The sequence below is a fragment of the Kitasatospora sp. NPDC086009 genome (assembly GCF_044540385.1).
Lineage (GTDB): Bacteria > Actinomycetota > Actinomycetes > Streptomycetales > Streptomycetaceae > Kitasatospora.
In genome coordinates this window covers 392,222-622,907 of sequence record NZ_JBITSA010000003.1, presented here as the reverse complement: position 1 = coordinate 622,907, position 230,686 = coordinate 392,222, and the positions used below count along the sequence as shown (strand labels likewise).

The following is a 230,686-nucleotide window of genomic DNA, read 5'->3' as shown; positions in this document are numbered from 1 at the left end:
CCTTGCCGGTGAGACCGGCCTGGTCCTCCTCGGCCAGGAACGACGCCAGCCCGGCCCGCTCGGGCGCGCGCAAGGCGAGGAAGCGGTCCGGACCGCCGGGCGTCAGCGACCAGCGCAGGAGAGCGGGAACGTCGAGGCCGGTCCCCGACGTGGTCTGCTCCGTCCGGTCCGGATCGAAGCGGCCGATGCCCAGTCGCCGCAGTGCGAGCGAGGCGAGGGCACCGGGCCGGGCCAGCACCCCGCCGGCCAGCTGCGGCCAGCCGGCCGGCGGGGTGGCGTCGAGGAGCGACTCGGCGGCCCAGTTGTCCTTGAGGAGCCGGTTGTCGGCGCTGGCCGCGCCGAAGGCCTGCCGGACCACGTCCCAGGTGTCGACGGCGTTGACCCGCTGCCGGTGCACCCGGGCCAGCAGGTCGGGGCCCAGCTCCGACTCCTCCCGGTCCGTCAGGATGACCAGGATCTCGGGCCCCGCCGCGTCGTTGGCAAGGTGGGCCAGGACCAGCTCGTACGCAGCGAGCGGGGAGGGCGCGGCTGCGACCTTGGCCCGCTGCTGCTCGCCCCAACCGAGTTCGGCGGCGCCGTCCCATACGGGGGCGGCACGTAGCAGGACCGCCTTGCGCCGGCCGGCCAGCCCTCGTTGTGAGGCCAGGTACTGGGTGACGGTACCGGGGTTCAGACGGACCGCGCTGGTGCCGATCGGGGTGCTCATTCCACCACCTTCCAGCTGATCTCGACCGTGGCGTTCGGCTCCCTGCTCGCCAGCTCCTCGAGATCGGCGCGAAGCTCGGCGATGGCGCGGGCCGCGGTGGTCCGGCTCCCCCCGGAGCGGCGAAGGGGGCGGCGAGCGGCGGGCTCGGCAGGCTCGGTCGGCACGCGGGGGTCGCTGGTGCGGGTGTCGAGGTCGGTGTCATCGGCTCCCGGGGCGGGCTTCGGCGGGGCCGCCGGAGCGCCGGGCGCCGGGCGCGTGACGGCAGCCTGGCTGCGGTCGATGACCTCGACGATGGCGCGCCGGGCGTCCTTGAGAGCCTGCGGCAGGTCGGTCATGACCTCCCGAGCGATTCCGCGCAGTTCCTCCAGGACGGCCTGGCCGGCCGGGCCGTAGTTGGGCGCGAGCTTGAGCATGTCCCAGGCGGCTCCGGCCAGCGCCGAGGCGACCGCCTCGGCCTGCTTGATCGACCGGCCGTAACGATCGGCCGACACCGCACCCAGATCGAAGGCGGCGAAGGCACCGATGACCTGCTTGGCTGAACCGGAACCGGCCGCCGGGCCCTTGTCAGCGGCGATGATCACGTCGAGCAGGTCGAGCGAGCGCCGGGCCACGGCGAGCCGGCCGGTGCCGTCCGTGTCGTCCAGGCCGAGCAGCTCGGCCCGCCTGTCGAGCTGCTCGACGAGGCTCGTGGCGTGCGGCTGGTACCGGCGGGCGGCGGCCACGATCTCGGTGGCGAAGCGGCTGGCGATCCGGCTGCGCCGCAGGGTCGGCGGCTTGGTGCCGAAGATGTGCTGGTAGCGGTGGCCGGCCTCCTCCCAGGCCGCCTCGTCGGGCAGCGGCTGGGTGCGCAGAGCGTCGCCCGACTTGATCGCGGTCGGTTCGGGAGCGGGGTCGAGCAAACCGCCGCCACGCACCCAGACCCGGTCGTCGAGTTCGGCGAACGAGGCGATGACGAGGTTGGCCAGGAACGGGTCCAGGCCCATCGGCTCGGGCCGGTCCAGCCAGTCGGTGAGGCGGACGACGGTCAGGTCGCCGGTGACGCCCTCGGTGCGGGCCTCGCGGCGGAAGTGGTCGGGCCAGCGGGTGGAGAGCTCGAAGTACGCCTCCTTCTGCTGCCCGAGGCCCAGCTCACCGGCGATCCGCTTCATCACCTGGCGGTCCTTGGCCGGGATTTCGACGCGTCGGTCGCTGGCCTCGCCGGCAGCCCGGATGTGGGCGAAGACCGTCTTGGCGTCGGCGGGCTTGACGACGGTGCCGGGGGCGTCCCGGTCGAAGACGGGGTGGGCCGGGTACTGGTGGGCGAGCAGCTTGCCGGCCACGTGCCGGGCGGCGTCGTGCAGGGATTGGCCGATCGACGGGCGCAGGTCGGGGACATCCGGCAGCGGCTCGAAGTGGTCGTCGAAACCGAGCTCGACGTCGGAACTCTTCTTCTCGGACAGCCCGTACGCCTGCTTGAGAGCGGCCTTGACGGTCTTGGTCAGCGACTCGCGCTGGCCCTCCAGCAGAGCCTTGGCGCGGGCCCGGTTGTCGGCGTTCAGGTGCCCGGCGTACTGGGTGTCGAAGCGACGCTGGTCGCTGAGTGCGTAGTCGATGGTGACCAGGCGGCGGAAGTCCTGGAAGCGCGCGGTCGACAGGTGGGTGGGGAGCCAGGCGACCGTCCGCGGACGGTTCTCGCCGGACTGCACACGCAGCTCGCGGATCCGGTTGGCGTCGTCGACCGGCCCGTACTCGCTCTCGTCGAACGGCAGGTCGATGACGAAGCGCCAGTTGTTCTCGTAGCTGGGGCTGAACTCATGGTCGGGCATGCTGTCCCGGTCGGCGACATTGCCGAAGACGACCTCCAGCGAGCGGTTGGAGCCGCGCCAGACAAACGTCATCTCGTCGGCGTCGAGGCGGCCGTCGTGCGTCTCGACCCCGAGCTCCTCGGCGAGGAGTCGGCGGGCCAGTGCGCGCCGGTTGCCCGGGTTGTCGTTGACATTGGCGTTGGCGATGACGGAGTCCACGTCCACGCCGGCGAGCTCGAGCCGGACACCCGGGTTGACCTGGGTACCGGTCTCCTTGATCTCGGCGAACCGAGCAGCCCAGTCAGACACCTTCTTCCTGATGACGCCGATCTCGGCGCCCGGGATCGGTGAGACGACCGAACCGTGGTTCAGTGCGCCGAGACGGCGAATCGTCAGATCGCGGAGAGCGGGAACACTTGGTGCCAGAGCGGACAGCAGCAAGGTGCACATCAGCCGGTTGTTGCCGATGAAGTTGATGCAGCGCTGGCGCAGCTGGGCATCGGTGACGGTGTCCGGTTGGGTTCGGAACCGCTCGATGTCTTCCTCGGTGATCTCACTCTCGCCGAGCAGGTAGGGACGCAGCTTGGTGCGGTAGAGCTTGTCGGCGGCCTGGAACTCGGCCTTCAGGCTGTCGACGAACGGCTTGTCGCCGCCGTCGGCGATCACGGGGTAGAGGTCGCCGAGCGGGATCAGCTGCTCGAGCCGGGCGTCGTTCCGGTGGTCGGCGAGCAGCTGGCCCATCAGCTTCAGACCGGTGCGGGACCGCTGGAGAGCAGAGGAGATGTGGACGAGGGTGTCCATGAAGGCAGGGGAGAAAGGGTACGTGAGGCGGAACGAATCCTCGTCCGCGCCGGTGGTGCCTTCCTCGGAGCCGAGCAGGACGTCCCAGACCTGGTGACCGCCGGTGCGCTTGGCCTTGTTGAACGCCGCGTCCAGCTTTTCGCGGGCCTCGTCGTCCTTGGGGGTGAGCAGGCGGGCGTGGGCGATCTGCGGGAGGTTGCGGTCCTCGAGGGTGATCTTGTCGAACCGACCGGAGGCCAGGTTGAGGCTGTCCTGGATCGCGGTCTCGCCCGCGCCGGACACCTCCTCGCCGACCAGCTCGCGCAGGTCGCGCTGGCGGGCGATGAACGACACCACCGGGATGGCCCGGCGGGAGTCGGCGCCCTCCACGAAGTTGGTGATCTTGTCGGCTTCGCGGGAGACGAACTTCTGGTCGTGGATGCGGTTGGCGAGCCAGAGGATCAGCTCGTCCATGAAGAGGATCAGACCGTCGTAGCCGAGCGACTTCGCGTGGGCGGCGATGACGGAGAGGCCGGCGTCGAGGGAGATGAAGCCGAACTCGTCCTCCTTCGCGTTCTGGGCGAACCCGGGGAACCAGCCGGCGATGGCGTCGTGGACGAGCTTGGCGCGCAGTTCGGCCGGGGTGGTCGGGCTGACGATGTTCAGGTTGGTCTCGGAGGCGTCCTGCTGTTCGGCGGCGAGTGCAGCGTCGAGCAGGGCCGGCGTCCAGGCGAAGCCCTCGCCCCAGTCGTCGTCCTCGTCGACGTCCGCGCCGTTGTCGCCGGCGAGTCCTGCGATGAACTGCTCGTCGCCGACCTTGGCCCGCAGACGCTGGACGTCCTCGAAGAGCGCGTCCGTGCGGTAGACCTGCGGGGTCGGCGCGTCCGGGTGCAGCGCCTTGACATGGGAGACGTAGCCGCCGAGGACGCGCTGCTCCAGGGACTTCGCACCGAGCATGTGGTACGGCACGAGCAGGAACTTCTTGCGCTCGGCGCTCAGCCACTCGTGCCTGGCCAGGGTCGGGTCGAACTCGGTGCGGGACAGGGCCGCCTGGTTGCCGCGGAGGAGGGCGTGCAGGACGGCCATGAAGTGCGACTTACCGGAACCGAAGGAGCCGTGGAGGTAGGCGGCCTTGGAGGTGTGTCCGTCGAGGGCGGCCTTGATCAGGCCGAGGGCCTCGTCGAAGTTCTCGAGGAGGCGGTCGGTGAGGACGTAGTCCTTGAGCGCGCGGGCTGCGCCCTCGTCGGTGACCGCCTCGGCGAGCTTCAGGACGAAGTCGGAGGTGGAGATGGACGGCTTGATGTCGATGACATCGCGGAGAAGGGGCGGCTGGGCCGGTGTCGAGGCCATGGTCTGCTTTCGTCCGTTCCGTCGTCATCGTCGTCGTCCTGCGGTGCGTCGCCGGCGTGGGGCTCTGCCGGCCGTTCGCAGCCGCACGGGGCGGTGGAGAGCGGCGGAAGGTCCTCGGCGGTTGCGCCGGCGACGATCAGCCATGCTATGTCGGCGGCGCCACGCCGTGCTACCAGGCCGGTCTGGGTGACGGGGGCTGGTGGCGCCGGGCGGCGAGGTGGCTTGGTTGCCTGTGGGGCAACTGCACTTCCTCGCCGTGACGCCGTCCTGGACGGGCTATTCCTGGGCGGGCGGAGGGTAAGCGGGGCGGATGCGCGCGGCGTGCAGCCGGCCGTTCATCCGGAAGGAGAGGTCGAGCCGGCCGTCACGTCTGATCGACTCGGCAACGAGGTCGGCGGCGCCGGGGCGGGTGAGGGCGTACCGCATGGTGGCGGCCTGTGCCTCGCCCAGCGGGAGGAGCTGGAGGGAGCGCCAGAGGGCGGCCATGGCCTCCGTGAGCCGGGGGAAGGTGGCGGGGGCGCAGATGCCCTCGATCTCGACCACCACGGGTTCGGCTCTGTTCCCATAGAGCGTCGGGTGATCTCGGAGCGGGCAGCTGCCGATTCCCTGGCCGCAGGGCCGCCTGTCGGTTGTGCTCACCGGGGGTTCCGGTTCTCGGGCGCGACCGTGGCCCACACGACCTTGCCGATTCCGCCCTCGCGCGGGCACCAGCCCCAAGCGATCGACAGCTTCTCCACCAGCCGGAGTCCGCGGCCGTTCTCGTCGTCCGAGGAGGTGGTCCGAAGGGCGGGGCGGGCGCGGCCGGCGTCGTGCACCTCGAGGCGCAGGTGGTCGGGCTTGTGCTCGAACCGGATCAGGAGGAGGCGGCCAGGCGCCGTACGCGAGTGCTGCACGGCGTCGTTGACCAGCTCGGCGAGGACGGACTCGGCGGCGTCGAGGTAGCGCTCGCCGGAGGCGTGGAGGGCGAGGAACTCCCGGAGCAGCCGGCGGGCAGTGCTCCCCGACTTCGGATGACGCGACAGCCAGCACGAGTACTCGTTGGCGGCGGGCGGGATCTTCAGGGCTGCGGGCATGGCGATGTCCCCTTCGGAGTGCGAATGAGTTCGACGTGATCCGGGGTGGTTGACAGCCCCGGTGACGGCCGGAAGGAGGCACGGGAATGCCCGGTGGCGAGCCGTCAGGATCACGGTGTGTCGTGCGACTGACTACGTTGAGTAGCATGCACCGGTTTCATGATCGTGTGCAACGTTGCGCGAAGAAACGATGACCGATGATCTTTGTTGCTCGGGCCGACGGCCGGGTAGCAGACTGACTGCTACTCAAGGGAGGTCGTATGGAGGGGGAGAAGGCGCCCAACGCCCCATCGACGGTGCTCGGACGTCAGCTGGGCGATGAGCTGCGCACCATGCGGGAACGGGCCGGTCTGACGACCGCCGACGTGGCGGCCGAGCTGGACTGCACCAAGGGCAAGATCTCTCGGATCGAGAACGGTCGATCCCCTGTTCGCGCGCCGGATCTCGCCGCGATGCTCCGCCTCTACGGCACCGGTGACGCGGCGACGACGGAACGACTGACCGAACTGGCGCGTACGGCGAACAAGCGGCGCAGGAGCGGTTGGTGGAACGAGTACGGCGATGTTCTCGCCGACACTTACCGGGACTTCATCGCGCTTGAGGCGGTCGCCTCATCGGTGCGTACGTTCCAGAGCCAGACCATCCCGGCGCTGCTCCAAACCCGCGACTATGCGCGAGCCTTGTCGGTTGCCAGTCGGCGATGGAAGCAGCCGGAGGAGATCGAGCAGTTCGTCTCGGTGCGCCTCACCCGTCAGAATCGCCTGACCGAGGACGAGCCGCTCTCCGTTTGGGCTGTATTGGCCGAGGGCGCCCTTCGCCAGCAGGTCGGTGGCCCTTCCGTCATGCGTGACCAACTTGCGCAGCTTGCCACTGCGGCGGCGATGCCCAACGTGACGGTGCAGGTCGTTCCGTTTCGCGTCGGTGCGCACGCGAGCATGGCCGGGCCATATGTGATCCTCGGATTCCCGTCGGCCAGTGCGCTGGACGTGGTCCTGGTGGACAATCCATCCGGCTCGATGTGGCTGGAGCGAGCACCTGAGGTCGAGGTGTATGTGGACCTGTGGGACGACGTCCGTACGAAAGCGCTGTCCCCAGTGGAATCCCTGGAACTGATCAACTCGATCAAGGAGAACGCCATATGAGCTCGACGTCTGATGCTGTGGCCGTGGACCTGTCGGCTGCCATGTGGAGGAAGAGCACGTACAGCGGGCCTGACAACGAGTGTGTCGAGGTGGCTGACGGTGTGCCCGGGGTGACGCCGGTTCGCGACTCCAAGGATCCCGAGGGCCCGGCGCTGGTATTTCCGGCTGAGGCGTGGTTGGCGTTCGTCGCCGGGATCAAGGGTGGGGAGTTCTCCGCCGACTGCTGAGTCGTCCTGCTTATGCAACAGCCTCCGGCCGGAGATCCGGCCGGAGGCTGTTGCACGTTGCGGGGCTGAAGCGTCAGCCCTTGGCGGCGCGGCCACGACGGGCAGGCGCCGGACGCCAAGCCCGCAGGTCGTCGTCGGTCAGACCGTGCTCACCCTGAATCTGCGCGCGGTAGCCGGCGAAGAAGTCGGCAGGGGAACCGCCGTACATCGCATCGAACTCACCGTGCCACTGGTTCAGCCAGGGCTGGAGCTCCAGGAGGCCCGCGAGATAGGGGGTCAACTCCTCGGTGGTGAAGTCGTTGTTGGTGAAGTATGTGGTGAGCGCCTGCGCCTGCTCGCGATGGTCCCAGCCGGCCCAACCGAAGAGGTCGGGGGTGCCGGAGGTGGTCGTCGAGTAGGAGATGAACCGCTCCTTGGGAACATCGAGCTTACCCCGGGCTCGCCAGTAGGACGGCTTGAGGAAATCGGCCGACGTGTACTTCGGTGGCACGGGGATCGAGTTCCGGATTTTCCGCCTGGTCGGTTCGTCTAGCGCGGCGTCCTCCTGGCGCTGGAGGTCCCACACGTGCTCCCAGTCAGCGCGTTTCTTCAGTCCGGCTGGCTTGTAGCGCAGGGCAGGGAGGAACGGCATGTGCTCATCGGTGAGGAGATCGGCGACGACGGTGGCCAGTTCCTTGCGCGGCGCGTAGATCGCAGCGACGGAGATGAGGTCTGTATCACGTGAGAGCGCATCTGAGAGTTGGGCACGGCTCAGGAGGCTCGGCTGGCCATCCTGGTACCAGAAGTCTGCATTCTCGATACGGTCGAGTAGCCACGAGCGGAGCGCCTTCTCTTGGAGGGCACTCCAGCCTTCAGTTGCCCAACGACGCTTGTACTCAGGGCGCTCGATCATACCGATAGCACGGGACGTTTCGATGGCCTCGATACGCTTCTGCACGATGGCTTTGTAGCCATCGGACCAGTGATCGGGTAGGTCGGTGATAGCCACAGAACCATGCCGCTTGAACCACTCGTCGGAAGCCTGCCCGTTATCGACCTGGCGAGCGAGGACGATCTCGAATGCCCGCTGGCCTAGGGCAAGTTCGGGGATTTCGGCCTCAGGTGCGCGGAGGTCGTCTGTATGCAGGTTGTAGAGCGAATATGTTTGCCAGTCCAGTTCCTCCTGAAGTGCGATCATGCGGGCGCGGGCTGCTTCCCATGACTTTCGAGCCTCGCGGAGCGAGGCAGCGGTAGGGGCGACTTCAGAGATATGGGAAGACGGACTCGCCGCGGAGAGTTTCTGAGCAAGGGCGTCGAGTGCGTTTGCGAGCTCTTTGGCATAGGAAGAAGGAAGTGGGAATTCCTGTAGAATTGTGCCAGTGAACTCGTAGAAACTCTCCCAAGCGTAGCGGCCCGTTCCTCGCTCGCCACCTCGGTTTCCCTTATCGTGACTGACCATTTTGAGCCAGAAGCACGCGGTTGAGCTGTTGAGAAGTCCGAGTAGCTGCAGATAGTCCTCGGGGCTTGCCTCGTCGGGCAGCTTGATCACCGGGGCGTGCTGATTGTATGCAATGCCGGAAGTGTCAAAGGCTGCGTGAATGCATGTCGCTACATGGCTGAATGAGATTGTCTCCCGTGTGCGATAGCGATCAGCTACCCAGCGGTACCATGACCACCAGGGGATTCCCATATCGAACCTGGACTTGCCGGAAAAGTCGGTGAGGTTCCCCATGATTTGCTTGTAGTGCCACAAGTGCCGCGCCCAGCGTGCCTGCTCGTCCAGGTCGATCAAAGTGCCGGTGCTCGAGTATGGAACCAGTGCGATTGAAGCTGGCCATGTGCCCCAGTCCCGAATATCTTCGCCCACCGCAATTGGTCGAGTCAGCTCAGGTGGCGTCCGGTATCTCTCATGCCAGTCGGCCGGCAAATAGAAGGCATCATCTACGCCTGAAAATCCTGCGAACCCAATATCGCGCGACAGGACTGACCTCAACTTGGCGGTGCCGTGCCGATTGATGGCCTCGATGACCTCCAGGCCGCCTTCGGCAAGAATCCAAGGTTGCTTCCCGAAGTTCTTCTCTCGCTCCAGATCATCCACCGAGATCCATGGGCTGATCGACCCAGGTTCGTCGATCTGACTTACAATGGCATTCCATACCAGGCCGTCCTCCGGATTCTCTGGCGTGGAGGGCTCCCCTAGGGCGCTTCGCACCGTGCGGATTACTTGTGAACGACTTCCTGTGGTTCGTCGCTTTCCAACCAGAATGACCGTGGGTGTCCCGTGTCCCGGAATGTATGCGCCCGATGTGTCGATTACTTCCTTTAGATCTACCTTGTGGGCGAAGTATTCCTCGATTAGCTTGGTTCCGAACTCTCGCTTCATGAAGGAGTTTGCAGTAATCTGGCCGACCATGCCATATCCTCGGCCGTCATCATTTCCAGCTCGTGCGAGTTCAAAGAAGCGCTGCGCAAAGGGTACCGATAGTGCATACTTGCCCGCGCAGGCGTTGTACAGCTCGCGGTATAGTGCATTGAGCGTTTTGTCTTTGACAGTGATATAAGGAGGGTTCCCGACCACCACGTGGTAGCGACCCTCCTCCAGAATGCCTGGGTGCTCCTGAATATCCTCTGTTGCATATGCGAATTCAGCCAGCTCGTCGCCTGACTCCTCGCCCAGGAGGGTGAGTTCGAGCTGGCGAGCCTTGATAAGTGAGTCTCCCACTGCCAGGTGGATCGGCCAGTCGTACTTTCCGGCCTCTGCCAGCGTCCGGACCTGCGCCGCTGCCATCGCCGCGACCAGCAGCCGGAAGCGCGCAATGGCGACCGCGAAGGGGTTGATGTCGACGCCGTGCACCGAGTCCAGCGCCGCCTGCACCCGCTCGTAACGGTCCCGTCCGGGTTGGCCCTCGGCCCAGAGCTTTACCAATCGCCGGAAAGCACCCAGCACAAAGTGGCCCGATCCGCACGTCGGGTCGATCATCTTCAGGCCCTCGTAGCCGAACTCCCGCACGGCCGGGTCCATCGCCCGGTCGAGGATGAACTCCTCCACGAACTCCGGCGTCTGGAGCAGCGCATATGTCTTTCGTGCCGCCTCGGACAGGTCCTGGTACAGGTCACCCAGGAAGCGGGTGTCCCATCCCTCCGTGCCGTCGTCGTTCAGCTTGTCCGTGAAGTCGTGGACGAGTACGCCAGCCTCGTCCCGCTCCCGCCAGAACTCGACGAGCGCCCGCGCACCATCGTGCGACAGCGGGATCTGGAACAGCGGGTTATGCCGCTTGTCGAACAGCAGCTTGCCGGCCTGCCCGGCGCCCAGCTCCGCGAACGCCCGCTCCAGCCACCCGCGATACGTGGGGTCGGCGTCTTCGTCCACGTACGCCGCGTACCGCTCCAGCGCGAGATCCCGCCGCTCATCCGACGCCCCGGTCAGGTACGGCTCCGGGATCAGCTCGTTGTCCTCGCAGAACCGCACGAACACGGTGCCCAGCACCCACGCCACCGCGACCTGCGTCACCCGCTCGTCGAGCCACGAGTTCCACGTCGCGGCCGTACGCCCCAGCTTCCGTGCCTGGTCGTACTCGGCGCGCAGCTTGACCCGCACGTCCTCCACAGCCTTGACCTGGCTGCCGAGGTCGGTCTCGACCGCCTTGACCTGCTTGATCAGATCTGCCAACAGGGCCTTGCGGTCGATCACTTCGTCGCCTCTCCACTTGCGCCGGCTCGGTGGGCGTTGTTGACCCACGAGTCCGGAAGTTCGATCCACTCTCCGAGCCCCGACTGGTACGGCACAGTCGTCGTCCCCAGCCGGGGATCACGTGCCGGGTCGCTCTGCGGGCAGAGCAGCCAGAGCCCCCGTCCGCTGTTGCGCGACCGTCCAGCCAGCCGGTCGAGCACCGCCATGGCGTCGTACCGGGCGAACACCCCGCCGTCGACCAGCAGCACGGGCCGCCCGGGCCCACCCGCTGTCACCAGCTCACCGATCCGAGGCTCGACCACCCCCCACGCCGTCCGCACGTACTCGCCGAACCGCATCGCCGCCGGTGTGCCCGGCTCCGCAGCATCGGCGCGCAGGATGGTTTCCCAGGTCGGCTTCGGTCGAGGGTCCACCAGCTCGTGCAGGGCGTCGATCAGCAGTTCCGCGACCGACACAGCCTCCGCTCCGAACCTGCTGTCGCCGCCATCACCGGTCAGCTCCTGCGCCGCCTCCCGGGCGAGTCCGGTCCGCACGGTCAGCGCTCGGAAGCCGTCGCGCCGCGCAGAGGACAGCAGTCGTTCCTCCGCCTGCATGGCGCCGGCCAGCAGCGGATCGTCGTCGTACCGGGTGACCAGAGAGATGCGCGTGGTTCGACGGCCGGCACCGGACGTGAGGTAGCTGGAGCCGGCGTCGACCCGTCGCGGCAGGTAGCGCATGGTCTTGGTGCCCGCCCGCAGCGAGAGGACCAGGTCGAATCCGGCCTCCCGCAGCGCCTTCGTCAGCGGACCGTCGGTGGGCAACGAGTGCCCGCCGTTCCCGTCCAGCAGCTCGGGGAACCGGGCGCGGACGCGCTCGTGCACGTCCTCCCAGGTCAGACCCGGCTGCTGTGCCTCCGGCACGCCGGGCGTGATCCGGACGAGCCCGGCCTGGGTGAGCCGCAGGGCCCGGACCAACGACAGGTCGCGCGGGTAGATCTCCAGCCGCGGCGTGGCGGCGGCGTTCCGCGAGGCGGCTGCGGCCAGCTCCACCGTCCGCCGCTCGTCCCACTCCACGGCGCCGCTCGGCAGGGCGACCGCGCCGAGTTCGGCCAGGACTGTCGCTGCCGTCGGCAGGGTGTCGAGCTTGGCGAGCCGATCGGCGACCTTGCCGAGCCGCTGCGCGTAGTCCAGCAGGCCCGGGGCGGACGGGGTCTCGGGGGAGTCGTCCTCTCCGACCTCCAGTGCCAGCAGGCCGGCGCCCATGCCTTCGTCGGCCGCCTCCCGGTTGGCGACATGCCGGAACTGGGCGGCTGTCGGGTTGAGTTGCTCGACCTCGAGAACGGCTCGTACGGCCGCGAGCCCGAGTGCCCGGCGATCGCCACGCCCTTGCAGCCGGGTGCCGCGCCGGACTGCGAGGGCATCCGCGATTTCGGCCGCCGAGGCGACCCGCCCCAGCGTGCGCAGCAGCTCCAGGATCTCTGACCGCAGCACCTGCACCGCTGCCTGCTTGCTCCAGCGAATGCGCTGGGGCTTCAGGATCTGTGGAATCCGGCCGGCGGTGAGTTTGAGGTTGTCGGCGACGTCCTTCTGCTTTGGCCAGACCCCGATCTCCGGCAGGGCTCCGGTCTCGTTGGGCAGGCGCAGCAGCAGCCTGACCGTTTCGACCTCGTTGCGGTTGGACCCGTCCTTCTTGAGAGGGGGCACGAAGATCGTCGCCAGGGTGTCGAGGCTGACCGTCCGCAGGGTCCGAGGAGACAGGCTCCCGGCCGCGTCGCCCGTCGCCAAGGCGTCGACGGCGGCCTGCTCGACCACCGACAGTTCGGCCAGCTCCTCCTTCGCGGCCTTGCGCCCCTCGGGCGTGAGCGGTCCGGCCGGCTGCTCGGCGAGGCGGCGGCGCCACTCCTTGATCCGGCCGAGCACCTCGTTGCGCGTCTTGGGACCGAGACCGGGTGAGTTGACGAGCCGGCTCTTGGTGAGGTCCAGCAGCTCGCCGACGGTGTTCACCCCGAGGCCGAAGACGAAGGACTCTGCGGCCGGGGTCAGGCCGGCGGCGGAGATCGCGGTCTCCCGGGTCGCACCCGAAGCCTTTTGATCCCGCTCGCGGTCGGCGTCCTCGGGTTCGGCGTCCGCGATGGCCGGCGGGGCGGTCTCGGCCGTCGAAGCATCGTCCTGTTCGGCAGACGCAGCAGCTGCGTCGCCGGTGGCGGAGGGGCGAGTCCGCCCCGAGCTCGGCTTGGCACTGTCCAGGTCGAGGAAGATCTTCTTCCACGCGTCCCGCATGGGCTTGAGCTCGGAGAACCGCTGGGAAGCGTCTCGGTGCAGGGCCTTGCGGAAGAATGCGGTCAGACCTTCTCGGACCGCAGAGTCGAACGCCTCGATGGCGATCGTCGCGTGGGGTTCCTTCGCCGGATCGGTCTGCCGGGCGGACACTCGGCCGCCGCCCCACACCGGGAGCTCGCCGGAGGCCATCTCGTGCAGGGTCGCGGCGACGGCGTAGCGCTCGGCGTGCGCGTCGTAGACGGAGCGTGTGAGCGTCCCGATGAACGGGTCGAGGTAGCCGTCGGTGCCGGCGCTGGTGTCCTGCACGCGGTAGCCGGCGAGCGAGAAGTCGATCAGGACCAGCTCGCGGGTCCGGTTGGGGCGGATGCGGATGGCGATGTTGTCCGGCTTGATGTCCCGGTGCCAGACGCCCTCGCCCTCGAGGAAGTCCACCGCGCCGAACAGGTAGTCGCCGTATGCCTCGAGCTGGTCGATCAGCAGACGGCCGCGCTCGCGCAGTTGCCGGCCGACCGTCTCCTCGCGCCGCCGGGTGGGGCGCGTCCCCGGCGTGGTGCTCTCGTCCTCGCGTTCGTCGCCGACGAATTCGAGGGCGAGGACGGTCCGTGGGCCGATGGTCAGCGGCTCCGGCTCGACGAGGCGGATGATCCCGGAGTGCGGCCGCAGCCGGCCCATCACCTCGGCCTCGTGTCGGAGCACCTCGGCGCGGCTGTCGCTGAGGGCGACCTTGAGCACGCACATCGCCTTGGAGCGCCGGGCCTGCGGGTCGGCCTGGAGGTCCCGGACGAGGAACGCCCGGCTGGTCGAGCCGGTGCCCAGCCGGCGCCGCACCTCCCAGCGGCCGGCCAGGATGTCGCCCGCGACGGCGTCCAAGGGGTCCTTCTCCGGCTCGGCCTCGGCCGCGGGCGCAGCCGAGGTGTCCGGCGTCGGAGCGGTCAGGCTGTCCTCGACGAACTCCAGCATCTCCAGGAACTCGTCGACCGAGGAGAGCCGCTGATCGGCGTTGTAGGCGGTCGCGGCCTGGACGAGCTCGTCGATGTCCTCCGAGAGTCCGTCGACGATCGCGCTGGGACGCAGTCCCTCGCCGGCCTCGAGCTGGGCGACCAGCTCGGCCTGGCTCGCGGCCGGCGGCTGGAGCGTCGCGATCAGATAGGTCAGCCCCCCGAGGCCGTAGACGTCGAGCAGCACGGGGTTGGGGTTGACGGCGGTGAGTTCGGGGGCGAGGTAGGGGTCGGCGGCGTCCGCCAGGTGGGCGCCGGCGTTGGAGATCGCCGTCGGGGCCAGCCGGGGGGCGCCGTCCGCGCTGCCGCCGGACGAGCGCTGCACCGCCACCTGCCAGTCGGAGATCTGCAGACGCGGGTTGAGCCAGCCCGACTCCTCACCGTCCGCACCCGCCGTGCGGCCGCGCTCGCGCGGGACGACATGAATGGCGTGGGCCGCGAGGGTGCGGTGGTAGATGCGGTTGCTGTGTCCGGAGCGCATCGTCTCGGCGAGCTGGCGCACCAGCGACATCCTCGTGAGGATGTCGAGCTTGGCCCCGTACTGCACCAGGTACTCGTCGAGCCGCAAGGTCCGCGGGTCGTAGTCGAAGATCAGCGCGGGGCCGGCCGAGTGCCCGGACGAGTCGTACTGGCGCAGCTGCACGACGCCCGGGTGCCGGAAGCGTCGCAGGACGGCGGCCTCGCGCAGCGCGGCGCGTTCGACCGAGGCCCGGAGGCCGGAGTCCGAGCCACGTTCGCGCAGGTAGATGCGGACCCGGGCGGCTTCCGGGAGTTCGCTGTGCCGGGCCAGGTAGTCGGCCCAGGTCGGGCCGGAGTCGAAGGACTTGCGGTTCAGCAGGTAGGGGCCGACCTTGTACTCCGCGTCGCTGCGGGCGATGCCGACGCTCTCGAGTGCCGCCTTGATCTCACGCGAGGCGACGGCGTCGACCCGCCGGCGCTCGTCGCGGGGCGGTTGCTGCAGCATGGTGACCAGCTGGTCGACGGTGTAGACACCGTGCTGATCGGACGGGGCGAGCCGTTGCCGCAGCGAAGCGTCGGTGAAGCAGACCGCCTCCGACACCCAGACCCGTCGGCCGTTCTGCGTGAGCAGCCCGGCGAGCTCCTTGGCCTTCTTGTTCGCCAGGTGGAGCGGGTTGCCGTGAGGGACCTGGCGGCCGCTGGGCTGGGTCTGCAGCCAGGTCCCGCTGCGGGACTCGATCGAGCCGTGCCAGTCCTTGAGCTCGATCAGATAGACCCCGCCCGGCGCCACCACCAGCAGGTCCACCTCACGGACGTGTCCGGTGTTGGCGGTGAAGGTGAAGTTCGACCACGCCCGCCAGGGGTCGGCGTTCGGCAGCTTCTCCCGGATCGCTTCCAGGCCGCGGCGTTCGTGCTGGAACTCCGAGTCGGTGACCGTCACCCACCGGCCGTCCCGCATGCGCCCTCACCGCTTCTTTTCGTGTTGTGCTTCGCTGCTGGTCAGCAGCCGGATCACCCAAACGATCGTAGCGGGTGGCGGTTGTCCCCGGAGGACTCGTACAAAAAAGTGGACGGGGTCGCGAAGACCTGCGGAATCGCTCGCCGTCGCAACGTCCACGGCTCAGGAGACGAAGTCCCGGAGCAGCTTGGTGAACGAGGTGAGCTCCAGGAGCAGGTCGCCGGGCAGCGGTTTCTCGCTGAAGTGGGCGATCCGGTTGCGGATTTCCTTCACCCTCTTCAGATGGTGGACAAACTGTGTCCTGTCCATGGCAACCCAGCCGAGTGTGGCCCAGTTGACGTCCGCCTTTTCGGCCAGTGCCTGCTTGGCCTGCGTGCCGTCGAGAAGCTTGATGTAGTCGCCGAACATCAGGTCGGTGATCAAGCCAGATCGCTCGTCGACCTTCTTGTTCGTCTGCACAGCCTTGATCGCTTCTTTGTCGAGAGCGGCGCCCAGGCCTCGACGGAGCAGCGACTCGATCTCTCCGACCAGAAAGAAGGGACGAGCCGCACCCTCGAAGCGCTCGGTGACGTCCTCCGCTGTCACGATGCCGGACAGGCAGCCGTCCTCGCCGCGGACCAGGAGGTAGCCGTGCTCCTTGATCACCGGAAGACAGCTGAAGAACTCCTGGCGCACGTCCGCCACTGGCGGGGAGTCCTTCTGCATGGCCTGCTCGAGCGTGGCGGCCTTTCCGGTCTCGTACATCTTCGCCACCGAGTGCCAGGTGACCACGCCGTGCAGCGTGGCCATTCCCGTGGTCACCGGGATCTGCGAATATCCGTGCGTTCGCATCAGGTAGGTCGCCTGTGTGAGCGAGGCATTGAGGCCGACGCCGGCCACCCCGTTGCGGGCGCACTCGAGATCCCCGAGATGGAGGCGCTGCGGCAGGGCCTGGGAAGGGAGCGTCTCCTGCTCCTCGCCGGCCTCAGGATCGACCTCCGCGAGTGCGACGGCCGCCTGCTCGACGACGTCGACAGTGCCCCGGTGGTGGCAGACCGCGAAGTTCGGAACGGTCGCCAGACCGACGTCGGCCAGTGACTCCGAGATCAGCTGCACGCTCTGGTGGTTGCGAATGCGCACACCGAAGAGGTCGAGCATCTCCTGGAGGGGGATACGGGTGCCCTTGAGAGCCAGGAGGTCCTGCGGGGAAGGCTTCGCAGGCATCACGCGCCGCCGTCCGCCGCACCACGCAGCGCGGTGCGCTTGCCCATGGCGCCCTGGACCAGGTCCACCAGCTGCCTGGAGCGGTTGACGTAGAAGCGCTCGTAGTCGTCGGCGTGCAGCGCTTCGGGGTCGATGAGGTGGGTCGCGATGACGTCGTCGAACCATTCCGGTCGCATGTCCGAGGCGCTGACCAGCGACGGGAGGTAGGTCGCCGGCGAGCCGGACATGCCCTGGGCCGCGCGGTAGGAGAGCGGCGTCTTGTTCACGATGGAGCCGGCCGGGAACTTCTGTCCGTACGCCTTGTCGATCCACGCCTTGGGGAAGATCTGCCGAACGCCGACCGAGTGCTCGTCCAGCCGCACGGGACTGATCGGTGCAGCGGTGTAGTGCCAGTCCACCGCGCCCTGCTTGATGAGAAGGGCGTAGATCCCCTTGTAGGCCGCGCTGTGCCGCGTGGTGAGGGTGTCCAGGCGATCGGGGAAGAAGTAGGCGTCGCCGACCGTGTCGGGGGCGTCGCCCGTACCACGGATCCACCCGATGAGCTGTTCAACATCCTTGGTGAAGCGAGTCTCGGTCGAGCCGCCGTACATCTCGCCGAGGACACCGCACCAGTACCACCTGGTGATCATCTCCTCCGCGCGGAGGCCGTCGGTCTCCTCGCCCAGGATCGCGCGGATCGCGGCCAACGGAACGAGCTGCGTGCGGTAGGGGAGATCTGCCGCACGCACGATGCACTGCTGCTGGAGGAAGTCACCGACCCAGGCGAAAGCATCGGCCAGCTTCGGGGCCAGCCGGTCGAAATCGGCGAGCGGGAGCTCCAGGAGGTCGCGGCGCTTGCAGGAGACTGCGGCACCCGGCCGTTCCTGCTTGCGCTCCCAGGTGCGTACCAGCGCGACGGCCTGCAGGAAGTCGCTGCTGCTCAGACCGTCCTCGATGCCCTGGTCCAGGCGGCCGAACACCGGGAAGCGAGTGGCCAGGTCCCGCTTGATCGCGTGCCAGACGACGGGCAGCTGGTAGTAGTCCCCGGACGTCGCCGTGAAGGTGCGGTCCCCGGCGTAGGTGGCGGTCAGCAGCTCGAAGACGTTCAACGGCACGCCGCCGGTGTTGACGCGTTCGAACACCGCGCACACGGCGTCCATCGAGGTCGACGCCGACAACCGGATCATGGGGACCTGGAATGACCGGATCTTCTCGAGGACGCGCTCCTCGAACTCGGACCACAGGTCCCAGTTCTGGTCGTCCCCGTTGACGAACGCCTTCTTCCAGACGTTGACCCGTGGGATGTCGAAGACGAAGTGGAGCGGAAAGAGCCCTGCCCTGCATTCGCTCTCGACGGTGGTCAGGTCGAGGGCGTTGGCACGGGAGAATTCGGTCCGCAGGATCTTGTTCTCCGGGACGGACACGACCGCCTCGTCCCGGTCGGCGGAGGCACCTACGGCCTTGGCGATGTCGACGTAGTACCAGCGCTCAATCGCCTTGCCACGCGCGTCGACCGTCTTCACCGGAGCATCGAGGTAGAGGGCCTGGAACAGTGAGGTCAGACGCTGCTGCCCGTCCAGAAGCAAGAGGTTGGGGACCTTCTCCTGCTCGGAGTCCGCGCCCGTGAGCGTACGGGCCCGGAACGGGGAAGCTCCGCCGGTTTCCAGGGTCATCACCACGCCGAGCGGGTAGTCGAGTGTCACCGTGGCGATGATCGCCCTGATCCGGTCGTCGTCCCACTTCCAGTCGCGTTGGAAGTCGGGAAGTTGAAGCGTTCCGGACGCGACGTCCGCGAGGACGTCCTTGAGCTTCGGACTGTCGAGCGCCACCCGATCGATTCCCCACCTTGATGCCAGCGATGTGCTGAGAAGGATTCGACCAACACGTTCCATTCGCAGTCAACCGGTTTGGCGATTTCCGTGGTCGAAACAGGCAGGTCAGCATGCGGGGTGGACTGCCCCAGCGCGACTTGTTGATCGGATCGCCCTCGAAGGGTGGGCTGACGACCCGGGGTGGGGGTCGAGGACAGCGGTGCCGGTTCAGCCCGATAGTGGTCAGACGGTGACTTCGGGCAGCATGCGTGCCGGTGTGGCCGACCGCGGGGCCACCAGCTCGCGGAGCTTGGCTCGGGTTTCGGCGTCCGTCGAGTAGACGACCGTGCCGATCATCCCGCGGGTCAGCAGTACCTTGTAGGTGTTGCGGATCAGGCGGTCGATGGCGGCGTCGCTGTCGGACTTGCGGAAGACGGGGTCCTTCGAGGCCGCCCGGTCGGTCTCCCAGTGGTCGGTCCGCCAGACCAGATCGGGCCCGATGATGACGCCGCTCCAGTCGTACTCGAATCCCTGCGCGGTGTAGACGCACCCCACCTGACCGAAGCCGGCGGGGTCGGTGGCCCAGAGTGCGGCCGGCGGGGCGCCGGCGACCGAGCGGTCGCCGAAGAGGTTCCACGGCCGTGCCCAGTCCCCGATCCGGACGTCCAGTGGCAGTGGGTCCCCGGGCGCGATCTTCTTGGTCCACCTCCAGCAGTACCCGGCTGACATGCGGGCGCCGTAGCCTTCGGCCCGTCGGGCTTCGAGGAACTCCTCCAGCTCACCGGGGCTGTCGACCACCTCGAGGACGACCTTGTCGTCGGGCTCCCACTCGACCGGGCCGCCCGGCTCGAGGCCCAGGAGCCGGACCACCCAGCGCAGGTACGCGTCACTGCCGCCGCAACGGAACTGGCTGTCCAGCTCCACGACGCGGCACTCGAGGCCCTTGAGCGCGGCCGCGGCCCGGATCTGGGCCACCGTGCCCATCTCTCCGGGTCGCACGACCTGGTGCTCGTCGAGCAGGAAGACGGGTACCCGGGCGGCGTCGATCAGTTCGTCGATCTGCGGCTTACCGGTGCGCTGGGCCGCCTGGGTGTAGCGGTTGGCCGAGGTCTCCCGGATGCGGTGCGCCTCGTCGCAGATCAGTACGTCGAGACCGTTGCGCTCAGCCGTCATGAAGCTGTTGAAGTACTTGAAGAGGTCCTGTACTTCACGCTTGCGTGCGCCGGCCACCCGGCGCATGGTCGTGGTGAAGGAACTGGACCCGGTGGCGTGCAGGGCTGTGATGCCACGCCGGTACAGGTCTCCGAGGAGCGAGAGCGCGATGACGCTCTTCCCGGTGCCCGGACCGCCGGTGATGACGAGGACCTCCTTGTGGTCCGACCGCTGTGAGCGCCGGACGGCGCGCAGGACCAGCTCGTACGCCACCCTCTGCTCATCCAGCAGAACGAACTGCTCGCGATCGCGGACCTCCTCGGCGGCGACCGCCATCAACTGCTTGGAGGGACCGACCTTTCCGGCGAGGAGCTCGTCCGCCGCTCCGGCACCGGGGACCGGACCGAGCCGCGCCCGGAGGTGGTCAATGAATTCGCCGCGACGCTCGGCTGTGAACAGTCGGCCACGCTCGCTCGGCTCCAGGTGGATTCCCTGGACACCCAATTCGGTCGCATTGTGGAGATAGGCGACGCCGGACAGTCGGTGCGGGTGCGCCGCCAGTGCGCCGTTGAACGACACGAGGTAGTCGCAGTACCCGCGAACCTGCTCGATGGGGTTGAGTACCGGCCTGCTGTACGCGTCCACGCGGCAGAGCAGGGGCTCGCCGTCCTCCGGGAGAGCGCTGCTCCACTGCTTGAGTTCGACCACCACGTAGGACGGCTCACCGGTACCGGGGTGCACGCCGGCGAGTATCACGTCCGCCCGCTTGCTGTTCAGCGGGAGCGAGAACTCGATCAGCATCTCGACCATGCCGAGCCCGGCGTCGACGAGCGCGTTCGCCAGAACGGGGATGCTCCGCTCCCAGGAGCGGATCTCGGACGTGCCGGGCTTGTGACCGTGTACGTGGAAGAACTGCTCGATCAGGCGCAGGGTGAGCGAACCGGCCAGGCTCTCGGCAGCGACCGTGGACGCGGAGTCGCGGAACAGCAAGGCAGGCCCCCAGGCAGCACGAAGAGACTCGTGCGGGTGGGGGCGTGTCCCGGAGGAAGCCCGGCGGGCCGCGTCGACTATTGGGTGAAGACTCTACCGGCAGGGTTCGTGTACCTCTGCTGAGGCAGCCGTCAGACGGCCAGAGCCGGTTCGGTCTCCGGGGCCTGCTGCGGGACCAGCGGCTGACTGGGCTCCTCCGGGCGGGGGAAGAGCAGAGAGCCTCCTCGGGTGGGGTCACGGCGGTTCGAGACGACCACACCGCCGCGCCACTTCCCGGTCGGGTCCTCGAAGCGCAGTTGGAGCTTGCGGACGCGATCCAGGTAGCGCTCGCGAACCACGGCGAACTCGGCGCGGCTGTGGACGTTCTCCGTGAGATCACCCGCGTAGGTGTGGCAGGCCGCGGGGAAGAGGATCCCGGCGATCAGGATGTCGGCGATCTGCAGCGCGAGATGCGTGTCGCTGTGCCCGAACACGGGCGACTCCGCGACCGAGGGGAACAGGTCGCCCTTCGCGTCGAGCTTGCGTGCGGTGATCCCGTGGACGTTGCCGGCGTTCTTCTGGGGATTGCGGCTGTCGAGGATGAGTAGCGCCTTCTCGTGCCGATCGGAGAGGTGGTGCTGCAGGTTGGCGCACAGTCCGCGGATCGCCCCCGCGTACATGCTGCTCTCGCTGTTGGTCTCACCCACGGCTTTCACCAGGACCCGGGCCATCACTCCGGCCTCGTGCTCCTCGAGCAGCCGAAGGGTCTTGTCCAGGAAACCGTGAGCGCGGCGGTGGCGGCCGGGAGCGGTCGACCGGATGTCCTTGCGGAAGTTGGCGCCCTTGATCTCGTGCCGGACGACGTCGAGGAGGGACGCCGTGCCCAACTCGCGCGGGCTGAACGTGCGCTTCAGCTGGAGGAAGTCCGTCGTCAGGGCCTTGAGGCTGCTCTCCGGGACGACGAAGCCGCCGATGACCATCACCGGTGTCGAGTTGCCGATTGCCAGGTCGAGCCGGCCGCCGTCACCTGACTCGTCGACGTAGCAGAGGTACACGACAGACTTCCCCTCGGGAACAACTATGGCCGACCCTCCAACAACGTGGAGGACGGCCATAGGGCTTGCTGCACGCCGTGCAGCGATGTGTAGTGCTGTCCGTGAGCATACCGTTGCTCACTCGGCGCCGTCAGGCGGTAGCGCCACCCGTCTTCGGCAGTGCCGGCTTCTTGGACTTGGCGAGCGGGTTTCCGACGGTGCCGACGACGAGGTCGCGGAGCTTGTCGAGGGTCTCCTCGTCCTCGGAGTACAGCACCGTGCCGAGGCGGCCGCGGGTCAGCAGGACGTGGTAGGCGTTGCGGACGAGGCGGTCGACGTCTTCGTCGGAAACGGCCTTCTTCCGGAGCTCGCCGTCCCTTGTCTGCGTCCGGTCGACGATGAACCGGCCGTTCCGCCAGAGCAGATCGCGACCGATGATCACTCCGCTCCAGTCGAACTCGAAGTTCTGTGCCGTGTAGATGCAGCCGATCTGGCGGAACCCTCGGGGGTCGGTGGCCCACATGCTGGTCACCGGCAGGTCCTCCGGAATCACGTCGACCCGGGTGTTCCAGGGGCGGTGCCAATCCCCGATCCGAACCTCCAACCGGACTCCCTCACCGTCCTTCGGCTTCTTCCAGTCCCAGCAGAAGCCGGCGGTCATCCGGGCCTGTGCGTTGTTCGTCTCGATCTGCTTGTGCAGGAACGCCTCGAGCTCGCTCGGGGACTCGGCGATCTTCACCGTCATCCGTCCGTCCGGTACCCAGGGCGTCGGTGTGGCACCGTCGAGGCTGAGCAAGTGCGTCACCCAACGGCGGAATTCCACGCTCCCCCCGGCCCGGAACATGCCGGGGAGGTCGATCACGACCCACTCGCAGCCGGCCGCCTTGGCCCGCTCGACGAGGTACTTCGTCGTACCGACCTCGTCGGGCCGCAGCGACTGCCAGTCGTCGAGCAGGAAGACCGGCACCTGAGCCACCGCGATCAGCTCATCCGCCTGGGCACGAGCGTTGTCCCGCTTCTCCTTGGGGGTGCGGAAGTTGGTCGAGGTGCGGCGGATGCGATGGGCTTCGTCGCAGATCAGTACCTCGACGGAGTCCGGCACGGCGGAACCGAACTGGTTGAAGAAGCGGTAGTCGCGGGCGGCCTGGGCCTTGGTCGACTTCAGCGGGCCGCTGGTGGCCGCCGTCCTGAGGTTCTCCGTGAAGGCCCGCGACCCACTGGCGTGGACCGCCTCGATCCCCTCCTGTCGCAGCGAGCGCAGGAGCTCCACCGCCACGCCGGTCTTGCCGCTGCCCGGTCCGCCACGCACGATGACGACCTTCTTGCGGCGGCCCTGCTCGGCGGCCCGGATCGTCTCCCGCACCTCCTGGAAGGCGATCTCCTGCTCGCGCTGCAGCGCGAAGACCGGGTGCGGGCTGCCGACCCGGCTGAAGGCCTCGCTCGAGGTCGGCGGCGGTACCTCCTTCGCGTTGCAGAACATCTCGGCCGCCTGACCGCCTGGCCGGGACGAGAGCCGTGCGGCCAGGAAGTCCTTGAACTTCTCCATGGTGCCGAGGGTGTACAGCCGGCCGTGGTCGCTCTGCGGCAGCTTGAGGAGTTCCTTCACCTGGTCGGTCGCGTTGTGCAGCAGGGCGACACCGGCCAGGCGCTCCGGCCGGCCCCGGAGCAGCGCGTAGGAGTGCATCAGGTGTTCGCAGTATCGCTGGACCTGGCGCACGGGGTGGAGCTTCACCTTCGGGAAGCCGGCATGGACGGCCACCGGATTCTCGGGCGAGACCGTCACGCTGTCCCACTGCTTGAGCTCGATGAGCACGTAGGAGGGCTCATCGGTGGTGGGGTGGTAACCGGCGAGGATCACGTCGATGTCGCCGTCCATGTACGGGAGCTTGTACTCGACCATGACCTCGACGCCGCCGAGACCACGCTCGTTCAGCGCCTCGACGACGTCGCGCAGGCTGTACTCCCACGAGGCGACCAGACCGGTGCCGGGTGCTGCCTGGTGCTTGTGCGATGCGGTGTAGCGGTCGATCAGCAACTGGGTGAGCGGGAGATGCTCTCCGCCCGCCACCGGTGTGATCAACGGGACGAGCGCGGATGCTGGCTTTCGTAGCAACAAGACGGGTTCCCCCACAGGCACGACGGATCTCGTGCGGGTAGGGGCATGTCCGAGGTGGAAGCCCGTCGGGCCGCGGTGACAGACGGTACGGTAGCCCGAGATCGGCGGCTGTACGCACGAAATCCGAGGAGCGGGCCGCTGAGCCCGGCCTTCGCTGCCCTCCCGCGGAGCGAGCCCGTCCCGCTTGCCGTCGCCCGGGTCTCCCGCAGCGGCGGAAGCGGGCCGCGTGAGGACCGTGGGGAGGGGGGAATCGCAGCTCGGGGTGGGTCCGGCTGAGAGGCCAAAATGGCTCAAAGCTAGCATGTGGGCATTCGCCTAGCTCGAAAGATGGACCTGTGACTGTCAACGAAGACGTGTTCACTAACTGGATGAACCGCGAGGAGATCGCGGAGTCGATGATCCCGATCATCGGGAGGCTGCAGCGTGAGCGGGACGTCACCGTTCTGCTGCACAGCCGTTCCCTGGTGAACAAGTCGGTGGTCAGCATTCTGAAGACTCACCGGTTCGCCCGCCAGATAGCCGGGGCGGAGCTCTCGGTCACCGAGACGCTGCCGTTCCTGCACGCGCTCACCGCGCTGGATCTCGGCCCCTCCCAGATCGACATCGGCATGCTCGCCGCGACGTACAAGGCCGATGACCGCGGTCTGTCGGTGGCGGAGTTCACCGCGGAGGCGGTGGCCGGCGCCACGGGTGCCAACAAGCTGGAGCGCCGCGGGTCGCGCGATGTCGTGCTGTACGGGTTCGGCCGGATCGGCCGGCTGCTGGCCCGCCTGCTGATCGAGAAGGCCGGGTCGGGCAACGGCCTGCGGCTGCGTGCCATCGTCGTCCGCAAGGGTGCGGGCGACGACCTGGTGAAGCGCGCCTCGCTGCTGCGGCGCGACTCGATCCACGGCCAGTTCAACGGCACGATCACCGTCGACGAGGCGAACAACAAGATCATCGCCAATGGTCACGAGATCACGGTGATCTACTCCGACGACCCGACCACGGTGGACTACACCGCGTACGGGATCAAGGACGCGATCCTGATCGACAACACCGGCCGGTGGCGGGACCGCGAGGGGCTCTCGAAGCACCTGCGCCCCGGGATCGAGAAGGTCGTCCTGACCGCGCCGGGCAAGGGCGACGTCCCGAACATCGTGCACGGCGTGAACCACGACATGATCAAGCCGGACGAGCAGATCCTGTCCTGCGCCTCCTGCACCACCAACGCGATCGTCCCGCCGCTGAAGGCGATGGCGGACGAGTACGGCGTGCTGCGCGGCCACGTGGAGACCGTCCACTCGTTCACCAACGACCAGAACCTGCTGGACAACTACCACAGCTCGGACCGCCGCGGCCGTTCGGCACCGCTGAACATGGTGATCACCGAGACCGGTGCCGCCTCCGCCGTCGCGAAGGCGTTGCCGGACCTCGACGCGAAGATCACCGGCAGCTCGATCCGGGTGCCGGTGCCGGACGTCTCGATCGCGATCCTCAGCCTGCGGCTCGGTCGCGAGACCACCCGCGAGGAGGTCCTCGACTACCTCCGGGAGGTGTCGCTGACCTCGCCGCTGAAGCGCCAGATCGACTTCGTCACCGCTCCCGACGCGGTGTCCAGCGACTTCATCGGCTCGCGCCACGCCTCGATCGTGGACGCCGGCCCCACCATGGTGGACGGGGACAACGCGATCCTCTACCTGTGGTACGACAACGAGTTCGGCTACTCCTGCCAGGTGATCCGGGTCGTCCAGTACGTCTCCGGCGTGGAGTACCCGACCTTCCCGGCCCCGGCGCTCTGAGCCGGATGCTCTGAGCCGGGTGCGCTGACCCCGGCCCGAAGGCCTGACGGCCGGGCGCCCGCCCATGCGGCACGGAGGCCCGCTCCACCTCGGTGGAGCGGGCCTCCGTCGCCGTACCGGGACCCGGGCGAGGGTCAGGCGCGGCCGGCCGCCTTCTGGGTGCGGCGGGCCAGGGAGTCGACGACCACGGCGGCCAGCAGCACCGCACCGGTGATCATGAACTGGATGGCGTTGCTCAGGCCCTCGATGTTCATGCCGGACTGGATCGAGCCGATCACCAGGGCACCGAGCAGGGCCGACCAGGTCTTGCCGCGGCCGCCGAAGAGGCTGGTGCCGCCGATGACGGCCGCCGCGATGGCGTTCATCAGCAGGTTGCCGCCGCCGGAGGTCTGGCTGGCGGACTGGATCTGGGCGGCCAGGAAGAGACCGCCGATGCCCGCCATGGTGGAGCAGATGATGAAGACGCTGATCCGGATCCACGAGATGTTGATACCGGCGCGGCGCGCGCCCTCGATGTTGCCGCCGAGCGCGAAGATCTGCCGTCCGTAGGTGGTGCGGCGCAGGACGAAGTCCAGCACCACGATGAAGATCAGGAAGATCAGCAGGGCCAGCGGCAGCCCCTTGTACTGGTTCAGGGTGTACGCGGCGAGGAACGAGACGACGGCCAGGGCCACCGTGCGCAGTACCAGGTCGGCCATCGGCCGGTAGGGCACGCCGGCCGCCCGGCGCCGTCTCGCGTCGGCCAGCGAGGCGCCGACGAACAGCAGGACGCCGATCGCGGCGGCGCCGTAGGCGGCGAGCTGCTGGCTGTAGATGGTGCTGTAGAGGCGGGAGACGATGTCCTTGCCGGAGAGGTTGACGGTGCCGCTGGCGCCGAGGATCTGCAGCATCGCGCCGTTCCAGCCGAGGTTGCCCGCGAGGGTGACGACGAAGGCCGGCACGCCGACCTTGGCGAAGAACACGCCCTGGATCAGGCCGACGACCGCGCCGCCGAGGATGGCGGAGAGCAGTGCCACCCACTGGTTGACGCCGTGGGTGACGTTCAGAACGGCGAAGATCGCCGCGCACAGGCCGCTGACCGAGCCCACCGACAGGTCGATCTCGCCGAGCAGCAGCACGAAGACCACACCGATGGCGATCATGCCGGTGCCGACGATCTGCTGTGACAGGTTGGAGAGGTTCTGGGCGGAGAGGAAGGTGCTGTCCAGGCTGCCGAAGACGGCCCAGATCACGATCAGTGCCAGGACGACCGGCAGCGAGCCGAGTTCGCCGCTGCTCACCCGCCGGCGGAACTCGCCGAGGTAGCCCTTGATGCCCTCCTGGCGCACGATGAGCCGCGGGTCCACGACCGGGGTCGCCGAGGGTGCCACGGGGACCGGCGCGTTGACGCCGCCCTTGGGCATGCTGTCCTCGGGCAGGTGGTGGCGGCGGCCGTCGTCGCCGCCCGGGATGTGGTCGCTCATGGGGTGCCCTCCGTGCCGCGGGCCTGTCGGCGGGTCACCGCGTTGTCCGTGGCCCCGGTGATGGCCGAGATGATCTGTTCCTGGTTGGTGGAGCGCCGGTCGAAGACGCCGTTGTTGCGGCCGAGCCGCAGGACCGCCACGGTGTCCGCGACCGCCATCACGTCCGCCATGTTGTGGCTGATCAGGATCACGCCGAGGCCCCGCTCGCGGAGGCGTTCGACGAGGTCGAGGACCTGGGCGGTCTGCTCGACGCCGAGGGCGGCGGTCGGCTCGTCCAGCATCACGACCTTGGGCGAGCCGATCAGCGCGCGGGCGATCGCGACCACCTGGCGCTGGCCGCCGGAGAGCGAGGCGATCGGGATCCGCACGCTGGGGATGCGGATGGACAGCGTGTCCAGCAGCTCGCGCGAGCGCTTCTCCATCTCGACCTCGTCGAGGACGGCGAAGCGCTTGATCTCGCGGCCCAGGAAGAGGTTCCCGACGACGTCGAGGTTGTCGCAGAGCGCGAGGTCCTGGTAGACGGTGGCCACGCCGAGGTGCTGGGCGTCCTGGGGGCGGTGGATGGAGACCGGGCGGCCCTGCCACTCGATGACGCCCTCGTCCGGCTGGTGCACCCCGGCGATCGCCTTGACCAGGGTGGACTTGCCGGCGCCGTTGTCCCCGACCAGCGCCAGTACCTCGCCGGTGTGCACCTCCAGCTCGATGTCGGTGAGCGCCTGTACGGCGCCGAACCGTTTGGAGACCCCGCGCAGGGCCAGTACGGTCTCACCTGCCACAGTGACCAACTCCCTTGCCCCGCCTCCGGGGGGAGGCGGGGCGTCTTCGGCTTCGGGTGCTTCTTCGGGGTGCTGCCGGTCCGGTGCCGCACGCGACCGGGGCCGGGCCGGGGCCGCTCCGGGGGGCGGAGCCCGGGGCCCGGCGCCGCTACGAGAGGCCGGCCTCGGCGCAGGCGGCGGCGTAGTCGGGCGTGCAGATCTGCGCGACGGTGTAGAGGCCGTCGGCGACCACGGTGGTCTTGATGTTGTCCTTGGTCAGCACCACCGGGGTGATCAGGTCGGCCGGGACCTTGTTGCCGCTGCCGTTGGTCACCGTGGTCGGCACCAGGTCGGGGGCCGGGCTCGAACCCTGGGCGTAGGCCACCGCCATCCGCGCGGCCGCGTCGGTCTCCGGCTTGAACGGCTTGTAGATCGACATGGTCTGGGTGTTGACCAGGATCCGCTGCACCGCGTCCAGCTGGGCGTCCTGGCCGGTCAGCGGCACGCTGAGGTTCGCCGCCTTCAGTGCGGTCGCGATACCGGCGGCCATGCCGTCGTTGGCCGAGTAGACGCCGACGACGTTGGGCGCGCCGATCGCGGTGATCGCGGCGGCGGCCTCCTGGTTGGCGTTGTTCGGGTCCCAGTTCGGCGTGTCGTACTCCTTGCCGATCTTGAGCTTCCCGTCGATCGCGCTGTGCGCGCCGGCCTTGAAGTCGGCCGCGTTGGGGTCGGTCGGCGAGCCGTTGATCATGATGATCGACCCGGCGTTCGCCTTGTCGCCGACGGCCGCCACCAGGGCCTGGCCCTGCAGCTCGCCGACCTTCTTGTTGTCGAAGGACACGTACGCGTCGACCGGACCCTGCGCCAGGCGGTCGTACGCGATGACCTTCACGCCCGCGTCGTGCGCCTTCTGGACGGAGGACTGGATCGACTTGGAGTCCACCGCGTCCAGGATCAGCACCTGGTCGCCCTTGGTCAGCGCGGTGTCCACCTGGGTCTGCTGGGTGGTCGCGTTCTCGTTGGCGTTGTAGTAGTCGATCTGCGCGTTCGGCGCGAGTTCCTTGATCTTCTGCTCGATCAGCGGGCGGTCGAACTGCTCGTACCGGGTCGTCTTGGTCTCCGGCAGTAGCAGCCCGATCTTGATCGCTCCTCCTGCGGTGCCGCTCGCGCTGCCCGAGGACGTGGTGCCGGTCGACTGCTTGGCGCTGCCGCACGACGCCAGGCCCATGCCGACGGTTACCACTGCGGTCACCGCGACGATGCGGCGAAGCCCGATGTACATGAGGATGCCTCTCCGGTTGAGTCCACCCCCGCCTCCGAGTCTGGGAACACCGGGGCGCCGGCACGATCCGGACTGCGCCGAACGAGTGCGACGCACCGCCAATCGGGGGAGGGGGCGGCCGTCCGACCCGGGGGGCGAGGGGTCGGGAGGGGGAGGAGTGGCGCCCGAGGCGACGGGTGGGTGGCCGGCGGGAGGCGATCAGGGGTCGCGACGGGGGCGGCGCGCAGTCACGCAGGCGTCGGGGCGGGGGATCGGCGAGGGCCCGGAGGCGTCCTGGCGGGGAGCGGACGGCTGCGCCCGACGGACCCCCGGGGTGGGCGGGGCGCCGCCGTCACCGCTGTGACCTGCCGCTTTCCTCCGCATCCGGCCGCGGTGGCCGGGCGATCGCGGCGCGGGGCGGGCGCCGCCGGCGGGCGTCCCAGCTCTCGGACGGCCGCCCGAATGGTCTATACCAATGAGGTACTGTGGCCGCGGAGCTGTCAGAAACGCGGCTGTGGGGGCCTCATGACTGTCCAACACCTTCCTCAACCTCCTTCCGATCAGGAGCTGTACTGGTATTTCGGACCACAACGCCGCTGGGTGCTGGTGCTGACCTCGCTGGCCTTCGTCTTCACCGCGGCGACCATGTTCACCTTCTCGCTGCGGACCCCGGCCCTCTGGGGCTTTCTCGCCGTCCTCGCGCTCAACGTCGTCGCGCTCGGGCTCTCCTCGGTCAACAGCCTCCGCCAGCGGCGGCTGACCAGGCAGTCGCACGAAGTCCTGGTGCACGCCTGGAACCCCGGTGAGCTGCCGACCGTCGACCTCTACCTGCCGACCTGCGGCGAACCGCTCGACGTCCTGGAGAACGCCTACCGCGCCGTCCGGCGGCTCGACTGGCCGGGTGCGCTGACCGTCTGGGTGCTCGACGACGCCGACCGCGCCGAGGTCGCCGACCTGGCGGCCGCGCACGGCTACGAGTACGTCGTGCGGCCCGACCGCGGGCACCTCAAGAAGGCGGGCAACCTCAACCACGCGCTCACCCTGAGCCGCGCCGAGTACATCGCCATCCTGGACGCCGACTTCGCGCCCAGGCCGGACTTCCTGCGCCACCTCGTGCCGTACTTCGCCGACGCCCGGATCGGCATCGTGCAGAGCCCGCAGTGCTTCGACACCGACGAGACGATGGACTGGATCCAGCGTGCCGCCGGCTCGGCGCAGGAGTGGTTCTTCCGCTGGATCCAGCCCTCCAGGGACGCCAGCGACGCGGCGATCTGCTGCGGCAGCAACGCGGTCTACCGGCGCACGGCGATCGACGCGGCCGGCGGCTTCGCCCGGCTCGACCACAGCGAGGACCTCTTCACCGGCCTCGGCCTGTACGAGCAGGGGTACCGGACGCTGTACGTCCCGGTGCTGGTCGCCAAGGGCACCTCGCCCGACAACCTCGCCTCCTACGTCAACCAGCAGTACCGCTGGGCGATGGGCAACCTGCACCTGCTCGGCTCGCCCGTGCTCAAGCGGATCCGGGCGCCCTGGCGGATGCGGCTCTGCTTCTACGAGGGCGTCGTCGGCTACCTGGCCGCCGCCGTGAACCTCTTCGTGGCACCGCTGCCGCCGCTGGTGATGATGTTCTGGTACCCGGACCAGATCCGGCCCTGGCACGTCCTGCCGCTGCTCGCGCCGCTCTGGCTCTGGCACGTCCTGCTGCCCCGGATCAGCCGGACCCGCTGGCGGATCGAGGTGATCCGCTCCAACGTGCTGATGAGCGTGGCCGCCGGCGCCGCCTTCTGGCACACCCTGCGCGGCCGCAGCGCGGCCTGGGTGCCCACCGGCGCCGGCCGGGCGAAGCCGGGCGGCCTGGCCCGCCAGGTGGTCCTGGTCTCGCTCGGGTGGCTCTGCGCCTCCGTCGGCGCGGCCGCCGCGGGCCTCTCGCTCGCGGTCGCCCGCAACGGCTGGGAGCCCAACTGGGGCCTCGGCCTCTACCTTGCCGTGCAGTGCCAGATCGGCCTCCCGCTGATCCGCGACCTGGTCGGCGAGCTGCGCCCAGCCGGCGGGCAGCGCGCGGCCGACCCGGACCGCCCCGGCGCCCCGCGCCGGCTGCTGTCCCGGCGCGCGGCCCGGACGGGCATGCTGCCGCGGCGCTGGCCCGAAGCGCTGGCCGCCACCGCCACCCTCGTGCTCACCGCCCTGCTCGCCTCCGGCTGGGTCCGCCCGATGCTGCCCTGGCTGGGTTGAAAGGTCGTCACACCGATGTCCCCGACCACACCGATGTCTCCGACCCCGATCACACCGACCACCTCGATGTCACCGAACACACCTGTGCCACCGACCGCGGATCCGGAGCTCCTGCCGGGTACTTACACCATCCCCGGGCCGCCGCGCGGCGGCTCCGGCTCCCGGGGCTCCGGCGTGCGGGCGTCCGGCAGCCCGGGGCCTGCGCCCCGCCCGGCCGGCTTCCGCCCCGACATCGAGGGCCTGCGCGCGGTGGCGGTCCTCGCGGTGCTCGCCTTCCACGCCTCCGTACCCGGCCTGGCCGGCGGGTTCGTCGGCGTCGACGTCTTCCTCGTCGTCTCCGGCTACCTGATCACCGGACTGCTGGTGCGCGAGGCCGTCACCACCGGCCGGGTCCGGCTGGGGGAGTTCTTCTCCCGCCGGGCGCGCCGGCTGCTGCCCTCGGCCGCCGTGGTGCTCGGCGCGGTCGCGCTGGCGGGCGCCTGGCTGACCGTCCCGCTGCGCCGTGCCGACCTGGAGCACGACGTGCTGGCCGCGGCGCTCTCCGTCGCCAACTGGCGCTTCGTCTCCCAGCAGACCGACTACCTCGCGGCCGGGCGCGACCAGAGCCCGCTGCTGCACTTCTGGTCGCTCGCGGTGGAGGAGCAGTTCTACCTGTTCTGGGCGCCACTGGTCGCGCTGATCGTGTTCCTGGCGGCCCGGGCGGTCCGCCGCGGCCGGGCCGTCCGCACGGTGGCGGCCGCGGTCGCGGGGGCGCTGACGCTGGGCTCGTTCGCGCTCTCGCTGCACTGGACGCAGAGCTCGGTCTCGCTCGCCTACCTCGGCACGCCCTCGCGGGTCTGGCAGTTCGGGGTCGGGGCGCTGCTCGCCCTGCTGCCCTGGCACCGGCTGCGCGGACCGCGCCCGCTGCGGCTGCTCACCGGCTGGGCCGGCCTGCTGGCCATCGGCTGGTGCGTCCTCGCCTACGACGCCGGCACCCCCTACCCGGGGTACGCCGCACTGGTCCCGACCCTCGCCACCGCCGCGATCATCCTGGCCGGGACGCCGGACCGGCGGGACGGCGGCGCCGTCGTCGCCACCCGGTACGGCGCGGACCGGCTGCTCGGCCTGCGGGCCCCGCGCGCGATCGGCCGGCTCTCCTACAACCTGTACCTGTGGCACTGGCCGGTTCTGGTGCTCACCGAGGCCCGGTTAGGGACGCTCGGCTGGCCGGTCAAGGTGGCGCTGAGCGCGGCGGCCGCGCTGCCCGCCGTGGCGGTGCTGCGCTGGATCGAACAGCCGCTGCGCCGCAACCGGACCGTGGCCGAACTCCCCAGGCGCGGGCTCTCCTTGGGGCTCACCGCAGTGATCGTCCCGGTGGTGCTGGCGCTGGTCGTCGGAACCGGGACGCTGCGGCTGCTCGGGCCGGCCGGGCCGGTGGACCTGCTCGGCCTGCCGCCCGGCTCGCCCGACGGCACCTCCCTGCTGGTGCGCACCGCCACCCCGCCGAAGACCGCGGCGGTCGTCCCGGCCGCCGCGCAGGCGCGCAAGGACTTCCCGCCGGACGGCGAGTGCGAGGTGGCGCCGAGCGCCGTCACCAGCCCCGCCTGCCTGTTCGGCGAGACCACCGCTGCGGACCGGATCGTCCTGCTCGGCGACTCGCACGCCGGCCAGTGGTTCTCCTCGCTGCTCGCCATCGCGGCGGGGCGCCACTGGGCCCTGGAGGAACTGGTCAAGCAGGGCTGCCCGCTGCCCGAACTCGACGTCGTCAATCCGCAGTTGGGGCGGGCTTACTGGGAGTGCGACAGCTGGCGGACGGCCAGCCTGGAGCGGTTGCGCAGCGGGCCGAAACCCAAGCTGATCGTGGTCTCCGCGCTCAACCGCTACACCGACGACCGACGGCTGCTGCTGGACGGCTGGGAGCGGACACTGGCGCCGCTGCGCGCGCTCGGAGTGCCGATCGTCTACATCCAGGACACCCCGATCCCCGGGACGGACGTTCCGGCCTGCGTCTCCGGGCACACCGAGGACCCGGCCGCCTGCGAGTTCCCGCGCGCCCGTGCGCAGTGGCCCGACCCGCTCGCCGAGGAGATCGCGGCCGGCCGGGTGCCGGGCGTCCGGTCGGTCGAGCTGAACTCCGTCCTCTGCCCGGGTGCGGGGCGCAGCTGCCCCGCCGTCCTGGAGCGCATCCTGCTCTACCGGGACGACGCGCACCTGACCAACGTCGCGGCCGTCGTCCTGACGCCCCGGCTCGAACGGCTGCTGACCGAGGCCGGGCTGGTGCCCGCCGCCGGCGCTACCGGGGGTGTCGCCACCGGACCGGGGAAGCCCGGCGCCGACGGCTGGACACCGGTGCTGCGGGACGACTTCGAGGGCCCGGCCGGCAGCCGCCCCTCCGCCGAGCACTGGCAGTACGACCTGGGGACCTGCTACCCGGGCTGCCCGGCTCCGCAGTGGGGCACCGGGGAGATCGAGACGATGACCGACTCGACCGCCAACGTCCGTCTCGACGGCCGGGGCGCGCTGGAGATCGTCCCCACCCTGGAGAACGGCCGGTGGAGCTCGGGCCGGATCGAGTCCCGCCGCTCCGACCTCGCCCCGCCGCCCGGCGGAGTGCTGCGGATCGAGGCCTCGATCGCGCTGCCCGACGTCACCGGACCGGCCGCCGCCGGGTACTGGCCGGCCTTCTGGACGCTCGGCGGTGAGCTGCGCAACGGCTTCACCGGCTGGCCCGCGATCGGTGAGCTCGATGTGATGGAGCAGGTCAACGGCCGCGGCTCGATCTTCGGCACGATGCACTGCGGCACCCTGGAGGGTGGCCCCTGCCAGGAGCCGAAGGGCCTCGGCTCGGGCGACCAGTCGTGCCCGGACTGCCGCACGGGCTTCCACAGCTACGCGGTGGAGGTCGACCTCACGCCCGGGGCCGAGCAGGTCCGCTGGTACCTCGACGGGCGCGAGCACCACCGGGTCACGGCCGCGCAGATGGACCGCGCGACCTGGGACCGGGCCGTCGGCCACGGGCTCTTCCTGATCCTGAACGTCGCGGTCGGCGGCAACCTGCCCGCCGCGCTCGGCGGCGTGCCCGGTCCGGCCACCGAGCCGGGGCACCCGATGCGGGTGGACTACGTCGCCGTCTCGACCCGGGGAGGCGCCCGCCCCTGATCCGGACCGGCCTAGGGCCGTCCCCGCCCCGCCGGCGAGGACGGCCCTAGGCGCGTTCCGGGCCCCGGCACGGTCGGCCGGCCGGTGGCGTGGTCGGCCGGTGCTGCGGTCGGCCGGTGGGGCGCGGTTCGGGCGACCGGCGGCGGTGCGAGCGCGGGGTCCGAGCGCGGGGTGCGCGGGCCCGGCGGCGGTGGCCGCCGCGCGGAGGTGGCAGTCTGGGTACAGGTGGCAGCCGGGTCCGACCCCGCACCGACCGCTTCTCCGGGAGGACGGCCATGACATACGCGCACGCCAGGCCCGCGCGGAGCCTCGACGAGGTCGTCGGGCGGATGCGGGCGGTGGAGGCCCGGCTGGACCCGCGGGACGGTGTGGCCTGCTTCAACCGGATGTACCTGAGGGTCGCCGAACTGATCGGCGGCCACCTGGCCGCGGGCTCCTTCCAGGACGGGGCGTTCACCGAGGGCCTGGAGGTGGTCCTCGCCGGTGCCTACCTCGACGCGGTCGAGGACGCCGAGGCGGGTCGCCCGGTCAACGAGGCCTGGCAGCCGCTGTTCGAGGCCCGGGGAGACCGGTCGGTCCGGCCGATCCAGTTCGCTTTCGCGGGGATGAGCGCGCACCTCAGCCACGACCTCCCGCTGGGCCTGGTGGAGACCTGCATCGAGCGCCGCACCACGCCGGACACGCCGCCCGTGCACGCCGACCACCTCCGGGCCGCCGCACTGCTGGGGCAGGCCGAGGCCGAGGCCCGGGCCTCCTTCGAGGCGCGGCTCGGCACGCCGGACGCCCGGGCCGCCGAGTCCCTGCAGCACCTCGTCGCCAGCTTCTCCGTCGCCCGCGCGCTGGACGCCGCCTGGGCCACCACCCAGACGCTCTGGCACGAGCGCAACCTGCGCCCCTTCCACGACGCCACGCTGGCCGCCGTCACCGGTGGCGCGATACTGGCCGCCCGGCTGCTGGTCACCCCGGTCCTGCCGCCGGCCGGCCCGCCCACCGACGAGGCCTGACACCGCCGCCGCTCCCGCGCCGGGACGAGCCGCGCTCAGTGCCCGAGGGCGGCTTTGGCGGCCACGATGACCAGGCCCAGGACGAGGTTGACGAACCCCTCCAGCGCCGCCTGCCGCCGGCTCGCACCGGCCCGGACGGCTCCCACGAACGCCCACCCGACCTGCTGGGCGACGGCGACGCCCAGCGCCAGCCAGGCCGTCCCGGCGAGGCCCAGCCCGAGCAGCGGGCTGATCAGCACCGCCACCGCGGGGGCCACCGCCGCCTCCACGATGGGCCGCTCGTGGCGGGCGATCCGGCGGGCCTGCCGCCAGGTGAGCCGCTGTCCGACCTGGCGCTCACCGGCGAGCCGGGCGTACACGTGGGCGCCCCAGAACACCAGGCCGGTGACGATCAGCAGGACGCCGAGCTGGAAGCGCGGGTAGTCGCCGACGGCACTCGCGGTCGCCACCACCGAGGCGGCGAGCATGGAGCCATAGACCGCTCCCGCGTAGTCCGTGCGCTCGGCCGCCGGACGGTCGCTGCGGTGCCCGCCTTCGGGCCGGCTGACTGGGCTGCTCATCCTTCGCACCCTACGAGGGGGCGGCGGACCGGCCCGGCGGCTACGCCGTACGGCGGCGGCCGCACGGGCGCCGGGACGACCACGCCGCCTTCACCCGGGCGATCGCCGACGGCCGGCTGCCCGTGGCGCCGCGCTGAGCGGGCCCGGCCCGTTCCCGGACCGGACCGTTCCCGGACCGGCCCGTTCCCGGACCGGACCGTTCCCGGCCCGGCGTCCGTCCGGCGTCCGCGCGGTCGGCCCAGTCCGACGGGCGGCGGCCCGGCCGTGCGGCTGGACTGGTGGGCGAACGCCTCCTCCGGAAAGGGCCCGCCGATGTCCACCTCGCCCCGCGGCTACGACGACCTGAGCGCGCTGGTCCTCAACTGCACCCTCAAGCGCTCACCCGAGCGCAGCCACACCCAGGGCCTGATCGACCTCAGCACCGGCATCATGCAGCGCCAGGGCGTCCAGGTAAACGTGATCCGGGCGGTCGACCACGACATCGCCACCGGCGTCTGGCCCGACATGACCGAGCACGGCTGGGAGACCGACGACTGGCCGGTGCTCTACAGCCAGGTGATGGCCGCCGACATCCTCGTCCTGGCCGGCCCGGTCTGGCTGGGTGACAACTCCTCGGTGACGAAGCAGGTGATCGAGCGGCTCTACGCCTGCTCGTCGATCCTCAACTCCGAGGGTCAGTACGCCTATTACGGCCGGGTGGGCGGCTGTCTGATCACCGGGAACGAGGACGGCGCGAAGCACTGCGCGATGAACGTCCTCTACAGCCTGCAGCACCTGGGCTACGTGATCCCGCCGCAGGCCGACGCCGGCTGGGTGGGGGAGGCGGGGCCGGGGCCGTCCTACCTCGACCCGGGGTCGGGCGGTCCGGAGAACGACTTCACCAACCGCAACGCCACCTTCATGACCTGGAACCTGCTCCACCTCGCCCGGATGCTCAAGGACGCCGGCGGCATCCCCGCCCATGGCAACCAGCGCTCCGAGTGGGACGCCGGCTGCCGCTTCGACTTCGAGAACCCCGAGCACCGCTGAGGACGGGGCCGACCTAGAGGAGTTCCTGGGCCGCGAGCGACGCGCCCAGCGCGCCCGCGGCGCCGCCCAGGACTCCGCAGGGCACCCCGCAGAGCTCGTCGCCGACGAAGACGCCGACCACCCCGCCGACGACGTCCGAGGCGACCACCGCGAGGGTCGAGGCCTTGAAGGCGACCGCGTCCGGGCCGGCCGCCTCGGCGCGTCGGAGGAACTCGCGGCTGCTGGCGGAGGCGATCGAGGCGATCACCACCGCGTAGGGGTGCCCGTTCGAGGTCCTGATGCGGTCGAGCGCGGCGTCGACCCCGTCGGACTTGTCCTTCGGCGAGGCCTCCGAGCGGACCAGGCGCAGCAGGTCGATCAGCTGCTCCAGCTCCGCGGCGGACAGCCGCCCCTTGCCGTGCAGCGCCGCGAGGTCCCGTTCCCCCCGCTCGACGAGCTGGTCCAGGGAGAGCCTGAGGAGTTCGGGGACCACCCGCAGGACCTCGTTGTGCACCTCTCCGGAGCGAAGGGCCAGCTCCCGGATCGAGGTGTCGGCATCGGGGTCGCTCGGCCAGGAGGTGTCGGTCATGGCGGTCCGCCTCTTCTTCGGGTAGCTGTGCGTTCGGCGGCGGAATCCGGCTCACCGCCGTGCTGTGCTGGGATTATGGCGTCGCCGGTGCGGGAACCCCGGCCGCCTCCCGCGTCCGGTCACCCGCGTGGAGGGTAAGTCACACCGCCGCGGGTCCGGCTGCCGATCGGCGCTCCGGTTCTTGCTGACGAAAAGTCAGCAAGTTCGGTGCAGTGCCTTGACGGTGCACCGACACCGCTCTACAACGTAGTCAGCTCCCCGAATCCCCCACCGGCGGGGAGCCACGAAAGTTCACCTTCTCGATTCCCCCTCACCGAGGAAGAGGCTTTCCCATGCGCCTTCACCGTCCTGTCCCGCTCCTCGCCGCCGCCCTCGCCGCCACCGCGGCGTTCGCGCTGGGCGCTGTCCCCGCGTCGGCGGCGCCCGGCTCCGTCACCGCCACCACGGTGCTGACCGCCGGCGGCGGCGCCGTCGCGGCGGGCGACACGCTCGCCGCGCCGCTCGCCGCGAACACCCGCGCCACCTTCTACTCGACCGCGACCAGCACGACCGGGGTCACCTGCGCCACCTCCCAGCTCGCCGCCAAGGTGCTGAGCAACCCGGCGGCCCCCGGTACGGCCACGGAGTCCCTCACCGGGCTGACCTTCGGCTCCTGCACCAGCAACGTCACCGGTGTCACCTCGGTCCGGAGCCTGACCGTCGGCAACTTCCCGCACGTCATCGCCGTCGACGACGGCCCGGGGCTGCCGATCACCCTCACCTCGGGGACCGCCGGGCCGATCCAGGCCACCGCCGTGCTCAACAGCTGGTTCGGCACCCTCACCTGCAGCTACCAGCTCAGCGGTGCGTTCACCGGCGCCGCGGACAACGCCGGCCACAGCATGGCGTTCCGCACCGAGCACTTCGCCAAGAGCGGCGGCTCCTCGCTCTGCCCGGCCGACGGCTACTTCTCGGCCACCTACGGCCCGGTCACCGACACCAGCCAGGCCGGCAGCCCGGCGGTCGTCGTCAACTGATCCGGCGCGAAGCGAGCGGTCCCGCGGGCGTGCCCGCGGGGCCGCTGCCCTGCCGGTCGGCGTCGTGGCCGGTGGGCGGGGGTGAAGCCGCCCTGACGGGAGGTCAGGGGCGTTCCCCCGACCGCTGTCCGCTGGTCGGGAGGGGATTGACACTGGCGGGTAACAACGAGCAATCTGATCAGGCCCACCGGCGTGTGCGGGGGGTCGAGTGCGGTCTGTGCCGTTGCCGGATGCGGCGTGCGCGACGGATCGTGGCGTCGCGCGCTCGGCTCACATGCGGGGGGAACGCCAGTTCCGCGTGCCCGTACACGCTCCTGGGGTGTGCGGTGGGGGCGTGCCGGTGAGGCGTGCCCCCGTGGGGGAGAGACGCGGGCGGGGGCCGGCGGCTCGACGGCGGTGTGCGGACCGGTCCGGGAGGACGGGCCGCTGCGGCGCGGTGCCCCGACGGCGCGCCGACCGCCCGATCCCGTCGCCCAGGAAGGACGCCCGCATGGCCGAATCGCCCGTCGCACCCGTCAAGGGCCCCGCCGTCGTGGCCGGCCCGGCCGCCGGGCCGCCGCTCGGGCCGGTGCTGCTCTGCTGCCTGGGAGCCTTCGTGGCCTTCCTGGACAGCACCATCGTGAACGTGGCGTTCCCCAACATCGCCAAGACCTTCTCCGGCTCCGACCTGCCGACCCTCTCCTGGGTGCTCAACGGCTACAACGTGGTGATCGCGGCCTTCCTGATGCCGGCCGGCCGGGCCGCCGACCGGCTCGGCTGCCGGCGGTCGTTCGCGGTCGGCCTCTCGCTCTTCACCCTGGCCTCGGTGGTCTGCGGGCTCGCCGGGTCGGCGACGGTGCTGATCGCGGCGCGGCTGGTGCAGGCGGTGGGCGCGGCGATCCTGGTGCCGACCTCGCTCGCGCTACTGATGCCGATGTTCCCGATGGCCCGGCGGCTGATCGCGATCACCATCTGGGGCGCGGCGGCGGCGCTGGCCGCCGGCATCGGCCCCGGTCTCGGCGGGCTGCTGGCCGAGCACTGGTCGTGGCGGGCGGTCTTCCTGGTGAACATCCCGATCGGGGTGGCGGCCGTCTGGGCCTCCCGCTCGCTCACCGAGCAGCGCGAGCGCGGTGGTCCGACCCCGGACGTGCTGGGCGCGGCGCTGCTCGGCGGCGCGCTCGGCCTGCTCGCCCTGGGCCTGGTCAAGGGCCCGGACTGGGAGTGGACTAGCCCCGGCACCCTCGGAGCGCTGGCCGGTGGCGCGCTGCTGGCGGTGGCGGCGGTGCTGCGCAGCGCCCGCCACCCCGCGCCGGTCATCGCGCTGGACCTGCTCCGCTCGCGCAGCGCCATCGGCGGCAACCTCGGTTCGATGCTGTTCTCGGTGACCTTCTACATGGTCATCCTCAACAACATCCTGTTCCTGACCGGACACTGGCACTGGTCGCTGATCACGGCCGGACTCGCCACCACGCCGCCGCCGATCGCCACCGCGCTGGTCGCCCGCCCGGCGAGCCGGTGCGCGGAGCGGTTCGGGGACCGCCCGGTGGTGATCGCCGGCTGCCTGATCTACGCCTGCGGCACGCTGCTGCTGCTCTGGGGCGGCGGCCGGGGGCCCGACTTCCTCACCCACTGGCTGCCCGGGGCGGTGGTGATGGGCACCGGGGCCGGACTGGTCTGGCCGGTGCTGGGCGCGGTCGCGCTGGCCGGGGTCGAACCGGCCCGGCTGGCCACCGCGAGTGCGGCGAACGCGGCCTTCCGTCAGCTCGGCGCCGTCCTCGGGACGGCCCTCGCGGTCTCCGTGGTGACCGCCTCGGCGGCCGACGCACTCGGCGCCGCGCGTGACACCTGGTACCTGGCGATCGGTTTCGCGCTCGCCGTCGCCCTGCTCGCCGCGGTGACGATCCGCCGGACCCCGGCGGGCGACGCGCCTGCCGATCCACCGGGCCTCCGGTGATTTCGGCCGAATTCCCCGACCAATACCGCGACTCGGCCCCCGGTTCCGACCGGGGGTCCAGCGGTGTTTGTGCGAAGCAGATCTGATGGTTCGTCAACTTACGTGTAACAGGCATCACTTGGCCTGCACAATCGCCAACTTGTATGATTCTGAGCCATGGTGACGCCCGAAGTTGAGTCCTACATCCGGCAGAAATTCGGCGAGCACGCCGGCCTCGCCGACGAGGAAGTCTTCGCCGACGACGTGACGCTGGCCGATGTGATCGGCCGGAGTCCCAAAATGACCAACAGCATTGACCTGATGGAAGCCTTCGCCCGGACCGCCAACGGTCTCCGCAAGGACTACGGCGTGCGGGTGCGGCTGCCCGCGCTGCCCCTCGACACCGCGACCCCGGTGGTGCTGAAGGTGTTCCTGGAGGAGTTCGAGAAGCAGAAGGCGAAGGAGGCGGCCGCATGAGCGTCATCGAGACGGAACCGGTGATCCGGAAGGCGGTCGTCCCCGCCGAGCCGCCGGCCATCATCACCGACCTCTGGGACGCGGTGACGGTGCGCGGGATGTCCCTCGTCGACGTGACCTGGGAGCAGCAGCGGCTGCACGAGTCGCGCCGGTGGAGCGTCGTCGAGATGCTGTCCGCCGTCGACCTGGACAGCCTCACCCCGCTCGACCGCAACCTGGTGTGGAACGCCGGCCGGGCCGAGCTGACCACCAAGCCGGGCGCCGACCGCCTGGAGCGGCAGGCCGAGGCCGAGGTGCGCCGCTGGGAGAAGACCAACCCGGCGCTCGCGGCGGTCATGGAGGCGTGCGGCACCTGGAGCCGCTACTGGAACGAGGAGGAGGCCCACCACGAGACGGTCTTCAACCGGCTGGCGGACGTCAGCGGGATGGAGCCGATCGACGACGAGACCTTCCTCGCGTTCCGCAAGGTCTTCCCGGACGACGACATGCTGCGCACCCTGGTGCTGCTCGCGATCTCCGAGATCACCGCCGCCGTCAACTACGGCCAGTGCCAGCACGTGATCCAGGACGAGGGCCTGCGCCGGATCTTCAAGCAGGTCGCGGCCGACGAGATCCAGCACCGCAACTACTTCGTGTCGTTCGCCAAGGCTCTGGTGGACAGCGGCGAGTACCACGCCAAGGACGCCTTCGCGGTGGCCCACCTCTTCCTCCGCGAGGACGGCGAACTCCTGGGCAGCGCCCGGGACCAGAAGGAGGACCGGGGGACCCACGTCAACTGGTGGGACCACCTGGACACCGCCGAGACCGGCTACCGGCCCGAGGCGATGGAGAAGAAGGAGCAGCTGGTCTGCGGCGCTCTGAAGAAGATCACCGGGATCGAGGTGCACTCCCGGGAGGAGGTCGAGGACACCTGGATGGACCTCCTCGACAGCTGACGCCGCCCCGCGGCCCCGGCCGGCGCCCTGCGGTGAACGCGCGGGGCGCCGGCCCGGCGGCCGGGCACCCGGGCGCCCGGCCGCTCGGGCAGGACACTCCGCCCGGGCGGCTCCCGGTACCACGGCTCCCGCTGCTACGGCTCCCGGTACAGCGGCTCCCGGCTCCTCGGCCGGGGCCCTTCGGCACGATCGAAAACGGACGGTCCGACGTGTTCTTCGGCGAATCACGCCTCATGCTCCCGGTGCGCCCCAACGACCTCGACGCGCTGGGGCACGTCAACAACGCGGTCGCGCTGGAGTACCTGGAGGCCGGGCGGTGGGACTGGCTCGGCCGGCAGGGGCTCGTGCACGGCGACCGGCTGATCGCGGTGGTCGCCCGCACCGAGATCGACTACCTGGCGGAGATCCCGCGCGGCCGGGTCGAGGTGCGGACCGAGCTCGTCTCCCCCTCGGAGGAGGAGTGGGACGAGGAGGGCCTGACCTTCCGGGCCCGGTTCCGGCAGCGGATCCACCTTCCGGAGGCCGACCGGCCGGCGGTGGACGCGCTGGTGACGGTGGCCTTCCTGGACGCGGAGCAGCGCTGCCTGGTCTCCCTCCAGGACTTCCTGGCCGCCTCCACCCCGGCCTGACGACCCGTCGGGACACCGCCGCTCCGGAACGCGGCGACCGAACCATGAACGAGCGGCAACTGAACGAGTAGGAGGGGTCCGGTGCTCGAACACATCCAGCGCAACCAGGAGTGCCCGCCCGAGCGGGGGCTCCACCTGTACGAGAAGTACGGCGATCCGGCGGAGTTCACGCCGTACCGGGACTTCCCCGAGCGGATCGCCGCCAGTGCGGACTTCTTCCGGGAACAGGGGATCGGACCGGGGACCAGGGTGGTCTTCCCGTTCGAGACCTCCGTTCCGGTGATCTTCGCGTTCCTGGCGCTGATGGAGATCGGCGCGGTGCCGCTCTCCGTCAAGCCCTTCGTGCTGAACACGCCGAGGGAGGGCTACCAGGAGTTCCTGGCCCGGGTCGCGGCGGACTTCGGCGCCGCCCGGATCCTCGGCGTCCCCACGCTGGCCGCCGTCGACCTGCCGGTCGAGGCGCTGCCGCTGCCGCCGGCGGGCCTGCGCCGGGCCGGCGCCCGGCTGCGGACGCCCGGGGACGACGAACTGGCGTTCGTGCAGTTCTCCTCCGGGTCGACCTCCTTCCCCAAGGGCGTCCCGGTGACCCACGGCCGGCTCCGGGCCAACCTGGCCATGATCACCCGGACCGACGGCCGCGAGCCCGGGGAGCGGGTCAGCAGCTGGCTGCCGCTCTACCACGACATGGGACTGGTCGGCGGCATGCTGTCCTGCTTCACCGTCGGCTGCGACCTGCTGCTCGCCGAGCCGGTGACCTTCCTGTTCGACGCGCGCGGCTGGTGGGAGCACATGGGCCGGGAGCGGGCCATCGGCACCGTCATCCCGAACTTCGCCGTCGACTACTCGCTCAAGCTGATGCAGGACCTCGACCCGGAGGAGATCGCCGAACTCGACCTCTCCGGGATGCGGTCGATCTACCTCGGCAGCGAGCCGATCAACCTGCCGAACCTGGAGGCGTTCCTCGACCTGATGGCGCCCGCCGGTCTGCGGCGCGACGTCTTCATGCCCTGCTACGGCATGGCCGAGGCCGTCCTGCTGGTGGCCAGCCGACCGGTGGGCGGCGAGATCCGGGTGGTGACCTCACCGTCCGGCGTCCCGGCGATCTCGGTCGGCCGGCCGATGGCGGAGTTCGCCGTCCGGCTGCGCGGCGAGGACGGGCGGGTCTGCGGCGAGCACGAGCTGGGCGAGATCGAGCTGGCCGGCGGCAGCCTCGCCGAGGCCTACTTCGACCGCCCCGGGTCGATCGAGGGGCCGGACGGCTACTACGCCACCGGGGACATCGGCTTCCTGGACGCCGGGGAGCTGTTCATCACCGGCCGGATCAGCGACCGGATCAAGGTGGGCGGGCGCAGCCTGTTCGCCGCCGACTTCGAGCAGGCGGTCGAGCAGCTCCCGTTCGTCCGGGAGGGCCGCACCGCGGTGGCGCAGATCGGCACCGACATCGTGGTCCTGACCGAGGTGGACCGCGAGGCCCGGGACGACGTGCCGGGCAGCCGGGCGCGGATCGTCGAGCACCTGGTGCGGGCGATCGGCGTCACCGTGCGGGCGGAGGACGTGCACTACCTGAAGCCCGGACAGCTGCCGCGCACCAGCAGCGGCAAGCTCCAGCGGCGCGCGATCGTGGCCGCGTACGAGCAGGGGCAGCTCGAAGGGCTGACGCTGGCCGGGCCCGGGAGCTGACCGGGCGGCCGGACCGGTTGGCCGCCGGCGGGCGGCCACCCGGTCCGGCGCGGCCGTCGGAGCCCCGCCCGCACCTGCGGGCGGGGACGCCACTACGCGAAGGAGCGACGCATGCCGAAGCTGGAACAGGACGGCGAGGTCTTCGTCCTGCGGCTCGACCCCGACGACGAGAACCTCTTCCACCCCGACCGACTCGCCGCTCTGGAGGCGGCGTTCGACGAGGTGGAGGGCGCGCAGGGGCCGCGCGCGCTGGTCACGGTGGGCAGCGGCAAGTACTGGTCGAACGGTCTGGACCTGGCCTGGCTGCTCGACCACGGCGACCAGTACGCCGGCTACCTGGACCGGGTGCACGCGCTGCTCGCCCGGACGCTGGCCTCGCCGGTGGTCACCGTCGCGGCGCTCAACGGGCACACCTTCGCGGCCGGGGCGATGTGGGCGCTGGCCCACGACGTCCGGGTGATGCGGGCCGACCGGGGGTACTTCTGCCTGCCGGAGGTTGATCTCGACCTGCCCTTCCAGCGCGGCATGTCGGATCTGATCCGGGCCCGGTTGGCGCCGGGGACGGCCCACGAGGCGATGACCACCGGACGCCGCTACGGCGGCGGCGAGGCGCTCGCGGCCGGGATCGTCGACGAGGTCGCGGACCTCGACGCGCTGCTCGGGACCGCGGTCGAGCGGGCCCGCGCGCTGGCCGGCAAGTCCCGGCCGGTCCGGGGGCAGATCAAGGAGATGCTGTACTCCGAGACGCTCGCCTCGCTCCGTACGCCGACGGTGGCCTGAGCGCGTGAGCGCGTGACAGGTGGCCGGGCGGCCGGCCCCCGTGTGCGCGGGGCGCCGGTGCCCCGAGCCCGGGCCCGGGCCCGGTCGGCCCCGGGCCCGGGCTCAGCGGTACGTCGGCTGCTCGTGCAGGCCGAGCGCCAGCCAGGAGTCGGCCTCGCAGTGCCGTAGCAGCCAGCCTGCCAACGGGCCCTGTGGGTGGGACAGTTCCACGCAGGCGGCGCGCAGCCCGGCCTCGGCGGCCAGCAGGCCGGGGGCCGAGACGAACGCCACGGCGTCCAGGGCTCCCGGCGTCGTCCGGATCCGGGCGTGGTCGAGCCGGGCCGGCTCCCGGAGCACGCGCTCCAGTGCGTCCCGCACGGTCGCCGCCACCACCGGTCGGACGGGCGGGGGGCCACCCGCCGTCTCCAGCCGGACGCGAATCACGTACATCTACGACAGCGTGACTGATCGACAGTTCCCGTGGTCCGAAGCGCCGGTGGCACACTTCTGACTGGCAGCAACATGTCACCGTCGTACGGCGACAACTCCGGTGCGCCCGCGTTCCGTTGCCGTGGTCGCGCGGCCGGTCGGACCGGCCCCCTTCGCCGTTCACGCACCGGACCGCCATTTTCGTCCGCAGGAGCGGGTCCAACTCGCCTCGGACCCGCCATTGCCGAGGCGCGGGCCTTCGCCCCCGGCGGCCCGCCGCCCCCGCGGGTCATGGAGGCCGGCCGGGCCCTGGCACAGCAGCCCCTGGATAGCGGGGCGCGGATGCGCACCGTCGAGCAGGAGCGCGTCCGCACCAACCCGGCGACCGGGCAGGACGCGCGCCGGCTGCGCGCACCGTGCCACCGCGCCGGATCGCCGGTCCTCGAACGGTCCCGTCGGCCGGTGCCCGGGCTCCGGGCACCGGCCGGCCCGCCGCGCCCCGCGCGCGATGCTGCGTCCACATACCAGGCAGGGGTATGCCACCGCGGTCGTGACCTGGGCTTCGAGGTCGGCCCGGCGGACGGGATGTCGTCCGCCCGTGATATGTACTGCGTCTGGGGCGGCCAGTGCGCAGCCGTACGAAAGAAGCCGATGCTGTTCGAGGGGGCCACACCATGTCGTTCTTCCGACGCCGTTCCGGCGAGGGCGCTGCCGGAAGCGGGGCCGACGGCCGTCGGGGGTTCGGTTTCGCCCGGCGCCCCGCCGCGCGCCCGGCGGCGGTGCCGGCGCTCGACCCGGCCCACGGTGACGAGGAGCTGCGGCTGATGCTGGCCCAGGCGGCCGCGGGGGACTGGGCGTCGCTGCGCCCGGCGCTGGCCGCCGTCGCGGACGGCGCCGAACTCACCTGGCTGCTGGTCGCGCTCTCCGACGTCGCCGGGGTGGAGGAGTGGACGGCCCGGGCCGTCGCCGACCGGCCCGAGGACACGCCGGCGCTGCTGCTCTCCGGCGCCCGGCACGTCTCCTGGGCCTGGGAGGCGCGCACCGGTGCGCGAGCCCAGTACGTCACCGAGGAGCAGTGGCGGCTGTTCCACGAGCGGCTGGACACCGCCGAGGAGCAGCTGTTCGAGGTGGCCGAGCGGGAGCCCCGGTGGCTCGCCCCCTGGTACTTCCTGCAGATCAGCGGCCGCGGCGCCTCGCTCGGCCCGGACGTCGCCCGGTACCGGTTCGAGGCCGCGCTGCGCCGCGACCCCGGCCACCTCGGCTCGCACAAGCAGCGCCTCCAGCAGCTCTGCGCCAAGTGGGGCGGCTCGCACGAGGAGATGCACGCCTTCGCCCGCGCCGCGATGCTGGCCGCTCCCGAGGGCAGTCCGCTGGGTGAACTGGTCGCGCTCGCGCACCTGGAGCACTGGCTGGACCTCCCGGACGGCGAGGACCACGCCTACCTCACCGGGCCCGCCGTCCTGGCCTCGCTCCAGGAGGCGCTGCGGCGGTCCGTGCTGCACGCCGACTACCCGCGCCCGCGCGGCTGGCAGGCCGCCTGCAACACCTTCGCGATGGCCTTCTCGCTGGCCGACCAGCCGAGGACGGCGCACCTCCTGTTCGAGGCGCTCGACGGCGCCGTCACCGAGTCCCCGTGGAACTACCTGTCCGGCGACCCCGCCGAGATCTTCCGCGCCCACCGGGACCGCTGCGCCCGCTGACCCACCGGCCCGGCCCACCGGTTCGGCCCACCGGTTCGGCCCACCGGTTCGGTCCGACGGCCCGACCCGACGGTCCGGTCCAGCCGCCCGGCCGGGCCGCGCCCCGGCGCCCCGCCCCTCCCGCCCCACACCCGATGCGATCGAAAGAGCCTGCGGTGTCCCCTTCCGAGAACCCGACGAGTGCGCACACCTTCCAGGTGGACCTGCGCGGCCTGGTGGACCTGCTCTCCCACCACCTCTACTCCAGCCCCCGGGTCTACCTGCGCGAGCTGCTGCAGAACGCGGTCGACGCGATCTCCGCCCGCCAGGCGCTCGACCCGGCCTCGCCGGCCCGGATCACCGTCCACGCCGACCAGGACCTCACCGTCACCGACACGGGGATCGGGCTCACCGAGGCCGACGTCCACACCTTCCTCGCCACCATCGGCCGCAGCTCCAAGCGCGACGCCGACGGCCGCCTCGACGGCGCCGGCCTGGCCCGCGCCCGCGGGGACTTCATCGGCCAGTTCGGCATCGGGCTGCTGGCCTGCTTCGTGGTCGCCGACGAGATCACCGTCGTCACCCGCTCCGCCGCCACCCCGGACGCGCCGGTCATCGAGTGGCGCGGCGGCTCCGACGGCCGCTACACCATCCGCACCCTGCCGCCGGAGGCCAAGCCCGAGCCCGGCACCACCGTCCGGCTGGCGCCGCGCGCCGACGCCGCCGAGTGGACCCGCTCCGACCGCGTCCTGGCGCTCGCCCGGGACTTCGGCGGCCTGCTGCGCCACGAGGTGACGGTGGTCGACGGCCGCGGCACCGCCACCCGGGTCAACCGCACCCCGCCGTGGGCCGAGCGGCACGGCTCCCCGCTGGCCCGCCGCGAGGCGCTGGCCACCTACTGCCGCACCACCTTCGACTTCACCCCGCTGGACACCATCGAGCTGGACCTGCCGCTGGTCGGCCTGCGCGGCGTCGCCTACGTCCTGCCGGACGCGGTGCCGCCGTCCCGCCGCTCCGGCCACCGGGTCCACCTCAAGGGCATGCTGCTGTCCGAGCAGGCCGACGAACTCCTCCCCGACTGGGCGTTCTTCGTCCGCTGCGTGGTCGACACCGACAGCCTGCGCCCCACCGCCTCGCGCGAGGGCCTGTACGCGGACGAGACGCTCGCCGCCGTCCGGGACGCCCTCGGCGCGCGCATCCGGGACTGGCTCACCGGGCTCTCCGCCAGCGATCCGGCCCTGCTGCACCGCTTCATCTCGGTGCACCACCTCGCCGTCAAGGAACTCGCGCGCTACGACGACGAGTTGCTGCGGATGCTGCTGCCCTGGCTGCCGTTCGAGACGACCGACGGCAATGTCACCCTGGACGAGTTCGCCCGCGCCCACCCGGTCGTCCTGGTGACGCGCACGGTCGAGGAGTTCCGCCAGGTCGCCCCGATCGCGGCCGCGGCCGGCCTCGGCGTGGTCAACGGCGGCTACACCTACGACCGGGACCTCGTCCACCGGCTGCCCGAGATCCGCCCCGGCACGTCGGTGGCCGACCTCGACCCGGGCACCGTCACCGCGCACCTGGACACCGTCGACCCGGCGGCCGAGCTGGCCGCGGCGGCGTTCCTCACCGTCGCCCGCGAGGTGGTCGGCCGGTTCGACTGCGACGTCGCGCTGCGCAGCTTCCACCCGACCAGCGCGCCCGCGCTGCTGCTGGACAACCGGGAGGCGCGGCACGAGCGCACCCGCGCCCAGCTCGCGGACGAGGCCGACGGCCTGTGGGCCGACATCCTCGGCTCGCTGCGCGCCGAGGCGCCGCGCGCCCAACTGGTGCTCAACCACCTCAACCCGCTGGTGCGCCGGGCCGCCTCGATCGGCGACCGCGAACTGACCGTCACCGCCGTCGAGGCGCTGTACGGGCAGGCCGTGCTGCTCACCCGCCGCCCGCTGAAGTCCAGCGAGAGCGCCCTGCTCAACCGGTCGTTCATCAGCCTGCTCGACCACGCGATGCTCGGCCACGAGTCGGCCGGTCGCGCCGCCGCCGGCCGTGACGCCGCCGGCCGTGACGCCGCCGACCCGCAGAAGGAGTCCTGACCGTGGACGTACTGGACAGCGTCGACGCGGTGATGGCCGCGCTGCGCGAGAACGACGCCCGCCCGTACGGCCGGCTGCGGACCGTGACGGCAGAGGAACTGGTCGACGCCGCCGAGCAGTTCGACGACACCGCGGTCCGGGCGATGGCGCTGCTCGAACTGATGGAGGCCTACGAGTACGACGGCGAGCGGAGCAAGACCCCGGTGGTCTTCGCCCGGGTGCTGAAGCTCTGGGACACCGACCGCGACGGCTTCGGCGAGTGGGCCGGCCAGCAGGTGTTCTGGCGGTTCAAGTGGGTGGCCACCGCGCTGCTCGGCACCCCCGACGTCCCGCTGGACGCGGTGCGCCGCTGGCAGACCGAGATGCGCGACCGCTACCGCGCCGCCGGCCACGGCCTCCAGCCGTACTACGCGCAGCGGTACCACCTGGCCGCGCACACCGGGATCGACACCGAGCAGGCCTTCGAGCTGTGGGCGGCCCGGCCGCGCAGCGAACTGAGCGACTGCCGGGCCTGCGAGATCCGCGCCCAGGCGGGCCACCACGTACGGTCCGGGGACGACCGGCGGGCGCTGGACGCCTGGCGGCCGGTCTTCGAGGGCGAGAGCACCTGCGCCGAGGAGCCCTACCTCAGCCACGCCTACGCGCTGCTGCCGCTGCTGCGCGAGGGCCGGCTGGACGACGCGCGCTCCAGCCACCTGGTCGGCTACCGGTTCGCCCGCGGCAAGTCCGGGATGGCCCGGGCGGTCGGCCTGCACGTGGAGTTCTGCGCGCTGTCCGGGAACGAGCCGCGCGGCCTGGAGATCCTGGCCGAGAACCGCGACCTGTTCGGCGTCACCGGGGACCAGGCCGGCCGGCTCGACTTCCTGACCGGCGTCGAGGTGCTGATCGCCGGGCTGGCCCGGGGCGGCCACGGCGGGCTCGCCGTCAGCGGACCGCCCGGTGCCGCCTGGACGGTGGACTCGCTCCTCTCCCACCTGCGCACCGAGGCGGACGCGCTGGCGGCCCGCTTCGACGCCCGCAACGGCACCGACGCGGTCGGCGCGCGCCGGCGGGCCCGGCTGGAGCGGCGCCCGCTGCTCGCCGAGCCGCTCGCGCTCGGGGTGCGGGCCGCGAGCGCCCCGGAGCTGTCGGCCGCGCCGGCCACCCCGGCGGCGCCGCCGCGGGCCGCCGAGCCGGAGCCGGCGGACTTCGCCGACCTGGTCGTCCGGGCCCGCGAGCTGCACCTGCTGGGCCACCCGGACGGGGACCGCCTCTGGGAGCGGGTCGCCGAGCGCTTCGGCGCCGCGGACTACCGGCACACCGAGGGCACGGCGGCCGGCAGCGCCGCCCGGCTGCGGGCCGAACTCGCCGAGCAGCGGGCCCATACCGCGATCGAGCGGGACGACTGGACGGGCGGCCGGGCGGCGCTGCTGGAGGCGGCCGACCTCTTCGAGCGGGCGGGGCTGGCCGGGCGTGCCCTGGCGGTCCGCACCCGGGCCCTGGTGGTCGAACTCGGCGACGTCGAGGGCGCGACCTCCGACTGGCCCGCCCTGGACGCGGCGCTGGCCGAGGCCGAGGCGCTGCTCGCCGCGCCGCCGGCTGCGGACGCGGCAGCGGCCGGGCCGGCCATCACGACCGACGACTACCTGATCGTGCTGCAGTGCCGGGCCTTCGCGGCCCACCACGACCTCGTCCGGGCGCTGCCCGAGCCCCCGACCGGGACGCTGGAGCGCTTCGAGGACGCCGTCGCCGCGTACCGGCGGGAGAGCACCGAGCGGGGCTCGCTCCGGCGCACGGCCACCGCCCGCCAGTACGGCGCCGATGTGGCCGCCCGGCAGGGCCGGATGGCCGAGGCGGTGGCCGAACTGCGCGGCGCCCTGGAGCAGTTGGACGCAGCCGAACTGCCCTGGCACACGCCGCGGGTGCTCGGCCTGCTCGGCCAGGTGCTGCTGCAGAACGGCGACCGGGCCGAGGCCGTCGAGGTCTTCCACCGGGCGCTGGCCGAGGCCACCCGCTGGGCGGACGACTCGTACCCGTTCGGGGCGACGTACATGATGCTCGGCCACGCCTGCGCTCACCTCGGGGACAACGGCGCGGCCGTCCGGGCGCTCTCGCAGGCCGCCGCGCGCTTCGACCGCAAGGGTCCGGCGGGCGCCGAGGAGGCCGCCCAGGTGCGGCTCCAGCTCGCCGACCTGCTGCGGGACGCGGGCCGGGCGGCCGACGCGGTCGCCGTCCTGGAGTCGGTGCTGCTCGACCCGGCCGCGCCCGACCTGGACGAGCGGATGCTCGCGCAGGCCCGGCTGGACCTCGCGCGCGGACTGTTCGCGCTGGAGGAGTTCCGCGACTCGGCGGAGGAGTACCTGCGGCTCGCCGACGAGGTGGCCGGCTGGGAGGAGCAGCACACCCACACCGTGGTCGCCGGCGAGGCCGTCCTCGCGCTGGCCGAGGCGGGCCGCTGGGAGGCCGCCCGGACGGCCCGCGAGCGGGCCCTCGCCTCGCACGCGAAGGCGCCGAGGCCGGACCAGATCGCCGGCATGCTCCGGGATCTCGCCCGGATCACCATGCAGCGGCAGGGCCCCGAGGGGCTGGCCGAGGCGCTGGAGCGGCTGGCCGAGGCGGACGCCGTCCGGGAGGCCGCCGAGCGCGACGGCGAGCCGCACACCCCCTGGTACCTGCGCGGCGCCGTCCACTACGAGCGGGCCCGGGTGTACGCGGTGGCCGGGCGGCACGAGGAGGCACTGGCCGAGGCCGAGTCGGCGGTCACCGCCTACGAGGCGGGCGGGGAGCCGGCCGAGACGCCGCGCGCCGAGGCCGTCCGGCTGGCCGGGCTGATCGAGGGCACCGACCTCGGCCGGACGGAGCAGGCCCGGGCCCGTCTCGCCGCCGCCGCCGAGCGCTGCCGGGGCTTCGGACTGCACGAGGCGGCCGGCATCCTGACCGGCCTGCGCGAGCGGATCGGCGCGCAGGAGCGGTGAGGTGACGGTGGGCCCGCCACCGCCGGGAGCGGCGGCGGGCCCACCGGGCGGCCCCGCGTCAGCAGGGGCCGTCGTCGGACCAGACGCCCCACTGTCCACTGGCCGACGGGTTCTCGTTGAGCGTCCACCACTTGGCGTGGTACTTGTGGCCGCTGTAGGACACCTTGCTGCCGTTGGTGTACGTCGTGGTGGCGCTCCAGGCCGGGTCGGCGCAGGCCCCCGGCGGGTTGCTGGTCGGGGGCGTGGTCGGCGGGGTGGTCGGCGGCGTCGAGGTCGGCGGGGTGGTGGGCGGCGTGGCGCCGGCGAACCGCACGGTGAACTTGGTGAAGTCCCAGTCGCTCTGCGCCACGCTGGAGCACGACCCGGACAGTCCAGGGTCGACCGTGCCCGGGCACTGGCGGTCGCGGTTGACGGACCAGTAGGTGTACCGGGCCAGCTTGTGGGCGAGGGCGAAGTCCAGCACGGTCTGGAAGTCCGCCTGCCGGAAGTACTCGGCGGCGTCCGTGCGCCCGTTCATCAGCGAGGCGCCCTCGTGCGCGTAGGCCTGGGCCTCGGTCCAGCCGAAGGTGGTCCGGAGGATCCCGTTGAAGGCGACCAGGGCGGCGGTCTGGGCGGCCGCGCCGTTGAAGCCGCCGTCGAACGGCATGATCGAGTAGTTGTCGGGGGTGAAGCCCTGCGCCTTCGCCTCGTTGAGCATCTGCTGCCCGAACCACCCGGTGCCCGCCCCGGTCCCGGCGGTGGTGATCGAGATGTAGAGCCCGGGGTTGTTCTGTTGGAGGATCCGGGCCGCGCCGATCTCGTTGTGGATGGCCGCCGTGTTCTCGTACTCCGGCTCCTCCAGGTCGAAGTCGATCGCCTTCAGCTGGTACTTGGTGATCACCTTCTGGTAGCCGGCGGCGGTGGCCTCCGGGGTTCCGCAACCCTGGCCGAGCTTGTTGCCGCCGTAGCCGCCGACCGAGACCGAGACGTCCCCGCCCTTGGCCCGGATGGTCTGGATCACCGCCGGCATGGTGGTGTCGGTGTCGATCGAGGAGGTGCCGCCCCAGGCCGGGGAACAGCCGCCCTTGTCCAGGATGAACGCCAGCTGGAACGCCTTCTGGCCGGTCGCGTCCATCACCGCCGCGGCGTCCGGCGGGCTGTTGTCCTCGGGCATCAGGTAGGGCGCCGAGGCGTACCAGTTGCTGCCGATCCCGGCGGCCGGGGCGGTGACGTCGGCCGCGGCGGCGCCGCCGCCGGCCAGCGCGACCGCGGCGCCGGCCACCAGGCCGAGCACCCCGGCCACCGCCACCGCGGCCCGGCGGGCCCGGGGCGTGCGGTGCGAGGGCCGGGCCCGCGGTCCGGTCGGCGGGGTGAACTGCTGTGGGGGAAGAGCGCGTTCCATCGGGAACCTCTCCAGGAAACGGCGGGGGAAGGCCCGCCCGCGTCGAGGTGGGGGAGACGCGGTCGGGCGCGACAGCCGTGCCACGGGGGGAGCGTGCGGACGGCCTCCACTGGTATAGACCTGTCCGGAAACCGCCGTCAACCAATGGGACGGTCAAGTCTTCGGCCGGGCCCCGGCGGCGCTCTCCGGTGACGGGCCCTGGCGGCGGCGCCGGTGACGGCCCCGGCGGCGGTTCCCGGGGCCGGCCGACCGGACGTCCGGGGGTCGCTCCGGCCCGGCCCTGGATTCCGGGGCATTCCCGACCCCCCTCCCGGATCCGCCCTTGACCCCTTTTGTGCCCCCTTTCCGTCCCCTTTCCGTACGTCGTGATTGCCGCCCCGATTTCCTTCGACGGAACCGGATGCTCCGGTTCTGAGCGTGGTCCGCACCCGATTTCGAACGTGATCGAAGTTGGTCTAGACAAGCTGTTCATGTGTCGGTTACGTTTCCCGACACGAGATCTCGTCCGTAAGTGCAAAGCCGCTCCTGTCCAGCTATCGCAGCATGGAGGAACAAATGGTTCAGGCGATTCTCAACCTGGTGGACCGCACCTTCTCCCGGGGCCTCAAGGAGGAGGCCGCGGATGCGTACTGCGCGTGCCCCGCGGGCACCAGCTCCTGGTGCTCCGGCGAGGTTCTGTACGTCCGCACGTGCTGCTCCTGGAACTGCGCCGTCGCGCCGTCCTGTGAGACCTACGGGATCATCGGCGGCTGCTGATCCCCGTCCCGGCGATCCATTCGCCGTGACGACGACGGCCGACTGACACACAAGTCCGCCGGCGCCCCCGCCCATCCGGGCGGGGGCGCCGGTGACGGGGGAGCCATGACTGCCTACCTGCTGCTCGGCGGCCGCTGCGTGCTCGCGGCCGTGTTCGCCGTCTCCGCGCTGGCCAAGTTCCGGGCGCCGCGCGAGTTCGCCTCCGCCCTGCGCGCGATGTCCGTCGTGCCCGGGCGCCTGACCGGTGCCGTCGCGGCCGCCGTCCCGGTGGTGGAGGTCGCCGCCGGCGTCCTGGTGTGGGCGCCGAAACCCCTCGCGACCTGGGGGTTCGCGCTCGCCGGCGGGATGTTCGCGGCCTTCGCGGTGGTGCTGGTCTCCGTCCTGTGGCGCGGGCTGGACGTCTCCTGCTCGTGCTTCGGGGCCTCCGGGGTGCCCGTGAACCGGGCCCATGTGGTCCGTAACGCGGTCCTGCTCGCCATCGCCGGAGCCGGCCTGTCGGCGAGCACCGCGTCCGATCCCGGCGGCCTCGCCGCCGCCGGGGTGGCGGTCGCCCTGCTGGTCGCGGCCTTCGCCAGCATCCTGATCATCGCCACCGACACCCTGGTGGAACTCTTCTCGGCCGCCCGCTGACCGGCACCCGCCTTCCCCGGGCTCCCACTTCCCCGGGGCTTTCCGGGCGCCCCCATCCCCGCGCGCACGACCGCGCCGGAACGAGGAACAGATAATCATGACCACGGTCTCCGTCATTCTGGTCGGCTGCCTTTCGGTATTCAATCTTCTGCTGACCCTGGTATTGGCCAGGAAAATCACCCTGGTGTCCCACGGAAATGCCCACGGTCATTCCCACGAAGCCTCCCAAGGTGGTGCTGCGGGCAGCATTCTGAGCGGTGTGTCTATTCCGGAGAACAAGCTCCCGGACGGCGCGCCGATGCCCGCTTTCCGGGCCGTCTCGCATTCCGGTGGTCCGTTTTCCGGTGACGACCTGACCGGTGACCGGGCAGTAGTCGGATTCTTCTCCACCACCTGCGGCTCGTGCCTCGAACAGGCCCCGGACTTCGTCAAGGCCGTGACGGCCTACCCCGGTGGGCGGGAGCGGGTGGTGGCCGTGGTCAAGGGCACCGGCCCGGTCGGCGACAACCTCGTCGCGATGCTCGAACCGGTGGCACGGGTGGTGGTCGAGCCCGCCGGAGTCGCCGAGGGCTCGGTGGCCGAGGCGTTCGGCGTGGTCCGCTGGCCGAGTTACGTGGACATCGACGCGGCGGGGCGGATCACCAACCGCCTCCTCCCGGCCGAACTCACCGTCGCCCCCGCCTCGCTGTGACCGGAACGCCTCCCGGAGCGCCCCCCGGGCCGATGGCCGGCCCGTCGCCCGCCGGGGCTGCCGGGCACCGCCCCGCCGTTCCGGCGGAGGGCCGGCGGGCCCTGCGCTCGGGTGTCGCCGCCTGCGCCCTCGCCTGGCGCGCGAGCCCGGCCGCCCTGCTGCTCTCGCTGCTCACCAGCCTGGTGGCCGGGCTGTTGCCGGCCGGTACGGCGCTGCTGGTCAGCGACCTCTTCGACGACCTCACCGGGCCCGCCGGCACGGGCGCCCTCGCCGGGGTGCCCGTCCGCACCTGCGCGCTGCTGATCGCGGCCAGCCTCGGGCTGGCGCTCGCCCCCGCGTTCGGCGAGTTCACCCGGGCCCGCAGCAGCCGGGCCGTCCGGCTGCGGGTGCAGGAGGAACTCTTCGACGCCGTCAACCGGTTGCCCGGTCTGCGGCGCTTCGAGGACCCGCGCTTCCAGGACGAGTTGCGGCTCGCCCAGCAGGCCGGCGGCATCGCCCCCGACCTGCTCATCGGCTCGGCGTTCAGCAGCCTCCAGGCGCTGCTGACGGTCGCCGGCTTCCTCGGCACCCTGTTCGTGGTGAACCCGCTCCTCGGCGCGCTCACCCTGCTGCTGACGCTCCCGCTGATCCGCGTCCAGCTCGCCGCCGGGCGCCGCCGGGCGGCCGTGCTGCGCGAGACCATGCCGCGCAACCGCCGGCAGATGTTCTACGGCAGCCTGATCGCCGACGTCGACGCGGTGAAGGAGATCCGGCTCTTCGGCCTCCAGGATTTCTTCAAGCAGCGGGCGCGGACCGAACTCGTCGCGGTCTCCGAGGCGGAGAACCGCACCGACCGGCAGAACCTCGGGCACCGGCTGCCCGCCCTGCTGCTCGGCGTCGCGGTGTACGGGCTCGGCCTGGTCTGGGCCGTCCGGGCCGCCGCCGGGGGCGAGTTGTCGATCGGGCAGGTCTCGGTCTGCGTGGCGGCCGTGGCCGGCATCCAGTCCGGCGTCGGACAGCTCGCGAGCACCGGCGCGGCCGCCTACCAGGCGGCCATCACCTTCGCCCACTACCGCGCCCTGGGCACCGCCGAACCCGACCTCGCCCTGCCCGCCGTCCCGCTGGCACCCGGCCGGCTCGGCGGGACGATCGAGTTCCAGGACGTCTGGTTCCGCTACCACGAGGACGCGCCGTGGACGCTGCGCGGCGTCGACCTGACCGTCCCGGCCGGCTCGGTGACCGCGCTGATCGGCCTCAACGGCGCGGGCAAGAGCACCCTGGTCAAGCTGCTCTGCCGGCTCTACGACCCGGATCGCGGCCGGATCCTCTGGGACGGCGTCGACATCCGCGAGTTCACGCCGGAGGCCTACCGGGAGCGGATCGGCGCGGTCTTCCAGGACTACTGCCGCTACGACCTCACCGCGGGCGAGAACATCGGCCTCGGCCGCCTCGACCACCTCCAGGACCGCGACCGGGTCGCCGGGGCCGCCCGCGCCGCCGGGGTGCACGCCCGGATCGACCGGCTGGAGGGCGGCTACGACGCGCTGCTCAGCCGGATCTTCCTGCCCGAGGGCGCGGGCACCGGCTGGGGCCATTCGCTCTCCGGCGGCGAGTGGCAACGACTCGCCGTGGCACGGGCGTTCATGCGCCGGGATGCCGACCTGATGATCCTCGACGAGCCCAGCGCCGGGCTGGACGCGGCCGCCGAGAAGGAGGTCCACGACAGCCTGCGCGAACTGCGCCGGGGAGCGACCAGCGTCATCGTGTCGCACCGCCTCGCCGCAGTCCGCGACGCCGACCGGATCGTCGTCCTCGCCGACGGGCGGGTCACCGAGGTGGGCACCCACGAGTCCCTGATGACGCTCGGCGGCCGCTACGCCGAACTGTTCACCCTCCAGGCCGAGGGCTACCAGCCCGCGGCCGGCCCGGTTCCGTAGGAGACCCCCATGACGCAACTGCTCCTCGCCGTCGGCGGCGCGATCGCCGCCGTGGTGGTGGTCGTTGCCGCGCTGGCCCGCACCGCGCTGTCGGTCGTCGTGGTCTCCGGGCCGAGCATGGCCCCCGCCCTGCGGCCGGGCCAGCGCGTCCTGGTCCTGCGCCGGAGCTGGGCGCGGCTTCGGCCGGGCCGGATCGTCGTGGTCTCCCCGGCCGACCTGGACCTCCCCGCCGACCCGGCCGGCCGCCGCCCGCGGCGGCTCCTGGTGAAGCGCCTCGCCGCCCTGCCGGGCGACCCGGTGCCCGACCCGGTCCGCGCCGCGGCCGGCACCACCGTCGTGCCCGGCGGCCAGGTGGTCCTGCTCGGCGACAACCCCGCCTTCAGCACCGACTCCCGCCTCTGGGGCGCCGTCCCGGCCACCAGCATCGTCGGCGTGGTCCTCGACGGCGTCCCCCTGCGCGGCTGACGGGCCCCGGGGGCCGCGTCAGGTGGGCGGTTCGGGGGCTTGGGCGGGGGTGCGGGGGTGGAAGGGCAGGTCGGGGCGGGTGCGGGGTGGTCGGTTAGGGTGGCCGGATGGGGGCGGACCGGGGGGTGGCGGAGGGGCGGCAGGCCGTCGCGGTCCTGGCGGCCCTGCGGGCGCGCCCGCTGCGTTTCCCGTTCACCTCCACCCCGTGGCGTTGCTGGGGGCACGTGCTCGGGGGTGCGGTGTTCGGGCCGCTGCTGCTGGCCCTGCTCGCCGCCCTGCTGCTGATCGGCACCGGGCTGTCCGTCGTCGGGGTCGGCCTGGTGGTCCTGCTGGGCGTCGCGCTCGCCGGGATCCCGGTCGGCGCGCTGGAGCGCCGCCGGCTGCGGCTGGTGGAGCCGGTGCCCGTGCCCGACCCGCACCGCGCGCTGCCCGGGGTCGGCCGGCGGGCCCGGCTGCGGACCAGGCTGCGTGAGCGCGCCACCTGGCGCGAGCTCGGCTACACCGCCCTGTTCGCCCTGGTCCTGAGCGTCGTCGACCTGGCCTTCACGGCCCTGCTGGTGTTCTGCGGCGCGCTGGTCGTCAGCCCGCTGGTGGTCTGGGCGCTGGCCCCCGAGACCGTGATGCTGATCCCCGGCCGGGCCGTCCCCGGTCCCGCCGCCGCCCTCCCCGCGACCGCCGTCGGACTGGGCGGCCTGCTGCTCTGCGGGTACGCGGGCGCGCTGCTGACCGCCGGCCGGGTCCGGCTGGTCCGGTTCCTGCTCGGCCCCCGGCCGGAGGGCCTCGGTCGGCAGGTCCTCGAACTCACCCGCTCGCGGGCCCGCCTGGTCGACGCCTTCGAGGCCGAACGCCGGCGGATCGAACGCGATCTGCACGACGGCGCCCAGCAACAGCTCGTCGCCCTCAGCATGACCCTCGGGCTGGCCGCGTACGAGCTTCGCGGGCGGGCGGACGACGACCCGGCGCTCGCGCTGGTCGACCGGGCGCGCGGCGAGGCCCGGCAGGCGCTCGAACAGCTGCGGGACCTCGTCCGGGGCATCCACCCGCAGGTGCTCACCGACCACGGGCTGGCCGCCGCCGTCGCCGAGGTCGCCCTGCGCCACCCGGTCCCGGTCGCGGTGGACATCGACCTGCCGGACCGGCTGCCCGGACCGGTCGAGACGACGGCCTACTTCACCGTCACCGAGGCGCTCACCAACGCGGCCAAGCACAGCGGGGCCACCGCGGTCACCGTCCACGGCCGGGTCGACGACGGCCGGTTGGTGCTCCAGGTGACGGACGACGGCCGCGGCGGGGCAGACCCGGCCGCCGGGGCGGGGCTGCAGGGCCTGGCCGACCGGATCGCGATTCTGAGAGGGAGGCTGATGGTGACCAGTCCGATCGGCGGGCCGACGCGGCTCCGGGTGGAGGTGCCGTGCTCCGGATCGTGATCGCCGAGGACGCGGTGCTGCTCCGGGCCGGGCTGGTCGAGCTGCTGGCCCGTGGCGGCCACCAGGTGGTGGCCGCGGTCGGCGACGCGGCCGCGCTGGCCGCCGCCGTGGACGCGGACCGCCCCGACCTCGTGCTCACCGACGTCCGGATGCCGCCGGACTTCCACGACGAGGGCCTGCGGGCCGCCCTGGAGCTGCGCGAACGCCACCCGGGCCTGCCCGTGCTGGTGCTCTCCCAGTACGTGGCCACCCCGTACGCCACCCGGCTGCTCGGCGCCGCGGGCGCGCAGCCCGCCGGGCTCGGCTACCTGCTGAAGGACCGGGTCGGCGAGGTGGCGGACTTCCTGGACGCGCTGCGCCGGGTGGCGGCCGGTCAGACGGTGATCGATCCCGAGGTGGTCCGGGTCCTGCTCCGGCAGCAGGCGGCGGACCGGCCACTGGCCCGGCTGACCCCGCGTGAGCGGGAGGTGCTGGCGCTGATGGCGGAGGGGCTGAACAACCAGACCGTCGCCGGGCGGCTGGGCATCACCGAGGCCTCGGTGGTCAAGCACTGCGGGAACATCTTCATGAAGCTCGACCTCGACCCGGCGGAGGGCAACCGCCGGGTGCTGGCGGTGCTGGCGCACCTGCGGGGGGAGTAGGTACGGGGCGGGCCCCTCCGGAAGCGGGCGCGGACCCGCCCGACCCGGCGGGCGGTGCCGCCTCACCCGCGGCGGACGGACCCCTCCGGGGCGGCGGCGTCCGCGCCCGCCGGGTCGAGCAGCTCCGCGAGGCGGCGGGCGGAGGCCTCCCAGGACCACTGCGCCCGGACCCAGCGCCGTCCCGCCGCCCCCATCCGGGCGCGGTCGGCCGCCGGGGCGCCGAGGATGCGGGTGGCCGCGTCCGCGACGGCGGCCGGACTCCGGCCGTCGACGACGGCGCCGGTGACCCCGTCGAGGACGGCGTCGGGCGCGCCACCGGACCGGCCCGCGACCACCGGCAGCCCGGCGGCCGCCGCCTCCAGGAACACGATGCCCAGGCCCTCCGCCTCCAGACCGGCCCGCCGGGTGCGGCACGGCATCGCGAAGACGTCCGCCGCCGCGTAGTAGGCGGGTGTCGCCGCGTGCTCCCGGCCGCCGGCGAAGACCACCGAGCCGGGCTCGGTGTGGTGCCGGGCAAGGGCGCGCAGCCGTCGTTCGTCCGGGCCCCGGCCGACCAGGACCAGGACGGCCCCCGGCACCGTCCGCCGGATCAGCGGGAGGGCCCGGATCAGGGCGTCCTGACCCTTGCGGGGGACCAGCCGGGCCACGCAGAGGATCATCGGCGCGCCGGTGTCCGGGGCGCCCGCCGCGCCCGCGCCCGCCGGCCGGAAGCGATCCGCGTCCACACCCGGCACGAGCCGTTCCAGCCGGGCCCGGGGCCCGAGCGCGGGGGCGATCCGCGCCCGGGTGTACTCGCCGAGGTAGGTGACCACGTCGACGTGGTCACCGATCCGCCGGAGAAGTCGGCGGGCCCCGGGGGTGCGGGCCCACCAGATCTCGTGGCCGTGCGTGGTGGCGACCGTGCGGGCGATCCCGGGGGCCTGCCGCCGGAGCCCGGGCGTCATCGCGGCGAGCGGGGCGGCGGCGCCGAACCAGACCCGGTCGCACCCGTGCGCGCGGGCGATCTCGGCGGCCCGCCGGGTGACCCTGGCGGTCGGCAGCAGCGTCCGGGACCGGTCGCGGATCACCGGGAAGGGGAGGGCCGCGTCGTGCGCGGCGGCGCCGGGCTCGTCCGAGGTGAGGACGACGACCTCGTCGGCGGGCAGACGGGTGGCCAGGGCGTGGACGAAGGTTTCGATGCCGCCCTGCCGGGGCGGGAAGTCATTGGTGACGATGAGTGTGCCGGCCATGGGGTCGGTGCAACCTCGGTTCGGGGATCGGTGAGCGGATCGGTTCGGGGATCGGTGAGCGCATCGGCGAGGGCGCCGGTGCGGGGAGCGGGGCGGGCCTGCGAGCGGGCCCAGAGGGTGAGCAGGAGCGGTAGCGCCAGGTAGCCGAACCGCCCGGCGGGTGCGAGCAGGAAGGCCACGCAGAGCCCGAGGGCGAGCCGGTCGGCGGCGCCGACGGCGTCCCGGGGCGGGCGCAGCACCAGCGAGGCGGCGACGGCCAGTCCGCCGAGCAGCAGCAGCGTCACGGCGGCGTACCAGCCGGCCGGGCCGAGGTCCGCGAGCAGCCGGCCGGGCAGCGGGCTGCCCGCCGGGGTGGGCAGCGGGCCGCGTCCGGTGGGGAAGGCGAACACCTGGTGGAACATCGGGCCGGGCGAGCGCAGCGCCCCCGGCAGGACGAGGACGGCCGTGCCCGCCAGCGCGACCGCCGTGGCGCGCAGCGCCGCCCGCCGGCCGGCCGTGGCGGCGAGCAGGGCCGCGACGACCGCGACCGCGGGCCAGGCCGTCCACTTGAGCGCGCAGGCCGCGGCGAGCGCCAGCCCGGCGGCGCCGGGGCGGTCCCGGGCGGCCAGGGCGAGGGCCAGGCAGCAGAGGCCGGTCATCGGCAGATCCACGCCGCTCACGCAGAGCGGCAGCGCGACCAGCGGCGAGGCGGTGAGCGCCGCGAGCCCGGCCCGGTGCCGGCGGCCGGCCGCGAACAGGCAGCCCAGGAACGCGGCGGCGCACCAGAGCCGGGCGTCCCCGAGCAGCCGGGCCGGCCACTCCTGTGCGCCCAGCACCGCGCGGGGCAGCCCGAACAGCGCCATGCCGGGCAGGTACGGCGTGTACTCGGAGACCGTGTGCGGATCGGCCAGGTAGGGGGTGCCGTGCCGGAGCAGCAGCTCCGCGGACCGCTCGATGACGGCGACCTCGCTCTGCCCCTGGCCGGTCAGCACCAGCCGCAGCAGCGGCAGGGCCAGGGCCCCGAGCAGGGCCACCGCCACGGACCAGGAGCGGGCCCGCTGCCACGGCAGCACGAGTACGGCAACGGCCGCCGCCAGATAGCCCGTTGCGGCGATGGCGCCCCAACTGCGGTGCGGCCCGAGCCCGGAGACGAGTGGGAAGGCCGCCGCCCAGCCGGCTGCGGTCAGCCAACCGGCGCACCACGGTGCCCGCCGGTCGAACCAACCCGCCCGGTAGGTGAGTTGGGCTCCCCCGGGGCGATGGTGGTCCCGGTCGCGGTGGTCGCGTCTGCCTCGGTGATTCAGCACCCCTTCATTCCAGCGGCGCAGTACGGCCGGGTCATGACGGCCAGGTCGAGACCTGGGGTCGGGTTTCCCCTACCTTCGTCGCCCGCCCACCTTCGCCCTGACGTTCGGTGACGACGGAAACACGTTCGGTGGCGAAGCTCGCTATCGTGGTCCCGTGGTGAGGTCGTGGGATGCCGCGGTGGAGCGGGCGCAGGAGCGGTTGGCGGCGGTGCCCCGGCTGCGGACGGTGGACGGCGGGGACGGGCGGCGGTTCGAGCTCTGGGACGTGGCGTCCCGCGCCGAGGGCGAGCTGGGCGAGCGGGTGGACCCGGACGCCCTGACCCCGGAGGCCGAGCGCGGGCTGCGCGAGCGGCTCGGCGAGAGCGGCCGGGAGTGGCCCGACGGCGGGCTCTACCGCCGCCGCTACTGGGTGCACGGCCCGGACGGCCGGGACGGTCCGCCGGTCGGCACGGTGGCGGTCGACAACTGGACGAGGGGACCGGGCCAACTGGCCGTCTCCTCGCTCTACCTGCGCCCCGGCGCGCGCGGCCGCGGCCACGCCGCCGCCGTGCTCGACGAGGTGTACCGGGCGGCCGCGGCCGAGGGGATGCCCGGCTACCGCCTGGACGCGCACTGGACCTGGCAGCACGCCGTCCGCTACTACCTGCGGCGCGGACTCTGGGTGGTCTCCTGGAAGCACGCCCTCGGCCTCGCCCGGATGCCGCAGCTGCCGTCCTACCGGGTGCGCGAGGAGGACGACCGGCTGCTCCTGCTGGTCTCCGACGCCCGCCACGGCTGGGTGCCGCTGCTCGCCGCCGGGCGGGAGGGCCGGTGGCTGCGCCTGGACGAGACGGCCGCCTACCGGCAGAGCGACGGGTGGGTGCACGACTTCGCCCGCTCGACGCTCGCCCTGCACCTCGCGCTGGCGGGCCGGCCGCTGGTGCGCGGTCCGCAGTGGTGGGCGGAGGCCTGGCGCTGGTCCGACACCGGCGAGCCGGAGGGCCTCGCGTACAAGATCGAGCACTTCGAGCGGCTCGCGCGCGACGCCGGCCGGCGCGTCGTCTCCCCCTACCGGCCGGAGGGCGCCGGGCCGGAGCGGCCAGTCCTGCGGGAGTCGGACCGGGCCCCGCAGGTGCCCGGCCCGGCCGACCGGCTGCCGAGCACCGCCCCGCAGGGGCCGTGACGGCGCCGCCACCACCGTTCGCGACGGCCGCGCACACCCGCGGCCGGACGGCTGGGAGACTCGGGGGATGGCTGAGATCGAGATCGACGGCGCGCCTGCCGACCCCGGGCAGCTCGCCGCTCTGGGGCTGCTGAACTACGGGCACTTCACCACCCTGCGGGTGGAGTCCGGCCGGGTGCGCGGACTGGCCCTGCATCTGGACCGCCTGGTCCGGGACTGCCGGACGGTGTTCGGCGCCGAGCTGGACCGGGAGCTGGTCCGGCAGCGGATCCGCCGGGTGCTCCCGGCGGACGGCGCTCCGGTGATCGTCCGGGTCACCGTGTTCGATCCGGCCCTCGGGCTGGAGCGCCCGGCCGCGCCCGCCCTGCCCCGGCTGCTGGTGACCACCCGCCCGGCCCCGGCCGCGGCCCCCGGCCCGCTGCGGGTGCGCACCGCCGCGTACCGGCGCGAGCTGCCCGAGGTGAAGCACGTCGGCCTGTTCGGTCTGGTCGGGCTGCGCCGGCAGGCCCAACTCGACGGCTACGACGATGCCTTGCTGACCGGGGAGGACGGCCGGATCACCGAGGGGGCCACCTGGAACATCGGCTTCCACGACGACCGGCAGGTGGTCTGGCCGGAGGGCCCCGCGCTGCCCGGCGTCACCGCCGCGCTGCTCGCCGCCGCGCACCCCGGCCCGCAGCGGCGCGAGCGCGTCGACCCGGCCGGCCTGGACCGGTTCGTGGCGGCCTTCGCGGTCAACGCGGGTGTCGGCGTCCGGCCGATCGCCGCGATCGACGGGACGGCGTTCGACCCCGCCCACCCCGTCCTCGCGCCGCTGTGCGCGGCGTACCGGCGGATCGAGGGCGACCTGCTCTGAGCCGGGCCCCACCGGTCCGGTCCGCAGCGCTCCTCCGGTCCCGAGCGTTCCGTCGGTCCGTAGAACTCGGACGAACCCCGAAAGAACTCCGGGGCTGCGGGCCGGGGGCAAGGCGGGGGGAACGGGGTGGGGATAACCCCCCGGTCCGTCCGCCAGCGGCCTCCATGGTTCGGAGCACCCGCCCTTCCTAGGCTGGAACACGTCGACGACCAGCGACGATTCCCGAAGGAAGGCCCCTCCATGGCACGCCGCCAGCACCCCCAGACCGAGCCGTACGGCCGCCCCGGCGCCCACGCAGCGATCGAGCTGCGGGCGGTACGGCGCAGCTACGGCCGCGGCGGCGACGTCGTGCACGCCCTGCGCGGGATCGACCTGTCGCTGGACCGGGGCAGCTTCACCGCGGTGATGGGGCCGTCCGGCTCCGGCAAGAGCACCTTCCTGCAGTGCGCGGCCGGCCTGGACCGCCCGGACGGCGGCGAGGTCTACCTCGGCGGCGAGGAGATCACCCGGCTGAGCGAGAACCGGCTCACCAAGCTGCGCCGCAGCCGGATCGGCTTCATCTTCCAGTCCTTCAACCTGCTGCCCTCGCTGACGGTCCAGCAGAACGTGCTGCTCCCGCAGCGCCTCGCCGGTGAGCGCCAGGACCGTGCCCGGGCGCGGGAGTTGCTCGCCCAGGTCGGTCTCGGCGAGCACGCCGGCCGGCGGCCCGGCCAGCTCTCCGGCGGCCAGCAGCAGCGGGTGGCGATCGCCCGCGCGCTGATCACCGACCCGGACGTGGTCTTCGCCGACGAGCCGACCGGCGCGCTGGACACCCGCACCGCGCACGAGGTGCTCGGCCTGCTGCGCCGCGCCGTGGACACCATGGGCGCGACCGTGGTCATGGTCACCCACGACCCGGTGGCGGCCTCCTTCGCGGACCGCGCCGTGTTCCTCGCCGACGGCGCGTTCGCCGGCGAGCTGTACCACCCGGACCCGAACGCCGTCGCCGACCGCATGGTCACGCTGGCTGCGCGCCCGGTCGGAGCGGCGGCATGAGCAACGGACTCGCGCGCGCCTCGGTGCGCTTCCGGCCGGCCTCCTTCGTCGGCACCTTCCTGGCCCTGCTGCTCGGCGCGGCCATCGTGACGGCCTGCGGCACGCTGCTGCAGACCGGCCTCACCGCGAGCGTGCCGCCGAGCCGCTACGCCGCCGCCCCGGTGCTGGTCGCGCCGGACGCGGCCGTCGAGATCACCGTCAAGACCGGTGGGGACGAGGACGTCGAGAGCCTGCCCGTCCCCGAGCGGGCCCGGGTCGACGCGGCGCTGGCCGGGCGGATCGCGGCCCAGCCCGGCGTCGCGGCCGCCCGGCCGGACACCGCCTTCCCGATCCCGGCCGGCTCCGCCCCCGGCGTGCCCGGTCTGACCGGCCGGGGCATCGCCGCCCTCGGCATCGCCGGAGCGGGCGAGAAGCTGGTCGAGGGCCGTGCGCCGGGCGCGGGCGAGGTCGTCCTGGACGTCGACACCGCGCACGCCGCCCACCTCGCGCCGGGCGCCACCCTCGCACTGAACGGGCCCGGTGGCGCCGGCACCTACCGGATCTCCGGCCTCGCCGCCTCCCCGGGGGCGGGCCCGCAGCATCCGGCCGCCACCGCGTGGTTCGCCGACCAGGTCGCCGACCGGATCTCCGGCCACCCGGGCCGGGTCGACGCGATCGCCGTCGTCCCCCGCGACGGCGTCACCGCCAAGACCCTCGCCGCCCAGGTCCGCCAGGCCGTCGGCGGCGACGCCGAGGTGCTCACCGGCGACGCCCGCGGCGCCGTCGAGCAGCCGCTGCTCGCCGAGAGCCGGACCATGCTCACCGCCCTCGGCGGCTCCTTCGGCGGCATCGCCACCATGACCGCGGTGTTCGTCGTGATGAGCACCGTCGCCCTGGCGACCGGCCAGCGGGCCCGGGAGTTCGCCCTGCTGCGCGCCATCGGCGCCACCCCGCGCCAGATCCGCCGCACCATCGCCACCGAGGCGGTGCTGGTGGCACCGATCGCCGGCGCCCTCGGCATCCTCCCCGGCCTCGCGCTGGCCCGCTGGTGGTTCGGCGAGCTGGCCGACCGCGGCGCCGTCCCGGCGGCCGTGCCGCTGGACGTCGGCCCGATCCCGATGCTCGCCGCCGTGGCGACCTGCACGATCGCCGCGCTGACCGCCGGCTTCTTCGCCTCCCGCCGCCCGTCCCGGCTGCGGCCCAGCCAGGCCCTCGGCGCGGCGGCGGTCGAGGCCGGCCGCCCCGGCACGGTCCGGACCGTGGTCGGGCTGCTCTTCGCCGCCGGGGGTGTCTCGCTCGCCGCCGTCGCGGCCGGCCTGGACGGCTCGAAGGCCGCCAACACCGCCCTGGGCGTGGTGATGTGCTTCCTGATGGCCGTCGCCCTGCTCGGTCCCTGGGTGGCCGGGGTCGCCGCCGGGGTGTTCGGTCTCCCGCTGCGGGCCGGGGCCGGCGCGCCCGGTTCGCTCGCCGTCGACAACACCCGGGCCAACGCCCGCCGGCTGGCCTCCGCGATCACGCCGATCGTCATGGTCACCGCCTTCTGCGGCACCCTGCTCTTCATGCAGAGCACCATCACCCACGTCACCGGCGAGCAGGTGCGCACCGGCATCACCGCCGACCACGTGGTCGGCTCGACCGGCCCCGGCCTGCCCGCCGGCAGCGCCGACCGCGCCGCCAAGGTGCCCGGCGTGGACGCCGCCGTCGGCGTGCTGCGCACCAGCACGGTCTACCGCGACGGCAGCATGCTCGGCACCGCCAACACGCTCGGCATCAGCGGCGACCCGGCGAAGCTCCCCGCGGTGCTCGACCTCGGGGTGAAGAGCGGCTCGCTGGCCGAGCTCGCCCGTTCGGCCGACACCGTCGCCCTGGACGCCGGTCTGGCCGACGCCCTCGGCGTCACGGTCGGCGACCGCGCCCCGCTCTGGCTCGGTGACGGCACCCCGGTCAAGCCCACCGTGGTCGCCACCTACGAGCGCGGCCTCGGCTTCGGTCAGGTGCTGCTGCCCCGGGCGGCCGTCGCGGAGCACGTCACCGCCGGCTACGACAGCCAACTGCTGGTCGCGGACGCCCCCGGTGCCGACCGGGCCGCCGTGGCCGCCGCACTGGGCAACCTCTCCGGCGCCGGCGCGACCACCGTCGCCGACCGGGCCGGCTTCGTCGCCCAGGCCGACAAGGCGCAGGAGATCGGCGCCTGGGCGAACGCGGTGATGGCCGGTGTGCTGGGCGGCTTCGCCGCCGTCACCGCCGCCAACACCCTGGCGATGACGGTGCTGGACCGCCGCCGGGAGGTGGCGCTGCTCCGCCTGGCCGGGACGACCCGCCGTCAGGTGCGCGGCATGATGCGCTGGGAGGCGCTGCTGGTCGCCGCGACCGGGCTGGCGGTCGGTGCGGTGATCGCCTGGGTCACCCTGCTGCCGATCACCCGGGGCATCACCGGCTCGGCGCCGCACATCCCGGTCGGCCTCGCGCTGCCGCTGGCCGCCGGAGCGGTGCTGCTCTGCCTCGGCTCGACCGGCCTGCCGGCCCGCCTCCTGCTGCGGGCCAACCCGGTGGCGGCGGGCGGGGGCCGGCAGTAGCGCGGACCCCTGGGGGCTCCTGACGGCGGGACGGGCGGTGCGCGAGGGTGGCGCACCGCCCGTCCGGGTGGGCCGGGGGGTGGGGGTGTGGGCCTCGGGGCGGCCTCGGGGTGGCGGGAGGGGCGGTGCGCGCGGGTGGCGTACCGCCCGTTCGGGTGAGGGCTCCGGCCCAGGCGGGCGCAACGGGGTGGTGATCGACCTGCCCCCGGTTCGGCGCCACGGATCCGGGAGCCCGGTCGGTTACGGTGTCGGCCGCGCCGTCCGGGGCCGAGCCGCCTCCGGAGGCGTTTGCCGTTTCCCCTCCGCCAGGCCCGCCGGGCCGTTTCCCGCACCCGTTCCGCACCGGTTCCTACCGCCGCCGTTCCTCCGCCGTCGTTCCGCAGCCCCTTCGCACCCTCCCGCACCGGTTCCCGCCTCACGGCCGAGCAGAGAGAAGCCCACCCATGAGCAGTCCTCCCGTGGCCCCCGCGCCCCGTCGGCCGCTGATCCTGCTGCGGGCGAGCGCCACCGCGCTGGCCGCGCTGGCCGTCCTGCAGACCGTGCTGGCCGGCAGCTACCTCAACGGCCACTACGAGTCGCTCGTGCTGCACGAGGCCGCCGCGCGGGCGGTGCTCGTCGCGGCGTGCTGCCAGCTCGTGGCGGGGGCGCTGGTCCGGCGGCCCGGCCGTGACCGGCGCGGCCCGCGCGGGCCGTTGTGGCTCTCGGTGCTCCTGGTGGCGACGGTGACCCTGCAGACCGCCGTCGGCTACAACCGCGCGATCGGGGTGCACGTGGTGCTCGGTGTGCTGCTGGTCGGCGGCATCCTGGCCGGCCTGGTCGGTGCCTGGCGGCTGCCGCTGCCGGCCCGCGCCGGCGCCGCCGCGGCCGACCCCGAGGGCGCCGGCCGGCTGCCCCGCCCGGGCGGACCGGTGGAGGTCGCCCAGTGAACCGCCGCCGCTTCCTGGGCATCGGCGCGGCCGTGGTCGGCACCGGCGGGATCGGGGCCTTCGCCCTCCCCTCGGCCACCCGACTGCTGGCCGAGGCCCGGCCGGGCCGGCTGCTGCTCAGCGCGATGGAGCCGCCCGCCCCGTTCCAGGTGCCGCTCCCGGTGCCGCCCGTGCTGCAACCGGTCCGTACCGACGGCACCACCGACTACTACGAGATCACCCAGCGGAGCGCGCGGCTGGAGATCCTGCCCGGCCTGCGGACCGAGGCCTGGACGTACGGCGGCAGCTTCCCCGGTCCGACCTTCGCCGTGCGGGCCGGGCGGCAGAGCGTGGTCCGCCACCGCAACGAGCTGCCGGTGCCCTCGGTGGTCCACCTGCACGGCGGCCACACCCCGGCGGACAGCGACGGCTACCCGACCGACCTGCTGCTGCCGGTCGGGGGCGGCGGTGCCCGGGGCGCCCAGGACATGGCCGGGATGGCGGGCATGCCGGGGATGGAGCACCACCCGGCCGCCGCCCGGACCGCCGACGGCGAGCGCACCTACACCTATCCGAACCACCAGCGCGCGGCCACGCTCTGGTACCACGACCACCGGATGGGCTTCACCGGCCCCGCCGTCTGGCGGGGCCTGGCCGGCTTCCACCTCGTCCACGACGACGAGGAGGACGCGCTGCCGCTGCCGCGCGGCGAACGCGACGTCCCGCTGATGCTCGCCGACCGCTCCTTCGCCGAGGACGGCTCCTTCCAGTACCCGGCCACCGATGCCGCGCTGGCCGTCCCGGGCGTCACCGACGACTACATGAACGGCGTCCTCGGCGACGTCATCCTGGTCAACGGCGCCCCCTGGCCCCGGCTCGCGGTGGACCGCGCCCGCTACCGGCTGCGCGTGCTGAACGCCTCCAACGCCCGCCTCTACCGCCTCGAACTCGATCCGCAGCCCTCCGGCGGCGACGCGCTGGTGCAGATCGGCGGCGACGGCGGCCTGCTGGAGGCCCCGCTGGCGCACGACGCGCTGGAGATCGCCCCGGCCGAACGCTTCGACCTGGTGGTCGACTTCGCCCGCTATCCGCCGGGGACGTCGGTCCGCCTGATGAACCGGTTCGGCACCGACCGGGACGCCGAGGTGATGGTGTTCGACGTGTCCTCGCGGACCGTCACCGACGACTCGGCCGTGCCCGAGCGGCTCTGCACCCTCGAACGGCTCGATCCGGCCGCCGCCGTGACCACCCGGACCTTCGGCTTCCGCCGCAGCCGCAACGACGGCTGGACGATCAACAACCAGCCCTACCAGCCGGGCCGTTCGCTGGCCCGGCCCGCCCTCGGCACCGTCGAGAAGTGGCGCTTCTTCACCGACGTCCACCACCCCGTCCACCTGCACCTGGACCCCTTCCAGGTGCTCTCGCGCAACGGCGCCGAACCCGGCCGCTACGACGCCGGCTGGAAGGACACCGTGGACCTGCGGCCGGCCGAGTCGGTCGAGGTCCTGGTCCGCTTCACGGACTACCCGGGGACGTACATGCTGCACTGCCACAACCTGGAGCACGAGGACATGGCGATGATGGCGGACTTCGTCGTGGAGTAGCGCGCCGGCCGGGCCGGTGGCCACCGCTCCGTCCCCTCACCCGTTCGGCCGCGCGCCGGCGGGCGGCCGTCCCGCCCGCCGGCGCCTCGACGTGCCGGGCCCCCGCGGTTGACCTAGCGTCGCGGGAGGGGCACCGGCCCTGCCGTCCGACCGAGGAGCGCGCGCATGACCAGTCCCGCCGAACGCCGCCGGCGCGGCCGGGCCGCCCGCGAACGGGTCTCGCGCTCGGCCCACGGCCGCTGGATCCCCGCGGCCGACCGGCCCGACCCGATCGCCGTGCTGGAGCGGCAGGGGGCGGACCGGGTCGCCGAACTGCTGCCGATCCGCTACGGCCGGATGGCCGACTCCGCCTTCGCCTTCCTGCGCGGCGCGGCCGCCGTGCTGGCCGCCGACCTCGCCGCCGTCCCCGACACCGGCATCACCGTCCAGCTCTGCGGTGACGCCCACCTGGCGAACTTCGGCATGTACGCCTCGCCGGAGCGGGCGCTGCTCTTCGGCCTGAACGACTTCGACGAGACCTACCCCGGCCCGTTCGAGTGGGACGTCAAACGGCTCGCCGCGAGCGCCGCCGTCGCGGCCCGCGACAACGGCAACGACGAGGCGCACGTCCGCCGGGCCGCGCTGACCGCCGCGCTCGGCTACGCCACCGCGATGCGGCGGCTGGCGGCGATGGGCGAACTCGACGTCTGGTACGCCCGGATCGACACCGAGGACCTCCTCCCGCTGATCAGCAGGTCCAAGCGCCGCAAGCGGGTCGAGGCCGGTATGGCGCACGCCCGGCGCCGCACCAGCCTGCAGGCCTTCGGCAAGCTCACCGAGGAACGGGACGGCCAGCGCCACATCATCAGCGAGCCGCCGCTGATCCAGCCGCTGACGAAGAACGAGTTCGGTGCCGTCGGGCAGATCTTCAGCGACTACCGGGCCACCCTCAGCGAGGACCGCCGCGTCCTGCTCGACCGGTTCCAGTTCGTCGACGCGGCGCGCAAGGTGGTCGGCGTCGGCAGTGTCGGGACCCGCTGCTACATCATCCTGCTGGAGGGGCGCGACGCCCGGGATCCGCTCTTCCTCCAGGTCAAGGAGGCCACCCGGTCGGTCCTGGAGGACCACCTGCCCGCCGGCAGCCGGGTCGACGCCGAGGTGACCGGTACCCACGGCGGCCGCCGGGTGGTGGTCGGCCAGCACCTGATGCAGGCCGTCAGCGACATCTTCCTCGGCTGGACCACCGGCCCGGCCGGCCGCCACTACTACGGGCGCCAACTGCGGGACATGAAGGGTTCGGTGGAGATCGCCGACATGACGAGGTCCGGTCTGCGGGATTACGCGGACCTCTGCGGCCGCGCGCTGGCCCGCGCCCACGCCCGCTCCGGCGACCGGCTCGCCATCGCCGGCTACCTGGGCTCGTCGGACACCTTCGCGGAGGCGATCGCCGACTTCGCCGTCAGTTACGCCGACCGGACCGAGGCCGACCACGCCGCCCTGCTGTCCGCGATCGACGACCGGGTGATCACGGCGAAGCGGGGAATCTGACCCGGGCCGCCCGGTCCTCCAGGCAGGACTGACGAGCCAGTTCGGGCAGCAGTGCGGCGAGCCGTCGCAGTTGGTCGCGCTGGTCGGCGAGGTCGAGCGCGCCCGGGCGGACGACGACATGGCGGGCCCCCGCGTCCCGGTACCGGGCGAGGCCGGCCACGACGTCCTCCGGCGTGCCGGTCACGAGCGCCTGGATCCGCTCCGACCCCTCCAGCGGCAGGCCGTAGTCGGCCCGTGCGTAGGCGTCGGGCGCCCGGCGGCCACGTCCTCGTCCACGCGGACCGAGACGAAGAGGGCGGGGGTGATCGCCTCCGGGTCACGGCCCGCCCCGGCCGCCGCCTTCCGCACGTCCAGCAGCCCGGACCGGTAGTCGGCGGGGTCCGGCGGGTACGGCAGCCGGCCGCCGTAGCACCGCCCGGTGCGGGCGAGGGCCGCCGCAGTGGGCGCCGGCGGCCGGGCGACGGGGTCGGGCGCCACCCGGTCGGCGGGGGTGCGGACCCCGCCGGTCGACGGGTTGGCGGGGGACCGAGGCCCGTCGAAGGTCGGGGTCGGCGCGTCTTCCTGGCGTCAACTCGCCTCTCCAGATGATGAGTTGAGGGTCAGTCCTGGTGTCAGTGGGGCATGTGCATGACTTCGACAAGATGATTCCTCGTCAGTAACATGGCGGCGCGGCCGTGCGAGCCGCCTCCCTGCCTCCACTGATCACGGGCGGTCGTGTCCTCGTCCGCCGCTCCGAAAGAGTCCTGTTGAAGAGTTCCCTCGGCATGGCGGTCCGCCCTGCCCTCGTCTCACTGGTGCTGCTCGGTGTCGCCGCGTGCGGGCCGACCTCGGGCGACCAGCCGGGCTCCCCGACGGCCGACGCGACCGGCGGTGCCCCGGTCGCCGCCTCGGCCTCCGGTGCCGGCCACCCGGTCGCCGCCGTCACCCCGACCGGTTCGCCGCAGGCCCGGGCCGCCACCCCGGCCAGCGCGTCCACCGCCTCCGGGCGTCCCGCCGCCACCACCTTGCCGGTGGCGGCGGCGCAGCCGGGCGCGCAGCAGGCCGCCGTCGGCGTGCCCGGTGCGGACGGCACGGCCGTCTCCCCGGCGGCCCGGAACCTCCAGCTCACCGCGTACGACCCGGCCGCCGGTACGGCGGTCCTGGCGGCCGCGGGGCCGTCGGCACCCTCGGCGGGTCCGTCGGCGAGCCCGTCCGCCGGTTCGTCCGCTAGCCCGTCCGCTAGCCCGTTCGCGAGCCCCTCGCCGGGGTCGACGGCCGCGGTCGAGGCCGTCCGGCCCGGTCAGCTGATCGCCAGCCCGCCGACGGCCGCCGCGCCGCAGGGTGCCCTGGTCGCCGTCACGGCCGTCCGTTCGGCGAGCGGCGGGTCGGTCTCCCTGGCGACCCGGCCCGCGACGCTGACCGAACTGCTCGGCGGGGCCGAGGCGGACGGCAAGGTGGCCGTCGACCCCCAGGCGATCAAGGTGACGCCCCTGGTCAAGGACGTCAAGGCGACCGCCGGCCGGGAGAACGGCACCACCACGGCCGACGCTTCCGGCACGCTGGAGGTCGACGTCAAGGCGCCGATCCCGCTCCCCGAGGGGCTGAGCGCCGACGCCTCCGGCTCCCTCCAGCTCCACCCCGCCGTGCACTTCGCCTACCACGGTGCCGGCGCGGGCAGTCCGCGCACCGCGTCGATCGGCTTCGACCTGGGCGCCCACGCCCAGTGGAAGGTCACCGGTGACTTCGCCCGTGGCACCGGCGCCGCACCGATCCGGGTGCCCTTCGCCAAGCTCCAGGCCAGCCCGGTCATCACGGTGGCCGGCCTGCCGGTCGTGGTGAACCTCGGGCTCACCTGCTACCTGGAGGTCAGCGCCGACGGCCAGGTCCACCTGGAGGCCGAACAGGAGGTCACCGGTACCTGGGCGGTGCACGCCGACTACGCCGGCGGGCGCGGCTGGACGTCGTCCACCGACGCCGCCGACACCAAGGTCTCCCCGGTCCACGTGCGGCTGACCGGCAAGGCGGCCGCCCGGGCCGCGCTGGGCGCCGAGGTGAGCGTCGGCCTGTACGACACGGTCGGCGTCGAGGCCACCGTGGCCCCGTACCTGCGGGCCCGGGCCGACGGCTCGCTCACCGTGGACGTCCCGGGCGGCGCGCCCCAACTCCAGGGCAGCTGGGACCTGCTGGGCGGGGTCGACCTGAACGGCGCGCTGCTCGCCCATCTGAAGGTCTTCGGCACCCCGATCATCGAGGGCAAGCTCCCGCTGCCGCCGTTCCACCGCGAGTGGCCGCTGGTGTCCGGTGCGCTCCCCTCGCCGGCCCCGAAGGGCTGACTCGTCGTCCGTACCGCGGACCCCGGGCCGAATCGGCCCGGGGTCCGCGGCGTGCGAGGGGTCAGGCGCCGTCGTCGTCCTCCGTCGCGGCCTCCTTCCCGGCGCCCGCGGGCGCGACGCCGCTGAAGTTGTTGGCGGGCAGGAGGTAGTCGAAGCTGCCCGAGGAGGTGTGCGCACCGCCGGCGGGGCAGACGCCGTTGGTCGGGTTCCCGTTGAACCAGAGGCCGAAGCACTTGCCGCAGTACCGCCAGTTGGACTGTCCGAGGATGGCCACGGAGCTTCCTTTCCGGACGACTTCCCCGGGTCGGAGGAAGAGCGTCCCGTGGGGGGCATGCGTCCATGGTTCGGTGCCCGGAGTCCCGGACACATGAGGCAGGTGTCCCCTGTGCGGCAGGGACCTCCCCGATGACGTGTCAGTGGGCTGTGCGACAGTGGCCCGCATGCTGGCGATCGAGGTGCAGACGGAGAACGGGGAGCGCCACCTTCGGGTGACCGCCGAGGAGCTGGCCGCACTGGTGCGCCGGATCGGCGGGCCGGGCGACCGCTTCCTGGTGGTGGAGCGGATTTCCGGCCCCGCCGAGGTGTTCGTCCAGGTCTGGCACGAGGCCGGCGGCGACTACACCCTGGAGCACCGCGAGGGCTCGAACGACCGCCATTTCCGGGTGCTGCTCGACGACCCCGGCCCGGTGATCGCCGCGATGACGGGCTGGGCCCGCCGGGCGGACGGCTGGGACGCCGGCCTGGCCTGGCAGCGGCTCGACCTGACACCGGAGCCCGAGACGCCGGCGCCGCCGCTGGAGCTGCCCGACGACGACCGCAGGCAGCTGGAGGACCGCCTCCGCCAGAGCCTGGCCGGCGGCTACGCGACCCGGGCCGAACTCGCCGAACTGGCGGAGGACTACCTGGTCAAGGGTGACCGGCGACCGGTCTCGCCCGCGCAGGCCCGGGCCCTGGTCGACCGGATGTGGCGCGAGCGGGCCGAGGAGCAGGCCGGCTGGGAGGGCGAGACGGACGCCGACCGGCTCACCCGTGCCTTCACGGCACTGGAGGCGGCCGGCATCACGGCCCGCGAGAACTTCACCTGCTGCCACTCCTGCGGACAGGCCGAGATCGCCGGCGTCGGCTCGCCGGACGCCCGGGGCTTCGTCTACTTCCACTCCCAGAGCACCGACGCGGCCGCCGCCGGCCACGGGCTGTCGCTGGACTACGGGGGCTTCGACGACTCGGCGGAGACCACCGCCGCCGTCGGCCGTGAAGTGGTGGCCGCCCTGGCGGTGGCCGGCCTGCCGGCGGACTGGGACGGCGACCCCGCCAGTGCCGTCGAGGTGCGACCGCTGGACTGGCGCCGGCGGCTCGTCGGCTGACCGCGCGCACCCGGCCGTCGGGACCGGCCGGATGACGCCCGTCCCCGGGCCCGGCACGTGGACATCCGGGCGGGGTGACGGGAGGATCGGCGCATGACAGCTGACGGACCGTTGACGGAGGAAGACCTCAGCGCAATGGAACGGCGCGCCGCCGCGGCGGCGCCGGGCCCGTGGACCGCCTGGCTGGAGGGTCGCCACGGCGTCGGCGGCGACAGCTTCATCCAGGTCCGCCCCGAGGCGGAGCCGGACGACGAGATCTACGTCAGCCGCTTCGTCGAGGGCACCCAACTGCCCGGACAGGACCCGAGGCTCGACGCGGACATCGACTTCATCGCGGCCGCCCGCCAGGACGTCCCCCGCCTGATCGCCGAGGTGAGGCGGCTGCGGGCGGCCGCGGCGGACCGGTCCCGCGGCTGGTGACTGCCGGGAGGTGAGGCCCCGGCCCCCTCCGCCGGGCACCTCCGCACAGGAAGTCGGCCGGTCCGACTCCCTGCGCGGAGGCCGGGGACGCTCGGCTCATCGCCCCGGACGTCGCGGCGAGTCCCACCGAAGCAGGGGCGTTCGTTGCCCGGAAGAGGGGTGGGACAGCCCGGGCCGGACCTCAGGCCGGTTTCAGGGCGGTCTCAGGCCGGATTTCAGGCCGGGTTTCAGGCCGGGGTAAGCAGGTGCAGGGCGCCGGGGACGGCCTCGACGTCGACCGGCAGGGCGGCCATGAACTCGCCGTCGGCGTACGCGGTGATGCCGGGGGAGTCGATCCGCAGCGAGGGCGTGCGGTGGGTGGTGACCTCCGGGTGATCGACGTGGGTGCCCTTGAAGAGGGTGGGGAAGAAGCGGGCGATGCGGTGGCGGGGCATGGCGTCGACCAGGGTGATGTCGAGCAGGCCGTCGGTGGGGTCGGCGGTGGGGCAGATGAGCATGCCGCCGCCGTAGCTGCTGGTGTTGCCGACGGCCGCGAGGGTGAGGTCGCGCGCGATGACGGTGCCGTCGGCGAGGGTGAGGCGGAAGGGGAGTGGGCGGAGGTTGGCGAACTCGACCAGGATGGCGAGGTTGTAGCGCATCCTGCCGTGCGGCCAGCGCAGCCGGTTGGTGCGGTCGCTGACCAGTGAGTCGAAGCCGCTGGCGAGGACGGAGCCGAACCAGCGCCGCGTGCCGTCCGCCGAGGTGATCCGGCCGAGGTCCACCGTGCGGGTGCGGCCGGCGGCGATGACGTCGGCCGCCGCCTCCGGCTCGCCGCGCGGCAGCCCGTACGCGCGGGCGTGGTCGTTGCCGGTGCCCGCCGGGACGACGCCCAGGGGGACGTCCGTCCCCGCGGCGGCCTGGAGGCCGAGGTTGATCATCCCGTCGCCGCCGACGACCACCAGGGCGTCGCAGGAGCCGGCGGAGACGGCCGCGCGGGCCAGGTCGAGCGACTCCTGGGCCGACGAGCCCGCCCGGGCGTCGACCTCGACGCCCAGGGCGCGCAGCCGGTCGGTGGCGCGGCGGGCCGCCGGCTCGGCGTGGCCGGCGGCCGCGGCCGGGTTGGTGAGGAGAACGACCCGGGTGATGGTTCTCCGGTCGGTCATGGGATCAGCTTGCCGGGGTTGAGGATGCCCACCGGGTCCAGCTCGGCCTTGACCGCCCGCAGGATGCGGACGCCCAGCTCGCCGATCTCCTCGGCCATCCAGGGCCGGTGGTCGGCGCCGACGGCGTGGTGGTGGGTGATGGTGCCGCCGTTGGCGAGGATGGCGTCCCCGGCGGCGCGCTTGGCGACGGCCCAGCGGGCGAGCGGCTCCTCGCCGAGCGCGGCGACGACGGTGAAGTAGAGCGAGGCGCCGGTCGGGTAGACGTGCGAGATGTGGCAGAGCACGAGGGCGCCGGGCAGGGCGCCGGTCAGCGCGGTGGTGACCGCCAGGCGGAGGTCGGCGAGCCGTCGCCAGTCGGTCGCGGTCTCCAGGGTCTCGCAGAGTGCTCCCGCGCTCAGCAGCGAGTCACGCAGGTACGGCGCGTTGAACCGGCCGTGCTCCCAGGCCCGGGCCGGTGCCTCGCCGAGCGAGGTGGCGCCGGCGGCGAGCAGGACGTCCCGGGTGAGCCGGTGACGGGTCGCGACCTGGTCGGCGGAGCCCTCGAAGACGGTGACCGCCAGGCAGCCGGTGACGGCGGGCTCGCCGCCGATCTTCTCCGTCATCGCGAGGTTGACCATGGTCTCGGCCTCGTCGGAGAGCCGGATCACCGTCGGACCGGTGTCCTGCTGCTCGACCGCGCGCAGTGCGGCCGCGCCGGTGGCGAAGTCCGGGAAGGACCACGCCTCGTAGGCCTTCACGGCGGGCACCGGGTGGATCCGGACGCGGACGGCGGTGATCACGCCCAGCGTGCCCTCCGAGCCGAGGAAGAGTTCACGCAGGTCGGGGCCGGCGGCGGAGGCGGGGGCGCGGCCGAGGTCCAGCACGCCCGCCGGGGTGACGACCCGCAGGCCGCGCACCATCTCGTCGAAGCGCCCGTACCCGGCGGAGTCCTGGCCGGAGGAGCGGGTGGCCGCGAAGCCGCCGATGGTGGCGAAGCGGAAGCTCTGCGGGTAGTGGCCGAGTTCGAAGCCGTGCTCGGCGAGCAGCGCCTCGGCCGCCGGGCCGGTCAGGCCCGCGCCCAGGACGGCCTCGCCGGAGGTGGCGTCCAGGTCGAGTAGCCCGTCGAGGCGGCGCAGGTCGAGCGAGACGACGGCGGTGAGGCCGCCGCGCTCCGGGTCGAGCCCGCCGACCACGCTGGTGCCGCCGCCGAACGGGACCACGGCGATCCGGCGCTCGGCGCAGAGCGCGAGCAGGGCGGCGATCTCGTCCTCGCCGCCCGGCAGCACGACGGCGTCCGGCGCGTCCTGCGGCTCGCGGCCGCGGCGGCGCAGCAGGTCGGGGGTGGACTTGCCGCCCGCGCGGGGGAGGCGGTCCGCGGGGGCCGCGCTGACGTGGGTCTCGCCGACCACGGCGGCCAGCGCCTTCAGGTCAGCCTCGATCAGCCGCGAGGGCCGCAGGGTGACCTCCTCGGCGGCGGGCCCGGGGGCCGCGTCGCCGGTGACGCCGAGGGCGGCGGCCAGCAGGGCTTTGATGTCGGCCGACAGCTCCTTGGCGAGGGCCGGGTCGCCCCAGGCGTCCCACTTCATCGGGGGGAGCGGCAGCGCGGCGTGGGCCGGTCCCGCTTGCGTCTCAGGTGCCATGCGTTACAGTTTCACACATCATGTCAAGTAGTAACGATGATCACGACGACCGCCCGGTCGGCCCCGGGGCGGGCACCGAGTCGCGCGGCGCAAAGGCCCATGGCGCGGAGGCGCGCGGCCCTGCGCAGCGTGGAGCCGAGCCGCCGGGGGCCGAGCCGCGTGCGGCCGAGCCGCGCAGTACCGATGACGCCATTCTCGACGCCGCCGCCGAGCTGATCGTCCACCTCGGCGTGCGCCGCACGCAGTTGGCCGAGATCGCCCGGCGCGCCGGGGTCAGCCGGCCGACCGTCTACCGGCGCTGGCCGGACGTCCGGGCGGTGATCGGAGCCCTGCTCACCCGGGAGATCCTGGCGACCCAGGCCACCGTCCCGCTGGTGGGCGAGGACCGCGCCGCCTTCGTCGAGGGCGTCGTCGAGGTCGCCGTCCGGCTGCGCGACCACCCGGTGCTCGCCGCCCTGCTGCGCTCGGCCGACTCCGACGCGCTCTTCGAGTACGTCGTCGAGCGGCTCGGCACCAGCCAGCTCGGGCTGCTGGAGGCGTTGCGCACGGGCATCGAGCAGGGCCAGGCGCACGGCTCGGTCCGCGCCGGCGAGCCCGTCGAGCTGGCCGCGATGGTGCTGCTGATCGCCCAGTCCACCGTCCAGTCGCACCGCATGGTGGCGCAGCTGCTGCCGGAGGCGGCCTGGCGGCGCGAGCTGGCCCGGGCGCTGAACGGTTACCTCGCGCCGTGACCGCTCGGGGGGTTCGGGTCGGGACGGCGGCCCGCCTCGCGGCCGCCCGCCCGGTGACCGCCCGCCTCGCGGCCGCCTGCCCTGCGGTCGAACGCCCCCTGACCGCTCGCGTCATACCCTGCACGCCGTGACGAACGGATACCTCGCGCCATGACGATCAACGCCGGGCCTTTCGCCGGAACCACCCGACTCAGCTCCCGTCGGCGGGAGGTGGAGCTGGACGCGCTCGCCACCACCCCGGCCGTCGACCTGCTGGTCGTCGGTGGTGGAGTGACCGGCGTCGGGGTCGCGCTGGACGCGGCCGCGCGCGGACTCCGGGTCGTCCTCGTCGAGGCCCGCGACCTGGCCTTCGGCACCAGTCGGTGGAGCTCCAAGCTGGTCCACGGCGGCCTGCGCTACCTCGCCTCCGGGCGGATCGGCGTGGCCCGGGAGAGCGCCGTCGAGCGCGGCGTGCTGATGACCCGCACCGCCCCGCACCTGGTCCGCCCGCTGCCGCAACTCGTCCCGCTGCTCCCGGGGTTGCTGCGCCCCGGGCAGGCGTCGCTGGTCCGGGCCGGTTTCCTCGCGGGCGACGCGCTGCGGGTGAGCGCGCGCACGCCCGGGGCGGTGCTGCCCCGGATGCGCCGGGTGGACGCCGCCCGGGCCCGCCAACTGGTGCCCGGCGTACGGTCGGTGGGCCTGGCGGGTGCGCTGGTGGCGCACGACGGCCAACTGGTCGACGACGCACGGCTGGTGGTGGCGCTGGCCAGGACGGCCGCGCAGTACGGCGCCACCGTGCTGACCCGGGTCCGGGCGGAGGAGGTCACCGGCAGCTCGGTCCGGCTGGTCGACAGCCTGACCGGGCAGTCCCTGGTCGTCACCGCCGGCGCGGTCGTCAACGCCACCGGTGTCTGGGCGGGCGAGGTCGACCCGTCGATCCGGCTGCGGCCCAGCCGGGGCACCCATCTGCTGGTCGACGCGGCCGCGCTCGGCCACCCCGTCGCCGCGCTCACCGTGCCGGTGCCGGGCTCGACCAGCCGGTTCGTCTTCGCGCTGCCGCAGCAGCTCGGCCGGGTGGCGATCGGGCTGACCGACGAGGACGCGCCGGGACCGGTCCCGGACGAGCCGCAGCCGACCGAGGCCGAGCTCGACTTCCTCCTCGACACCGTCAACGCGGCCCTGGCCACCGAGTTGACCAGGGCGGACGTGCGCGGCGCCTACGCCGGGCTGCGGCCGCTGATCGACACCGGCGGCGGCAGCACGGCGGACATCTCCCGCCGGCACGCGGTGCTGGAGTCCCCGTCCGGGGTGATCACGGTGGTCGGCGGCAAGCTCACCACCTACCGGCGGATGGCCGAGGACGCGGTGGACACCGCCGTCCGCCTGCGCGGCCTGCCGGCCCGCGACTGCTGGACGGCCCGGCTGCCCCTGGTCGGCGCGCCCGGGCACCGGGACAGCCGGCCGGTGCCGGAGGGCGGAGTGCCCGCCTCGCTGCTCGCCCGGCACGGCGGCGCGGCCCGTGAGGTCCTGGCGGCGGGCGGCGCCGAGCCGATCGCCGAGGGCATCGACGTGACCCGTGCCGAGATCGCCTACGCGGTGACGCACGAGGGCGCCCTGGACGCCGGGGACGTGCTCGACCGGCGGACCCGGATCGGCCTGGTCGCGGCGGACGCTGCCCGGGCCCGGGCGGCGGTGGAGGAGATCGTGGAGCAGTCCCTCGCGGGGTAGCGGCCGGCCACGGGGCCTCATCGCCGGGCCCTCGCCGTTGGGCGCCGGAACGCCCGACCCTCACCGCCGGGCTCTCGCCGCCCGGCCTTCAACGCCCGGCGCCGGAACGCCTCACTGCTCGACGCGTTCCGGCACCGGGTGGACGGTGCCGTCCAGGTCGACCGTGCAGGTGAGCGGGTGCTCCGCCGAGCCGGTCCGTTCCAGCCGGACCGAGACCGGCAGCGGGGGCTCCTCGGGCAGCCGGACGGCCAGGGTGAGCGGGTAGAGGCCGTGGCCGTGGACGCGGTGGAAGGCACACTCCCGGCCGTCCACCAGCAGTTCGGTCTCGGTGATCCAGCCCGAGCGGACGTTCACGGTGACGGACCGGCCCGCCCGGTCGAGGTGGAAGCTGTACCGGCGGCGCATGGCACCTCCCGCGCGGGGGTCCTGGCCCGCACGGCCAGTCTAGGCCGGACCTCGCGGCGTGGCCGGAGCGCGTGCTCCGCCACCTGGTGCGGGGCGCCGGGCCCCCCCACGGCCTTCGCGGTCAGACCAGGCGGCCGCCGCCGTCGACGTGCAGGACCGTTCCGGTGACGAACGGGCTGGCCATCGAGAAGAGGACGGCGCGGACCAGGTCGTCCGGGCTGCCGACCCGGCGGGCGGGATTGCGCTCGGCGACCGCGCGCAGGAACGGCTCCTTGTCGGTGCCCATCCGGTCCCAGGCGCCGCTGTCCACGATGCCGGGGGAGACGGCGTTGACCCGGACCGGGGCGATCTCGACCGCGAGGGCCTGCACCAGGAAGGCCAGCGCGCCGTTGGTGGCGGCCATCACCGTGCGGGCGGGCGCCGGGCGCCACGCGGCGACGCCGGAGAAGAAGGTGAACGAGGCGCCGTCCGGCCCGTCGGTCGCGGCCTGGCCGGCCAGGTGCTTCGCGAGCAGCAGCGGGCCGACCACCTTGGCCGCGAACGCGCGCTGGACGTCGGCGAGTTCGAGTGCGGCGAGCGGGCCGTTGGCGGGCATCGCGGCGGTCGAGACCAGGTGGTCGAACCGGCCGGTCGCGGCGGCGAGGGCGGCGATCGACGCCTCGTCGGTGAGGTCCACGGGGACGACCCGGGACGGGCCGGACAGCTCGCCGGCGGTCCACTCCAGCTTGCGCGGGTCGGGGCCGGCCAGGACCAGTTCGGCGCCGGCCGCGGAGGCGGTGCGGGCGAGCGCGCGACCGGTGTTCGAGCCGGCGCCGACGACCACGACGCGGCGCCCTTCGAGGGCGGCGGGGGCGAGGGCGGGCGCGGTGGCAGGGGAGGTGGCGGTCATGATCGATACTCCGGGAGAAGGAGGGCGGTTTCGTGTTCCACCCTGCGCCGAGCTGCACCGATGCGTCCAAGGCTTGTCTTTTCGCCGAGCCATAAACTCTGTGCATGGCTACTCTCCGACAGCTCGAATACCTGGTGACCGTCGTCGACACCGGTTCGTTCACCCGGGCCGCCGAGCTGCTGCACGTCACCCAGCCCGCGCTCTCGCACCAGGTACGGGCACTGGAGCGGGCCGTCGGCGGGACGCTGCTGGAGCGCCTGCCGCGTGCCGTCCGGTTGACGCCGATGGGCCGGGCGGTGCTCCCGCACGCCCGCGCCGCGCTCGCCGACGCCGAGCGCCTGCGCACCGCGGCCCGTCTCGCGGCCGGTCTGGACGGTGGCGAGCTCGAACTCGCCACCGTCTACTCGATCAGCCTCGGCATCCTGCCGCCGGTGCTGCGGGCCTGGCACCGGCTCCACCCGAAGGTGCGGATCCGGCTGCGCGAGTACGCCCACACCGACGAGCTGCGCGCGGCGATGGCGGCCGGTCAGGCCGACGTCGCGGTCGGTACGCCGCCGCCGGACTGGGAGGGGCCGATCCGGGAGCTGGGCGTCGAGGAGTTCGTGCTGGCGCTGCCGGCCGAACCGGACGCGGGGCCGGCGGGCCGGGTGGTCCGGCTGGCGGACCTGTCCGGGCGCGACTGGGTGCACTACGCGCCGGGCAACGGCCTCGCCGACCTGCTCGACGGGGCGTGCGCGGAGGCCGGGTTCCGGCCGAGGGCCGCGGTGCGGACCGAGCAGACGGCCGCCGCGCCGCTGCTGGCCGCGGCCGGGCTGGGGCCGGCCCTGGTGCCCGCCAACCTCGTCCCGCCGGGCTTCGACGGCCTGGTCCGCCTGCCCGAGCCGCCCGTGCGGCGCCCGCTCGCGGCGTACACCCGGACCCGGCCGGATCCGCTGACGGCGGCCTTCGTCGACCTGCTGGCGCGGCAGGCCTGCCTGCTGCCGCCGCACGTCGCCGAGCTGCTCGCGGGGGCGGGGGCGGCGGCGGTCGAGGTGGCGGCGGTCGAGGCGGTGGCGGCGGCGGAGCCCGGTGAGTAGCTCGGCGACGTGCGGGGAGCAGGTCGGGCGGCCGGGGCGCGCGCGGGTGGATGCTGCCGGGGGCGCACGACGGGGGCGCATCAGGTCGGATGGATTCTCGTGATCTCTACAGTGTTGTAGATTCTTTCGGAGGGAGAGCAACCGAGGAGGGCATCGTGGGAGTTTCGCTGGCCAAGGGTGGCAATGTCTCGCTGACCAAGGAGGCGCCGGGCCTGACCGCCGTCATCGTCGGTCTGGGCTGGGACGTGCGGACCACCACCGGGGCCGACTACGACCTGGACGCGAGCGCACTGCTCTGCAACGCGCTCGGCAAGGTGGTCTCGGACCAGCACTTCGTCTTCTTCAACAACCTGCGCAGCCCCGAGGGGTCGGTCGAGCACAGCGGCGACAACCTGACCGGTGGCGGCGACGGCGACGACGAGCAGATCAGGGTCGACCTCGACGCGGTGCCGGCCGGGGTGGCCAAGGTGGTCTTCCCCGTGTCGATCTACGACGCCGACGCCCGCCTGCAGAGCTTCGGCCAGGTCCGCAACGCGTTCATCCGGATCGTCAACCAGGCCAACGGCCAGGAGATCGCCCGGTACGACCTCTCCGAGGACGCCTCGACCGAGACCGCGATGGTCTTCGGCGAGCTGTACCGCAACGGCGCCGAGTGGAAGTTCCGCGCCATCGGCCAGGGGTACGCCTCCGGCCTGCGCGGCATCGCCACCGATTACGGCGTCAACGTCTGAGACGCCGGCGCCACCCCCGGACCGTCGGCGCGCCGGTCCGGGGGTGAAACACGGTGACATTCAGGGGTTCTGACGCCCAGTCGGTGGACGACCGAGCGCATGGCCGCCGAACCCGCCCGTACCGGCGACCTGTTGGCGCCACCACGCGGTCATCGCGCCCTCGTCCATGGCCGCCCAGTCGGGCGCCCCGGTCACCTGGGCCCGCCCGAGCCGTCGGCCGACCTCGACCATCTCCCGCCCCACCGTGCCGCGTTCGCGGTCGTACGCGGGCAGCAGCTCCGCCCAGGAGTCCGCCGCCCGCCAGGCGTCCTCGAAGGCGCAGGCGTCCTGCACGGCCTTGACCGCGCCGCTGGTGTTGTGCGGGCGGACGACGGTGGCCGCGTCCCCGGCGAGCAGCAGGCGCCCGGCGGTCCGGCGCGGCGCCGCGAGGTCGTAGATCGGCTGGATGAAGGTCCGCTCGCGGGGGGAGAGCGCGACGACCCCCGCCCAGTAGGAGGGCAGGTGGCGCTCGGCCAGCTCGGCCAGTTCCTCGAACTGCCCGCCGGTGAGCGCGCCGGCCGGGACGCTGGTCGGGTCGCCCGGCCGCAGCCAGGCCGGGGTCGGCGCGTAGAAGACGAAGTTGACCTGGGTGGAGCCCGGGGTCAGGCCGGGTATGCGGTAGAGCACCACCTGGCCGCCGGGGTAGCAGACCGTGATCACCTCGTGCTCCGGCCAGAGTGCCGCGCCGCCGGGCAGCCCGTCCAGCAGCCGGGCGTCGAAGCTGCCGCGCCAGCAGACATAGCCCGCGTACTCGGGCCGGGCCTCGGGGCAGACGGCCTCGCGGACCACCGACCGGTACCCGTCGGCGCCGATCACCAGGTCGTACGGCTCGCGTCCGCCGGCCGCGCCGGTCACCCAGGCGTGGTCGGTGCCGGTGCCCGGGGCGCCGGCACCGGAGGCGCCGTTCCCGACGGCGGGGACGGCCTCGCCGAGCCGGAACTCCACACTGTCCGGGGTGCGTTCGCGCAGCGACTGCCACAGCACGCCCCAGTGGTAGGAGCGGAACGGCATCCCCTGCGCCCAGAGCAGCCGTCCGCGCGGTCCGCCCCCGCCGTCGGGATCGCGCGCCAGCCAGTGCCGTTCGGTCAGCCGGTGCCACCGCATGCCGTCGTCGAGGTGGCCGGCGCCGGCCAGTTCGACGAAGCGGTCCTCCAGGACGCAGAGGCCGACGCCGCGGTCCTCCAGCCGGCCGGGGCTGCGCTCCAGCACGACCACCCGCTCCGCCCCGCCCCGGGCGGCCGCCCGCGCGAACGCGCACCCCGCGATGCTGCCGCCGACCACGGCTATCGATCCGCCTCGCACAGTCGTCCCCTCCCCGGGGTTCCTTCGAACCCCCACCGGTCCCGGGGTTCCTCCGAACCCCCGCCGAGGAGGAACCCTACGCACATCCGGCCCCGAGCTGACGGGTGGTCAGGCAATTTCGGACGCGGCCGGGCGGGGCCGGCCGTCGTCCCCCGTAGGGCCGCGTTTATGCAACTAGTTGCATACTCGGCTCCACGTCCCCTACCGTGTGGTAACAACGAGCCGCCGCACGCCGCACAGGAGACGCCGATGAGCACCGACCCCCACCGGGCCCGGAAGCCGTACCCGCACCTGCTGAGCCCGCTCGACCTCGGCTTCACCACCCTCCCCAACCGCGTGATCATGGGATCGATGCACGTCGGCCTGGAAGAGGCGCCGAACGGCTTCGAACGGATGGCCGCGTTCTACGCCGAGCGCGCCCGCGGCGGCGTCGGCCTGATCGTCACCGGCGGCATCGCCCCCAACGAGGCCGGCCGGCCCTGGGGCGGCGGCGCCATGCTCACCACCGAGGCGGAGGCCGACCGGCACCGCGTCGTCACCGACGCCGTGCACGCCGCCGGCGGCCGCATCGCGATGCAGATCCTGCACTTCGGCCGCTACGCCTACCACCCCGACCTGGTCGCGCCCAGCGCCCTCCAGGCCCCGATCAGCCCGTACGTGCCGAACGCCCTCACCGCCGAGCAGGTCGAGCAGACGATCGAGGACTTCGTCCGCTGCGCCGCCCTCGCGCAGCGGGCCGGCTACGACGGCGTCGAGATCATGGGCTCCGAGGGCTACCTGATCAACGAGTTCACCGCCGCCGCCACCAACCACCGCGAGGACGAGTGGGGCGGCGCCTACGAGAACCGGATGCGCTTCCCGGTCGAGATCGTCCGCCGGGTCCGCGAGCGGGTCGGCCCCGACTTCATCCTGGTCTACCGCCTCTCCATGCTCGACCTCGTCCCCGGTGGCTCCACCCTCGCCGAGGTCGTCCGGCTCGCCCAGGCCGTCGAGGCGGCCGGCGCGACCATCATCAACTCCGGCATCGGCTGGCACGAGGCGCGGATCCCCACCATCGCCACCTCCGTCCCGCGCGGCGCCTACGCCTGGGTGACGAAGAAGGTGATGGGCTCGGTCGGCATCCCGCTCGTCACCAGCAACCGCATCAACACCCCCGAGATCGCCGAGCAGTTGCTCGCCGACGGCTGCGCCGACCTCGTCTCGCTGGCCCGCCCGCTGCTCGCCGACCCCGACTTCGTCGCCAAGGCGCGGGGCGACCGCTCCGCCGCCATCAACACCTGCATCGGCTGCAACCAGGCCTGCCTGGACCACACCTTCAGCGGGCAGATCACCTCCTGCCTGGTCAACCCGCGCGCCTGCCACGAGACCGAACTCGTCCTCGCACCGACCAAGCGGCGCAAGCGGATCGGCGTCGTCGGCGCCGGCCCGGCCGGGCTCGCCTTCGCCGTCTCCGCCGCCGAACGCGGCCACGGCGTCACCCTGTTCGACGCCGCCGACACCGTCGGCGGCCAGCTGAACGTGGCCCGGCGGATCCCCGGCAAGGAGGAGTTCGACGAGACGCTGCGCTACTACCGCACCCGGCTGGCCGAGTTGGCGGTCGAGCTGCGTCTCGGCGCACTGGTCGACGCGGAGCGGCTCGCCGCCGAGGGCTTCGACGAGATCGTCCTCGCCACCGGCGTCACCCCGCGCACCCCGGCCGACCTCCCGGGCATCGACCACCCCAGCGTCGTCGGCTACCTGGACGTGCTGCGCGACGGCGCGCCCGTCGGCGAGCGGGTCGCCGTCCTCGGCGCGGGCGGCATCGGCTTCGACGTCGCCGAGTACCTCACCGACCAGGGCGACGCCGCCAGCCTCAACCCGCCGGTGTTCCACCGCAAGTGGGGCATCGACCCGGAGTACCGCGAGCGCGGCGGCCTCACCCGCCCCGAGCCGCCCCGCCCCCCGCGCAGCGTCCACCTGATGCAGCGCAAGGCCACCAAGGTCGGGGCGGGCCTAGGCAAGACCACCGGCTGGATCCACCGCACCGAGCTCAAGCACCGCGGCGTCACCATGGTCGCCGGCGCGAGCTACGAACTGATCGACGACGCCGGCCTGCACTTCGTCGTGGACGGCGAACGGCAGCTCCTGCCCGTGGACACCGTCGTCCTCTGCACCGGCCAGGAACCCCGCCGCGACCTGGACGCCGCCCTGCGCGAGCTCGGCATCACCCCCCACCTGATCGGCGGCGCCGACGTGGCCGCCGAACTCGACGCCAAGCGCGCCGTGAAGCAGGGCACCGAACTGGCCGCCACGATCTGACGGGGGCGGGTGCTCCGGTGGGATCTAGGATCGGGGCATGTCCCTGCCGCACGCCATCCTGACCGCCCTGCTGGAGAAGCCGTCCTCGGGGCTGGAGCTGACCAGGCGGTTCGACAGGTCGATCGGGTTCTTCTGGTCCGCCACCCATCAGCAGATCTACCGGGAGCTCGGCCGGCTGGAGACGGCCGGGCTGATCCGGGCACTCCCGCAGGACGGTCCGGCGCGGGGGCAGAAGAAGGAGTACGACGTCCTGCCCGCAGGCCGCGCCGAGCTCGAACGGTGGACGGCCGGCGGGGACGACCCGAAGGCCGTCCGCGAGCCGCTGTTGCTGCGGCTGCGCGCGGCGGCGGTGGTCGGCACGGCCGGGCTCGACGCCGAGCTGGCCCGCCACCTCGCGCTGCACCGTGCGCAGTTGGCCGACTACCGGGAGATCGAGCGGCGGGACTTCCCGTCGGGCCGGGCGGCGGAGGGTGGCCGGCCCGCTGAGGGCGACGAGCCGGCCGACGGGGACCGGCTGCGGCACGCCGTACTGCGGGCCGGAATCGGGCTGGAGTCCTTCTGGGTGGAGTGGCTCACCGAGACCCGGGCCGCCCTGCCCGCGGACCCGTCCCGACCTGGCCTCCCTACGGCCTGACCTGCGACGATGCCGCGTGGGCGGGCGCGGCCGCAGGCCCGGTGGGACACTGAGTGCCTGTCCCTGCCCGACTCCCGATCGGGGGCCGTATGTCTCACCCGAGGCCTCTCCTCGCCCTCACCGCCGCAGCCGTGGTCACCGTGCTCACCTTCGGGGCGGCCGGTATCGCCACCGGCTCCGCGGCCCCGTCGGCCGTGACGATCCGGGCGGCCGCGCCGGCCGGCCAGCTCCCCACGGCCGACCAGCTGAAGGCGGCCCTGCTGAGCAACACCGAACTCGGCCCGAACTTCTCCGAAGTCCCGGTCGCCGACAGCCCGACGGCGGCGGGCGGCGCCTCCCCGGTCGCCGGCTGCGACGCGCTCCGCGCCCTGCTGAACGGGAACGAATCCGGGCCGTCCTCTCAACTGCCGCACCAGGAGATCGAGTTCGACGGCCCCGACGGCAACCCGATGCTGACCGAGTCGCTCACCGCCGAGGACGCCACCCAACTCACCAGCGACCTCACCGTGGTGTCCGACGCGTTCACCGACTGCCACAGCCTCACCTTCAACGACGGGACCGACGCCTCCGTGACCTTCACCGTCACCCCCGTCACCCTGGGCGACCGCAAGGACGCCCCCGCCGTCCGTCTCGACGGCACCCTCGCCGGCGTCCCGCTCAGCGGCTACCTCGCGGTCGAACGCTTCGGCACCGTCGCCCTCTCCTACGGCTTCTACCAGCGCGACGACCCCTCCTCCCAACTCGCCTCCCTCTACTACCGCGCCGCCGTCGCCAAGGCCGAACGCACCCTCGGCACCACCGCCGGCACCGCCACCGCCCCACCCGCCTCCGTCTGACCCCCTCGACAACGCCGAACGGCCCCCTCCCGAGCACCACTCGGAAGGGGGCCGCACGCGTGCGCCTCGGGGCTCAGCGCGTCTGAGCCTCGAAGTACCAGCGCTGGTTCGGAGCGCCGTTGCACTGCCAGACCCCGAGCGCGGCCCCGTTGCCGGTGTTCCACCCCGGCAGTTCGAGGCAGGTGGCGGAGTCCGGGTTGTACAGCGAACCGTCGTACTGCCGCACCCAGGTCTGCGTCGTGGGGTCACCGCAGGTCTGGACCGTGACGCTGCTGCCCCAGTGCGCGGGCTTGTCCTCGGTCCCGAGGCAGCGATCGGCGCCCGGAACCTTCAGCTGGTTCTTCTCGGTCAGCGTGAAGTGCTGGTTGTCGCCGTTGTAGCAGTCGTGTACGGCGGCATAGGCACCGAGACCGCCGCCCCAGTTGTCGACGCACTTGCCGGGGCTGTAGGCGCTGTGGATCTGCACACTGGCGGCGGTGGTGGCCAGGGTGTTGACCTGCTGGTCGGTCAGCGCGTACGGGTAGAGCCGGACGTCGCTGATCGCGCCGCTCAGTCGATCGCTGGGGCCGGGGTAGCGGGAGGTGACATCGCCGCCGATGTTCACCGTGCCGTTGGTCTTCCAGACTCCGGGGATGTTCGCGGAGCCCGCCGCCCGGCCGTTGACGAAGAGCGTCGCGACACCGGTGCCGGCGTTGTACGTCCCCACCAGGTGGGTCCAGACACCGGTCAGCGGCGACGGCCGAGCTCCGTCGTCCACCACCGCGTAGTAGGTGCCGGTGTGGTAGTTGTCCGATTCCGGGAAGACGAAGGCCCACTTGCCGAACTGGGCCGAGTACTGGAGGTAGAAGGGGCTCCGGTCCTGGCCGGCCAGCGAGACGACGGTCTGGTAGTCGTTGGTGTTGTCGAGCTTCACCCAGGCGGCCACTGTGTAGCTCTGCGTGGTGTCCAGACCGGGCTTCTCGGTGGTCGGGCCCACCGGAGCGGTCGACCGGTAGACCTTGGTGCCGTCGAAGGCGGTGGCCTTGTTGGCCGCACCGTTGTGATCGGTGGTGCGCGCGATGTTCTCCTTCGGGTACAGCGCGTTGGTGTCACCGGTGTCGCCGCCGCTGCGGCCGTCCAGCGCCCACCAGAGCGGATTCACCCCGGTGTCCCCGATCGTCTCGGGGCCGACCTGCCAGGCGAAGCCGGCGTTGGCGGTGCCAGGGTCGGTCGTCTGTCCCCACCACACGTCGATCCGGCCCTCTGCGGTCTTGCCCCAGAGGGTCGGGTGGCCGGATCCGGTGAGGTCACCGTCGGAGCCCAGGACCGGCCAGCCGTCCACCGGCACCGCGCCGATCTTCGCGGTGGTCGCGATCTGGGTCAGCGTCGGCACCGTCAGGGGTGCACCGTTGTCATCGAGGACCGGCTGGCCCTGGTCGTTGGTGGCGACCACCGTACCGGTGGTGAAGGTGTAGGCGAACAGGTCGCCCTGTGCCCCGTCGGCGGCCGTCCGCAGGTTGCGCGCCCACAGGCCGGGGCGGCCCTGCTTCGCCCAGTCGCCGGGGGTGATGAGCTCCTTGTCCTTCCACCCGGAGGCTGCCAGCCGGACCGGCTTGCCGAGGGTGTTGGTCCCGGTGGCGGGGTAGAACCAGAGCGCGGCGTCCGCCCCGTTGTCGGTGCTCTCGACGGTGAGCAGGCCGGTCCTGTTCTTGAACTTCAGGCCGGCGTCGAGGTCGGTGTGCACCGGGTCCCCCAGAGCGGCTATCCGCAGGGTGGTGGACCAGTTCGCGGCGTTGTAGCCGGCCGCCGTGTACCAGGCGCAGGTCTCCGTCGCCGTCACCACGCACTGCGGTTTGGTGAGTTTGGCCTTCGAGTTGATCCGTCCGACGACGTTGTCGTTGTTGGGGTTGCCGTAGACCCAGAGGTTGGTGTCCCCGGGAGCGTGGGCGATGACGTCGTCCACGTTGTGCCCACCGGTCAGGGTGCCCCGGTGGGTGAGCTGGATGTTGTTCCAGCCCTGCCCCGTCGGCGAGTCCGCCGCCGTGGCGGCGACCGCCACGGCCGGACTGGTGGCGTGGGGGTTCCCGGGTGCGTTGTAGGTGCGCAGGTAGCCGGACTGGTCCGGGGTGAGGATGTCCGGTGCGCTGTCACCGGTGAGGTCGCCGAAGGCCGGCGGAGGTCCGTCCGGATTCCACGGGACGTAGAAGGCGTACTGGGCGATCGGCGACACGTTGCTCGCGTTGTCCATCACCTGGAGGTAGAGGATGTTGGTCCCCCAGTGCGTCGGAAGGACGCCGATGCCGCCTTGGGGGAACGAGGCGCCGCAGGACCAGCCCGCGCCCGCCAGCTGTGGGTTCCACGACCAGCGGGCACAGACCAGACCGGAGGGGGAACCGCCGTTCGGCGCCGCGTCGGCCGCGGTGAACGGGACGACGCCCCACTCACCGGAGCGCTTCTTGGAGACCTGGCCGTTGCCGGAGGGCGGGAACTGGTTCGCCAGGTCGGCCTCGGACAGCTGGCTGTAGACGTTCGGAACGCTCAGTGTCGGCGGCGTGAGGTCGATGCCGAACCGGCAGGTGGGCGTCGAGTCGGACTTCGCGTCGATCAGGGTGTCGTAGGACTGGGCGCCCCACCCGTAGACGTGGCCGTCCGTGAGCACGGCGGGCGGCACCGGGAAGCCGGCGACCCCTCCGTTGGGGACCTCCTCCGAGTTGCCGCTCGCCACGTCCGGCGCGCCGGGCAGTGAGTAGTCCCAGATGTGGGTCCAGGACCTGAGCGTGTTCTGTATCGGGCTGTGCACGTTGACGTTCAGCGAGACGTTGCCGTTGAACCCGGCCGAGGAGTTCATCCAGCCCAGAGAGGAGCCGTCGCAGCCCTGGTTGGTGGTCCGGGGATCGGCGGTGCTGGGGGCCGGCCAGGCGTTCGGGTTGGTGGGGGTCTCGGGGTAGCGGTCGTACTCGACCACGACGACCGGCCGGTAGTCCATCCGCTTGAACGCGAGCTTGTTCTGCTCGTCCCGGGCGAAGAGGCCGAAGGTCAGCGAGTCCCGCGACGGTGCGTAGTTCTGGTAGGCGGAGGTGACGTCGTAGTCGAACTGGAGGTTGTCATGGCAGCCGTTGCCGCCGGATCCGGCCACGTCGGCGGAGCCGACCCGGTCGCCGACGACTGCCGGGGGGGTGGACCAGGTGGTCCCGTTGTCGATCCCCCCGGTCAGGTACAGGTCCACCGGGTACTTGTTGGTGCAGGAGTGGTCGGCGGACTCGTACTCCCAGACCGACATGGTCGCCCGGTGGATGAAGATGTCGTTGTACCAACGGGTGTCGAACTGGAAGTAGGAGCGTTCGACGCCCTTGACGGTCTGGTACCCCTGGTAGCCCACGCCGGGGTGGTCGTACTCCTGGCCGGTGGCAGTCGTCTTCAGGTAGTTGGAGTCATAGGGGTGGCCCGCCTGCGTCCACGTCCAGGCATTTCCCTCGCGCCGGTCGTACTGCCAGACCGGGTCGATGAACCAAGGGCCCTGGCCCTGGCCGAGGACGGACCGGTCGGGGACCACCTCGATGCCGTCCGCGGTGGCGGTGGTGGCCATGGTGGCGACCTTCGCGTCGATTCCCGGCCCGTCCGCGGTGCTCGTCCGGGGCGACTTTCCGGGCGGGCCGGGGTCCGCGCCGTCCACGCCTGCGGCGGCCTGCGCCGACTTGCCGGCCGGGGGAGCGGCCGCGGTGGAGCTGTCCCAGATCCGGGGAGCCGGAGCATGCCAGGCGACGGTTCCGTCCGTCGCGCTCGCGGTGAGGTTGTTGGCCGCGTCGGCCTTCACCGTCACACCCTTGGTGGTGGTGCCGAAGCGGACCTTCTGGAGCTTCGGGTCGGCCGCCGCCTCGGGGGTCTTGACGATGAGGACGGTGCTGAGACCGCCGGTGGCGGACGCGGTCACCTTGAGGTCGACGCCGGGGGCGACCTCCGGGTAGACGAGGCCGTCGCCGTCCTCGTCCACGGTGGGTGTGGTGAGCGGGAACGGCGACTGGATGGCGAGCGTCTCGCCCGCCGGGCTGCTCAGCGTGCCGAGCGGTCCGGGGCCGCCGCCCGAGAGATGGACGCCGGACGCCGCGACCCTGGGCCGGTACCCGCCCGCCGGGTCGGCGACGAGGGTCGCGTCGAGCTTCGCCCAGGTGCCGTCCGGCTGCTTCGCCCGCTGCTGGTCGGCGTGCTGGCTGCGGGAGAGGTGTCCCTGCGGGGTGGCGACGGTCTCGCTGAACGCATCGGTCAGCTCCGGCACCGGGACGGGCTTTCCGGTCGCCTTGGCGCGGGCGGCCGCTCTGTCGGCGGCAGCGGACACGGTCTTCTCGTCGGCCCGCTTGGCGTCGGCCTCGGCCATGATCGCGGAGAGGCCGGGCGAGGAGCTGGTGGGCGAGGCCGGTGTCGGCGCGGAGGCCGGTGCGGCGAAGGCGACCGGTGCCACCGAGGTCAGGGCGAGGAGAAGGCCGACGGCAGCGGCGACGGACCGCCGGGACGAGTGGTCGGAAGAGCGCGCGCCGGAGCGAGCTCCGGGCGGAGCGGCAGGCATGGTGAGTCCCCCACGGAAGTGTCGGATCAGCTGCGCATGGAAGATCTGTGAAGCTCACGCGCAGAGGCTGCTAGCAAGCTGTCGCAGAGGGTGACGGTTCGTCAACCGATTATTCGTACGGGTGTCCGATTTGCAGAGTGGCTCCCGATTACTCACCGTGTGAGGTCCATCACTCAGGTGATAGGTCGACAATTTGCTCGACCGGAGGGCAGTCGAGGGCCTAGCCTCCGCCACAGTCATCCATCCGTACCCGATGCGTGGTGCGGTTGAGCCTGTGGGGGGTCGAGGTGTCAGTTCGTCATGTCCGTTTCTCCTGGCTGATCGGGAGGGGGAGTCCGTCACCGGGGAGGCGGAAATCCCGGGTGGCCCTGGTGAGTTCGCTGGCGATCCTGGGCGCCCTGGTCTCGCCGATGGCGCCGGCACTCGCCGCGCCGTCGGCGGACGGGAACAAGGACCGGATCTGGTCGCCGCCGAACACCCCGCTGCCGAAGACGGCATCGGTGCCCGGCAGGGCCGAGAAGCCCAAGGTGGTGCCGCCGGCCACCGGTTCGCCGAACTGGGTCCCGCCGAAGGCGCCGCCGCCGGCTCCGCACGGTGCCGCACTGGCGACACTGGATACGGCTCCGCCCGCGGGTTCTGTCACGACGCGTACGGATGCGGGCGGTGCCGAGGTCCGCGAGCCCGCCGCCGGCGCGTCCCGGCAGGCGGGCGACCTGCCGATCTGGCTCGCGCCGCTGGCCCCGGACGCGGCCGCGACGAAGGGCGCGGAGAGCGCTGCCGCCGGTGACACGGCGGCGACCGCGACGTCCGTTCGCGTGGACGTGGCGGAGGCCAAGGCGGCCGACGGGCTCGGCGTGCAGGGCACCCTGCTGGCACTCTCCCGCAGCGGGCGGGCCGAGGCGGCCAAGGTCCGCGTGGCGCTCGACCTCGGCGGCGTCGGATTCGGCGGTGACTTCGCCGAGCGGGCGCGCCTCGTCTCGCTGCCGGCCTGTGCGCTGACCACACCCGAGGTGCCGAGCTGCCTGGTTCGCACCCCGGTGCCGTCCCACTACGACAGGCAGGCCAAGCGGCTGATCGCGGACGTCGAACTGCCGCCGGTGGAGGGATCACTGGCGGCGCAGGAGCAGAGCGCGGCGAAGTCTGCCGCAGCGGCGACGTCGGCAGTGATGACACCGCTGGCACCGATGGTCCTGGCGACCGAGGGCACACCCTCCAGTGGTACGGGCACCTACAGCGCGACCTCGCTCTCGTCGAGCCAGGCGTGGACGGCCGGAAGCTCGTCGGGCTCGTTCAGCTACAGCTACCCGATCCAGTCGCCGCCGACCCTCGGCGGGGCGGCACCTCAGCTCGCACTCGGCTACGACTCCGCCTCGGTGGACGGCCGGACGGCCTCCACCAACTCCCAGGCCTCGTGGATCGGTGACGGCTGGGACCTCAGCTCCGGGTTCGTGGAGCGCTCCTACAAGGCGTGTGCCAAGGCCGGGATCGCGGGATCCGGCGACCAGTGCTGGGGCGGCGCCAATCTGACGCTGTCGCTCGGCGGCCACTCCGGTGAACTCGTCCCGCACGACGCCTCGTGCGTGAACACGGACACCCGGTTCGAGCAGTCCAAGTGCGCCTGGCGGCTGAAGAACGACGACGGTACCAAGGTCGAGTTCCTCACCGGCGCCGCCAACGGCACCTGGAACGAGTCGTACCTGAAGGTCACCGACACCTCGGGCACGGTCTACTACTTCGGCCTCAACCAGGTGCCCACCATAGCGGGCGCGCCGAGCCGGACCGGGCCGGAGAGCAAGTCGGCCTGGACGGTGCCGGTCTACTCGCCGAACGCCGGTGACCCCTGCTACGACTCGGCCAAGGGCAAGGGCTCCTGGTGCCAGATGGCGTGGCGCTGGAACCTCGACTACGTCGTCGACACGCACCACAACCTGACCACCTACACCTACGCACCCGAGACCAACTGGTACGCGCGAGGTGGCGGTCAGAACCCGGGCGCGGGGGTGAATACCCAGTACACCCGTGGCGGCACGCTCGCCTCGATCGGCTACGGCCAGCTGGATGCGGACCAGATCGCCGCCGGCGGCAGTTACCTGCCCGCTTCGAAGATCGAGTTCGAGACGGGGGAGCGGTGCCTCGGCGCTGCCTGCGACCCGTCGCAGCGCACCTCGGCGAACGCCACCAACTGGCCGGACGTCCCGCTGGACAAGCAGTGCGCCCAGTCGGGAGTCTGCTCCAACTCCGGTCCGAGCTACTGGTCCACCAAGTGGCTCAACACGATCACCACCAAGGTCCGTTCCGGCGGTTCGTACCGTCCGGTGGACAGCTACCAGCTCGCCCACAGCTTCATGAAGCCGCAGAACTCGACCGAGGACACCGCGATCCCGTGGCTGGCGTCGGTCCGCCGGGTCGGTAAGGACACGTTCAACAGTCCTGAGGAGAAGGGCCTCCCGGAGGTCACCTTCGCCAGCGCGTTGCTGCCCAACCGCGTCGACGGCCTCGTCCCGGCGCGCCCGCGGTACAACCGTCCGCGCATCGAGGTCATCACCACCGAGACCGGCGGGACCATCTCCGTCAAGTACGCGCTCGACTCGTGCTCGCGCACCGCCGGCCGGATGCCGGCGTCCGCCGACAGCAACACGATGAGCTGCTACAACGTGAAGTGGTACGACACCGGCATCAAGGCGACCGCCGATGACTGGTTCCTGCGCTACCCGGTCGAGAGCGTCACCGTGGACCCGAACGGCAACCTCGTCCAGGGCTCGGTCCCGAAGACCACCAGCTACACGTACGGCAAGGCCGCGTGGCACCGCAACGACGGCGCCCTGGTCGACTCCGACTATCGGACGTGGGACCAGTTCCGCGGTTACGCCAGCGTGACCGCCGTGACGGGCTCCGGTACGGACGGCGCCAGGTCGAAGTCCGCCACGTTCTACTACCAGGGCATGGACAACGACCTCAAGGCGAACGGCTCGCCGAAGACCGCGAGTGTGACCGGTCCGAAGAGCGGTGCCCAGGCCGACAAGGACTGGCTCTCGGGCCGGGTGCTGGAGTCGGACAGCTACACCGACGCCGACGCCGCGGATCCCGTCGGCTACACGGTGAACACCAGCTCCGGAGAGGCCTCGACCGCCACGCACAAGCGCACCGGCCTGCCGGACCTGGAGGCCCGCTACGCGGCCACCACGTCGACCGCCGTCAGTACGGTGAAGACCACCGGTGGCACCCGCACCACCTCCACGGTGACCAAGACCGACAAGGACCACAACAACCGGGTCAAGTCCTCGCTCAGCACCGCCGATGGGACCCCTGACATCTGCACCCGCACCGATTATGCGGTTGCGAGCAACCCGCAGATGACGGGGCTGGTCGCGGAGGTGCTGACCGTCTCCGGCGCCGATGCCTGTGCCGCCACGGCGACCGCGGCCAACACGGTCTCCGGTACCCGCGCCTTCTACGATGGCGCTGCCTACAAGGTGGCGGGCGACAAGGGCGAGGCCACCGGCAGCCAGGTGCTCGACCGCTATGACGGCTCGGGTACGGCCCAGTACGTGACCAGTGGTGCCAGCACTTACGACGCGTACGGCCGCGTGGCCACCGTCACCGACCCGACGGTCTCGGACGCTTCGAACCCCAACGGAGCGGTGGCGACCACCTCGTACAGCTCGGCCAATCCGGGCGAGCTGCCGAACCGTACGGTGACCGGGACCCCGGCGCCGGCCGGCGCTCCGGACGCGGGCGGCCGGCGTGAGACCACGGTGACGGTGAACCCGGCCCGAGGGCTGCCGATCACCACGACCGATCCCAACGGCCGCAAGGTCTCCCAGTCCTATGACGCACTGGGCCGCCTCAAGGCCGTCTGGACGCCTGGCCGGGACACGACCCTGAGTGCCAACTTCACCTACGACTACGCGGTCAACGGCACCACCGCACCGTCCACGATCAGCAGTAGAACGCTGCGATCCAGTGGCCAGTACGGCACCGCGACGCAGATCATCGACGGCCTCGGCCGGGTGATCCAGACGCAGAACCCTCCGGCAATCTCCGCCTACCACGGGCGTCTGATCACCGACACCTTCTACGACTCGCAGGGCCGTGCCAACCAGGCCTACAACACCTACTACGAGGACACCAACGGGCCCGGCACGGTCCGGTGGACCCCGGACGGTGCGATGGTGCCGAACCGGACCGCCACGCAGTTCGACGGCATGGGCCGCCCGGTCAGTACCCAGTTCATCGCCCTCGGTGTTCTGCAGTCGACCACCACCACCGCCTACCCGGGCGCCGACCGGGTCGACGTGAGCCCTCCCGCCGGGGCCACCGCGACCAGCACCGTCACCGACGGTCGTGGCCGTACGTCCCAGCTGTGGCAGTACCGGACGCCGGGCGCGACCGGCAACCCGGCCGACGCGGACGTCACCACCTACACCTACACGCCGAGCGGCTCGGCCGCGACGCGGGTGGATTCGGCGGGAAACACCTGGAGCTACGGCTACGACCAGCGCGGCCGCCAGGTCCGCGCCGACGACCCGGACACGGGTGTGTCCACCCGCAGTTACGACAGCGCGGGCCGGCTCGCGTCCACGACCGACGCGCGCAACCAGACCGTCGCGCTCACCTACGACCTGCTCGGCCGCAAGACCGGTACCTACAACGGCACGGTCGCCCCAGCCAACCAGTTGACCGGCTACACCTACGACACCGTGGCGAAGGGCCAGGCGGCATCGTCGACCCGGTACGTGGGCGGTGCGAGCGGTGCGGCGTACACCAAGAGCGTCACCGGGCTGGACGTGGCCTACCGGCCGACCGCGACCACCGTCACGCTTCCCGGTAGTGAGGTCGGCAGGACCGGTCAGGCGACCTTCGGCTACCAGGCGGTCTACGACGAGATCACCGGTGCGCTGATCTCGGAGAGCCGCGCCGCAGCCGGAACCCTGGCCGACGAATGGATCACCTACCACTACGAGGACTACGGGCTGCTGCACGATATGGGCGGTGCCGGGACGACCTACCTCCGCCAGTCCGACTGGGACGCCTACGGGCGTAGCATCCGTTCCACGATGAACCCGTGGGGCACCCAGATCGTCGCCACCAACACCTACGACGAGCCGACCGGCCGTCTGCTGAACCAGTACGTCGACAAGCAGACGGCAGGGACCGGCTCCGTACAGAACACCGCGTACGCCTACAACCAGGCCGGCCAGATCACCGCGATCAGGGCGATCCCGAACAACCTCCCGGCCGCGACCGACCTGCAGTGCTTCAGCTACGACTACCTGGGCCGCCTCACCACCGCGTGGAGTGACACCGGGCAGCTCAGCCAGCCGACTCCGTCGCTCGGCGGACAGGGGTCCTGCGCCAACTCGACGCCCACCAGCGGTGCCACCGCGCCCGCGAAGACCACCGTGGGAGGCAGTGCCGCCTACTGGCAGGAGTACGGCTACGACCTGGCCGGCAACCGCACCAAGCTGGTCAATCATGACCCGGCCGGCGACCCGGGCAAGGACCTGAAGGTCGATCAGACCTTCCCGGCCCCGGGCGCCCGGAACACGCCCACCGCCGCAGCCGGCACGGGTGGCGGCACCGGTGGTCCGCACGCGCTCGCAACCGGTAAGTCCACCTTCGGCGTCGCAGTCGGTGTGCAGGGAACGGACGAGTACGACGCGGCCGGCAACACCACGAAGACCAACAACCCGGGCGGCAGCAAGGACCTCAAGGCGGGGCTCGTGCTCAACTCCGGTGAGTCGGTGCGCTCCAACAGCGTCCAGCTCGCCATGCAGCCGGACGGCAACCTGGTCCTCAGCTCGCTGCGCACCGGGAAGGCGATCTGGTCCACCAACACCCAGGACCACCCGGGTGCCTGGGCGACCATGCAGGACGACGGCAACTTCGTCGTCTACGACCCGCAGCGCGTCCCGCTCTGGTCCTCCAAGACCTGGGTCGGCAACAACAGCGGCTACTTCGCCAAGGTGCAGGACGACGGCAACTTCATCGTCTTCACATCGAGCTGGCAGGCCAAGTGGAGCAGCTCCACCTGGAACGCCGTCGATGCCGCCAACGCCACCACACTGACCTGGGACGTCGAGGGCAAGCTCGCCTCACTCACCCAGGGCTCGGCCACCACGTCGTACCTCTACGACGCGGACGGCAACCAGCTCGTGCGCCGCAACCCGGGCAAGGTGACGGTCAACCTCGGTGGCGGCGACGAACTCTCGTACGACACCAGCACCGGGACCAGCACCGGTGCGCGCTACTACAGCATCCCCGGCGGAATCACCCTGGTCCGCGAGGGCCCGGGCAAGCTGGCCTACCAGTTCTCCGACCACCACGGCACCAGCTCCCTGTCCATCGAGTCCGCGACCACCAACGAGACCCGCCGCACCTTCGACCCCTTCGGCGCCACCCGCGGCCCCGGCTCCCTCGCCACCCCCTGGTCCGGCGACAAGGGCTACGTCGGCGGCCTCAAGGACGACGCCACCGGCTTCACCAACCTGGGTGCCCGCCAGTACCAGCCGGGCACCGGCCGCTTCCTCAGCCCCGACCCCATCCTCGACGCCGGCGACCCTCTTCAGTGGAACGCCTACGCCTACAGCAACAACAACCCGGTCAACCGCTCCGACCCCAACGGCCTCAAGTCCGAGGAGTGCGGCACGCTGTATGACTGCGGATCGGCCGGCACCATCACGATGAAGAACGCGGCGGAGACAACGGCGAATTACGTTCCCGCGGCGGCGATCTCGCGAAACGAAGAAGCATCACGGCAGGTCTTCGACGTTCCTGTGCCATCGAGGAGAGGAGGGCGCCCGGCTCGAGGGGAATCCTCCAACACCAAGTCCGAGCCTACGTGCAGTTCCTATCTTGCGCTGAATGGCGGGTGTTCTGTCGGCCGAAATCTCTCCGATGAGCCGGGAGTTCCAGGATTTCTCGACGGATTCCGGAGTGAGATCCGAAATGCAGCTGCCGAATTCGGTATCAGCAAGACGGTTCTTACTGCCTTGATTATGCAGGAAGGGCGGGGAAGGCAAGCCCTCGCAGGTGCTCCGATCATTGGTGATCTGTTTAGGGAAGTAGAAACTACATCCATCAGCGGTGACACGATCGGGATTGGCCAGATGCGCCCAGATCTAGCCGCTTCACTACTGAAGTCCTACTATGGCCGAACGGTGACCGAGGCCCAGGCCAGGTCTATTCTTGCGCGCGATGACAAGATGGCAATCAGGCTGGCGGCGGCTAATTTGCGGGATTTGAAGAACAAGTACTCGCTGTCTGACTCGGCTGCATATGTGGGATATTCGATGAATGGTGCGGGGATTTCAGAATGGAAGGCCGGAAAGAAGGATTCGGTTCCAATGGGGTTCGAAAGGGAGTATGGATTTGCTCACAAATTTGATCTTGCAGAGAAGTTTTGGGGCTGATTGATGCGAATGTCTAAGAAGCGAGCTCTAGCCGGCCTCCTTGCTGCCCTGGCGGTAGTGACTGCCGTCATTGTCGCCCTGGTTGCTACTTCTGGTGGTGCGCTAACGGTCCCCTCGGTCGACCGCAGGGTCGTTGTGGATGGGCGTGTAGAAATAGCTCATTCGAACACGACGAATCCGGCAGGCGCAGAAGAGTTCGAAATATCGTACCTTCTGCTTCCTTCAGCTGGGGTGCCGGCCGACGCGGTCGCGCTTGAGGTGTCCCGCCTGAAGGACAAGGGGTGGAAGGTCTCACAGGAGATGGGCGAAAGTGCATCGCTCCTGAGTCCGACTGGAAAGACTTTGGCGACAATCGTACGTGCAGAGGTCTTCCTTCGTAATCCAGCTGATGACAGAACGATTGAGCCTGTTCTGCAGAAGATGGGCAATAAGCTCCGAGAGAATCCCGGCGCCGTCGTAATTGCGCTTGAGCGAGTATCGCGCTAGCCTATTTGCCTTGGGTGCAGATGTTGCTCGCCCTTCGTAAAGGTTGACGGCGAGGGCGGGCGAAGATCCACAGCCATTGTTCCATGGTGATCCCGGCGGTGCCACTCTTTTCAGGCCAGTTGGACCGCCTGGTGCGGACTTGTTGACCAATCGGTTGAGGCCTGTGACGAGTACTTATCATGCTCGTCACAGGCCAAATCTGCAGGGCCAGTCAGGTCCGGGGGCCTCTGGCTCCTCTCGTCCCCCGGATTTGCGATGAAGAAGGCTTGAGAATTCAGGGACACCGGCGAGCTCGGGCGGTAGCAGTGGCGTTATGCTCGGCCCCGGCCGGCGATGCTTCCGGGGGACAGACTCTGGTGGGGATCGGCGGGGTCGTGAGGGTCGAGTTGGCGTGGAGTGCGTGGGAGCGCTGGTGGTGCTTCGGGTGTGCCGATCGTTCGGGTGGCTGGCGCTGTTCTGGCCTTTCGGCTCTGGTCGATCCGGGTGCCGTCCGGCTGCGCAGTGACGGCTTCGACCGATATGCCCCTGCGGTGACGCAGGGGCAATTTCATGAGGCGACTATCGCGAGCCTCTTGAGTGGTGACATGCAAGACAAGGTGGTGCCACGGGGGTGATCCGTTCGGTGTTCAAGTCTCGTGTCGGGCGAGTGATTTCGATAGCAGTTGCCGTGGTGGTCGTCACGGGGATCTTTCTATGGAATATTCCCCTGATGGGGCAGTGGCGGGTGGACAGGCCGGTTACGGGCTTTCTTCTTGAGTCACCGGTCTCTGAAGGGCCGTGGCAGAGGCAGGAAGATCGGGATCCCGGTGCTCCCTATATGCGGGGGCTGGACGAGCGGCAGGAACGTTCCTTCGTGCGAGATGCTTCGGATCCGTCGAAGGGGAGGGTGAGCCAGACGGTCATGCGGTTCGGTTCGCCGACGTGGGCGTGGCTCGTGTTCCGGTCCGGTGGCCTCAAGAGCCGGTACTCGCGCTATGGTCAGGTTGAACCGATCTCTGTGCCCGGCAGCCGGAGTGCCGATGATCAAGAATACGCCTGCCTTCTGTCGGAGGGTGCCGAATGCCAGAAGTGGGGTATGTGGCTGAGGTATGGACAGTATCTCGTCGAGGTCGTGGGTGTTGAGGAGTCATCGATTGACGGGGCCGCCGAGAGCATGCGGCAGCTGGCGGGAAAGGTCGATCTAGAAATGCGCGACTGACGTCGATACGTGTCGAATATCGGTCGGGTTCCTTCGTTGACCGCCCGCTCCCTTTTGGGGGCGGGCGGTCAACGGTGTTTTTACTCGGATGGTTCTGGGGCGGGCGAGTGCTGTGCCGGCGGGTTGTCGATGACGTACCGCGATGGGGGGCGACAGCACGGAAGTCGGCGTGGACGCGCATGCCGATCGCGTGGAGGTCGGCGCGCCAGTCTCCGGTGAGTGCCAGGCCGTGCTGGGCGCGGCCGATGAGTTCGTCGGCGACGGCCAGCAGCAGGTCGTCGGTGTCGTGGAAGTGCCGGCAGACCGCACTACAGTCGGGCTGGCGCGGGACGTCGACGCTCCGGGTCGTCGATTTTGATGCAGGGGGTTCCAGGATGAAGTTCGCAATGAAGCTTTCCGGTGCGTCTTTGCTCTGCGCATCGGTTGGCTCCTGGGGCGACATCCGCCGTGACGGCGCCGCGGCAAGCGACCACGTAGTGCCCGGAGCAGGCCCTTCCCGTCCGATGTTCGACGGGCTCCCCCGGCTCGGCGTGCAGGTCGCACGTCGAGCCGGTCGTCCGGTGCACCTGGCGGGCGTTGGCGACGTCGCTCTGGTGTCGGGTCGGACGGTCAGTGTTCGCGCCGCGACGGCGGTTGCTCCTCCTGCCCCCGCAGGCGGGCGGCTACGGCTTCGAGGAGGAGGTCGAGGGCGAAGGGGTAGCCGCTGCGGTCCATGTCGGTGATGAGGAGGGGGGCGGTGGCGGCGATGTTGGGGTGGGTGGCGGGGGTGAGGCGGCCGTAGCGGACGCGCCAGACGGCGAGGTCGGCGGCGCGGGCCGGGGGTGGGAGGGCGAGGGCGGCGGCGTCCTGGGCGGCGAAGGCGAGGGCCTGGTCGATGAAGGCGTGGTAGATCCGGACGGCGTCGTGGTCGGGGAACCCGGCTGAGCGGAGCACGCCGAGGATGGTCTCGACGGCCCGGGTCTCGTGGTCGCGCCCGGTGGTGCGGTGGGCGGCGAGCTGGGCGGCCTGGGGGTGGGCCAGGTAGGCGGCGTGGACGCGCATGCCGATCGCGTGGAGGTCGGTGCGCCAGTCGCCGGTGAGGGCGAGGCCGTGCTGGGCGCGGCCGATGAGTTCGTCGGCGACGGCCAGCAGCAGGTCGTCGGTGTTGTGGAAGTACCGGTAGACCGCGCTCGGGTCGGCGCCGAGTGCGGCGCCGAGGCGGCGGACGGTGAGGGCGGCCGCGCCGTGCTGGCCGATCAGCCGCAGGGCGGTGGCCACGATGACCTGCTCGGACAGCACCGTGCCCTGCTTGGTCGGTTTCCGGCGCCGCCGTTGCGGTTCGGGGACCACGCGTTCCGTCATGGCGGGGAGCCTAGGGCATCGCGCCTTATGACAACAGCATTGACGTGTGACCGGGGCGAGGCTTTCATGGCCGCCACGGCCAGGACAGCTACCGGCCGCCACCCCTTCCCCCCCACGATCAAGGCGGTGATCCGTTGGCAACGACGGTCAAGGACTCCGGCGACACCCCGAGAGCCGGCGCGCCCACCCCCGAGGGCCCGCTGCCCAAGTCCGTCGGCGTGGTCGGCGGCATCGTTCTCGCCGCCTCCAGCACCGCGGCGACCAGCAGCATCGGCATCGGGCTCGGCCTGATGGCGGGCGTCGTCGGCCTGCACCTGCCGGCGATCATGCTGCTGGCCTTCCTCCCGGTGCTCGGCATCGCCGGCGCTTACGGGCGGCTCAACCGTGTCGACCCGGACTCCGGCAGCAGCTACACCTGGGTCGGCCGGGTGCTCAACCCCTGGCTCGGTTTCCTCACGGGCTGGGTGAACACCGTCGGTACCGTGGTGTTCATGGCCTACACCACGACGGTGACCGGGTCGGCACTGATCCAGCTGCTCGGCCAGGCGCGGGTCCGCTCGGTCGCCGGCCTGCGGCTGGACGCGGACTCCACACTCCAGGCCACCCTGCTGGGCATGGTCGTCCTGGTGGCCGCCGCGCTGGTCGCGGTGCGCGGCCTGGAGCTCGCGGCTCGGCTGCAGAAGTACCTGCTGGTCTTCGAGTACGTCGTGCTGCTGGCCTTCTGCGGCTACGGCCTGTTCGCCGGCGACCAGCCGTTCTCGCTCGACTGGTACAACCCCTTCGCGATCCCGTCGGTGGACGCCCTCGCGCAGGGCATGGTGCTGGCGGTGTTCTGCTACTGGGGCTTCGAGTCGGTGTTCAGCATCGGCGAGGAGGTCCGCGAACCGGGCGACGCCTCGCGCGGCGGCTTCATCGCGCTGGCGGTGATGCTGCTGCTCTTCCTGCTCGCCGGGACGGCCTTCCAACGGGTGCTGCCGATGGAGGAGTTGGCGGACAACGGCGCGCACGGGCTGACGTACCTCGGCGAGAAGCTGGCCCGCCAGCCGCTGGCCGCGCTGCCGCTGATCGCGCTCACCTTCTCCGCCGTGGCCTCGCTGCAGGCCTCCGTCATCCCCACCGCCCGGGGCATGTACGCGATGGGCCGGGACGGCACGCTCGGCCCGGTCTGGACCCGGATCCACCCCCGCTACGGCACCCCCGCCGCCGGCACCCTGCTGATCTCGGGCGCCGCCATCCTGCTCGCGGTGCTCTCGCTGGTCATCCCGACCGTGAACGACCTGATCTCGGCGACGGTCAACGCGATCGGCATCGTGGTGGCGCTCTACTACGCGCTGACCGCGGTGGCGGCGGCGGTCCGGTTCCGGCACCTGCTGCGCACCTCACCGCTGGAGGGCCTGCGCGCGGTCGTCGCCCCACTGCTCGGCGCGGCGGTGCTGCTGGCGGTGGGCGGGTATCTCTGCTGGATGCTGTACGACTCCGCGGACCACTTCGAACTCTCGGCCGACAACGGCTGGTTCGGCCTGTCCGTGCCGGTGCTGATGATCGGCTCCGGGCTGGTGGCCGCCGCGTGGTCCCGTTTCCACCGCAAGTCCGCCTACTTCGACCGGCAGGCACCGGCCGACCCGGCCTCCGCCGATCCGACGGCCGCCCCCGCAGCCTGACCCCCACCGTCTCCCCGACCCCGGCCGCGCCCCGGCCGCTGAACTCCCAGGAGCACCACCGATGTCCAAGGCCGACCTGGTCTTCACCAACGGTCCCGTCCACACCGGCGACCCGGCCCGCACCCGCGCGACCTCGCTCGCCGTCACCGGCGAGCGGATCACCGCCGTCGGCCACGACGAGGTCCGCCAGCTGATCGGCCCCGGCACCGAAGTCGTCGACCTCGAAGGCCGGTTGCTGATCCCCGGCTTCGAGGACTCGCACATCCACGCCGTCTTCGGCGGCACCGAACTGGCCGAGTGCGACCTCACGGGGACGGTCGGCGCCGACGAGTACCTGCGCCGCGTCGCCGCGTTCGCCGCCGCCCACCCCGACCGGACGTGGATCACCGGCGGCGGCTGGTCGATGGAGAGCTTCGCGGGCGGACTTCCCACCCGGCACCTGCTCGACTCCGTCGTGCCCGACCGCCCGGTCTACCTGGTCAACCGCGACCACCACGGCGCCTGGGCCAACACCCGGGCGCTGGAACTCGCCGGGCTCACCCGGGACACTCCCGACCCGGCCGACGGCCGGATCGAGCGCGAGCCGGACGGCACCCCGAGCGGGATGCTCCAGGAGGGCGCCACCGGCCTGGTCGCCCGGCTCGTCCCGCCGACCGACGCGGCGGGACGGCTGGCCGGACTGCACCGGGCGCAGGAACTCCTGCACTCGCTCGGCATCACCGGCTGGCAGGACGCCCTGCTCGGCATCTTCAACGGCCAGCCGGACCCGTCCGACGCCTACGCCGCCGCCGCCAAGGCCGGCACGCTGACCGCGCGGGTCACCGGCGCGCTCTGGTGGGACCGCAACCGGGGCGCCGACCAGATCCCCGAACTGGTCGCCCGTCGTGCGCAGTTGACCGGAGGCCGGTTCCGGGCCGGCTCGGTGAAGATCATGCAGGACGGCATCGCCGAGAACTTCACGGCCGCGCTCTCCACCCCCTACCTGGACGGCTGCGGCTGCGCCACCGCCAACTCCGGCCTCAGCTTCGTCGACCCCGCCGCCCTGTGCGGCTACGTCACCGCCCTGGACGCGCTCGACTTCCAGGTGCACTTCCACGCCCTCGGCGACCGCGCGGTCCGCGAGGCGCTCGACGCCATCGAGGTCGCCCGCGCCGCCAACGGCCGGCGCGGCACCCGGCACCACCTCGCCCACCTCCAGGTGGTCCACCCGAGCGACCTCCCGCGCTTCGCCGCTCTCGGCGCGATCGCGAACATCCAGCCGCTCTGGGCCGCCCACGAGCCCCAGATGGACGAGCTCACCATCCCGTTCCTCGGCCCCGAACGGGCCGCCTGGCAGTACCCGTTCGGCGGACTGCTGAGGGCCGGTGCCACCCTCGCCGCCGGCAGCGACTGGCCGGTCAGCAGCCCGGACCCGATCGCCGGCATCCACGTCGCCGTCAACCGGATGGAACCCGACGCGACCGACGGCCGGGTCTTCCTCCCCGAGCAGCGGCTGGACCTCGCCACCGCCCTCGCCGCCTACACGGCCGGATCCGCCCATGTGAACGGCCACGACGACGCGGGCAGCCTGCGGACCGGCCACCTCGCGGACCTGGTGGTGCTCGACCGCGACTTCTTCGCCGCCCCGCCCGAGGAGATCGCCGCCACCCGGGTCGAGCGGACGTACGTGGGCGGTCAGTTGGTCTACGCGAAGGGCTGATGAGACGCGCGAATCGGTGCCGCACAGGAAGTCGGCCGGTCCGACTTCCTGTGCAGCACCGGTTTCAGGGGCGGTCAGCGGTCGGGGCGCTCGGGGCCGGGCGCGGCTGGGCCGGGTGATGGTGCCGCGCGGTGAGGGGGAGCGCCCAGGCGAGGAGGGCGAGCAGCAGGGCCAGAGGGAGCACGATCAGGACCGTGGCCTGGATGGTACCGGGGCGTTCAGGCGGCATGGGGGAGGTCGAGTTCGGCCCAGACGGTCTTGGCGTTGGGGTGGCGGGGGATGCTGCCCCACCGGTCGGCGAGCGCGCCGACGAGGGTGAGGCCGCGCCCGGACTGCGCGTGGGCGGCGCAGGCGGCGGGGACGGTGGGGTGACGGTCCCCCCGGCAGTCGGACACCTCGATACGGAGGGTGGCGCCGCCCGGGGGCTTGTCGACGAGGCGGAGCGCGAGCTCGAACCCGCGGCCCGGCACACGTCCGTGGGTGCTGGCGTTGGCCGCCAGCTCGGCGATCACCAGCAGCGCGGAGTGGAAGGTCTCGGCGGCGATGGAGTTGAGCCCCCAGGCCGTGAGTTGTTGTCTCGCGATCCGGCGCCCGATCGAGGCCCCCTTGGGGGAGGCGGTGAGCTGCGCGGTGTGGGCGCGGGGGGTCGCTGTGTCGAGGGGAATTTCGGACTTCATGTGACAAAGCCTGGTGGCTCGGAAGTACCCTGACCATGGATCGGGCGAGTACGGAGAGTGCTTGTCCGGGCGCGGAGTGTCGGCTTGTCGGTTGGCTGAGGATTAACCGATCGAAACGACGGGGTGGTTGCTGTGGGCGGCGATGAGCGCGTGGTGTTCGAGGACGGCGAACTGCCGGAGGGTTCCGAGGGGGTCGCGGAGTTCTTCAGCGCGGTGGGGAAGTTGGTGAAGCTGTTCCGTGAGCGGGCTGGCCTTACCCAGCGCGAGATGGCCGAAAGGATCGGCTACGGCGAGGACATGGTGGGCGCGGTTGAACGGGGGCGGCGGACTCCCAGGGTCGAGTACCTGACTGCCGCTGACGAACTCCTCGGTGCTGGAGGAGCGCTGAAGGCGGTCGCGGCAGACGTCATGAAGGCCAAGATCAGGGTGAGCACGCGGCACCCTGCGTGGTCCAAGGCCTTCACCACGGAGGAAGCGCAAGCCGTGGAAATCCATGACTACAGCACGCTCGATATCCCGGGCCTGCTGCAGACGGAGATGCACGCCCGGGCGCTCTACGAGATGCGGAAGCCGGTGCTTCCCGACGAGATGGTCGAGAAGTGGGTGGCAGCACGGATGGCGCGACAGGAGATCCTTACCCGCGCGCCGCTGCCGATGATGAGTTGGGTGATCGACGAGAGCGTGCTTCGTCGTCCCATGGGCGGGAGGGACGTGCATGAGGAGCAGCTTCGGCACCTGCTCAAGGTCGGCCAGATGCGCGGGCTTGAGCTTCAAGTGATGCCGCTGGAGCGAACCGAGCATGCCGGTATGGGTGGCTCGTTCATTCTGTTGACACCGAAGGGGAGGGCTCAGATTGCCTTCGTGGAGGTGCAGCACGTCAACAGGCTGATCACGGATCCGGAGGAAGTCCGTATCATGGCCGCACGGTACAGCAGCATCAGGGCTCAGGCGCTCAACATGGGGGAGTCCCTGGCTTTGATCGAGAAGATGCTGGGAGAACGGTGAGCATGGCCAAGCTGACGTGGTTCAAGAGCACCTACAGCGGAAATGAAGGCACCGCCTGCGTCGAGGTTGCTGAGACGCCCGAGGTCATCCATGTCCGTGACTCGAAGGACAAGAGCGGCCCGCAGCTGGAGTTCGACCCGGCTGCATGGCAGGCGTTCGTGGTGTTTGCCGCGGCTGCCGAGATCTGATCCCCTCTTGGACGGCCCGCCACTGGTGAGTGGCGGGCCGTTCTGTCGCCCTTGAGTCCACCCATCAGTTTCTATCTCCCGTCACAACCCTTCAGGAATGCGCCAATCGGCGGACGGCCGTCTTCTGTACGGGTGGCCTCCCCCTCTTGTACGGGTGCCGCTGGTAGCAACGGAGCCGACAGCCAGGGGGGAACGCAGAGACGAGGTAGCGCAGCCATGTCCCACCACCTCAGCGGTCCCGACCTGCGGTCGCCCCGGGGCGACGCCCGGCTGGACCTCACCGACCTGTTCGCGTTCCCGGCGGCCGACGCCTCGGGGCGGACGGTGCTCATCATGAACGTGAACCCGTACGCGCCGACCCGGGCCAACGCCTTCCACCCGGACGCGGTCTACCGGATCAACATCGACAACGACGGGGACGACCAGGCGGACGTCGCCTACTCCTTCACCTTCTCCGACCCCGAGGCCGGCGCCCAGACCGTCACCGTCCACCGGGCCACCGGTGACGCCGCGCGCCAGCACGAGGCCAACGGCGACGTCCTCTTCGCCGGCGTCCCGGTCGCCTTCGGCGACGCCCCCGACGTGGTCGAGGCGAACGGCTACAAGCTCTCCGTCGGCCTGCGCAGCGACCCTTTCTTCGCCGACCTCGAAGGGATCGTCAACAACTTCACCTGGACCGGCAAGGACGCGATGGCCGAGGCGAACGTCTTCGGCATCGCCCTCGAAGCGCCGGACGCCGAGCTGGGGCCGGAGGCGACGATCGGCGTCTGGGCGCGGGTCAGCCTCCACGAGGACGGCCGGCTGGTCTCCGTCGACCGGGGCGCGCACCCCTCCCTGACCGCCTACTTCAACGCCGAGGACGTGAAGGACACGTACAACGCGGGCGAACCGGCCGACGACTGGGCGAAGTACCGCGAGCCCTGGACGGCCGTCCTCCAGCACACCGGTGACTACACCACGGACGCGGCCACCGAGACGCTGAAGCTCGTCCTCCCCGACATCCTGCGCTACGACCGCTCGCGCCCGGCGATCTACCCCAACGGGCGGACCCTGGTCGACGACGTGACCTCGGCCCGGCTGTCCATGGTCTCCGGCGGCAAGATCACCGGCGACCACATCCCTCCGCACGTCGACCTGCTCCCCGTCTTCCCCCACCTGGGCCACCCGCATCCGGCCGTCTGACGCCCGGGCCGCCCGCCCGTCCCACCGCTCGCCCGCACGCGTGTCCGACGGTCTGCCGGGCAGACGCCCCGGCAGACCGGGCGCGCACGGCGCCCGCTGCCGAGAGGGGGCCGTCGTGGCCGCAGGAGCGCACGGAAGACCGGCCGGCCGGGGAGCGGCCGCCGACGACACGGCGGACGGCGCGCTGCGCTGGGCCGGGCGCGCCGGGTTCACGGCCCGGGGCGTCGTCTACGTCCTGGTCGGCTACCTCGCCCTGCGGATCGCCTTCGGCAAGGGCTCGGACGAGGCCGACCGCCAGGGCGCGCTGCGCACGGTGGCCGACCAGCCGCTGGGCCGGGCGGTGCTCTGGCTGCTGGTGGCCGGCTTCGCGGGCATGGCGCTGTGGCGGGCCGCCTCGGCCGCTTTCGGCCGCGGCAAGGACGGCAAGCCGGGCAAGCGCGCCCTCAACGCCGGCCGCGCGCTCTTCTACGCTGCGGTCTGCTGGGGAACGGCCGCCTTCGCGCTGGGCAGCGGCGGACAGTCGAGCAGCGACGACACCTCCAAGGACTGGACGGCCTCCGCCCTCGACCTGCCGGCCGGTCGGTACCTGGTCGGCGCGGCGGGCCTGGTGCTGGCCGGGGTCGGGGTCGGCACCGCCGTCCGGGCCCTGCGGCGCCGCTTCCTCGAACGGTTGGACACGGCGGCGATGGGGCCGCGCGTCCGGACGGCCGTCACCGCCTGCGGGGTCGCCGGCAACACCGCGCGGGGCCTCGTCTTCGCTGCGGCCGGCGCCTTCGCCGTCACCGCCGCGGTCCGCTTCGACCCGCAGCGGGCCAAGGGCCTCGACGACACCCTCCGCAGCCTCGCCACCACCCCGGTCGGCCCCTGGCTGCTGGTGCTCACCGCCGTCGGTCTGCTGCTCTTCGGCGCCTTCTCCTTCGCCTCCGCGCGCTGGCGCCGCCTCTCCTGACGGCGCCCGGCGGTGCCACCGGTCGGACCCTACGGTCGGACCGGTGGCTCTTCGAGCCGTGCGGGTCGAGTCCGGCGCCGGGCGGCGTGAGCCGGATCCTGCCCTCAGGCCGGGGGAGAAGCGGGCGGGCAGCCACCGCGAGCCCTGATCGTGTTGGTCAGGTGCCCGGCCCCGTCAGGGCCGGGCACCTCCGCACCCCGCGGTCGCGCGACGTCCCGACCGGTCACCCGGACCGTGCGGGCGCCCGCTGCCTGGCTACCTCGTACGATCGGGTGCTTTCCGATCGTACGAGGAGTCCTTGCTTTGGAGATGTTCCGCTTCGACCGCGCCGAGAAGGTCGTCGACCGCTACGACAGCCTCGGTGCCACCGCGACACCGGTCGCCGCAGGCGGGGAAACCGTCCACCTGACCTGCCTGGTCATCGAACCGGGCGGGACCATCGGCGCCCATCCGGCTCCGGTGGGTCAGCTCTTCCTGGTGATCGCGGGCGATGGCTGGGTGGCGGGCGCCGACGGGCAACGGGTGCCGGTGTCGGCCGGTGACGGCGTCCGCTGGGAGCCGGGCGAGGAGCACGCCTCCGGCACGGCCACCGGCCTCACGGCCCTTGCCGTGGAGGGCCCGTCGCTGCTCCTCCTCGCCTCTCCCGGCCCGCGCGCGACCTCCTGAGGCGGCTCCGGCTCCCGCCTTCGCCGCGAACGCCCTTCCGCCGCCGGCCCGTAGAGGACGGGCCGGCGGCGGAAGGGCGTTCGTGAAGGTCTGCGGACGGTGCCGGTTCAGGCGCCGTCGTAGTAGCGGCGTTCCTCCACCACCGGGTCGACCCCGCCGACGACCGGTCGGCGGCGGCGCAGGGCGCGGGCGTAGACGACCAGGCCGAGCAGGCCGGCCACCATCAGGACGATGCCGACGACATCGACGTTGACGCCCGAGAGGTGCCAGTCGACGGCGAAGGTGAGGATGGCGCCCAAGGCGAAGACGATGATGCAACCGCCGATACCCATGGCGGTCTCCTTCCCGTTCTCGGAAGGGCCGGCCGGGGCCGGCGGGGCGGGTGGGGGGTCAGGCGAGAAGTCGGTCGAGGACGGCGCGGTAGTCGCGCATCGCCAGTCGTAGCTGCTCGGTGCGGGCGCCGGGCTCCTCGCCGGGGGTCCGGCAGCCTTCGCGCAGGTCCTCCAGGCGTCGGCGGGCGGCCTCGGCGACCAGGTCGGCGGTTCGGCTGACCAGGCTGTCGGCGGCGGCCGCCGAACCGGCGGGGTCGTCCACGAAGGCGATCTGGGCGCGTTCCCACTCGGCCCGTGCCTCCTGGACGGCGGTGGTGTCCAGCCAGGGGCCCAGGCCGGCGGCCGGTCGGTCGGGGGTGGCGGGAGCGGTCGGAGCGACGGTCTCGCCGGTGGGTGCGGTCGGGGCGGCCGCGCCCGGCGCCGGCGGTGCGGTCGGGGCGGCGGGGACGGCGTCCGGGGCGGGCGCCGCGTCCGGCTCCGCGGGTCGGACCGCCGGGAACTTCTGGAGCGAGGCGACGTCCGGCCGGTCCTCGGACCGCTCGGCCATGCCGGCGGTGGCCGGTGCGGGGCCGTGCCCGGCGGCGTGCCGGGGGTGGCCGGACCGGCCGCCGGCGTGGGTGCCGGCGTGGCGCGGGTCGGCGGCGTGGTGGACCCGGCCGTGACCGGTCCGGTCGTCGTTGCCCTGGCCGTTCTCGCTGCGGTGCTGCTCGATGCGGGTCATCGTCTCCTCCTCGGACTGACGTCGTACGGATGCGTCCGGACCGGCCCGGATACGTACGGCGGCCGTACGGGCCGGTGGCGTACGGGCCGGTGGTGTACAGGTCGGCGCTGTACAAGTGCTGTGCGGATGCGGATACAGATACGGGTGCGCTGTGCGGGTGGGGTCGGACGGGGCGGGTCAGTGGCGGGCGAGCGCGCCGGTGCGCTCCTCGTGGAGCAGTTCCACGATCAGGTCGCGGACGGCGATCACGGAGCAGCGCAGTTCCTCGCTGTCCGCGCCCGGGTTGTCCAGGGCCCGGCGGGCGTCGCGGTAGGCGGGCAGCCGCGCCGCGTGGTCGACGGAGAGGACCTCCGGACGGCCCTCGCCCGGGTAGCCCATGTCGGTCAGCAGGGAGTCCAGCAGCCGCGCCGTACGGACGGCGGACTGGCGCGGGTCCTCGACGAACAGGGCTTGCAGGCCGCGAAGTTCGGCCAGGTACCGGTCGCGGTCGGCGGCCTCGACCGGGACGGTCTTCACCCGGCGGCGCAGCGCCAGCCGGTCGGTGAGGTCGTGCTCGGCCGCCCGGACGTCGCCCTCGTGGACCAGGACGGTGCGGTCGTACTCCGGCCCGAACCGTGCGCGCAGTCGGTGCGAGCGCAGCCGGGGGGCCAGGACGGCGAAGAGTGCGGCCGCCGCGATGACCGCGACAATGACGATCTGAAGAGGATCCATTTCCGCTCCTTTCGGCGGCGGGCCGCCGGTGCGGCCGCCGGGCCCTCGCTTTGCCCGTCCGGCGCCCGGCAAACCCCCCTGGGTGGTGCGCGGCTGTCCCGCCGTCGCCCGAGCGACCGTCAGATGCCCGTCCCAGCGCGGTGCCGGTACGGTTCCCGGGTACACGACCGACCGTGCTCCCGGCGGCAACCAGAAAGGCCACGAACGCATGCGCTTCCTCGTGGAGGAGACCTCTGACGGCGTCTCGGAACGCCGCTTCACCCACGGCGACGTCCCCGGTGTGCTGTGGACGCCCACCGGTACCGTCGGTGGCCGCCCGCTGGTGCTGCTGGGCCACGGCGGTGGCGGGCACAGCCGGACGCCGGTCCTGGCGGCCCGCGCCCGCCGCCTGGTGACGGACTACGGCTTCGCGGTCGTGGCCGTGGACACGCCCGGCCACGGGGACCGGCCGCGATCCGCGCGGGACGCCTGGTTCGAGGCGGAGATCGGCGCGCTGCTGGCGGCGGGCGAGCCGCTGAGCCGGGGGATCGCCGAGCACACGGCGGCCCTCGCGGAGCGGGCGGTGCCCGAGTGGCGGGCGGTGCTGGACGCGCTGGGCGGGCTCGACGAGGTCGGCGCGGAGCACCCGGTGGGCTACTGGGGCCTGTCGCTGGCCAGCGTGGTCGGCCTCCCGCTGGTGGCGGCGGAACCGCGGATCACCGCCGCCGTCCTGGGCCTGGCCGGCCACGAGTCGCTGACCGGGGCGGCGGCCCGGGTCACCGTCCCGGTCCGGTTCGTGCTGCAGTGGGACGACGAACTGGTCGAGCGCACGGCGGGGTTCGCGCTGTTCGACGCCCTGGGCTCGGCGGAGAAGACCCTGCACGCCAACCCCGGCGGCCACGCGGGTGTGCCCGCGGCGGAGCTGGAGAGCGCGGCGCGGTTCCTCGAGCGGCACCTGCGCGCACCCGTGGCGCCGGGCCTCCCGGCCGGCTCCGTATTCTGAAGCGCCGCCGGGCAGGCCGGAGCCGTACGAGAGGGATGACGATGGAACAGCAGCAGTCCGAGCGCGGGCTCGTCGTGGTGAGCGAGAGCGGCGTCGGCCGCTACGGCCAGCAGGTCCGGGCCGGCCGCCACGAGCTGGCGGCCGACGAGCCGGGGCCGGTGGGCGCAGACAGCGGGCCGAACCCCTACGACCTGCTGCTGGCCGCGCTCGGCAGCTGCACCTCGATGACGGTGCGGATGTACGCGGAGCGCAAGGGCTGGCCGCTGGAGAAGGTCACCGTCGCGCTGCGGCACGAGCGGGTGCACGCCGAGGACTGCGCGGAGTGCGAGAGCGGGCACGGGCTGGTCGACCGGATCACCCGGGAGATCCGGCTGGACGGCGCCCTCGACGCCGAGCAGCGCCGGCGGCTGCTGGACATCGCGGAGAAGTGCCCGGTGCACCGGACGCTGACCGCCGGCGTCGTGGTCAGCACCACGGAGGTGCCGCCGGAGGCCGCCGCCCGGGGCTGAGGGCCGTCACGACTGCCGCTGGCCGGCCAGGTCGACCTCGCCCCGGACCAGGGCGCCGGCCTGGTCCGGCGTCAGCGGGCGGGCGAAGAGGTAGCCCTGGCCGAGCGGGCAGCCCATGGCGGCGAGCAGGTCGCGTTGCTCGGTGTTCTCGATGCCCTCGGCGATGACCTGGACGCCCAGCGTGTCGGCGATCCGGGTGATGCCCTCGACCAGTGCGTACTGCTGCTGCGACATCCCGAGCCCGTCGATGAAGGACTTGTCGATCTTCAGGATCGAGATCGGGAACTCCCGCAGGTAGGAGAGCGAGGAGTAGCCGGTGCCGAAGTCGTCGATCGCGATGCCCACGCCCAGCTCCTCGCTCAGCGTGCGCATGTCGGTGTGCACCCGCTCGTCGCGCCGCATCAGCACCGACTCGGTCAGCTCCAGCACCAGCGCCTCGGGGGCGATCCCGGAGGCCCGTACCGCGGCGCGCACGACGTCGACGAAGCCGGCGTCCCGGAACTGCCGGGCGGACACGTTCACGTTGACCCGCAGGGGTGGCCGGCCGGTGGCGCGGCGGCGGTCGGCGGTCAGCCGCTGCCAGCCGGCGGCCTCGTGCGCGGCGCGCTCCAGGACCCAGGCGCCGAGCGGCACGATCTGGCCGCTCTCCTCGGCGAGCGCGATGAACTCGTCGGGCAGGACCATCCCGCGCCGGTCGTGCGGCCAGCGGACCAGTGCCTCGAAGGCGACCAGCTCGCCCGTCGCCAGGTCGACGATCGGCTGGTAGTAGAGCTTGAACGCGGACTCGGCGATCGCGACGTCCAGGTTCTCGTTCAGCTCGTGCCGCTCCACCAGCCCGGCCTGCAGGGCGGGCTGGTAGTGGCACCACTGGCGCTTGCCGGCCGACTTCGCCGAGTACAGCGCCAGGTCGGCGTGGGTGAGCAGCTCCGCCGAGTCCACGCTGTCCTCGGTGGTCGCCACCCCGATGCTCGCCGTCACCCGGACGGCGCCCGCGCTCAGCTTGAACGGTTCGACGAAGGCGGCCAGCACGCTGTCCGCGATCGCGCCGACGTCCGCGGGGCGCACCGCGTCCTCCACCAGCACCGCGAACTCGTCGCCGCCGAGCCGGGCCGCCGTGTCGGAGGTGCGCAGCGCGGTGGAGACCCGCAGCGAGACGGCGACCAGCAGCTCGTCGCCGACCGCGTGGCCCTGGGTGTCGTTGACCACCTTGAAGTCGTCCAGGTCGATGAAGAGCACGCCGGTGACCGCCCCGCTGCGCTCGCCCCGGGAGAGCGCGTGGCCGACCCGGTCCTGGAAGAGCACCCGGTTGGCCAGGCCGGTGAGGGAGTCGTGGAAGGCCCGGTGGGTGAGCTCGCGCTCCATCTGCCGCTGCTCGGTGACGTCGCGCAGGGTGAGCACCAGGCCGCCGACGGTCGGATCCCCGCGCAGGTCGTTGCAGCGCACCTCGGCCTCGATCGGGGTGCGGTCCTGGCGCAGCAGGCGCCAGTGCTCGCGCTGCTGCTCGCGGCTGTCGCCGGTGCGGACCCCGCCGTCCGGGCCGCGCATCCGGGCCAGCGCGCTGCCGACGGTGCGGCTGTCCTCGGGCGGGACGAGGTCAGTGATCAGGACGCCGTCCAGGTCGGCGTAGCCGAGGACGCGTTCGGCGGAGGACGAGGCGTAGCGGACGCCGTCGTCGGCGTTGAGGATCAGGATGACGTCGCTGGCGCTCTGCACCAGGGTGCGGAAGTAGGCCTCGCTGTTGCGGCGGTTGATCTCCTGGCTCAGCATGACGCGCTCGACGGCCAGCGCGGCCTGGGCGGCCAGGATCTCCAGCGAGCTCCAGAGGCTGGTCAGCTCCTGCTCGGTGCCGGTCACGATGAGGGCGCCGATCAGCGGGTCGCCGGAGGGGCGCTCGGCCAGGGTGAGCGGGCAGAGCAGTGCGCAGGGCATCCCGTCGAAGCGGACGGCGAGATCGGCGCCGATGTCCTCGACGGGGAGTAAACGGGTCTCCCGGACGGCCGCCAGGGCGAGCACCTCGTCCGAGTCGGAGCCGTCGTGCAGGTGGTGCTGGGCGGGGCCGCGCTCGGCGTGCCGGATGTGCAGGACACCGGCCTCGCTGACCGCGAGCAGGGCGACGTGCCCGCGCTCGGTGGGCATCAGGGTGGAGGCGGCCCCCTGGACGGCGTCGGCCACCTCCTCGACGGTGACGGCGGCGGTGAGCGAGGCGCCGGCCTCGCGCAGCACGCGCTCCCGGGCGATGGCCTCGCGCCGGGCGCTCACCACGAGCGCGAGGCGCGCCAGTACGAGCAGGAAGAGCAGCGCGGAGAAGGCGCCGATCACCCCGGCGTTGTTGGTGTCGCCGTTGATCGACTCGACGATCAGGATGGTCGGCGCGACCAGCGAGGCGGCGGCGAGCAGGGCGAGCCGGCCCCGCCCGAGATCGACCTGCTGGGTGGGGACCGGTTTGGTGAGCTCGACCATCGAGGGATGCAGGGCGGCCGCGCCCCAGGCGGTGTAGAAGGCCGCCCAGCCGAGGTCGACCGGCGTCCCGATGTGCCAGTTGCCGTGCAGCACGATGAGCCCGTACAGGATGTCGGAGATCAGCAGGCCGACCGTGCCGACGGTGAGCAGCTGGAGCGCGCGGCTGCCGCCGCCGCGTGGCACCAGCAGGCGCAGCAGCAGCGCGAGGACCACCACGTCGCCCAGCGGGTAGGCGATCGAGACGGCCTTCTGGAACCAGCTGAGGTCGGGGTTACGGGCGTACGGGAGGATCAGGTAGATCCAGGCGAGCAGGGCCAGGCCCATGGTCAGGATGAGGGCGTCCAGCAGGCTGGCGCGGTCCTGGTGGGCCGTGCGCCAGCGGATGAAGCCCAGCACGCCGGCCGCGTAGAGCAGGTACTCGGCGAGGTAGAAGCCGTCGGCGACGGAGGGGAAGGGGCTGCCCAGGTGCAGGAACTGCATCTGGATGACCTGGACGACCTCGCCGGCGGTGAAACTGAGGTTGGCGAGGGCGAGCAGGTACCAGAACAGGCGGTGCGCCGGGCGGTTGAGGTGGACACCCACCACGATGGCCGCTACGCCGCCGAGGCCGATGCCGGTCCACCAGATGATCCGCTGGGTCGGGTTGCTGTAGTAGATGCAGGTGAACAGCACCATCCACGACAGGTAACAGACCATCAGGCGTTGTCGCCGACGTGTCAAGGACGCTACCTCCTCCGCGACATCACGGGTGCCGGTCCGGCGGTGACTTCGGGCGAGGACGGGATCTGCCGGGGCAGGTCCGGGGGTTGTGCTCGGGGTTGTGCTCGGGGTTGTGCTCGGGGTTGTGCTCGACTTCCTCGAAAGGTGTACTCGGGTACGACCGTAGGCCCTGTCGGGGGAGTCCGCTCGGGGGTGCCCGCGGTTTCCGGGCAGCGGCCCCGTCCGTCCGGCGGCTTTCGGCCGGACGTTCGGAACGGTCCTTCGGTGCGTATAGTCGGAAATGTCGCACCTCCCAGCATTCTGCCGCCACACCACGAGGTCAAGCCGGTGGACGACGCAGTCGACAGCGCACAGGGCGCGCGCCCGGATGTGAATTCCGGGCGCCACGCCGTGGTGCGGAACGAAGACGGTCAGTATGCGATCTGGCCCGGTGACTTCACCGTGCCGGGTGGCTGGCACACGGTGTTCGGGCCGGCCGGCCTCGCGGACTGCCGGGCCCATGTCGAGCGCGAATGGCGCTGGGCCGGGCTCGGGCTCCCCGGGCCCGGCGGCGCCGGCCGGGGCCCGGCCCGGGCCGGGTTCTCGGACACCGTGCACGGACTGTTCCGGGCCCGGGCCGCCCACGACCCGGACGCGGTCGCCCTGCTCACCGAGGACGGCGAGCTGAGCTACCGCGAGCTCGACCTGCGCAGTGACCGGCTGGCCGCCGTCCTGCGGGCCCGGGGCGTCGGGCCGGAGCGGGTGGTGCCGGTCTGCCTGGAGCGCGGGGCGGCCCTGATCACGGCCTGGCTCGGCGTGCTCAAGGCCGGTGGGGCCTTCCTGCCGCTGGACCCGGCGCACCCGCAGCGCCGGCTCGCGCAGCTCGTGGTGGACTGCCGGGCGGTGGTGGTCGTCGGGGAGCACGGGCGGCACTTCGCCGGGGTCCCGGTGGTCGGCGCCGACGCGGCCGGACCGGACGGCGATCCCGGCCCGGGCACCGCGGAGACGCCCCCGGGCACCGCCGCGGATCCGGCGGAGGACCCGGTCGAGGACGGCGTCCCGGTGCCGGACCCGGCCGTGCCGGACGACCTGGCGTACCTGATCTACACCTCCGGCACCACCGGCACCCCCAAGGGCGTACCCGTCACCCACCGCTCGCTGGTCTTCACGCTCGACCGGGTGATCCGCGCCTACGAGCTCACCGCGCGTGACCGGGTGCTGCAGCTCGCCGCGCTGGGCTTCGACACCTCGCTGGAGCAGGTCTTCGCCGCGCTGCTCAGCGGCGCGACCCTCATCCTCGGCGGCGCCCGGACCTGGGCGCCCACCGAGCTGGTGCACCGGATGCGCGAGCTCAGGCTGACCGTCGCCGACCTCACCCCCGCCTACTGGCACCACGTACTCGCGCTGCTCCCCGAGGGCGGCCCGGCCCCCGAGGGCCTGCGGCTCGTCGTGGTCGGCGGGGACACCGTGCACACCGACGACAGCCGCGACTGCCTGGCCCGGCTGCCCGGCGTCCGGCTGGTCAACGCCTACGGGGTGACCGAGGCGGCCGTCACCTCCACGCTCTGCGAGGTCACCCCGGCGGTGCTGGGGCCGGCCGGCGGGGGCGGGCTCGGCGCGGCCCCCGTCCCGATCGGCAGGCCGCTGCCCGGGGTGCGGCTGCACCTGCTGGACGCCCGGCTGAGCCCGGTGCGGCCCGGCGAGAAGGGCGAGATCTACCTGGGCGGCCCCGGCCTGGCCCGCGGCTACTGGCGGGCCCCCGGGCTCACGGCGGAGGCCTTCCTGCCCGACCCCTACGCGCCCGTCCCCGGCGAGCGGATGTACCGCACCGGCGACGCCGGCCGCTGGCGGCCCGACGGTCAGCTGGAGATCCTCGGCCGCTTCGACGACCAGGTGAAGGTCCGCGGCTACCGGGTGGACCCGGCCGAGGTGGAGTCGGTGCTCGCCGCCCACCCGGACGTGCGGCAGGCCCGGGTCGCCGCCGACGGCGCCGCGGACGGCACGCACGTGCTGACCGCCTACTACACGCTCGCCGACCGGGACGGCTCCGGCGCCCGGGCCCGGCGGTCCCAGATCCGCGACTACCTCGCCGAGCGGCTGCCGGACTTCATGGTCCCGGCCGACTTCGTCCTCCTCGACAGCATGCCGCTCACCGCCGCCGGCAAGATCGACCGGCGCCGGCTGCCGCGCACCGCGCCGCAGCTCCAGCGGCGCGCGGGGCGCGATGGCGAGGGCACCGTGGAGGCCCGCGGCGCCGACATCCGGTCCGACGCGCCCGACGGTGCCCGCCGCGACGCGGGCCCGCTCGCCGACGGCTCCGGGAGCGCGATCGAACCCGCCGTCGCGCACCTCTGGTCCGAGCTGCTCGGCGTCGAGGAGGTCGGGCCCGCCGACGACTTCTTCGCCCTCGGCGGCAACTCATTGCTCGCCATGGAGATGCTGGCCCGGGCCCGGATCATGTTCGGCATCGACGTCACCAGGATCCGCTTCCTCACCCGCTCGCTGCTGCGCGACGCCACCCTGCGGGCCTTCGCGACCGCCACCCAGTCCGCCCGCGCCGGCGGCAACGGCTTCGGCGAGGCGGCCGTCGACTGGACGGCCGAGGCCGAACTCGGCACCCCCGTACGGCAGTCCTGGCGCCCCGCGCCCTCGCGCGCCGAACCGGCCGAGATCCTGCTCACCGGCGCCACCGGCTTCTGCGGCGCCCACCTGCTCGCCGCCCTGCTGGACACCACCGGGGCACGTGTCCACTGCCTGGTCCGCGCCCCCGACGAGGAGCACGCGCTGGAGCGGATCCGGGCCGCCCAGCAGCGGTACCTGCGCAAGGACGTGCTGGACGGCCGGGTGGTCCCGCTGGTCGGGGACCTCGCCGAACCGCTGCTCGGGCTCTCCCAGCACCGCTTCGAGGCGCTCGCCGACAGCCTGGACGCGATCCACCACCTCGGCGGGCAGGTCAACTTCATCTACCCGTACCACCAGTTGCGCGGCCCCAACGTCGGCGGCACCCGGGAGGTCGTCCGGCTGGCCGGGCACTCGCGGGGCATCCCGGTGCACTACCTCTCCACGCTCGCCGTGCTCGCCGGCTTCGGCCCGGCGGGCGTCGGCGAGGTGACCGAACGGACGCCGCTGGCCCACCCGGACCGGCTCGCGGTCGGCTACGTGGAGAGCAAGTGGGTCGCCGAGCAGCTGCTGCACAACGCGGCGGCGGCCGGGCTGCCGGTCACCGTGCTGCGGACCAACGACGTCACCGGCGACCTCACCACCGGGGTGATGAACACCGGCACGGAGATCTGCGCGCTGATCAAGTACATGGCCGACAGCGGAAGTTGCCCGGACGTCCGGCTGCTGCTCGACTTCGTCCCGGCCGACCGGTTCAGCCGCGCCGTCGCGCACATCGCCCGGCACGCCCCCGCGATCGGCGAGGTCTACCACATCACCTCGCCGCGCCCCGCCGTGCTCGCCGACCTCGCCGAACGGCTGCGGGCGCGCGGCCACCCGGTGGAGCAAGTCCCGTACAAGGCCTGGGTCGAGGACCTCGTCCGGTTCGCCGCCGGGCACCCCACCCACCCGATGACCCCGTTCGTGCCGCTCTTCGTGGACCGCAGCCCGGGCACCGAACTGTCCATCAGCGAGATGTACTTCCGGCCGACATTCCCGCTCTTCGACCGGGCCAACACCGACCAGGCGCTGGTGGGCAGCGGGATCGAGCTCCCGGCGGTGGACGACGCCTTACTCGACCGCTACCTGGAGCAGTTGACCGCGGAGGGCTTCCTGATGCCCCCGGCGGGGGTGGTCCGGCGGTGAGCGGGGGCGGCGGCGACGGGGAGTTCGGCGACGGGGAGTTCGGCGACGGGGCTTTCGGCGACGCCGTGTTCGGGGGCCTGGACGTGCGGGGCGCGCCGGGGGACGGGCCGGTGGCGTTCGGGGCGCGGCTCGGGCCGGACGTGCTGCTGGCGGCCTACCGGCACGGGCTCTTCCCGATGCCCGCCGCCGACGACTACGCGAGCGCCTTCAACGAGGTCCGATTCGAGGAGGCGGTGGCGGCGGGGGAGGTGGCGCTGCTGCCCGGCGCCGAGGACGACCCCTACGCGCTCGCCTGGTGGTCGCCCGACCCCCGCCCGGTGCTCGCCCCGGACGCGGTGCACGTCGGGAGCCGGCTCGCCCGGCGGCTGCGGAACGGCCGGCGGTGGTGGACCAGCGCCGACCGGGCCTTCCCGCGCGTGCTCGAAGCCTGCGCGCAGGCACGCCAACCCTCCTGGCTCGTACCGGAGCTGCGTGTCGCGCTGGTCGAACTCCAGCGGCGCGGCGCCGCCCACAGCGCCGAGGTCTGGGAGGGCGAGGAGCTGATCGGCGGGGTCTTCGGGGTGGCCGTCGGCCCGGTGCTCAGCCTGGACTCGATGTTCCACCGCCGCTCCGACGCCGGCCGGGTCGCCGTGGCCGACCTCGCCGCGCGGTTCGCCGACGCGGGCGGGCGCCTGCTGGACGCCCAGTGGGACTCGCCCCACGTCCGCGCGCTCGGCGCCGCCGCCGTCCCGCGCGAACGCTACCTGGCCGAACTGGCCGCACCGGCCGAGGTCGGTCCGCTGGCCACCGCGATGCTCCCGGCGGCCCGGCTGGGCCGGTGACCGCGGCCGCCGGTCCCGCGGTGGGGGCGGTGGAGGCGCCGAGGCGGCCGACGACGCGGCCCCGCCCGGGAGGTTCCCGGCGGGGCCGGTCGGTGACGTCGGCCGGGCGAACGTTCCGGCGTCAGTACGGCTGGACGAGGACGTGCGCGGCGCCCGGGATGCCGACCTTCAGCAGCTCGTCCTCCTCCGGGGTGGTCGGCGTGCCGGTCTCCTGCTTCAGGACCGCCCGCGAGAGCGCCTGCACCCACATCGCGCGCGGCCGGCGGCGCTCCTCCCAGGCGGCGAGCGCGGCCGCGACGTCCGTGGCCGGGTCCTCGACCGCGTCCAGGCTCTGGGCCAGCACCAGCGCGTCCTCGACCGCCATCGCCGCGCCCTGCGCCAGGTGCGGGGTGCTCGCGTGCGCGGCGTCGCCGGCCAGCACCACCCGGCCGACGTGCCACGGCTCCTCGACACTGACCTGGGAGATCCGCGAGTAGACCACCGCGGCCGGGTCGGTGACCAGCGCCAGCGCCTCGGCGACCGGGCCGCCGAAGCCGGTCAGCCGCTCGGCCAGCTGCTCGTGGGCGCGCTCCTCGTCCGGGCGGAAGTCCGCCGGCTCGGCGAACACCGATCCCAGGTACATCAGCTCGTCGGTGATCGGGGTCAGCAGCGCCTTCGCCCGCTGGTTCCCGGCGGACATCACCACGCCCTGCACCTCGGGCGAACGCGGCAGCGTCACCCGCCAGTTGGCGAATCCGGTGTACTCGGGCAGGTACTTCTCGCCGTACAGCCGGCGGCGCAGCGGCGAACCGATCCCGTCGAAGCCGACCACCAGGTCGTAGCGGCCGTGGTGGCCGTCGGTCAGGGTGACGTCGACGCCCACGCCGTCGTCGGTCAGTTCGGCGATCGTGGTGCCGAAGCGGAGGGTGGCACCGGCGGCGGTGGCGGCGTCGCCCAGCACCCCGGCCAGGGCGGGGCGCGGTATGCCGTTGTTGGACGGGGCGTCACCCATCCGGGGCTGCGGGATCTTGGCGAGGGTGGCGCCGGACGGGTCGCAGACGGTCAGCACCTCCCACTCGAAGCCGGCCGCCAGGCAGGCCTCCAGTACGCCGATCTCGCGCATCACGTGCAGGGCGTTGGACGGCTGGATGATGCCGACGCCGAGCGCCTCCAGGCCGTCGCGCAGCTCGGCCACGTCGACCCGGTGGCCGCGCCGGGCGAGCGCGGTGGCCAGGGTCAGGCCGCCGATGCCGCCGCCGTGGATCAGTACGCGCAGGGGTGAGGTCATGACGGGGGTCTCCCAAGGGGGTCGGTGCGGGCGGTGCGGTGCGGTGGGGTCGGGTGCGGTGGGGTCGGGTGCGGGGTGGTCGGGTACGGGCGGGCCGGGGTCAGCCGACCGGCGCGGGCCGGGCGGCGGAGAGGTCCATCAGGTGGTCGACCAGGGCCAGCAGGAGGTCCCGGCCGAAGCCGCGGTCGCGCACGTCGCCGAGCAGCATCGGGACCTGCGGGTCCAGGTCCAGGGCGGCCCGGATCTCGTCCGGCGTCCGGGTGTTCTGCCCGTGGAAGCAGTTGATCGCCACCACGAAGGGGATGCCCCGGCTCTCGAAGAAGTCGATCGAGGCGAAGCTGGTCTCCAGCCGGCGGGTGTCGGCGATGACGACGCCGCCGAGCGCGCCGTTCACCAGGTCGTTCCACATGAACCAGAAGCGCTCCTGGCCGGGGGTGCCGAACAGGTAGACCACCAGGTCGGGGCTGACCGTGATCCGGCCGAAGTCCAGGGCGACGGTGGTGGTGTCCTTGCTGTCCACGCCGGACAGGTCGTCGACGCCCACGCTGGCACGGGTCAGGTACTCCTCGGTGCGCAGCGGGGCGACCTCGCTGACCGAGCCGACCAGGGTGGTCTTGCCGACGCCGAAGCCGCCCGCGATGAGGATCTTCACGGCGGACGGCGCGGTGGCGCCGGAGGCGGAGGAGGAGGGAAGGGGTGCGGTCGGTGCCATGGTTCAGAGTCTCCGGAGTCCTTCGCGAACGGCCGTCAGCAGGCCGAGGTCCAGGCCCCCGCCGGCCCGGGCCACCGAGAGCGGCGCCCGGGCCAGCAGCAGGCCCTGGGAGATCAGGTCGCCCAGGAGGATCTTGGTGACCGAGATCGGCAGGTCCAGCTCCGCCGCCACCTCGGCGACGGCGGCCGGACGCCGGCAGCGGTCCAGGATCATCCGGTGCTCGGGCTGGAGCCCGCGCGGCCCCGAGCGGGAGGAGCCCCGCGCCAGGACGGTGCGGGCCTCCTCCGACACGGTGGTCAGCACGGTGATCAGGGTGAGGTCGTCGCGCTCGGGCGCGGTGCGGCCGCGGGTGATGGTGTACGGGCGCACCATCGTGCCGGCACCGTCGTCCTCGTCCTCGTCGGGCACCTCGCTCCAGTGCGGGATCACCGGGGCATCAACCCCGGTTCCTGGCCGCGAAGGCGTCGAAGTCGCTGCGCACCGGCGTGCTCAGCTTCTGGCCGACCTGCTGGACCAGGGTGTGCATGGCCACCGACATCACCTCGGCGTCCACCTCCTGGGAGGCGACCACGGCCAGGTGGGTGCCCTGCGCCGCGGCGATGATGAACAGCCAGACCTCGGACAGCTCGACGATCACCTGGTGCACCGGCCCGCCGTCGAACAGCTGGCCGACGCCCCGGGCGAGGCTCTGCTGGCCGGTCGCGACGGCGGCCAGCCGCTCGGCGTCGGCCCGCTCGATGGTGCGGGAGTGGCTGACGACCAGGCCGTCGTCGGAGAGCAGCACGGCGTTTCTGGTCCCGGCCACCGAGTCGACGAGTCCGTCCAGCAGCCAGTCCAGGTCCTGGTGGGTGGCGATCGTGCGGTTCATGACTGGTCATCCGTCCTAGTGGTTCGGGGATCCGCGGCGGGCAGGGCCCAGGGGGCCGGGTCCGGTGCGGGCGCCGGGGAGCCGGCGGATCCGGTGGGGGGCGCCGGGCGGGAGCCGCGGGTGAAGACGTCGGGCCCGGGGAGGTGGACCTCGCCGGAGTCCTGGCCGCGGGCCACCCGGGACTGTCGCTGGAAGGCGCCGATGGCCGCGCCCGAGCGGCGCGGGGGGCGCTGGAACGCGCCGGCCGAGCCGATCGGCGTGCCGAAGGAGCCGGGCATGCCCGGCGCTCCGGTGACGCGCTCGCCTGGCGCCGGGGCCGGCGGCGGGACGCGCAGCTCGGCGGCCAGGCTGGCCTGGCGAACCCGCTGCGGCAGCGGCGCCTGGCCGTCGGCCGGCTCGCTGAGCGGCACCGTCGAGGCGTACTCGCGCCGCTCGGCGAGGCGGTAGTGGTCGGCCGGGCGGTACTGCTCGTCGGCGTAGGGGGCCTCCGCGGGCGTCACCGTGGCGTAGGCGATGTCCGGGTAGGCGGGGGCGTCCTGGGCAGGGGTGTCCCGGGCGGAGGCGTCCTGGACGGGCATCTCCTGGGCGGGCGTCCGGGCGAGCGGCTCCTGGGCCGGCGCGGCGTACTCCGGGGTGCCGTCGGCGGGCGCGGCGTACTCCTGGCCGCCGTAGGCGTCCGTGCCGTACCCGTTCGTCCCGTAGCCGTCGGTGCGGTACCCGTCGGTGCCGTACTCGGCGCCGCCGTGGCCGGCCGTGCCGTACCCGCCGGCGCCGTACCCCGCGCTGCCGTAGCCGGCCGAGGCGTCGACCGGGGAGCTGTGCTCGACCGGCTGCTCGGGCGCGGGCGGCTGGATGTACTCGACGTGCGCGAACGCCTCGGCCGAGTTCTCCGCGGCCGCCGTCGCGACCAGGACGGTCTCCGGCGGCTCGATCGCCGGCGGGGCCGTCGCGACCGCCGTCGCCACGGTGGCCTCCGGGTCCGTCGGCCGGGCGTGGGCCGGGGTCCCGGCGAGGGCGGCCGGTGCGGTCCTGCGGGTGCGCCGGGCGAGCGGGATCGGCTCGACCGGGGTGGCGTCCGGCAGCCCGGCGTCACCGTCGATGACCAGCTCGTCGGGGACGAGCACGACCACCCGGGTGCCGCCGAAGGCCGACGGGCGGAACTCGATCCTCAGGTTGGAGTTGGCGGCCAGCCGGGCGACCACGTAGAAGCCGAGGCGGATGTCGTCCGCCCGGGCCAGCACGTCCATCCGGGGCGGACGGCTCATCAGCTCGTTGGCCGCGTCGTACTGCTCCGGGTCCATGCCGAGGCCGCGGTCCTCGATCTCCACCGCGAGTCCGCGGCCGACCATCGCGGCACGGACCTCGACCGGCGTCGGCGGCTTGGAGAAGCTCGCGGCGTTCTCCATCAGCTCGGCGATCACGTGCGCGACCGGGCCGACGGCGCGCTCGGAGAGCCACGGGTGGCCCTCGACGTCCAGCATGATCCGCCGGTAGTCCTGCACCTCGCTCTGGGCGGCCCGCAGCACGTCCAGCAGCGGGACCGGCTTGCGCCAGCGCCGCTGCGGCTGGCCGCCGGCCAGGATGACCAGGTTCTCCTCGTAGCGCCGCAGGCGGGCGGTGAGGTGGTCGAGGTCGAACAGGCCCTCCAGCACCTCCGGGTCCTCGTGCTTGCGCTCCAGCTCGTCCAGCTTGCGCAGCTGCTGACCGATCAGCAGCTGGGTGCGGCGGGCGATGCGCTGCAGCAGCCGCTCGAAGCCGCGGTGCTGGTCGGCCTGCCGGACGGAGGTCTCCAGCGCGGAGGTGCGGGCCAGGTTGAGCGCCTGGCCGAGCTGGGCCAGCTCGTCGGTGCCGTTGCCGTGCGGATCGGCGGTGATGGCGCGGCTCTCGGCCTCGACGTCGACCTGCTCGCCCCGCGAGAGGCGCTCCACGACCTCGGGCAGCGTCCGCTCCAGCTCCTCGGCCTGGGTGTGCAGCGCCTTGATCCGGCGGCGCAGCGAGCGGGTCAGCCGCCAGCTGGTGAGGATCACCGCGACGACCGCGATCAGGCCGATGACGGTGGTCAGCACGAAGGCGGTGAGCAGCGAGAGGAAGGAGCCCTTGCCGACCTCGACGATGCCGTCGGTGCGGGTCTCGATCGCCTTCACCAGCTCCGGGTTGAGCTGGTCGAGCGCCTGGCGCCACTGGTCCTGGGCGGCCGGGAGCTTGACGGCGCCGCTCGGATCGGCCGGGGTGGCCCTGATCAGCGACTGCTCCACGGAGGCCTTGGCCTGCCAGGCGGGGCTGGTCATGACGTCCTGCCAGGCGGCGGCCTCGGCGGCCGGCACGTACGGCACGACCTGCACGGTGAACAGGTGGTCCTGCGCGCCGATCGCCTGCTGGACCTGCTGGTAGTCGGCGGCGGTGAGCTTGCCGGACGGCCAGCCGCGGGCCAGCAGGGCGTCCTCGCGGGCCAGCATCTCCTTGGCCCAGAAGGCGTTCACCAGGGTCTTGGAGATCCAGGTGACCTCGCCGTTGTCGACGTGGCTCAGCGCGGTGAACAGCCGCAGGTCGACGGCGATCAGGTCGGTGTAGTAGGTGAAGGCGGTCTGCTGGTCGACGGCGGCGCGGTCGATCGCCGCCCGCTGCTCGGCCAGCTTGCCCATCGCCTGCCGGGCCTCGGTGACCGCGGTGCGCACCTCGGTGGGCGCGCTGTCGGCGGTCTCGTCGGAGAGCGACTGGAACTGGCGCACCGCGTCGTCGGTGAGCTGGCGCTGGCGGCGCAGCGCGTCGGTGACGCTGCCGGGCCGGGCGAGCGCCTCGGCGCTGAGCCGGCGCTCCTCCTGGAGGTTGTAGTAGACGTGGTTGGACGGCTGCCCGGCCTTCTGGGCCAGCAGGCCCTGGGCCGCCTGGCGCTGGAAGTCGAGGAAGGTCTGGCCGCTGGTGACCGCCCAGAGGGCGGCGAGGGCGAGACTGGGGACGACGGCCAGGACGAGCAGCGCCGTCCGCAGGGACAGGCGCGGACGCCTGCGGGGGGACTTCGGCGTCGGGGGCCGCCGATTCGCACGCGCGCGCAGAGCTGACTCCTTGGGACTGGCGGCCGGCCTGGTGGGGCCGAACCGTCCGGGGGCACGAGCTTTTGACGAAGTGATACTAGTCATACGGTGTGATAGGAGTGAAAACTCGTTCGCTGCCTGGACGGTGTGCGCACACAGTCTTAACACACTGTCATCGGGCCGTTAATGATCGGTGAACGAAGGAGCCTTGCGGGGCGCGGCGCTCCGGGGCTCCGGCGGTCGGCCGCCGATGCGCCGTGATCGTGTGCGGAGCGTGCCTGCCGATTGCCCGCCCGGCCGGGGGGCGGCTGCCTTGCCGGTGCGGCCGCGACTGCCCGAACGGGCGCTCGTGGTCGCGGGCTGACGGGGGCTCGGGCCGGCGGCCGGCCCGGCCCGTCGGGCAGCCCCGGCGGCTCGGCCCGTCGGGCAGCCCCGGCGGCTCGGCCCGTCGGGCAGCCCCGGCGGCTCGGCCCGTCGGGCAGCCCCGGCGGCTCGGGCGGTTCAGGTGGCTCGGGCGGCTCGGGGGCTCGGGTGGCTCAGGCGGCGAGCAGGCGGGTCAGGGTCGAGGTCAGTTCGTCCGCCAGGACCTGCCCGGCCGCCTCCGCGTCGCGCCGGCGGACGGCCTCCACCAGCTCCGCGTGGGTCGCGTAGCCGTGGTGCGGATCGCCCTCGCGCAGCCCCAGCAGTCCGACCAGCTCGACCAGGCGCTCCCGGAGCACCGGGACGAACTCGGCGAACAGATCGGAGAGCACCGGATTGTGGGCGGCCGCCACCACCGTCGCGTGCAGGGCGATGTCCGCGTCCACGAAGGCGGCGTCGTCCGCCGCGCCCGCCGCGTGGCGGGCGGTCAGCGCCCGGTCGAGCGCCGCCTCGTCGGCCTCGTCGTGCCGGACGGCGGCCAGCCGGGCCGCCTGGACCTCGATCATCGCCCGCACCTCGTACACGTGCGCCAGCTCGGCCCGGCGCAGCCGCGCCGACCAGTCCTCGCCCGGCCGGTCCGCCGTCACGAACACCCCCGAGCCCTGGCGGCTCTGCACCATGCCGGCGCCCGCCAGCGCGCGCAGCGCCTCCCGGACGGTGGACCGGCCGACGCCCAGCTCCTTGGCCAGGGCCACCTCGCCGGGGAGCTTGCCGCCGACCGGCCACTGCCCGGCCGCGATCTGCTCGGCGATCCGCCGGGTCGCCTGGTCGACCAGGGGGGAGGGGCGCAGTGGGTCGAGCGGAGACATCGCGTTCACCTGTCAGGTTGTCTGAGGACTTGGTTCACGGTTACGGTACCCCGCATGAAGTCGTGGAGTCTCCTTCCCGGCTGCCTTCGCGGTGGCCTTCTTGGTGGCCGCAGCGGGGTCTGACCGGACCGGCACCCCGCTGCGGGGTGCCGTGCTGCCGGTTCGTCCTCCGGTGCAGAACCCGAGACGAAGGACCTCCCCCATGCCATTCCCCACGCTCCGCACCCCCGCCGGGCCCGTACCGGCCGCCGCCCCCGCCTGGAACCCGCAGCGCGGCAGCGCGATGCCGTTCCAGCGCTATCGCCCCGCCCACGAGCGGGTCGAGCTGCCCGCCGGCGACCGGCGGCAGTGGCCCTCCCGGCGGATCGAGCGGGCCCCGCTCTGGGTGCCCGTCGACCTGCGCGACGGCAACCAGGCGCTGGCCGAGCCGATGGACCCGGCGCGCAAGCAGCGGATGTTCGACCTCTTCCTGGCCATGGGCTTCAAGGAGATCGAGGTCGGCTACCCCTCCGCCAGCCGGACCGACTTCGACTTCGTCCGCCGGCTGGCCGACACGCCCGGGGCCGTCCCCGAGGACGTCACCGTGGTGGTCTTCACCGCCGCCCGCGCCGACCTGGTCGAGCGGACCTTCCGCTCCGTCGAGGGGCTGCCCCGGGTGGTCGTGCACCTCTACACCGCCACCGCGCCGATCTGGCGCGACGTGGTGCTCGGCCGCGGCCGGGCGGAGGTGCGCGCCCTGGTCACCGAGGCCGCCGAACTGATGGCCCGGCTGGCCGAGGGCCGCCCCGGCGTCCGCTTCGAGTTCTCGCCGGAGGTGTTCAACCTGACCGAGCCGGACTACGTCCTGGAGGTCTGCAACGGCCTCACCGAGCTGTGGGACGCGAGCCCCGACCGGCCGGTGATCCACAACCTGCCCGCCACCGTCGAGATCGCCACCCCCAACGTCTACGCCGACCAGATCGAGTACGTGCACCGCCACCTGGCCCGGCGGGAGTCGGTGATCCTCTCCGTCCACCCGCACAACGACCGCGGCACCGGGGTCGCCTGCGCCGAACTCGCCCTGCTGGCGGGCGCGCAGCGGGTCGAGGGCTGCCTGTTCGGCAACGGCGAGCGGACCGGCAACGTCGACCTCGTCACGCTGGCGCTCAACCTGCACACCCAGGGCGTCGACCCGATGATCGACTTCTCGGACATCGACGAGATCCGGCGCACCGTCGAACACGTCAACCGGCTGCCCGTGCACGAACGCCACCCCTACGCCGGCGACCTCGTGCACACCGCCTTCTCCGGCACCCACCAGGACGCCATCCGGAAGGGCTTCGCGCACCACGCCAAGGCGGCGGCCGACCTCGGCCTGCCGCCGGGCCGGGCCCCGTGGGCCGTCCCCTACCTGCCGATCGACCCGGCCGACCTCGGGCGGGACTACGAGGCGGTGATCCGGGTCAACAGCCAGTCCGGCAAGGGCGGGATCGCCTACCTGCTGCAGACCGGGCACGGGCTGGAGCTGCCGCGGCGGCTCCAGATCGAGTTCGCCCGGGTGGTCCAGGAGTCGGCCGACGACAGCGGCCGCGAGGTCGGGGCCGACGAGCTGTACGCGCTGTTCCGCTCCCACTACCTGGACGCGGCCCCGGCCGTCGACTGGCGCACCGGGGAGGAGGACGGCCGCCACTGGGCCGAGGTCGGCGGGCACCGGGGCGAGGGCAACGGCCCGCTGGACGCCGTCACCGCCGCACTGCGCGCCGCCGGGACGGCCGTCGACATCCTCCGCTTCACCGAGCACGCCGTGCGCACCGGGCCCGACAGCGACGCCGTCGCCTACGTCGAGGCGCGGGTGGCGGGACAGGTGGTCTGGGGCGCCGGCCGGGACTCCTCCGTCCTCGCGGCCGGGGTCCGGGCCGTGCTGAGCGCCGTCGGCCGGGCGGCCGCGGGGCACGGGAGGATGCCGGTATGACACCCTCCCTCCCCACCCGGAGCCAGGCGGTCGCCGACGCCCTCGCGGCGGCCGGCCTGCCCGGCGAGATCCGCGTCCTGCCCGACTCCGCGCGCACCGCCGCCGAGGCGGCCGCCGCCCTCGGCTGCGAGGCCGGGGCCATCGCCAACAGCCTGGTGTTCAGCTGCGACGGCGCTCCGCTGCTGGTCATGACCAGCGGGGCGCACCGCGTCGACACGGCCTACCTGGCCGGGCGGCTGGGCACCGGCCCGATCGTCCGGGCGAGCGCCGCCGAGGTCCGCGAGGCCACCGGCCAGGCCATCGGCGGCGTCGCCCCGGTGGGCCACCCGGCGCCGCTGCGCACCGTGGTGGACGAGGCGCTGGCCGGGTACGAGCTGCTCTGGGCGGCCGCCGGACACCCGCACACCGTGGTGCCGATGACCTACGACGAACTGCTCCGGCTCACCGGCGGCACGCCGTCGGCGGTGGTCGCGCCCTAGCCTCCGGTCCCCTGGCGCCGCGCGCGCGTGGCGCCAGGGGGCGGGCGACGGGGTCGATTTCACCTTTGGATCATCCCTTGGTAGTTTCTTCCTCGTCGGCGGGACGAGATCGCGGAAGTGATCGGAAGCCCGGCGGTCAGGCGTCGGTGGTACAGTGGTAGCACGCCCGCTTTCAGCGGGAAGGGTTCGTTCGATTCGGGCCCGGCGCTCGGACGTGCAGGGCGGGAGTCGTCATCGGCTCCCGCCCTCGCTGCTTTCCCGGGGGCCTTCGCTCCGGGGCTCTTCCGTCATCGGCTCCCCGCGTCCGGGCTCTTCGGTCCCGCGCTCTTCGGTCCCAGGCTCTTCGGCCCCGGGGCCGAGGCGCGGGCGACCAGGAGCAGGAACAGCCCGCACAGCGCCACGAGCAGCCAGCCGGGCCGCGACGCGACGGCCAGGCCGTCCGGGCCGACCCCCACCACCAGGCCGCCCGCGACCGCGATGCCGATCGCCGCGCCGACCTGACGCGCGGTGGAGGTGATCGCCCCGGCCACCCCGGCCCGGGACGGCGGCAGACCGCCGACCGCGGTGTTGGTGATCGGCGCGTTGGCGAAACCGAAGCCGACACCGATGAGCAGATAGGCCGCCAGGAGCAGCGGGACACCGGTGTCCGGGCCGAGATCCACCAGACAGAGACCGCCCGCGGCGACGAACCCGCCCGCCAGCAGGAGCGGCCGCCTCGGCCCGAACCGCGCCACCAGGGAGCCGGACCACGGCGCGCACACCGTCGCCCCGAGCGCCATCGGCAGGGTCGCCGCCCCGGTGGCCAGCGCCGTCCAGCCCCGGGCGTGCTGGAGGTACAGCGTGTTGAGCAGCAGGCTCACGTTCAGGGCGACGAACAGGGCCACGGCGCCCAGGGCCGCCAGGGCGAACGGCATCCGGCGGAAGAGCGCGAGGTCCATCAGCGGCTCGGGCCGGCGCAGCTCGACCCGGGCGAACCCGGCGGTGGCGAGCGCCGCCGCCGCGCAACCGGCCACCGCCGCAAGAGAGGTCCAGCCGATCCGGGGGCCCTCGATGAGCACGGCCACCGCACTGCCCAGGGCCAGCACCAGCAGCGACTGGCCGGGGAGGTCGAGCCGCCGGGCGCGCTGCCCGTGCGACTCCGGCACGAACACCGCCACCAGGACGAGGGCGGCGAGGATGACCGGCGCGTTGATCCAGAACACCGAGCGCCAGCCGAAGGCCGCGATGAGCGCCCCGCCGGTGACCGGCCCGGCCGCCATGCTGAGCCCGAAGACGGACGCCCAGACGCCGATCGCCCGGGCCCGCTCCCGGGGGTCGGGCATCGTGTTCACCACGATCGCCAGGGCGACCGGGCTGAGCATCGAGGCACCGACCCCCTGGGCGGCCCGGGCCGCGACGAGGAAGCCGAGCGAGGGCGCCACCGCGCAGGCGAGCGAGGCGAGGCCGAAGACGACCAGCCCGGTCCGGAACACGCGCCGGCGGCCGAAGCGGTCCGCGAGGGCGCCGGCCGAGATCAACAGACCGGCCAGGACGACGGTGTAGGCGTCCACGACCCATTCCAGCCCGCTGGTGCCCACCGCCAGCCCGCGCCCGATCTGGGGCAGGCCGACGTTGACGATGGTGGTGTCCAGCCCGACCAGGAACATGCTCAGCGCGCAGACGGCGAGCACCGTCCACCGTCGGCGGGTGCTCAGTGCGGGTCGATCAGCCAGGATTGTCGTGGTCACGGGCCCACCTTCGGTTCGGTAACGTCTGCGGCCCCATGCTCGGACCGGGCGGCAGCGCCGGCCCAGCATCTTTGCGAAGACCGCAAAAAACGCGCTCCGGCCCGCCCGAGGGGCCGGACGGACCGGAGGCACCCCATGAACGGCGACCGCACCGACCCCGTGAAGTCCGTGAAGTCCGTGCAGCCCGGGGAGCCCGTGACGCCCGTGGAGCCCGTGGAGTCACTGGAGACCGGGCACCCCGTCGCGCCGGTGGCCGGTGGCGACGACGTCGACGAGATCCTCGCCGGCATCGGGCCGCGGCTGCGGGCCCTGCGCCGCGACCGCGGGCTCACCCTGGAGGCCCTCGCGGAGACCACCGGGATCTCGGTGAGCACGCTGTCGCGCCTGGAGTCGGGCAAGCGGCGCCCGACCCTCGAACTGCTCATCCCGCTCGCGCGCACGCACCGGGTCGCCCTGGACCAGCTGGTCGCGGCCCCGGCGACCGGGGACCCGCGCCTGCACCTGAAGCCGCAGCACCGGGAGCGCGGCAACGTCCTGGTGCCGCTGACGCAGTACCCGGGCCGGGTCCAGGTGTTCAAGCAGGTGCTCGCCCACCGCGAGCCGAAGCTGGTGACCCACGCCGGTTACGAATGGCTGTACGTGCTCGCCGGCGGGCTCCGGCTCATTCTCGGCGAGCGCGAATTCACCCTCCGCCCGGGCGAGGTGGCCGAGTTCGACACCGGTGAGCCGCACTGGTTCGGTCCCGTCGACGCGAACGCGGTGGAGGTCCTGCACCTGTTCGGCCCGCACGGCGACCAGGCCGTGGTGCGTACCGGGCCTGCCGGGCAGGCTCCTTGACGATCCGTCCGTTGGGGCCCGGCCGTCGCGCGGGTGGCCGCGCCACCGCCGGGCGGCGCCATCTCGGCGGCGCCGCCCGGCGGTTCGGGGTGCGGGCCGGCGGCTAGATGCCGAAGGCGTCGGCCCAGCGGACCGTCCCGGACGGCAGCGGGTGCCGGTCGTCCAGGCTCAGCGCCATCCACGCCTCGTCGGGCGCGTCGACGGTGAGGACCAGTCCGTGCGCGGAGGCGCGGACGAAGCCGAACCGCGGGTAGTACGACGGGTGTCCGAGCAGCACGACGAAGCGCTCGCCGAGGCCCCGGGCGGCGTCGAGCGCCGCCCGGACCGCGGCCGAACCGGCGCCGGAGCGCTGGTGGTCCGGGTGCACGGAGACCGGGCCCAGCGCGAGCGCCGGGACGTCACCGATGAACGCGCGGCTCAGCACCGCATGGCCGACGGGGGTGCCGGCCGGACCGGTGGCGACGACGGAGAGGCCGTCGATCCAGCCCTCGTCGGTGCGCAGCACGGCGAGCAGGTCGGCCTCCGCGGGCCGGCCGAACGCCGCGAGGGTGAGGGCCTGGACGGCCGGGACATCGGCGTCGGACTCGACGCGGGTCTGCCAGGAGGAAGCGGACGAAGACGGAGAGGACATGGTGGAAACCCTTGGCTGAAGGGCCGGTCGCGGCGGCGCCGCGCACCCGCGATGCGGGGGCGGAAGCCGTCAGACCAGGGCCCGGGGAGTGTGAACCGTCGCCTGGGCGCTGCGCGGTACGGGCGCAGCCGTCGTCACCGTGGCCACTGGTCCACCTCCTTCGTCGAGCTCGTCGTCCTGTCGTCCGGTCCGGACCAGTCGAAGGTAACACGGACAGCGGAACGGACGCCCCCGGTTTTCCGGCCGGCCGCCGGGCGGCGCGGACGGAGTCCGCGATCCCGCGCGCGTCAATGGCGATCGACCGGCAAATAATTTCCGGTGCACCCGTCGGATGGTGGTCTGTCCAGTTTTGCGAGGCGGCAAAAATCTTCCGGTTGACAGTCGTCGCAGCGTATTGAATTCTTTCAATCGCCGGGGAGCCGCGCAGCTCTTCGGACCAAATAGCGATCGACTCCGGGGGCCGGCAGAGCGAGCGGTGCAGGAATCACTGGATCATGCGAGCGGCCGGACGGTCGGCGCCGGCCAGTCCGGACGGATGTCCGGACGCGGTTTCCACGAGTACGCCTGATCACCCGGAATTTGTGATGCCGAAAAGGCCCCGGGGAGGGCCCGGCATTTCCGTACCGAAATTCAACAAGGAATCTGGCGTGCACTCATACATGAACATCAAGAAGTCCGCGCGAATCAGCCACGACTTCTGGGAGGTCACCGCCGCGGCCGGGATGTTCGACATCGTGGTGTCCGGCCTCGGCGACGGGCGGCACCGGACGCTGGCCGACGGCCACGAGTTCGTGAACATGTCGTCGTACTCCTACCTCGGCCTCGACACCCACCCGCGGATCGTGCGGGCGGCCGCCGACGCGGTGCTCGCCGAAGGGGCGCTCAACAGCTCGACCTCGCGGATGCGGATCCGGTTCGGATCGCTGCGGGACGCCGAGACGGCGCTCTCCGAGCTGTTCGACGTCGAGGCGCTGACCGTCGCCTCCTGCGCGGCCGCCGCCTGGGCGAGCCTGCCGCTGCTGGCCTCCGGGCTGCTGACGGACGGCGTCGCGCCGCTCATGGTCTTCGACAAGAACGCGCACTTCTGTCTCAACGCGATGAAGCCCGCGGTGGCCGACGAGGCGGAGATCGCCACCATCGCCCACAACGACGTGGACGCGCTGGAGGACCTCTGCCGCAAGCACCCGCAGGTCGCTTACGTCGCCGACGGGGTCTACAGCACCGGCGGCGCCGCGCCGATCCCCGAACTGCTGCGCCTGCAGGAGAAGTACGGGCTGTTCCTGTTCTTCGACGAGGCGCACGGCGTCTCCACCGTCGGCGAGCGCGGCCGGGGCGCCGTGCTGGAGGCGATGGCGGCGAACGGCGGGATGAACGACCGCACGCTGATCATCACCTCGCTCAACAAGGGCTTCGGCGCCTCCGGCGGCGCGATCTTCCTCGGCCCGGGCGGCTCGCAGCAGCGCCGCGACACCGCGCTGCGCAACGGCGGTCCGCTGATGTGGTCGCAGCGCATCAACACCGCCGGACTGGGCGCCATCATGGCCTCCGCGGAGCTGCACGGCTCCCCGGAGCTCAAGGAGCTCCAGCTCAGGCTCCAGGACAACATCGCGCTCTTCGACTCGCTGGTGGAGACCTCCTTCAACGGCGACGGCCTGCCGATCCGCTTCGTGGACATCGGCTCCGAGGACGCCACCATCCGCCTCGCCGGATCGCTGCTGGAGCGCGGCTACTACACCTCGCCGATCTTCTTCCCGGTGATCGGCCGGGGCAAGGCCGGGCTGCGGCTGATGCTGCGCGCCAACATGGCCGAGGCCGAGATCCGCGACTTCTGCGGCGCGCTGAACGACGGCCTGCGGGCCGAGGCGGCCCGCGAGCCGGGGCAGGACCAGCGATGACGGCCCTGCGCTCGCACATCGACTCCTCCGCCGAGGTCTTCCGCCGCAACACCGCGGCCTTCGACGAGAAGCGCCAGGTCATCGCCCGGGCCCGGGCCGCCGCGATCGCCGGCGGGGACGAGCGCTCGCGCCGGCGCCACACCGAGCGCGGCAAGCTGACGGCCCGCCAGCGGGTCTACCAACTGCTGGACCCGGGCACGCCGTTCATGGAGCTGGGCCAGCTGGCCGGGCACGAGGTGTACGACGAGCACGTGCCCTCGGCCGCGCTGGTCACCGGCATCGGCATGGTGAGCGGCCGCCCGGTGGTGGTCTTCGCCAACGACGCCACGGTCAAGGGCGGCAGCTACTTCCCGCTCACCGTGGAGAAGCAGCTCCGGGCCCAGCTGGTGGCCCGGGAGAACGGCCTGCCCTGCATCTACCTGGTGGACTCCGGCGGGGTCTACCTGCCGCTCCAGGAGCAGCTGTTCCCCGGCGAGTACCACCTGGGCCGGATGTTCCGGAACATCGCCGAGATGTCGGCGCTCGGCCTGCCGCAGATCGCCGCGGTGATGGGCAACTGCACCGCCGGCGGCGCGTACATCCCGTCGATGTGCGACGAGACGGTGATCGTCCGCGGCACCGGCACGGTCTTCCTGGGCGGCCCGCAGCTGGTGCGCGCGGCCACCGGCGAGGTGGTGGACGCCGAGACGCTGGGCGGCGCCGACCTGCACACCCGGGTCAGCGGGGTGGCCGACCACCTCGCCGAGAGCGACGAGCACGCCCTGTCGATCGTCCGGGAGATCATGGCCCGGGACGGCCGGCCGGCCCTCAGCCCGCCGCCGCAGCCCCCGCGCGCGCCGCTGTACGACCCGGCGGAGCTGCCCGGCATCGTCAGCGCCAGCCTGCGCGAGCACATCCCGGCCCGGGAGATCCTGGCCCGGCTGCTGGACGGCAGCGAACTCGCCGAGTACCGGGCCCGGTACGGGCCGACCATCGTGTGCGGCACCGGCCACATCGGCGGCTACCCGGTGGGCGTGGTGATCAACGACGGGGTGCTGTTCCCGGAGAGCGCCCAGAAGGCCGCGAACTTCATCGAGCTCTGCACCCAGCGGGACATCCCGCTGCTGTTCCTGCACAACATCAACGGCTTCATGGTCGGCGCCGAGTACGAGGCCGACGGCATCGCCAAGCACGGCGCCAAGCTGGTCAACGCGGTCTCCACGGCCAAGGTCCCCAAGTTCAGCCTGGTGATCGGCGGCAGCTACGGCGCCGGCAACCTGGCGATGTGCGGGCGCTCGATGGGCCCCCGGCTGATGGCCATGTGGCCGAGCGCCAAGTCCACCGTCGTCGGCGCCGAGCAGACCGCGACCGTGATGGCGCTGATCCGCAGCGACCAGCTCGCCAAGGAGGGCAAGGTCCTCTCCCCCGAGGAGGAGGAGTCGATCCGGCGCCCCATCATCGAGACGTACGAGCGCCAGTCCCACCCGCTCTACTACGCCGCCCGGATGTGGGTGGACGCCGTGGTGGACCCGACCGAGACCCGTGAGTGGCTGGCGCTCTGCCTCGCCATGTCCGCCGACGCCCCCAAGCAGGAAACGCGCTTCGGCGTGTTCAGGATGTGATGACGGAAATGATCAAGCGTCTCCTGATCGCCAACCGCGGCGAGATCGCCCGGCGGATCGCCCGCACCTGCCGCCGGCTCGGCATCGAGTACGTGGCGGTCCACTCCGACGCCGACCGCTCCTCGGCCCACCTGGCGGGCGCCGTCGAGCGGGTCCGGATCGGCCCCGCCGCGGCCGCCGAGAGCTACCTGGACGTCGACGCGCTGGTCGACGCCGCCGTCCGGACCGGCTGCGACGCCGTCCACCCCGGCTACGGCTTCCTCTCCGAGCACCCCGGCTTCGCGGCGGCGGTCGCCGGGGCCGGGCTGGTCTGGGTCGGCCCGGACGCCGCCACGATCACCGCGATGGGCGACAAGTCGACCGCCCGCGCGCTGATGGCCGCCGCCGGGGTCCCGGTGCTGCCCGGCTCCGGGACGGCCACCGAGTCGGCCGAGGAGATCCTGGCCGACGCCGAGCGGATCGGCTACCCGGTGATCCTGAAGCCCGTCGCGGGCGGCGGCGGCAAGGGCATGCAGGTGGTCCGCGCGGCCGCCGAGCTGCCCGAGGCGGTGGCCGAGGCCGTCCGGCTGGGCCGCAGCAACTTCGGCGACGGCCGGCTGCTGGTCGAGCGGTACGTGGAGCGGCCCCGCCACATCGAGGTCCAGGTCTTCGGCGACGACCACGGGAACGTGGTGCACCTCTTCGAGCGCGAGTGCTCGCTGCAGCGCCGCCACCAGAAGATCGTCGAGGAGGCCCCGGCCGCCAACCTGGCGCCCGCCGTCCGGGCGGAGCTGCTGGAGGCGGCCGTCCGCGGCGCCCGGTCGCTCGGCTACGTCAACGCCGGCACCTTCGAGTTCATCCTGGACGCCACCGACCGCTGCTACTTCCTGGAGGTCAACACCCGGCTCCAGGTGGAGCACCCGGTCACCGAGGAGATCACCGGCGTCGACCTGGTGGAATGGCAGCTGAGAGTCGCCGACGGGCAGCGGCTGCCGCTCGACCAGCACGAGATCACCGCGACCGGCCACGCCGTCGAGGTCCGCGTCTACGCCGAGGACCCGGCCGACGGCTTCCGGCCCGCGCCGGGCCGGGCGGCGGCGGTCCGCTGGCCGGCCGGCATCCGGGTGGAGGCGGCGTTCGACGACACCGGATCGGGCACCGACGGGGCCGCGTCCGGCTCCGCCGCGCCGGAACCGGCCTTCGCGGGCGGTCCGGGCGGTGACGCGGCCTTCGGCGGCGCCGTCTTCGGTGGCGGCGCCGAGGTCCCGGCCTTCTACGACCCGATGTTCGCCAAGCTGATCGCGCACGGCCCGGACCGCCCGAGCGCCCTGCGCCGGCTGCTCCCGGCCGTCCGCGACACCGCCCTGCCCGGGCTGACCACCAACCTCGGCTTCCTCGCCGAACTCCTCCAGGCCCCCGCCGTGGTCGCCGGGCGGATGGACACCCACCTGGTGGACGCCCTGGTCTCGACCGGGACCGGGCAGTCGGGGCAGGGCGAGCCGGCCGGCCCCGCCGGCCGCACCGACCGGGTCCTGGCCGCCGCGGCCTGCGCGGCCGCGATGCAGCTGCCGCCCGTCGACGACGCCCCCGCCTCGCCGTGGCACGGCGCGGTCGGCCCGTTCGACCGCCACCGGCTGGACCCGGTCGCGCCGTTCGGCCGGGTCGTGCTGCGGCACGGCCGGCGGACGCTGCAGGCCGGACTCACCGGACGGCGCGGCGCCGCCGTCGACGTCCAGGTCGAGTCCACCCCGTTCACCGTCACGGTCGCCGCCGTACCGGGCCACCCCGGCCTGTACCGGGGCACCGTCGGCGACCGGCGCTGGACCGGTCTGCGCAGCCCCGCCGGCTGGGAGCTCTCCGTCGACGGGCACCGGGTGGCGCTGGCCGCCCAGAGCTTCGCCGAGGGCGGCTCCGGGGCCGCCGACAACGCCGTGAAGTCGCTGATGCCGGGCACGGTGGTCGGACTGCTGTGCGAGGTCGGCGACCGGGTTGAGGAGGGGGACGCCCTCGTCATCGTCGAGGCGATGAAGATGGAGAACCGCATCCTCGCCCCGTTCTCGGGCGTCGTCACCGCGATCCGCTGCGCCGTGCGCGACCTGGTGGCGACCGAACAGGTCCTGGTCGAGCTCGACGCCGACGCCGAAGCCTGAGCGCCCGACCCGCCCGACCCGCCCGACCCGCCCGACCCCTCGGCCAGTTGAAGTAGCACCCCCCCGCACCACGCACGCAAGGAGCCCTCTCATGCCCGCTGAACCAACCCCCCGGAAGCTGCTGCTGGTCGGCGGGGTACGGGCGGTGCCGCTCGGCCTCGACATGGCGCGGCTCGCCCTGGACCAGGCCCACGCGCGCGGGCTGCGGACCCACCTGACGAACCAGGAGGCCGTCCTCGCCGCCACCCCCGGGGTGGCCGAACAGGCCGGCGCCGTCTCGGCGGTGGACTTCGCCAACCCCGGCGAGTCCGCCGCCTGGGCGCGCGACCGGGCCGCCGAGGGCGAGCGCTTCGACGCCGTCCTCGCCCTCCAGGAGATGGCGCAGGTGGCCGCGGCCGAGACCGCCGAGGCGCTGGGCCTGCCGGGCAACCCGGCCGAGGCCGTCCGACGGGTCCGCACCAAGGACGCCTGCCGGACCGCCCTGGCCGCCGCCGGCTTCCGGCAGCCCGCCGTCCGGCTCTGCGCGGACGAGGCGGAGGCGGCGGAGTTCCTGCGCGGCTCCACCGGGCCGTGGATCGTCAAGCCCCGTGACGCGATGGGCAGTACGGGCGTCAGCCGGATCACCGGACCGGACGGACTGCCCGCCGCGATCGCGCTGCTGCCCGGCCGCAGCCCCTTCCTGGTCGAGGAGTTCGTCCAGGGCGCCGAGTACAGCGTCGAGGGCCTCTTCCTCGGCGGCGAGCCGGTCGTCCTCGCGGTCACCGAGAAGGAGAAGGTGGAGCCGCCGTTCTTCGTCGAGGTCGGCCACATCCTCCCGGCCGAACTCCCGGACATGCAGCGTGAGGAGATGGAGCGTCAGGTCAAGGCGGCGCTCGCCGTGCTGGGCCTGCGCGTCGGCGGCTTCCACGTCGAACTCTGGCTGAGCCCGGACGGCATCGTGCTCGGCGAGGTGCACGGGCGGTTCGGCGGCGACTGGATCCACCGGATGCTCGCCCACGTCGTCCCCGGCCTGGAGCTGTTCGGCCTCCTCTACGACGACCTGCTGGGCCTGCCGCGCGACGAGGCCGCGCCGACGCCGGTCCGGGCCGCCGCCGCCCGCTACCTCACCCCGCCGCCCGGCCTGGTGACCGCGGTCGAGGGGTGGACGGAGGCGGCGAACCACCCGGACGTGCTCTACGCCGACCTCGCGGTCGGACCCGGCGGCACCGTCCGCCCGCTGCGCACCTCCGGGGACCGGGCGGGCGTGATCGTGGTCGGGGCCGACACCCCGGACCAGGCCCGCAAGCTCGCCCGCGAGCTGGCCGACTCGGTCCGCTTCACGGTGGAGCCGGCCCGGACGGTGGAGCCGGCATGACGCACACGGACGCCCCGCCCCGGGCGGCCGGCCTGCTGAGCCGGCTGACCGCGACGCTGCTGCCCGCCTCCCGGCAGGGCCGGATCATGGCCGCCGGGACCACCGTGGACGCGGTCGCCAACGGCCTCTACCTGGCCACCGCCACGCTCTACTTCGTCCGCTACCTCGACATCACGGCGGTCGCGGTCGGCACCGCGATCGCCGCAGCCAACATCGCCGGCCTGCTCAGTCCGCTGGTCTTCGGCCCGCTCGCGGACCGGCTCGGCGCCCGGCCGGTCTACGTGGCGCTGACGCTGGTCCGGGCGCTCGGCTTCATCGGGTACGCCCTGGTCGGCAGTTACGCCGGCTACCTGGTCGTCACCTGTCTGACCATCGCCGCCGCGCGGGCCTGCTCACCGCTGCTCCAGGTGATCGTCGGCGAGTTCGAGGGGGCCGCCGAGCGGACCAAGACGATGGCCTCGCTGCGCGCCATCACCAACATCGGCCTCACCGCCGGCTTCCTGCTGGCCGCCCTGGTGCAGGCCGCGCACTCCCGGGCCGCCTTCGTGGCGCTCTTCCTGTTCAACGCGGCCGCCTTCGCCGCCGTCGCGCTCGCCGTGGTGCGGGCCGGCCGGGTGGCGGGATCGTCGGCCGCGCCGGCCGCCGCGCCCGCCGAGGCCGGGGCGGAGGGCGGCTCCGGCTCGCCGTACCGGGACCGGCGGTTCCTGCTGGTCACGGCCGCCAACGCGGTCCTGATGCTGCACGACTGCGTGCTGTTCATCCTGCTGCCGCTCTGGGTGGTGGACCGGGCCGGGCTGCCGGCCAGTGCCAGCTCGGCCCTGCTGGCGATCAACACCGTGCTGACCGTGGTGCTCCAGCTCTCGGTGGCCCGGTTCGCCCAGGGGCTGGCCAAGGCGCTGCGGATGCTCCGGGTCGCCTGCCTCTTCCTGGTGCTGGCCTGCGCGTTCTTCGCCTTCGCCGACGGCCGGGGCAAGTACCTGGCGCTGGCCGCCGCGGTGGTCGCCGTCGCGCTGCTGACCGTGGGGGAGAACCTGCACGCCGTCTCGCGCTGGGAGATCTCCTACGAGCTGTCGCCGCCGGTGGGCCGCTCCCGCTACCTGTCGCTGTTCAGCACGGGCATGAGCGCGCAGCTGATCGTCGGCCCGTTCCTGGCCACCGGTCTGCTGCTGCCGGCCGGCGCGATCGGCTGGGTGCTGCTCGCCGCGCTGTTCGCGGGCGCGACCACCGTGACGGTGCTCGCCGGCCGCACCGGCATCCAGAAGTCACCGGCCGTTTCCCAGGAGGCGCTGACCGGCTGATGTCACTCTGCGTTGCTTGAACGATCACAACCGAGCAAGTACAGTCCCCCTAGAGCGTGTCAAGGGCCACGCGGGCACACCGGGGGGTGGACTTCATGCTGCGACGCTCGGTCGCGACGTTCCCCGGTCTGCCTTTCCGATGTCGGTCCAGCCACTGAACCAGCCGTTCAGCAAGGGGACTTGTCATCACCGACCGGGCTGACGAACCATCGGCCGCGCCGGTACTTCGGGCTGTCCGAATTCGACACGTCCCCCCTCGGGGCCGTCATCGTCGAATGCAGGAACAGACCGGAGTGAGCCATGGTGCTGCGCGAGGCACTGAGCATCCCCATCCCCCTCGACCACGAAGCGTCGACCACCGCCGAACTCCCCGGCCTCGCCAGTCTGCTACGCGACTGGCGAGGCCGGGCCGGCCTGCGAATGGGGCTGGCCAAGCCGCTGCCCCAGATGGTCGTCGCCACCAGACTCGGCATGAGCGAGCGCTGGTACCGCGACCTGGAGCGAGGCGGCACCGCCCGCTTCGACCCCAGACTGCTGGCGCTGCTCGCCGACGTGCTGCTGCTCGACGCCGACGAGCGCGCCACCCTCTACCTCTACGCGATGGGCGGCACCCCGGCCGCCGGCCCGGCCCGGCCGGAGGACCTCACAGCCCTCCAGGAGCTGGTCGACCGGCAGATGCCGAGACCGGCCTTCATCGCCGACCGCGCCTGGACCGTCGTCGGCCACAACCGGGCCGCCGCCGAGTGGTTCCCCTGGATGAGCAGGCCCGGGGCCAACTTCGCCCGCTGGGTGCTGACCGCCCCGGAGGCCCGCGAACAGGTCGCCGACTGGACGTGGCAGGCCCGGATGACCCTCGCCATGATCCGCTTCGCGCTGGCCCGCTACCCCGGGGACGAGTCGGTGGTCGCCCTGCTCACCGACGTGCTGCGCGACCCGCTCTGCCGCCGGCTCTGGGCCGGCCGGGCCTGCGTGGTCGCCAACCGGGACGGCGACCGCTTCGGCCTGCGGCTGCCGCACCTCTCGCCCGAACCGATCGAGACGGTCGCCCAGGTCCTCACCCCCGGTGGCCGACCGGACCTCAGCTTCGTCGTCCTGGGGCCGCCGCCCGGGGTCTGACCGCGGGGTGCCCCGGGGCCGCCGGCCCCGGGGTCCGAGCGGGGGCGGGGCGGCCGGGCGCGGCGTCAGTGGAACCGCGTCACGAACCGGCGCTGCCAGGGGGTCTCGACGGCGCGCCGGTCGTAGTGCTCCCGCACGAAGGCGACCGCCTCGCCGGCCGGGACGCCGTCCAGCACGGCCAGGCAGGCCAGCGCGGTCCCGGTCCGGCCGAGCCCGCCGGCGCAGGCCAGCTCGACCCGCTCGGACGCCGCCCGCTCCCAGGCCTCCCGGAGGGCGGCCGCCGCCTCGGCCCGGTCGGCGGGCAGCCGGAAGTCCGGCCAGCGGAGCCAGCGGCTCACCCAGCGGACGGCCGGCGGCCGGTGCCCCAGCAGGTAGAGCCCGAAGGCGGGTTGCGGCCCGGGCGGCAGCGGCCGCCGCAGACCGCGCCCCCGGACGAGTCGGCCGGACGGCAGGCGCAGCACCCCGGCGGCGGAGGGGTCCCAGGTGGCGGAGACGGTCATCCGGCGAGCCTACGGCGCGTCCGGCCGGTTGCGGGCGGTCGCGGGCGGGGCCGGGCCGGGTGGGAGCACCCGGCCGTTCCGTGCCGCGGGTCCGCGCGGCTCAGGAGGCCGCGTACAGGCCGGTCGGGGCGGGCAGACCGGCGCGGTGCGCCAGAGCGGCGGCCTCCCCGCGCGAGGTCACGCCCAGCTTGCCCAGGATGTTGGCGACGTGGAACTTCACCGTGGACTCGCTGATCAGCAGGGCGCCGGCGATCTCCCGGTTGCGCCGGCCCCGGGCGAGCTGGTCGAGCACCTCCAGCTCCCGGGGCTGCAAGCCCTCCAGGGGGTCCGGCCCGCCGGTCGCCGCCGGGGCGCTCAGCGGCAGGTCGACGGTGACGGTGGTGCCCCAACCGGGAACGGCGTCCACCGCGAGCCGGCCGCCCACGGCGGTGATCCGGTCCGCCGTCCGGTGCACGGCCAGGGTGTCGGCGCCGAGCAGGCCCGGGCCGTCGTCGCGCACCACGACCCGCAGGACGTCCGCGACGAACTGCCAACTCACGTGCAGGCGCGTCAGACCGTCCTGTTCCATCATGGTGAGCACGGCCGCCCGGACGGCCGCCCGGGCGGTGTGCGCGATCTCGGCGGGGAGGGAGCGCCCGCCCGCCGCCGGGGCCGGCAGGTCGAGCCGGACGGGGCTGTGCCGCAGCAGCGGGCGGATCTCGTCCGCGAGCCGGGCGAAGGCGGTGGCGGCGGGCTCCTCGCTCAGCTCCCGGTCGAGGTCGGCGCCCGCGCGCAGGTCCAGCAGCGCGCCGACGGCCAGCTCGGTGGCGCTGCGGCGGGCGGTGGCGTCGTCCAGGGCGGCGGAGCGCAGCGGCGCGAGGATCGCGGAGAGCGCCGAGGCGTGCGCGCCGCTCAGCTCGGCGATGGCCCGGGCCCGGGCACCGGCGGAGGCCCGTGACGTGGCGGCGTACGCGGGGGCGGCGTCGACGGCCCGGTGGTGGGAGTGGGTGACCAGCAGCTCCCAGAGCTGCTGCAGGACGGCGAGCGGCTGGTCGGGCAGCCGCTCGCCGCCCGTCCGGACCAGCACCAGCAGCGCGCCGTTGCTGCCGGGCGGGGCGGCGGAGACCGCGACGGCCGCCCGCGGCCGGCCTGCCAGGACCGCCTCGCCCTGCCAGGGCAGACCGGGTGCCACCGCCTCGGCCAGCCGGGCCAGTTCCCGGGTGGTGATCCGCCCGGTGAGCTCGGTCGGACCGTGGGCGAGGGCGGGGGAGTAGGTGCAGACGCCGCTCAGCTGGGCGAGGGCGGTGTGCGGGACGAGATCGGCGAGGACGCCGGAGAGGCGCGGGAGGAGCTGTGGCCTCGGCGCCCCCAGCACCGCCACCACCTGGGCGAGCACGTCCTCGGGGCGCTCCCAGCCGCGCTGCCGGTGCCCGGGGTGCCCGGCTCCGTCCGGGGCCTGCGCCGCGTTCCCGGCCCTCGCGTGCCCGGTCGCCGCGCTTCCCGCCCCGTCGCCTGCCCCGTGGTTCGCCATGGGTTCCAGCCTAGTCACCCGGTCCGCGCGGGTGCCTGGCCGTTCGGCCAGGCGGAACCGGCCGAACGGCGGGCCGGAGACCGCCCCTCCCGCGACCAGGCTGGAGACCGTCAGACCGACGAACTCTCCGACCAGTGAAGGACAGTGGGACTCCCATGACCAAGGCCATCGCCTTCTCCGCATTCGGCGGCGCGGACGTGCTGCACCCGATCGAGATCGACCTGCCCGCTCCCGGCCCCGGCCGGATCCGGATCGCCGTCCGGGCGGCGGGCGTGAACCCGGTGGACCACAAGCTGCGCAGCGGCGCGATGGAGGGCCTGTTCCCGGTGACCTTCCCGCACGTCGCCGGTTTCGAGGTGGCGGGCGTGGTGGAGGCCGTCGGCGAGGGGGTGGACGAGTGGGCGCCCGGGGACGAGGTGTTCGGCTCGGTCCGCGGTGGCGGCTACGCCGAACACGCCGTGGTGGGCGCCGGCGACGTGGCCCGCAAGCCGGCCGGGCTGAGCTGGGAGCAGGCCGCGGGGCTCCCGGTCGCGGCCGAGACGTCCTGGCGGGCGCTCCACCTGCTGGGCGTGGAGCGCGGCCAGACGCTGCTGGTGCACGGCGCGGCGGGCGGGGTGGGCACGATCCTGCTGCAGTTCGCCCGCTCGCGCGGGATCCGGGTGATCGGCACCGCGAGCGAGGCCAACCACCCGTACCTGCGCGAGCTGGGCGCGATCCCCGTGACGTACGGCGACGGTCTGGCCGAGCGGGTCCGGGCGGTGGCGCCGGAGGGGGTGGACCGGGTGCTGGACGCGGCCGGCCAGGGTGACGTCCTGCCGCTCTCGATCGAGCTGGCCGGCGGACCGGAGCAGGTGCTGACCATCGCCGACCACGAGGGCTCGGCCAAGTACGGCGTGCGGTTCAGCGCCGGCTCGGACACCGTTCACCACCACGGTCCCGCGCTGGCCGCCGTGCTCGCGCTGCACGAGGAGGGCACGCTGCACCTCCCGCTGCACCAGGTGTTCCCGCTGGCGGAGGTGGACCGGGCGCACCGGGTGAGCGAGCAGGGGCACGTCCGGGGCAAGCTCGTCCTCACCGTCGGCTGACGCCGGCGCCGGGGCGGTCCGCCGAGTGCCGCGGTCTGCGGCGGGGTGGAGCCGCCCCGATCGCGGCCTGACCCAACTGCGAGATGTGCCCGTTCATCTGACGGTCGGTCGGTAGAGTCCGGTGCCATGGCTGATGCGATCGAATCCCCGGGTGCGGGGCGGCTGGCGGGCAAGTCGTGCGTGGTGACGGGTGCGGCGAGCGGGATCGGCCGTGCGGTGGCCGAACGCTTCGCCCGGGAGGGCGCGCGGGTGGTCGCGACGGACCTCGACGCCGAGGGGCTGCGGCGGCTGGCGGACGAGCTGCCGCGGGCGGTCAGTACGGTGGTCGGCGACGTCTCCCGCGAGGACGACGCCCACCGGATGATCACCGCCGCCGTCGAGCGGCACGGCCGGATCGACGTCCTGGTCGCCAACGCGGGGGTGCTCCCGCTGTCGGAGATCACCGAGGCCGACGCCGAGGAGTGGGACCGGGTGATGGCTGTCGACGGCCGGGGGATGTTCCTCACCTGCAAGTACGCGATCGAGGCGATGGCCGGGCCCGGCGGCGCCGGCGGTGCGATCGTCTGCCTCTCCTCGATCTCCGGCGAGGCCGGCCAGCGCGGCCAGGCCGTCTACGGGCCCGCCAAGTTCGTGGCGTCCGGCCTGACCAAGCACCTGGCCGTCGAGTGGGCCGACCGCGGCATCCGGGTCAACGCCGTCGCTCCCGGCACCATCACCACCGAGCGCGTCCGCCGCCTCCAGGACGAGCCGGGCGGCTCCGACTACCTGACGGCGATCGAGAAGCTGCACCCGATGGGCCGGCTCGGCACCCCCGCCGAGGTGGCGGCGGCGGTCCTCTTCCTGGCCTCCGACGACGCCTCCTTCATCACCGGCGCGGTCCTCCCGGTGGACGGCGGGTACCTGGCGCAGTAGGGCTCGCCGGCCCTGGGGCGTGTGTGCGGGTGGTTCCCCGGACCGGTCACCGTGCCCCGGCCGGTCGGCCGACGAGCTCGGCGGGCTCCCCGGAGAAGCCGACCTCGCCCCGGTGCAGCACGTGGACGACGGCCGCGCCGGTGAGGCTGCGCGGGAGCGACCGCGCGGTCAGTACGACCGCCCGGCCCTCGGCGGCGGCCGTGTCGAGCAGGTGCGCGTGCAGGCGTGCGGCCACGGCCGGGGCCAGCCCCCGGTCCGGCTCGTCCAGCAGGAGCAGGCGCGGCCGGCCGGCCAACGCACTTGCCAGGGCGACCAGTTGCTGCTGCCCGCCGGAGAGCGTCCCGGCCGGCCGGGGCAGCAGGGCGGTCAGCTCGGGGAGGAGCGCGAGCACGGCCTCGGCGGGGGCGCCGGCGAGGCCGAGGTGCTCGGCCACCGTGAGCGAGGCGAACACCGCCCGCTCCGCCGGTACCAGCGTCAGCCCCAGCCGGACCCGCTGGTGGACACCGAGCGCCGTGACGTCCCGCCCCCGCCAGACCACCCGGCCGGCGGCGGGCCGGACCAGCCCGGCCAGGGCGTGCAGCACGCTGGTCCGCCCGGACCCGTTGCGGCCGAGCAGGACGGTGACCGCACCGGCGGGGAAGGCGAGGTCCACCCCGTGCAGGGCCTCCAGCGGTCCGTAGCGGACGCGGGCGCCGTGGAGTGCGGCTTCGACGGTCATCGGGAGCTCGCCCGGGTCGCTCGGGCGGTGCGGGCGGTGGGGGAGGCGGGGGCCGGCTCGCGGAGGGCTTCCGGTGGCCCCCGGCGGACACGGGCGGCTTCGACGGTCACGGCGCGCCCACCCCGGCCCCCGGCGCGGCCCCGCCCCAGGCCCGGGCCACCCGGGCGTCGGCGAGCACGGCGGCCGCCGGTCCGCAGGCCACCACCCGGCCGCCGGCCATCGCGTACACGGTGTCGGCCAACTCGCCGACCAGGTCGGGGTCGTGCTCGACCAGCAGCAGCGCCATGCCCCGGTCGGCCAGGCCACGCAGGACGGCGGCCAGCCGGGCGGTCTGGGTGGTGTCCAGGCCGGCCGCCGGCTCGTCCAGCAGCAGCACCTGCGGGTCGCCCGCCAGCGCGCGGGCCAGCTCCACCAGGCGCAGCACCCCGGTCGGCTGCGCACCGGCCGGCTCCGCCGCGAGGTCCTGGAGGCCGAACAGGGCGAGTGCGCGGGCCGTCGCCGTGTCGACGGCACGCGCGTCCGGACGGCGGCGGTGCCGCTGCTCGGGGCCGATCCGGACGTTGTCGGCCACCGAGAGGGTCGGGAAGACGGCGATCTGCTGGAAGGTCCGGGCCAGGCCGAGCCGCACCCGGGCGTACGCGGGCAGCCGGGTGACGTCCCGGCCGCCGAGCAGCACCCGGCCGGCGTCCGGGCGGACCGTCCCGGCCAGGCAGTCGAACAGGGTGCTCTTGCCGGCGCCGTTCGGCCCGATCAGTGCGGTGATCCGCCCCGGTGGCGCGGTGAGGTCGACCCCGGCGACGGCCTCGATGCCGCCGTACCGGCGGGTCACACCCCGCGCCGTCAGCCGGGCCCGGCCACTGCCCGGCGGGCTCACGGTCGCGCCTCCTCGCCCCGGGCGGCGGCCTGCCGGGCCGCGATCAGGGTGCGGATCCGACGGCCGGTCGCGCTCAGGCGGCCCGGCGGCAGCGTGGCGGGCGGGTGCGCCGGGTGGCGGGGGGAGAGGCGGGCGGCGGCGCCGGCGAGACCGCCCGGCAGGCGGCCGATCGCCGCCGCCAGCAGACCCACCGCGACGGCCGACACCCCGGCCACCGTGCCCGCGTCCAGGCCGATCAGCAGCGCGGCGGCCAGCACCGCGCCGAGCGCGCTGTCCGCACCGGCCACCACCACCGCGGCGAACCAGAGCAGCCCGCGCACCGGATCGAACGAGGCCGGGTCGAAGGCGCGCCCGGCCAGGCCCATCAGCCCGCCGCCGAGCGCGGCCAGCGCCGCCCCGGCCACGAAGGCGAACAGCTTCAGCCCGGGCACGTTGACGCCTGCCGCGACCGCGCCCGGTTCGTGGTCGCGCATCGCGGTCAGGGCCCGGCCCGGCCGGCCCCGGTGCAGACCCCGCACCACCAGCAGGCCCAGCCCGAGCAGCACCAGCTCGGCCAGGTAGAAGGCGCGGTCGCCGGCCAGGAAGGCGGGCCGGTCCAGGGTGAGCCCGGTGGTCGCGTACGGCTGCTGGAAGACGAAGCGGCTCATCGCCGTCCCGACCGCGAAGGTGACCAGGGCCAGCGCCGGACCGCGCCGCCGGATCGCCGGCCAGCCGGTGAGCAGTCCGAGCGGGGCGGTGGCCAGCACCGCGAACAGCAGCGCGGGGACGGCGGGCAGCGGCGGGACGGCCGGGATCCGCCCGGACATCAGCAGCGCGGTGCCCAGCGCGCCGAGCCCGGCGTACCCGGCCTGGCCGAGCGAGATCTGCCCGCCGTACCCGGTCACCACCACGATCGAGAGCAGGACCAGGGCGAGCGCGGGCACCAGCAGCGCGCTGCGCAGGTCATTGTCACGGAAGCCCAGCGGCAGCAGGAGCAGCACCAGGCAGACCGCCCGGGCCGCCCGGCCCCCGCCGGCCGGTTCCGGCACCGCGAGCGGGGCACGGTCGCCCGCGCCGCCGGTGATCCGCGGGCCGGCCAGCAGTGCGGCGGCCAGTAGCGCCACCACGAACAGGTTGGCCTGCACCGCCTGCACCAGCGGCAGCAGTTGGCCGGACGGCCGCAGCCTGGTCAGCTCGGCCTGCGCGATCCCGAGGCCGAGGCCGGTCACCACCGCCACCGGGATGCTGCGCAGCCGCGCCGCCACCGCGACCGCCATCGTCTCCATCACCAGCAGCGGCAGCCCGTACGGGTCGAGCAGCAGGTACGGCGCGAGGGCGACGCCGACCAGCCCGGCGGTGAAGGAGCCGAACGCCCAGCCCGCCGCCGAGACCCGGTCCGCGTCCACTCCGGCCAGCCGGGCCAGCCGGCGGTCGTCGACGACGGCCCGCACCTGGAGGCCGAACCGGGTGAAACGGGTGGTGGCGGCCACCGTCAGGGCGAGCACCAGGACGGCGGCGAGCTGCGCCACGGTGTCGGGGCGCAGGGTGTGCCCGCCGGGGAGGGCGATCGGCTCGGCGCCGAACGGGGACGGCGCGCCGCTCAGCGGGGCGGTGCCCCAGACCAGCACCGCCACCCCGATGAGCAGCACGAACACGCCGAGACCGGCCACCATCGTCTCGGCCGTCCCGGCGCCGCGCCGTTGCAGGGGCCGGTAGACCAGGACGTCCAGCAGGACGCCGAGCGCGGGGGCGACGAGCAGCAGGCAGAAGGCGAGGGCGGCCGGCCAGACCGGCCAGTGCCGGACGACCACCAGGTCGCGCAGCAGATAGGCGATGAGCATCGCCTGGGCACCCTGGGCGAGGTTGAGCACCCCGGTCGCGCGGTGGCAGACGACCAGGCCGATGCCGCTGAGGGCGGCCGCGCTGCCGACGGTGAGACCGGCCAGGGCGAGGTCGACGGTCAGGCCGAGGGAGTCGAGGGGAGGGGTGTCGGGCACGGGTGGCACCCCCTCAGCCGGCCGGGTGGGCCGGGTCGGCGGGGTCGGCGGGCGCGTCCGGGGCGGCCGGTGCGCAGATCCGGCAGGGATGGAGCCCGCGTGCCCGTACGGCGGCGGCGTCGACCGGCCGCGCGTCGTGCTTGCCGGTCACCAGTGGACAGTCGGGCCGGTGGTAGAGCGTGCCCTCGGCGACGGCGAGCAGACCGGTACCGGGGGCGGCGGGCTCCTCCGGCGCCGTGGCCTCCTCCGGCTGCTCCGGTTCGACCAGGAGGGTGTAGAGCCGTTCGACCCGTCGGTCGGTCAGGTCGTCCGCGGTGGGCGGGGTCGGCGGGGCCGGCGGCCGACCGGGTGAACGCAGGGCGACCACGATGATGCCCGCCACGATCAGCGCCGCACCCGGGACGGTGGAGGAGGCCAGATAGGGGATCTGCTGTTCGACGAAGGCCTCGCCGGAGACGCCGTACCAGCCCAGGACGCACAGGGCCGCCCCGGCGGCCGCGAGGATCCAGCCCGGCCACTCGCGGGCGCCCGGCGCCGTGCGGACCGCGCGGGCGGCCGAGCGCAGCAGCCCCCGGCCGGGCCGCCCGGCCGCCCCGTTCGGAGTGGTATGCGGCTTCTCGCGCTCGGATTGCGATTCGTCCATGGATCCGCCTTCATGGTGTCACGTGCGACATTTCCAGGATCGGCCTGGGACAGCATCCGGAGAGCGGCGGACCGGACCGCGCGGCGCCCCCGAACGGTCGGCGCCGACCCGGGCGGCGCAGCCGAGTTCGTCGAGAGGAACACCATGCGAGTAAGGCAGAGCGGCACCCGTCGGGGCGGCGGCCCGGTCCCGCGACCGGCGGTGGCGCTGTGCGCACTGCTGCTGGTGGGCGCGGTGGCCGGGTGCAGCAGCAGCTCGTCCGGCTCCTCGCCCTCGGCCTCGGTGTCGATCTCCGCCCCGGCGTCGGGGTCCGTCACGGTGACCGCGACCACCAGCGCCAGTGCCAGTGCCACCGTGAGTGCGGGTGCCACCGCCCCCGCTGATCCGGCGACCGCGACGAACCAGGTCACCGCCAACTGGGAGAAGTTCTTCGACCCCACCACCCCCATCCCCGAAAAGGCGACGCTGCTCCAGAACGGTGACGCGCTGCTCCCGGCGCTCCAGGGCTTCTCGCAGGATCCGCGGGTCGGTCAGGTCAAGGCCAAGGTCACGAACGTGACGTTCACTTCGCCGACCGAGGCCACCGTCACCTACGAACTCTCGCTCCAGGGCACGGTGGTCGCGCCGGACGCCACCGGCCAGGCCGTCCTCGACAACGGCACCTGGAAGGTCTCCCGCTCGTCGCTCTGCGGCCTGCTCGCCCAGGCCGGCGGTGGGAGCGGCGCCGCCGTCCCCGGATGCGGCTGACGGCCCCGCCGTCCCGCCGGGCCGCCGACGCGCACTGCCGTCGGCGGCCCGGCCCTCGCGTCCCCCGGCGCCGCGTCCGCCGCCGCTGCGGGGGCGCCGCCCTCCTCGCGCTGCTGCTCACCGCCGTCACCGCCTGCGGCACCCGGCTGCCGGGGAGCGCCTTCACCCACCGCCCCACCCCGGCCGGCGCGAGCACCGCCGCCGGGGCCAACCCCGCCTCCGACACCGGCGTCACGGCGACCGAGATCCGGATCGGTGTGGTCACCTCGCTCACCAGTCCGGTCGGCAGTGAGGTGTTCAGCGGCCCGCGCTACGGCGCGCAGGCCTTCGTCCAGGCCCTCAACGACCGGGGCGGCCTGCACGGGCGCACCGTCAAGCTGGTGACCTGCGACGACGGCGGCAGCGGCATCGGCAACCAGGACTGCGTGCACCGCCTGATCGATCAGCAGCACGTCTTCGCCTTCGTCTCCGGCAGCGTGCTCGACTACGCGGGCGCGCCGTACGTGAGCGGGAAGGGCGTGCCGGACGTCGGCGGCCAGCCGATCGGCACGGCCTACGACCGCTGGCCGCACCTCTACGGCATCTACGGCAGCGGCGCGCCGCGCGACGGGCAGGCCGTCGGCTGGAACGGGACGCTCTACCAGACCCCCGAGGTGTTCCGTTTCTTCACCGAACGGCTGGGCACCACCAGCGCCGCCGTGGTCGCCTACAACCAGGCCGACTCAGCCCGCTACGCCGCCCAGCTGAAGGCCGGACTGGAGGCGGAGGGCTACCGCGTCCTGATGCAGACGGTCGACTTCGCGCTGCCGAACTTCCAGGCGGTGGCCGCCGCCGTGCGCGCCGACGGCTCGCAGCTGCTCCTCGACGCCATGGACACCCGGGGCAACGCGGCGCTCTGCCGGGCGCTGGACGAGGCCGGGGTGCGGGTCGCGGCGAAGGCGACCAACGTGCAGAACTGGTCGCAGACCGTCGGCACCGACTACGGCGCCTCACCCGGCTGCCGCAACGCGCTCTGGGCGACCTCGGCCAGCCTCAACTACGAGGACGTGCAGGACCAGGCGGTGCGGGACTTCCGCGCCGCGATGTCCCGCTACTACCCCGACCGCGAACCGCTGCTCTCCGCCTGGGAGCTGGAGGGCTGGGCGGGCGCCCAGTGGCTCACCGACGCGATGGACTCCTGCGGCGCCGACCTCACCCGGGCCTGCGTCGAGCGGTTCATGAACCGTGCCGAGCCGTACGACGCGCACGGACTGATCCTGCCCGCCTCGTTCGTCCCGCAGCCCCCGCCGACCGGGCCGACCCGGGCCTGTCTGAACGCCGCCCGCTGGCAGGACACCGCCTACGGGGGCCGGGGCGGCTGGGTCACCCAGGTGGCCTCGATGACCACCACCTGCTTCGAGGTGCCGCAGCTGCCCTACCGGCCGTGACGGGAGCCGACGGCTCCGGGGCGGTACGGCGGGACCACCGCCGCCGGTGGCCCGCGCGCCGCTGCGCCCCCCGGAGCGCCCTCAGCCGAGGCGCTCCACCGCGACGATCGCCGCGTCGTCGTCCAGCCGTCCGCCCGCGTGGGCCAGCAGGTCGTGGCGCACCTGCTGCACCAGGGCCTGCGGGGGGTCGGCGGACCAGGCCCTGACGCGCTCGGTGAGCGGGTAGAACCGCCGCCGGGCGTCGCGGGCCTCGATCACGCCGTCGGTGTAGATCAGCAGGCGGTCGCCGGGAAGGAAGGCGAACTCGTCCACCTCGTAGCCGCCCGGGGCCAGTTCGCCCAGCCCGAGCGGCGGCGCCGGCCGGCGGGCGTCCAGCGCGGTGACGCCGTCGGCCCGCAGCCGCAGCGGCGGCGGGTGGCCGCAGTCGATCAGCCGGACCACCGAGCCGTCGTCCGGGATGTCCAGGATGACGGCGGTGATGAACGACTCCTCGCAGTCGTCCGCCGCCGCCCCGGCGGAGGCACTGTCCGGGCCCGACCGGTGGCCGCGACCGGTCCCGTCACCCGGCCGCTCCTCGCAGGGCTGCTCGCCGAGCCGGGCCAGGCCCCAGCGGACGCTGCCGTCCAGATAGCCGGCGAGGTCGGTGAGGTCGGCGTGCAGGTGGGCGGCCGCCCGGAAGGCGCCCAGCAGGAGGGCGGCGTCGCCGAGCGAGGAGAGGCCCTTGCCGCGGACGTCGCCGACCAACAGCCGGGTGCCGCCGGGGGTGCGGGCCGCCGCGTAGAGGTCGCCGCCGACCTGCGCCTCGGCCTCGGCGGCGAGGTAGACGGAGGCGAGGCGCAGGTGCCCGATCCGGTCCGGCAGCGGACGCAGCAGGACGCGCTGGGCGGCCTCGGAGACGGAGCGGACCTGGGCCAGCTCCCGTTCGTGCCGGTCGCGCAGCACCCGCAGCGCGACGATCAGCACCGAGACGGCGATCTGCGCGCCGAGCTGGGTCTCGTGGTTGGGGGTGGTGAGCCCGTCGCGCGTGATGCCGATGACGGTGAGGCCGGCGAGCGCGAGCAGGGCGACGGCCGCGGTGGTCCGCGCCCCCGCGAAGGACGCGGTGATCGCGGGGGCCACGATCAGCAGCGGTCCGAGGTGGATCGTCGGCGGTGACAGGACGTCGACCACGGTGATCACGACGATCAGCGCGAGCGGGAGCGCCGTCAGCGCGTGGCGGCCGAGCCGCCACGACCGGCGGCGGTCGCGAGGACCCTGCCGAAGGGGCACCTCTCCTCTGTACACCGTCGGAGCGGTACCCCGCACCCCGGCGTCGGCCCGTTGCCGCCAGCCCGTTGTCGGCGGGCCGTTGCCGGCGGGACGGGACCGGCGCCCCTCGGTCCTCGGCCCGGTCCTCGGCTCAGTCCTCGGCGCCGTAGCGGGCCAGGTAGCCGGCGAAGCGGGCGACGTCCTCGTCGGACCACTCGGTGAATCGGGCGGTGAAGGCGACCCGGCGCTGCTCGCTGGCCTCGCGCAGCAGGGTCAGGCCGGCCTCGGTGGCGCGCAGGATCTGGCCGCGCTGGTCGTCCGGATCGGTCTCGCGGCGCAGCAGGTCGAGCTTCTCCAGCGCGGTGACCTGGCGGCTCACGGTGGACTTGTCGAGCATGAAGTACGAGGCGACGTCGGCGGCCCGGCAGCCGCCGCGCTCGTTGATCAGGTCGAGGATGCTGTAGGTGACCAGGGAGAGGTCCGGGTGCAGCTGGGAGGCCTTGTGCCGGGCACGCCGGGCGAAGGCGGTCAGCTCGCGCTGGATGGTGTCGATCGATGTCTCGCGGCCGGGCACGGCGGTCCTACCTCCTCGGTAATTTGTTGCACTGTACAACTTTTTGGGCTCCGCTGTGCCCGCCGTGTGCTGTCGGGCCACGCCGTCCTCCGCCGTCCTCCGCCCCGTTCCGCGGCCGGCGGCACCCGGCCCGGGGCGCGGGCTCAGCCGGTCGTGGCGCCGTCCGGGGTGCCGGTGGCTCCCGCGGCCTGCCAGGCGCGGGCGGCCGCGATCCGGCGGGTGGCACTCGGATGAGTGGCGAACAGTAGCTCAAGCACCCGGGGCGGGTCGACATCGGACACGTTGGCCACTGCCAGTCTGCGCTGCATGGCGATGAACTGCTCGGCGTCCGAGGTCAGTTCCAGGGCGTGCCGGTCCGCCCGGGCCTCGACCCGGCGGCTCACCGCGCACTGCACCGGCCCCGACAGGGCGCCCAGCAGGGCCGCGCAGGCCGCCATCAGCGGCAGGACGCGCGGATCCGCCGCGTCCGTCGCCCCCGCCGCCGACAGCAGCGGGCCCCAGCCGGTCAGCAGGCCGATCAGGCAGACCACCACGGCCGCCCCCACCGCGCCCAGTACCGTGCCGGTCAGCACGTCCCGGTGCTTCACGTGTCCGAGTTCGTGCGCCACCACCAGCTCCACCTCGCGCGGCTCGGCGGTGGACAGCAGCGTGTCGTAGGCGACGATCCGTCGGGTCGCGCCCAGGCCGGACACGTACGCGTTGAGGGCCGTGGTCCGCCGGGAGGCGTCCGCCACCAGGACGTCCCGCACCCGGACGTCGTCCTGGTCGGCGAGCGCGAGCAGGGCGGTCCGCAGCGGGCCGGGCGCCATCGGGGTGAAGCGGTTGAAGACCGGCTCCACCAGCAGCGGGTAGAGGAAGGAGAGCGCCGCCGTGAGCAGCGCCGCCGCGCCGGCGGCCGGGAGCCACCAGCGGTCCGGCCAGCGGTCGGTGAGCGCGAACAGTCCGAACGCCAGGGGCAGCACCAGGGCCAGGCCCAGCGCCAGTCCGCGCACGGCGTCCACCGCCCAGCCGCCCCAGCCCTGGGTGACCAGGCCGAACCGGGCCCGCACCGTCCGGGCGCCGGCGGCGAACGGCAGCTGGGCCGCCCGGCCGAGGAGGACCAGGGCGGCCGCCCCCGCCAGCACCTCGGCCGTCCGCGAGCCGCCGAACAGGTCGCCGGCGGCCGTCACCAGAGCGGCTCCGGCCGGGGTCAGCCCGAGCAGCAGCGTCAGGAGAAGGCCGGCCAGCCGCCCGCCCAGTGCCCACGGCAACAGGGCACGCCGCAGCGCGCGGCCCCGGGCGCGCTGGGCGGGGGTGAAGTCGGGCGCGCCGGTACCGGCGCCGGGGGCGGGGGTCGCTGAGCCCGGAGGCGGGCTGACCGGATCTGTCATCTGTCGGCTGTCATCCGTAGTCCGTGAGCTGTCGGCCACCCGCTGCCGGGCGCCGTCCGTCGGGCGCTGTCCGTCCGGCCGTGCCCACCGGTTGCCCGTCGGGCGCGGGCCGGCCGGCGGCCGCCGGGATCAGCATGTCACTCCCGCGCCGGCCCGGTGGCGGACTCGGTGCCGCTGCGGAGCAGCCGGTGCCCCAGCTCGACCAGGGCCCTCCCAACGGCGAACGCGTCGCCGACCGCCTCGGCGGGCTCGTCCTGCGGGCTGCGCCGGGCGCGGGTGTCGGCGTGCAGCACGCTGCCGTCGGCGTCGAGCACGGCGTGCACCCGGGTGGTGTCCCGGCCCTCGACGAGGTGCAGGCTCACCTGCCACTCCTTGGTGCGGACGGCCGATCCCGCGTCCTCGGTGAGGGGAGCCGCGGTCGCTGCAGGGGCGGCGTGCACCGGTGCGGCGGCGCCGTCCGGTCGGACGATCACCACCGGGCAGCTGCCGTGCACCGCGCAGTGGGAGCTCACCGAACCCAGCAGCGTGCGGGCGAAGGTGCCGCGCCCCCGGCTGCCGAGCACCAGGAAGTCGGCGTCCGCGGACAGTTCCAGCAGCACCTCGGCCGCGTGGCCGAGGACGAGGCTCTCCTCGATCTCCACCGGCCGGTCCCGGCCGACCACCTCGTCCACCTCGGCGGTCAGTGTGCGCCGGGCCGCCCGCTCGAAGCCGTCGTCCAGCAGCGGCGTGAGCCACCCGTAGAGCGACGGGTACTCCCAGGCCGCCACCGCGTGGACCGCGGCCCCGGTCAGGCCCGCCTGACCGACCGCCCAGCGCAGCGCCGCCTTCGAGGGCGCGGAGCCGTCGATCCCGACCACGATCCGCCGCCGGCCGCCGTTCGCCGCGCCGATTCCCACACCGTCCATGCGCCGTCCACCTCGCCACCTCGGCCCGGGAGCGTGCAGCCCCGGGAGCGTGCACCCCCTCCACGCTGCGCGTCCGGACGGCCGGTGCGCCAGGGACACGACGGCCCGGTGCGGCGGTCGTGGGGGCCGGGGTGTCCTGGTGGGGGTGGTGCCGGCGGTGGCGGGTCGTGGTGGTGGAGCCGGGTGCGGGGGTGCTGTGGGGGCCGGGGCGTCCCGGTGCGGCGGTTGACCAGGCCGGTCCGTCCCCTGCGGTGGAGCCGGGGGGGACATCGAGGCGGGCCCGCAGGGCCCGCCGATACGATCGGTCGGGGCTGTCCGGCCCGGTGGGCGCGGGCAGTGGCCGTGAGCTGTGGCGCCGGTCCCGCCGGCGCCACCTGGGGAGAGGGGATCCGGTATGGCAGTCGAACCGTCCGGCGCGCAGGAGGTCCGTCGCGTCGAGGGCCTGGTGTCGGCGCAGGAGAAGGCGATCGCCCTGTTCGCCGAGGCCGAGGCGCGCGAACTGGTGGCGCCCGGGGTGGGCGAGCGCGAGGCGAGCGACCGGATCCGGGATCTCGCCAACGAGATGTTCGGCGCCACCCGGCACTGGCACAAGCGGATCATCCGCTCCGGCCCGAACACCCTGGCCCCGTACCGGGACAACCCGCCGGACCGGGTCATCGGGGCCGACGACGTGGCCTTCGCCGACTTCGGCCCCGTCTTCGAGGAGTACGAGGCGGACTTCGGCCGCACCTACGTCTTCGGCGGCGATCCGCACAAGCGGCGGCTGCTCGCCGACCTGCCGCGGATCTTCGACGCCGGCCGCGCGTTCTTCGCGGCCGACCCGGAGATCACCGGGCGGCAGCTGCACGCCGAGGTCGAGCGGCTGGCCGCCGAGGCGGGCTGGGAGGTCGGCATCTGGCACGCCGGCCACCTCGTGGGCGAGTTCCCGCACGAGGTGAACGACGGGGCCAAGGCCGACTCCTACATCACCCCCGAGAACGAGACCCCGCTGCGCCGCACCGACCGGTCGGGGCGGGTCTGCCACTGGATCCTGGAGCTGCACCTCGTCGACCGGGAGCGCGGCTTCGGCGGCTTCTACGAGCAGTTGCTCGACCTGGCCTGACCGCGGGTCCCGGCCCGCGCTCCGGCCGCCGGGCCCGTCCTGCGCCCCGGGCGCGGGGCGGGCGCGGGGCGGGCGGGCCGTGGAGGCAGGCCGAAGGCGATGTGGGGGAATGGCGTAGTCTGACCGCTCTCGAATCGACCCCCGGGGGGACTTCACATGCGCCGAGTCGCGGCCGCCGTCGCACTGCTGCTCGGGCTGATACCCGTGGCCGCCTGCGGGCCGGACGACCCGGCGCCGGCCAAGGCCGCGCCGGCGGGCGACGCGGCGAAGCCCTCGGCGGCCGGGACGGCGGGCGCCGCGGCGTCCGCCTCGCCGTCCGCGAGCGCCTCGGCGCCCCGCCCGGACGGTTCGATCACGGTGGCGTTCGCCGGGGACGTCCACTTCGAGGGCCGCACCGAGGCCCGGCTCGCGGTGAAGGCGCCCGAGCAGGCGCTCGGCCCGATCGCCACGACCCTCTCCGACGCGGACCTCGCCGTCCTCAACCTGGAGACCGCGATCACCGACCGGGGTGCCCCCGAGCCGAAGACGTACACCTTCCGCACCTCGCCCAAGGCGCTCACCGCCCTCAAGGACTCCGGCGTCGACGTCGTCTCGATGGCCAACAACCACGCCGTGGACTTCGGCGCGGACGGGCTCACCGACACGCTCGCCGCCAAGGACTCCGCGCCGATCCCGGTCGTCGGCGTCGGCCGCAACGCCAAGGAGGCGTACGCCCCGTACGTCACCACCGTGCGCGGGGTGAAGGTCGCGGTGCTCGCGGCCAGCCAGGTCGAGGACCTGACGAACCAGAAGTGGCGGGCCGGCGCCACCAAGCCGGGCATCGCCTCGGCGCTGGACGCCGCCGCGCTGGTCAAGGCGGTGGAGGAGGCGAAGAAGCAGGCGCCCGTCGTGCTCGTGTACCTGCACTGGGGCGACGAGGGCAAGGCCTGTCCGACCGGCGCCCAGAGCGCCATCGCCAAGAAGCTCGCCACCGCCGGGGCCACCGCTGTGGTCGGCACCCACGCCCACACCATGCTGGGCTCGGGCATGCTCGGCTCCACCTACATCGGGTACGGCTTCGGCAACTTCCTCTGGTACGGCACCTCCGACTACGCCAACTCCAACGAGACCGGCGTGACGACGCTGACCCTGACCGCGGCCGGCAAGGTCGCCGGCGAGGAGTTCACGCCCGCCACCGTCGACGGCCAGGGCGTGCCCGTCCCGCAGACCGGCGCCGCCGCGACGGCCGCGCTCAAGCGCCGCGACGGCCTGCGGGGCTGCACCGGGCTGGCCCCGGTGGCGGGCGCGACGCGCTGAGGCCGTGGACGTGGCCGCGCTCAGACGCGGCGACGGTCCGCCGGGCCGAGGTCGTGCGGGTCGCGGGTGGTGAGCGCCTCGGCCACCGGCCGCCCACCGCCCGCCGACCGGGCGAGCCGCTCGCGGACCTCCCCCGGGGTGCGCGGCCGCCATCCCGGGCCGTAGCAGCAGCGCGAGTGGAAGGTCACCCCCGCGGCGAGCAGGGCCGTCAGGGCCCGCCACCCCGCGGTGTCCCGGCGTCGCGGGACCGCCAGGTCCTGGCCCGCGTCGACCAGTTCGCCGCCGCAGCGCGCGCAGACGTCCCGCCCCGGGGCGCCGTGCCGCTTCACGGACAGCCGGCACGGCGGGCAGACGAAGTGTCGTCGCGAGGTCCGGCTCCGGGTGCACATGCCGCTCACGGTAGGCGCGCGCCATGCCGTCGGCACCCGGATTTCCGGGCGGGCGGCCGCCGGGGGCGGCCCGGGGGCCCGGCGGCGGCGTGAGAGGGTCGAAGCGGAAGACGTGGTGGTCACGGGTGCGGAGGAGAGCCGGCCGATGACGGAGTGGAAGACGTACGGCCGGCGGCCGGTCTACGAGTCGCCCTGGGTGGAGCTGTGGCTGGACGACGTGGAGATCCCCGGGGTCGGGCGGGTCGACCACCATGTGGTGCGGATGCCGAAGGCCTGCACCACGGCGGTCGTGACCGATGACGCGGGCCGGTTCCTGCTGCTGTACCGGCACCGGTTCATCACCGGGCAGTGGGGGTGGGAGGTGCCGGCCGGGTGGGCGGAGCCGGGCGAGGAGCCGGCGGCGGCCGCCGCCCGGGAGGTCGAGGAGGAGACCGGGTGGCGACCGGGCCGGGTGGAGCCGCTGGTCGGGTTCAACGCGATGTCCGGCATCTCGACGATGCGCTTCCACGCGTTCCACATGACCGGCTGCACCCGGATCGGCGAGCCGACCGACCGGAGCGAGGCGACCCGGGTCGAGTGGGTGGCGGAGGAGGACGTGGTCGAGCTGCTGGTCGCCGGGGAGGTGCCCGAGGGGGCGTCGCTCGCGGCGCTCTCCTACTTCCTCGGGCCGTACCGCCTGGCGCGGCGGCGGCGGTCGGCCGACTGACCGCCGCCGGTCGCGACGGCCGGTGCGCTCACTCCCGGTGGTTGGCCTCGCCGTGCTTCCAGTAGCCCTTCGCGTGGACCCGGTCGCGGGGGAGGCCCAGGTCGCCGAGGAGGTGGCGGCGGAGGGTTCCGACGGCGACGGCCTCACCGGCGATCCAGGCGGAGCCGGTGGTTCCCGCAGGGCCGGCAGGGTCAGGGCCGGTCAGGACGTCGGCGGCGAGGACGGCGTCGGTGAGGAGCCGGCCCTTGGGGTGGGCGCCGTCGCGGGGGAGCCAGGTGGTGGTGAGCTCGGCGGCGGTGCCGAGCGGCAGCGCGTCGGCGCCGGTGGCGATCTCGAAGTAGGCGAAGGCCCTTACCGTGCTGGGCAGTTGATCGAGAATGGTGAGGGCGGCGGGCAGCGCGCTCTCGTCGGCGGCGAGGAGTAGCCGGGTGACGCCGTCCAGGTCGGGCCGGCGGCCGCGCGGGCCGGCGAGGACGGCCCGGTCGCCGGGCCGGGCGATGGACGCCCAGCGGGCCAGGGGTCCGTTGCCGTGCAGGACGATGTCGATGTCCACCTCGCGCTCGGCGGGTCGGTGCCGGCGGATGGTGTAGGCCCGGGACGGGCCCTCGGGGATGGCCAACTTGACCCACTGGGTGGGGTGTTCGATCCCGAGGTCGGGCAGCGTCGGGCCGCTGAAGGTGATCCGGGTGAGGGTGGAGGTCAGCGGGGTGGTGGCGATGACCTCGACGTCGTGGGCCGGGCGGGGGCGTCGGAACATGATGACTCCTGAGCGGGCCCGGAGGTGGACTCGGGCCGGGTGAAGGGGAGTTCGGTGACGGAGGGGCCGGGGCGCGCCACGGCGAACGGCCGCACGGCGGCGCGGTGCGGCAGCCGCGCGGTGGCGGGTGATGGCGGGTGGTGGTGGGTGGTGCCCGGAGTGGGCGCCCGGATCAGTGCGTGAAGCGGGCGAGCTGCCGGTCGAGCAGGGTGTCGACGAAGGCCCGGTCGAGCGGGCGGCGCAGCACCAGGGCGCGGTGGTAGAGCGGGGCGAGCAGGGCGTCCAGGAGTGCGGCGGCCTCGTCCTCGGAGGTGCCGAGGCAGGCCCGGGTGTGCGCGACGTCCCGCTCGCGGAGCGGGTCGAGGAAGCCGGTGTGCAGCAACTCCGCCGTCCGGGCGTCGAGTTGGGCGTGCCCGAGGAGGGCCTGCAGGACTTGGCCGGCCGGTTCCTCGCCGAGGAAGGCGGCGAAGCGGTGCAGGTAGACGCGCAGGTCGGCCGGGGTGGCCGGGGAGTCGGGCCAGACCAGGGCGGGACCGGAGTCCAGCGCCAGGTTGTCGAAGAGGATGTCGACCTTGGACTTCCACCAGCGGTAGATGGTCTGCTTGGCGACGCCCGCCGCCGCGGCGATGCCCTCGATGGTGAGGCCCTCGAAGCCGTGCTCGACCAGGAGGTCGTCGGCGGCGTTCAGCACGGCCAGGCGCGCGGCCTCGCTGCGGCGACCGCCGGTACTCGCGCTGCTGCTGCCGGTGGCGGGGCGGGGCTGGGCGGCGATGGCGCTGCGGTCCTCACGGGCGGGCCGCTGCGGGAGCCGGCCGGGGTGCTGGGTCGGGCCCATCCTCTCACGCCTCCTCCGCCGCGAGGGGCGTCGGCCGTGCGCGACGGCCGGTCAGGCCGGCCGCGACGCCGACGGCCAGTACCGCGACCAGCGCGCTGAAGACGACCCCTGCCGTGCGCAGGTCGGTGGCCCGGATCAGGAGGCCGACGCCCACCACCGGTACCGAGAGCATCGTGTACAGGACGGCGAAGTAGGCCGAGATCGCCTCGCCGCGCCGTCGCGGTTCGACGCCCCCGTTGATGGTGGCGAGCCCGGTGGCGACGGCGGTACCGGTGGCGAGGCCGTTGAGCACCGCGCCGAGGAGCAGCGGCGGCAGCGTCCCGGTGAGCAGCGCGGTGGCGACCAGGGCCGCCGCCACGACGAGCCCGGCGCAGGCGGCGGGCAGGGCACGGGGGCCGGGTAGCACGCGGGCGAGCACCTGGCCGGCCCCGGTGGCGACGAAGGCGAGGCCGGCGACCAGACCGGTGAGCGCGTGGTGGTGGATGCCGAGGACGGTGGCGAGGAAGAGCCCGCTGACGGAGGTGAGGACGCCGAGGGCGGCGAAGCCGGACCCGGCGGTCAGGGCGGCGCGCAGCAGGGCGGGCCGGATGGCGGTCGGGACGAGCGGCGGCTCGAAGGGCGGGGGGAGCGCGGCGCCGGTGCTCCCCGGGGCGTTTCCGGGGGTCTCGCGATGGGCCTTGCGGGAGGCCGTGCGAGGGGGCGTGTGAACGGTCGTGTGGTGGGCCTCGCGGAGGGCCTCGCGGGGTCCGCCGCCGGGCGCGCTCTCCGGGACGGCGAAGAGGCCGAGCAGGGCGACCGCGGTGAGGGCGAGCATCACCGTCCAGGGCAGCCGCAGCGGGGAGCCGGCCCATTCGGCGAGGATCCCGGAGAGCAGCGTGCCGCCGGCCAGTCCGCCCATGTTGGCGGCGAGTGCGAGGGTCTGCGCCCGCAGCCGGCGCTCCGGCGGAGCGAGGTCGAGCAGGGCCGCGGTGGCGGCGCCGGTGACCAGGGCGGCGGCGAGGCCGGACACCACCCGGGCGACGAGCAGCCAGGGCAGGGCGGAGGCGGCTTCGAAGAGTCCGGCGGCGGACGCGGCGAGGAGCAGGGCGCCGGCCATGACGGGGCGGCGGCCGATCCGGTCGGAGAGGCGGCCGAGCGTGAGCAGGCCCACGACGACTCCGGCGGCGTAGACGGCGAAGGTCACCGTGACCATCAACGGTGAGAAGCCGAAGGCCTGTTGGTAGATCGGATAGAGCGGGGTCGGGACGGTGGTGCCGGCCATGGTGACCCAGAAGGCGAGGGCGATGGCGGCCCGGGCGAGTGGAGTCGCCGGGGTGGGCGGGGCGGACGGGGCTGGGGCCGCCGCCGGGGGGCTGTCGGGGGGCGCGGAAGGCACGGATGTGCTCCTCGGGTGAGGTGAGGGGGTGAGGCCTGGTGGGGCGGGAGCTCCGCGCGGGGCGGAGTCGGCGCAGCGCGGGGCGGGCCCCGGAGGCGAACGTAGACGCAACGTTGCGTTGCGATTTGAACGTAGCACTGGACGCAACGTTGCGTCCACGCTCGATGGTGCAACACCGGTCGACCCCGGTGCGGAACGGCGGCTGCCGCCGCGAGTTGACGGACTCGCAGTTCCGCGGCGCACCCAAACGGGCGTGTTAGGTTAGCCTTGCCTAATGTTGCCGCTCAAGGGGAGCTCGGAGAGGGGGTGTCCAGGTGCGACGGCCCGAATCAGCGGGCCTGGTCGCGAACCTGCGGCCGGGAACCCCGTCCGCCCCGGCGCTCCGCCCCTGACCGGACGGAACCGGTGTCCGGACGGCGACGCCACCCGCGTCGCCCGACCGGCTCGCACGCGGCCGCCGAGGGCGGACTGCCCCGCGTCGACCGGAGGCCGAGGCGCCGGACCACCAGCGACCCTCGCACCACCCGGGCGACCCGTTCACCCGGCCCCGAACCGCCCCACCCGCCGACCATCCCGACCGGGACACCCGGCGGCCACTCGCAGACTGGGAGAATCCAGGTGACCACCGTGCACCACGCCCCCGCCGGGACGGACCCCACCGTCATCGGCGCGGCCAGCGGGCTGCTGGGCCAGTACCGGGCCGCGCCCGACGAGGCGTTCTTCGCCTCGCCGACCCGTACGCTGCTCGCCGAGGGCGTGCACGCCAGGGTGGTGCAGGACGAGCGCCCGCTGCCGGTGCGGGTCGCCGAGACACTGGCCCGGGCGCGCCGTGACGGGGTCCGGCAGCCGCTGGTGATGGGCGCGGTGGCGTTCGACCACGACAGCAGGGCCGAACTGGCCGTGCCCGCCGGGCTGCGCGTCTGCGGCGCGCTGCGGGACGACCCGCTGATCGCCCTGCCCGCCCCGGCCGCCGAGCCGGTGGAGTGGCGGGTCCGTCCGGTGCCCGAGCCCGAGGTGTACGGGGCGGGCGTCGCCGAGGCCGTCCGGCGTGTGCGGGCGGGCGAGTTGAGCAAGGTCGTGCTCGCCCGGACACTCGAGCTGAGTGCCGGTCGCCCGCTCGATCTGCCCGCGATCCTCCAGCGGCTGGCCCGCCGCGACCCGAGCGGCTACACCTTCGCGGTGCCCGCCGGGGCGGGCCGCACCCTGATCGGCGCCAGCCCCGAACTGCTGCTCTCGCGCCGCGGCACCACGGTGGTGGCGAACCCGCTGGCCGGTTCGGTGCCGCGCACCGCCGACCTGGGCGAGGACGTCCGCCGGGCCGCCGTGCTGCTGGAGTCCCCGAAGGACCTGCGCGAGCACGCCTTCGTGGTGGACGCCATCCGCGAGGCGCTGGCCCCGTACTGCCGGACGCTGCTGGTGCCGGCCGCCCCGACCCTGGTCCGGACCGCCGCCATGTGGCACCTGGCGACCACGATCACCGCCGAACTGGCCGACCCGGCCGTGTCGGCGCTGGAGTTGGCCACCGCCCTGCACCCGACCCCGGCGGTCTGCGGGTCGCCGACGCCGCCGGCGCGGCGGGCGATCGGCGAGATCGAGCCGTTCGACCGCGGACTGTACGCCGGGATGGTCGGCTGGGGCGACGCGGACGGTGACGGCGAGTGGGTGGTGACCCTGCGCTGCGCGGAGGCCGACGAGGGCACGCTGCGGGTGTTCGCCGGGGCGGGCGTCGTCGCCGAGTCCCGGCCGGAGGCCGAACTGGCCGAGACCAGCGCCAAGTTCCGCACCTTCCTGGACGCCGCGGGGGTGCCGCGGTGAGGGTCCGGGCGGCGGCTGAAGCTCGCTGTGCGGCACTCGGGTGCGGGGCCGGCCGCCGTGGTCGGCCCCGGCTGACGACCCGGGCCCTACGGCAGGTCGATCCGCTCGGTCCGGTAGGCCCCGATCACCTCGATCCCCTTGCTCCCCGTGATGCCGTCCAGCGGCAGCGACTCCGTGTACGGGGCGGTGGCGGGGAGCCCGATGCCGGACAGCGAGCCGACCACCTCGATGCCCCAGTACTCCGGCTGCGCGAGGTAGACCCGGGGCGACAGCCGGACGGTCATGTTCAGGTAGGGCTTGGTCCCGTTCACCACGAGGATGAACGTGCCCGGGACGATCCCCGGGACGGCCTTCGCCTCCTCGAAGTCGATCAGGCGCACGGATTCCGGCGCCGGCCGCTCTGCAAAGTTCTCCGCCATGGTGAACCCTTTCGTCACCGCGATGCCCTCAGGCCTTCCGACGACGCAGGCTAGCTGACGGTCGCTCACGAACGATGCCTGCCGCGCGCGTGCGAAGGCGCCCGCATGCCCGACACCCGCCCGGCGGAGCCGATCGCTCAGGAGAGCGGTGTCTCCTTGGCTGCCGCGAAGGCGACGAAGTCGGCCCAGGCGGCGGGGGAGAAGGCGGGCTGCGGCCCGTTCCGGTCCTTGGAGTCCCGGACGCGCACGGCGGTCTTCATGGCGGCGACCTCGATACAGGCGCCGCCCTCGGTGCCGCTGCAGCTGGAGGTGAACCATGCGAGCTCAGTACTCATTGCCCCTCCGCCAACGCGCCGATGAACCTCGCCGAGGCCTTGGAGTCGAAGCCCCCTGGTCCTCGACCGGCTCGGGCTCCGAGGGTAGGGCGGGTGTGAGTCGGGGTGGGGGCGAGCCATGGGAAACCGCACGTCCGGGTGAAACCGGCCGGGGTGGTGGTGTGCGCCGGGGCTTCGGCCTGGTCGGGGCGGGTGGCGTGAGTGTCGGGCGGTGGAGCGCGGGGTCGCTGTGATGAGCTGAGGGCTGCCGTGCTCTCCGCTCACGCGCGGCAGCCGTTCCGGTCCTGCTGGACCGTCCTCCTGAGGGGAGACGCTCGTGCGCAGTCGTGTCGGAGCCGGGGTGCTGGCTCTGCTCCTGGGGTCCGGTGCCGTCGCGGGCTGTTCGTCGGCGTCGGCGCCCCCGGCCACGTCGGCCGCCCCGAGCTCTGCCGCCGCCTCGGCAGTCGCCTCCCCCACCGGGTCCGCCCCGGCCACGCCCGGTGCCGCGCCGTCGGTGGCCGTCCGGGCCACGGTCACCGAGGAGTTGGCGGCGCCCTGGGGCCTGGTGGTGCTGCCCGACGGGGACCTGCTGGTTTCCGAGCGGGACGACGGACGGATCGTCCGGGTCGCGGCGAAGGACGGCGCCCGCACCGAGACCGGGACCGTCCCCGGGGTGGTCTCCGGCGGCGAGGGCGGCTTGCTGGGCCTCGCGCTGTCGCCCGGCTACGCCACCGACCACCTGGTGTACGCCTACTTCAGCACCGCCGCGGACAACCGCGTCGTCCGTCTGACGTACGACCCGACGCGGCCGCCGGAGCAGCAACTCGGCACGCCCGAGGCCCTCCTGACGGGCATCCCGCACGGGCCCCGGCACAACGGCGGGCGGATCGCCTTCGGCCCCGACGGCCTGCTCTACGTGGGCACCGGGGACAGCGGCGACACCGGGCTCGCCCAGGACAAGGGCTCGCTCGGCGGCAAGATCCTGCGGCTCGCCCCGGACGGCACCCCCGCTCCCGGCAACCCCTTCCCCGGCTCGCCCGTGTACTCCTATGGCCACCGCAATGTGCAGGGGCTCACCTGGGATCCCCAAGGGCGGCTCTGGGCCTCGGAGTTCGGCCAGGACACCTGGGACGAGCTGAACCTGATCAAGGCCGGCGGCAACTACGGCTGGCCGGTGGTCGAGGGCACCGGGAACCGCCCCGACTTCATCGACCCGGTGGCCCAGTGGCATACCGCCGACGCGTCCCCGAGCGGTATCGCCTACGCCGACGGCGCCGTCTGGATCGCCGCGCTGCGGGGCGCCCGGCTCTGGCGCGTCCCGCTCGACGGTGACCGCGCGTCGGGGGCGCCGGAGGCGTTCCTCGACGACGCCTACGGGCGGCTGCGCACGGTGGTCGCGGACCGGGACGGCACGCTGTTGCTGGTCACCAACAACACCGACGGCCGCGGGGACTCGCGCTCCGGCGACGACCGGATCCTGCGCCTGACCGTCTCCTAGCGGCGCGGCCGGTCCCCGCGGTCCCGGCCACTTCTGACATGCCCGGATCGAGTGCGCGGTCCGCCGACCGGTCGGCGTGGTGAGCTCGCAGATCGCCTGTACTGTCAGGGAGTTGGGACCCCGCCGGGCCGTCGGCCGGGATGGCGGCCGCGTCGTCGTCCCGCTGATCGTTCACTCGTTCGATGGGTTTGAAGCGGCTGGTCCGCAGGAGCGGCCCCCCGGCGGCCGCGTTGTCAGTGTGTCCCGTTACGTTCCTCCCATCGCAGACCAGCAGCTGGGAGGAGAGCGGCCGTGACGTGGGTGGAAGCGGGGACGGGCGGCTATCAAGTCGCGCTCGACGCGGAGGGCAGGGTGGTGTGCCGCAACGCGGCCGGCCGCCCGTTGAAGTCCCTTCCGTCGAAGCTGAACGACGATCCGGTGGTCACCGGGTTCAAGCAGCTCACCGAGTGGCTCGCCGCGCACCGGCGCGGCTGCCTGGAGGACGTCGAGCGGTGGATGGTCCGCTCGCTGCCCGTCCCCGCCGCGGTCCTGGTCGCGGTCTGGCCGGACGAGGCCTGGCAGGAGGTCCTGCGCGACCTGGTGGTGACGGGCGCGGACGGCGAGGTCGCCGGGTTCCTGCGCGGCGCCGACGCCGAACGCGGCCTCGGGCTCGTCGACCTCGACGGGGACACCGTGCGCCTCACCGACGGCGAGATCCTGATACCCCACCCCGTCCTCCTGGAGGACTTGGACGAGCTGCGCGAGTTCGCCGTCGAGCTCGGGGTCTCCCAGCAGGTGCAGCAGCTGTACCGGGAGGTCTGGCACCGCCCGGCGGAGGCCGCGTCCGGTACCGAGGTCACCAGCTACGCCGGCGGCCGCTACAAGGCCCTGCGCGACCTGCTCGGCCGCTGCGCCCGGCTCGGCTACCGGGTGCGCGGCGGCTACGCCGTGCTGCCCGTGGTCGAGGGCGGCCGCGCGCTGGAGGCCCGCGTCTGGGTCGGGGACTACTACGAGTACGACGAGTGCGAGACCGGCGCGCTCAGCTGGGCCGGCCCGGACGGCACGATCCTGCCGGCGGCCGAGGTCGGGCCGGTCGCCTGGTCCGAGGGCATGCGGATGGCCGCCGCGCTGTACGCCGGCCGCACGATCGAAGGGGAGGAGCCCGCATGAGCACCACCGAACTGCACGAGCGCCTGCTGGATGCCGGAGCGGTCCTCCCGGCGGGCACGCTGCCCGGCGCCGGGCAGCCCGACAGTGCCGCCGACGTCCTCACCGCCCGCAGCTACGCCCACCCGGCGCTCGACGGGCGCCGGATCGTCCGGCTCGTCCCGGGCGCGCTCGGGCCCGCCGAGGACCTGGCGGTCGACTTCCTCGGCCTGAAGCCGGCGGCGGAGCCGGCCGAGGTCGGCCAGGTCCGCCAGGAGGCGCTGGGCTTCCCCGCCTGGGCGCTGGTCCACGACCCGGCGAACGGCCACCACGCGCTCGCCCTGGTCAAGGAGATGGAGCGGCTCGCCCGGCAGGCGAAGTCCAAGCCCGGCCACGCCAAGGACGGCTTCGACGAGCTCGCCGTGCGCCTCGGCCGCGCGGTGCCGCACTTCCTGCCGACCTACTGCGAGGAGGTCGGCAGGATCTTCGTCGAACAGGGCAACCAGACCTACGCCGGCACCTTCTTCGGCAAGGCCCGCGAGGCCGAGCGCACCCACAGCCTCGCCGTGGACGAGGAGCGGCTGCGCGCCGTCTTCCTGGAGTTCGCGCTGGCCGGCGCGCTCACCGTCAAGGCGCTGCGCCAGTACGTGAAGGAGCTGAGCGGCCGGCTCGACCCGCTGACCGCCTGGCAGCGCTTCCGCCAGCTCTGCACCGAGCGCTCGGCCGCCGGCATGGCCCCCTACGCGGGGATCGCCGAGGACGCCCGCGCCCTGATCCGGGCCGCCGGGCTCGACCGCACCGAGCACGAGCAGGCCCTGCTCGCCGAGCTGCTCGCCTCCCCCGCCGTCAACCGCGCGCCCGGCGCCTTCTGGAAGTCCTGGCACGGCGCCGTCATCGAGCTGGCCCGGCGTGACGAGGGCGTCCGCGCCCGGCTGCTGGAGATCATGCCCGACCCGGCCGGGGTCTCCGACCAGAGCGCCCAGGACGCCTCCTGGCTCGCCGTGCTCGCCGAGAGCGGCGCCGAGCAGCTGCTGACCGGCCTGCCCGCCGGCGGCGCGGCGGGCCGGGCCGGGACCACCCCGGCCGCTGCCGTCTGGTTGCAGCGCTGGGTGGGCCACATCGGCCGGGGCTGGCGCAACAACGGGCTCAACGCCGAGACCGTCGCGCTGGCCGCCCGGATGACCGGGCGGCTGCGAGCCGACGGCATCCCGGTCGACCTCTTCACCGGGACGCGGCGCAGCCCCCACCAGATCGAGCTGCTCGACCTGCTGCTCGCCGAGGGCGTCCCGGTCGCCGACCCGGCCGACGGGCAGAGCCTCGGCCTCGGCGACTGGGTGCGCGAGTCCGGGCCCGGCGGCCGCACCCTCGCCGCGGTCGCCGCCGACCCGCGGTTCCGCGCCCTGCTGCGCTCCGGCGTGCCCAACAGCTGGACGGCCGCCGCGCACAAGCAGCTGGCCGCCCTCCCGGTCCTGCGCGAGCTGTTCGTCGAGTGGTCCGACGCCCGGGCCGACGAACTCCTCGCCGCGCGCGGCCTGGCGAGCGCGGCCGAACTGCTGAAGGACCTGCGGAGCAGCCGCGGCGCGATCCGCACCGAGAACCCGGCCGCCGCCGAGCGGATCGCCGGCCTCGACGTCACCGGACTGCTCGCCCGCACGCTGCGCACCGGCATCCTCGACGAGCTCGGCTGGCCCGCGCTGGAGGAGGCACTCGTCCGGCTCGGCATCGAGGCGGGCGAGGCACCGGGCGGCCCCGAGGGCAGGGAACTACCCGACGGCCTCTGCGTCGAGGAGGCCTGGCCGCAGCTGGTCCTGGAGCTCGGGAACCGCGTCGTGGTGGTCGGTCCGCAGGGCATCCTGCTGGAGCACACCCTGCGCATCCCCGACAAGCTGGAGCGCTGGCAGCGGCCCCGGCTGCGCTTCGTCGACGGCGAGCTGCTGGTCGCCTGGTACCGGGAGAACAAGCAGTACGCCTACTGGTCCGGCCGCCCCACCGAGACCTTCGAACTGGGCGGGGAGACCATCGTCCGCTACTACGGCGGCCAGGACGACCCGGAGATCCCGTCGATCCCGCTGTCCGGCGGGGGCCGGACCACCGGCGAGCGCCCGCTGCACGTCGGTGACACCCGGATGCCCGCCGAGGCGCGGGTGATCGGCGACGGCACCGGTCACTGGACGGTCCGCCCGAGCCGGTCCGGTGACGTCCTCACCGAACTGGACGCGGCCACCGGCGCCCTGGGCCGCGCCGCCGAACCGCCCAGGATCGCCGCCACCGCGGCGGCCGGCCGGCTCGACCTCGACCGCACGTCGCTGCTGCCGATGCAGCCCGGTCTGGAGGCCACCCCGCTCGGCACCGACGGCGTCGTGCTCGGCAGCTGGGTCCGGGTCGACGGGGCCAAGGTCACCACCGGCACCGCTGACGGCACCACCCTCACCCTGGCCGGAAAGGGCCGGCGCGCCGATCGGTTCCCGCTCGGGCGGCTCGGCCTGCCCGGTGACGCCCACCCGCTGGTCGTCGAGGAGCGCGGCGGCGATCTCGGCCTCGCCCTGCCGGACGCCGACGGCAGCGGCGCCGACACCAGCACCGACCTGCAGACCTGCCGGCCCGGCGGTCTGGCGGCCGCCGGTACCGCGTTCGTCCCCCCGCTCGCCCACTGGCACGCCCTGCGGCCGCGCGACGAGGCGGGCTCGCTGGTCCTGCGCGGTCTGACCGACGAGCAGGCCGCCCGGTTGATCGACGCCGCCTGGCCGACGGACGCCGAACCGCCCGCGGAGGCCGAGCAGCGCTGGCTCACCGTCCAGGGCGTGCGGCGCCCGCTGGCGGTGGGCAAGGCCGCCCGGCAGTCCGTGCCGGTCGAGGCCGTCGGCGCCGTGCTGCCCGGCGTCGGCCACCCGCTGCTGCGGGCCGGCGTCGCCGGCCTCGCCCGGTCCGCCGCCGAACTGCTCGACCTCGCCGCCCGGTTCGTCCCGCAGCCCGAGGCCGAGGCCCGCCCCAAGCCCGGCACCGCCCGGGCGGGCGCCGCCTACCGGCCCGAGCACGGGCGTGACCAGGATCTGCGCGAGGCGGTGGAGATCCTGCTGCCCGACACGTCGGGCTTCGGCCGCTCCTGGGAGCACGGGGACCACTGGCGGGTGCTCGGCAACCTGCGCACCGTCCTCGGCGTCCTCACCGGGCCACCGGCCGTGGCGCCCGGTACCGAGGGCTGGTCCGCCCCGCTCCGGGTCGAGCTGGAGGGGGACGACAACCACCACGGCTGGCTGAGCCTCCTCGGTCACCTCGGCACCCTCGCCTACGCCGCGGCCGCCCCGCTCACCGGCGCGGCCGAGCGGTCGGCGCTCGCCCTGCTGCTGACCGAGCTCACCCGCGGCCTGCTCGCCGACCGCGGCGCCACCCTGCGCGAGGTGGTGCTGACCGAGCCGCTCGCCGACTTCGTCGACCCGGACGGCACCAGCCGCAAGCACCCGTCCCGGGCCGGCCAGGTGTTCCGGCACGGGGAGCGGACGGTCGTCGTCCTCGGCTGCCGCCACCACCGCGAGGACCGGGTGAACTGGCTCGCCGTCGACCACGACCCGAGCGGCGCCTTCGGGCCGGTCGCCCACTTCGGCACCGCCGGGGAGCGCAACACCGAGGAGGTCGTCACCGCCGACTGGACGGCGCGGTTCACCGCCCTGCTCGCCCTGCACGGCGGGTTCGTCCGGGAGGCCGGGCAGGCCGCCGCCTTCGGTGCGGCGACCGGCATCGGCGCCACCCGGGCCGCCCTGCTGCTCAGCCCCACCAACACCCTGTTCGGGTGGTACGGCACCGTGCTCCCCGCCGACCGGCTCAAGGAGTACGGTCTCAAGTCGGCCGAGGCCAAGGCTGCCCGGGACTGGCTGCGCGGTCGCGACCGGGCCGGCCTCCGCGCCGTCTGGACGGCGCTCCTGCCCGCCGACCCGAAGGCGCTCTGGACGGACGGCCCCGACACCGCGGCCGGAGCCGAGCGGTGGACGGAGCGGTTCGGACGGCTCGTCACCCTGCCCGAGGAGGCCCAGGCCACCGTCAACGGTGCCGGGATCAACCACATCGAAGAGGTCCTCAACCCGACCCGGACGCCCTGGCTCAACCGCACCACCGGCTACCGGGTGCGGGCCACCCAGGACGGCGGGCCGGTCCAGCTGGTCGCCGACGACCCGCACGCCCTGCCCGGCGACACCGGTCTGGGCGGGTCCGTCGACGCCCTGCGCTGGCTCGCCTACCACCTGCCCGCCGACAGCCCGCTGCGCCCGCTACTGCCGCAGGCCGCCGCGGCGCTGCGGGCCCGGCTGGCCGACCCGGAGCTGCTGCTGAACTACGACCTGCACCGCACCGCCAAGGGCGAGAAGCTGTCGCCGGTGCTGCGCACCCGCTTCGGGCTGCCGACCGAGGGCGGGGCCGACGCCGACGGTCTGGTCCGCTGCGGGGAGGCCCTCGTGCTCGCCCCTGGCCGCACCGAGGACGAGCAGGTCTGGCTGCGCCCGGCCGGGCTCACCGGCGGGGACGATCCGGTGCTGGAGCTGCTGGCCGGGCTCGTCGACGGCTACTGGTTCACCAGTCAGCGCCCCGCCCTGGCGGCCATCCTGGACGGCGAGCTGGAGCGTCTGGTGGCCCCGCCGGAGCTCGCCCCCGACCCGGCGCCGACCGGTGCCGGGGAGGAGGCCCGCTGGGCGCAGAACCCGCAGCTCAGCGTCGGCCCGCTGGTCGCCGAGGTGGCCGCCGCCCACGGCCTCGGCGCGGACGCCGCCGCGCTCTACCTCCAACTGCTCGCGCTGCCCGACCCGACCGACCGCAACGTCGCGCGCTGGACGGGCTGGAAGCCCGCCCGGCTGAAGCGGGCCCGGGCCGAACTCGCCGCCACCGACCTGGTGCTGGAGGCCAAGCGGGCCCGGGCCGGCCGCGGCCTCTTCCTGCCCGGCGGCTGGCAGGAGGCCAAGGCCCCCGGCCTCCCGGCGGAGACCTGGAAGGCCGGCCTGTACGAACTGCCCACCCACCACGCCGTACTGCCGCGGCTGTCCGTCCCGGAGCTGTTCGCCCGGGCCTGGCAGCGGATCGGCGACGGGGACGTCCCCGGATACGAAGAGCTCCGTACCGGCAAGCGCAGGAAGGCCCGCCGATGACCACCGCCCCGAGGGACCAGTCCGCCGATCCGACGGCTCGGCAGATCGTCCCGCCCGAGGAGAGGTACGCCGCCGAACTGGAGTTCCTGGCGGCCCACGACACCGGCCCGCGCCCGCCCGGCTGGCGGCTCACCCCGCGCGCCGTGGTCACCTTCGTGATGGGCAGCGGCGGCGAGAAGCTCAAGGCCGGGCGGAAGAGCCTGGCCGTCGAGCAGAAGTTCGTCGGCGAGCGGGCGCTGGTCGAGCGCTGCGTGGTCACCCTCGCCGGGGAGCGCGGTCTGCTGCTCGTCGGCGAACCGGGTACCGCGAAGTCGATGCTCTCCGAACTGCTCGCCGCCGCGGTCTGCGGCACCAGCGCGCTCACCGTCCAGGGCACCGCCGGTACCACCGAGGACCAGCTGAAGTACGGGTGGAACTACGCCCTGCTGCTGGCCAAGGGCCCCAGCCGGGACGCCCTGGTGCCCTCGCCGGTGCTCACCGCGATGACCACCGGAGCCGTCGCCCGGGTCGAGGAGGTCACCCGCTGCCTGCCCGAGGTGCAGGACGCCCTGGTCTCGCTGCTCTCCGAACGGCGCATCGCGGTACCCGAGTTGGCGGGCAGCCCGGACGGCCAGCTGCACGCCGCGGCCGGCTTCACCCTGATCGCCACCGCGAACCTGCGGGACAAGGGCGTCAGCGAGATGTCCGCCGCCCTCAAGCGGCGGTTCAACTTCGAGACGGTCGGCCCGATCGGCAGCCTCGCGGCGGAGGTCGAGCTGGTCCGTCGGCAGTCCACCGCTGCGGTCGCCCGGGCCGGTGCCGCGTACGCGGTGGACGACGCCGTGCTGGAGGCACTCGTCACCGCCTTCCGGGACTTGCGCACCGGCCGCTCCACCGAGGGCTGGGACGTCGAGCGCCCGTCCACCGTGATGAGCACCGCCGAGGCCGTCTCGGTGGCCACCGCGCTGGGCGTCTGCGCCGCCTATCTGCCCGACGGCGGAGACCTCCTCGGCCGGCTGCCGGGGCAGCTGATCGGCGTCGTCCGCAAGGACGACCCGGCCGACGCCGCCCGGCTGCTCGGCTACTGGGACGGCCCGGTCCGGCGCCGTGCCGAACAGGGCGCGGCCACCTGGCGGATGCTCTGGGACCTGCGTTCGGCCCTGGAGGCGTGAGGCGATGACGACGAGCAGCGCGGTGACCGGACTCTCCGGAGCCGGAGGAGCGGGCCCTCGCGGCCCCGGCACGCCCGGGGACCACGACGACCCGCGCGGGGTGGTCGAGGCGGAGGCGGCGCGATTGGCCGCCTCGGGGGCAGGCCGTCCGGGGCCGTTCCTGATCGGGGTGCGGCACCACGCCCCCTCGCTCAGCGCGGTGGTGCCCGCGCTGCTCGACGCGGCCCGGCCCGAGGTGGTCCTGGTCGAGCTGCCCACCGAGTTCCAGCCCTGGCTGGACTGGCTGGCCGACGAGTCCACCCGGGCGCCGGTCGCCCTCGCGGCCGCCCCGGACGGCTCCGGGGACGGTCCGGGCGAGGGGCCCGCCGGGCTCGCCTTCTACCCGTTCGCGGACTTCTCCCCGGAGCTGGCCGCGCTGCGGTGGGCCCGTCGCAACGGCGTCCCGGCCCTCACCTGCGACCTGCCGCTCGCCCGGCGGGCCGAGGCCCGCCGGGCGAGCGGGGACACCGCACACGACGGCCGCCCCGGCGTCGCCGCCGCGCTGCGGCACCGGCTCACCGGGCGGGACGACGACGATGACCTCTGGGACCGCCTGGTCGAGACCGCCGCCCCCGGGTCCACCCCGGAGGCCGTCCGCCGCGCCGCGCTGCTGGTCGGCTGGGCGATGCGCCGCGACGCGGCGGACGGCGCCGGCGTCGACCCGTACGACCTGCGACGCGAGGCCTGGATGCGTGCGCGGATCCGGGCCGCCGGGGCCGACGGGCGCCGGGTCGCCGCCGTCATCGGGGCGTTCCACGCGCCCGCGCTGCTCGACGACGCGGCGGCCGCCGGGCCCGACCCCGACGGCGGCGGGGACGACGGCCACGCGGAGAACGGCGGCCACGTCGTCTCGCTGATCCCCTACACCTACCCCCTGCTCGACGCCCGGTCCGGGTATCCGGCAGGCATCCGTGACCCCGAGTGGCAGCACACGGTGCTCGACGCGGGCGGCGATCTGGAGCGGCTCGCCGACGCCCTGACCGGCACCGCGGTGCAGATCTGCCAGGCCCTGCGCACCCAGGACCACCCGTCGGGTCCGGCCGACGCCCGCGAGATCGTCCGGCTCGCCGGGGACCTCGCCCGGCTGCGCGGGCTGGCCGCCCCCGGCCGGGGCGAACTGGTCGAAGCCGTGCAGACCGTCCTCGCCCAGGGGGAGCCGCTCGGCCGCGGCCGGGCCGTCGCCCGCGCGCTGGAGCGCGTCCTGGTCGGCACCCGGACCGGCCGGGCCGCGCCCGGCGCCCCGCGCAGCGGCCTGGCACCCGCCGTCGAAGCGGCCTTCACCGAGCTCGGCCTCCCCGGGCCGGGCGACTCCGCCAAGACCGCCCCGCGGGAACTCCGGCTGGACCCGCTGCGCTCGGCCCTCGACCGCCGCCGCGACCTGCTCCTGCACCGCCTCACCGCCTGCGGCGTCCCCTACGGCGAACCGGTGGCCGGGGTGGGCGCGGGCGGCACCGAGACCCTCGGCGCCCGCTGGCGCGTGCAGTGGAGCCCGACCGTCGCCGCGATGCTGACGGTCGCCGGCACCCGTGGCGTCACCCCGGCCCAGGCGGCCGAGGGGGCGCTGCGGGAGCGGCTGCGCCGCGAGCAGCAGGCCGACGGTCCGACCGCCCGCGAGGTGGTCCAGGGCCTCGCCGACGCCGCCGCCTGCGGACTGCCGGCGCTCGCCGACACCCGCCTCGCCCAGCTCACCGCCGTCCTCCCGCAGAGCGGGACGCTCCCCGAACTCCTGGACGCACTGGCCCTGCTGGACCGCCTCGCCGCCGGTCACATCCCGGGCCTCGCCCCCGAGGCGCGGCGGGACTCCTCCGCACCGGGGACCGCGGACCGGACGGAGCCGGCCGCGCCGCCCGGGGAGCGGGCCGGGCCGATCGAGCCCGGCGGCCGGGCCGTCGCGCTCGCTTCGGCCGCGGAGCTGCTGACCGACGCGGCGGTGCGCCAACTGGAGGGGCTGGGCGGGTCCGACGACCCCGCCGATGCCCGGGCCCTGGTGGAGCTGGCCCGCCGGGCCGACCTGTCCGGCGGCGTGCGGCTCGCCCACACGCTGACCGAACTCGCCGACGGCGGGAGCCCGTTGGTCCGGGGAGCGGCCGGGGCCGTGCGGGTCCTGCTCGGGCAGGACGGACCGAGCGCGTTCGGTGGCCGCGCGGCCTCCTGGGTCGACGGAGCCACCGACACCGGGACTCGTCATGCCCTCGGCCGATCGCTGGTCGGTCTGCTGACGGCGGCGGAGGGGCTCTTCTCCACCGCGCCAGAGGCGCTCGAACCGGTGCTGGAGCGGGTCACCGCCCTGTCCGACACGGCGTTCCTGGACCGGCTGCCCGCACTGCGCGGCGGCTTCGACACCCTCGCCCCGGCCGCCCGGGACCGGTTGCTGGCACTGGTCGAGGAGCGGCTGGGCAGCCGTCTGCAGGCCCTGCCGGACGCCGTTCCGCCGGCGCTGCTCGCCGCCTGGGCCCGCGCGGACCTCGCCGCCCGGGCCGCCCTGGAACGACGCGGGCTGCTCCCGGAGCGACCCACCGCCCCGATGGCCGAGCCGACTACCGGACCGCTGGCCGCACCCGGGCGCTCCGACCGGCCGGCGGACGAGCTCGTCGGCGGGTCCGCCGGCGATGTTCCCGCGACGGCCGGTGGCCCGACGGCCGAGCCGACACCCGGGCGGTTCGCGGCAGCCGAGCATCCCGGCCGGACGGCTCACCTCGCCGTGGCCGCCGACGACGGACACCCCGCCCCCGGGCAGGCCGTCCAGCCCTTCCACGGCCCGGGAACGGATGCCGGGCCGGCTCCGGGGCCCGCTGCGCACGTCCCCGCTCCCGCGTCCGCCGGGCAGGGGCTCGCGCCGGCCGAGCGGTGGCGGCTGTTGCTCGGGCGGCCGGGGGGCGGAGGCCTCGGGGGGCGTGCGGCCAGGCTCGCGACCGCGCTCGACGAGCTGTACGGCACCGGGCACGGGGAGGGGTCCGGGCCCGGGCTGGACGGTCGGGGCGGGGCGGGCGGCAACCGGGGCGGCCGTGAGGCCCCGTACCCGGGCGTGCGCGAGTGGTCCGAGGAGCTGACCGCGCTGTTCGGGCCGGGCATCCGCGAAGAGGTGCTCGCCGCCGCCGTGGGGCAGGGCCGGGCCGACGCGCTGGACGCGATCGACCCGGGTGCCGTCCGCCCCTCCGTCGACCTGCTCCGGACCGTGCTGGAGCACGCCGGTGGCCTGCCGGAGGCGCGGATCGCCGGGCTGCGTCCACTGGTGCGGCGCCTGGTGTCCGAGCTCACCCGGGAGCTGGCGACCAGGCTCCGACCGGCGCTCACCGGGATCAGCGTGCCGCGGCCGAGCCGCCGGCCCGGCGGCGGGCTCGACCTCCACCGGACGATCCGGGCGAACCTCGCCACCGCGCGCCCGGCCCGGCCGGGGGATCCGGAGGCGGGCACGGTGATCGTCCCGGAACGGCCGGTCTTCCGGACCAGGGCCCGACTGGCGGCCGACTGGCGGCTGATCCTGGTGGTGGACGTGTCCGGGTCGATGGAGGCGTCCACGGTCTGGGCGGCGCTGACCGCCTCGATCCTGGCCGGGGTGCCCTCGCTGAGCACCCACTTCGTCGCCTTCTCCACCGAGGTCGTCGACCTGACCGAGCGGGTGGAGGACCCGCTCGGCCTGCTCCTGGAGGTCCGGATCGGCGGCGGCACCCACATCGCCACCGGGCTGAAGTACGCACGCGAGCTGGTGACCGTGCCGTCCCGGACGCTGGTCGCGGTGATCAGCGACTTCGAGGAGGGCGGACCGATCGGCGGGCTGCTGACGCAGACCCGCGCGCTGGTCGACTCCGGCTGTCACGTGCTCGGCTGCGCCGCGCTCGACGACACCGGGACGGCGCGTTACTCGAAGGCGGTCGCGAGCCAGCTGGTCGCGGCCGGAATGCCGGTGGCGGCGCTGAGCCCGCTCGAACTGGCCCGCTGGGTGGGGGAGAAGGTCCGATGACAGAGCAGCAGAGCGTGCCGTCCGGCGGGGCCTGGCCGGCCGTCCGGCCGGAGGTGGTCGCCGAAGTGGTGGCGGGGCTGTCGGCCCGCCTGCAGAAGCGGCTGGACGGCGCGGCCGCCAAGCTGGCGGAGCGCCCGGTGCGCCGGGACGGCGACGAGTGGCGGATCGAGGTGGACGAGGAGACCGCCCTCGTCCTGCACGCGCCCGGCGGGGTGGTCCGGGGGCAGGCCGATGTGCGCTGCGGCTGCCTGCTGGCGCCGGCCTGCGTGCACCGGGCGGCGGCGGTCACGGTCTGCCGGATCGCCGACGCGGACACCGAACCGGGCCCGGACACCGAACCGGAACCGGCCTCGGAGTCGGGCCCGGAGCTGGCCTCGGAGCCGGGCTCGGGGTCGGGCACCGAACCGGACCCGGTCGGCGGCACGCCCGGCGGACCCCGCACCGCTCCCGATGCCGCTCCCGACGACGCCTCCGGCGGTTCGCTCACGGCGGCCGAGCAGGCCGCCGTCCACCACCTGCACCGCGCCGCCGCGGCCGTGCTGGCGGCCGGGGTGGGCGGAGCCGGCGCCGTGCTCCAGGCGGAGCTGCTGCGGGCGGCCCACCGGGCGCGGCTGAACGGGTTCCACCGGCCGGCCGCGGCAGCGGTCGCGGTGGTGAGCCGGCTCCGGGCCGCCCGCTCGGGCGAGCCGGACCACCGGCTCGCGCTCCTGGTCGCCGGCCTGCGCGAGCTGCTCGACCTGACCACGACCCTGACCACGACCTTGTCCCCGACCCTGACCACGACCTTGTCCCCGACCCTGACCACGACCCTGCCCCCAACCGTGGCCACGACCGTGGCCACGGCCCTGACCTCGGCGCGAACCGCGGCCCCGGGTACGGGGCACGGCGATCTTGCCGCCCTGCGCGGCACCGCCCGTCAGGTCTACCGGGAGGCGGGCGGGCTGCGGCTGTACGGGCTGTTCGCCGAACCGGTCCTGACCGCCACCCACGCGGGCGTGCTCACCTGGGCGGTGGATGCCACCGGCGTGCTGAGCACCGTCGCCGAGGTGATGCCGCACGCCGACCCGACGACGGCCGCCCCGCAGGCGGTCGGTGCGGGGAACCGGGCGGTCCGGTTGGGTGACGCCCTGCTCAGTCACCGCGAGTTCAGCCGGGCGGGGCTGGCCGTCCAGGGGGCGACGCGGTCCGCCAACGGTCGGCTCGGCGCGGGCAGTTCGGTGCGAGCGGTGCGGGCCGGGGGAGTGGCGTGGACGGCGGACCCGGTCGCCGGGCTCTGGACGGAGCCCCCGGCCGTCCAGGTGGAGCGGGCCCTGGCAGCGGCGGCGCTGCCGTACGAGGGCCGGCCGGCCGGGAGCGACCTGCTGTTCCTGGACGTCACGCTGCTCGGCGCCGCCCCGTACGGGTCGGGCGGCGTGCCCGAGCTGCTGGCCGACTGCGGCGGGCTGGTGGTCGCGCTGCGCGCGGCGCACGACCACCCCGGGCTGGCGTTCCGGGGCAACCTGGCGCTGCTCGCCACCGCGCCGGGCCTGCGGCTGCGGGTGATCGGCCGGCTGGAGCGGGCCGAGCACCCGGAGCTGCGGCTGCTCGCGGTGGGTACGCCACCGGCCGGACCCGAGCCGGGGGAGCCGGCCCTCGCGCTGCCCGCCGATCGGGCGGCGCGGGTCAATCTGGGCCTGGAGCGGTTGCAGACCGCCGATCTCACCCTCGGCGCCGCGTCCAGCACCTCCGCTCCCGTCGAGGTCCCGAGCAGTGCGGCCGGACCGGTCGGGCCCGCGGCTCCGGTCCATCTGCTGGTGCGCCGGGTGGAGCAGGCGGTGACCGGCGGGCGGCAGGGGCTCGCGCTCGGCGCTGGGGCGGCGGACACCGGCCGGTCGGAGCTGCGCGCGGCCGGTCTGGCCACGGGGGCGGCCCTGCTCGACGCGCTCCGCGCGGCGGCGGCGGACCAGCCCCGCGACGTGTTCGGCAGGGTGGTGGCGGACGACCATGCCGCGTTCACCTCCGCCTGGCTGGCGGCGGCCTGCTACGGCGAGGAGTTGGCCTCGGCGCTCTGCGCGGGTGGCTGGCAAGGGCAGGATCCGGTCAAGGCCGGGTCATAAGAAAGTATTTGCACAGGCAGGTAAAGCGCGTCGAATGGCATACTGGGGGGCGGGAAGACGTTCGACCGGTCGTACTACCGTCGACCGGGTCCGGGCAAGTGACCGGCCGGCGGGCCGACCGGGCCACGGGGCCGGTCCGGGTTCGAGCCCGGGTTCGTGCACGAGCTCGGGCCGGGGTCCGGGCCGGAACAGGGAAAGCGAAGGGCGAGCCATGGGTATCCACGACGATGCTGCCGAGATCCGCGCGTGCGGCTGGCGTACGCTCGCCGCTCTGCACGGCCTCATCGACGCCGCGCTGGAGAAGGCGCTCCAGAGCGAGCACCAGCTCTCGGTGGTCGAGTACACGGTGCTGGACGCGCTCTCGCGGCAGGACGGCTGGCACATGCGGATGCAGCAGCTGGCCCGGGCCGCGGCCCTGAGCAGCAGCGCGACCACCCGCCTGGTGACCCGCCTGGAGGACCGCGGCCTGCTCAGCCGCTTCCTCTGCGTGGACGATCGGCGCGGCATCTACACCGAGCTGACCCCACAGGGCCGCCAGCTGCTCGAAGCCGCCCGGCCGGTGCACGACGCCACCCTGGAGGCGACGCTCGCCAAGGCCACCGACGCGCCGGAGCTGGCCCCGTTGGTGCGGGCCCTGGAGGAGCTCAAGCTCACCCCGGCGGCGGCCGCCGTCCCGGCCGCCGTCTGACCGCGACCGGTACGGCCGACGTCGGCGCCGAAGCCGGTACCGATACCGGCACCGGCGCGCGGCCGAGAACCCGACCCGGCCGCCGCCGGAGCGGTGGCCGGGGTGCCGGGTCACACCTCGTCCGGCCTCTGTTGCGCGGGGCCGGTCTTGCGGACCCGCCGGGGGAGGACGGGCGGGACGCGGGGGTGCCCTTCGAGTCCGTGGTCCGACGGGACCTCCTGGACGCCCTCGTGCGTACGCGTGGCGGGGTCGGCCGGGTGGCTCTCCACCACGCCGTCCCACAGGGCGTCCCGAGGGTTCGCGTACCGCGGTCCGGCGGACGCCTCCCCGGCTACCGCGCCGCCGTCCGAAGGGGCGCGGTCGGAAGGGGCTCCGGCCGAAGGCGCGTCGTTCGGGCGGGCACCCTCCGGAGGAGCGCCCTCCGGAACACCGGCGTCCGCACCCCCGCCCGAGGCCGCGCCGAACGGGTCGTCGTCCTGCCAGGGCGACGAAGCCCGCGACGGTGAGGCCGGCGACGCCTGCGAAGGCGACGGGGCCTGCGGCGCCGACGGCTGCCACGACGAGGCCCGGGGGACGACCACCGCGTCGGGCAGCCCGGGGATCGGCGAGCCGGCCGCCGGGGGAGCCGGGGGCGCGCCCGCGGTCAGCTCCTCCGGGGCCTCCGGCTCCTCGCCCGACCCGCCGTCCCCGTTCCCGCCGTCCCCGCTCCGATCGGCCTCCGCCACCACCGGCGGCCGGGTCACCCGGGCGCCGGGCGGCAGGCCGGCCACGGACGGGGTCTGTTCCATCCGCTCCAGCAGCGCCGACGGCAGCAGCACCACGGCCCGCGTCCCCCCGAAGGGGGAGGACCGCAGGGTGACCTGGATGTGGTGCCGGGAGGCCAGCCTGGCCACCACGAAGAGGCCGAGCCGCAGGTCGTCCCCGAGCGCGGAGACGTCCAGCTCGGGCGGGTCGGCCAGGTAGGCGTTGAGCTGCTCGTACTCGTCCCGGCACATCCCGAGGCCGCGGTCCTCGACCTCGACGGCCAGCCCCCGGGGGACTTCCTGCGCGGAGACCTGCACCTTGGTGTAGGGCGGGGAGAAGGTGGTGCCGTTCTCGATCAGCTCGGCGATCAGATGGATGACGTCGGCGACGGCCTGGCCGCCGAGCGCGACGCGCGGGATGCCCTGCACGACCACCCGGGAGTAGTTCTCCGTCTCCGAGACGGCGCTGCGCAGCACGTTGACGACCGGGACGGCGTTGCGCCAGCGCCGGGCGGGCAGCGCGCCGCCGAGGATGACCAGGTTCTCGGCGTTGCGCCGCATCCGGGTGGCGAGGTGGTCGACCGCGAACAGCTCGCGCAGCAGCCCGGGGTCCTCGTGCTCGCGCTCCAGCGCGTCCAGCATGCTGATCTGGCGGTGGAGCAGGATCTGGGTGCGGCGGGCGATGTTGAGGAAGACCTTCTTGGTGCCCTCCCGCCCCTGGGCCTGGTGCACGATGGCGGTGAGCGCGGCGGTGCGGACGGCGGAGAGCCCCTCGGCGGTCTGGTGGAGTTCGTCGCCGAGGCGCCGGGCGGGGATCCAGGCGGGCGGTGGCGGGACGGATTCGCCGGCCCGGAGCCGGCCGACCACCTGGGGGATCTCGTGCCGGGCGATCGAGAGGGTGTCGGCCCGCAGGTCGCGCAGCCGGGCGGACACCGACCGGGCCAGCCGGATGCCGCGGGTCAGGCTCCAGAGCAGCACGACGGCGACGGCCGCGCTGACGACCGCCAGGGCGGTCCGGTGGCCGGTGCCGCGCAGCAGGGAGAGGGCGTAGCCCCAGGTGGCGGCGAGGCCGAGGCAGGGGACCAGCACGAGGGCGAGGAGAGAGCGGCGGAGCGAGCCGGACCGGCCGGCGCGGTGGCCCGTGCGCGGGGCCGATATGCCTGGCATCTGATTCCTTGGTGCTGGGCCAACGGCGGGTCTGCCCGTGTGCGGTCCGGCCGGGGTCTCGGAGCCGCCACGGCCGGCGGGCCCGGAGGGGGTCGGACGAGGTGGCGTGGTACCACCGTCCGAGCGGGTGCAGCACGGCCGCCGACTTCGGGCACGCTATCAGCCCCGGGAGGCCCTGTCGCAACATCAACTGACAATATGTAAGCGGATGGTGACGCGTCTTTACATCGGTCGATCGGCCGCTTTTCGGCGGATCTCCGCAGGTCAGCGCGGTGGTCCTGGTCATCGACGACTTCCCGGGAGCCTGAGGGGAGGTCTCCGGAAAGCCGTCAGGAACAGGTCAAGTACGGGAAGTCCGAGGTGGGCCGGAAGCCGGGCGTGGGCCGGTTCCGGGTGGCGCGGATGCCTCCGTGTGGGGGTGGGGGCTTCAGCCGGCGAGCGGCATGTGCAGCAGGGCGGCGCCGGCCGGGCGGGCGGCCTCGGCCTCCAGTCGGGCCTCCCGCTGGGCCAGTTCGGTCCAGGCCCAGCTCGTGAGGTCGGACAGCTCCGCCGACCACTGCTTGCCGTACGTGCCCGAGGCCACCTGGCCGAGCCGCAGCCGCTGGACGTCGGAGGTGCCGGCGGGCGGGTAGATGTGGGTGGCGTCCCGCAGGTAGCGCTCGATGTGGAACTCGGCCTGCAGGCCCCGGGCGGCGTGGATCTCCATCGCGTTCCGCGCCGAGTCCAGCACGTACTCGGTGTTGATCAGCTTGGCGTTCATCAACTCGGCGTCGCAGGGCCGGCCGTGGTCCAGCTGGTGCGAGGCGTGGTAGGCGGCCAGCTTGGCGGTCATCAGGCGGGACTGCATCTCGCCCAGCTTGAGCGCTATGTTCGGCAGCTGGGAGAGCGGCTTCCCGTAGAGCACCCGCCCCTCGGCGAACCGCACGGTGTCCTCCACGATCGCCCGGTGGATGCCGAGTGCGACGGCGGCCAGGTTCAGCCGTCCGTACAGGGTCGAGGAGGAGTAGGCGATGTCCAGGCCCTGGCTCTCCTCGCCCAGCCGGTTGGCGGCGGGGACGCGGCAGTCCTCGAAGACGATCTCGCCGAAGCTGAAGCCGTGCAGGCCGCTCTGCGAGCCGGGGCTACCGGTGCGAAAGCCCGGGCGGTCGCTCTCCACCAGGAAGGCAGAGAGGCCCCGGCTGCCCTCGCCGGTGCGGAGCACCACGCCGTGCACGTCGCCGATGTGGGAGTTGCCGACGAACCACTTGCGGCCGTTGAGGACGTACTCGTCCCCCTCGCGCCGCGCGGTGCCGGTCATGCCGAGCACGTGGCCGCCCGATTCGGGTTCGGTGACGGCGATCGTCGGCAGCACCTCGCCGGAGGCGAACCGCGGCAGCCAGTAGCGGCGCTGGGTGTCGGAGCCGAAGTGGATCACCTTGGCGACGCCGAGCTGCGAGGCCTGCGCCATCGCGCCCATCGCGCCGCTGACCCGGGCCAGCTCCTCGATGATGACCGTCTTGGCGAGGTGGCCGAGACCGAGCCCGCCGAAGGTCCGCGGAATGGTCGCGCCGATCCAGCCGCGCTGGGCGATCTCGCGGGAGAGTTCGACCTCGACCGTCCGGTCGGCCTCCATTCTGGCCACCTGCGGGCGCACCTCCTTCTCCGCGAACTCACGTACCTCCGCGCGGAGGCTCTCGTGCCGTTCGTCGGTGAAGTAGTCCATCGCCATGCTGGGTCCTCTCGATTCCGGGGTGGTGGTGCCTCCGTCCGTGCAGCCGAACCGCTCCGGCCGCCCAAGGGTGGGGGTGATGAGGTGGCGGCCGGTTGCCCTGGTGCAGCCGGTACGCGCGGATGTGCGGGGCGGGATCCTGGCGGAAACCCGTCCCTGTTTTCGGCAGGGCTCATTGTCGTATGGCGATCCGGCCCTCTCCATAGTCGATCTTGGAATGGCGCGAAACGGATCGCCCGAAGTCGGAGGAGGATTGAAAGCCGCCGCGGCGGGGGAATGATCATTCCCGCTTTTCGGCCCTGCTGGAGGGTCGTCCACGTGCGGGTTTGACCGCCCGTCAGTCGTGGGAGTCGGGTGGGCCGAGAGCGTCCATCGCGCCGATGGTCTGATTACATGTGCGCCATGACTGATGTGATGAGCACTCAAGGCCAGTTCCCGGGTGCCGCCGGCGAGTCCGAGCGGACCCGCCGGCTGCGCATCCTGGGTCTCAACGAACCCACCGTGGACGAGGCCTTCGACCGCTTCGCCCACCTGGCCGCCAGCCTCACCCGCGCCCCCATCGCCATGGTCAACTTCATCAACGACGAGCGGCAGATGTTCCGGGGGCTCTTCATTCCGCCAAACTCCGCCGCCCCGGGCGACACCGGCTGCTCCTGGGCCGACCGGGGGATCGTCTTCGACCTCCCGAGCCGGGAGATGCCGCTGAGCCACGGCTTCTGCCCGCACGTGGTCGCCCAGCGCTCCCCGCTGGCGCTCGACGACGTCCTCGCCTACCCCCGGTTCGCCGGGAACCCGGTCGTCGACGAGCTGGGGGTGCGCGCCTACCTCGGCGCCCCGCTGGTCGACGACACCGACACCGTCATCGGCACCGTCTGCGTCCTCGACCGTGAACCCCGCCAGTGGGGGCGCGAGCGGCTGCGCGACATCCAGCACCTCGCCGAGGCGCTGCTCTCCGAGATCCGGCTGCGCGACAACCTGATCGCCCAGCAGCAGGAGATGTTCGCCGCCTTCGACGGTTCGCCGTTCCCCATCATGCTGACCCGCGGGCCCGAGCAGGAGCTCCGCTACGTCAACCCCGGGCACGCCGAGGCCTTCGGTGCGCCGGTGGCCCACGGCTCGATCGGGCAGGCCTACCCGCAGCTGGCTGCCGCGGGGCTGGAGCAGACGGTCGCCGAGGCGTACCACACCGGTCGGACCGCCGTCCTGAACGACGTCCGTTTCCAGTCCACCCGGCCGGACGCCCAGCGGATCCACCAGATCTTCAGCTTCACCTGCACCCCGCAGCGGGCCGCGCGGACCGGCCAGGTGAACGGCGTGCTCGTGGTCGGCATGGACGTCACCGCACAGTCCCGCACCGAGGAGGAGCTGGGCACGCTGGCCGCGCTGCTGGTCGACCGGCTCCAGCAGAGCGGTGGTGGCGCCACCGGCCGACCGGGCATCGGCGGCGGGGAGACCGGGCTGGTGCTCCCGGGCTGACCCCGGACGCCACCGCACCCGTCCCCCACCACGATGAACACGGCCCCTGCCACGACCCCCGCCACGACCACGACCACGACTTACGCCGCCGGCACCACCACCACAGGTGCCGCCGACACGACCGCCGCCGTCGCAGCCGCCGGACCGGTCACCGCCGCCGGCCCGACCACGACCGGCGCCACGTCCCGGACCGGCGCCACGTCCAGGACGGACCCCGTACCCACCGGCCCCGCCACCGTGCCGGGGCGCCTCTCACCCCCGAGGAGAGGCGCCCCACCACGGTGACCACCGGGAGCCCGCCGCCGTAGTCGCGACCTCAGCCCTGCCGAAGCTCGTCGCCGGGAGCCCGCCGCCGGGAGCCCGCCGCCGTAGTCGGCCTCCGCCGTCCGCCGCAGCACCGCCGCACCGCCGTCCGCCGCAACGCTGCCGCCGCTCGTTGCGAGCCGCCCGGCCGCCGCGCGGGTGAACCGGACGCCCCGTCCCCCGGACGGGCGCCCGCGGCACGGCCACCGATGGTAGGCATGGGCCGCATGGAGTGGTTCGCCGACTGGTTCGCCGCACCCGAGTACGGGCCGAGCCGGGTCCTCGTGCAACGGCTGCTGGCCGCCGTCTACCTGACCGGATTCGTGGCCGCCGCCGCGCAGTTCCGAGCCCTGATCGGCGCCGAGGGCATGCTTCCGGTGCCCGCCTTCACCGCCCGGGTACCGTTCCGCCGCGCGCCGAGCCTCTTCCACCTCCACTACAGCGACCGCTTCTTCGCCGCCGTCGCCGGCACGGGCGCCGTGCTCTCGGCGGGCCTGGTCGCCGGCCTGGGCGACGCCGTCCCGCTCTGGGCGTCGATGCTGCTGTGGGCGGTGCTCTGGCTGCTCTACCTGTCGATCGTCAACGTCGGCCAGACCTGGTACTCCTTCGGCTGGGAGTCCCTGCTGCTGGAGGCCGGCTTCCTCGCCGTCTTCCTGGGCAACCAGGACGTCGCCCCGCCGCTCCCGGTGCTCTGGCTGCTGCGCTGGCTGGCGTTCCGGGTCGAGTTCGGCGCCGGGCTGATCAAACTGCGCGGCGACAGCTGCTGGCGCGACCTGACCTGTCTGCGCTACCACCACGAGACCCAGCCGATGCCGGGACCGCTCAGCTGGTTCTTCCACCACCTGCCCGGGCCGCTGCACCGGGCCGAGGTCGCCGCCAACCACGTCACCCAGCTCCTGGTACCGGTCGGCCTGCTCCTCCCGCAGCCGGTCGCCGGCTACGCGGCCGTGATCGTCGTGGTGACCCAGCTCTGGCTGGTGGCCTCGGGCAACTTCGCCTGGCTGAACTGGCTCACCATCACCCTCGCCCTCGCCGCCGTGGACCCCGCCCGCTTCGGGCTGTCCTTCCGGACTCGCTCCTACGGCGGTACCCCCGGCTGGTTCGAGGGCCTGGTGATCGCGCTGACCGTCGCCGTCGCGGTGCTCAGCTACTGGCCGGTCCGGAACATGGTCTCCCGTGAACAGGTGATGAACCGATCCTTCAACCGGCTTCATCTGGTCAACACCTACGGCGCCTTCGGCAGCGTCAACCGGATCCGCCTGGAGGTGGTGGTCGAGGGCACCGACGAGGCCGCCGTCACCGGGCGGACGGTCTGGCGCGAGTACGGCTTCAAGGGCAAGCCCGGCGACGTGCGCCGCCTGCCGCGCCAGTACGCCCCCTACCATCTGCGGCTGGACTGGCTGATGTGGTTCGCCGCCATCTCGCCCGCGTACGCCCGGCCCTGGTTCCTGCCGTTCGTCGCCCGATTGCTGACGAACGACCCGGCCACGCTGCGGCTCCTGCGTCACAATCCGTTCCCGGACGCCCCGCCGACCCACGTCCGGGCGACGCTCCACCGCTACCGCTTCACCGACTGGCACGAACTGCGGTCCACCGGCGCGTGGTGGCACCGGACCGCGCTGCACGAGTACCTCGCGCCGGTCAGCCTTGACACCCTCACTCGTTCCGGTCACCGGCCGCCGCTCGGCCGCCGGAGCCGTTCGGTACCCCTGGACGGTCTGCGACGGCGGTCCGGTCACCCGCCCGGCCCCGCACCGCACCACCCGCCCGGCCCTCCCGAGTAGCGGCCGGGCGGGCGGTGTGGCACGCCACACCGGCCCGTCGGACGGTGGGTGCGTGCAAGGCTCGAACGGGCACCCGTATTCTTGGCCTCCACAACCGGCGGCCCGAACGCGCGCCCCCAGCCCCTCCCGCCGGGGCCTCCGTGCGCACCCGGTCCGCCGCCCCCTCGCCGCCCGCCCCGCCGCAGTCGCCCAGAACCGGACCTCACATGACAGTGCTTCACTCGCGCAACGCCGACGCCGCAGACGCCAAGGCCGCCGCAGACGCCAAGGACGCCACGGACCCGGATCAGAACCGCGGCCAGGCGGCCACGGTGGAGACCGGCCTCCGGGACGAGCTCGGCCGCTACGCCGAGCTCGGTGCCTTCACCCTCACCGCCGGGACCCACGCGTGGTACGCCGCCGTCGACACCGTCGCCACCCCCGAGGACGCCCGCGCCGCCTCCACCGCCCTCGCCGAACTCCGTGGCAGCGACCTCCAGCAGACCTGGGAGGCCGTCACCGCCCTGGCCGCCGACGCCAGGATCGAGGTGCCCGGCAGCGTCGCCGTCGCGGCGCTGTTCGCCGAGACGCTCCAGCGTGTCCACCAGACCTCCGCGACCCTGATCGGCGCCGCGTACGACGCCGACCTGGACGCGCTCGTCGCCGCCACGGCCGACCGCGCCTGGCGTCGCGAGAACGGCGTCAAGCTGTCGTTCCTGCGCGTGCGCGGGCTGCGCAAGCAGGCCGCCGCGCTGGTCGCCGGCGGCCGCAAGGTCCGCCCCGAGGAGCTGCACGAGGCGCTCGTCTCGGCCAAGATCGAACGTCGGGCCTGGGCCGTCCTCGCCCCCTCGGGCGCGCTGCCCGTCCCGCCGGCCGACGGCCCGCTGGCGGAGCGGACCGCGGCGGCCTTCGAAGCGATCGGCACCGCCCTGCGCGACCTGGGCCGGCTGCTGCCCGAGCACGACCTGGAAGCACAGCCGTTCCCCGAGCTCATCGACCTGGTGGAGCGTCTGGCGGCGGACGAGGGCACGCTCTACCGCCTCCCCACCATCCGCTCCCTGCGGACCTCGCTCGAAGAGGCCGGTCTGGCCGACCTGCTCGCCGAGCTCGCCGCCGCCGGCGCCGACCGCCGCGCTGCCGAGGCCGCCTACGGCGCCCGCCAGGCCCTGGCCGGGGGTCAGCGCGACGGCCTGACGGCGACGGAGGCCACGCCCGTCGAGGAGCTCGCCGCCGTGGAGCCGGTCGCGGAGGAGCCGGTCGAGGAGGCGGGCGCCGCCGAGGCGCTCGTTGAGGAGGCGGTTGTCGAAGAGGCGCTCGTTGAGGAGGCGGTTGTCGAAGAGGCGGCTGTCGAGACCGAGGCCGAGCCGGTGGCGGCCGACAGCTCGACCGAGGCGGAGGCCGAGCAGGTCGTGGCCGAGGCGGCGACCGGAGCGGACGAGCCCACGGCCGAGGAGCCCGTCGAGGCCCGGCCGCTCGTCGTCTCGCTCCCGGCGCCCTCGCCCGCGGCGGACGACCTGGTGGACGCGGCTCCGGCCGTCCCGGCGCAGGCCGAGGCCGAGCCGGAGGTCGAGGTTGCCGAGGTCGTTGAGCCCGAGACCGAGGTTGTGCCCGCGGTTGAGGCCGAGGCCGTTGCGCCGGAGGTCGTCGAGCCCGAGGCGGCTCCGGCCGAGTCCGTAGCCGAGGCTGCGCAGGTCGTCGAGGTCGTCGAGGTCACCGAGTCGACTGCCGAGGTCACCGAGGTCGACGTTGCCGAGCCGGTCGCCGAGGTCGTCGTGGTCGTGGAGCCCGAGACCGAGCCCGAGACCGAAGCCGTGCCGGTTGCCGAGGTTGTGCCTGCGGTTGAGGCCGAGGCCGTTGCGCCGGAGGTCGTCGAGCCCGAGGCGGCTCCGGCGGAGTCCGTAGCCGAGGCTGCGCAGGTCGTCGAGGTCGTCGAGGTCGTCGAGGTTGCCGAGGTCGAGCCGGAGGTCACCGAGCCGGTCGGCGAGGTCGCCGAGGTCGCCGAGGTCGAGGAGCCTGAGACCGAAGCCGTGCCGGTCACCGAGGTCGGGTTCGCCGAGGCGGAGCCGGCCGTCAAGCCCGAGCCCGCCCCCAGGACCCCCAAGGTTGCCAAGGCCCCCAAGGCCGCCCCCGCCGCCGGGCCCGGGAAGCCGGACTTCACGCCGGGGCGTCCGGTGACCGCCTACTCGGCCGACGAGCTGCTCGCCGTCGTGCGCTGGGTGGACGGTGACGGTGTCGACCGCAGCGACGAGGAGCTGCTGCGGGCGGCGATGAAGGAGCTGGGCTTCGGCCGCCTCGGCCCGCGCATCAAGGAGGCGCTGGGCGCCGCCGTGACGGCCGCGCGCGGCTGACCCGAAGCGACGCCGAAGGGCCCGGTGCGGGAGGTACGCCTCCCGCACCGGGCCCTTCGCCGTGGTCAGCTCCGTGGTCAGCCGGCCTTGTTCCAGGGGGCGCCGGCCATCAGCGCCTTGACGTTGGCGACGTAGCCCGGGTTCGGGATGGCCACGCTCCCGCCGGTCGCGCCCGTGACGGGGTCGGTGACGGTGTTGTAGTGCACGTTGCCCGCGCCCGCGTTGTAGGCGGCGATCACCAGGTCGAGCAGCGGTGTCCGGCCGGTGGCCGGGTCGGGGGAGAGGTCGTACGTCCCGCCGAAGGAGGAGTCGCCGTAGTAGGCGACCAGCCAGTCGAGCAGCTGGGTGCCGAGCTGGACGTTGCCGGCCAGCGTCTTCGGGTCGGAGGTGGTGCCGAACTTGCTGTTCATCCAGCTGACGGTGGCGGGCATGATCTGCATGGTGCCGATGCCGCCGTCGCAGGCGAGGATGCCGGACTGCCAGCCGCTCTCCTGCCAGGCGATCGCCTTGACCAGGTTGGCCGGCAGCGCCGGGAGCCGGTCCGTGCCGCCGTTGCTGAGGAACAGCGTCCGGGACTGCCCGGCGGCCGAGCCGAGCGCCGCCGCGACGGCCTCCTTCGGCTCGTCGGGCTGGGGCTTGGTCGGGGTGCAGCCGCTCTGCAGCGGCGGGACGTGCGGGGTGGCGGGCGCGGGCGGCGGCGGGGGCGCGACCGGGCCGGGCTTCGCGGTCGGTGCGGGCGCCGCGGCGACGGCTGCCGGGGCCGGGGCTGCCTGGGCCGCCGGGGGCGCGCTGGTGGCCTTGGCGGCCGGGTCCGCGGGCTTGGTGGTGCCGGGCCTGGCCGTGCTCGCCGACGCGGTCGGGCTCGGCTTGGCCGACTTGCCCGCCGTCGCACTCGGCGAGGCGCTGGGGCCGGGCGAGGTGCTCGTGCCGGGCGAAGGGCTCGCCGTCGCCGGGGCGTCGGCCGTCGGGGTCCCGGAGGGCGAGACCCCGGCGGTGGCGGCCACCGCCGGGCCCGCCGCGGCGTCGGTGCTGCCGTCCGCCTTCTTGCTGCCGCAGCCCGTCAGCAGCGCCGTCGACACGGCCGCCGCCGATACGAGAACCAGCGCCTGCCGTGAAGCACGCACCTTCATGGATTTCCGCCCCCCGTTTTCGCCGGCCGTCCCGGCGAGAGGCGGTCATCCTACGACGGTGTGATCGTCCTACCGACGCGGGCCCCGGAGCGACGTTCGGTACGCGGCTCCGGCGTCCCGGCGGCCGCGTGGCGGTCCGGCTCGGGGTGGCCCGGTCAGTCCGGCGCCGCTCCCGGCCGGGCGCGGGCCAGCTGCGCGGCGAGTACCCGGGGCGCCTGCGCCAACGACGGTCCGTACCAGGTCAGATGGCGTCCGCTGAGCAGGGCCGCCGGGATGCCGGGGAACGCCTCGGGGCCGTCCTCGGCGGTGAAGCGGTACGGCTCGTCCGGGAGGACGACCACCTCGGGCCCGCTCGCGAGGAGTTCGGGCAGGGGGACGGCGGGGTAGCGGTCCGGGTGGCCGGCGTGCAGCGTCACCTGGACGCCGAGGCGCCGGAGCAGGTCGCCGGCGAAGGTGTCGCGGCCGAGCACCATCCAGGGGCGACGCCAGACCGGGACGACGGCCCGCCGGAGCACCGGTCCGGGCGGGATGGACGCCGCCCAGGCGGTCTCGGCGGCGTCCAGCCAGGCGGGGCGGGGGAGTCCGCAGCCGAGGGTGAGCAGGCGGTGGAGGGAGTCGAAGGCCTGCTCCAGGGTGCGGATGTCGGTGACCCAGACGGCCAGGCCGGCGGCGCGCAGCGCGTCGAGGTCGGGGCGGCGGTTCTCCTCGTCGTTGGCGAGGACGAGGTCCGGCGCGAGGGCCGCGATCCGGCGGACGTCGGGGTTCTTGGTGCCGCCGATCCTGGCCACGGCGAGGTCGGCGGGGTGGCTGCACCAGTCGGTGGCGCCCACCAGCAGGCCGGGAGCGGTGGCGGCGACGGCCTCGGTCAGCGAGGGGACCAGCGACACGATCCGCCGGACCGGGCCGGGCCCGGACGGCACCCGCAGCCCGAGGTCGTCCACCCGGACCGGCGGCCCGCCGACGGTCACCCCGCCGGGCCCGCCCGGCCGGAACCCCGCTCGCGGACCGGACCCTGACGACGGGTCGGACGGCGGCCCGGGAGGCTCGGGCGGCGGTTCGGGCGGCTGGGCGAGGTGGGAGGCCATGCGGCAAACCCTAGGCCGAACGGGCCCGTCCGGCGGGGGAAAGTCGTGGGAACCGGGGGGGTGCGGCGGCCGACTACCTGGTCCGGGCTCCCAGGAAGGGCCCGAGCACGATCATTGACCAGGAGAGTTCCATGCGCCCTCGCGTGTTCTGCGGCATCGCGGCCGCCATCGCCCTGTTCGCCACGGCCTGCGGGAGCGGCGGTGGGGGGAGCAGCGCCGGCGGTGACGGGACCGGTGGGGCGGGGCAGTCCGCCGCTTCCGGGTTCCCGGTGAGGGTGGCGGACTGCCAGGGCAAGGAGACCGTCGTCCAGCAGGCCCCGAAGCGGATCGTCACCAGCAACGCCGCCGCCCTGGAGATGCTGCTCCAGCTCGGCGCGGGCGACCGGGTCGTCGGCACCGGGTTCCCGCCGGGCAAGGGCAGTCTGCCGGCGGCGCTGGCCGAGCAGGGCGCGAGGGTGCCCGTCCTGGGCGCCAAGGTGATCGCCAAGGAGAAGCTGCTCGGCTCGGGCGCCGACCTCTACGTGGACACCTTCGGCTCGATGCCGATGATGGGCGGGGCGGGCGCGGTGCCGAGCGAGCAGGAGTTCGCGGCCGCGGGGATCCAGCACGTCATGCTGCTCTCCACCGCCTGCGCCGGTACGCCGAAGGCCGCCCCCGCGCCGCGCACCGACCTCTCCCAGGTGGAGGAGGACATCCGCCGGCTCGGCGCGGTGACCGGTACGGCGGCCAGGGCCGAGGAACTGGTCACCGGGATGGAGCGGCAGATCGCCGAGGTCCGCACCGCGACCGCCGCGGTGCCCGCCGACCAGCGGCCGAGCTACTTCCTGTTCGACTTCGACGCCGGGACCAAGCAGCCGATATCGGTCTGCGGCCGGCAGGTCGCCAACGCGGTCATCACCCTGGCGGGCGCCCGCAACGTGTTCGCCGACTGCGACGCCGACTTCAAGCCGGCGTCCTGGGAGGACGTGGTCGCCAAGAACCCGGACTGGATCCAGCTCGCCGTGCGCAACCGGGGCACCGAGGAGGAGAACCGCAAGGCGTTCGAGGACGCCGAGGCCTTCCTGCGCGGCTTCCCCGCGACCCAGGGCCTGAAGGCCGTCCAGGAGGGCCACTTCCTGCGGATCGGCTCCGAGGTCACCACCATCGCCGGGGTGCGCAACGCCGACACGGTGCGGCAGATCGCCGCCACCGTGTACCCGGCGCTCGTCGAGAAGGGCCGGTAGGCCGGTGGCATCGGCCGCCGTCACCGCCAGGCGGAGCCGGACGGGGACGCTGCGCGCCGGGCCGCTGGCCGTCGTGCTCGCCCTCGCCCTGGTCGCCGCGCTGACCGCCGCCGTCTCGCTCGGCTCGGTGGACATCGCCCCGGGCGAGGTCTGGTCGGTGGTCGCCCACCGGCTCACCGGCCGCGCTCCCGAGCCCGGCACCCGGGACCTCATCGTCTGGCAACTGCGCGTCCCGCGCGCCCTGCTGGCGGCGATGGTCGGGGCCGGGCTCGGCCTGGTCGGCACCGCCGTCCAGGCACTGGTCCGCAACCCGCTCGCCGACCCCTACCTGCTCGGGATCTCCTCCGGAGCCTCGCTCGGCGCGGTCGCGGTGATCGTCCTCGGCGGCGGCCTCGGCCTGGAGCTGGCCTTCGGCAGCGCGATCGGACTGACCATCTCGCTGGCCGCCTTCCTCGGCGCGCTGGCGGCGTTCTCCCTGGTCTGGCTGCTGGCCCGGCGCGGCGGCGGGTTCTCGCCGCTGCGGCTCGTGCTGGCCGGCATCGGCATCGGCCAGTTCCTCGCCGGCTTCACCAGCTACCTCGTCCTGCAGACCAGCGACGAACAGCAGACCAGGGGCGTGCTGTTCTGGCTGATGGGCAGCCTCAGCGGCGCGGTCTGGGGTCAACTGGCCGTCCCGGCCGTCGCCGTGGCCCTCGGGCTGGCGCTGCTCCAGGCCCGCGCGCGGAGCCTGAACGCGCTGCTGATGGGCGACGAGACGGCGGCCGGGCTCGGGGTGGACGTCACCCGGCTGCGCCGCGAGGTCTTCGTCGTCACCAGCGTCCTGACCGGGGTGCTGGTCGCCGTCTCGGGCGCGATCGGCTTCGTCGGGCTGATGGTGCCGCACGTCTGCCGGCTGCTGGTCGGCGGCGACCACCGCCGGCTGCTGCCGCTGTCCGCGCTCACCGGGGCGGTGCTGCTGGTGGTGGTCGACACCCTCGCCCGGACCGCCCTGGACACCCAGGAGCTGCCCATCGGGGTGGTCACCGCGCTGCTCGGCGCGCCCACCCTGCTCTTCCTGCTGGACCGACGACTGGAGCGGAATTGAGGATCGCGGTCGAGGATCTGAGTGTCACCCTGTCCGGACGGACGGTGGTGGCCGGCGTCCACCTGGTCGCCGAGGAGGGGGAGATCGCCGGGCTGGTCGGTCCGAACGGCAGCGGCAAGTCCAGCCTGCTGCGCACCGTCTACCGGCATCTGCGGCCGAGTGCCGGGCGGGTTCTGCTGGCCGGCCGGGAGCTGGCCGGGCTGACCGCGGCGCAGTCCGCGCGGCACATCGCCGCGCTGCCCCAGGAGCGTGGCGGGGACTTCGAGTTGACCGTCCGCGAGGTGGTGGCGATGGGCCGCACCCCGTACAAGCGGGCCTTCGCGGCGGACGACGCGGAGGACCACCGGCTGGTCGCGGAAGCCCTGGAGCGGGTCGAGATGGCCGGCGCGGCGGACCGCCGGTTCGCCCAGCTGTCCGGCGGTGAACGCCAGCGCGTGCTGCTGGCCAGGGCGCTGGCCCAGCAGCCGGACGTCCTGGTGCTGGACGAGCCGACCAACCACCTGGACGTCCGGCACCAGGTCGAGCTGCTCGGGCTGCTGCGCGAACAGCGCCGCACCGCGCTGATCGCGCTGCACGACCTCAACGCGGCGGCCTCGGTCTGCGACCGCCTGCACGTTCTGCACGAAGGCGCCCTGGTGGCGTCCGGGCCGCCGCGCGAGGTGCTGACCGCCGAGCTGTTGGCCAAGGTCTTCGGGGTGCGGGCGGCGGTGGTCGAACACCCGCTCACGGGTGATCCGTTGATCGCGTTCGACCACCGCACGCCCGCCTCGACGGCGGGATCGCCGAAGCGTCAGGAGGTCTCGTAGTGGCTCGGGCGGCCGTCGCGCTCCACCAGCCGGCCGATCCGCCCGGCCTCCTCGCTGCGTAGCAACTCCCAGCGCCCGTCCGGGCGGTGGAGCACGGCAGAGTGCCACGGTGTCATCCAGACGTCGGCGGCCTCCAGCAGCCGGATGCCGAACTTCGCCACGCCGACCCGCTGGGGGTGGATGGAGAGCCGGAAGGACCGGGGGTGCTGCTCGGCGATCAGGTCGCCCCAGGCGCGGCTGCGCTGGATGACGCCGTACGCGCGCTGCCGGCAGTCGCGCTGCAGGGCGGACCTGGTGCCGGTGAAGCCGGCGGTGTCCTCGGTGAGGAACCGGGTGATGCCGCGGTAGAGGCGCAGGGTCTCCTCGTCGGTGAGCACCTGCTCGCGCAACTCCTCCTTGCTGGGCGCGTACTGGGCGTGCACCCGGGCCCGCTTCTCGTCGAACGGCAGGTCGCCGAGGACGGCCCGCAGGTCGAAGGTGGCGAGGTGGCTCAGGCCCTCCCGCGCGATCATCGCGGAGAGCGCGTCGGAGTACTCGTCGATGTGGTCGTCGGGGACGTGGATGAGGTCGCCGAAGATGTGGCCGTCGGAGCAGATGAGGATCTGTGCGCCGGGCTCGTAGAGCGTGCCGATCTCCTCGCAGAGCCGGTCGAGGAAGGTGAGCGAGAGGCGTTCGCCCTCGTCGGGCAGGTGGCCGAGGACCTTGGCGGAGTTGGGCGACTTGCAGGGGAAGCCGGGCAGGGTGAACACGATCGGGTCACCGGCGGCGACGAAGTCGGCCAACTGCTCCAGCTGGAGCGGGAAGTCGGCGGTCGTGGCGTCGACCTCGGGGTCGGAGGCCCGGCGGTGCGGGAGCAGCAGCTCCAGGATCGCGGCGCAGATCCGCGGCACGGACTCCGGCGCCGGGGCGCCGGGGCGGCGGGCGGCGCCGGGCGGGGCGGCGCCCGGCCGGGGCTCGGCGGTTCGGTGGTCGGTGGGCCCGTGTCCGGCGGGTCGGGCGGTGGTACCGGCCGCGGTGGTGGCCGGGGAACGGGTGGTGGCCGGGGAACGGGTGTCGGTCGGGGAGTCGGTCGCGACGCCGGTAGGTGGCATGGTGGTCCTCCACGGGACGAACGGTGTGCGGGCTTCGGGGCAGGCGGGAGCCACGCCCGGCGGTGGCCGCCGGGACGACGGGAGGGAGTGCGGGGGCTTCGGGGCGGTCAGACCCGCCGGTCGTAGGCGACCGGGAGGCGGTTCACGCCCCGGGCGAGCACGGCGGGCACCCAGGTGAGCGCGTCGATGCCCGCGCCGTCCTCGGTGGACGGCCGCAGTCCGGGCAGCCGGGTGAGCAGGGTGGCGAGGGCGATCTGGAGTTCGAGCCGGGCCAGGGCCGCGCCGGGGCAGTAGTGGATGCCGTGGCCGAAGGCCAGGTGGGCGTTGGGGGTGCGGTCGAAGTCGAGGACGTCGGCCTCGGGGAACTGCTCGTCGTCGCGGTTGGCGGCGCAGAGCGAGACGATCACGGAGTCGCCGGCGGGGACGGTCGTGCCGTACAGGTCGCTGTCCTCGGCGAAGAAGCGCCAGGTGGTGAGCTCGAACGCGGCGTCGTGACGCAGCAGTTCCTCCACCGCGCGGGTGAGCAGGCCCGGGTCGGCGGCGATACCGTCGCGCAGCCGGGCGAGCTGCTCGGGGTGGCGCAGCAGGGTGATCAGCATGGTGGTGATCTGGTTGGTGACCGGCTCCTGGCCGGCCACCAGCAGCTGGAACACGATCGAGTCGCGCTCCTCGGGGGTCAACTCGCCCGCGTCGCAGGCGGCGACGAGCCGGCCGAGCAGGTCCGTGTCGGGCCCGGCGGGGTCGTGGTGGGCGCGCTTGTGGGCCACCACGTCGGCGATGTACCCCTGGAGGCCGCGCAGCCGGCCCTCGTAGGCCGGCCGGCCCGGGTCCTGCGGGCCGACCGGCTGGACGACCTTGCCCCAGTCCCGGTCGAAGCGGGCGGCCAACTCCAGGGGTAGTCCGATGACTTCGGCGAGCACCCGGAAGGGGTAGTGGGCCGCGAAGCCGGCCACCAGGTCGGCGCCGCCGGTCCCGGGCAGCTCGTCGACCAGGGCGTCGGCGAGCTCCTGGACGCGCGGCCGCAGGGACTCCACCCGGCGCGGCGCGAAGGCGTCCAGGACGAGCCGGCGCATCTGCGTGTGCTTCGGCGGGTCCTGGTGCAGCAGGTGGACCTGGAGCTGGGAGTGCTGCGGCTCGGGCATGATCGAGGCGAGCCGGCGCCAGCCCTCGTTGCCGAGGGCGTGGTTCTTGCCGAGCCGCGGGTCGTTGAGGGTCTCGTGGGCGGCCCGGTAGCCGGTCACCAGCCAGGCGGCGATCCCGCTGGGGAACCGGACCCGGTGGACCGGCCCGGCCTCCCGCATCCGCCGGTAGAGCGGATAGGGGTCGCTCTTGTACGCGGGCCCGTACAGCGGTACCGGGTCCGGGAGTTCGTCGTAACCGAACGGGCAGCGCGGGGTGTCCGCCGGGCCGGCGGCGGTCGGGTCGTGGACGGTGTCGGTCATGCGGGGTCCTCCGGTCGGGATCGGTGGTGCGCGCGAGGGCGCTTCGTCAGGCTCTGGAGCGCGTCGTGCTGTCGGCGCCGCTCGCCCCGTCGGTGCTCCCGGCCTGCTCGGGGAGCGGGGGGAGCGCGGCGCGGGCGGCGCGGTGGGCGCGGTGGTGCAGGGCGAGGAGGGCCACGGCCGTGGTGGCGGCCAGCGTGGCGAGGACGAGTCCGGCGCGGCCGGCCGTGGGGCCGCTGCCGCCGACCAGGGCGGCGGAGGTGCCGAGGGCCGGGCCGAGGGCGAACCCGAGGCTGCGGGAGAGCTGGACGACGGAGCCGGCGGTGGCCAGTTGCCCAGTGGGGGCGGCGCTCATCACCAGGGCCTGCACCGGGCCGCCGTTGAGGCCCATGCCGGCCCCGGCGAGCGCGAGCCGCCAGGAGATGTCGGCCGGCGTCCAGCCGGAGTCCAGCGGGACGAGCAGCAGCAGACCGGTGGCGGTGACGACGGCGCCGGTCAGCGCGGTGGGCCGGGCGCCCCAGCGGTCGGCCAGCCGCCCGCCGAAGCGGCCGGCGAGCACCATGCCCAGCGGGAACGCCAGCATGGTCAGGGCGGTGGTGGTGGCGCTGATCCCGTCGTCCCGGCGCAGGTGCTGGGCGAGCAGGTAGTGGGTGGCGGCGAAGCCGGCGGCCAGGGCCAACACCGAGCCGTTCACGCCCGCGGTACCGGAGGCGCGCAGCACGGCGGTGACCGGCCGCCCGCCGGGCCGGCGCAGCCAGAGCGCCACCAGCGGGGCGGCGGGCAGGGCGAGCAGCAGCAGGCCGGGCCGGTCGGGGGCGAGGGTGAGCCCGAGCATGACGGCGGCCACGGCCGAGCCGATCAGCGCGGCGTCGCCGAGGGAGCCCCGGTCGGGCAGGCGCAGCCGGCCGCCCCGCGGGGCGTGCCGGTAGGCGATCGCCAGGGCGACCAGACAGACCGGCAGCTTGACCAGGAAGATGGCCCGCCAGCCGACGTGGTCGAGCAGCAGGCCGCCGAGCACCGGCCCGGTGACGGCGCCGAGCGGGCCGAGGGTGGCGGGGACGCTCATCGCCCGGCCGCGCAGCTGGGGCCGGACGGCGGTGGCGGCCAGCACCGGCATCAGCACGAACAGCACCGCACCGAAGGCGCCCTGGGCGAGCCGCGCCGCGATCAGCCAGCCCGCCCACGGGGCGACGGCGGCGAGCACGCTGCAGAGCGCGAAGCAGCTGACGGCCAGCAGCAGGGCGGACCGGGCGCCGACCTGGCCGAGCCAGCGCCCGGCCGGCAGCAGCAGCGCCACCAGCGGGAGCTGGTAGCCGAGGACGGCCCACTGGGCGGTGGTCGACGAGACGTGCAGTCCGGCGGCTATGTCGGTGAGCGCCAGGTTGACGACGTTCATGTCGAGCATCGCCACGAACGAGAGCAGCCCGGCCGCCACGACCAGGATCCACCGGTCCGGCGGCTCTGCCGGACCGTCACCCGGTCCGCCGGTGGCCGGCGCCTGTCGCGCTGCCATGGGTCCTCCTCCGCTTGCCGTGCCGTGCGACACCGCCTCGTCGGCGGCGTCCGGTACAGCAGTCGGGGGCGGGGGAGCTCCGGTTCCGAACACCTGAGGGAATTTCCCGGTTGGCCGGAATGTGGCGACCGGATGGCTGGTCTAGACCACTAGTGATCTAGGAAGCCCCTGGTTCAGCGCCTGTTCAACCCTGGTTGGGCCCCGGCCCCGGTTCTCCCGGCACGATCGACCCCGTCGGCCCGGTGCCGGTCCGGCAGGGACGCGAGTCGGTCGGACGGCGGCACGGGGGTCGCTCCGATGGCGGCACGGGGAAATAGCCCGGTCCGTTCCGGGGTTGCAGCCAGGCACGACGCATGATCGCGGCAGGACCGGAAGGATCATCATGAAGATCGGCATCATCGGCGCGGGCAACATCGGCGGCAACCTCACCCGTCGGCTCACCGCCCTCGGGCACGAGGTGTCCGTGGCCAACTCGCGCGGCCCGCAGACCCTGGCCGCGCTGGCCGAGGAGACCGGCGCCACGCCGGTCGCCGCGACGGAGGCGGCGCGCGGCGCCGAGATCGTGGTGGTGACGGTGCCGCTGAAGAACGTGCCGGACCTGCCGTCCGGCCTGTTCGACGGCGCGGCCGAGGGCTTCGTCGTGATCGACACTGGCAACTACTACCCGCAGCAGCGGGACGGCCGGATCGCGGCCATCGAGGAGGGGCAGACCGAGAGCCGGTGGACGGAGGGCCACCTCGGGCACCCGGTGGTGAAGGCCTTCAACGGCACCTACGCCGAGGACCTGCTGGAGCGGCCGCGCCCGCAGGGCGACCCGGACCGGCTGGCGCTCCCGGTGGCCGGTGACGACGAGGCCGCCAAGCGCGTCGTCCGGGCCCTGATCGACGAGCTGGGCTTCGACAGCGTGGACGCGGGCGGTCTGGACGACTCCTGGCGCCAGCAGCCCGACACCCCCGTCTACGGTCTGCGGGCCGGCGTGGACGCGGTCGTCAAGGCGCTGGCCGAGGCCTCGCCCGAGCGCCCCGCCGCCTTCCGCGCCCAGGCCTGACGCTCCGGCCCCGGGCCCGGTCGGCGCGCCCGCCCGGTTCCTTTCCCCGATGAGGGAGGAACCGGGCCCGGACGCGCCGACCGGGCCGGTGGCGCGGCGTCAGCAGGCGGCGGCCAGCGGGGTGGCCGGTCCCGGGGACGCCGGGTCGCCGGCCTCGGCCGCCCGCAGGCGGGCGATCAGTTCCTCGCGGGCCCGGGCGACCCGGGAGCGGACGGTGCCGACCGGGCAGCCGGCCACCGCGGCGGCCTCGGCGTAGCTCAGGCCGACCACCTGGGTGAGCACGAAGGCCTCCCGGCGCTGCGCGGGCACCCGGTCGAGCAGGTCGCCGAGCGCGACGCCGTCCTCGAACCCGGCGGCGGGCGGGGCGCTCTGCCGTTCGGCGGCCTCCTCCCAGTCCGGCAGGGCGGCGCAGCGCGGGCGGGCGGCGGCGGTGCGGTAGCGGTCGATGACGGTCCGCCGGGCGATCGACAGCAGCCAGGTGCGGGCGGAGGAGCGGCCGGCGAAACCGGGCAGGCTCCGCAGCGCGCGCAGGAAGGTCTCCTGGGCGAGGTCGTCGGCGGACTGCACGTCGGTCAGATGGGCGACGAACCGCCACACGTCCCGCTGGGTGGCCATGACGAAGGCCTCGACGTCGGCCGGCCGGCCCGCGCGGGCGGCGAGGGCCAGCGCGGTCAGCTGCTCGTCATCCATGCCGGACCCCCACCCGGTCGGTCCGGCCCGGGGCCCGGTGCGGGACGATGGTCACATGAGATGCGCCCAGTTCCGTACTGCTCTGTCCGCCCGTCTCGACGGTGAGCCGACCGGTCTGCCGGACCGGCGGCTGGACAAGCACCTCGCGCGCTGCGAGGCCTGCCGCGGCTGGCAGGAGCAGGCGGAACGGCTGCGCGGTCGCACGACGGGGATCGACCCGGACGGCCCCTCGGCGGCATGGTCGGCGAACCTGCTCGCGAGCCTGGGCGGGCGCGGGTCGGGTGCGGGCGGTCCCGGCGTGACGGGCGGTCCCGGGCAGGGGGACGACGGGTCGGGGCCGGAGCGGTAGGACGGTGGCGCCGGGCGAGGCCGGTGCGCCGTCGTAGTCAGGCATGAAGAGGTCCTGAGGAGAGTGCTCGGGAGCGGCGGCCGCTGCGGGCGGCGCGCTCGGCGTCGGTGGACGCGCACGGATCGCCGTGTCCCGGCAGGGGGCGGCGGGGCGTGCGGGCCCGGGCCCCGGCGGCGCGGCCTACGGCCACGGCGCGGGGCGACCTGCCCACCGCGGCGCGGACACCGGAACGGCGTCGGGCGGCGGGCGCGTCAGCAGGCGGCAGCGAAGGACGGCGGCCCGCGCCGGACGAGGGCGTGCGAGAGCAGGACCGGTCGGGGCGGGCGGGCGCGACGGGCGGCAGGCCGGGGCGGGACCGGCGGCTCGAAGCCGCGCGGTCGGGTGAGCAGGGCGAGCACCGGGAGCGGCAGGACCCCGGCCAGCACGGTGCCGAGTGCTCCGAGCAGTTCGAACAGCCGGGTCAGCGCCGTCTCGCCGCGCCGGAGCAGCAGCGCGCAGGCGAGTGCGGCGAGCAGGTGGGCGGTGAGCATCCCGGCCGACATGGAGTGGGCCGCCAGGTCGTGGCCGGACATCCCCGGCATCCCCGGCATCCCCGAGGCTCCGGACAGCCCGGCCGCGTCGCCGGACAGGCCGGACCCGCCGGTCAGGCCCGCCAGCCCGTGGTCCGCGGCGGCCGTGGCCGGAGGCGGGCCCACCGCGGCCGCGGTGCCGTGGTGGTGCGTCCCGGTCAGGACGCGGACGCCCGTGGCGGGCGGCACGTCGGGGTCGATCCCGGCCATCCGGGCCAGGTCGGCGGGGGAGAGCCCGGTGGGCGTCTGGTCCGGATTGCAGAGCAGCAGGCCGGCCCAGTCCGTCGTGGCGATGCGGCCGAACCCGCCGCGGTCGGCGGCCAGGGCCCCGGCCTGTTCGAACATCAGGTGCAGCGCGCTCTGCGCGGCGACCATCCAGACACTGATCGGACCGAGCCCCCGCCGCTTGCCGGCCAGCAGCCAGCCGAAGCCGAGGGTGAGACCGAAGGCGCCCGCCAGGACCGGCGGGGAGACGCCGGCGCCGGCCATGGTGACGTGCGCCGCGGCGGCCAGCGCCACGCAGAGCGCGGCGAAGACCACGGCGCGCAGTGCGCGGATTCGGTCGGTCATCACGATGACACTCATCGTCGCATTCGCCCCGGCGGGCCAGGACCGCGCCCTCGGGTATTGGCCGGTTCGGCCCCGTGAGAGCATGCCCGGCCGCCCGGTCCCGGCTGCCCGTCCGGGCAATCGGCCAAGCGATCGGACGGGTGATCGGAGGGGCAGTCGACCGGGGCAGTCGACCGGGGTCGGCCGGACCGCCGCCGCCCGGCCGGTGCACGGCCGTCGCCGGCCCCCGAGGGCGGCGCGCCAGAGGCGGTTCGTACGGTTGCCCGGCCCCGGCTTGTCCGTTCCGGCACGGGACCGCCGCCCGCGCCCGCCCGTACCGTCTGGGCACCGCGCGGCGCCGCGCCGCCGGTCGACGACGGCACGGGCCGGTGAGCACGGAGAGGCGGGCGGGCCGATGTACTGGCTGGTTCACGACTATCGCGAGGACGATCTCGCGGCGGTGGTCCACTTGATCGACACCACGGCGGAGCTCGGCCAGGAGTCGGTGTTCTCCCTGGCGGAGTGCATCAGCGCGCTGACCTCGCGCCAGCCGGCCGTGGTCGCCGTGCACCAGGGGGCGCCGATCGGTGCCGCGCTCGCCTGCGTGGCGGGCGAGCGCGCCTGGGTGATGCGGATCGCGATCGCGCCGGCCTGGCGCGGCCGGGGCCTGGCGAGTTCGCTGCTGCGCGAGCTGGAGCGCCGGCTGGTGGCCTGCCGGGTGCGCCGCATCGCCTACGTGCTGCCCGAGGAGGAACTGCTCGGCGAGGGCCTGCACAACGCCGGCTACACCCGCCGCCCCGCGGCCGCCTACTTCGAGAAGGACGAGCCGCAGGCTGGCGCGGCGAGCGGACTCCTGGAGGAACTCGGCGGCCGGCTGCTGCCGGGCGACCTCTGGGCCAAGGTGGCCGGGATGGAGACCGAGAAGAACCTGATCGAGCGCCGGGTGGTGGCGCCGCTCGCCGAGCCCGAGCGGGCCGCCCGGCACGGTGTGCGCCCGCCGCGCGCGATCGCCCTGTTCGGACCGCCCGGTACCGGCAAGACGACCTTCGCCCGGGCGATCGCCTCCCGGCTCGGCTGGCCGTTCGTCGAACTGCTGCCGTCCCGGCTGGCCGACGAGGGCAACCTGGCGGCCGCGCTGCGCGACGCCTTCGCCCGGATCGGTCGGCTGGAGCGCGCGCTGGTCTTCATCGACGAGGTGGAGGAGATCGCGCCGTTGCGCACCGAGGGCGTCCAGGGCGGCATGCACGGCGTCACCAACGAGCTGCTCAAGCTCATCCCGGGGTTCCGGGAGGGCGAGGAACGGCTGCTGGTCTGCGCGACCAACTCGATCCGCTCGCTGGACCCGGCGTTCCTGCGCCCGGGCCGCTTCGACTACCTGATCCCGATCGGCACTCCGGACCCGGCCGCGCGCTCCGCCATCTGGTCCCGGTACGCGGCCGGCCGGGCGGACGTGGACCTCGACGCGCTGGTGGGGGCGAGCGAGCTGTTCACCCCGGCGGACATCGAGCACGCCGCCCGGGTCGCCGCCCAGGCGGCCTTCGAACGGGACCTCGCCGGAGCGGACCCCGCCGGAGCGGACCCGGCCGGAGCCGCCGTGACAGGGCCGGACCCCGCCGCGACGGGGCCGGACGCCGCCGACGGGGCGAGCACCGAGGACTACCTGGCGGCCATCGCCCGGGCCCGGCCGACCGTCACCCCGGCGATGATCGAGGAGTTCGGCGCGGACATCACCTCGCATGCGCGCGTCTGAATATCGTTTCATCGCATGGTAGTTGCGGTTTGACACCCTGCCGGTCGGTGCTGACTAAATGTGGGCACCGACAGGACAGGAGGCCCGGCATGGGCACAGTGGCCGCGACGGACACCCCCGCCGTCGACCTTGCCGACCCCGGGTTCTGGCAGCTGCCCGCGCCGGCCCGGGCCGCCGCCTTCGCCGAGCTGCGCCGACTCCCCGGCCCGGTCTTCGTCGGCGAACGGGCCGGGGAGCGGGCCGGCGGCGCCAAGGGCGCCAGGAGCGGCAGGAGTGCCAAGGGCGCCAAGGGCTACCACGCCCTGGTCCGGCACGCCGACGTGGTCGAGGCCAGCCGCACCCCCGCGGTGTTCCTCAGTGGTCCCGGGGTCACCACCCCCGAACCCGCCCGCTGGGTCCGGGTGCTGTTCGGCGACTCGATGGTCAACCTGGACGACCCCCGCCACGCCCAGCTGCGCCGGATCGTCTCCCGGGCGTTCACGCCGCGCCTGATCGCCCGGGTCGAGGACGACATCCGCCTGGTCGCCGCCCGACTGATCGACCGGGTGGCACGGGACCGGCCCGAGGACTTCGTCACCTCGGTCGCCGCCGAGCTCCCCTTCCAGGTCATCTGCAACATGATGGGCATCCCGGAGGAGCCCCGCCGCGCGATCCTCGACCAGGTCAACCACGCCTCCGAGAACACCGGGGTGGCCCGGCCGCTGCGCAGCCGGATCCGGGTGCCCGGGCGGGGCCTGCGGGCGCTCGCCCGGATGCAGGGCATGGTCGCCGAACTCGGCCGGGAGCGGCGCCGCCGGCCCACCGACGACCTCATCTCCGCCCTGGTCACCGCCGACGTCGACGGCCGCCGGCTGACCGGCCGGGAGCTCGGCGCGTTCTTCTCCCTGCTGCTGGTCGCCGGTGTCGAGACCACCCGCAACGCACTGGCCCACGGCCTGCACCTGCTCACCGTCCACCCCGAGCAGCGGGCCCTGCTGCTCGGCGACCCGGACCGCCACCTCGGCGGCGCGGTGGACGAGATCGTCCGCCACGCGACGCCGATCATCCAGTTCCGCCGCACCCTGGCCGTCGACCACCGGCTGGGCGGCCCCGAGGGCCCCCTGCTGCGGGCGGGGGAGAAGGCGGTGCTCTTCTTCGGCTCCGCCAACCGCGACGAGAGCGTCTTCACCGACCCGGACGCCTTCGACATCACCCGCACCCCCAACCCCCACCTCGGCTTCGGCGGTGGCGGGCCGCACTACTGCCTGGGTGCGCACCTCGCCCGGCAGGAGATGAAGGTGCTCTACCGGGAGCTCTTCACCCGCCTGCCGCAGGCCCGCTCGGTGGGCGAGCCGGAGCTGATCCCGTCCAACTTCGACCACCGGGTGCGGGCGCTGCGCTTCACGTTCTGACGCGGCCCCGCCCCCCGTGGGCGGCTACCCACCGGTCGGGATGCCGCGGTCGGCCTTCACCTGCTTCATGGTCAGGTGCGAGTTCACCTGGGCGATCCCGGGCAGCCCGGAGAGCACGTCGGTGATGAACCGCTCGTAGGCCGCGATGTCCGCCACCGCGATCCGCAGCAGGTAGTCCGGTTCGCCGAAGAGCCGGTGCGCCTCCACCACCTCGGGCAGCTCCGCCACCCGGTGTTCGAACTCGGCCACCGTCGCCCGGTCCTCGTGCCGCATGGTGATCGTCACGAAGGGCTGGAAGCCGCGGCCCACCGCCGCGCCGTCCAGCAGCGCCCGGTAGCCGCGGATCACGCCGTCCTGCTCCAGCTGCCGGACCCGGCGCAGGCACGGCGAGGGGGTGAGGTCCACCCGGGCGGCCAGTTCGGCGTTGGTGAGGCGGCCCTCCTGCTGGAGCTCGCGGAGGATTCTGCGGTCGATACGGTCCATAGCGCAATATTCTGCCAAATCGCGGACCGAACGGGCAGGAAGTGGCCATCGTGTGCCGAGCCGTTCCGGCTACCTTCAGTGACCGTAGCGCCGGAACGAACACGACAGGTCACGACCATGGACACGCACGCCCTCCTCCTCTTCCTGGGGGTCGACCTGCTCCTGGTCTGCACCCCCGGCCCCGACTGGCTCTACATCGCCGCCCGCGGCCTCGGCCAGGGCCGCCGCGCCGCACTGGTCGCCGTCGCCGGCGTCTGCGCCGGATACGCCGTGCACACCCTGCTCTCCAGCGCCGGCCTCGCCGCCGCGCTGCGGGCGGTGCCCGCCGCCCTGCCCGTGCTCCGGCTGGTCGGCGCTGGGTACCTGCTCGTGCTGGCGGCCGGCATGCTCCTCGCGCTGCGCCGGGGCGGGGCCACCGCCTTCGCGGAGGCACCGCCGCAACCCACCGCCACCGTGCTGCGCCAGAGCATGCTCACCGCCCTGCTCAACCCCAAGGGCCTGCTGCTCTACCTCTCCCTGGTGCCGCAGTTCGTCGACCCGGCCGCCGCGCTGCCGGTCGGCGGCCAGGTGCTCGCGCTCGGCTCGCTCAACGTGCTGGCCTGCGCGGTCGTCTACGCCCTGGTCGCGCACGCCAGTGGCCGGCTGGGCGGCCGGTTCGGCGCCACCCCGCAGGCCGCCCGGCGGATGACGATGGTCTCCGCGGTGCTGCTGATGCTGGTGGCGGGCGTCACGGCGAGCGCCTGAGAACCGGAGCAGAATGCGGGCATGACAGAGCGTCCGCTACCCGCCACCCCGCCCGCCGCCGCCCCCGACGGCCCCACCGCGCACGCCTGGGCCGCCCTGGGAGGGCCCGCCGACCTGCTGGAGCGGGTCTCCTTCCACGGGCCCGAGGACGTGCTGCCCGCCCGGCTGCCGGTCCGGCAGCTGGCCCGGGCCACCGTCGCCGCCTGCTCGCTGGCCGCCGGGGAGCTGTCCGCGCTGCGGTCGGGCGGCCCGGTGCCGGCGGTCCGGATCGACCAGGGCGCGGTGGCCACCGCCTTCGTCAGCGAACGCCACCTGCGGATCGACGGCCGCGCCCCCGTCAGCTTCGCCCCGCTCTCCGGCTTCTGGCAGACCGCCGACGGCTGGGTCCGCACCCACGCCAACTACCCGCACCACCGGGCCCGGCTGCTCACCGCGCTCGGACTGCCCGCCGACACCGGCCCCGAACCGCTGGCCGCGACGCTGCGCGAGCACCCGGCCGAGTGGATCCAGGAGCGCGCCTACCGGGCGGGAGCGCTCGCGGTGGCCGTCGCGCCGGCCGGCGGCCCCGCGGTCCCGCTGGTCGAGACCCAGGTGACGGACGGGGCCGCCGCCCGCCCGCTCGGCCCCGCCGGTCTGCCCGCCGAGGGCGTCCGCGTGCTCGACCTCACCCGGGTGATCGCCGGTCCCGTCGCCACCCGCGCGCTCGCCCTGCTGGGCGCCGACGTCCTGCGGGTCGACTCGCCCCGGCTGCCCGAGGCCGAGGACGCCCACGCCGACACCGGCTCCGGCAAGCGCTCTACCCGGCTGGACCTCGCCGCCCCCGGCGACCGCGCGGTCTTCGAGGAGCTGCTGGCCACCGCCGACGTCGTCGTCACCGGCTACCGCCCCGGCGCCCTGGACGCCTTCGGCCTGGCGCCCGACGCCCTGCTCGAACGGCGCCCCGGCCTGGCCGTCGCCCAGCTCCACGCCTGGGGCCGGACCGGCCCCTGGGCCGGGCGCCGCGGCTTCGACAGCCTGGTCCAGGCCGGTGTCGGCATCGCCGTCACGGAGGCCGGTGCCGACGGCCGCCCCGGCGCGCTGCCCGCCCAGGCGCTCGACCACGGGACGGGCTACCTGATCGCCGCCGGCGTCCTGCGCGCCCTCACCGAGCAGCGCACCGGCCGCCCCGGCGGCCGCCACCTGCGCTTCTCGCTGGCCGGTACCGCCTCCTGGCTGCAGCACGGCATCGGGCCCGCCGCCCCCGGCCCGGCGGCCGCGGAGCCCTACGACCCGCAGCGCTGGCTGACCGAGGCGGACTCCCCGTACGGGCGGCTGCGGTACGCGCTCCCGCCGATCGGCTACCAGGGCGGCCCCGCCGACTGGTCCCGCCCGCCGGGCCGCTGGGGCACGGACGCGCCGGCCTGGAGCTGACGGGCGGCCGCCGCCGGGGAGCTGTCGGCGGCGGGTGGCAGGATCCCGGTATGACCGCGCACGCGAGCGACTACGCCTGGCTCGACTCCGGGGAGTTCGCCACCCTCACGGAGGCGTACTGCCTGACCATGGTCGAGGGGGTGTCCGCCGGCGAGCTGCTCCGCCGCTTCGGCGCCGCCCCCGGCCGGCGGGTCACCGGTACCCCGGAGGTCCTGGCGGCCTGGGACCGGTCCGAGGACGGCGGCGACACCGGCGAGGACGGCGACGGCCACGGCGACGAGGCGCTCGACGGCGACGAGGAGCTGCTGCTCGTCGCCGTCGCCGAACTCGACGGCTGGGCGGTGGCCCTGGAGGTCAACGGCTACCTCGGGACCAGCTGGGGCCTGCTGCCCCGCCTCGCCGAGGGCTCCAGGCTGGTCTCGCACTTCCGGAACGTCAACGCGGTGGACCACTTCCACTGGCAGGAGGGCGAGCGGCACCGGCTGCACTTCGAGCCGCTCTTCCCGGCGGACCGCGACGGCGCCGACGCGGACGCGGTGGCGGAGCTGCTGACGGCGGTCGGCTTCGACCTCAGCACGGCCGAGGGGCGCGGCATCGACCGGACCACGCCCGCGGCCTTCGCCCTCGGCGAGGAGCTCACCGGGCTGCGGCTGACCCCGGAGCGGCTGCGGGCGGCGGAGTTCGTGATCGGCTACGCCCCCGTGCCGTAGCGCCCGCTGCCGGGCGCCCACCGGGGCGCGGGGCCGCGGCCGTCAGACGCCGGACGGGATCTCCTTGGCCCGGCTGCGGACCTGGAAGGCGGTGATGATCTCGATCAGGCCGAGGAACAGCAGCCAGCACCCGGCGAGCACGGTCAGGGCGGTGATCGAGCCGACCGGCCAGACCATCAGCAGCACGCCGGCCACGGTGTTGGCCGCCCCGGCGAAGGCCTGCCAGCCGCGCGCCGGCATGTCGGCGTCCGAGATCGCGGCGACGAGCTGGGTGATGCCCCGGAACAGCCAGCCGATGCCGATCCAGAGCGCCAGCAGCAGGAGGGACTGCACCGCGCTGCGGAAGCACAGCAGGCCGAGCAGGACGCAGAGCGCGCCGCTGATGAAGGCCAGCACCCGCATCGCGGTGGTGACATGGGTGCCGAAGGCGGCGACCAGCTGCACGATGCCGATGACCAGCAGGTAGAGGCCGAACAGCACGCCCACGACCATCAGCGTCTGCTTCGGCCAGGCGAAGACGATGATCCCGAGGGCGAGCGAGACGAGCCCGGCGAGCAGCAGCACCTGCCAGGCGGCCTTGGCGAGCATTCCGAGCGGGCCCCGGACCGGCGAACCGTCGGGGGTGATGATCGGGGAGACCACGGTGGTGTACTCCTGGCGGCTTGGGAGGGGCGGAGGACACTCCTGACGATCGTCGCGGGGGCCGCGCACCGCCCGTCGGGTTCGCCCGTCCGGGGGACGGAACTGATGTCCCCCCGGACACCGGAAGGACATCTCCCGATCACTCGCCGTCGATGTGGTCCGGCGGTATGACGTCGGAAGGATGGGGGACCTCTCCGGGCGAGCCGATCAGCCAGCACTCCCTCGTGTACGCGACGGCCGGGGCGGACAGCTAGGAGACCGAGCGGAACGCCGCGTTGTCCGTTGTCACGGGCCGCCCTGATGGGGCGTGAGGTGCTGGGCACCCTCCCGGTGTTCCGGCACCTCCTGCTGATCGCGGAGCTGCGGGCGGAGGAGGGCAGCGGGCTGATCGGGACGAACCGGCACGACCCGGAGGACCCGGGCGGCGTCCGGGTGGTCGCCGTCCGGCTCGCCGCCAGGCCGCACCTCTGCACCCGGAACCACGCCGACCGCACCTGCCGCCTCGAAGCGGGTGACCGGATCGTGGTCGCCGTCGGCCGCAGCGGGCCCGCCCGGCGCAACACCCTTGTGGCGGCCGGGAACTGACGGACGGTCGGGGGCGGCGGGCGCCGAGCGGCCGCCGCCCCGACCGTGCCGGATCAGCGGTGGGTGAACTCCGGCGGGCGCTTCTCGGCGAAGGCCGCCATGCCCTCCTTCTGGTCCGCGGTGGCGAAGGTCGCGTGGAACAGCCGGCGCTCGAAGCGGACGCCCTCGGCCAGGGTGGTCTCGAACGCCCGGTTGACGCTCTCCTTCATCATGATCGCGGCGGGGGTGGACATCCGCGCGACCGTCTCCGCGGTGGCCAGCGCCTCGGCGAGCAGCTCGCCGGCCGGGACGATCCGGGAGACCAGGCCGGCCCGCTCGGCCTCCTCGGCACCCATCATCCGGCCGGTCAGGCAGAGTTCCATCGCCTTGGCCTTGCCGACCGCGCGGGTCAGCCGCTGCGAGCCGCCGATCCCCGGGATGACCCCGAGCTTGATCTCCGGCTGGCCGAACTTCGCGGTGTCGGCGGCCAGCAGGATGTCACAGAGCATCGCCAGCTCGCAGCCGCCGCCGAGGGCGAAGCCGGCCACCGCCGCGACGACCGGCTTGCGCAGCTCGCCGAGCCGGTCCCACGGGCCCAGCCAGTCGTCCAGGTAGACGTCGGGGAACGCGTTGCCCTGCATCTCCTTGATGTCGGCGCCGGCCGCGAAGGCCTTCTCCGAGCCGGTGATCACCATGGCGCCGATCTCCGGGTCCCGGTCGAACGCGGTGGCGGCCGCGACCACCTCGTTCATCAGCTGGGTGTTGAGCGCGTTCAGCGCCTTCGGCCGGTTGAGCGTGATCAGCCCGACCCGCCCCTTGCGCTCGACCAGGATCGTCTCGTAGGTCTCGGTCATCGCCGTTGACTCCCATTCCGCTGCTCGGCACCACACCGGGTGCGTCCTGACCACCCAACGATCTACGACGGCCCCCGCCTCGCGCCAGTCTTGCCATGCGAGACGGTGGTCACGGGCTCCGGCGTCCGGCGGGTCGGCTCCGGCCGGGGCCGGTCCGCCGCCCCGGCCGGTCCGACGGCGGTCAGGCCAGGCCGAGTTCGTCGCCCTCGCGCGGGGCGAAGAAGCGGTCGACCTCGGCCGCGGTGACGCCGGCCGGCTCGGCCGGGGACCAGCGCGGGGCACGGTCCTTGTCGACCACCTGGGCGCGGATGCCCTCGACGAGGTCCGGCGTGGTCAGCGCGTGGCAGGAGATCCGGTACTCCTGGTCGAGCACCGCCTCCAGGGAGGGCAGCGTGCGGGCCCGGCGCAGCGCGGCCAGGGTGACCTTGACGGCGGTGGGGGCGTTGCCGAGCAGCTGTTCGGCGGCCTCCTTGGCCTCCGGGACGCCGCAGCCGAGCAGCCGCTCGACGATCTCCTCGACGGTGTCGGCCGCGTAGCAGGCGTCGATCCACTGCCGCCGGTCGGCCAGGGCGGCGGGCGGTGCCGGGGCGGCGTGGGCGGCCACGGCGGCGGTGAGGCCGGCGCCGGTCAGCCCGGCGGCGCCCGCCAGGGCGGCGAGCAGCGCGGGGATCCGCGCGGTGGGCACGAAGTGGTCGGCGAAGCCGCAGTACAGGGCGTCGCCGGGGCCCATCGAGCCCGAGGTGAGCCCGAGGTGGAGGCCCGACTCGCCCGGGGCGCGGGCCAGCAGCAGGCTGCCGCCGACGTCCGGGACGAGGCCGATCCTGGTCTCCGGCATCGCCACGACGGACCGCTCGGTGACGATCCGCACGGCGCCGTGGGCGGAGAGGCCGACCCCGCCGCCCATGGTGATGCCGTCCATCACCGCCAGGTAGGGCTTCGGGTAGCGGGCGATCAGCGCGTTCAGCCGGTACTCGTCGCGGAAGAACGCCCGGGCGCCGGCGCCGCCCGCCTTGGCGTCGTCGTGCAGGGCCCGGATGTCCGCCCCCGCGCAGAGGCCGCGCTCACCGGCGCCGGTCAGCACCACGGCGCGCACCGCGTCGTCCGCCGCCCAGCCGTCCAGGGCGGCCCGGACGGCCCGGATCATGTCGTGGGTCAGGGAGTTGATCGCCCTCGGCCGGTCGAGCACGATCCGCCCGACGCCGCCGTCCCGGTAGGCCTGTACCTCTGCGCTCATCGGGCCCGCTCCCGTTCGTCGTCGCTGTCCGTCGTGGAGAACTCCGCCGTCACCGTACCCCCGGCGGGTGGCCGCCCCGGCGGCCGGGGACGCGCCGCTGCGCGCCGGAGGCGGCGCCGGGTGTCCGGCGCCGCCTCCTGGGCGCTCCGGCGGCCGTGGTGCCGGCCGCGGTGGGGCTACGGCACGATCCGGCCGGTCACCTCGCCGAAGCCGACCACGGCGCCGTCGCGGCCCGGGGCGGTGGCGGTGATGACGACCTCGTCGCCGTCCTCCAGGAAGGTCCGGACGGTGCCGTCCGGGAGCTTCAGCGGCTCCTCGCCGTTCCAGGTCAGCTCGATCAGGGCGCCCCGGGTCCGCGGCTCGGGGCCGCTGACGGTGCCCGAGGCGAAGAAGTCCCCGGTGCGCAGCGAGGCGCCGTTGGCCGTCAGATGGGCGAGCTGCTGCGCGGCGGTCCAGTACATCGAGGCGAACGGCGGGTGGGAGACCGGGTGCCCGTTCAGCCGGACCTCCATCGCGAGGTCCAGGCCCCACGGCTCGCCGCCGCGGTCGTCCAGGTAGGGCAGCGGCTCGACGTCCCGGGCGGGCGGGGCGACCCGGGCGTGCTCCAGGGCGTCCAGCGGCACGATCCACGGCGAGACCGAGGTGCCGAAGGACTTGCCGAGGAACGGGCCGAGCGGCACGTACTCCCAGGCCTGGATGTCGCGCGCGGACCAGTCGTTGACCAGGCAGACGCCGAACACGTGCTCGCGGAAGGCGTCCAGCGGGACGGGCGTGCCGAGCGCGGACGGCGTGCCGACCACGAAGCCGACCTCCGCCTCGATGTCCAGCCGGCGGGTCGGTCCGAAGGACGGCGCCGGGTCGGCCGGGGCCTTGCGCTGCCCGTGCGGGCGGACCACCTCCGTCCCCGAGACCACCACCGTGCCGGCCCGGCCGTGGTAACCGATCGGCAGGTGCTTCCAGTTGGGGGTGAGCGGCTCCGAGCCGGGGCGGAAGATCCGGCCCAGATTGGTGGCGTGGTGCTCGGAGGCGTAGAAGTCGACGTAGTCGGCGACCTCGAACGGCAGGTGCAGCTCCACCTCGGCCAGGGGCAGCAGCAGCGGCGAGAGCGCCGCCCGGTGGGACTCGTCGGTGAGCCAGCGGGTCAGCGCCGCGCGCACCTCGGTCCAGACCGGACGCCCCGCGCCCAGCAGCGGATTGAGGCTCTCGGCGTCCAGCAGGACGGACGGCTCCCCGGCCGCGCGGGCGGCGGCCCCGGCGTCGAGGACGAACTCCCCGACGCGTACGCCGATCCGCCGCCGGCCCGGCCGGTCGGCGGCGGTGAAGACGCCGTACGGCAGGTTGTGCACGCCGAACGGCGAGTCCTGGGCGCTGGCGAGCCAGCTGCGGGGGGTGCTCAACGGTCCTCCTGGGGCATGGGACTGGGCGACAGCAGGCCGAGCCCGGCCAGGTCGTCCAGGGGTTCGGCGACGCTGCAGGTGCCGAACGCGGTGAACGAGTTCCTGATCACCGTAACCTGACGGTCGGTCAGTTCGCCGACCGCCTTGGCCAGCACGGCGCCGGAGCGCTCGGCCAGCACCTCGGCGGCGGCCGACCGGACGGTCTCCTGTGCGGCCAGCAGGACGTTCAGGAAGCCGTGGTGCTCGAAGCCGGTGACCGGATCGGTGTGCCGGACGGCGTGGTGCAGCCCGGCGGTGCACTTGTACGGCAGGCCGCGCTGCGCGCAGCCGGTGAGGAAGCGGGCCAGCTCCTCCTCGTCGGGGAAGGCGCCGGCCACCACCCCGCCGGTGCGGAACTTCGCCCGGTACGGGCTGTCGACCAGGACGTCCAGGGCGTCGCCCAGCGCGTCGCCGCGCAGCAGTTCGCGCGGCAGCTCCACGGCGGCCGGGACGTCCGGCGGCAGCAGCAGGTCCAGCGCGGCGACCGCCTCGCCGGCGTCCCGGGTGGCCAGCTCGACGCCGGCCACCTCGAACGGCGCGGCGGCCTCCAGGGCCGGGCCGAGCTCCGCACTGCCCCCCGGCAGTACGAGCCCGACCCGCAGCGGCCCGGTGTGCCGGGCCGGGTCCGCGGCGGCCGCCAGCTCGCCGAGCCGGCCCGCCCCGCAGAGCAGCGGGCCGACCGCGGCGGCGTACCAGGCGCTGCGGTGCGCCCGGTGGGCCGGCACCGCGTCGGCGAGCGGCAGGTTCCCGGGCGGGAACACGGCCGCGTCGTCGAAGAGGTCCCGGAACAGCTCGGGGATCGCGCTCATCGCGCGGGCCCCCGACCGGCCCAGGTCCACGCGTAGTTGCCGTCCTCGGAGGCCCGGCCGCCCTCGCCCAGCTCCAGTGGCCGGAAGGTGTCCACCATCACCGCGAGCTCGTCGAAGAACTCCGCGCCGATGCTGCGCTCGTACGCCCCCGGCTGCGGGCCGTGGGTGTGGCCGCCGGGGTGCAGCGAGATCGAGCCCTGGGCGATGCCCGAGCCCTTGCGGGCCGCGTAGTCGCCGCCGCAGTAGAACATCACCTCGTCGCTGTCCACGTTGGAGTGGTAGTAGGGGACGGGGATCGAGAGCGGGTGGTAGTCCACCTTGCGGGGCACGAAGTTGCAGATCACGAAGCCGTTGCCCTCGAACACCTGGTGCGCGGGCGGCGGCTGGTGGATCCGGCCGGTGATCGGCTCGTAGTCCCGCACGTTGAGGACGTACGGGTACAGGCAGCCGTCCCAGCCGACCACGTCGAACGGGTGGTGCGGCACGGTGTACCGGGTGCCCGCGACGCCGTTCGGGCCGCGGTGCTTGACCAGCACGTCGACGTCCGTGCCCTCGACGAGCAGCGGGCCGGCCGGACCGCGCAGGTCCCGCTCGCAGTACGGCGCGTGCTCCAGCAGCTGGCCGTACTTGGAGAGGTAGCGCTTCACCGGGGAGATGTGGCTGTTCGCCTCGATGCAGTAGGCGCGCAGCGGCTCGTCGCCGGCCGGCACCCAGCGGTGCGTGGTCGCCCGGGGGATGACCACGTAGTCGCCCTGGCCGACCTCCAGCGTGCCGAAGACCGTCTCGACCGTGCCGCTGCCGGACTCCACGTACACGCACTCGTCGCCGAGCGCGTTGCGGTACAGCTCGCTCGGGGCCCCGGCGGCGACGTACGAGATCCGCACGTCGCCGTTGCCGAGGACGAGCCGGCGGCCGCCCACCACGTCGGCGGACTTCCACTCCTGGCCCGCGAACAGCTCGTGCAGCTTGAGGTGCCGGGGGAGCAGGGGGTGGTTGGGCACCGTCGACTGGTCCGGCAGCTCCCACGGCACGGCGTCCACGACGGCCGAGGGGATGCCCCGGTGGTAGAGCAGCGAGGAGTCCGAGGAGAACCCCTCCTCGCCCATCAACTCCTCGTAGTACAGCCCGCCTTCGGGGGTGCGGTGCTGGGTGTGCCGCTTGGGCGGGATGCTGCCCAGCTGCCGGTAGTACGCCATCGTCCTGCTCCTCCTGGCCCGTTCGCCGACTGGCCCGTTCGCCGTTCTCGCTCCGATCGGGGGTGCTGATCAGAGGTTGCCGCGGCGGTCCTGCTCGCGCTCCAGGGATTCGAAGAGCGCCTTGAAGTTGCCCTTCCCGAAGCCGAGCGAGCCATGCCGCTCGATGAACTCGAAGAACACGGTCGGGCGGTCGCCCTGCGGCTTGGTGAAGATCTGCAGCAGGTAGCCGTCCTCGTCGCGGTCGACCAGGATGCCGCGCTTCTTCAGCTCCTCGACCTCGACCCGGACCTTCCCGATCCGGGCGCGCAGCTCCGGGTCGTCGTAGTACGAGTCGGGGGTGGAGAGGAACTCCACGCCGTTGGCGCGCAGGATGTCGACGGTGGAGAGGATGTCGTTGGTGGCGAGCGCCAGGTGCTGGCAGCCGGGGCCGCCGTAGAACTCCAGGTACTCGTCGATCTGCGACTTCTTCTTGGCGATGGCCGGCTCGTTGAGCGGGAACTTCACCCGGTGGTTGCCGCTGGCGACGACCTTGGACATCAGCGCGGAGTACTCGGTGGCGATGTCGTCGCCGACGAACTCGGCCATGTTCACGAAGCCCATGACGCGGTTGTAGAAGCCGACCCACTCGTCCATCCGGCCGAGCTCGACGTTGCCCACCGCGTGGTCCAGGGCCTGGAAGAGCCGCTTCGGGTGGCCGGCGGTGCGGGCCACCCTGGTCTCGGCGGCCACGAAGCCCGGCAGGTAGGGGCCGTGGTAGCGGGAGCGGTCGATCAGGGTGTGCCGGGTCTCGCCGTAGGTGGCGATGGCGGCGCGGCGCACGGTGCCGTTCTCGTCGGAGACGTCGTTCGGCTCCTCCAGCACGGTGGCGCCCTGGGCGCGGGCGTGCGCGATGCACTTGTCGACGTCCGGCACCTCCAGGGCCAGGTCGACGACGCCGTCGCCGTGCCGGCGGTGGTGGTCCAGCAGCGGGCTGTCCGGGGCGACACCGCCCTTGATCACGAAGCGGCAGGAGCCGGAGCGCAGCACGAAGGCCTTGCGGTCGCGGCGGCCGGTCTCCGGGCCGGAGTAGGCGACCAGCTCCATGCCGAAGACGGACTGGTAGAAGTGGGCCGTCTGGGTGGCGTTGCCCACCACGAACACGATGGCGTCCTGCGCGGTGACAGGGAACGGGTCCGTGGCGGGGTCGTGCTCGACGAGGCCGACGAGGCGGCGGAGCTGCTCGGCGTCGAGACCGGCCTCGCGTTCCTCGGGGGTCAGCTCAAGGGCGTGGGACTGCGGGGTCATCGGTCGTTCCTCCACATTGAGGCCTCGGCATTGAGGCATCCGCTTGAGGCGGCCGCACCGCTGGGTGGGTGGTGCGGCTGAGCGGAGAGCTTGCTCCTGTCGGGGTGGTTGGGCAACAGGTCGGGATTTCACTGTTCAATGTGTACAAGCTGGTCAGGAAATGGCCGGTCCGGCTGCACAAAATGCCTGGTCGTCCGGGGTGGTTCGCGAGAGGTCTGTACGGCGGTCGATCGGGGCCGGTCGGGTGGGTCGGGGCGGTGCCGGGGGGGGGGGTCGGGTCGGGTCGGTGGGGTCGCTCAGGGGGTGGTCGGCGGGCCGGCCGGCAGGTACCGCAGGAACCAGTCGCGGGCCAGCCCGGCGACCCGGTCGAGCGTGCCCGGCTCCTCGAAGAGGTGGCCCGCGTGCGGCACCACCGCCAGTTCACTCTCGCAGCGCAGCCGCGCCCGCGCCTGCCGGTTCAGGTCGATCACCCGGCCGTCCAGGCCGCCCACCACCAGCAGGGTCGGCGCGGTGACCTCGGCCAGTCGGCCGGGACCGGTGAGGTCGGGACGCCCGCCCCGGGACACCACGGCGCGCACCCCCTCGCCCAGCGCGGCGGCCGTCGTGAGCGCGGCGGCCGCGCCGGTGCTGGCCCCGAACAGCCCGAGCGGGAGAGCCCGCTCCCGGCCCTCCGGCAGCTCCGGCAGGAGCTCGGCCACGGCGGTCAGCCGGGCCCCGAGCAGCTCGACGTCGAACACCTTCCGCCGGTCCGGCTCCTCGTCCTCGGTGAGCAGGTCGAACAGCAGGGTGGCCAGGCCGGCCCGGTTCAGGGCGGCGGCCACCCGGCGGTTGCGCGGGCTGTGCCGGCCGCTCCCGCTGCCGTGGGCGAACACCACCACGCCGGCCGCGTCCACCGGGACGGTCAGCCGGCCGGCCAGCCGGACACCCGCGACCGGCAGGACCAGCTCACGGTCCACCCCGCTGCCGGGCGCTCCGCTGCCAGCCGCCCCGGCTCCGTCCTGGGCGGGCGCGGCCCGCGCCTCGGCGAGGTGGCGCAGCACCTCATCGTCACCGGTCTGCGAGAAATCGCCGTAGAACTCGCCGATCGCGAAGAACGGCGACGGCGTGCCGACGCAGACCAGTTCGTCCGCGATCCCGGCCAGCCGGTCCGTCCAGTCCTCGGGCGCCACCGGAACGGCCAGCACCACCCGGGCCGCCCCCCGGGCCCGGACGATCACGCAGGCGGCCCGGGCCGTGGAGCCGGTGGCGATGCCGTCGTCCACCACGACCACGGTGCGGCCGCGCAGCTCCTCGGGCGGGCGCCCGCCCCGGTAGCGGCGGGCCCGCCGCTCCAGCTCCGCGCGCTCGCGCAGCTCGACGTCGGAGAGCTGCCCGGGCGTGACGCCGACCAGCCGGATCACCTCGTCGTTGAGCACCCGGACGCCGTCCTCGCCGATCGCGCCCATGCCCAGCTCGGGCTGGCGGGGCACCCCGAGCTTGCGGATCACGCAGATGTCCAGCGGGGCGCCGAGCGCGGCCGCGACCTCGGCGGCCACCGGGACCCCGCCGCGCGGGAGGGCGACGACGACGGTGCCGGGGCCGCGCAGGTGGCCGAGCAGTTCGGCCAGCCGGCGGCCCGCGTCGGTGCGGTCGGTGAAGTGGGTCCGGGTGCGGTGCATGACGCGGCCTCCGGTTCCACCGTACGTCGGCGGGCGGCGCCGGGGGCTGGCCGTTCCCGCCGCCGGCGGCCGGTGGGTGCCTCGCGCCGCACGCCGTCGCCCCGGCGGCCGGCATCCCCGGGGGGACCGGCACGAAGTACGGGACGTTCGGCAGGGATCCGGTGCACGACCCGCTCCCCTACCTGCGGGCCGCGAGCTGGGAGCGGTCATAGCGCCCGCGCGCCCTGACCTGCCCTTCCCTGACCTGCCCTTCCCGGTCCCGCCCCTTCGCGGTCCTGCCCGCGCCCGGCCTGTCCCGGTCCTGCCCCGGCCCGTCCCGGTGCCGCCCCGGCCTGTCCCGTGTGCCGACCGGGCCGGGACGGGCAGGGCGGCTCAGGCGCCCGGGGCGTCGGGCGGGCCATCGTCGAGATCGGAGAACCCGGGAGGCCGGAGCAGTCGCAGGAGCGGGAGGTGGATCGCGATGGGCGGCACCACCGTATTCGACCGTCGGATCCAGGCCGGACCGGCCGGCATCCCGCTGGCGGTGCGCCGGGGCGACGGTTCCTGGGCCGAACTCGCCGAGCGGACGGCCGCGTTCGGGGTCGATCGGTTCCTGCTCGTGACCGACGGCGCGGCACCCGCCGACCACCTCGCCAGGGTCCGCGCCATGGCCGCCGCGCAGGCGCCGTGCACCGTCATCGACCTGCGGTCCGCGCCGCTGCCGGACCGGCCTGCCCCGGACGAGGGCACCGGTGGCCGCACCGTCGTGATCGCCCTCGGCGGTGAGCGGGCCTGCGCCGTCGCGGCCGACCTGCGGCTGCCGACCACCCTGGCGGCGGCCGTCGGGCCCGCGCTCGCGCTGCGGTGCCCGCCCCCCGAGGCCCGTGAGCTGCCCGACCGGACGGCGCCCGCGCTGGTCTGGGTCCGCGGCGATGTGCTGGCCGACCGACCCGCCGCCGAGACCAGGACGGGCATGATCGGCGTGATCCGGCACGTGCTCGCCGTCTGCCCGGCGCAGTACGAGGCGCTCGCCAAGGCCCTCGACCCCGAGGCGCGCTATTCCGAGCGCACCGTCGCCGGCTTCCTCGCCGTCTGCGCGGACGCCCGGGCCGCCCTGGTCTGCTTCGACCCGTTCGAGACCGGCCCGGCCCTCGCCCTGGGCTACGGGCGGCGCCTCGGCACACTGGTTCGCCGCCTGGCCGGCCGCCCCTTCGCGCCCGGCGAGGCCGAGGCCCTGGGACTCCTGCTCGCCGCCCGCCTCGCGGTCCGGCTCGGCCTGCTGGACGCGGCCGGAGCCTGGGCCCACCGCGAACTGGTCGCCCGCAACGGCTCGGTGACCGGCCTGCCCGGCGGTACGGACGTGGCGGCCCTCGCCGACGCGCTCGGCGCGGCCCTCGCTCCCGGACCCGGTCTGCTGCTGCTCGCCGGTCTCGGGCGGCCGTCCTGCGTGGCCGGCCGGCTGCTCACGCCGGTGGGAGCCGCGCCGGTGCGGGCGGCGGTGGAGGGGCTGGGTCCGGTCGGGGTGCCGTCGGGTCGGGTCGCGGAGCTCCTGCCGGTGACCGGCTGAGCGCGGGGTCCCGGTGCGCGGCACCTCCGGACCGGGCGGGGCCCGGGCAGCGGGCGGGAGCAGGACGGGACACGGTCACCGTGCGACCGGGACGACGGGCGGCACACCGTGGAACGGCAGGGCGGACCGGACCGGGCCGCCGCCGACCAGAAGGAGTCACCGCCATGACGGGCACCGTCATCACCGACCTCCGCCGACGCGGCGCCGTCGACCCCAGCCGCGTGCTGACCGGGCCGCTGCGCGCGGTCGGACTGCGGTGGCTCGACCCGGGCCGCACGACCGAGGTCATCGCCGAGGGCGTCGAGCACGCCCTCTACGTCACCGCCGGTTCGGGGACGGCCACCGGCCCGGACGACGACGCCGAGGAGGCGCCCGACGCCGGGTTCCCGCTGGTCGAGGGCACCGCGCTGACCCTGCCGCTGGGCGGGCGGACGGTGCTCACCGCCGGCACGGCGGGGCTGGAGTTCTTCCAGGCCGTCCTGGCCGTCGCCGGCCGTCCGACCGGGTCCGAGGCCCCCGGGCCGTCCGGGGGACGGCGGCGCGCCGACGGCCACGCCGGGGCCCGCCCCGCAGGTGACGGCCCGGGAACAGCCCGTCCGGACCGGCCCCCGCGCCCCCGGCGGTCCGCCGATCCGGAGCACCCCGGGCAGCCACAACACCCCGAGCACTCCAAGCATCCCGAGCACCCCGAACATCCCGAGTACCCCGAACATCCCGAGCACCCCGAACATCCCGAGCACCCCGAACATCCCGAGCACCCCGAACATCCGAAGGGAGGCGAGTCACGGTGATCGTCACCACCGCCGCAGGCTCCGCCGCCGTCATCCTGGGTCCGAACGGCGAACGGATTCGCCTCCGCTGCCTGGCCCGCCGCTCCATGCTCGCCAGTGCCTGCGAGTCCTTCGACCACCTGCGGCTGAGCCCCGGCGCCCGCCACACGCTGCCGGGGCAGGCCGGGACCGAGGTCGCCCTCCATGTGCTGCGCGGCTCCCTCCTCGTGGGGCAGACGCCCGGCGAACCGAACCACCTGGCGGTCGACGGCGACCTCCTGCTGGCCCGTCGGGGCACCCCGCTCCAACTGGAGGCCGGACCGCTGGGTGCCGAACTGCTCTGCCTCACCCTGGCCGCGGCCCCCCGCGCCACTGCCCGCCCGGCCCCGGCCCGGCGGCGCACCGAGTGGCGTACCCGCCCCTGACCCGCCCCGAGCCCGCCGGCCCTCCCGGCCCGGGTGCTCCGCTCCGGAGCGCCCGGGCCGGAGGGCTGTCCCGGCCCCACGCCCGCAGGTGCACCCCGGCGTGCCCCGACCCGCGCCGGGGCCGCCCCATGTGCGCGGGGCCGTACGGCGTCCGGTCCTGCGCGGGCCGCCGCCCCGTTCGCCGCCCTGTCCGCCGTCCCGTCCGAAGTCCCGTCCGAAGTCCCGGAGTGGGACCGGAACGGGACGGCGGGCCCATGCGCCCGGGGCGGCGGCCCGCGCAGGGTGGAGGAAGAACGGCCGACCGGCCCGAACCGGTCGGAAGTCGAAGGATCTGGAGCATTTCCCATGGCAACGAACACGGCAACGAAGACGTTCTGCGTCGCGTCCGTACTCGTCGGCCTGGCCGCGGCAGCCGTCGTGTGTCGGAACGTCGTCGACGGCGCGGCAACCACCCCCGGCCCGGCGCCCAAGCGCGGTGGGACCACGAACAGGTGCAAGCCCGGGGAGAAGGACTGCAAGGGCTGAGGCGCTGTCCGTCCCCGTCCCCCTGAACCCGTCGCCGCCCCCGGTGCAGCCCGCACCGGGGGCGGCGGCCGTTCCTCATGCCGTGCCCGCGCCGCCCTTGGACGGGAAGCGGGGGAGCACGGCCCGCACCCGGGTCCCGTGTTCCCGGGGCAGCGGTGCGACCGTGCAGCTGCCGCCGATCTCGGCGGCCCGGTCGGCCATCGACCGGACTCCGACCCCGCTCCCCTCGCCGCCCGCGGGCTCGGGCACGGCGTCGCCGTCCGCCTCCCGCCGGTAGCCGACCCCGTCGTCCTGCACGGTCAGCGTCAGCGTCTCGTCGTCCACCCGGACCACCACCTCGGCGCGTTCGGCGCGGGCGTGCCGCAGGACGTTGTTCAGCGCCTCGGCGGTGATCCGGTAGACGGCCACCTCGACGGCGGCCGGCAGGGGCGGCAGGGGGTCGGGGGTCACGGTGGCGTCGACGGCGAGTCCGGCGCCGCTGAAGGTGAGCGCGAGGTGCTGGACGGCCCGGGCCAGCCCGAACTCGCCCAGCGGGGCGGGCCCGAGGCGGTCGGTGATCCGCCGGACCTCCTTGATCGCCAGCGCGAGGTCGCCCGAGATCCCGGTCAGCGTCCGTGCCATCTCCCCGCCGGCGTCCCCGGCCCGAGCCTCCTCCCCGGCGGCCCCGGAGACGCTGGTGGCCGCGGCGACCCCGGCCGCCGCCGAGGCGACGTTGTCCACCCGCAGCCGGAGCCCGGCCAGCACGGGGCCGAGCCCGTCGTGGATGTCCCGGCGCAGCCAGCGCCGCTCCTCCTCCCGCGCCGCGACGATCTGCGCCCGGCTCGCCTGGAGGTCCTCCTGCAACCGCAGCGAGGCGACGGCGGGCGAGACCTGGTCGGCGAGCGAGCGCAGGATGTCGATGTCGCCGGCCTCCAGCCGCTCCTCGCCCTCGCGCAGCCCGACCGTCAACTCCCCGATCGTCGTGCCGTGGTGGACCAGGGCGAAGGCCTGGTCCGGTCCGTCCGTCCGGCCCACGGCGGCCAGCGGGCGGCGGCCGGCCCGGGTGGTGACGCTCAGCGCGACCCCGGGCAGCCGCAGCTCCTCCGCGACGGTGCCGCACAGGACGGCCGGCAGCCGCTCGGGGTCCACCACCTGCCGGACCCGTCCGGCCAGGGTGCGCAGGACCTGGTAGGGCTGGGCGCGGTCGCCGTAGTAGAGCCGGTCGATCACCCCGACCGCCCACCGGGCGGCCCGGGGCAGGGCGGCGCCGAGCCCGAACACCAGGGCGATCAGCGTCAGCCCGGCCGCACCCCGGCCCGGGACCAGCCAGCCGGAGAGCACGGCGGCCACCACCACGAACAGCGTGGTCAGCCCGGTGGCCAGGAGCAGTCCGGTCAGTACCGACCGGGCCGCCCGGTCGAGCCGCCAGCCGCCGTCGCGGATCACCAGGTGGGCGACGGCGACCGCCCAGACCGCGCCGGCGGCGGTGAACAGCCCGTAGCTGAGCCAGTAGTCGTTCTGGAAGCTGCGGTTGTAGTAGTCCTCCAGTCCGGCCCAGAGCAGGTAGGCGCCCAGCATGCCCGCCACGTGCGCCCGGTGGGCCGGGTGCTGCGGCCGGGGCGCGCCGTCGCGGCCGCGCTCCGGACGGGGGGAGGGGCGGAGCAGCCGGACCAGCAGGACGGCGGCGGCGAAGCCGACGAACAGGAAGTTCGCCGGTTCGTAGAGGCTGTCCAGGTGGTCGGCGATCGAGCCGAAGAACCGGGCGGGCGCGCCGTCGGCGAGCGGGTTCGGCCGGCCGTACGAGGTCGCGTGGCCCAGGAACGACAGGCCGTCCGGGATCTCCCAGAGCGCGACGGCACCGATGTAGAGCCACCACCGGCGGTCGGTGAGCCGTCCGTACGGGAGCCAGAGCGGCAGGACGTAGAACAGGGTCTGGCTGATCGTGTCGCAGACCGACCGCAGCACCGCCATCGCCCCCGCGAGGCGCGGATCGGAGAGTTCCACCCAGACGGGTGCCCCGGCGGCGCTGGGCAGCATCGAGGTCAGGGCGTAGACCAGCATCACCCAGCCGAGCGGGCTGCCCGGGCGGTGGGCGTGCAGCAGCATCCCGGCACCGGCGGTGGGCAGTGCGTAGAGCAGGATGGCGAGTTGGTCCCGGGGGCGGTCGACCCCGGGCGTACCGAGGTGGACGAGCACGTAGCAGGTCCAGAGGGTGGCGACGGCCAGGCAGAGGGCCGTGCAGGCCGCTGCGGCGGCGAGCTGCCGTTGGGCGGGCGTCCGGCGGGCGGAGGGCCCGGTGGCAGTCCGCGGCCGGGTCGGGATCACCGTGATCATGGCACCGCCTCGCAACGGGCTCGGGAGAGGTCCGGCGGCAGCCGCGCACCGGGCACCATTTCAGTCTCGACCGCCCGCCGTCCCGGGCGCATGGGGCAGCGGTCTCGTCCTCGGCACGGTGGTCCGTCGCCGCACGGCGATCCGCGCATGTCACAGAAAGTCACTCCCGTATCGCTGGTAGTGTCGGCCAGGTGGACCAACAGCACCCCGTCGAACCGCCCGCCCCGCAGCCGGACGATCGGCCCCGGGCCGCGCCGCCGGACGCGGGCGACGGCTCCGGCGCACCGGGAGCGCCGTCCGGCCCGGGCGGCGGGCAGGTCCCGGAGGCCCCCGGGCCTTCGGGCGAGGAGCGGGAGGACTCCTCCGTCCGGGTCCTGATCGTCGACGACCACCCGCTGTTCCGGGAGGGCCTCAGGGCGGCGCTGGAGAGCGCCGAGGGGATCGCCGTGGTGGCCGAGGCGGAGCGGGTCGGCGAGGTCGCGGCCGCCGTCGCCCGCAGCCGCCCGGACGTGGTCGTGATGGACCTCTCGCTGCCGGACGGCTCCGGGCTGGAGGCCGCGCGCCGGCTCGCCGAGCGGCAGCCGTCCCCGCCGGTGCTGATGCTGACCATGTCGGACGACGACGGCAGCCTGCTCGCCGCGCTCCAGGCGGGCGCGCGCGGCTACCTGGTCAAGGGCGCCGGCCGGGAGGAGGTGCTGCACGCGGTGCGGACGGTCGCCGCGGGCGGGGCGGTGTTCGGCGCGGACGTGGCCGGGCGGATCACGGCGCTGCTGGCGGGCGCCCGGCTGCGCGAGGCCGGGCAGTTGTTCCCCGCGCTCACCGCGCGCGAGGCGGAGGTGCTCGACCTGGTGGCGCGCGGGCTGGACAACCGGCGGATCGCCCGGGAGCTGGTGGTGGCGGAGAAGACGGTCCGCAACCACGTGACGCACATCTTCGAGAAGCTGCACGTCGCCACCCGGGCCGAGGCGGTGGCCCGGGCACGCGACATGGGACTCGGCGACGGCTGAGGCGGCCGGCACCGGGGCGGGCGCGGGGGCGGGGCACGGAGCGGACCGCCGCCCCGCGCGCCCGGGACGCCAGGAAGCCGAGGATGCGGGGGAGGAGGCCCACATGAGCGAACCGGTTCCGGCCACCGGCGCCCGGCAGGCCGGTCCGACCCGGGCGTACTGGGTCTGCGCCGCGACGCTGCTCTCCGGCCTCGGCTGGGTGCTGCTGGCCCTCGTCCACCAGGACGCCCCGTGGACCGACGCGTTCCTGCTCCACGACGGCCAGACGGTGCTGCTCGGCTTCGGCTTCGCGCTCTCCGGGGTGCTCGTCCTGGCTCACCGGGCAGGACCGGACGCCTCCCCGCCGGGCGCCGTCGGCGGTCCCGGCCCCACCGACCCTGGCCCCACCGACCCCGGCCGGGCCGCCCCGGCCGCCGCCGCTCCCCCCGGACTCGGCCTCGGAGCGGTCCTGCTGGCCGCCGGTTTCGGCGGCTGCCTCTCCCGCTTCGTCCTGTTCGCGGCCAGGGCGGCCGGGGCTGGCCCGGTGGCGGAGGCCGTCGGGGCGGCCCTGCTGCTCGCCTCCGTCACCCTGTTCGTCTTCCTGGCCATCGCTCTGCCGCTCTGGCTCCCGGAGGGGCGGCTGCCCGGCGGCCCCGCGGGCCGGGCCTTCGTGGTCGTGGTGGCGCTCTGGAGCGCCTGCCACGCCTGCGTGGTCCGGCTCGGGGCGCCGCTGCCCTACTTCGGCGACGTCCTGGTGCCGCAGGGCGAGGGGCTGCCGCTGGACGAATGGCGGGTCACGCCGGTCTCCTGGGCGCTCGTCGCGGTCAGCCTGACGGTGGCCGCGGTGCGCTGGCGCCGCTCGGACCGGCCGCACCGGGCGGTCGCGGCGGTGCTCGTCCCCTACCTGATCTGGCTGGTCACCACCAACATCGCGCTC

175 protein-coding genes and 1 tRNA gene (2 of these 176 cut by a window edge) are annotated in these 230,686 nt (G+C 73.9%); 99 read left to right on the top strand and 77 right to left on the bottom strand.

Annotated elements, in window-relative coordinates; translation table 11 throughout:
• The 4 genes from pglZ to ACIF6L_RS11800 form a co-directional block, all read right to left on the bottom strand.
• Nucleotides 1-706: the start of a BREX-2 system phosphatase PglZ gene (pglZ, locus tag ACIF6L_RS11815; RefSeq protein ID WP_396488155.1), read on the bottom strand. 2,174 nt of this gene lie to the left of the window's left edge; the window shows 706 of its 2,880 coding nt (coding positions 1-706); its start codon is at nt 704-706; its stop codon lies off the left edge, out of view.
• A complete protein-coding gene (locus ACIF6L_RS11810) occupies nt 703-4,620 on the bottom strand; it encodes a phage resistance protein (RefSeq protein ID WP_396488153.1) in 3,918 nt (1,305 codons plus the stop codon). The genes pglZ and ACIF6L_RS11810 overlap by 4 nt, the downstream gene beginning before the upstream one ends.
• Nucleotides 4,621-4,896: 276 nt before the next feature.
• Nucleotides 4,897-5,166, bottom strand: coding sequence for a hypothetical protein (locus ACIF6L_RS11805; RefSeq protein WP_396488151.1), 270 nt, complete (start codon nt 5,164-5,166; stop codon nt 4,897-4,899).
• Nucleotides 5,167-5,255: 89 nt separating this feature from the next.
• Nucleotides 5,256-5,693 (bottom strand): ATP-binding protein, encoded by a 438-nt coding sequence (locus tag ACIF6L_RS11800; RefSeq protein ID WP_396488149.1) that lies wholly within the window; start codon nt 5,691-5,693, stop codon nt 5,256-5,258.
• Between the two features lie 260 nt (nt 5,694-5,953).
• Here ACIF6L_RS11800 and ACIF6L_RS11795 point away from each other — a divergent pair, with 260 nt between their 5' ends.
• Both ACIF6L_RS11795 and ACIF6L_RS11790 read left to right on the top strand, forming a co-directional pair.
• Nucleotides 5,954-6,835, top strand: a complete 882-nt coding sequence (locus ACIF6L_RS11795; RefSeq protein ID WP_396488147.1) for a helix-turn-helix domain-containing protein — start codon at nt 5,954-5,956, stop codon at nt 6,833-6,835.
• Nucleotides 6,832-7,062 carry a DUF397 domain-containing protein gene (locus ACIF6L_RS11790; protein WP_396488145.1) on the top strand — a complete coding sequence of 77 codons (231 nt, stop codon included), beginning with the start codon at nt 6,832-6,834 and terminating at the stop codon, nt 7,060-7,062. Before ACIF6L_RS11795 ends, ACIF6L_RS11790 begins: the two co-directional genes overlap by 4 nt.
• Before the next feature lie 73 nt (nt 7,063-7,135).
• Here ACIF6L_RS11790 and pglX read toward each other — a convergent pair whose 3' ends face one another.
• From pglX to ACIF6L_RS11755, 7 genes are all read right to left on the bottom strand, one after another.
• Nucleotides 7,136-10,732 carry a BREX-2 system adenine-specific DNA-methyltransferase PglX gene (gene pglX, locus ACIF6L_RS11785; RefSeq protein WP_396488143.1) on the bottom strand — a complete coding sequence of 1,199 codons (3,597 nt, stop codon included), beginning with the start codon at nt 10,730-10,732 and terminating at the stop codon, nt 7,136-7,138.
• Complete coding sequence (gene pglW, locus ACIF6L_RS11780) at nt 10,729-15,405, bottom strand: BREX system serine/threonine kinase PglW (protein WP_396488141.1); 4,677 nt, start codon at nt 15,403-15,405, stop codon at nt 10,729-10,731. Before pglW ends, pglX begins: the two co-directional genes overlap by 4 nt.
• A gap of 162 nt (nt 15,406-15,567) precedes the next feature.
• Complete coding sequence (locus tag ACIF6L_RS11775; RefSeq protein WP_396488139.1) at nt 15,568-16,542, bottom strand: CBS domain-containing protein; 975 nt, start codon at nt 16,540-16,542, stop codon at nt 15,568-15,570.
• 65 nt (nt 16,543-16,607) lie between these two features.
• Nucleotides 16,608-18,416, bottom strand: coding sequence for a DUF262 domain-containing protein (locus ACIF6L_RS11770; protein ID WP_396488137.1), 1,809 nt, complete (start codon nt 18,414-18,416; stop codon nt 16,608-16,610).
• Between the two features lie 225 nt (nt 18,417-18,641).
• Nucleotides 18,642-20,540: a DNA/RNA helicase domain-containing protein gene (locus ACIF6L_RS11765; RefSeq protein ID WP_396488135.1), complete on the bottom strand. Its 1,899-nt coding sequence runs from the start codon at nt 20,538-20,540 to the stop codon at nt 18,642-18,644.
• A gap of 131 nt (nt 20,541-20,671) precedes the next feature.
• A complete protein-coding gene (locus ACIF6L_RS11760) occupies nt 20,672-21,574 on the bottom strand; it encodes a DUF3800 domain-containing protein (protein ID WP_396488134.1) in 903 nt (300 codons plus the stop codon).
• Between the two features lie 130 nt (nt 21,575-21,704).
• On the bottom strand, nt 21,705-23,621 hold the full coding sequence (locus ACIF6L_RS11755) for a DNA/RNA helicase domain-containing protein (RefSeq protein ID WP_396488132.1): 1,917 nt from the start codon (nt 23,619-23,621) through the stop codon (nt 21,705-21,707).
• A 383-nt stretch (nt 23,622-24,004) separates the two neighbouring features.
• Here ACIF6L_RS11755 and ACIF6L_RS11750 point away from each other — a divergent pair, with 383 nt between their 5' ends.
• Nucleotides 24,005-25,450 carry a glyceraldehyde-3-phosphate dehydrogenase gene (locus ACIF6L_RS11750; protein ID WP_329490298.1) on the top strand — a complete coding sequence of 482 codons (1,446 nt, stop codon included), beginning with the start codon at nt 24,005-24,007 and terminating at the stop codon, nt 25,448-25,450.
• 134 nt (nt 25,451-25,584) lie between these two features.
• Here ACIF6L_RS11750 and ACIF6L_RS11745 read toward each other — a convergent pair whose 3' ends face one another.
• The 3 genes from ACIF6L_RS11745 to ACIF6L_RS11735 form a co-directional block, all read right to left on the bottom strand.
• A complete protein-coding gene (locus ACIF6L_RS11745; protein ID WP_329492313.1) occupies nt 25,585-26,853 on the bottom strand; it encodes a sugar ABC transporter permease in 1,269 nt (422 codons plus the stop codon).
• Nucleotides 26,854-26,909: 56 nt separating this feature from the next.
• Nucleotides 26,910-27,689 carry an ATP-binding cassette domain-containing protein gene (locus ACIF6L_RS11740; protein WP_396488130.1) on the bottom strand — a complete coding sequence of 260 codons (780 nt, stop codon included), beginning with the start codon at nt 27,687-27,689 and terminating at the stop codon, nt 26,910-26,912.
• A 148-nt stretch (nt 27,690-27,837) separates the two neighbouring features.
• Nucleotides 27,838-28,950, bottom strand: coding sequence for a sugar ABC transporter substrate-binding protein (locus ACIF6L_RS11735; RefSeq protein WP_396488128.1), 1,113 nt, complete (start codon nt 28,948-28,950; stop codon nt 27,838-27,840).
• A 504-nt stretch (nt 28,951-29,454) separates the two neighbouring features.
• On the opposite strand from ACIF6L_RS11735, the gene ACIF6L_RS11730 reads away from it, so the two are divergent.
• The 3 genes from ACIF6L_RS11730 to ACIF6L_RS11720 all read left to right on the top strand — a co-directional run bounded on the left by ACIF6L_RS11730 (nt 29,455) and on the right by ACIF6L_RS11720 (nt 35,303).
• On the top strand, nt 29,455-31,161 hold the full coding sequence (locus ACIF6L_RS11730; RefSeq protein WP_396488126.1) for a glycosyltransferase family 2 protein: 1,707 nt from the start codon (nt 29,455-29,457) through the stop codon (nt 31,159-31,161).
• Between the two features lie 66 nt (nt 31,162-31,227).
• The gene (locus ACIF6L_RS11725) at nt 31,228-34,299 is read left to right on the top strand and encodes an acyltransferase family protein (protein ID WP_396488202.1); all 3,072 of its coding nucleotides are present in this window, start codon (nt 31,228-31,230) and stop codon (nt 34,297-34,299) included.
• A 275-nt stretch (nt 34,300-34,574) separates the two neighbouring features.
• On the top strand, nt 34,575-35,303 hold the full coding sequence (locus tag ACIF6L_RS11720; protein ID WP_396488124.1) for a DUF5995 family protein: 729 nt from the start codon (nt 34,575-34,577) through the stop codon (nt 35,301-35,303).
• A gap of 35 nt (nt 35,304-35,338) precedes the next feature.
• Here the strand turns inward: ACIF6L_RS11720 and ACIF6L_RS11715 are convergent, their stop codons facing one another.
• On the bottom strand, nt 35,339-35,863 hold the full coding sequence (locus ACIF6L_RS11715; RefSeq protein WP_359805296.1) for a hypothetical protein: 525 nt from the start codon (nt 35,861-35,863) through the stop codon (nt 35,339-35,341).
• Nucleotides 35,864-36,175: 312 nt separating this feature from the next.
• Between ACIF6L_RS11715 and ACIF6L_RS11710 the strand changes: the two genes are divergently transcribed.
• Nucleotides 36,176-36,892 (top strand): flavodoxin family protein, encoded by a 717-nt coding sequence (locus ACIF6L_RS11710; RefSeq protein ID WP_396488122.1) that lies wholly within the window; start codon nt 36,176-36,178, stop codon nt 36,890-36,892.
• A 13-nt stretch (nt 36,893-36,905) separates the two neighbouring features.
• On the opposite strand, the gene ACIF6L_RS11705 is transcribed toward ACIF6L_RS11710, so the two are convergent.
• Nucleotides 36,906-37,460 (bottom strand): hypothetical protein, encoded by a 555-nt coding sequence (locus ACIF6L_RS11705; RefSeq protein WP_359805300.1) that lies wholly within the window; start codon nt 37,458-37,460, stop codon nt 36,906-36,908.
• A gap of 332 nt (nt 37,461-37,792) precedes the next feature.
• Between ACIF6L_RS11705 and ACIF6L_RS11700 the strand changes: the two genes are divergently transcribed.
• From ACIF6L_RS11700 to ACIF6L_RS11670, 7 genes are all read left to right on the top strand, one after another.
• Nucleotides 37,793-38,476: a Tat pathway signal sequence domain protein gene (locus tag ACIF6L_RS11700; protein ID WP_396488120.1), complete on the top strand. Its 684-nt coding sequence runs from the start codon at nt 37,793-37,795 to the stop codon at nt 38,474-38,476.
• Between the two features lie 490 nt (nt 38,477-38,966).
• Nucleotides 38,967-40,409 (top strand): MFS transporter, encoded by a 1,443-nt coding sequence (locus ACIF6L_RS11695; RefSeq protein WP_396488118.1) that lies wholly within the window; start codon nt 38,967-38,969, stop codon nt 40,407-40,409.
• A gap of 156 nt (nt 40,410-40,565) precedes the next feature.
• Nucleotides 40,566-40,865, top strand: a complete 300-nt coding sequence (locus ACIF6L_RS11690) for a hypothetical protein (RefSeq protein WP_329490307.1) — start codon at nt 40,566-40,568, stop codon at nt 40,863-40,865.
• Complete coding sequence (locus ACIF6L_RS11685) at nt 40,862-41,800, top strand: acyl-ACP desaturase (RefSeq protein ID WP_329490308.1); 939 nt, start codon at nt 40,862-40,864, stop codon at nt 41,798-41,800. The genes ACIF6L_RS11690 and ACIF6L_RS11685 overlap by 4 nt, the downstream gene beginning before the upstream one ends.
• Nucleotides 41,801-42,033: 233 nt before the next feature.
• A complete protein-coding gene (locus ACIF6L_RS11680; RefSeq protein WP_329490309.1) occupies nt 42,034-42,429 on the top strand; it encodes an acyl-CoA thioesterase in 396 nt (131 codons plus the stop codon).
• 81 nt (nt 42,430-42,510) lie between these two features.
• A complete protein-coding gene (locus ACIF6L_RS11675; protein WP_352287629.1) occupies nt 42,511-44,109 on the top strand; it encodes an AMP-binding protein in 1,599 nt (532 codons plus the stop codon).
• Nucleotides 44,110-44,220: 111 nt separating this feature from the next.
• A complete protein-coding gene (locus ACIF6L_RS11670) occupies nt 44,221-44,889 on the top strand; it encodes an enoyl-CoA hydratase/isomerase family protein (RefSeq protein ID WP_396488116.1) in 669 nt (222 codons plus the stop codon).
• Nucleotides 44,890-44,991: 102 nt separating this feature from the next.
• Here the strand turns inward: ACIF6L_RS11670 and ACIF6L_RS11665 are convergent, their stop codons facing one another.
• Nucleotides 44,992-45,318: a hypothetical protein gene (locus ACIF6L_RS11665; protein WP_396488115.1), complete on the bottom strand. Its 327-nt coding sequence runs from the start codon at nt 45,316-45,318 to the stop codon at nt 44,992-44,994.
• 653 nt (nt 45,319-45,971) lie between these two features.
• Here ACIF6L_RS11665 and ACIF6L_RS11660 point away from each other — a divergent pair.
• From ACIF6L_RS11660 to ACIF6L_RS11650, 3 genes are all read left to right on the top strand, one after another.
• Nucleotides 45,972-46,997 (top strand): hypothetical protein, encoded by a 1,026-nt coding sequence (locus ACIF6L_RS11660; RefSeq protein WP_396488113.1) that lies wholly within the window; start codon nt 45,972-45,974, stop codon nt 46,995-46,997.
• A 134-nt stretch (nt 46,998-47,131) separates the two neighbouring features.
• Nucleotides 47,132-49,057 (top strand): HSP90 family protein, encoded by a 1,926-nt coding sequence (locus tag ACIF6L_RS11655; RefSeq protein WP_396488112.1) that lies wholly within the window; start codon nt 47,132-47,134, stop codon nt 49,055-49,057.
• Nucleotides 49,058-49,059: 2 nt separating this feature from the next.
• Entirely contained in the window at nt 49,060-52,011 is a 2,952-nt protein-coding gene (locus tag ACIF6L_RS11650; protein WP_396488110.1) for a hypothetical protein, read from the top strand.
• Nucleotides 52,012-52,069: 58 nt separating this feature from the next.
• On the opposite strand, the gene ACIF6L_RS11645 is transcribed toward ACIF6L_RS11650, so the two are convergent.
• On the bottom strand, nt 52,070-53,272 hold the full coding sequence (locus ACIF6L_RS11645; protein ID WP_396488200.1) for a carbohydrate-binding protein: 1,203 nt from the start codon (nt 53,270-53,272) through the stop codon (nt 52,070-52,072).
• A 675-nt stretch (nt 53,273-53,947) separates the two neighbouring features.
• On the opposite strand from ACIF6L_RS11645, the gene ACIF6L_RS11640 reads away from it, so the two are divergent.
• The 7 genes from ACIF6L_RS11640 (at nt 53,948) to ACIF6L_RS11610 (ending at nt 59,918) form a co-directional block, all read left to right on the top strand.
• The gene (locus ACIF6L_RS11640) at nt 53,948-54,148 is read left to right on the top strand and encodes a hypothetical protein (protein WP_359805318.1); all 201 of its coding nucleotides are present in this window, start codon (nt 53,948-53,950) and stop codon (nt 54,146-54,148) included.
• Nucleotides 54,149-54,253: 105 nt separating this feature from the next.
• A complete protein-coding gene (locus ACIF6L_RS11635) occupies nt 54,254-54,778 on the top strand; it encodes a MauE/DoxX family redox-associated membrane protein (RefSeq protein WP_396488108.1) in 525 nt (174 codons plus the stop codon).
• A 97-nt stretch (nt 54,779-54,875) separates the two neighbouring features.
• Complete coding sequence (locus tag ACIF6L_RS11630; protein WP_396488106.1) at nt 54,876-55,469, top strand: TlpA family protein disulfide reductase; 594 nt, start codon at nt 54,876-54,878, stop codon at nt 55,467-55,469.
• Nucleotides 55,470-55,501: 32 nt separating this feature from the next.
• Entirely contained in the window at nt 55,502-57,385 is a 1,884-nt protein-coding gene (locus tag ACIF6L_RS11625) for an ABC transporter ATP-binding protein (RefSeq protein ID WP_396488104.1), read from the top strand.
• Between the two features lie 9 nt (nt 57,386-57,394).
• Complete coding sequence (locus ACIF6L_RS11620; RefSeq protein ID WP_359805326.1) at nt 57,395-57,850, top strand: S26 family signal peptidase; 456 nt, start codon at nt 57,395-57,397, stop codon at nt 57,848-57,850.
• Between the two features lie 107 nt (nt 57,851-57,957).
• Nucleotides 57,958-59,277, top strand: a complete 1,320-nt coding sequence (locus ACIF6L_RS11615; protein WP_359805327.1) for a sensor domain-containing protein — start codon at nt 57,958-57,960, stop codon at nt 59,275-59,277.
• The gene (locus ACIF6L_RS11610) at nt 59,262-59,918 is read left to right on the top strand and encodes a response regulator transcription factor (protein WP_329490319.1); all 657 of its coding nucleotides are present in this window, start codon (nt 59,262-59,264) and stop codon (nt 59,916-59,918) included. The genes ACIF6L_RS11615 and ACIF6L_RS11610 overlap by 16 nt, the downstream gene beginning before the upstream one ends.
• 62 nt (nt 59,919-59,980) lie before the next feature.
• Here the strand turns inward: ACIF6L_RS11610 and ACIF6L_RS11605 are convergent, their stop codons facing one another.
• Together ACIF6L_RS11605 and ACIF6L_RS11600 are read right to left on the bottom strand one after the other, a co-directional pair.
• Nucleotides 59,981-61,075 carry a glycosyltransferase family 4 protein gene (locus ACIF6L_RS11605; protein WP_396488198.1) on the bottom strand — a complete coding sequence of 365 codons (1,095 nt, stop codon included), beginning with the start codon at nt 61,073-61,075 and terminating at the stop codon, nt 59,981-59,983.
• Entirely contained in the window at nt 60,982-62,313 is a 1,332-nt protein-coding gene (locus tag ACIF6L_RS11600) for a hypothetical protein (RefSeq protein WP_396488196.1), read from the bottom strand. Before ACIF6L_RS11600 ends, ACIF6L_RS11605 begins: the two co-directional genes overlap by 94 nt.
• Before the next feature lie 274 nt (nt 62,314-62,587).
• Between ACIF6L_RS11600 and ACIF6L_RS11595 the strand changes: the two genes are divergently transcribed.
• From ACIF6L_RS11595 to ACIF6L_RS11565, 7 genes are all read left to right on the top strand, one after another.
• A complete protein-coding gene (locus ACIF6L_RS11595; RefSeq protein WP_396488101.1) occupies nt 62,588-63,595 on the top strand; it encodes a GNAT family N-acetyltransferase in 1,008 nt (335 codons plus the stop codon).
• Between the two features lie 67 nt (nt 63,596-63,662).
• Complete coding sequence (locus ACIF6L_RS11590) at nt 63,663-64,451, top strand: aminotransferase class IV (protein ID WP_396488099.1); 789 nt, start codon at nt 63,663-63,665, stop codon at nt 64,449-64,451.
• A gap of 240 nt (nt 64,452-64,691) precedes the next feature.
• Complete coding sequence (locus ACIF6L_RS11585) at nt 64,692-65,486, top strand: ABC transporter ATP-binding protein (RefSeq protein ID WP_329490323.1); 795 nt, start codon at nt 64,692-64,694, stop codon at nt 65,484-65,486.
• Nucleotides 65,483-68,041: an FtsX-like permease family protein gene (locus ACIF6L_RS11580; protein ID WP_396488096.1), complete on the top strand. Its 2,559-nt coding sequence runs from the start codon at nt 65,483-65,485 to the stop codon at nt 68,039-68,041. Before ACIF6L_RS11585 ends, ACIF6L_RS11580 begins: the two co-directional genes overlap by 4 nt.
• 443 nt (nt 68,042-68,484) lie before the next feature.
• Complete coding sequence (locus ACIF6L_RS11575) at nt 68,485-68,967, top strand: hypothetical protein (protein ID WP_359805337.1); 483 nt, start codon at nt 68,485-68,487, stop codon at nt 68,965-68,967.
• Nucleotides 68,964-70,550 (top strand): multicopper oxidase family protein, encoded by a 1,587-nt coding sequence (locus ACIF6L_RS11570; RefSeq protein ID WP_396488095.1) that lies wholly within the window; start codon nt 68,964-68,966, stop codon nt 70,548-70,550. Before ACIF6L_RS11575 ends, ACIF6L_RS11570 begins: the two co-directional genes overlap by 4 nt.
• A gap of 165 nt (nt 70,551-70,715) precedes the next feature.
• A complete protein-coding gene (locus tag ACIF6L_RS11565; protein ID WP_329490327.1) occupies nt 70,716-72,077 on the top strand; it encodes a DUF2252 domain-containing protein in 1,362 nt (453 codons plus the stop codon).
• Here the strand turns inward: ACIF6L_RS11565 and ACIF6L_RS11560 are convergent.
• On the bottom strand, nt 72,055-72,261 hold the full coding sequence (locus ACIF6L_RS11560; protein ID WP_396488093.1) for a hypothetical protein: 207 nt from the start codon (nt 72,259-72,261) through the stop codon (nt 72,055-72,057). The genes ACIF6L_RS11565 and ACIF6L_RS11560 overlap by 23 nt on opposite strands.
• A 562-nt stretch (nt 72,262-72,823) precedes the next feature.
• Between ACIF6L_RS11560 and ACIF6L_RS11555 the strand changes: the two genes are divergently transcribed.
• Nucleotides 72,824-74,389, top strand: coding sequence for a hypothetical protein (locus ACIF6L_RS11555; protein ID WP_396488091.1), 1,566 nt, complete (start codon nt 72,824-72,826; stop codon nt 74,387-74,389).
• Nucleotides 74,390-74,450: 61 nt separating this feature from the next.
• Here ACIF6L_RS11555 and ACIF6L_RS11550 read toward each other — a convergent pair whose 3' ends face one another.
• Nucleotides 74,451-74,663 (bottom strand): hypothetical protein, encoded by a 213-nt coding sequence (locus ACIF6L_RS11550; RefSeq protein WP_329490330.1) that lies wholly within the window; start codon nt 74,661-74,663, stop codon nt 74,451-74,453.
• 166 nt (nt 74,664-74,829) lie between these two features.
• On the opposite strand from ACIF6L_RS11550, the gene ACIF6L_RS11545 reads away from it, so the two are divergent.
• Both ACIF6L_RS11545 and ACIF6L_RS11540 read left to right on the top strand, forming a co-directional pair.
• Nucleotides 74,830-75,753 (top strand): DUF6891 domain-containing protein, encoded by a 924-nt coding sequence (locus tag ACIF6L_RS11545; protein WP_396488089.1) that lies wholly within the window; start codon nt 74,830-74,832, stop codon nt 75,751-75,753.
• A 93-nt stretch (nt 75,754-75,846) separates the two neighbouring features.
• Nucleotides 75,847-76,173, top strand: coding sequence for a hypothetical protein (locus ACIF6L_RS11540; protein WP_396488088.1), 327 nt, complete (start codon nt 75,847-75,849; stop codon nt 76,171-76,173).
• Nucleotides 76,174-76,400: 227 nt separating this feature from the next.
• On the opposite strand, the gene ACIF6L_RS11535 is transcribed toward ACIF6L_RS11540, so the two are convergent.
• Together ACIF6L_RS11535 and ACIF6L_RS11530 are read right to left on the bottom strand one after the other, a co-directional pair.
• Nucleotides 76,401-77,315: a diacylglycerol kinase gene (locus ACIF6L_RS11535; protein ID WP_329490333.1), complete on the bottom strand. Its 915-nt coding sequence runs from the start codon at nt 77,313-77,315 to the stop codon at nt 76,401-76,403.
• Nucleotides 77,312-78,934, bottom strand: a complete 1,623-nt coding sequence (locus tag ACIF6L_RS11530; RefSeq protein ID WP_396488086.1) for an FAD-binding oxidoreductase — start codon at nt 78,932-78,934, stop codon at nt 77,312-77,314. The genes ACIF6L_RS11535 and ACIF6L_RS11530 overlap by 4 nt, the downstream gene beginning before the upstream one ends.
• A gap of 20 nt (nt 78,935-78,954) precedes the next feature.
• On the opposite strand from ACIF6L_RS11530, the gene ACIF6L_RS11525 reads away from it, so the two are divergent.
• Together ACIF6L_RS11525 and ACIF6L_RS11520 are read left to right on the top strand one after the other, a co-directional pair.
• Nucleotides 78,955-79,665, top strand: a complete 711-nt coding sequence (locus tag ACIF6L_RS11525; protein WP_396488085.1) for a TetR/AcrR family transcriptional regulator — start codon at nt 78,955-78,957, stop codon at nt 79,663-79,665.
• A 150-nt stretch (nt 79,666-79,815) separates the two neighbouring features.
• The gene (locus tag ACIF6L_RS11520; RefSeq protein WP_396488083.1) at nt 79,816-81,372 is read left to right on the top strand and encodes a glycerol-3-phosphate dehydrogenase/oxidase; all 1,557 of its coding nucleotides are present in this window, start codon (nt 79,816-79,818) and stop codon (nt 81,370-81,372) included.
• Nucleotides 81,373-81,483: 111 nt separating this feature from the next.
• Here the strand turns inward: ACIF6L_RS11520 and ACIF6L_RS11515 are convergent, their stop codons facing one another.
• Nucleotides 81,484-81,777, bottom strand: coding sequence for a hypothetical protein (locus tag ACIF6L_RS11515; RefSeq protein WP_352287575.1), 294 nt, complete (start codon nt 81,775-81,777; stop codon nt 81,484-81,486).
• A 121-nt stretch (nt 81,778-81,898) separates the two neighbouring features.
• Nucleotides 81,899-82,666, bottom strand: coding sequence for an SDR family oxidoreductase (locus ACIF6L_RS11510; RefSeq protein WP_329490338.1), 768 nt, complete (start codon nt 82,664-82,666; stop codon nt 81,899-81,901).
• A 104-nt stretch (nt 82,667-82,770) separates the two neighbouring features.
• Here ACIF6L_RS11510 and ACIF6L_RS11505 point away from each other — a divergent pair, with 104 nt between their 5' ends.
• Both ACIF6L_RS11505 and ACIF6L_RS11500 read left to right on the top strand, forming a co-directional pair.
• On the top strand, nt 82,771-83,742 hold the full coding sequence (locus ACIF6L_RS11505) for a LysR family transcriptional regulator (protein ID WP_396488081.1): 972 nt from the start codon (nt 82,771-82,773) through the stop codon (nt 83,740-83,742).
• Between the two features lie 155 nt (nt 83,743-83,897).
• The gene (locus ACIF6L_RS11500; RefSeq protein WP_329490340.1) at nt 83,898-84,473 is read left to right on the top strand and encodes a TerD family protein; all 576 of its coding nucleotides are present in this window, start codon (nt 83,898-83,900) and stop codon (nt 84,471-84,473) included.
• 60 nt (nt 84,474-84,533) lie between these two features.
• Here the strand turns inward: ACIF6L_RS11500 and ACIF6L_RS11495 are convergent, their stop codons facing one another.
• Complete coding sequence (locus ACIF6L_RS11495; RefSeq protein WP_396488079.1) at nt 84,534-85,814, bottom strand: FAD-dependent monooxygenase; 1,281 nt, start codon at nt 85,812-85,814, stop codon at nt 84,534-84,536.
• Between the two features lie 249 nt (nt 85,815-86,063).
• Between ACIF6L_RS11495 and ACIF6L_RS11490 the strand changes: the two genes are divergently transcribed.
• The 3 genes from ACIF6L_RS11490 (at nt 86,064) to ACIF6L_RS11480 (ending at nt 89,582) form a co-directional block, all read left to right on the top strand.
• Complete coding sequence (locus ACIF6L_RS11490) at nt 86,064-88,112, top strand: FAD-dependent oxidoreductase (RefSeq protein ID WP_396488077.1); 2,049 nt, start codon at nt 86,064-86,066, stop codon at nt 88,110-88,112.
• A 37-nt stretch (nt 88,113-88,149) separates the two neighbouring features.
• Nucleotides 88,150-88,746 carry a PadR family transcriptional regulator gene (locus tag ACIF6L_RS11485; RefSeq protein ID WP_329490343.1) on the top strand — a complete coding sequence of 199 codons (597 nt, stop codon included), beginning with the start codon at nt 88,150-88,152 and terminating at the stop codon, nt 88,744-88,746.
• 89 nt (nt 88,747-88,835) lie between these two features.
• A complete protein-coding gene (locus ACIF6L_RS11480; protein ID WP_396488075.1) occupies nt 88,836-89,582 on the top strand; it encodes a hypothetical protein in 747 nt (248 codons plus the stop codon).
• Nucleotides 89,583-89,655: 73 nt separating this feature from the next.
• Here the strand turns inward: ACIF6L_RS11480 and ACIF6L_RS11475 are convergent, their stop codons facing one another.
• Nucleotides 89,656-94,017 carry a LamG-like jellyroll fold domain-containing protein gene (locus tag ACIF6L_RS11475; RefSeq protein WP_396488073.1) on the bottom strand — a complete coding sequence of 1,454 codons (4,362 nt, stop codon included), beginning with the start codon at nt 94,015-94,017 and terminating at the stop codon, nt 89,656-89,658.
• Nucleotides 94,018-94,484: 467 nt separating this feature from the next.
• Between ACIF6L_RS11475 and ACIF6L_RS11470 the strand changes: the two genes are divergently transcribed.
• The 3 genes from ACIF6L_RS11470 to ACIF6L_RS11460 all read left to right on the top strand — a co-directional run bounded on the left by ACIF6L_RS11470 (nt 94,485) and on the right by ACIF6L_RS11460 (nt 103,576).
• Nucleotides 94,485-101,534, top strand: coding sequence for an RHS repeat domain-containing protein (locus tag ACIF6L_RS11470; RefSeq protein ID WP_396488071.1), 7,050 nt, complete (start codon nt 94,485-94,487; stop codon nt 101,532-101,534).
• A gap of 1,096 nt (nt 101,535-102,630) precedes the next feature.
• Nucleotides 102,631-103,218 (top strand): hypothetical protein, encoded by a 588-nt coding sequence (locus tag ACIF6L_RS11465; RefSeq protein WP_396488069.1) that lies wholly within the window; start codon nt 102,631-102,633, stop codon nt 103,216-103,218.
• Between the two features lie 169 nt (nt 103,219-103,387).
• Complete coding sequence (locus ACIF6L_RS11460; RefSeq protein ID WP_396488067.1) at nt 103,388-103,576, top strand: hypothetical protein; 189 nt, start codon at nt 103,388-103,390, stop codon at nt 103,574-103,576.
• Nucleotides 103,577-103,827: 251 nt separating this feature from the next.
• Here the strand turns inward: ACIF6L_RS11460 and ACIF6L_RS11455 are convergent, their stop codons facing one another.
• Nucleotides 103,828-104,559: a TetR/AcrR family transcriptional regulator gene (locus ACIF6L_RS11455; RefSeq protein WP_396488065.1), complete on the bottom strand. Its 732-nt coding sequence runs from the start codon at nt 104,557-104,559 to the stop codon at nt 103,828-103,830.
• Between the two features lie 134 nt (nt 104,560-104,693).
• Here ACIF6L_RS11455 and ACIF6L_RS11450 point away from each other — a divergent pair, with 134 nt between their 5' ends.
• Together ACIF6L_RS11450 and ACIF6L_RS11445 are read left to right on the top strand one after the other, a co-directional pair.
• A complete protein-coding gene (locus ACIF6L_RS11450) occupies nt 104,694-106,220 on the top strand; it encodes an APC family permease (RefSeq protein WP_359805371.1) in 1,527 nt (508 codons plus the stop codon).
• A gap of 61 nt (nt 106,221-106,281) precedes the next feature.
• Entirely contained in the window at nt 106,282-107,919 is a 1,638-nt protein-coding gene (locus ACIF6L_RS11445; RefSeq protein ID WP_396488063.1) for an amidohydrolase, read from the top strand.
• 218 nt (nt 107,920-108,137) lie between these two features.
• On the opposite strand, the gene ACIF6L_RS11440 is transcribed toward ACIF6L_RS11445, so the two are convergent.
• On the bottom strand, nt 108,138-108,596 hold the full coding sequence (locus ACIF6L_RS11440) for an ATP-binding protein (protein WP_396488061.1): 459 nt from the start codon (nt 108,594-108,596) through the stop codon (nt 108,138-108,140).
• A 132-nt stretch (nt 108,597-108,728) separates the two neighbouring features.
• On the opposite strand from ACIF6L_RS11440, the gene ACIF6L_RS11435 reads away from it, so the two are divergent.
• The 5 genes from ACIF6L_RS11435 to ACIF6L_RS11415 all read left to right on the top strand — a co-directional run bounded on the left by ACIF6L_RS11435 (nt 108,729) and on the right by ACIF6L_RS11415 (nt 112,586).
• Nucleotides 108,729-109,601, top strand: coding sequence for a helix-turn-helix transcriptional regulator (locus tag ACIF6L_RS11435; protein ID WP_329490356.1), 873 nt, complete (start codon nt 108,729-108,731; stop codon nt 109,599-109,601).
• A 2-nt stretch (nt 109,602-109,603) separates the two neighbouring features.
• Complete coding sequence (locus tag ACIF6L_RS11430) at nt 109,604-109,789, top strand: DUF397 domain-containing protein (RefSeq protein ID WP_329490357.1); 186 nt, start codon at nt 109,604-109,606, stop codon at nt 109,787-109,789.
• A 216-nt stretch (nt 109,790-110,005) separates the two neighbouring features.
• Nucleotides 110,006-110,971 carry a DUF4331 family protein gene (locus ACIF6L_RS11425; RefSeq protein ID WP_396488058.1) on the top strand — a complete coding sequence of 322 codons (966 nt, stop codon included), beginning with the start codon at nt 110,006-110,008 and terminating at the stop codon, nt 110,969-110,971.
• Between the two features lie 115 nt (nt 110,972-111,086).
• Nucleotides 111,087-111,920 (top strand): DUF1206 domain-containing protein, encoded by an 834-nt coding sequence (locus ACIF6L_RS11420; protein ID WP_359805382.1) that lies wholly within the window; start codon nt 111,087-111,089, stop codon nt 111,918-111,920.
• A gap of 309 nt (nt 111,921-112,229) precedes the next feature.
• Entirely contained in the window at nt 112,230-112,586 is a 357-nt protein-coding gene (locus ACIF6L_RS11415) for a cupin domain-containing protein (protein ID WP_396488195.1), read from the top strand.
• Nucleotides 112,587-112,693: 107 nt separating this feature from the next.
• Here ACIF6L_RS11415 and ACIF6L_RS11410 read toward each other — a convergent pair whose 3' ends face one another.
• The 3 genes from ACIF6L_RS11410 to ACIF6L_RS11400 all read right to left on the bottom strand — a co-directional run bounded on the left by ACIF6L_RS11410 (nt 112,694) and on the right by ACIF6L_RS11400 (nt 114,350).
• Nucleotides 112,694-112,918: a DUF6458 family protein gene (locus tag ACIF6L_RS11410; protein WP_329490362.1), complete on the bottom strand. Its 225-nt coding sequence runs from the start codon at nt 112,916-112,918 to the stop codon at nt 112,694-112,696.
• Nucleotides 112,919-112,976: 58 nt separating this feature from the next.
• Nucleotides 112,977-113,639: a hypothetical protein gene (locus ACIF6L_RS11405; protein WP_396488056.1), complete on the bottom strand. Its 663-nt coding sequence runs from the start codon at nt 113,637-113,639 to the stop codon at nt 112,977-112,979.
• A gap of 177 nt (nt 113,640-113,816) precedes the next feature.
• Nucleotides 113,817-114,350, bottom strand: a complete 534-nt coding sequence (locus ACIF6L_RS11400; protein ID WP_329490364.1) for a hypothetical protein — start codon at nt 114,348-114,350, stop codon at nt 113,817-113,819.
• Between the two features lie 208 nt (nt 114,351-114,558).
• On the opposite strand from ACIF6L_RS11400, the gene ACIF6L_RS11395 reads away from it, so the two are divergent.
• Together ACIF6L_RS11395 and ACIF6L_RS11390 are read left to right on the top strand one after the other, a co-directional pair.
• A complete protein-coding gene (locus ACIF6L_RS11395) occupies nt 114,559-115,332 on the top strand; it encodes an alpha/beta hydrolase (RefSeq protein WP_396488053.1) in 774 nt (257 codons plus the stop codon).
• Between the two features lie 41 nt (nt 115,333-115,373).
• The gene (locus tag ACIF6L_RS11390) at nt 115,374-115,841 is read left to right on the top strand and encodes an OsmC family protein (protein WP_352287520.1); all 468 of its coding nucleotides are present in this window, start codon (nt 115,374-115,376) and stop codon (nt 115,839-115,841) included.
• 6 nt (nt 115,842-115,847) lie between these two features.
• Here ACIF6L_RS11390 and ACIF6L_RS11385 read toward each other — a convergent pair whose 3' ends face one another.
• Nucleotides 115,848-119,021 carry a putative bifunctional diguanylate cyclase/phosphodiesterase gene (locus ACIF6L_RS11385; protein WP_396488051.1) on the bottom strand — a complete coding sequence of 1,058 codons (3,174 nt, stop codon included), beginning with the start codon at nt 119,019-119,021 and terminating at the stop codon, nt 115,848-115,850.
• 42 nt (nt 119,022-119,063) lie between these two features.
• Here ACIF6L_RS11385 and ACIF6L_RS11380 point away from each other — a divergent pair, with 42 nt between their 5' ends.
• Together ACIF6L_RS11380 and ACIF6L_RS11375 are read left to right on the top strand one after the other, a co-directional pair.
• The gene (locus tag ACIF6L_RS11380) at nt 119,064-122,804 is read left to right on the top strand and encodes an amino acid adenylation domain-containing protein (protein ID WP_396488049.1); all 3,741 of its coding nucleotides are present in this window, start codon (nt 119,064-119,066) and stop codon (nt 122,802-122,804) included.
• Nucleotides 122,801-123,625: a leucyl/phenylalanyl-tRNA--protein transferase gene (locus ACIF6L_RS11375; protein WP_396488047.1), complete on the top strand. Its 825-nt coding sequence runs from the start codon at nt 122,801-122,803 to the stop codon at nt 123,623-123,625. The genes ACIF6L_RS11380 and ACIF6L_RS11375 overlap by 4 nt, the downstream gene beginning before the upstream one ends.
• A 121-nt stretch (nt 123,626-123,746) precedes the next feature.
• Here ACIF6L_RS11375 and ACIF6L_RS11370 read toward each other — a convergent pair whose 3' ends face one another.
• The 6 genes from ACIF6L_RS11370 to ACIF6L_RS11345 all read right to left on the bottom strand — a co-directional run bounded on the left by ACIF6L_RS11370 (nt 123,747) and on the right by ACIF6L_RS11345 (nt 130,733).
• The gene (locus ACIF6L_RS11370; protein ID WP_396488045.1) at nt 123,747-124,892 is read right to left on the bottom strand and encodes an FAD-dependent monooxygenase; all 1,146 of its coding nucleotides are present in this window, start codon (nt 124,890-124,892) and stop codon (nt 123,747-123,749) included.
• Nucleotides 124,893-124,992: 100 nt separating this feature from the next.
• Entirely contained in the window at nt 124,993-125,604 is a 612-nt protein-coding gene (locus tag ACIF6L_RS11365; protein WP_329490370.1) for an ATP/GTP-binding protein, read from the bottom strand.
• 3 nt (nt 125,605-125,607) lie between these two features.
• Complete coding sequence (locus ACIF6L_RS11360; protein WP_380386868.1) at nt 125,608-126,033, bottom strand: DUF742 domain-containing protein; 426 nt, start codon at nt 126,031-126,033, stop codon at nt 125,608-125,610.
• Nucleotides 126,034-126,040: 7 nt separating this feature from the next.
• Entirely contained in the window at nt 126,041-126,472 is a 432-nt protein-coding gene (locus tag ACIF6L_RS11355) for a roadblock/LC7 domain-containing protein (protein ID WP_329490371.1), read from the bottom strand.
• Complete coding sequence (locus tag ACIF6L_RS11350; protein WP_396488041.1) at nt 126,469-129,609, bottom strand: nitrate- and nitrite sensing domain-containing protein; 3,141 nt, start codon at nt 129,607-129,609, stop codon at nt 126,469-126,471. Before ACIF6L_RS11350 ends, ACIF6L_RS11355 begins: the two co-directional genes overlap by 4 nt.
• 431 nt (nt 129,610-130,040) lie before the next feature.
• Nucleotides 130,041-130,733, bottom strand: a complete 693-nt coding sequence (locus ACIF6L_RS11345; RefSeq protein WP_329490374.1) for an FCD domain-containing protein — start codon at nt 130,731-130,733, stop codon at nt 130,041-130,043.
• A 202-nt stretch (nt 130,734-130,935) separates the two neighbouring features.
• On the opposite strand from ACIF6L_RS11345, the gene ACIF6L_RS11340 reads away from it, so the two are divergent.
• The 3 genes from ACIF6L_RS11340 to ACIF6L_RS11330 all read left to right on the top strand — a co-directional run bounded on the left by ACIF6L_RS11340 (nt 130,936) and on the right by ACIF6L_RS11330 (nt 133,372).
• Nucleotides 130,936-132,684, top strand: a complete 1,749-nt coding sequence (locus tag ACIF6L_RS11340) for a 2-isopropylmalate synthase (protein WP_352287502.1) — start codon at nt 130,936-130,938, stop codon at nt 132,682-132,684.
• Nucleotides 132,681-133,163 carry a YbaK/EbsC family protein gene (locus ACIF6L_RS11335; RefSeq protein WP_329490376.1) on the top strand — a complete coding sequence of 161 codons (483 nt, stop codon included), beginning with the start codon at nt 132,681-132,683 and terminating at the stop codon, nt 133,161-133,163. Before ACIF6L_RS11340 ends, ACIF6L_RS11335 begins: the two co-directional genes overlap by 4 nt.
• Nucleotides 133,164-133,303: 140 nt before the next feature.
• A tRNA-Glu gene (locus ACIF6L_RS11330) sits at nt 133,304-133,372 on the top strand.
• A 78-nt stretch (nt 133,373-133,450) separates the two neighbouring features.
• Here the strand turns inward: ACIF6L_RS11330 and ACIF6L_RS11325 are convergent.
• A complete protein-coding gene (locus tag ACIF6L_RS11325) occupies nt 133,451-134,890 on the bottom strand; it encodes an MFS transporter (RefSeq protein WP_396488038.1) in 1,440 nt (479 codons plus the stop codon).
• Nucleotides 134,891-135,025: 135 nt separating this feature from the next.
• On the opposite strand from ACIF6L_RS11325, the gene ACIF6L_RS11320 reads away from it, so the two are divergent.
• Nucleotides 135,026-135,727 carry a helix-turn-helix domain-containing protein gene (locus ACIF6L_RS11320; protein ID WP_396488036.1) on the top strand — a complete coding sequence of 234 codons (702 nt, stop codon included), beginning with the start codon at nt 135,026-135,028 and terminating at the stop codon, nt 135,725-135,727.
• Between the two features lie 103 nt (nt 135,728-135,830).
• On the opposite strand, the gene ACIF6L_RS11315 is transcribed toward ACIF6L_RS11320, so the two are convergent.
• Nucleotides 135,831-136,358 carry an N-acetyltransferase gene (locus tag ACIF6L_RS11315; RefSeq protein WP_329490379.1) on the bottom strand — a complete coding sequence of 176 codons (528 nt, stop codon included), beginning with the start codon at nt 136,356-136,358 and terminating at the stop codon, nt 135,831-135,833.
• Nucleotides 136,359-137,005: 647 nt separating this feature from the next.
• Here ACIF6L_RS11315 and ACIF6L_RS11310 point away from each other — a divergent pair.
• The 6 genes from ACIF6L_RS11310 (at nt 137,006) to ACIF6L_RS11285 (ending at nt 145,751) form a co-directional block, all read left to right on the top strand.
• Nucleotides 137,006-138,253, top strand: a complete 1,248-nt coding sequence (locus ACIF6L_RS11310; RefSeq protein WP_352287491.1) for an aminotransferase class I/II-fold pyridoxal phosphate-dependent enzyme — start codon at nt 137,006-137,008, stop codon at nt 138,251-138,253.
• A complete protein-coding gene (locus ACIF6L_RS11305; protein ID WP_329490381.1) occupies nt 138,250-139,854 on the top strand; it encodes a carboxyl transferase domain-containing protein in 1,605 nt (534 codons plus the stop codon). The genes ACIF6L_RS11310 and ACIF6L_RS11305 overlap by 4 nt, the downstream gene beginning before the upstream one ends.
• 8 nt (nt 139,855-139,862) lie before the next feature.
• Nucleotides 139,863-141,983: an acetyl/propionyl/methylcrotonyl-CoA carboxylase subunit alpha gene (locus ACIF6L_RS11300; protein ID WP_396488033.1), complete on the top strand. Its 2,121-nt coding sequence runs from the start codon at nt 139,863-139,865 to the stop codon at nt 141,981-141,983.
• A gap of 91 nt (nt 141,984-142,074) precedes the next feature.
• Complete coding sequence (locus tag ACIF6L_RS11295; protein WP_396488032.1) at nt 142,075-143,337, top strand: ATP-grasp domain-containing protein; 1,263 nt, start codon at nt 142,075-142,077, stop codon at nt 143,335-143,337.
• Complete coding sequence (locus tag ACIF6L_RS11290; protein ID WP_352287480.1) at nt 143,334-144,635, top strand: MFS transporter; 1,302 nt, start codon at nt 143,334-143,336, stop codon at nt 144,633-144,635. The genes ACIF6L_RS11295 and ACIF6L_RS11290 overlap by 4 nt, the downstream gene beginning before the upstream one ends.
• A 300-nt stretch (nt 144,636-144,935) precedes the next feature.
• The gene (locus tag ACIF6L_RS11285; protein ID WP_352287477.1) at nt 144,936-145,751 is read left to right on the top strand and encodes a helix-turn-helix transcriptional regulator; all 816 of its coding nucleotides are present in this window, start codon (nt 144,936-144,938) and stop codon (nt 145,749-145,751) included.
• 65 nt (nt 145,752-145,816) lie between these two features.
• On the opposite strand, the gene ACIF6L_RS11280 is transcribed toward ACIF6L_RS11285, so the two are convergent.
• Nucleotides 145,817-146,251, bottom strand: a complete 435-nt coding sequence (locus ACIF6L_RS11280) for a protein-tyrosine phosphatase family protein (RefSeq protein ID WP_396488029.1) — start codon at nt 146,249-146,251, stop codon at nt 145,817-145,819.
• 100 nt (nt 146,252-146,351) lie between these two features.
• Nucleotides 146,352-147,761: a LuxR C-terminal-related transcriptional regulator gene (locus ACIF6L_RS11275; RefSeq protein ID WP_396488027.1), complete on the bottom strand. Its 1,410-nt coding sequence runs from the start codon at nt 147,759-147,761 to the stop codon at nt 146,352-146,354.
• Between the two features lie 155 nt (nt 147,762-147,916).
• On the opposite strand from ACIF6L_RS11275, the gene ACIF6L_RS11270 reads away from it, so the two are divergent.
• Both ACIF6L_RS11270 and ACIF6L_RS11265 read left to right on the top strand, forming a co-directional pair.
• A complete protein-coding gene (locus tag ACIF6L_RS11270) occupies nt 147,917-148,846 on the top strand; it encodes an NADP-dependent oxidoreductase (RefSeq protein WP_359805409.1) in 930 nt (309 codons plus the stop codon).
• Nucleotides 148,847-148,972: 126 nt separating this feature from the next.
• The gene (locus tag ACIF6L_RS11265) at nt 148,973-149,758 is read left to right on the top strand and encodes an SDR family NAD(P)-dependent oxidoreductase (RefSeq protein WP_396488026.1); all 786 of its coding nucleotides are present in this window, start codon (nt 148,973-148,975) and stop codon (nt 149,756-149,758) included.
• A 46-nt stretch (nt 149,759-149,804) separates the two neighbouring features.
• On the opposite strand, the gene ACIF6L_RS11260 is transcribed toward ACIF6L_RS11265, so the two are convergent.
• The 4 genes from ACIF6L_RS11260 to ACIF6L_RS11245 form a co-directional block, all read right to left on the bottom strand.
• The gene (locus tag ACIF6L_RS11260; RefSeq protein WP_396488025.1) at nt 149,805-150,476 is read right to left on the bottom strand and encodes an ABC transporter ATP-binding protein; all 672 of its coding nucleotides are present in this window, start codon (nt 150,474-150,476) and stop codon (nt 149,805-149,807) included.
• A gap of 106 nt (nt 150,477-150,582) precedes the next feature.
• Nucleotides 150,583-151,350 carry an ABC transporter ATP-binding protein gene (locus ACIF6L_RS11255; protein WP_396488023.1) on the bottom strand — a complete coding sequence of 256 codons (768 nt, stop codon included), beginning with the start codon at nt 151,348-151,350 and terminating at the stop codon, nt 150,583-150,585.
• Nucleotides 151,347-153,326, bottom strand: a complete 1,980-nt coding sequence (locus ACIF6L_RS11250) for an ABC transporter permease (protein ID WP_396488021.1) — start codon at nt 153,324-153,326, stop codon at nt 151,347-151,349. Before ACIF6L_RS11250 ends, ACIF6L_RS11255 begins: the two co-directional genes overlap by 4 nt.
• A gap of 13 nt (nt 153,327-153,339) precedes the next feature.
• Nucleotides 153,340-153,969, bottom strand: a complete 630-nt coding sequence (locus ACIF6L_RS11245) for a hypothetical protein (protein ID WP_396488020.1) — start codon at nt 153,967-153,969, stop codon at nt 153,340-153,342.
• 144 nt (nt 153,970-154,113) lie between these two features.
• Here ACIF6L_RS11245 and ACIF6L_RS11240 point away from each other — a divergent pair, with 144 nt between their 5' ends.
• Both ACIF6L_RS11240 and ACIF6L_RS11235 read left to right on the top strand, forming a co-directional pair.
• Entirely contained in the window at nt 154,114-154,716 is a 603-nt protein-coding gene (locus ACIF6L_RS11240; protein ID WP_359805420.1) for a hypothetical protein, read from the top strand.
• Complete coding sequence (locus ACIF6L_RS11235) at nt 154,707-156,143, top strand: ABC transporter substrate-binding protein (RefSeq protein WP_359805422.1); 1,437 nt, start codon at nt 154,707-154,709, stop codon at nt 156,141-156,143. Before ACIF6L_RS11240 ends, ACIF6L_RS11235 begins: the two co-directional genes overlap by 10 nt.
• Nucleotides 156,144-156,224: 81 nt before the next feature.
• Here the strand turns inward: ACIF6L_RS11235 and ACIF6L_RS11230 are convergent, their stop codons facing one another.
• From ACIF6L_RS11230 to ACIF6L_RS11215, 4 genes are all read right to left on the bottom strand, one after another.
• A complete protein-coding gene (locus ACIF6L_RS11230; RefSeq protein WP_396488017.1) occupies nt 156,225-157,412 on the bottom strand; it encodes a PP2C family protein-serine/threonine phosphatase in 1,188 nt (395 codons plus the stop codon).
• 130 nt (nt 157,413-157,542) lie between these two features.
• Nucleotides 157,543-157,965 carry a MarR family transcriptional regulator gene (locus tag ACIF6L_RS11225; protein ID WP_329490397.1) on the bottom strand — a complete coding sequence of 141 codons (423 nt, stop codon included), beginning with the start codon at nt 157,963-157,965 and terminating at the stop codon, nt 157,543-157,545.
• 143 nt (nt 157,966-158,108) lie between these two features.
• On the bottom strand, nt 158,109-159,335 hold the full coding sequence (locus ACIF6L_RS11220) for a M48 family metalloprotease (protein WP_396488015.1): 1,227 nt from the start codon (nt 159,333-159,335) through the stop codon (nt 158,109-158,111).
• Nucleotides 159,336-159,472: 137 nt separating this feature from the next.
• Nucleotides 159,473-160,240: a universal stress protein gene (locus ACIF6L_RS11215; protein WP_396488013.1), complete on the bottom strand. Its 768-nt coding sequence runs from the start codon at nt 160,238-160,240 to the stop codon at nt 159,473-159,475.
• A gap of 394 nt (nt 160,241-160,634) precedes the next feature.
• On the opposite strand from ACIF6L_RS11215, the gene ACIF6L_RS11210 reads away from it, so the two are divergent.
• Complete coding sequence (locus tag ACIF6L_RS11210; protein ID WP_352287446.1) at nt 160,635-161,342, top strand: M24 family metallopeptidase; 708 nt, start codon at nt 160,635-160,637, stop codon at nt 161,340-161,342.
• A 156-nt stretch (nt 161,343-161,498) separates the two neighbouring features.
• The gene (locus ACIF6L_RS11205; protein WP_396488012.1) at nt 161,499-162,638 is read left to right on the top strand and encodes a CapA family protein; all 1,140 of its coding nucleotides are present in this window, start codon (nt 161,499-161,501) and stop codon (nt 162,636-162,638) included.
• A gap of 20 nt (nt 162,639-162,658) precedes the next feature.
• Here ACIF6L_RS11205 and ACIF6L_RS11200 read toward each other — a convergent pair whose 3' ends face one another.
• Nucleotides 162,659-163,027 (bottom strand): hypothetical protein, encoded by a 369-nt coding sequence (locus tag ACIF6L_RS11200; RefSeq protein ID WP_359805434.1) that lies wholly within the window; start codon nt 163,025-163,027, stop codon nt 162,659-162,661.
• Between the two features lie 145 nt (nt 163,028-163,172).
• Here ACIF6L_RS11200 and ACIF6L_RS11195 point away from each other — a divergent pair, with 145 nt between their 5' ends.
• Complete coding sequence (locus ACIF6L_RS11195; RefSeq protein ID WP_396488011.1) at nt 163,173-163,733, top strand: NUDIX domain-containing protein; 561 nt, start codon at nt 163,173-163,175, stop codon at nt 163,731-163,733.
• A gap of 28 nt (nt 163,734-163,761) precedes the next feature.
• Here the strand turns inward: ACIF6L_RS11195 and ACIF6L_RS11190 are convergent, their stop codons facing one another.
• From ACIF6L_RS11190 to ACIF6L_RS11180, 3 genes are all read right to left on the bottom strand, one after another.
• A complete protein-coding gene (locus tag ACIF6L_RS11190) occupies nt 163,762-164,490 on the bottom strand; it encodes a siderophore-interacting protein (RefSeq protein ID WP_396488010.1) in 729 nt (242 codons plus the stop codon).
• Between the two features lie 172 nt (nt 164,491-164,662).
• Complete coding sequence (locus ACIF6L_RS11185) at nt 164,663-165,325, bottom strand: TetR/AcrR family transcriptional regulator (protein WP_396488009.1); 663 nt, start codon at nt 165,323-165,325, stop codon at nt 164,663-164,665.
• A 4-nt stretch (nt 165,326-165,329) separates the two neighbouring features.
• Entirely contained in the window at nt 165,330-166,700 is a 1,371-nt protein-coding gene (locus ACIF6L_RS11180) for an MFS transporter (protein ID WP_396488008.1), read from the bottom strand.
• A 612-nt stretch (nt 166,701-167,312) separates the two neighbouring features.
• Here ACIF6L_RS11180 and dhbC point away from each other — a divergent pair.
• Nucleotides 167,313-168,515 (top strand): isochorismate synthase DhbC, encoded by a 1,203-nt coding sequence (dhbC, locus tag ACIF6L_RS11175; RefSeq protein ID WP_396488193.1) that lies wholly within the window; start codon nt 167,313-167,315, stop codon nt 168,513-168,515.
• Between the two features lie 86 nt (nt 168,516-168,601).
• Here the strand turns inward: dhbC and ACIF6L_RS11170 are convergent, their stop codons facing one another.
• The gene (locus ACIF6L_RS11170; RefSeq protein WP_359835381.1) at nt 168,602-168,934 is read right to left on the bottom strand and encodes a hypothetical protein; all 333 of its coding nucleotides are present in this window, start codon (nt 168,932-168,934) and stop codon (nt 168,602-168,604) included.
• 137 nt (nt 168,935-169,071) lie between these two features.
• Nucleotides 169,072-169,269 (bottom strand): DUF397 domain-containing protein, encoded by a 198-nt coding sequence (locus ACIF6L_RS11165; RefSeq protein ID WP_396488006.1) that lies wholly within the window; start codon nt 169,267-169,269, stop codon nt 169,072-169,074.
• A gap of 316 nt (nt 169,270-169,585) precedes the next feature.
• Here ACIF6L_RS11165 and ACIF6L_RS11160 point away from each other — a divergent pair, with 316 nt between their 5' ends.
• The 7 genes from ACIF6L_RS11160 (at nt 169,586) to ACIF6L_RS11130 (ending at nt 184,935) form a co-directional block, all read left to right on the top strand.
• Nucleotides 169,586-170,746, top strand: a complete 1,161-nt coding sequence (locus tag ACIF6L_RS11160; protein WP_396488005.1) for a PQQ-dependent sugar dehydrogenase — start codon at nt 169,586-169,588, stop codon at nt 170,744-170,746.
• 291 nt (nt 170,747-171,037) lie between these two features.
• Nucleotides 171,038-171,895 (top strand): DUF4132 domain-containing protein, encoded by an 858-nt coding sequence (locus tag ACIF6L_RS11155; protein ID WP_396488003.1) that lies wholly within the window; start codon nt 171,038-171,040, stop codon nt 171,893-171,895.
• Nucleotides 171,892-177,000 (top strand): hypothetical protein, encoded by a 5,109-nt coding sequence (locus ACIF6L_RS11150; RefSeq protein WP_396488001.1) that lies wholly within the window; start codon nt 171,892-171,894, stop codon nt 176,998-177,000. Before ACIF6L_RS11155 ends, ACIF6L_RS11150 begins: the two co-directional genes overlap by 4 nt.
• Complete coding sequence (locus ACIF6L_RS11145; protein WP_396488000.1) at nt 176,997-178,151, top strand: AAA family ATPase; 1,155 nt, start codon at nt 176,997-176,999, stop codon at nt 178,149-178,151. The genes ACIF6L_RS11150 and ACIF6L_RS11145 overlap by 4 nt, the downstream gene beginning before the upstream one ends.
• Nucleotides 178,152-178,155: 4 nt before the next feature.
• Nucleotides 178,156-182,151 (top strand): DUF5682 family protein, encoded by a 3,996-nt coding sequence (locus tag ACIF6L_RS11140; RefSeq protein WP_396487999.1) that lies wholly within the window; start codon nt 178,156-178,158, stop codon nt 182,149-182,151.
• On the top strand, nt 182,148-184,247 hold the full coding sequence (locus tag ACIF6L_RS11135; protein ID WP_396487997.1) for a hypothetical protein: 2,100 nt from the start codon (nt 182,148-182,150) through the stop codon (nt 184,245-184,247). The genes ACIF6L_RS11140 and ACIF6L_RS11135 overlap by 4 nt, the downstream gene beginning before the upstream one ends.
• A 211-nt stretch (nt 184,248-184,458) precedes the next feature.
• A complete protein-coding gene (locus tag ACIF6L_RS11130) occupies nt 184,459-184,935 on the top strand; it encodes a MarR family winged helix-turn-helix transcriptional regulator (RefSeq protein ID WP_380389483.1) in 477 nt (158 codons plus the stop codon).
• 110 nt (nt 184,936-185,045) lie between these two features.
• On the opposite strand, the gene ACIF6L_RS11125 is transcribed toward ACIF6L_RS11130, so the two are convergent.
• Together ACIF6L_RS11125 and ACIF6L_RS11120 are read right to left on the bottom strand one after the other, a co-directional pair.
• Nucleotides 185,046-186,845, bottom strand: coding sequence for an ATP-binding protein (locus ACIF6L_RS11125; protein ID WP_396487995.1), 1,800 nt, complete (start codon nt 186,843-186,845; stop codon nt 185,046-185,048).
• A 427-nt stretch (nt 186,846-187,272) separates the two neighbouring features.
• Entirely contained in the window at nt 187,273-188,547 is a 1,275-nt protein-coding gene (locus ACIF6L_RS11120; protein WP_396488192.1) for an acyl-CoA dehydrogenase family protein, read from the bottom strand.
• 408 nt (nt 188,548-188,955) lie between these two features.
• On the opposite strand from ACIF6L_RS11120, the gene ACIF6L_RS11115 reads away from it, so the two are divergent.
• From ACIF6L_RS11115 to ACIF6L_RS11105, 3 genes are all read left to right on the top strand, one after another.
• Complete coding sequence (locus ACIF6L_RS11115) at nt 188,956-190,029, top strand: GAF domain-containing protein (RefSeq protein WP_329490418.1); 1,074 nt, start codon at nt 188,956-188,958, stop codon at nt 190,027-190,029.
• A gap of 521 nt (nt 190,030-190,550) precedes the next feature.
• Nucleotides 190,551-192,116 (top strand): lipase maturation factor family protein, encoded by a 1,566-nt coding sequence (locus ACIF6L_RS11110; protein ID WP_359805460.1) that lies wholly within the window; start codon nt 190,551-190,553, stop codon nt 192,114-192,116.
• Between the two features lie 206 nt (nt 192,117-192,322).
• Entirely contained in the window at nt 192,323-194,443 is a 2,121-nt protein-coding gene (locus ACIF6L_RS11105) for a hypothetical protein (protein ID WP_396487993.1), read from the top strand.
• Between the two features lie 77 nt (nt 194,444-194,520).
• On the opposite strand, the gene ACIF6L_RS11100 is transcribed toward ACIF6L_RS11105, so the two are convergent.
• Nucleotides 194,521-195,567, bottom strand: coding sequence for a transglycosylase SLT domain-containing protein (locus tag ACIF6L_RS11100; RefSeq protein WP_396487991.1), 1,047 nt, complete (start codon nt 195,565-195,567; stop codon nt 194,521-194,523).
• Nucleotides 195,568-195,728: 161 nt separating this feature from the next.
• Complete coding sequence (locus tag ACIF6L_RS11095; RefSeq protein WP_396488190.1) at nt 195,729-196,493, bottom strand: helical backbone metal receptor; 765 nt, start codon at nt 196,491-196,493, stop codon at nt 195,729-195,731.
• A 296-nt stretch (nt 196,494-196,789) separates the two neighbouring features.
• Between ACIF6L_RS11095 and ACIF6L_RS11090 the strand changes: the two genes are divergently transcribed.
• The 3 genes from ACIF6L_RS11090 to ACIF6L_RS11080 are packed head-to-tail and all read left to right on the top strand — an operon-like array spanning nt 196,790 to nt 199,771.
• Nucleotides 196,790-197,881 (top strand): ABC transporter substrate-binding protein, encoded by a 1,092-nt coding sequence (locus tag ACIF6L_RS11090; RefSeq protein ID WP_396487989.1) that lies wholly within the window; start codon nt 196,790-196,792, stop codon nt 197,879-197,881.
• A gap of 4 nt (nt 197,882-197,885) precedes the next feature.
• A complete protein-coding gene (locus tag ACIF6L_RS11085; protein WP_396487987.1) occupies nt 197,886-198,965 on the top strand; it encodes a FecCD family ABC transporter permease in 1,080 nt (359 codons plus the stop codon).
• A complete protein-coding gene (locus tag ACIF6L_RS11080; protein ID WP_396487986.1) occupies nt 198,962-199,771 on the top strand; it encodes an ABC transporter ATP-binding protein in 810 nt (269 codons plus the stop codon). Before ACIF6L_RS11085 ends, ACIF6L_RS11080 begins: the two co-directional genes overlap by 4 nt.
• Here the strand turns inward: ACIF6L_RS11080 and ACIF6L_RS11075 are convergent.
• The 3 genes from ACIF6L_RS11075 to ACIF6L_RS11065 all read right to left on the bottom strand — a co-directional run bounded on the left by ACIF6L_RS11075 (nt 199,756) and on the right by ACIF6L_RS11065 (nt 203,814).
• Nucleotides 199,756-200,862 (bottom strand): L-tyrosine/L-tryptophan isonitrile synthase family protein, encoded by a 1,107-nt coding sequence (locus ACIF6L_RS11075; protein WP_396487984.1) that lies wholly within the window; start codon nt 200,860-200,862, stop codon nt 199,756-199,758. The two genes, ACIF6L_RS11080 and ACIF6L_RS11075, sit on opposite strands and share 16 nt — an antisense overlap.
• 107 nt (nt 200,863-200,969) lie before the next feature.
• The gene (locus tag ACIF6L_RS11070; protein ID WP_396487982.1) at nt 200,970-202,304 is read right to left on the bottom strand and encodes a cytochrome P450; all 1,335 of its coding nucleotides are present in this window, start codon (nt 202,302-202,304) and stop codon (nt 200,970-200,972) included.
• A gap of 46 nt (nt 202,305-202,350) precedes the next feature.
• Nucleotides 202,351-203,814, bottom strand: coding sequence for an MFS transporter (locus ACIF6L_RS11065; RefSeq protein ID WP_396487980.1), 1,464 nt, complete (start codon nt 203,812-203,814; stop codon nt 202,351-202,353).
• A 382-nt stretch (nt 203,815-204,196) separates the two neighbouring features.
• On the opposite strand from ACIF6L_RS11065, the gene ACIF6L_RS11060 reads away from it, so the two are divergent.
• The gene (locus tag ACIF6L_RS11060) at nt 204,197-204,862 is read left to right on the top strand and encodes an NAD(P)-binding domain-containing protein (RefSeq protein ID WP_359804192.1); all 666 of its coding nucleotides are present in this window, start codon (nt 204,197-204,199) and stop codon (nt 204,860-204,862) included.
• A 99-nt stretch (nt 204,863-204,961) separates the two neighbouring features.
• Here ACIF6L_RS11060 and ACIF6L_RS11055 read toward each other — a convergent pair whose 3' ends face one another.
• Nucleotides 204,962-205,552 (bottom strand): sigma-70 family RNA polymerase sigma factor, encoded by a 591-nt coding sequence (locus ACIF6L_RS11055; protein WP_329490429.1) that lies wholly within the window; start codon nt 205,550-205,552, stop codon nt 204,962-204,964.
• A gap of 55 nt (nt 205,553-205,607) precedes the next feature.
• Here ACIF6L_RS11055 and ACIF6L_RS11050 point away from each other — a divergent pair, with 55 nt between their 5' ends.
• Nucleotides 205,608-205,901, top strand: a complete 294-nt coding sequence (locus ACIF6L_RS11050; RefSeq protein WP_329490430.1) for a zf-HC2 domain-containing protein — start codon at nt 205,608-205,610, stop codon at nt 205,899-205,901.
• 251 nt (nt 205,902-206,152) lie between these two features.
• Here the strand turns inward: ACIF6L_RS11050 and ACIF6L_RS11045 are convergent, their stop codons facing one another.
• Nucleotides 206,153-207,040: a hypothetical protein gene (locus ACIF6L_RS11045; RefSeq protein ID WP_396487977.1), complete on the bottom strand. Its 888-nt coding sequence runs from the start codon at nt 207,038-207,040 to the stop codon at nt 206,153-206,155.
• Nucleotides 207,041-207,434: 394 nt separating this feature from the next.
• Here ACIF6L_RS11045 and ACIF6L_RS11040 point away from each other — a divergent pair, with 394 nt between their 5' ends.
• The gene (locus ACIF6L_RS11040) at nt 207,435-208,769 is read left to right on the top strand and encodes a bifunctional GNAT family N-acetyltransferase/ATP-binding protein (RefSeq protein WP_359804194.1); all 1,335 of its coding nucleotides are present in this window, start codon (nt 207,435-207,437) and stop codon (nt 208,767-208,769) included.
• An 89-nt stretch (nt 208,770-208,858) separates the two neighbouring features.
• Nucleotides 208,859-210,160: a cytochrome P450 gene (locus ACIF6L_RS11035; protein ID WP_396487974.1), complete on the top strand. Its 1,302-nt coding sequence runs from the start codon at nt 208,859-208,861 to the stop codon at nt 210,158-210,160.
• Between the two features lie 24 nt (nt 210,161-210,184).
• On the opposite strand, the gene ACIF6L_RS11030 is transcribed toward ACIF6L_RS11035, so the two are convergent.
• Nucleotides 210,185-210,643 (bottom strand): Lrp/AsnC family transcriptional regulator, encoded by a 459-nt coding sequence (locus ACIF6L_RS11030; RefSeq protein ID WP_329490434.1) that lies wholly within the window; start codon nt 210,641-210,643, stop codon nt 210,185-210,187.
• A gap of 117 nt (nt 210,644-210,760) precedes the next feature.
• Here ACIF6L_RS11030 and ACIF6L_RS11025 point away from each other — a divergent pair, with 117 nt between their 5' ends.
• The 3 genes from ACIF6L_RS11025 to ACIF6L_RS11015 are packed head-to-tail and all read left to right on the top strand — an operon-like array spanning nt 210,761 to nt 213,507.
• Nucleotides 210,761-211,387 carry a LysE family translocator gene (locus ACIF6L_RS11025; protein WP_396487972.1) on the top strand — a complete coding sequence of 209 codons (627 nt, stop codon included), beginning with the start codon at nt 210,761-210,763 and terminating at the stop codon, nt 211,385-211,387.
• A 21-nt stretch (nt 211,388-211,408) separates the two neighbouring features.
• Nucleotides 211,409-212,797 (top strand): CoA transferase, encoded by a 1,389-nt coding sequence (locus ACIF6L_RS11020; protein WP_396487971.1) that lies wholly within the window; start codon nt 211,409-211,411, stop codon nt 212,795-212,797.
• A 50-nt stretch (nt 212,798-212,847) separates the two neighbouring features.
• The gene (locus ACIF6L_RS11015) at nt 212,848-213,507 is read left to right on the top strand and encodes a DUF6461 domain-containing protein (RefSeq protein WP_396487969.1); all 660 of its coding nucleotides are present in this window, start codon (nt 212,848-212,850) and stop codon (nt 213,505-213,507) included.
• 42 nt (nt 213,508-213,549) lie between these two features.
• On the opposite strand, the gene ACIF6L_RS11010 is transcribed toward ACIF6L_RS11015, so the two are convergent.
• Entirely contained in the window at nt 213,550-214,149 is a 600-nt protein-coding gene (locus tag ACIF6L_RS11010) for an HdeD family acid-resistance protein (RefSeq protein ID WP_329490438.1), read from the bottom strand.
• Between the two features lie 312 nt (nt 214,150-214,461).
• Here ACIF6L_RS11010 and ACIF6L_RS11005 point away from each other — a divergent pair, with 312 nt between their 5' ends.
• Nucleotides 214,462-214,734 (top strand): hypothetical protein, encoded by a 273-nt coding sequence (locus ACIF6L_RS11005; RefSeq protein ID WP_396487967.1) that lies wholly within the window; start codon nt 214,462-214,464, stop codon nt 214,732-214,734.
• A 53-nt stretch (nt 214,735-214,787) separates the two neighbouring features.
• Here ACIF6L_RS11005 and ACIF6L_RS11000 read toward each other — a convergent pair whose 3' ends face one another.
• From ACIF6L_RS11000 to ACIF6L_RS10970, 7 genes are all read right to left on the bottom strand, one after another.
• The gene (locus ACIF6L_RS11000) at nt 214,788-215,567 is read right to left on the bottom strand and encodes an enoyl-CoA hydratase (protein WP_396487965.1); all 780 of its coding nucleotides are present in this window, start codon (nt 215,565-215,567) and stop codon (nt 214,788-214,790) included.
• Nucleotides 215,568-215,748: 181 nt separating this feature from the next.
• Nucleotides 215,749-216,801, bottom strand: coding sequence for an enoyl-CoA hydratase/isomerase family protein (locus tag ACIF6L_RS10995; protein ID WP_396487963.1), 1,053 nt, complete (start codon nt 216,799-216,801; stop codon nt 215,749-215,751).
• A 176-nt stretch (nt 216,802-216,977) separates the two neighbouring features.
• A complete protein-coding gene (fahA, locus tag ACIF6L_RS10990) occupies nt 216,978-218,198 on the bottom strand; it encodes a fumarylacetoacetase (protein ID WP_396487961.1) in 1,221 nt (406 codons plus the stop codon).
• A complete protein-coding gene (locus ACIF6L_RS10985) occupies nt 218,195-219,046 on the bottom strand; it encodes a hypothetical protein (protein WP_396487959.1) in 852 nt (283 codons plus the stop codon). The genes fahA and ACIF6L_RS10985 overlap by 4 nt, the downstream gene beginning before the upstream one ends.
• Nucleotides 219,043-220,242, bottom strand: coding sequence for a cupin domain-containing protein (locus ACIF6L_RS10980; RefSeq protein WP_329490445.1), 1,200 nt, complete (start codon nt 220,240-220,242; stop codon nt 219,043-219,045). The genes ACIF6L_RS10985 and ACIF6L_RS10980 overlap by 4 nt, the downstream gene beginning before the upstream one ends.
• Before the next feature lie 69 nt (nt 220,243-220,311).
• The gene (gene hppD, locus ACIF6L_RS10975; protein WP_329490446.1) at nt 220,312-221,526 is read right to left on the bottom strand and encodes a 4-hydroxyphenylpyruvate dioxygenase; all 1,215 of its coding nucleotides are present in this window, start codon (nt 221,524-221,526) and stop codon (nt 220,312-220,314) included.
• 296 nt (nt 221,527-221,822) lie between these two features.
• The gene (locus tag ACIF6L_RS10970) at nt 221,823-223,184 is read right to left on the bottom strand and encodes a phosphoribosyltransferase family protein (protein ID WP_396487956.1); all 1,362 of its coding nucleotides are present in this window, start codon (nt 223,182-223,184) and stop codon (nt 221,823-221,825) included.
• Nucleotides 223,185-223,644: 460 nt separating this feature from the next.
• On the opposite strand from ACIF6L_RS10970, the gene ACIF6L_RS10965 reads away from it, so the two are divergent.
• The 3 genes from ACIF6L_RS10965 (at nt 223,645) to ACIF6L_RS10955 (ending at nt 225,925) form a co-directional block, all read left to right on the top strand.
• On the top strand, nt 223,645-224,730 hold the full coding sequence (locus ACIF6L_RS10965) for a hypothetical protein (RefSeq protein WP_396487954.1): 1,086 nt from the start codon (nt 223,645-223,647) through the stop codon (nt 224,728-224,730).
• Nucleotides 224,731-224,894: 164 nt separating this feature from the next.
• Nucleotides 224,895-225,521 (top strand): hypothetical protein, encoded by a 627-nt coding sequence (locus ACIF6L_RS10960; RefSeq protein WP_396487952.1) that lies wholly within the window; start codon nt 224,895-224,897, stop codon nt 225,519-225,521.
• The gene (locus ACIF6L_RS10955) at nt 225,518-225,925 is read left to right on the top strand and encodes a hypothetical protein (protein WP_396487950.1); all 408 of its coding nucleotides are present in this window, start codon (nt 225,518-225,520) and stop codon (nt 225,923-225,925) included. The genes ACIF6L_RS10960 and ACIF6L_RS10955 overlap by 4 nt, the downstream gene beginning before the upstream one ends.
• A gap of 600 nt (nt 225,926-226,525) precedes the next feature.
• Here the strand turns inward: ACIF6L_RS10955 and ACIF6L_RS10950 are convergent.
• Nucleotides 226,526-228,763, bottom strand: a complete 2,238-nt coding sequence (locus ACIF6L_RS10950) for an ATP-binding protein (protein ID WP_396487948.1) — start codon at nt 228,761-228,763, stop codon at nt 226,526-226,528.
• Nucleotides 228,764-229,137: 374 nt separating this feature from the next.
• Between ACIF6L_RS10950 and ACIF6L_RS10945 the strand changes: the two genes are divergently transcribed.
• The gene (locus ACIF6L_RS10945) at nt 229,138-229,770 is read left to right on the top strand and encodes a response regulator transcription factor (RefSeq protein ID WP_329492323.1); all 633 of its coding nucleotides are present in this window, start codon (nt 229,138-229,140) and stop codon (nt 229,768-229,770) included.
• Nucleotides 229,771-229,873: 103 nt separating this feature from the next.
• Nucleotides 229,874-230,686: the start of a sensor histidine kinase gene (locus tag ACIF6L_RS10940; protein ID WP_396487946.1), read on the top strand. Its footprint extends 1,434 nt past the window's final position; only the first 813 of its 2,247 coding nucleotides appear in the window; it begins with the start codon at nt 229,874-229,876; its stop codon lies beyond the right edge, outside the window.

What these genes read in the sequence shown, in the direction of transcription:
- ACIF6L_RS11725 (WP_396488202.1), top strand. Translation starts at nt 31,228, where the DNA reads ATGTCACCGAACACACCTGTGCCACCGACCGCGGATCCGGAGCTCCTG.
- ACIF6L_RS11140 (WP_396487999.1), top strand. Translation starts at nt 178,156, where the DNA reads ATGACGACGAGCAGCGCGGTGACCGGACTCTCCGGAGCCGGAGGAGCG.
- ACIF6L_RS11585 (WP_329490323.1), top strand. Translation starts at nt 64,692, where the DNA reads ATGGCACGCCGCCAGCACCCCCAGACCGAGCCGTACGGCCGCCCCGGC.
- ACIF6L_RS11340 (WP_352287502.1), top strand. Translation starts at nt 130,936, where the DNA reads ATGCCATTCCCCACGCTCCGCACCCCCGCCGGGCCCGTACCGGCCGCC.
- ACIF6L_RS11415 (WP_396488195.1), top strand. Translation starts at nt 112,230, where the DNA reads ATGTTCCGCTTCGACCGCGCCGAGAAGGTCGTCGACCGCTACGACAGC.
- ACIF6L_RS11320 (WP_396488036.1), top strand. Translation starts at nt 135,026, where the DNA reads ATGAACGGCGACCGCACCGACCCCGTGAAGTCCGTGAAGTCCGTGCAG.
- ACIF6L_RS11575 (WP_359805337.1), top strand. Translation starts at nt 68,485, where the DNA reads ATGAGCAGTCCTCCCGTGGCCCCCGCGCCCCGTCGGCCGCTGATCCTG.
- ACIF6L_RS11020 (WP_396487971.1), top strand. Translation starts at nt 211,409, where the DNA reads ATGACAGAGCGTCCGCTACCCGCCACCCCGCCCGCCGCCGCCCCCGAC.
- ACIF6L_RS11505 (WP_396488081.1), top strand. Translation starts at nt 82,771, where the DNA reads ATGGCTACTCTCCGACAGCTCGAATACCTGGTGACCGTCGTCGACACC.
- ACIF6L_RS11000 (WP_396487965.1), bottom strand. Translation starts at nt 215,567, where the DNA reads ATGACCGAGACCTACGAGACGATCCTGGTCGAGCGCAAGGGGCGGGTC.
- ACIF6L_RS11615 (WP_359805327.1), top strand. Translation starts at nt 57,958, where the DNA reads ATGGGGGCGGACCGGGGGGTGGCGGAGGGGCGGCAGGCCGTCGCGGTC.
- ACIF6L_RS11735 (WP_396488128.1), bottom strand. Translation starts at nt 28,950, where the DNA reads ATGTACATCGGGCTTCGCCGCATCGTCGCGGTGACCGCAGTGGTAACC.
- ACIF6L_RS11030 (WP_329490434.1), bottom strand. Translation starts at nt 210,643, where the DNA reads ATGGACCGTATCGACCGCAGAATCCTCCGCGAGCTCCAGCAGGAGGGC.
- ACIF6L_RS11275 (WP_396488027.1), bottom strand. Translation starts at nt 147,761, where the DNA reads ATGGCGAACCACGGGGCAGGCGACGGGGCGGGAAGCGCGGCGACCGGG.
- ACIF6L_RS11305 (WP_329490381.1), top strand. Translation starts at nt 138,250, where the DNA reads ATGACGGCCCTGCGCTCGCACATCGACTCCTCCGCCGAGGTCTTCCGC.
- ACIF6L_RS11165 (WP_396488006.1), bottom strand. Translation starts at nt 169,269, where the DNA reads ATGAGTACTGAGCTCGCATGGTTCACCTCCAGCTGCAGCGGCACCGAG.
- ACIF6L_RS11215 (WP_396488013.1), bottom strand. Translation starts at nt 160,240, where the DNA reads ATGGACGGTGTGGGAATCGGCGCGGCGAACGGCGGCCGGCGGCGGATC.
- ACIF6L_RS11810 (WP_396488153.1), bottom strand. Translation starts at nt 4,620, where the DNA reads ATGGCCTCGACACCGGCCCAGCCGCCCCTTCTCCGCGATGTCATCGAC.
- ACIF6L_RS11715 (WP_359805296.1), bottom strand. Translation starts at nt 35,863, where the DNA reads ATGAGCAGCCCAGTCAGCCGGCCCGAAGGCGGGCACCGCAGCGACCGT.
- ACIF6L_RS11035 (WP_396487974.1), top strand. Translation starts at nt 208,859, where the DNA reads ATGGGCACAGTGGCCGCGACGGACACCCCCGCCGTCGACCTTGCCGAC.
- ACIF6L_RS11040 (WP_359804194.1), top strand. Translation starts at nt 207,435, where the DNA reads ATGTACTGGCTGGTTCACGACTATCGCGAGGACGATCTCGCGGCGGTG.
- ACIF6L_RS11060 (WP_359804192.1), top strand. Translation starts at nt 204,197, where the DNA reads ATGAAGATCGGCATCATCGGCGCGGGCAACATCGGCGGCAACCTCACC.
- ACIF6L_RS11265 (WP_396488026.1), top strand. Translation starts at nt 148,973, where the DNA reads ATGGCTGATGCGATCGAATCCCCGGGTGCGGGGCGGCTGGCGGGCAAG.
- ACIF6L_RS11285 (WP_352287477.1), top strand. Translation starts at nt 144,936, where the DNA reads ATGGTGCTGCGCGAGGCACTGAGCATCCCCATCCCCCTCGACCACGAA.
- ACIF6L_RS11620 (WP_359805326.1), top strand. Translation starts at nt 57,395, where the DNA reads ATGACGCAACTGCTCCTCGCCGTCGGCGGCGCGATCGCCGCCGTGGTG.
- ACIF6L_RS10995 (WP_396487963.1), bottom strand. Translation starts at nt 216,801, where the DNA reads ATGAGCGCAGAGGTACAGGCCTACCGGGACGGCGGCGTCGGGCGGATC.
- ACIF6L_RS10965 (WP_396487954.1), top strand. Translation starts at nt 223,645, where the DNA reads ATGGGCGGCACCACCGTATTCGACCGTCGGATCCAGGCCGGACCGGCC.
- ACIF6L_RS10960 (WP_396487952.1), top strand. Translation starts at nt 224,895, where the DNA reads ATGACGGGCACCGTCATCACCGACCTCCGCCGACGCGGCGCCGTCGAC.
- ACIF6L_RS11660 (WP_396488113.1), top strand. Translation starts at nt 45,972, where the DNA reads ATGTCGTTCTTCCGACGCCGTTCCGGCGAGGGCGCTGCCGGAAGCGGG.
- hppD (WP_329490446.1), bottom strand. Translation starts at nt 221,526, where the DNA reads ATGACCCCGCAGTCCCACGCCCTTGAGCTGACCCCCGAGGAACGCGAG.
- ACIF6L_RS10950 (WP_396487948.1), bottom strand. Translation starts at nt 228,763, where the DNA reads ATGATCACGGTGATCCCGACCCGGCCGCGGACTGCCACCGGGCCCTCC.
- ACIF6L_RS11580 (WP_396488096.1), top strand. Translation starts at nt 65,483, where the DNA reads ATGAGCAACGGACTCGCGCGCGCCTCGGTGCGCTTCCGGCCGGCCTCC.
- ACIF6L_RS11775 (WP_396488139.1), bottom strand. Translation starts at nt 16,542, where the DNA reads ATGCTCGACCTCTTCGGTGTGCGCATTCGCAACCACCAGAGCGTGCAG.
- ACIF6L_RS11565 (WP_329490327.1), top strand. Translation starts at nt 70,716, where the DNA reads ATGACCAGTCCCGCCGAACGCCGCCGGCGCGGCCGGGCCGCCCGCGAA.
- ACIF6L_RS11365 (WP_329490370.1), bottom strand. Translation starts at nt 125,604, where the DNA reads ATGGCACCGACCGCACCCCTTCCCTCCTCCTCCGCCTCCGGCGCCACC.
- ACIF6L_RS11490 (WP_396488077.1), top strand. Translation starts at nt 86,064, where the DNA reads ATGAGCACCGACCCCCACCGGGCCCGGAAGCCGTACCCGCACCTGCTG.
- ACIF6L_RS11170 (WP_359835381.1), bottom strand. Translation starts at nt 168,934, where the DNA reads ATGGCGGAGAACTTTGCAGAGCGGCCGGCGCCGGAATCCGTGCGCCTG.
- ACIF6L_RS11590 (WP_396488099.1), top strand. Translation starts at nt 63,663, where the DNA reads ATGGCTGAGATCGAGATCGACGGCGCGCCTGCCGACCCCGGGCAGCTC.
- ACIF6L_RS11535 (WP_329490333.1), bottom strand. Translation starts at nt 77,315, where the DNA reads ATGACCGACCGGAGAACCATCACCCGGGTCGTTCTCCTCACCAACCCG.
- ACIF6L_RS11745 (WP_329492313.1), bottom strand. Translation starts at nt 26,853, where the DNA reads ATGCCCAAGGGCGGCGTCAACGCGCCGGTCCCCGTGGCACCCTCGGCG.
- ACIF6L_RS10970 (WP_396487956.1), bottom strand. Translation starts at nt 223,184, where the DNA reads ATGCACCGCACCCGGACCCACTTCACCGACCGCACCGACGCGGGCCGC.
- ACIF6L_RS11520 (WP_396488083.1), top strand. Translation starts at nt 79,816, where the DNA reads ATGACGATCAACGCCGGGCCTTTCGCCGGAACCACCCGACTCAGCTCC.
- ACIF6L_RS11795 (WP_396488147.1), top strand. Translation starts at nt 5,954, where the DNA reads ATGGAGGGGGAGAAGGCGCCCAACGCCCCATCGACGGTGCTCGGACGT.
- ACIF6L_RS11545 (WP_396488089.1), top strand. Translation starts at nt 74,830, where the DNA reads ATGCTGGCGATCGAGGTGCAGACGGAGAACGGGGAGCGCCACCTTCGG.
- ACIF6L_RS11350 (WP_396488041.1), bottom strand. Translation starts at nt 129,609, where the DNA reads ATGACTAGTATCACTTCGTCAAAAGCTCGTGCCCCCGGACGGTTCGGC.
- ACIF6L_RS11700 (WP_396488120.1), top strand. Translation starts at nt 37,793, where the DNA reads ATGCGCCTTCACCGTCCTGTCCCGCTCCTCGCCGCCGCCCTCGCCGCC.
- ACIF6L_RS11670 (WP_396488116.1), top strand. Translation starts at nt 44,221, where the DNA reads ATGCCGAAGCTGGAACAGGACGGCGAGGTCTTCGTCCTGCGGCTCGAC.
- ACIF6L_RS11400 (WP_329490364.1), bottom strand. Translation starts at nt 114,350, where the DNA reads ATGGATCCTCTTCAGATCGTCATTGTCGCGGTCATCGCGGCGGCCGCA.
- ACIF6L_RS11680 (WP_329490309.1), top strand. Translation starts at nt 42,034, where the DNA reads ATGCTCCCGGTGCGCCCCAACGACCTCGACGCGCTGGGGCACGTCAAC.
- ACIF6L_RS11705 (WP_359805300.1), bottom strand. Translation starts at nt 37,460, where the DNA reads ATGACCGACACCTCCTGGCCGAGCGACCCCGATGCCGACACCTCGATC.
- ACIF6L_RS11395 (WP_396488053.1), top strand. Translation starts at nt 114,559, where the DNA reads ATGCGCTTCCTCGTGGAGGAGACCTCTGACGGCGTCTCGGAACGCCGC.
- ACIF6L_RS11665 (WP_396488115.1), bottom strand. Translation starts at nt 45,318, where the DNA reads ATGTACGTGATTCGCGTCCGGCTGGAGACGGCGGGTGGCCCCCCGCCC.
- ACIF6L_RS11510 (WP_329490338.1), bottom strand. Translation starts at nt 82,666, where the DNA reads ATGACCGCCACCTCCCCTGCCACCGCGCCCGCCCTCGCCCCCGCCGCC.
- ACIF6L_RS11045 (WP_396487977.1), bottom strand. Translation starts at nt 207,040, where the DNA reads ATGACCGACCGAATCCGCGCACTGCGCGCCGTGGTCTTCGCCGCGCTC.
- ACIF6L_RS11240 (WP_359805420.1), top strand. Translation starts at nt 154,114, where the DNA reads ATGCGAGTAAGGCAGAGCGGCACCCGTCGGGGCGGCGGCCCGGTCCCG.
- ACIF6L_RS11515 (WP_352287575.1), bottom strand. Translation starts at nt 81,777, where the DNA reads ATGCGCCGCCGGTACAGCTTCCACCTCGACCGGGCGGGCCGGTCCGTC.
- ACIF6L_RS11245 (WP_396488020.1), bottom strand. Translation starts at nt 153,969, where the DNA reads ATGGACGAATCGCAATCCGAGCGCGAGAAGCCGCATACCACTCCGAAC.
- ACIF6L_RS11145 (WP_396488000.1), top strand. Translation starts at nt 176,997, where the DNA reads ATGACCACCGCCCCGAGGGACCAGTCCGCCGATCCGACGGCTCGGCAG.
- ACIF6L_RS11050 (WP_329490430.1), top strand. Translation starts at nt 205,608, where the DNA reads ATGAGATGCGCCCAGTTCCGTACTGCTCTGTCCGCCCGTCTCGACGGT.
- ACIF6L_RS11635 (WP_396488108.1), top strand. Translation starts at nt 54,254, where the DNA reads ATGACTGCCTACCTGCTGCTCGGCGGCCGCTGCGTGCTCGCGGCCGTG.
- ACIF6L_RS11090 (WP_396487989.1), top strand. Translation starts at nt 196,790, where the DNA reads ATGCGCCCTCGCGTGTTCTGCGGCATCGCGGCCGCCATCGCCCTGTTC.
- ACIF6L_RS11655 (WP_396488112.1), top strand. Translation starts at nt 47,132, where the DNA reads ATGCGATCGAAAGAGCCTGCGGTGTCCCCTTCCGAGAACCCGACGAGT.
- ACIF6L_RS11335 (WP_329490376.1), top strand. Translation starts at nt 132,681, where the DNA reads ATGACACCCTCCCTCCCCACCCGGAGCCAGGCGGTCGCCGACGCCCTC.
- ACIF6L_RS11530 (WP_396488086.1), bottom strand. Translation starts at nt 78,934, where the DNA reads ATGGCACCTGAGACGCAAGCGGGACCGGCCCACGCCGCGCTGCCGCTC.
- ACIF6L_RS11150 (WP_396488001.1), top strand. Translation starts at nt 171,892, where the DNA reads ATGAGCACCACCGAACTGCACGAGCGCCTGCTGGATGCCGGAGCGGTC.
- ACIF6L_RS11790 (WP_396488145.1), top strand. Translation starts at nt 6,832, where the DNA reads ATGAGCTCGACGTCTGATGCTGTGGCCGTGGACCTGTCGGCTGCCATG.
- ACIF6L_RS11440 (WP_396488061.1), bottom strand. Translation starts at nt 108,596, where the DNA reads ATGAAGTCCGAAATTCCCCTCGACACAGCGACCCCCCGCGCCCACACC.
- ACIF6L_RS11200 (WP_359805434.1), bottom strand. Translation starts at nt 163,027, where the DNA reads ATGTGCACCCGGAGCCGGACCTCGCGACGACACTTCGTCTGCCCGCCG.
- ACIF6L_RS11455 (WP_396488065.1), bottom strand. Translation starts at nt 104,559, where the DNA reads ATGACGGAACGCGTGGTCCCCGAACCGCAACGGCGGCGCCGGAAACCG.
- ACIF6L_RS11640 (WP_359805318.1), top strand. Translation starts at nt 53,948, where the DNA reads ATGGTTCAGGCGATTCTCAACCTGGTGGACCGCACCTTCTCCCGGGGC.
- ACIF6L_RS11300 (WP_396488033.1), top strand. Translation starts at nt 139,863, where the DNA reads ATGATCAAGCGTCTCCTGATCGCCAACCGCGGCGAGATCGCCCGGCGG.
- ACIF6L_RS11480 (WP_396488075.1), top strand. Translation starts at nt 88,836, where the DNA reads ATGTCTCACCCGAGGCCTCTCCTCGCCCTCACCGCCGCAGCCGTGGTC.
- ACIF6L_RS11075 (WP_396487984.1), bottom strand. Translation starts at nt 200,862, where the DNA reads ATGCCACCTACCGGCGTCGCGACCGACTCCCCGACCGACACCCGTTCC.
- ACIF6L_RS11295 (WP_396488032.1), top strand. Translation starts at nt 142,075, where the DNA reads ATGCCCGCTGAACCAACCCCCCGGAAGCTGCTGCTGGTCGGCGGGGTA.
- ACIF6L_RS11115 (WP_329490418.1), top strand. Translation starts at nt 188,956, where the DNA reads ATGACTGATGTGATGAGCACTCAAGGCCAGTTCCCGGGTGCCGCCGGC.
- ACIF6L_RS11405 (WP_396488056.1), bottom strand. Translation starts at nt 113,639, where the DNA reads ATGACCCGCATCGAGCAGCACCGCAGCGAGAACGGCCAGGGCAACGAC.
- ACIF6L_RS10980 (WP_329490445.1), bottom strand. Translation starts at nt 220,242, where the DNA reads ATGGCGTACTACCGGCAGCTGGGCAGCATCCCGCCCAAGCGGCACACC.
- ACIF6L_RS11120 (WP_396488192.1), bottom strand. Translation starts at nt 188,547, where the DNA reads ATGGACTACTTCACCGACGAACGGCACGAGAGCCTCCGCGCGGAGGTA.
- ACIF6L_RS11220 (WP_396488015.1), bottom strand. Translation starts at nt 159,335, where the DNA reads ATGACAGATCCGGTCAGCCCGCCTCCGGGCTCAGCGACCCCCGCCCCC.
- ACIF6L_RS11195 (WP_396488011.1), top strand. Translation starts at nt 163,173, where the DNA reads ATGACGGAGTGGAAGACGTACGGCCGGCGGCCGGTCTACGAGTCGCCC.
- ACIF6L_RS11130 (WP_380389483.1), top strand. Translation starts at nt 184,459, where the DNA reads ATGGGTATCCACGACGATGCTGCCGAGATCCGCGCGTGCGGCTGGCGT.
- ACIF6L_RS11260 (WP_396488025.1), bottom strand. Translation starts at nt 150,476, where the DNA reads ATGACCGTCGAAGCCGCACTCCACGGCGCCCGCGTCCGCTACGGACCG.
- ACIF6L_RS11270 (WP_359805409.1), top strand. Translation starts at nt 147,917, where the DNA reads ATGACCAAGGCCATCGCCTTCTCCGCATTCGGCGGCGCGGACGTGCTG.
- ACIF6L_RS11685 (WP_329490308.1), top strand. Translation starts at nt 40,862, where the DNA reads ATGAGCGTCATCGAGACGGAACCGGTGATCCGGAAGGCGGTCGTCCCC.
- ACIF6L_RS11185 (WP_396488009.1), bottom strand. Translation starts at nt 165,325, where the DNA reads ATGGGCCCGACCCAGCACCCCGGCCGGCTCCCGCAGCGGCCCGCCCGT.
- ACIF6L_RS11445 (WP_396488063.1), top strand. Translation starts at nt 106,282, where the DNA reads ATGTCCAAGGCCGACCTGGTCTTCACCAACGGTCCCGTCCACACCGGC.
- ACIF6L_RS11695 (WP_396488118.1), top strand. Translation starts at nt 38,967, where the DNA reads ATGGCCGAATCGCCCGTCGCACCCGTCAAGGGCCCCGCCGTCGTGGCC.
- ACIF6L_RS10985 (WP_396487959.1), bottom strand. Translation starts at nt 219,046, where the DNA reads ATGAGCGCGATCCCCGAGCTGTTCCGGGACCTCTTCGACGACGCGGCC.
- ACIF6L_RS11280 (WP_396488029.1), bottom strand. Translation starts at nt 146,251, where the DNA reads ATGACCGTCTCCGCCACCTGGGACCCCTCCGCCGCCGGGGTGCTGCGC.
- ACIF6L_RS11235 (WP_359805422.1), top strand. Translation starts at nt 154,707, where the DNA reads ATGCGGCTGACGGCCCCGCCGTCCCGCCGGGCCGCCGACGCGCACTGC.
- ACIF6L_RS11430 (WP_329490357.1), top strand. Translation starts at nt 109,604, where the DNA reads ATGGCCAAGCTGACGTGGTTCAAGAGCACCTACAGCGGAAATGAAGGC.
- ACIF6L_RS11070 (WP_396487982.1), bottom strand. Translation starts at nt 202,304, where the DNA reads ATGACCGACACCGTCCACGACCCGACCGCCGCCGGCCCGGCGGACACC.
- ACIF6L_RS11370 (WP_396488045.1), bottom strand. Translation starts at nt 124,892, where the DNA reads ATGACCTCACCCCTGCGCGTACTGATCCACGGCGGCGGCATCGGCGGC.
- ACIF6L_RS11015 (WP_396487969.1), top strand. Translation starts at nt 212,848, where the DNA reads ATGACCGCGCACGCGAGCGACTACGCCTGGCTCGACTCCGGGGAGTTC.
- ACIF6L_RS11485 (WP_329490343.1), top strand. Translation starts at nt 88,150, where the DNA reads ATGTCCCTGCCGCACGCCATCCTGACCGCCCTGCTGGAGAAGCCGTCC.
- ACIF6L_RS11720 (WP_396488124.1), top strand. Translation starts at nt 34,575, where the DNA reads ATGACATACGCGCACGCCAGGCCCGCGCGGAGCCTCGACGAGGTCGTC.
- ACIF6L_RS11540 (WP_396488088.1), top strand. Translation starts at nt 75,847, where the DNA reads ATGACAGCTGACGGACCGTTGACGGAGGAAGACCTCAGCGCAATGGAA.
- ACIF6L_RS11025 (WP_396487972.1), top strand. Translation starts at nt 210,761, where the DNA reads ATGGACACGCACGCCCTCCTCCTCTTCCTGGGGGTCGACCTGCTCCTG.
- ACIF6L_RS11190 (WP_396488010.1), bottom strand. Translation starts at nt 164,490, where the DNA reads ATGTTCCGACGCCCCCGCCCGGCCCACGACGTCGAGGTCATCGCCACC.
- ACIF6L_RS11625 (WP_396488104.1), top strand. Translation starts at nt 55,502, where the DNA reads ATGGCCGGCCCGTCGCCCGCCGGGGCTGCCGGGCACCGCCCCGCCGTT.
- ACIF6L_RS11315 (WP_329490379.1), bottom strand. Translation starts at nt 136,358, where the DNA reads ATGTCCTCTCCGTCTTCGTCCGCTTCCTCCTGGCAGACCCGCGTCGAG.
- ACIF6L_RS11065 (WP_396487980.1), bottom strand. Translation starts at nt 203,814, where the DNA reads ATGGCAGCGCGACAGGCGCCGGCCACCGGCGGACCGGGTGACGGTCCG.
- ACIF6L_RS11690 (WP_329490307.1), top strand. Translation starts at nt 40,566, where the DNA reads ATGGTGACGCCCGAAGTTGAGTCCTACATCCGGCAGAAATTCGGCGAG.
- ACIF6L_RS11345 (WP_329490374.1), bottom strand. Translation starts at nt 130,733, where the DNA reads ATGTCTCCGCTCGACCCACTGCGCCCCTCCCCCCTGGTCGACCAGGCG.
- ACIF6L_RS11525 (WP_396488085.1), top strand. Translation starts at nt 78,955, where the DNA reads ATGTCAAGTAGTAACGATGATCACGACGACCGCCCGGTCGGCCCCGGG.
- ACIF6L_RS11730 (WP_396488126.1), top strand. Translation starts at nt 29,455, where the DNA reads ATGACTGTCCAACACCTTCCTCAACCTCCTTCCGATCAGGAGCTGTAC.
- ACIF6L_RS11105 (WP_396487993.1), top strand. Translation starts at nt 192,323, where the DNA reads ATGACAGTGCTTCACTCGCGCAACGCCGACGCCGCAGACGCCAAGGCC.
- ACIF6L_RS11355 (WP_329490371.1), bottom strand. Translation starts at nt 126,472, where the DNA reads ATGAACCGCACGATCGCCACCCACCAGGACCTGGACTGGCTGCTGGAC.
- ACIF6L_RS11410 (WP_329490362.1), bottom strand. Translation starts at nt 112,918, where the DNA reads ATGGGTATCGGCGGTTGCATCATCGTCTTCGCCTTGGGCGCCATCCTC.
- ACIF6L_RS11630 (WP_396488106.1), top strand. Translation starts at nt 54,876, where the DNA reads ATGACCACGGTCTCCGTCATTCTGGTCGGCTGCCTTTCGGTATTCAAT.
- ACIF6L_RS11210 (WP_352287446.1), top strand. Translation starts at nt 160,635, where the DNA reads ATGGCAGTCGAACCGTCCGGCGCGCAGGAGGTCCGTCGCGTCGAGGGC.
- ACIF6L_RS11125 (WP_396487995.1), bottom strand. Translation starts at nt 186,845, where the DNA reads ATGCCAGGCATATCGGCCCCGCGCACGGGCCACCGCGCCGGCCGGTCC.
- ACIF6L_RS11055 (WP_329490429.1), bottom strand. Translation starts at nt 205,552, where the DNA reads ATGGATGACGAGCAGCTGACCGCGCTGGCCCTCGCCGCCCGCGCGGGC.
- ACIF6L_RS11135 (WP_396487997.1), top strand. Translation starts at nt 182,148, where the DNA reads ATGACAGAGCAGCAGAGCGTGCCGTCCGGCGGGGCCTGGCCGGCCGTC.
- ACIF6L_RS11710 (WP_396488122.1), top strand. Translation starts at nt 36,176, where the DNA reads ATGTCCACCTCGCCCCGCGGCTACGACGACCTGAGCGCGCTGGTCCTC.
- ACIF6L_RS11425 (WP_396488058.1), top strand. Translation starts at nt 110,006, where the DNA reads ATGTCCCACCACCTCAGCGGTCCCGACCTGCGGTCGCCCCGGGGCGAC.
- ACIF6L_RS11800 (WP_396488149.1), bottom strand. Translation starts at nt 5,693, where the DNA reads ATGCCCGCAGCCCTGAAGATCCCGCCCGCCGCCAACGAGTACTCGTGC.
- ACIF6L_RS11110 (WP_359805460.1), top strand. Translation starts at nt 190,551, where the DNA reads ATGGGCCGCATGGAGTGGTTCGCCGACTGGTTCGCCGCACCCGAGTAC.
- ACIF6L_RS11290 (WP_352287480.1), top strand. Translation starts at nt 143,334, where the DNA reads ATGACGCACACGGACGCCCCGCCCCGGGCGGCCGGCCTGCTGAGCCGG.
- pglW (WP_396488141.1), bottom strand. Translation starts at nt 15,405, where the DNA reads ATGCGGGACGGCCGGTGGGTGACGGTCACCGACTCGGAGTTCCAGCAC.
- ACIF6L_RS11205 (WP_396488012.1), top strand. Translation starts at nt 161,499, where the DNA reads ATGCGCCGAGTCGCGGCCGCCGTCGCACTGCTGCTCGGGCTGATACCC.
- ACIF6L_RS11390 (WP_352287520.1), top strand. Translation starts at nt 115,374, where the DNA reads ATGGAACAGCAGCAGTCCGAGCGCGGGCTCGTCGTGGTGAGCGAGAGC.